The sequence below is a fragment of the Brakhagea baltica genome (genome assembly GCF_052161605.1).
Lineage (GTDB): Bacteria > Planctomycetota > Planctomycetia > Pirellulales > Pirellulaceae > JBKCUI01.
Window position 1 is genome coordinate 5,248,106 of sequence record NZ_CP197409.1, and the last position, 230,686, is coordinate 5,478,791.

Here is a 230,686-nt window from a genome sequence, read left to right on the forward strand (position 1 = left end):
GATATTCGTGCAACCGTCGATAGGCATAATTAACGCGGCTGTGGAGAACCATCTCTCCGGCGCGAATTGCTAGCCTTTCAGGGGTGAACTCACGGAGCAAAGCAATGGGATTATGATCGAGCTGTCGCCATCGGATGGGATCGATGTCTCGAAACAGGTTGGTGACCTCGGGCTGCCAACTCCACCACATGTTTTTCGCTAATGCCATGCACTTTTCATAAAGAGCATCTGCATCGATTTCGTTCGCGAAACTCGGAGCTGCCAATTCCTGTCGTACCGTATATTCGATCTGTGTCATTGTGATTTTCTGAGGTGACAAGTTGCAATTGATGGGTATCCAAACCCTTTCCGTACTGCGACTTAAGCTTTAACGGCATAAATCACAGGGATGCTTTAGTGGAACCTCGATTTCTCTGGACCATCCCATCCCTAATATCAGAGCACTTTACCATACTTTTAGCCAAGTTGCAGAAAAACTAAAAGGTTGACATTTATAGCTAGGCAAAACAGGCAGCTTGGGCTGGCGGGATAAAGCGAACATTTTGGCCTAAGCTGAGCGCTCGTCGAGTTGCGAGCAAGCCCCACATTTGAGGCCCTGTGTATGCGGTAGAGTGACATTAATGTCCTTTGCCCCCGATTTAACGGGTTAACAATTCCGACATGGTTCGCACACGTGCAACACCGGCAGCGGTGCGGGTATGATCTATACGGGTATAATCTGTGAGCGGGGACCATTTTATTTGAAAACTATGGATGAACTGAGTAGCTTACAACCGAAAGCGTGCCATTGTTGCGGGCTTGTACAGAGAGTCCCTCCGCACTCCGAAGATTGTGTTGCGATCTGCGTTCGGTGCGATACGGTTATCGCCTCGAACCCTTGTCGAAACTCCATGAGGTCCAAGGTATCTGCGTTTTCGATCTCGGCACTCGCTCTCTACCCCTCGGCGATTTTGCTGCCTATCATGAAGATCGAACGACTCGGGCATCACCACCAAACCAGTGTCTTAGGTGGGATCTGGGAATTGGCGACGACAGGAAACGTTTTCATCGCCGGAATCATTTTTTTGTTCTCTTTGGTGTTTCCCTTGTTCAAATTGCTAGCTCTGATCGAACTCACCTGGTTGGAACTATTCAGTCGGCGGCATCGAGCGGTCACTTATCGCATGATGGAATGGGCGGGGAAATGGAGCATGATGGATGTTATGCTGATCGCATTCTTGGTTATGTCGGTCAAGCTGTCAGGTTTAATCGAATTCCATTTCGGTCCAGCCGTATTTTCATTCTTTGCTTGCGTTTGCTTTAGCCTACTGGCAACGATTAGCTTCGATCCTCACGCTTTATGGGAAACGGAATGACGTTACCGACCGCAAACTTGGTTTCTCGAAAACCCGCTAAGCAATTTTCTTGGTGGCTAATAGCCGTGATTAGCGTCTGTGCAAGTCTCGGTAGTTTTCTCTACGTTTACCGAAACTCAGGGACCAGCATCGTGGTGGAGTTTCAAGAGGGGCACGGGATCAAGCCTGAGGATCGTCTAAGACACCATGGTATTGATATAGGGGAAGTGACCAAAGTGGAGCTCTCTGGAGATATGACTCGAGTGCTGGTCTCCATTCGGTTGCAACCCAACGCATCGGACATCGCACGCGAGGGTACACAGTTTTGGATCGTTCGTCCCTCGTTGTCGTTCGATTCGATCTCCGGTTTGGATACGATCTTAGGAGCCAAATACCTTTCTGTGAAACCGGGAGCAAGGGACGCGCGTCGCACCTCACGATTCATCGGACTAGAAGTTTCTCCGATCGCCAGCCCCAAAGATGGTTCGCTGGAGATTACGCTCGACGGCTCGGCGCGCGGTGGACTCAGCAACGGTGCTCCTATTCTCTATCGGGGCTATCGTATCGGTAGCATCGTCCAAGTCGGCTTAGCAACTGACGCTCGCAGTGTCCGAGCACGCTGCGCGATCGACCCTGAGTATCGGGATTTGGTTCGCCCAAGTTCCCGATTTTGGAACCGGAGCGGCTGGAAGCTGAAATTAGGCCTGACAGGTGTTAAGATCGACGCGGAATCGCTGGCTCAAATCCTGACGGGCGGTATCGAAATGGCGACTCCGCAATCCAATGAGCCGACGGTTAGCACAGGCCATTCCTTCGTGCTCTACGACGAAGCCCAACCGGAATGGCTAGCTTGGCAACCCTCCATCGGACACGGGGTCGATTGGCAAGAAAAAGGGAGTGCGATGCCACTCCCGATTCGCATGGCTCTGCGTTGGCAAGAACGCACGCTAGGTTTTCGAACCAACAAGCAAATCAGCGGCTGGTGTTTGCCTTTGGACGACGGCTCGTTCCTTTGCCCAATGGAACAGATCGTTGCGCCGAGTGCTGCCCTCAAAGAGACGGTTGTTCTCGAGTTTGCCGGGGTCGCTGCAAAACAAGAGGATTTGATTCTTGAGATCATTACGGGAACGGACGATAAATTGGTGAGATTCCGTACTTCGCTGCCCATAGAAGTAAAGCTAGATCTGTGGCCAGCGAGCAGGCTTGCACGCAGCGACGAGACAGATTCTAGCTTTGTCGTATCCAGCGGCGACCCTGCTTATCCGATCATAATCGACGGGACTCGTATCAAAAAAACCGATTCGGAGTGGCGAATCGAATCTGGGATTATCTCAAACGCTGATTTAGTTGGCGCACCGGTTGTAGATTACCTAGGAAACAATGTAGTGGGGGTGATAGGAAAGCAGGGCAAGGAGTACGTGATTGTACCTATTAGGTAAACGGTGCGGGAAATGCCTCATGGGCTACGGGCCGAGACAGATTGCCTGTTTGGAAGGTTTGAGAGTGTTATGACGGTGCGGTTGTGAAAGCTACTCTCCGGTGGCCAGGATGCCGTTAAGGTTAGAAAATCATCAGTTGCTGATCATCCGAGCTTCGCCATGGTACTTGTCTACACGTTCACGATTTTTCTAAGTGCGGCACTAATGTTTATGGTGCAACCCATGATCGGCAAGATGATCTTGCCGACTCTGGGTGGCTCGCCAGCAGTTTGGAACACTTGCCTCGTTTTCTTTCAGGCGTTGCTGCTAGGTGGTTATCTCTACGCCCACTTTTCCATCAAGTGGCTTGGGCATCGAGTTCAATCGATCGTGCATATCGGGCTTCTGGCCACTACGCTAGGTTGGCTGATTTGGCGCTGGCTGCAGAATTCTGGTACTCCGTTTTTTCTCGCGACCGACGAGAGAATTTTTGCCGATACGACTAGCGATCCCACGTTACAGCTACTGGTGCTGCTAACTACGCTGATAGGGCTCCCGTTCTTTGTTATTTCTACGTCCGCTCCCCTCTTGCAAAGTTGGTTTTCCAAAACGAATCACACCAACGCAAGCAATCCATTTTTCCTCTACGCTGCCAGCAATCTGGGGAGCATGATCTCGTTGGTAAGCTATCCGTTCTTGATAAGCAAGTACTTTAGTCTAACGGAGCAGGGGCAAGTTTGGACGGAGGGATTCGCTGTTTTGTTTTTAGGGTTCTTACTCTGCGCGGCGATACTTTGGAATCGATTTACAGACAAAGATCGAAGTACCTTTAAGCAAACCGAAGCACCTAAGTCCAATAAGATTAGTTTGCCTGTTATCCTGACGTGGATTGCGTTATCGTTTATCCCGTCTAGTTTGTTGATCGGGGAAACGACCTTCTTGGCTTCTGAGGTGCTTTCTCACCCATTGCTATGGGTGATGACCTTAGCTCTTTACTTGTTGACATTCATCATCGTCTTCTCGGACAAACCAATCATCAGCCATTCGCTTGCACTGCGGATGACACCTCTTGCCGCCATTCTGCTGGTGATTGTCGTGGCGGGCAAGTCTAATGAACCGACCTGGTTGGTTGTCGGGGTTCACGTCGTTAGTTTCTTTTTGCTGACCCTTGTATCCCATGGTGAGCTTGCCAAGCGGAAACCAGAAGCATCCCATCTAACGTCCTATTATTTGTGGATGTCCTTTGGCGGAGTATTGGGTGGCAGTTTTAATTCCATCCTGTCGCCCGTAATTTTCAAGTACCTTGGGTTGGTTGAGTATCCACTCATACTAATCGCTTCGTTCTTGGTACTTGGTATGGCAGGTGGTTCGTTTCGCAAAGGGGCTGACTGGATCTTTGCTTTAGGCATCGCGGCGATCGCGACCGTATTGCTATTCGTATTGCCTCGCGACCAGGCCATTCTGGCCAATCTTATCTACGGAATTCCCGCCATACTCTTGTTACCGATTGCGAGGAACCTACCCAAGTTCGCGTTGGGAGCTGCGGCATTAATCTTCATCGGCTCGCTTGATTCCGGGGTCAATGGACGCACGCTTTTTCTGGAACGTAACTTTTACGGTGTCCTAAAGGTAACTTACGATCCAACTCGCAATGCGAATTTGATCATACATGGCAACACGTTGCACAGTATTCAAAGCCGAGATCCTGCCGATGCGCTCTTTCCCACAGGTTACTTCTATGCCGATGGCCCCATGAGCACCGTTTTCGATCATGCAGTTGCGCGAGGTTATGAGCAAATTGCTGTGGCAGGCTTGGGCGCTGGCGGGGTCGCTTGCTTTGCCCATGCGGGGCAGCACTGGACTTTTTACGAGATCGATCCCGCAATGAAGCGGGTTGCTGAAGACCCTGAGTACTTTACATTCTTAAAGGAATGTTATCCCGAGGGTGGACCTTCGTACGAAATCAAAATCGGAGATGCTCGTCTCGAGATGGCCACGGAGCCTGAAGAGAAATTTGACTTGATCGTCCTGAATGCGTTCAGCTCATCATCCCCGCCGCTACACTTATTGACACTCGAGGCGGTCAACGTCTACATATCTAAGCTCAAACCAGATGGCATCTTGGCATTCAATGCCTCCAACAGACACTTGGAATTGGAACCTGCTTTGGCGGCAATTGCGAAATCGAAAGGTTTGGCATTCCGTAATGCAAAAGACGTCATTCGGTCTGCCGAGGAGAAACGCCGTGGGAAAATGAATTCTTCGATCGTTTTGATGGCTCGGTCTGAGGAGCTATTGAGCCCTTTCTCAAGTGATTCAGGTTGGGCCGGGACGCCAGATCGACTGCCTAGAGTTTGGACCGACCAATACACCGATATTCTCGGTTCTATGAAGTGGTAAAATAGCACATCGGGTGACGTGGTCGTTTTGAAACAAATAACGCCGTAACAGATCGAGGAGCCTCAAATGGTAAGACTTGGAATTCTAGGAGCCAACGACCCCCGCATGCTGGTCGCGATGGAATGGCTGATGCGTCATCCAAACATTCAAATCTCAGCGGTGGCGGGTACGAACTGCGCTGGCAACATGATGGACGATCGATTTCCTCGGTTGATCAATCGTCTCAAGATGCCATTCATGGAACTCTCGCCTTATCAACTGGCAGAGCAATCCGATGTGGTCGTTTCCTTTTTACCTCACGGCGAATCGTTGCGGGCTTGCATCGAGATTGTCGGAGCTGGCTGCAAATTTATAGATCTTTCGCCAGACTACAGGTTGAGCAACTCTGCATTGTACGAGCGATGGTATGGGGAAAAACACATCGATCCCACAAAGCTGGGACAGGTGCCTTACGGAATTTATGAGCTGTTCGGAGAGACCTTTTCAAAGTCCTCGATTGTCGCTTGCCCAGGTCCCTTTGCCGTTCCCACGATCTTGTGCCTGCTTCCCTTGATCAAGGAGCACTTGGTCAAGACCGATGAAGTTATAGTAGACATTAAGGCAGGCGTTCGATCGCTCGATGAGAAGCCCCATCCCTCAACACAGTACTACGATCGGAACGAGAACGTCGAACCCTTCGCGGTAGGCTCCCATAGGCAGCAAGCCGAGATTTGCGACGTTATCGCGTCTCAAACCAAGGAATCGGTCGGTCTCAGTTTTACTCCGCATCTAGTGCCAATGGAGCGAGGGATGTTCTCGACGATCTATCTTTCTCCCTCGATTTCTGTTTCTGCCAACCAGATTCGCGAGTGCCTGCTCTCCTACTACGAGCATTTTCCCTTTGTTCGAATTGTGTCCCATCTTCCTACCACCCAGTGCGTTCTTCGATCGAACTATATTGACGTAGCGATTCGCGAGAATGGCCCTAAAATCACGATCTTGGCTGCAACAGACAGTGCAATTCGTGGCGGCATTGGGACCGCGATTCAGGCCATTAATGGTATGTTCGGATTCGAGGCGACAACTGGCCTAGTGCTGCCCGGGCAGTCGGCGAAACCTTAATTTTCGAATTCATGCCATTTGGGCCAATGAAAATTGGCGCGCCGCGAATACATTGTTTTGTGGCCAGCGAAGAAAGCATCCCGTAGTGTAGGTTCACGTTGGGATGGCTTTTGCTACTGCTCGCGTTACAGGAACACGAATGGCCCCGGAACAAAACGAATTTGAACAACTTGATCGGAATACCATACGTGCTGAACATCTCAGTTCACTTATTTTCGTATCGGTACTGTCCGTTTCTGGGCTGATCGTCTGGTCCCTATTTGGCTTGGTCGGATGGGGACTGGGCAACGGTAAAACCTGGGCTACCTTCTTCGTCGGGGCTTTTTTATTAGCCTTGCTGGCGTGGTGGTCGTACAAATACCCGTTTCTCAGATGGCGAACGACTCGGTACCGAATAACGGAGCGAGGTTTCGAATTGCATCGCGGGGTCTACTGGCAGCACAAGATCTTTGTTCCGCGAGAAAGGATCCAGCACACCGACGTAACACAGGGCCCCATCAGTCGCAAGTTTCGTATAGCGGAACTCGTCATCAATACTGCCGGCAATCATAACTATCTCATCAAAGTCGAGGGGCTAAACGTCGATCGAGCTAATGAGATGCGTCTGGCGTTGCTGCCAAGAGTGAAACAGCCCACCAAGCCAGCTGGCGACAAAATCCCGGTTGCGATTGCTGTGGAGACCGTCCACAGTAGCGAGCCTGCTCACAAGCAGGAAGAGCCTTCTAAACAAGAAGAACATGGTCAGTTAGAGGAGCCTATACAGCTAGGAGAACCGACTCAAGCAGATGAGCCTACGAAGCCAGGAGTTCCATCTTGAGCCACCCAGAGAACGCACCCCACGGGCTCCATCAATTGTCCTTGCTCTTCGAGGTCGCGACTCGCGTTCGAAGAAATCTTGTGCCGGCCGTATTCGCCAGCTTCTCCGTTATTAGCGGGGGAGTCATCGGGCTTTATGTAGGGGGAAGCATTTTTGGGATCGCCATTTTGCTTGCTGTGATTCGCTACTTAACCTTTCGTTATCAAGTTGTTGACAACGAGCTGCATGTCGAACAAGGGCTGATCTTTCGGCAGAAAAAGGCGATTCCCCTGGAGCGAATACAGAATATCGATTCTGTCCAAAACCTCTTCCATCGCATGCTGAAGGTCGCTGAGGTACGAATTGAAACAGCATCTGGTTCTGAAGCTGAGGCTACGATGCGCGTGCTCGGTCTGCCGCAGCTGGAACAGTTGCGAAACAGTTTGCACTTGGCCGATGAGAAGTCTGCAAAGCTTGCGGTAACGCCTCAGGCATCAGCAGATAGTGACGATCCGTATGGTGTCGCAGCGACTCCGACCGAGTCAGCAGCGGCAACCAACGAGTTTGAAATATTGACGATCTCTTCGAAGCAGTTAATCCAGCTGGGGTTGTTGAGTAATCGTGGCCAAATCGTTGCTGGTATCGTGTTGGGGTATATCATCCAAGGCCCCTATTCGGATTGGATACCCGCTTGGCTCAATCCCTTTCGATCCTTGAGCACCATCGATGCTACTGATCGTGATGTGGTCAGAAATGCGATGCGTGGGGTAAGTTCTGATGCGAACGGTGTCGCTCAAACTATAGGTAACTTTTTCAACCAGCTCGGAACGGTTGGCATGGTCGTCGTTGGTGTAATCGCCTTCGTATTCTTCATTGCCTTATTCCGTATCTTCAGTGCGGTTTGGCACGTGTTGCGGTTCCACGATTACCGACTCGTACTTCGGGGTGACAGTCTGCATGTTCAGTGCGGACTACTAACCAAAGTTTCGGCTACTGTACCGCGAAATCGTATCCAACGAATCGGTGTCAATCAAACATGGCTCATGAAGAAGTTTGGCTTTGTCTCCGTTCAGTTGGAGACCTCGGGAGGAAGTGAGAAGGAGAGCCATGACGCGACCAAGACGGTAGGGCGAAAGTGGTTTATCCCTATTATGCAAGAATCAGAACAGGCACGGGTTCTAAACGCCTTGAATCCAGGACTCCATTGGGATCCGAATAGCTACCAGTGGCAACCTTTGTCGAAGAAGGCTTTTCGTCGAACGTGTCGATGGCCGATCGCCTTAGGGGTGATTGTCGTAGCGGTCGGTATATTTTTCTCTGTTTTTTTGCCTCAGACCCGTTTCCAGTTAGGCTCAGAGCAGTTGGGGGCTTTTCTTATGGTATTGGGTGCGATCGGCTCCGCTGGGCTGGTAGCCATCGAGTGGAAACAATCCAAAAGTCGCAAATATACACGGAACGAACAGTGTCTTGTTTATCGCTCTGGCGTACTCAAGAAAACGACGTCCATTTGTTTTGTCGATCGTGTCCAGTCCATTCAGATGAGCCAGTCTCCCTTTGATCGCAGGTGGGGAATGGCCACGCTACACTTCGACACCGCTGGCTCAGGTGGGCTCGATCATCAGCTCAAAGTCGAATTGCTGGATGCAAGCTTTGCCCATCGAGAATTTCAAGAATGGAACGCACTAGTGATTGACTAGTGGAGCAATCGATCGACGTAACTGCTCAAGGAGTACTTATCCAGTTCCATCGACGACAAAGCATTCGCGATTTTCAGCGAGGCATGTACCGTGAGGTTTCTTCGTCAATGCGTTCAATGGTGGGTTCAACGCGATAAATGAAGTCCGACTCGCTTACTTTAAAATTGCGAGTCGGTTCCAGGTATTCGATCTTGCTCAAAGGGGCGAGCCGAACCACGTGGCCTTCTTTGTTCTTCTCGATTCGAAAGTATTCGATCTGGTAAGGGAAGTAAGCGATCGATGTTTCATTTTGACCATTAGTTGGCCTGCCGAGAGTCAACCGCACATGAGAAGGTAGGTTTTCCGTATCAGGACTCATGCCTAACAGCTCCTGGTCGATTTCGGCCGTTCCCGAGTATCTTGGCGGCTCGGTCCGCAGCTTGCCAAAGAGTTGCCACACATCGACTCCGCCGATCTTGCCCTCTTCAGCACGGTACCAATTATAACGGTGATACAAGCTTCTCATTAACTCGGATTGGCCACCGATTGCGAGTAGCATGTAGACGTCCTGGTTCTCCTCTGGGCGGTAGATTCGTGGAATCAGCTGCTCTCGAACTTTTTCGACGTTGACTAGTTTGGGAGGAGATTTCGCTCCGAATTGCGTGTACATCAATCGCCCGTCGGAGATCTGAATGATGTCCATCGTGGTTTCTCCAGCCGATACGCGAGCGGTATAGCGGAACTGACCAGTCCAATTTCCTGTGCTCTTATATTCTCCGCTCAGGATGACTTGCTGCTGATAAGCGTTCGTTAGTTGGTGAACTTTGTAGGCAATAGGTCCGCCAGCGATCGAAGACTTGAGAGCATAAAAGACGAGTAGATTGGGGTCGATCATTTCTCGGCCCAATGCTCCCGGTGCGGTTTGCTTACCAACTCCCGCGTTGCTCGAGGAATTGCTAGCAAAGATGTTCTGAGCGTTGGCGGGGTCTTTGAGACCCACGAGAAGTAACGAAAAGCACAGAATGCCGTAAACCCAGCTCGCTTTAAATCGAACGTTCATATTGATGCTAGCTAAGTTATGGTCGAACGGCATGGGCAAGTTATGCGGGTTTTATCAAAGATTCCAATTCGAGCATGCCGAACATAGGGACTGAGGACGCGCGAAGCGGATTGTAGGTCGATCGCTGGCGTTAAGTCCAGGTTAAATGCGTCGGTCCCGTAGACCAACTGCAAAGCCGGCCTGACCCAATTAGTTCCAGGGGTATTTAGAATGAAAATGCGTAGCAAATGGCATCTGATGGCGGTGTTGGGATTGGGCACGCCCTGCATCCTCTCCCAAATCGCGAGTGTTCCCACTTTCGGCGACGAATTCGCTCGACGGCACAATATGCCGCCAGCAGCTCGTCTGGCTGAACCAGGTCCCATGGTTGGTGGTCCTGGGCCAGGAGTTTTGGCTCCAGAAACGATTCCCGTCCCAGGTTACGGTGCACCAGCCGTTGCCCCCACCATGCAGATCCAGTTCCTGGCGGACGGTGGTAGCATGAGCATCTATTACGATGTGATCGGGGATGGAACCTTTGGCAGCGATCCATTGGTAACTCCAGGCCGAGTCGAGTTTGCTCAAGGCGGAATTTATCGCCTCAAGCTGACCGATATTACTGGCCGCGAAGGTATCGAATTGTATCCAACAATCGAAATCGGTACCGCTAGCTATCGTACAGCGGCCTTCCTTGCCCACAACGCACTCGCTGTTCGATTCACGGCAAACGATATCGACCAAGCTCTCGAAAATAGCTTTGTGACGAAAGTCATCTATCTGCCGGATCCCGAGTTCCAGGGAATCGGAGTGAGTGGCGTCGACACGCTCGTCAGCGAACCCGGAGTTGATCCTATTTTCGAAGCGGACCGACGAGGCTCGATTTTAGCAATCATCAGGTTGGGCAACAAAGACGTAGAACTGTCCGGAAACGGCGGGGCTGGTCTAATGATGGCTGGTGCGATGGGCTACGGCGGCATGGGCTACGGTGGCATGGCATGTGGACCAGATGGATCCCCCATGAGTGCTTACGGCAATCCTCCGAACATGGTTTCCGGAGTGACAGCTCCGCAGTACGGGATGACCTATACCGGCACGCCGATTGGATTGCCTGGACCTCCTCACATTCCATTGGGACACCCAGCCGGATTGCAAAAGCATGTGATGAAGAATCACACCCACATGAATATTCCTGATCCTGTGGACAAGATGAAGATCAACGTTCGTCATCAGCCTGGTTACAGCTATCCGCAACCACCAAGCCGAGTGAACATTCGAGAGCAGAATATTCATCCTGGTTACCCAGCCGGTGCTCCTGCGTTCCAACATGCGAGCCGATCGGTGGCACCGAACCAGTATTCTGCCCCTGCTCAGGGTGGAACGGGTGAGTATTGCCCACCGAATTCCATTCGGTAAAGAATGGGTTGAATGAGGGCTTGTTGAAAGCACGATTCTCGGTGCATCAATTGGTCCTACGCCGTGGATTCTTTCTTATGGGACAGGCCAACGGTCTGTCCCACCTTTTTTCTAGACTGCGTAGAGAGGTTAAGATGCCAACACGTAACATCGCAACGAGCTTGGTTCTGTGGTCGTTCATCGCGACTGGCTTGTCGTTCGTGTGCTTCTCTACGGACAGTTCGTACGGACAATCTCCCATGGGCGGTCTACCCAGCAACGTTCGCCCTTTGCTGAAAGACTCGATGCCTCCGGGTGAGATTGGCGCAATCCAACTCGCCCGAAAGCCGCAACTGCGAGGAGTTTGGCAAGCCGTGGAAATCAAGGGACCGGAAGGACTCAAGATCAGCATGGCTGACGCAGGACAGTTCACCGAGCCTCTGGCTGAACCACGTGTAGCGGTCATGGTGGGGTACGCATATCGCCTCCAAATCTCAGGGATCGAAGGGTACGAAGATGTCGCTCTCTATCCCACCTTAGAGGTCATCGACCGAATCCATCCTCCTGCTGAACGCGAGCACCGATTCCCGATTCCAATCGAGATCGACGCTGCCGATTTGGCTGATGCCGCAGAAGGAAATATGGTGATGCGAGTTATCTACCTTGAAGATAACCAAATCGCTGAACCCGTTAATACCGCAGGCTTTCCCCAGCGAGTCCTAGATCTACAACCACATCAAGACGCATTGCTTACGGCCGATCGTATGGGAAGGCCCGTGGCGATTCTACGAATAGGCTCGCGGGTCCCCAATGTTTCGTTCGGACAAGATTGGGAAAACTTCTTGTTCGGCTGTCCCGCTTGGGCAACGATCAAACCAATTCCCACCAAGGAACTGGTGGTTGAACAAGGAAGCATCACTCGCGAGGCTCGTAGTGGTTCCATTAGCGACCAAAGATAATTTGCTCACGTGTCAAGAGCCGCTGTCACCAACATCACCACCCTATCATCGAAAAGACCAATGATGATCGTTCGAAACCAAAAGTTGAAGTGGATGTTAGGTGTAGCACTTTGTTCAACATTGGGATGCCAGACCGCAAACTTCTCTATCCCCCTTAGTGCCCAACTAGGTGCGATGAAACCATCCCCGGCGTCTGCGACTGCTGCTGCCGAGCCACAGAGAGTCGAATCGCAGACAAGCGAGCCACAGAGAGTGACTGCCACAAGTCGAACCACTCAAGGCCAGCGACCTGGTGCTAATGCACCAGCCCAGAATCACGAAGAGCAGGCAGTTCGATTGGTCCAGCACAACGAACCTGTCATGGATCCGCAGGCTTTTGCCGTGCCACGTGAACCAATGGCATATCCCATGGGTATCATGTACGACCATCCATCGCACCAACCGATGTACAACCAGGTGCCTCCTCACCTACTTGGCAGCAACATGCCTTACGGTCATGTGGCCGCACCAGGCAGGCCGCTCGCTCATCGGCGACCGCGCATTCACGCCGGTGGTGCCTATCAACCCATTTTTAATTCCGCTATCGGATCTTGTAACACGTGCGAGACGGAGTTGTCGTACCCATGCGAACCAACCGAATTCGCATTTGCAATTCCCCGAGAAGCTGATCCGCAAGAGTACATCTTTGACGGCGGGGACCGAAACGCCAAGGTCCAAGTGCGCAAGGACAATACCTACATCGGTCTCGATCCTGAGGATACCGTGATCCAGTACGAGACCATGGACGGCAAGGTTCATGTGGATAGCGGTTGTCGCGTTGCCATCTACGCGCCGCGCTTCGCCAGTGTCCGCAAGCGTTACAATCCTGTGGAACGCGATTTCAACATGCAAGTCGTGAACGTCGCCCAACCGCACGGTCCCAAGATGGCCCAGAACATTCTGCCAACCGGCGAAGAACGATCCAGAACGCGATACGTGGCGGACAGCCAGACTCGAATCGTCGAAGCCGTTCGACAAGGGGTGAAGCCTCTTCCCGCAGAAGGAATCGTCACACCAGTTATCGTGATCGAAGAACAGGATACGCTATCACTACTAAATCTGCTAGCAACTGGTTCGACCCGGTATCGGGACAAAGCCGACTTGGTCAAGGGAATCGCTGCGGCAAAGGCTTGGAGTACGGCCGAGGAGATTGGCGTCTTGGCCGATGGGGCTGAACCGATGAGCGTCATCAGTTCCCAGAACACGAATGGCGTGACCCACTACGAACGCAAGGGAGCTCGCATCCGCCTTTGCAAAGTGGCATCCGAACAAATGGCCCATCCTGGAGACACGATTCAGTTCATCATTCGGTTTGATAATGTCGGCGAGCAACCCGTTTCGAGCTTGGTCGTAACCGATTCCTTGACAGGTCGCTTGGAGTATATACCCGATACGCAAAAGTCGTCACGCGAAGCAGAATTCATTCTGACCCCTAACGGTGCAGGGTCTGAGAATTTGCGATGGGAACTCAAGCGAGATCTGGGACCGGGTGAAGGTGGCTTGATCAGCTTTGAATGCTTGGTTCGATGATCGCGAGATGAGTTGTAAAAGGTTTGAGGTGCATGGATGAAGATTGAATCGAGCTCGAATTCCTACTGGAACCAATCTCCTAAGAACCGTGCGGACAACGTCGATATGGTCTCGATGCTTGCTCCTGCCCAAGGTGCTAGGCAAGTTGCAGAGACCGAGTCTTCGCAAGGTTTCTCTTCTGATCTCGATTTTAGCAACATGACCCGACGAGAGTTGTTTGATTGGATGAACAACCAGATTCGCTCCGGGCAGATGACCGTCGACGAGAGTACCCCGTTTCTAGCCATGAGCTTGAAAGTCAAACTGTCCGGGGAGCCGGTAGACATGGACACCGACCCGATTCGAATGGATTTCGTTGATATCGCCAAGCAGAGGTTTGATGCGGCGGAGTCGCGTGGAGATTTTGAGATCGCCGATCGTTGGCGAATCGCTTGGAACTCGCTTCAGCAGCTTCAAGGTACGCTCCCCAGTCTAGACTTTCTAGCTTAGAGTCGCCGAGTTCAAGCGAACAAATAGCCGGCTTAAAGCTTGACTACATGCTTCAGATTCTGGCCGCCATAGAGTAAACTCATACACGGAGGGTATAGCTGTGGTTGAGTTTACGATTACTGGCGAAGAGCTCTGGAATCGCATGGAGCGGGCTGTGGAAAAGGTCAACGAGCGACTTAGAAAAACGGTGAAGATTCTCGAGGTATCCCGAGCGGCTACGGCGTCGACTGGAGGAGCTATTAAACGATCCCAACGGATAACCCAACGGATAAATGGCGGGACGTTTCTCGAATGAATATGCGAATGGATGCATCCATCAACAGCGTTAAGAACCCTAGAATTATTGCGGCTGCCAAGCTCAAGCAGACTAGTGAACGACGAAAGTCTGGTTTGTTCCTGATCGAAGGAACGCATGCTATTCAAGAAGTATGCGCGACTCGTTGGCCAATCGATTCGGTGTTTATGACCCCCTCATGGTGCGATCTGCATCCGTCCCTGATGCGTGACTTAGCAGCTATGGGGGAATGCATCGTCGTCTCAGAAGAAGTGCTAGGACGAATTGCGCATTCCGAGACCCCGGACGGTGTGATTGCCATCGGCAAGGGGGGAGCGTTAATCGATGCACCAAGCATGAATTCAGTGACACTAGCTGTAGGCTTGGATCAAGTTCGAGATCCGGGGAACTTAGGTGCAGTGATTCGTTCGTCGGTAGCTAGCGGCTCCGAGGGGGTATTTCTCGGGGAGGGGTGTGTGGACCCAACGAGTCCGAAAGTTCTTCGGTCCAGTGTGGGGCAATGGTTCCGGCAGCCACCATGCCGCGTTGCATTATTGGATTGGATAAAAAGTTGCCAAGCAAGCGGAACTAAAGTCTACGGAGCCGCCGCCAATGGAACTTCGTTCTGGGATTTCGACTTTACAGGCCCCACCATTTTTGTGCTCGGCAACGAAGGAGCCGGTTTGAGCCAGGAGGTCTTGAACACGGTCGATGCCTTGGTAGCCGTGCCGATGCAACCAGGTGTTGAGTCATTGAACGTGGCCATGACCGCAACATTACTACTCTACGAAGCCAAACGGCAACGCACAATACTGTCTTAGCGGGCAAGCCTCCCAAACAGCGTGTCGCGTACACAACGCTTGCGAAAGAAAAGTACATCAACAGACCAAGCGTAATGTCCGGTAATCTTCGGCCGTCGCTCAATCTGCTCAGATCAACAATCGCTATGATTGCTGCGAAGATCAAATTTTGCTTGACCTCAGTAAATGAGGCCCTTTCGTCGTCGGAGCAACTAAGCTAATACGTCGTGAATGACTTGTCCATGGATGTCCGTCAATCGGAAATCGCGACCTTGGTAACGATAGGTCAATCGAGTATGGTCGATTCCCAAAAGATGAAAAATGGTGGCATTGAGATCGTGAACGTGAACGGGATTCTCAACGATGTTGTAACAATAATCATCGGTAACGCCGTAGGTGAGTCCTCTCTGTATTCCGGCGCCTGCCATTAACATTGTGAAGCAACGTGGGTGATGATCTCGACCATAGTCACTTTCCGTAACACCCCCTTGTGAATAAATGGTTCGGCCAAATTCTCCACCCCAGACGATCAAGGTATCCTCCAGTAAACCTCGCTGCTTTAGATCGGTAATCAAGGCCGCTGTCGCTTGATCGGTATCGCGGCACTGTCCTTTGATGGCATTGGGCAACCCTCCGTGATGATCCCATCCCATATGAAATAACTGAACGAATCGAACATCGCGTTCGGCCAATCTTCTGGCCAACAAACAATTGGAAGCGTAGGAACCTGAACGGGTTACGTCGGCCCCGTACATGTCGAGGATATGCTGCGGTTCGTCTTGGAAATTGAGAAGTTCGGGAACGCTGGACTGCATTCGGAATGCCATTTCGTATTGCGCTATACGGGTCTCAATTTCAGGATCCCCGACAGCTTCGCGGTGTTGCATGTTGAGTTGTCGAAGCCGGTCTAGCGTACTTCGTCGAACACTCGATGCAATTCCTGGTGGATTAGATAGATATAGCACCGCGTCTCCTTGATTTCGAAATTTGACGCCTTGATGCATCGTGGGCAAGAATCCTGGTCCCCACAATCGGTCGTAAAGAGGTTGATCATCTGGACGTCCTGAGCCAAACGAGGTCAGTACAACATACGCAGGTAAGTCTTTGTTTTCGCTTCCCAAACCATAACTAGCCCACGCTCCAATACTCGGGCGACCCGCAAGTTGCGAGCCAGTCTGGCAAAACGTGATGGCTGGATCGTGATTGATCGCTTCGGTGTGAAGCGTTCGAATCATACAAAAATCATCAGCGATTTTGGACATGTGGGGCAAAAGCTCGCTCATCCACATGCCACTCTCGCCATGTTGAGCGAACTTGAATATCGAGGGCGCGACCGGGAAATTCGCTTGCCCCGAGGTCATGGTTGTCAAACGCTGCCCCATCCGAATCGAATCGGGCAGTTCCGTACCCCTTTTATCTGCCATCACTGGCTTTGGATCAAACAAGTCCATTTGCGATGGCGCACCCGACTGAAACAAATAGATGATCCGTTTGGCTTTGGGAGCGTGATGCCCCAAATCGTATGCCAGCGAACTGCGTGGGAGCATCGTCGCCAAAGCTGCCGTACCAATTCCTGAAGCCGAGTTTCGGAGAAAGGTACGACGGTTGAGTCGATCCATGAAGTTTAGGTTTGGCATCATTTTATAGATCTCCATTCTCATTCTCGCGTGACGACTTCATCGAGGTTAAGCAAGATGTTCGCGGTAAGAGCATACGCAGCAAGTTCGTTGATGTTCGAATTTTCGATAGGTTTGCTTGCCCCCACACTTAGGAATTGCGAGGTCGTCGCAGGATGGTTATGAAACATCTCGAGATCCTCATGGAATCCTTGCAGAAGCACAGACAATTCCTGATGGGTCGGGTATCGGGAGGTGACCAATCGAAAGCCGTAAGTTAGGCGTTCTTCCTCGGACTCACCACCCTCGGAAATCATACGTTCACCTAGCTTGCGTGCGGCTTCAACATAGGTTACTTCGTTTAGCAAGGCTAAGGCTTGAAGCGGTGTGTTTGTCCTCGATCGTTTGATTGTACAGACCTCTCTCGCCGGTGCATCAAAAAGCATTAACGACGGAGGGGGAGCTGTGCGTTTCCAAATGGTGTAAAGCGTCCGACGATAAAGCCCTTCACCCTCATCGGGCTTGTAGCCTCGGAGGTCACCGTATCGGCTAGTTTCGTCCCAGACTCCGTCGGGCATGTAGGGTCTCACGCTAGGACCACCAATCTTTGGTACCAACAGGCCGGAAACAGCTAAGGCCTGATCCCGAGCGGTTTCAGCCGGTAAACGAATCCGGGGTGCACGACTCAACAAGCGATTTTCGGGATCTAAGTCTGATGTTACACTTGCGCTTTGACGATAGGTTTCGCTCAAGACAATCAACCTAATCAAAGCTTTCATGTCCCAGGGCTTCCCTGGTTTTCCGTTCGCATCCTGTAGCACGGTTGGCTCCATGAACTCCATGGCTAACCAATCAAGTAACTCGGGATGAGAAGGCCATTCTGCTTGTGATCCGAAATTTTCGGTCGTCCGAACTAACCCTGCACCGAAGAGCTTTTCCCAAATTCGATTGACCCACACTCGTGAAGTCAAAGGATGTTCCCGGGACACGAGCCACTGAGCTAAACCTAATCGGTCAACCGTTGCCCCTTGGGGTAAAGGCGGAAACGCACTTGGCACGCCACGCAGAACTTTATCTCCTGGTTGATCGTACTCACCACGTTTGAGAACGAAAGCATCGCGAGGTTTCGCCAATTCCTTCATCACCATAACGGTCGGGATCGTTGTTTCGTAGTCGACAATCGCCTTCCTAGCAGCAAGAATCGCTTGCTCGGCTTGTTTGACTTGCGAATCTGCGTTCTCCTGGAAGTATTTCTCGATTTCATCGAGTTGTTCCGGGGTGCGATCCGCTTTGGATGAGGTCAGGGCGTTTCTAAGGGTTTCCGGGATATTCGTTCCATCGAGTTTCACGTTTTCCGTTGGCCATTGCGTTGTCGAGAGACGAAAGCGACCGATGTTGTGTCCGCCGATCGCATCGTGTTTGAGATGAATCGAGATGGTTGCTTCGTCGGGAATGTTAAGCGGAACGGCAAAAAGAAACATCGCCTTGCGATTCTCCCGTTTTGTTGGTCCGTCAACAGCCCATCCTTTGGAGTTCTTGCCCTTTCTTTTGGTTTTGCCTTCAATGATCGCGTTCACGGGCCATCCAGGCTGATCGTAGTCCGATTGAGCTTGCGTTATTTCCGCGTGAATAGGGGCCGAAAGAGACGGGGCCGTTACAATGATATCAATATCCGTGAGAACGAAATTGCCGTTCGGATAACGTCCCAGACTCATGTTGGGCAATGATGGGTCAGGGAACGCCTCCAGCAAAATCCCGCTCAGTTCCCGAGCCGAGACTCTTCCTTGGATACGGTACTCGTCATTCGCCGGGTTTTCGCCACTCGCAAGCCAACTGCTATCGCTCTGTCGCATGAACGTTGCACCGCCTAAACTCGTGACTTCTTTGGGTTCAAAGAGTGTCCATGTGTCAACGTTTTCAGCGAGTTGATTCGTGAAGGTAATTTCCCACTCTTCTTGGCGTTGCTTGGAGGTTTTCCGAAGCTCCGCCAACTTGGACTCAGCGTCAACGACAGTCGATTGCAGTTCATTGATACGTTGTTGATGCTCGGTTGTTGGCAATTTCTGAACAGGGCGAGTGTTACCACCTTCGATTTCGAGAACCCCCGACTCATCTATCGAGTTAAAGAATGCGAAGAACTGATAGAATTCCTTTTGTGAGATTGGGTCGTATTTATGATCATGGCATCGACAACAGTTGAAGGTCAACGCCATCCAGGTAAGCCCTGTTGTTTCAACACGATCGATTACGGTTTCTGCAAACCATTCTTCTTGAATGCGTCCTCCTTCACCGTTGAGTTTGACATTGCGGTGAAATCCGGTGGCTACGATTTGATCGAGTGTTGGGTTGGGCAGCAAATCACCTGCGAGCTGTTCGATGGTGAATCGATCAAACGGCAGATTCCGATTAAAAGCATCGATCACCCAGTCCCGCCAAGGTGACATTTGCCGCGATGAATCCACTTGAAAACCGTTGCTGTCAGCATAGCGCGCATAGTCAAGCCACTGCTGCGCCATTTGCTCGCCGAAGTGAGGTGAGGAGAAAAGACGATCGACAACTTTCTCGAAGGCATCCGGTGAATCATCGTTTACAAACGCATCGATTTCGGACAACGTTGGTGGAAGCCCAATAAGATCTAAACTAACGCGGCGAATAAGCGTTACGGCTGCAGCTCGCGGCGCAGGCGTCATCCCCTCTTGTTGTAACCGGTGACGAATAAACGCATCAATCGGATTTTCCATTCCTGCAATCAACGGAACGTTTGGACGCTCTACTCGTTGGAAGGCCCAGTGGCCTTGGAATTCGGCACCTTGGTTGATCCACTGTTTAATGACGGCAATTTGATCCGGTTTAAGCGTTTTTCCAGATTCTGGTGGAGGCATGATGAGCCCGGAGTCGGTTGTTGTAATCCGTTTCCAGACCTCACTGGACTCAAGATCGCGAGCCACAATAGCAGGCCCTGAGTCTCCTCCTTGAAATGCCGCTTCAGCAACATCCAACCGCAGACCTCCATGACGGTTGGATTCATCAGGCCCATGGCATTGGAAGCAGGCATCCGACAGGATCGAGCGAACTTGCTGAGCAAGCTGCTGGCTGATCGTTTCCGCATCCTCGATTGCAAAACCTGTCATCCCTAGGACGAGCGTAAGAATCAGGCTGACTAACCGCACAAACATGAAACAGTTCCCTCGAGGTGCCAAGGTCGCATTCCGACACATCTCAGCTAATGACGAATTGGCTTAAGTAACGATAGCCCCAAGCCAACGACTCTTTGCGTGTATTGATTATATCATAGTTTCCGTCTTCAATCTCTAAACCAAACGGTTTCCGCCCTATTAGGGGAGACACAAGTCACCCGTTAAAAGCAAGATCTGCATGAAAACGCAGTCCCCGCAACAATGCTTTGCGGAGAGGCGGCCATCGATATGCTCCCTTTTTCGCTAGTCGTCGAGGCTTAGCAGAAGTTGCTCGTTATCTTCGACGGTGAGTCTGCGATTTCCCTGTTCCAACATTCTCCGAAAGTGTCGCCTGCCTTCAAAGCCAGAGATGAATCCTATATTTCCCGTTGGTGCGACGCTGTTGATAAGCATGTCCTGATCGCTGTTGTATAAAGCTCGCGACCAAGATGTTCGCGTCGTAATCCAGAAAGTTCTGGTCCACGAAGCGCCTTCCTGAGCCCATTTGGTCCGATTGATACGGATCCGCTCCTCTCATCTTGCGATACGCACTCGATCGTAACACGAAACCTACCTATTATCGTCCGTGCTAGATTTCCTTCAGATTTTTTCGTGGATTGAGGAGCAGAAGTTGGAAGAAGAGTTTGGAGTTTCGATTCCTGAAGATAGCGAGGTAGCCATTCAGACAGTAGGTGACGCGATTCGCTACATCATGGAACATGGGGAAACCCAATTCCTTCGATTCCCTACAGATTCTTCCGAGCACGCAAGCAGAAGGCGAGGAACATGCTGCTGCACCGAAGCAATCATCGGATAGAAGAGCTTGAATCCGACCGTGGTTTTGAAGAGAGCAAAGCCATTTAGTTAAAGAATCCATGTAAGTCCAAGGTGTAGCGGGTGGGAGCCATTCGTGTAAAACTGGCGACTCAAACCCGTGATCTCGTGTCGCGTGAACGACAACTGTCACAATCATTACCACCCACCACAACCAAGGATCCAATACCATGAAGATTCTCGCACTTGACCTCGGACCTGTCAAATTTGGTAGACACGGGCAACACAATGTGCTGCTTTTTCGACTCAAAAACTCGAAAGCATGAATTCCTGAACGCTACCACCGATCGAAACTACCTTGAGACCGTCTTCAAGAAGCACAAGATCGACCTCGTCGTCATGGAAGCGTGCGGCCCCTCCGGCTGGATCAACGATCTCGCACAATCGCTCGGTCTCAAAACCCTCGTTTGCTCTACCAACGAAGATGCATGGAAGTGGAGCAATGTAAAACGCAAGACCGACAAAGACGATGCCTTGAAGCTGGCCCGCATGGCCGCCATGAACGAACTCAAGGCGGTTCACATGCCATCAGAGTCCCACCGCGAATTCCGTTCTCTTGTGAAGTATCGGAAAACGCTTGACTCTCGCATCAACAAGATGAAGTGCAAAATCCGAGCATGGTTCGTCAATCACGGTATCTCGATCGACACCGGCGAGAAGGCATGGAATACAGGACGAGAACGGATCAACTCCTTTCGCAAACCGCTTACAGAGTGCGAACCCCACGAATTTTGGAAGGGGGAACTCGATCTCGAACTCACTCAGATGGATACTCTCACGACCGTCCTTGATGGAGTGGTCAAGAAGCTTGAGTCTATCGGTAAGATCGATCCCCGAATTATCCGTGTACAAACCATTCCAGGTGTCGGGCCACGAACCGCCGAGATCCTCGTCGCCTGCATCGACGATGCGAAACGTTTCGAAAACGGTCGACAAGTCTCTCAGTACTTCGGTTTAGTGCCTCGTCAGTACCAATCAGGCGAGACCGATCGGAATGGTCGAATCACCAAGCGAGGCAACCCCTTGGCACGAACGATCCTTGTCGAATGCGCGTGGTCCTCACTTCGCTATAACCCCTGGGCCAAACATGTCTACGATCGAATCTGCGGCAAGCAAAAAACTCGCAAAAAGAAAGCGGCTATCGCATTGGCTCGCAAGATCGCTGTTCTGGCATGGGCGTTACTTCGTGATGAAAAAGACTGGGAACCAAAACGTATGATCGAAGTGACCGAGTCCTATGGCCGCATCCCTCTAGGCCTCAAAGAGAAGCTACTCGAAATGCCCAAAAAGGAATGCCGTCACAAGCGAAAGAATCGAAGGATCAGCGAGGAACGCGCTGCGAAACAAGCAGCTGCCCAGGCTCCCAAGATCGCTTCACGACCAACCGAATCCACTCCCAAACGATCGTCGGTACAGAGCTCTGTCGCTAGGCCCGCTAAGCGAAAACCTAAGACCATAGCACCTAAAGGAAAGCCGACAAAAACAAAAGATAAACCAACCACGAATCCAAGGCGAACAAGAAAGCTCGAAACCGCGGTCTGATGAGTTGCCATCACTAAGCAACACACATCGTCGAACGAATAAGCCTTGTTCGCCCTCATAGCCCCAAGGCTTGGAGGACAACCAGTATCGCTGGCTGATGCACACGACATCGTCGTAACGAATCGGACCTCCAAGCCCTTTACGAACCTTTTACCCCTTCTCAGGAGAATGCCTTACAACGAGCACCGAACGAATTTGACCAAGGACAAGACCTACCCACGAGGTTGAGCACTAAACACAGTTGACGCGGTCGTCTCACATAGGACACGAGGACTCGTAAGAGACTCGCCGAGATGACCAGACACGTCGCCCTAAAGAATGTGCCAACCCCATAACGGAAGGTAGCTTGCTGCTCAGCGATGCGAAGCATCCAGAAGCCTACAGGCAAGCTGCAGCCAACCACGATGAGAATTCATAGCTAACAAGCGATGAGTGGAACCGTGATGGATAACTGAGGGGATGCAAGCCGATAGGCTTCACAAGAGTGACAAGGCATTCACACCTCGAATAGTCGTCTAATCAACCATCCTTGAACGAATAAGCAAGTGCGAAGAGTAAAGCGAGACCTTAAGAAGCCAATCAGCAAGTTCCCGGTGTCATCCTCTGCGCCGCTTGTCGATCGCCATGCGCTCCGTTCGAAGACTCACTTCGCCGGGGTGAGCGATCGACAAGCGGCTACGACGAAGACACCTAACCTTACCTCAAAATGATGTAGCCTCGAAAAATATTAAAAACAGTGGCGACCGTCACTTGCAAACCTTGGACTTCATAGTCGGTAGCATTGACCGAGTGCGAGTAGCTGACTCAACGCAAGTCAGAAGCGCTCGATCGAGCACTTCGGTCCAATGCTACCGTTCGTGCGGTTTTTCGTACTCGTACTCAGCATCGCGGTACTCGTACTCGTACTCGATCGATCCCTCCAATACCGAATCAGTTCGTTGGATCAATCGAGTCAACATCGACACGATCCGTTTCAGGTTGGTCTTGCCAACCCGATTCAGTTCAGGATCGATCGCCTCGAACGATAGGAGTATATCGTGAATCGCAGCGCATTCCAAAGCTGAACCACACGCGATCTCGAAAAATCGATTCTTGTCCTTAAGACTTTGTTTCCCGTTTCCCTCGGCAATGTTGAGCGGAATGGATTGTGCCGCTCGCAGCCACTGATCCCGAGCATGACGTTCCGCACCGTTTAATGATTTCGCGATTCGATAAGACGAAGCAACGTACTCGATAGCAAGTCGATAAACATCGAGTAGTTCGTGGTCAAAGATTGGATCGGTCATCTGCGTCCTTTCGAGTACGAGTACGAGGAAATCCGACCTCAAGCACGAACGACTGCGTTAACCGGTGTTGCCGACGGTTGACTTGTTTAGTGGGAAACGGTGGACGGCAACTCCGGTTCAACGCTTTGTTCGCATTTGCGATTCTCGGCGACTCTGCTGCACGGCGGTTGCACGCGCAACATTGAGTCTCCGAGTTCGGAAATCGTGGTTGTGTGAGGTTACGACAGAAGTCACCCCTTGGCAAGAGCATGACGCTTGCAGATTGCTTTGTGGTTCAGAAGTTTTCGCGTTCGCAGAGCCAGTGCAATTGCTTAATCCTCAATCGGGCCCGTGATGTGATGGTTGAAGAAGACAGGCTGCGATTCTCTGCGTCTCAATCACTCAGCGTTCATTAGCCGCTTGCGTTCTGCGATTCATCCGTGTTCATCTGTGTCATCTGTGGTCAAAAAATTGCGACTCCATCCCGCCCGAGAATCGCATTCAGCGACCAAGTCAGGCTGCCGCGCGAAAATCGCCGCGTAAAGAATGCGACTCGTTCCGACGAGCCTAAGATCTTTGAATGCGAACGTCGGGGTTCAGCGAGCCCGAGCGGTTGACTCAACGCAAGTCAAAACGGCTGATCGAGGGCTTCGTCTGCAACCCTTTGTTCTGCGAGATTATAGTCGATCGATTCGCACTTCCGGCCATTGTTGCGCAAGAAAGTTCTCAAGTTCATCAATTCGAGCGTCTGTCCACTGGATTCCTGGAAACCCTTTTTCGATTCGACTCGATTTCGTGCCAAAGGTAACATTTGGTCGTTCAATGAGTATTCTATGAATTTCAGTTCTTGGATACTCCTTGATCGTTCCGACGTTCCTTGTGTCCCAAGTACGCAGACATTCCGAATTGAACTCGACGTTGAATTCAAACGGTCGTACGAACCAGACAATTGCCCTTAACCAGCCGGATGTAGCGACGAGTACCAAGGAGCCCATAATGAAAGCCCACAAGTACGCACCACGAGTTACACCGACGAAGGTCAAGCCAGCAAAAAATGGCAGTGCCAACCCCGTAATGACCATTTGCACTTTCGTATTTCGATGATTACTTGGGTCAGAGAAAGCAAGTCTGTTTGACGTATGAATTACCTCGGCGACACAAGGTGATTTGGCGTATGTGGGCGGTAGGTAAGGGGTTTCCATTGGATAGCAGAACTTGTAATTATCCCGGCTTCGGTACCGGGAAAGCCGTTATTGTCGGGTGTTATCCCGGGAAGTCAAACATTTTGTCCTCGCTCGGCGGGAGACCGGGATAATAATTATCCCGGTTTCCATTATCGTCCCCCTCTAATGTGGGGGGTGAGCGGACTTTTGTTGTTTTGATGCAATTTAACGGTTGTCCCCCGGTTGCATCTGCCGCCCGTTGCCGCCAAACTCAAGGCAACCCTAAAGGGATTGTATCGACCTTAGTCCCGAGGGGAGCCCATAGTGGCAACTTGGCAGGGCATGGTGGGCTGAGCGGAGTTGATACGAGCTGGGTCAGAGAGCTCAACGCAGGGCGTTGCCCGTGCGGTTAAACCATCACGCAGACGCGTGGGGATGAAGAGCTGGATCGGGCGGCACGGTGAGAACTGGGATGGAGGCACCAAAACACCCTTCGTTCCTCAGAGCGTGCCACCCAGATCGCTACGGATCTTCGTTCCTCAGAACGTGCCCCCCGGATTGCGATAGCGCAGGGCGATCCCAGTACGCGAAACCATCGAGGTTGTCGTAGACAGTTGCCTTTGCGATTGCCAAACGCCTCCTAAACGCTAAACCGAACGGTTCCTTTAGCTTCGTCACCTACCAACACGCTGGACATGGTTTCCCAGGTTCCGTCCTCGAGTCGCTGGAGGGTTTCACCTGCCTGCTCCAAACCTTTTTCAATGCGATGAACGAGATGGGTTCTCATGAGACCCATGGAATCGAACAAATCGGGATGGAGCATCCCCAAGGCGGCTTCACTGATCTGTTGATTGATCCGAGGCGAAATCGGTTCGTGCTCAACATGCTTATTCAACCAAGCTCGGCAACTAGCGATGAGGAGCGACCAAATAATCTTGCTCTGATCCCCTAAGTGCCGCTCCCCATACTCGCCTGCGAACTCCTCGACCCTTTTCGGTGAGTGAGCATACTGATGCGACTCGCTCGTCTTGACAAAGTACCCTAGCAACATGTCGGTCCAGTGTTCCAGGTAGCTTCGTAGCGAGTTGAGTTCATCAGCTTCCTGATTGCCTCGTTCCAATCCATCGGCGATGATTCTCAGGCATCGATTGCGGACTTCTTGATGACTCATGTAAACATTGTGCAGAATGGATCTGGCGTCGTTGTCGATCTGACGAGCCTCCAAACGAGCGGCTACGGCCACGCAAATACGGGACAGCGGTTCGGCCAGTAGAGCCTCCTCGATAACTCGCTTCGTCTTTCTCCACGCCTGAGTTCGGTGTGCTAAGCTGACCGAACGAATCCGCTTGGACTGAAACGTCAGCATCGAGTTCCAACCGTTAAAGCGAACTCGATTCTTGAGCCAATATTCGTGTACGGCCTCCATCGGAAAAACGCAGTCTTCCTCAACACGGGTTGAAGCGTGAAAGGCCCAAATACTTGCCATTTCAACAAGCCAGCTGGAATGCATAATTTCGGCGGTCTTGACGAGAATCCTGAGACATCGAAACCGTCACATGACGGTTCGTTACAAGCTCCCAGAATCCTAGCAGCCTCAGCAAACTTCAAGACTTCTCCAGCCAGGTTTCTCAACTCTCCGCGTTTTCCGCCAAACTGAATGCTACAAACGTTACAGGCTGCCTATCGAGGCTGCACCTGAGGCACAACCGGAATGGGGGCCGACATCGTCGGGGGAGGTGCCACAGCGATTCCCTGCCCCGCCTGCAACCGTAACTGCTCGCCACTCGCAATCAAAGCATCGTTGGGAACGGCTTGCTCTGGCGACAATTGCACATCGATGATCCGTTCGTCGCGAACCTCATACGGCCACAAAGTTTCCGTTACGAAATCCAACGGAGGTATGGCGTACCACGGGGGATTGAACTTGCGAAGGAACTTCTCGGTGCGATAACCATCTCTCACGATCTCAAAATTTCGTGTCCCATAGTAGGTGTAGTTCGTCGACGCCGGGCTGAGACCGATATACTGCCTGTCGACATAGACCATGGCTCCCGGCGGATTGGTTCGGACAGTCATCCGTTTTCGCAGACAACCCGTCGAGGTTCCCAAAAGCAATAGGCACAAAACGATCGGCCACGCGAAGCGAGTTTGAGACGATTCCGCTCGACTAACGGAAAGCATTTTGCGATCTCGAGGTAGCACGTCAATTCTCTGGTTTAGTGGTCCATGTAACACTTGGTCGCGAAGTTTAGGAATTCTGGCAATTTTTCCGCAAGTGAACGTAGGCAATCTAGGAGGTATGGGGCCAACGAATCTCGCCTTACTTTGCCAATCCGCGAGCCAGAATGAATTCCCTCTGCCAGCATTGCATGTTGACCAAGGCTACTGAAAGACCCCACAACGTTGCTCATTCGATTAAAATAGCAACCAACTATTCCTCTCCCGCCTCTCCTTCGGCTCCGCCCGAGCTGACCACTTCGAAAGGTTCTAAAAATGGAACGAAGAAGCTTCCTCCAATCGAGCAGCCTTGGTATCGCAACCGCTGCCCTCTCGTCTAGAGCAATCCCCGCTGGAGACGTGGCCGATCGGAAAGTTGTCCTCGGCATCATGGGATGTTCGCGAGGTATGGATCTCTTCGCTGACTTGAACAAGATCCCCAACGTCGAGGTGAAGTATCTTTGCGACTGCGATGAGACTCGTCTCCAATCGGCCATGAAAACAGCTACAGAATCGTCTCGCAGCCCGCAGGCGGTCACCGACTTTCGACGAATTCTCGACGACAAAACAATCGATGCTTTGGTCTGTGCAGCACCCAACCACTGGCATGGTCCCGCTACCATCATGGCTTGCCGGGCGGGCAAGCACGTCTACGTGGAGAAGCCGGCCTCCCACAATCCGCAGGAGGGGGAATGGATGGTCGAAGCCGCTACCAAAGCGGGAGTCTGCGTTCAAGTTGGCACCCAACGCAGGAGTTCGCCAGGATACCAAGCAGCCATTCAGAAAGTTCACGAAGGTGCTATCGGGCAAGTTTTCCAAGCTCGCTGCTTCTTCAATCGAATGCGAGGCTCGATCGGCTCCACTCAACCAACAACTCCTCCCAGCGGCCTCGATTACAATCTATGGCAAGGCCCTGCACCCAAGCGTCCCTTCAAATCTAACGTTGTCCATTACAATTGGCACTGGTTCTGGCATTGGGGTAACGGTGAGCTCGGTAACAACGGCATCCATGGACTCGACATTTGCCGCTGGGGCTTGCAAGTCGAATACCCCACTCGTACGATTTCCAGCGGTGGACGATACGGATTTCAGGATGACCAAGAAACACCGGACACGCATACAGTCTGCTGGGAATTCGAGGGAAACAAACAAATTACCTATCAAGGTATATCAACCTCGCAACATCCACCCGGACCGTTCGTTTCGTTCTACGGTTCTGATGGCTACCTGGAAATCGATACCGCAGGAGTGTTCGTTCGATACGATCGAGCGGGCAAAGTTGTGGAGAAATCCAACCCGACCTCTTCCGGACAACTAGAGCACCTGACCAATTTTATTCAAGCCATCACCAGCAACGATCCAAAACAACTGGCTCAACCGATTCGAAGCGGACATCTCAGCACCCATCTGTGCCATTTGGGGAATGTGGCTCACCGAATTGGAACCGTGATCGCAACAAATAATAGTGACGGCAAATGGCAAGACGCTTCGATCCCCGCTGAATACTGGCAACGAGAATACGATCACGAATGGGAATCGTCTATCGTCCCATGATGGATTCCATTTTTGCGAATTGGCCAACAGAACGGTGGATGACAGACCGCGTCATTATTGCCGTCAGCGGCGGAGCCGACAGCATGGCGCTGCTGGACTGTACTTGGCGAGCAGCCGCCTTAAAAGAGAACTTACTCGTATTTCATTGCAATCACCGGCAACGTGGTGCAGAAAGCGATGCCGATGCACTCTTCGTCCAGGAACAAGCCACTCTTCGCAATCTTCCTTGCTATGTGGCTCGTTTAACCGATGAGGAGTGCGAGAACCATAGCGAAGATCAATTGCGACGAATTCGCTACGAGTACTTGAAACGATTCGCAATCGAATCAAGAGCGAATTGGATCGCACTCGGTCACAACGCGGATGACAATATCGAAACCTTTTTTCATCGCTTGAGCCGTGGTAGTGGTTTGCGAGGTTTGCGAGGTATTCCGCCTGAAAGAGTTTTTCTAGAAACATCGGACCTAGAGGTCAGGCTAATCCGCCCCCTCCTCAAGACGACAAAAGCATCGATCCTGGAGTGGCTACAACTCAACCAAGTCCCCTTTCGACATGACTCCAGTAACGACGACTCGAAATACACGCGTAACCGAATTCGCAATGAGCTAATCCCACAGCTGAACTGTATTGGTGGTCCAGACTGGAAAAATATTATGCTCCAGTTTATCGAATTGATTTCGCAAGAGCATGAGATACTCAACACGCAGATAAAATGCCTCTTGAGGTATGGCATTGCGAAACCCCACCCAGAAGCCGGAATCGAACTGGCAATCGAGCATCTGCTTTCGATCGAGTGGGATGCTTTACGGGAGCTCTTCGTCGAGATTTGGCATCAACAGCAGTGGCCTCTTCGCGACATGTCTCGTAAGCATTGGCTGCACATCCGCGATATGATCCAAAGAACGCAATCCAATCCTCACCCCATGCGAGTCGATTTGCCCGGTGCGATTCGCATGGAAATCCGCAAAGGTAAAATGCGAATCTTTCCCACCAAATCGTGATTGCTATCAATCTCACTCCCTTTTGATATTGCGATCAGCGCTGGGAAAATGGTATCCGCACAGGATGCGCAGATCGGAAGCATCAGAACCTATCAAAACTCCTAAATCAACCGTTGCCAACGCAGGTGATGCGTCCAGCGGCGGGGGCGTTGCGCGCAGCGCCAGCAAATTGTTAGAAGGCTGGGAGACCACCTTTGGCTCGGGTTCCATTGATAGCCTGAACGATCGTCGAAACCCGGTCGCACTCGATTCCCCCTTCGTTCAACAAACGAAAGACAAGATCCGGGAGTTGGTCTCCGAGATAACTCGCTTCTCGCAAAAGCCGGTATCTCCGTCGGAATTCATCCAGTACGCGTTCCCTCGCATCCTGACCGCTATGGGAGCTGACGGCATTGCTATTTGGGCATGGCGAGGAGAAAGGATATGGAACCTTGTCCAAGCACGTGGGCTCGCTATGGAGCTCACTTCAGACTCGGGTGCATCAGTTAGCTCCGAGGTGTCGGACGTGGATGGTTCCCATCTTCTCGAAGACTTGGACCAAATCGAGTTACAATTGGCCCAGGCCGCCGAGCCCACGCCAACATCCTCTGCAATACTACCATCTTCATCACACGAGCGTCTGCTCAACGAGGCGAGGAACGAGCGCCAACCTGTTCTCATTCCTCCTCGCGATGCAACGATTAATAGCCAGCGAGCTCCCAATCCGACCTCGCAAATCGTGATGCTCGTGCCAATTTCTGTTCCCATGAACGATGGTGAGCTGTGGTTGGAAATATTCCAACATCCCAGCGGTGGCCTAGCAAGTCAACGAGGATACCTGCGCTTCGCAGCCCAAATGGCAGAGCTCATATCGGAGTTCCTCAAGACATTCCGAATGCGAATCCTCGAACACGATCAAGAGTTCCTGCTAACCGCCCAGAAGCTTTTGGATCGCTCCTTACAATCTCAACCGAGGGGGCGATCGATGTCCACCATCCTTGGTTGTATCCGTGATAACGTCGGTGCAGACCATGTCTTCTGGCTACACAGAAGGTCGCATAGACAAGCGTGGCGGGTGAAGAGTATCGCTGGGTTGGACAAAATCGATCGACGCGTTGTTGGTATTGATATTACCGAGGATTTTGCAAATAGCCTAAGGGATGTTACCAACGGTATTCGAGAATATCAGTTGAGTGGTGAAGAGAACGAGAATCGCTCGTCGAGCCCAGCACTTGCAGAAGAACGACGATTTCGCGAGACGTTCAGTTTACGACATGGAGTTTGGTTTGATCCGAACGCGGTCCGACCCGATCGGCCTCTTCGATCGCAGACTTTGATCGAAGAGTTGCTACCTGATGTTGGCGATGCAACATACGATTCGTCCGCTGCGTTGAAAACCGAATTTAGCCGCTCCTCTAACGACGCACTGATTATCGTTTGGGCTGACGACTCACCACAACCCGCCAACGGCATCGTTCAATCCTCGTTGTTGTTTCGTCTTGGGCATAGAATCGTCGAGCCCAAAGCAACCAGTGGAAATCGACTGACCGCTTTCGCCCAAGCTAGTCTGAAAGGCGTCGTATCCCAGTGGGGGCTCTTTCTTCTATTCCTGGTCGCATTGACCGGCATACTAGCGATCCCCGTCCCGGTGATGGTAGAATCGTCAGCGGTGTTGGTACCATTGGACATTGAAGAACTGTACGCTCCCATGGACGGAGTGGTAGAACGAGTTCTCGTTCAGCACGGGCAACGCGTCGATGCAGGGACTCCACTCGTACAACTGCAATCTACCTCACTCACTGCGGAGCGAGAAAAATCACGTGCATCGATTATCCAGCATGAGCAACGACTAGCCGACTTGGACAATAGACTCTTGAGAGATCGAGGCTTAGCGCCAATCGAACGAGACTCCCTCGAGACGGAACGAGAGACGATCCGCATCGCCTTGAAGTACGAACAAAAGGCTCTCGAGCTAATCGACCAACAGTGGGAACAGTTGACGATTCGTGCAAAATCGGCAGCCATCGTAGAGACTTGGCAAGTGGACGAGAGCTTAAATGGCCGTCCTGTTCGTATGGGGCAATGGCTGTTTTCGTTAAGATCACCCACCACGAAATGGGAGTTGGAGGCCAAGATACCGGAACGGAATCTCGATGAAATCACTCGCAGTCACAACAACCCGCAATCCGCCAGCTTTGCTCGCTTGATCGCATCTCCGAAAGATAAATGGTCAATCCAATCCAAACCTCCAGAGAGCTGGCGGAGTTTGCAACAGCAATCCGGTGATGTAGTGCCGATGTACCTGGTTCGGTTTCAAGTGAGCGACGACTTCCCGGACACATTAGCAATGGCTGGTGCGACAGCACGCATCTCCGTAAGTTCCGGCAAAGCGTCCCTAGCATGGGCGTTGAGCAAAGACTTTGTTGAAACATTCCTCATGCGCGTCCGGATGTGGTTCCCATGAAGCTTACTCAATTGACATACTGGTCAGTCTTTGGAATCGGCACCGTCGGGTTGATCGGTTGGCTGCCGTTGATCGCGCAAGACTTCGGTCGAAACACGCGTGATCCGGCCCGCGAACAGACTCGCATTCCCACAGTCCGAATCGCTGATCGCCAAGCGGTTGCATCACAGGCCAATCAATCTGGTTGGATTCGTTTCGACAAGTGCTTGGTCTTTGCACCAGACTCAGTGGAAATCTCCGCTCAAGATACTGGTGTTATCGCCATGCTCGACCTACGAGAAGGCATGGTGGTCGAGGCTGGGGAAAAGATTGGCAAGATGGATACCGACAGCGCTGAGCTGGAACGACAACTCGCGGGATTACAGCTACAAGTAGCAAACTCCGAAGCCAACGACCAAAGCGATCTGAGACTCGCGGAAATGCTAGTCGAAGAAACGCAATTGCAACTCGACAGCACGATTGAACTCAACAACAAAAGTGGTGCTAGTGACGTGGATGTCAGGCAAAAACGCATCAGTCTCGAACAAGCCAAAGCCAGGGTCGTTCAAGCCAAAGCGATCAAGGCACAAAAAGAGGTGAAGGCCAAGATGGCTCAAGCTACTTATCAGCTTACCGAAAAGCGAATCAACAAGCTGAACCTGATTTCTCCCGTTTCTGGGATGGTGGCTCGAGTCGATCATTTCCCAGGGGAATGGGTGACGTCTGGTACTCCCTTGCTCAAAATCGTGCGCATGGACGAAATGCGAGTCGATTTTCTTGTGGATATGGCAACTCACGATCCTGCGTCCTTAGTCGGTCGCCGCGCAGTGGTTCGTTGGCAAGGCAAAGATAACGTTACAGAATTCGTCGGCAAGATCACCGGTTTCGCACCCGATATTAGTCAATCAGGAATCATTCGCATGCACGCCACTGTCCAAAACCAAAAGGTGGGCCAGTTCTGGACGCTCATCCCAGGTATGACAGTCGAATTGCTAGTATCTAGCGAAGAACCATGACCATATCCTCTCCATCTGGAAGCACTCGGCCTGACCCTGCCGGCGAGCCTATCGGGCTGATCAAGCGACGCGATATCAAGTGGACCCGCTCGACGGAACGGGGCGAAATACGCTACGTTGCATCGGACCCTCTCAAATCAGAACACTTCTCGTGTTCCGAAGCGGATTATCAAATTCTACAGTGGGTTGCGCCCGATAAATCGTATCGAGAGGTTTGTGAACAGTTTCATAAACAGTTTAGACCAGCGACCTTGTCTCCTGTTGAACTAAAGAATCTATTGCACAAATCTGTTCAGGCTGGAGTTCTTAGACCTCCAAAGGGGAACGCCACTGTCCAGCCGAGGCCAATAGACCGACAACCCGCTAAACAGAGAAGCCTGCTGGTGCGTGCAGCCAGCAAAGTGGTAAGCGTGGTCCAGTACCAATTGTCGTTTGGTTCGCCACGCTGGTTTCTCGATCGCTCAACCTCACCACTCGTCTTTCTGTTTACGTCAGCCTGGATTCCTTTTGCAATCCTTCTGTTTGCTCTAGCAACGATAAGCATCGTCTATCGTTGGGAAGAGTTTTGTCTAGCGCTTCCCACCTGGAATCAGTTGAGATCCCCCTCCGCCTTGATTGGGTACGGTGCTATCTTCTTTGTGACCCGTGCTCTTCACGAGCTAGGGCACGCGACAGCATGTAGAAGATTTTCTATTGCATGTCGGGACGTCGGCCTATTGATGAGCTTTGGCATGATCTGTCCCTACGTCGATATTTCTGAGGGATGGAAAGCTAAAAATCGCCTCCATCGATTGACGACCGCGATCGGCGGCATCTACTTTGAACTTATGATCGCATCGATTGCCGCATTGGTATGGTCCTATTCCACCCCCAGCTTTTCGCATACTCTGGCCTACCAAGTCGTATTGGTCTGTTCGGTGACTACACTGTTGTTTAACGCCAATCCGCTTATGAAGTACGACGGCTACTATATCCTGAGCGATGCATTGGGCATCAACAACTTGAGAGAGAAATCTTGGCAGGCATTTGACAAGCTCGCGGGTGGGCAATTTAGGGGAGTACGATGGAGCGAGATCGGCTTGATTTTCTATTTCGTTGGCTCGCTCCTCAATCGCATACTCATCATTGGAACCTTGTGTTGGTTTGTGTATCACATGGCGAGCCAATGGCAACTATCAGGAGTCGCAATTGCTTGTTTCGTACTCTATGGTCTCTGTGCCATGATTCTTTGGGGCGCGTCTTGGACTCAGCAAGCTCGCGTAACGGGAAAACGAATCCCTCTTCGTGCGCAGGTGATTGGTTGGGGAGGTACATTGTGCGTATTGATCTGGGCGATGACACTACCTTTACCTAAGCGAACCTGGGGGGCCGGCGTATTCAAGCCGGGAAACACCGTTAGTCTTTACACCAGGGAATCTGGGGTTGTTGAGCAACCCTTGCCCGAAGATGGGGCACTGGTCGAAGAGGGGCAGCAAGTTTTGGTTCTCCGCAATGCGAGTCTCACCAAAGAGCAGCTCAGATTAAGATCTGCGGCGGAACAAGCCCTAATCCGGCTCAAGTCTATGGACGGGACCGCTTACCGTAATCTGCAGATTCTTGACCAAAAGAAAGCGGCGGAATTACGATTGGAATCTATCCGCATCCAAGCGGAAGAGTTGGACCGTCGCATGCAGTCTTTGGTGGTCAGTGCAGAGGGACGTGGTATCTTCAAAGCTATTCCTACCAAGTTCGATGCTGGTTCCGGACTGCTGAATCAAGCAAGTTATCAATCATCCAGGTATCTAGCTCGTTCAAGGACAATCTCAAGTGGAGAGTTTGTAGCCAAAGACACGTTGATTGGATATGTAATCACGGATAGCGATCCACATGTTGAATGCGAGGTCGGTCGAGATCAAATGGATTCCATTGAGATTGGAACACCTGTATCTATACGAATGCATTCCAACCCCAAAAAACCTATACGAGGGATCGTTACGAACGCTTCCTCTGCCATTGTTGCGAATACACAGCTCGATGTATCTGACAAGACATCACAACGGGCCATCGGTCGAGTTTTACTTAGAATTGATTCAGAAGATTTAAAGTCGCTGAGTCAGGTGCATGGTGGAGTGGAATTATTATTCCATCACTTTGATCAATCGATGTGGGATTACCTCAAGGATGCGATTTTCAGGAACGCACGTTGGCGGTAATGAATGATCGGCAGCGTGGGGCTTCCTCCGGTCACTCATCTTACGGGTTTAGCCCTTCAAGGAATCGCAACTAGCTTGATAGTGCTATCTAACAACGTGTAAAGCCTTAACGTCTACGCAATCCCTCCAACGGTCGATTGCAATTATTACAACAAAAGCATCTACGCCGAATGAAGTGCTTGTGACTCTTTGCCGAAGAAAGCTCGTAAGTCGGCCACCAATAGTTACTATTGGAACCCCTACGGCCGGCTTTTTTTGATTCACAAAGGATAGGGTGAAACGATGAGTCAGCGTTTAGCAGGGAGAATACGCAAGACTGGTGTGTTGTTGGCAGCTTTCACTTTATCCGCATCAGCAAGCTCGGAAATCCTCGCACAGACCGACTCGGGATTACGGTTGAACGCAAGGTTTTTGGATCAACCGTCCCAGTCCGAGAGGACGCTGCTGCCAGTCGCCACCGGAGCGTTGCTGCAGGACGAAACCAGTTCAGTGGGCCCGGCCGGTCAGATTGACGCCGCCCCAAGCTTACGAGATCCAATTGCGCTGCCACCGCTGTCAACTCCCAACCTTTCGATCGCCAGTATCGGAACTGGTCAAACACCTGAGGACTGGGTGGCAGGCCGTCTGCCCGAACCGCAGACACTCCCATTTGGGCCGGATAGACAATTGGAATTGTTCCCACAAGCAAAAGCATGGGTGGCTCCCGCGTTTTGTCACCAACCACTTTACTTTGAAGACACCATGCTGGAGAGGCATGGGCATGAGAAATGCCCCAAGCTCACTCCGATGCTCTCGGGTGCACGATTCTACACCACGGCATTTTTCAGCCCCTATTTGGCCGTTCTGCGTCCACCATTGCGGGATATTTCCAACGCCGGGCATTACAGGCCAGGTAGTGCCGCGCCTGGTTTAAGAGAACGTGCACCCTATGACCCCAAGGCAATGCGTCTCCAGTTACTCACCTTGGGTACTTTCGCGATCCCGTAGTGGCCGAGGCAACGAGGCCCGTTCTAATGTAGTGGCCGAGGCAACAAGGCCCGTTCTAATGTAGTGGCCGAGGCAACGAGGCCCATAGTCTCCATCGAGCCTAAACATGCTACGGTAGGATTACCGCCTCAGCACAACCCCAGCCCCTCTCGTCAAAGCGTACCAGCCCGACCGCTATCAGATCTCGCAATGCATCATCGACGTCGAAGTCGATAGCAAAGCCAGCAATATCCGACAGTATGGCTTCCGCGATCCGATCCACTTCGTCCTGATCCATGGACTTAGCGTGCAATAGCAGAACGTAGTAAGCCAGTAGCGCTTCGCAAAGCTCTTGGTTCTCACCTTCATCTTCAATGCGAAGCAACGCTCCCAGATTGGTATCCAGGTTCTGAAAGTAGAGGTTTCTCGCAACGTTGAGTTGATATTTCCTCTTGGTCGATCCGTAGGAAAGGATCGATCTGACGCCATAAAACACGAACGCAATCAGGAATGCGATCAGGAAGAGCGCCCAGGTTACCAGTTTGAATGCCCCCAACAGAGCAACTACCCAAAAGCTTTTCGCCAATTTGCTCGCCATGACAACGATACCCCAAAGGGTTGGGATACCAATCTTGCCCGTATCGAGCCAAGTCAATCGAACTTGGGCCCCCGGAAACATCATCTCGATGTCGGCCTTAGGAACGTTCTTAAAGATCCGAATATGGACACGATCTGGATCGTATGGGTCGTTGAAATGTTGTAGTTCCTTCGTTCTAAAGATGACGACTAACCGTTGGTAGATAGGAACCTCGATTTGTTTTTTTCGGAACCACCATTTCCAAGACCGCAACGACCTTAAGGTTAGCACATCCCCCCGTCCGTAGACTTCGAGCCGGCGAAACGAGCTGAATCGGATCTTGAGTCGCACGCCCCACTGACTGACAAGCTTGGAGGCGGCCCGAATCTCGCGTGGAGAGAGTCTGCGGTAGTTGGCGTGTTGCAAAGAGTCCGCGAGCTGTTGGAACAGGTCTCGGCAAGCTTGATGATCGAACGGTTGAGGTGTTTCCGACCGATGGTCTGGATTGTCCCAGACTTTCTCGTCCGAATCCCGGTCTGGATCGAACGCGGAGTAGAGCTCGGTAACGTAGGCGCGATGTTGGTGGTAAGCCGTTCGAATAAATTCGAAGATCCGCTTCGAGTTGGAGTCAAAGGTCTCCCAATCAAATCCAGGGGGTGCGTGGTTTTTGAGGTGAGCAAGCAGTTGCGAGGGCCGCAGCGGGATAAAATGCTCACGATCCCAACGTTCCAGCGGCATAACCACTGGGCCTTTGTCCCACCATTTCCATAACGATCGCGGGCGTGGGGGCTCCATTGAATGGGTTTAGCTACCTTGATTGATCATGAGAGCTCGGCGGCGGCGTTCGGTACGGCGAGCGTCATCGATCTGATTGGAGACCTTTGCTACGTCCTCGATCCCGTACATGAAGAGGACAGGGTGAGAGCGATCAGAGCTGGTAACACGAATCTTGCCGACGTTTAGCATGCGTTCGACGATTCCTTGGGTAAAGGACACGTCATCCACCTCGATCAGTTCGATACGATCGGTAGTTCGGATGAGGATTCCGTGACGATGGATGAGTCGCTGTGTGGTTAACACATAGTTAACAGATAGTTTCCTGTATAGGCAGAGCCCACCCGCCCAGATCCACAGCAGAGCGATGAGTCCGGCTACAATGCTCCAAACGGTGGTTGCCGATACCGATTCCCCGAGCAAGGAGCCAGAGAACACGCCCCCCACGACGAGTGCGACGGAGAGGATTCCGCAAGCGAGCCAGTAGGAGTACATGGCTTTGGAAACGAAAGCACCTTTCCAAAGTTCCTGTTCGACGACGGGAGCTTTCGCGGCAGCTTCGGCAGTCGCTTTGAGGATCGAGTCAACAGGACCTTGTTCTTGGGAATCTGGCATTGTTGTCCTTTTGGCCGGTTTGGGGGAGGCGGAGCGGTAACGAGCGCCGGAGCGTGAACGAATGGGGTACGTAGTAATTGAGAAGTCGGTTGGAGTATATCGGTTAGTCGAATGAATCTCAAGGAAACGTGGCTTGGTCCTGGGCATGTTGAGGCGCAAAAGAGCGAGAAAAGGGGAAAAATCCCAGCAGCATTGGCAGTTGAACTAACGAAGTCGACTCGCTATACTCTCGGAGAGCAACTGCACCCGTGGCGCAATTGGATAGCGCATCGGTCTTCGGAACCGAGGGTTGAAGGTTCGAATCCTTCCGGGTGTACTAAGTAAAACGCAGGGACTTTCGCGAGTATCAATTTCCACGGTAGTAGTCACTACTACCGCGAAGGTAGTAGCGAGGCGTTTAACGTGGTAGTAGTTCGTCCCCCGAAGCCATATCCTGACTTCCCTCTTTATGCTCACTCGAGCGGCCAATGGGCCAAAAAAATTGGCGGCAAACTGAAGTACTTCGGTCTTTGGGATGATCCAGACGAAGCTCTGAGACGTTACGAAGAGTCTCTGAAACTCTCGATCGAAGTGAAGCCGGGGATGTCTATCGAACTGGCCGGGAATACCTACCTGACTGCTCAGAAGAGACGGATCGCCGAAGGTACTCTCTCCCAACGTAGCTTCTTGGACCTTAGGCGTACCGTTGTGCGATTTGCGAAATGTATGGGGCAAAATCGATTGATCGAGTCGCTGCAACCTACGGACTTTCTGAAGTACAAGAACCATTTCGCGAGGACTAATAACCTGGTGTCGGTTGGTAACGAGATTACCAGAGTCAAAACAATGCTGAACTGGCTGGTTAAGTCGAAACTTATTCAGCAAATCGACACGGGACCGGATTTCCGTAAGCCACCAGCTAAGGCAGCTCGCAAGCACAAGCGAGAACGTGGGCTGAAGCTTTTCACGCCAGATGAGATTCAACGCATTCTGAATGAAAGCGGGATCCGGATGAGGGCGATGATTCTCCTCGGTATCAACTGCGGCTACCACAACAATGATATCGAGACCCTGCCACTAGTCGCGGCCGAGGCGGCGATCGAGTCGCGCTTGATCGAGCACGCTCGACAGAAGACGGAAATAGAGCGAGTCTGCCCTTTGTGGCCAGAGACGATTGACGCATTGAAGGCCTGGCTGTTCATTAGACCTCGGACGGAAAGCAGGCTTGCGTTCGTTCTTCACGATGGCCGCCCCATGAGCACCGTAAATGCGGATGTTGGCAAGCGATTCCGCTCTGTACGGGATTTAGCTGGGGTTCGGGATGGAGGGTTCTCTTGGCTGCGCAAAACGTTCGCGACCTACGCCAGCGAGGCAGCTGATCAAGTCGCTGTTGATTTCATCATGGGGCACGTCGATAGCAATATCTCGGGGATCTACCGACAGATGGTACGATCGAAGCGGTTGCAAAAACCTGTAAATGTTGTGCGGGAATGGCTACTGTTTAGTGAAATACCATCTGAGTGAGTAAAGTTTCGCCGAGAATTCGAGCCACATCTGGACTCAAAATCTGAAATCCGGACATTTGGCAAGAACAGATTTTGCGAACGACACAGGATTTTATCTTGATCTTTAGATGACAAAAGGATAGTCTCAGCCAACCCCTTAATCGTATTGCTGACGGTTTTTGTCATAAAATTACAGTCTCGACAAGTAAGAATATGGAAGAAAAAAAATCATATTGCCTGTTGAAGTTTTGCCCAATTAACTCGTACTCCCTTAGTATGATCGAGCAGTCACAGCTTTTTTTTAGTGTCCCGGAAAATTTGAATGACCCATTCGAATTCAAGTCTTTCGGGACCCCAAACTCGGTCGCAAGTACTTTCACTACTGGGATTTGTAGCTTTTCAAAATCCTCACACTATATTGGCTTAGCTGATTACGGTCCCCTAGCCGTGGAAATTGATCATACAATTAAAAATCAACTACTTTGGTCGCACTATGCGAGTTCTCACACAGGAGCGTGTTTTGTATTCGATCAATTGAAGCTTTATGAAAGTCTGAAAGACTTCTCGGAGATGCACGACGTAGTGTATTGCGAGTCCGATGAAGAACTGCCTAGGTCACAAAGCGCAAGACACAAGTCGAGTTGGTGGGAATACGAAAGAGAGCTACGGTTCATCCTGACGGCGGAAGCGTACATTAACCCAAGCGTTAAGGTAATCAAGAATGGTTTCCTGGTTAAGTACCCATTAAAAGCCTTGATGGGTATTTATTTTGGATGCAGAACCAGCGAGTTTGATCGTCACGAGTTTTTTAGAGTTTTAACACAAGCTCGTCAGTCTCAAGATCTCTCTGGACACTCGATCCAGCTACTAAACTTGGAGACTTCCCGAGAACGTTTCCAATTGCGGATTTCAAGAATCGAGATCCTTAAGCTGTAATTGGAAAGGGACGAGAATCTCACCGCTAGTGCATACAGGCTCAAACTGACAAGACGAGGTATAAATTGTTTGCAATCGATTTTATTTAAGGTATTTTGAATTTCAAGAATGATTCGAGTTTAACCACTTGAATCACCTTAAGGAGTCAAATGAACTTTTCAATTCCTTCTGGCATGGCATCGACGACATGATTTCGGATCACTCGACTTAGTGATGCCTCTGGAATGCGATAGTTTGGCTTCTTTGCCGTTCCAATGTCGATTGTGCCTGGCAGTCGGTTCTCTCGTATCCATCGCTTCACGACGGATACGCTTACGCGGAAGTGGTCGGCAACTTCCATGGTGGTTAGGTATCTGATCATAATGATTTGTGCTCTTGTAAGAAACCAATCCTAAAAACAGGGATGCAACACAATCCTGGTATGCCAATCACGCCATGCTGAATCTGTCCTGATTGAGTCCACTCGATCAATCGATCGCACAATTGATTGAGGTTCAATCCTGTGCGCTTTGCGATCTCGGCAGGTGTTTCGGCCTTGCCGGTTAGGATCGCTTTTGGATCGTTTGGAACAGGATCGGTTTCGCGATACGGTAGAAGACGAGATTTTCTCATGCTCTTGCTCCTTTGTAGAACGCCAGCTGTTTACCGATGCCCAACGATGAGACGGGCTTCACTACGTTGATTCCAAACATGGTGAGTATGGATCCGAGTGGCTCGCAGTACTTCGCACCCGCGTGTAGCTCAATGGTGACATCTGCGAGTTTGGGGCTGTTGAATTCGTAATAAAGCTCCGTCATGAGTTGATTTGCAACTCCGATATGCCACTCCGCTGCCTCGATCTCCGATAAACCATCAAAGGTGACATCGTAGGGACGAATGGGGGTAGTTGGCTTCAAGAGCCCACTCTTTGCGCTTAGGATGTACCACGGCAAATTGCGAGACTCGACATGAACAACCCGCTTTTCGAATAGATCGCTGGTGTAAAGTTCTCTCGCTGTGAAATAGCTGGTATGGCTCTTTAAGCTCGACTTGGTTTTGCTGCACCCAACAAGAGCGATCGTTTGTCGAGTCTTCTTCGGGAACGGCAATGTTTGTTGAGTCAGATTGCTCATTTGGCTAACCTCAACCTTCTTTGGGAGGGTGGAGGCAACGGAAGATCCTTTCTGCGGATCTTCGGTTCTGCTTCGTGGCTCAAAAATTCGAGCAATGCTGAGTGAGTTACCTGCCTGATTCTTTTATTGGTGCTGGCAGAAAAATTGGGGAGCGACTTTGATCGACTGCTGTCGATCAACGCCGCTACCGTGTAGGGCGAAACCTCTAGATGTTCCGCCAATTCTTGGACCGTGTAGACACGATCCAGTGCAGGTAACTCACTCATTTTCCACCCTATCGAAAACAAGTGGCAGGGAGTTTTCGTCAGGAGGTACCCAAGATGCTATGACGCACTCGGATCAAGGTCAAGCACTGAAACGAAAAAAGCCCCACCAACCAGTCACGCCCGAAATCTGGTCGATGGAGCTCGGCTTTGCAGCCATCAAGGAGTGTACGCGATGTTTATCGGTTCGCAAGTGACGTTTCTCGTAAACAACTTTTCCACAATCCATCCTTCAAAATGACAATGAATTCGTTGGCGAAAATGGTGCGGACCTAACGTGTCACTCACGCTAGCAAAATCCGCTCAACAGGAAAATTCGATCAGGATGGGGTAATCTGAAGACGAGAGAGGCAACAAGCAAATGTGGGAAGTGATTGCTGAACGTGGAGAGACTGAGCGACGGATTGTGTCATGCAAATGGGACCGAGCCAAACAACACGCGAACCGTGCGCTCGATAAGGGATGGAGGGTGAGGATTCGAACCTTTTACGCTGATGTGCTGATCGCCGAACCGAACGGTGATTTTTTGATCATCGCTCGCAAGGTTAGGCCGCAGGATGCAGCTCGTTTCTCGATCCTGTGGTTCAAACGCGATGAGCAATCAGGTTGTGTCATGTGGCCGCATGGGCGGCCGCTGCCGGTGGGGTGGAGGGTGGTGGGATAGTAGCCGCGTTATGGTTCATGTCGAAGCTTACGAACCTGTACACGAACGGGGGCTTTATCTTCCTTTGACCTGTAGGTGATCGTCACATCAGCCTTAAGTGACTTGCCAGTTGGAATCGATTTTGGATCGATCGTTTCAGAAAGCTGAACAGCAATTCGTTTTCCTGGTTGTAAGTCGTCAAGATAGGCCCACCAGCCAGTCGTTCTGTCGAGATCCACAGCCCTGAAAGTAATGGATGTATCATCGACATCGCGAAATGGCCTTTCAACGTCTGGCTTTTCGTAGCTTGTGGGGACGTGCTCTAGATACTGAGCAGGTACGACTGGTTGCCCATTGACGATAATATCTCCGGTAGTCGCCACCCCGCCTGGCCTTGTTAGCTTCACTAGACCTTGCTTTACCGATTCTTTATTCGCGATCTTGGATTCAAGAATTTGTTTGATTTCATCTTCATTCTTACCCACCTTGTCACCAATCAACACGAAGACATTTTGAACAGGTTGAGCAAGGGGCGCATCTTGCTTTGAAGGAGCGAATTGCCATGCTGCGTATCCAATCGCACCCGCAATCGCAAAACCAATCATCTGGTTATGTGACAGATTTGTGAAACGCATGTTCTTGCGAAACTCCTCGAAATTTTTCGATCCCTCTTTACCAGAACCAAAGCATAAGCGATAGATCCAGCCATCTTCAATGCTGTTTAGCTTTAAACTCGTGATTAATATTTCTGGGGGAGGCAATTCCATTTTTAGTAGCCCCTCCAAGAAATACGTCGCGTTCCTGGCCATGATCTCAAGTCCCTTGAGGTGGTCGATTACCATTGCGGAGGTAACTGGCTCGTCAAAATCCAGATATAGACTTTGTTTTGATTCGAAGATTATTGGATTTTCCATGGAAGAGATCTCTCAGTGCGTGTTGAAGGGTGTGGTTAGTAGCGTTGTCCTACCGCGATTCCCTGAGCAGAATCAGTTGATTGCGGATGTCAAAAACGATGATGATGCCTTCACAAATCAGTCGCAAAATGAGGAGAGACAGAACCTTGTAGATCAAGTAGGGAATCGCTAGGACCGAGTAAGCTGTCAGCATCGCGGGAACTTCCTTAGGCTCTTCGAAGAGGCTGTTTCCTAGGGATGATACCCATGCTGACATGTACAAGGGCGCAACAAAAACACACTCCAGACCCCAGAGAATGAGAAAAAGAACCCATAGAATCTTGACGACTAGAGGCGTGGTAAATCGTTTGAATGAAATATCGAAAACATCCACCAACCTACCAGTGGCATCACCCTTGGAAGCTGCCTTTGATCGGACCTGAGATAGATCAAGCGATTGTTTAGGGGGACTTGCGTTCCTGAACAGTTGAGAAAGAACCGGCACGTTTGATGCCCCCTCCCAGATGTTGTTGGTGTGACTGGGATGTTGAACGCGTGTCTCTGAGGTAATCCGGCCCTGTTTTATGTAATCCGTGATCTGGCTGATTTCGTATGGCCCATAAGTCACGCCATCGGTCCCCATTACATACCATTCAGGCTTCTGGTTAATCTGGATCTTGGGCTTTTCGGGCATTCTAGCCTCCTAGGATTTCGGTTTCTTTCGGTGTTCGGCGGTCTTTTTGACGGCGGATTCGAGGATTTCTTTAGGAGTTGCAGATTCTTCTCTCATGGCATCAGGGGTTGAAGCCACGAAAGCGGCGAAAGACTCGGCGAACGGATCATCAATGCCGAACTTTTTTCCTTGCTGCTTGGGCAGCAACTTGCCACTCTCGATCAATTGCAGCTCCCAAGCGTCGGCAGCCTCAGGCTTAAGTGAGTCACGCTTTCTTCGAAACTGTTCGTAATGTCGCAGACACAAACCTCGTTTCAGGTTAGTGGCTAAGTCACCACAAACTAGACACGCTTTTCCTCGCACTGCATCTGTCGAATCCGCTTTTCTGGTCATGCATAAAAAAATATCAGAAAAGTTTCATGGTTCATATCTCCTTTTGTCGCAATAACTTAGGTTTTGTTAGTAGTAATAAAGGTGTTAGCTAGAGTTGCTATGGAGTTGTTGTCGTGTTGACTTCGTGTTGCCGTCTCGTATCATCTTCGTATCAGCCTAGACGGACACGAGAACGGAAACGGCTGATTTACCTCATGGACTGGTGAACGGAGTGTCTCGCGTAATTCGGAGGCGACAGCCATGAGTTTCGACCAACAGCAAATTTCAAGGTGGATTGCGATGGTGGCAACCAAGCCCAAGAAAAAATCAGTCGCCAGAGAAGTCGCAGAGAAAGCGAGCGAGTGCAAATGCTTGATTTGTGGTGCGCCTGCCAATGGCAACCGTGGATTGTGCGTGGCTCACTACCTGAAGTTCTACAGGACGCTGCAAGAACTCCCTCGAAAAGATCGGGCAGCCTTCGAGCAAGAACAGATCGAAAAGGGGCGGGTACTCGCTGCCGGTGCGATCCGTGGCATCAAGAAACCAAATCCGTTTGCAACTGAGGTGGATGGAGATGAATAACGCAACAACTTTAGCCACCAACGATCAAGCGATACATGCGCAGCAATGCGCGTTGGCTTCGGGCGTCGTAGTCGAACAACCTAGCACTCCATCGATCAAGCTCGCGAAACTGGCGAAGGTACTGAGGCTTAGGAGAAGCTGCAAATGCCAACCGGCGACCGTGGTTATCGTCGAACTGATCCGCAGTGATATCGACAATGATCCCGTTCGTCTCAAGCCAGGCGTGGGACTGCGATCCCGAATCGCCCAACACATACTCCGGTGGGTCGTACCCAAGTTGGCAAAGATGGTGGGCCATCAGGTCACTGGCATCCCCACAGCATCCCATGGGGAATCGGTCGAAATGGCCACCCAATCGTTTCGGGTCGCACTGCTCAATCAGTCTTCGGAACTTGGTGGCGATTTCGTTCAGTTCTGCTACGTCACTTTGCATGATGACGGCGGATTGTACATCACCAAAACGAGACCGAGAAACGTGGAGGTGAGCATTTAGAAACACTACCTGTGTTGGGTGTGTTGCTCGGCTGGTTTGGGCGTGAGCCGGTCGAGCTTTTTGTTGGGGGAAGTTGTGATGGATCAACCACCAGGTTCATTCCCTGGTCTACGCGGGTTCGATTCCCGCTCCCCCGGTTTCCCGTGGCAGGGAGTTTTTGTTCCTCACCCGTCAACTGTGGCGGGTGGGGAAGTTTTCAAATCATAGGAGGCATAGGAATGCTGATTCTAAGTAGGAAGGCGGATGAGATGATCCGGATCGGTGACGAGATCACGATTCGAGTTGTCGATATTCGTGGCGACAAAGTTCGATTGGGCTTCGAGGCTCCCAAGGATTTGCAAATCCATCGGGATGAGGTCTATCAGGCGCTCCAGCAACTCCGCAAGGAACAGGAAGGAGGTGCAGCGTGAGCGAACTAACTAACAATCAGATGCTTGCTCTTGAGTTGCGAAAGATTGCGAATCTGATCGAGCGAATCCCGCTTCACACGACCGTGCGAGTCGATATTCACGGAGTATCGGAGCGGTCAAGGCAAGATCTTATGGAGTTGTTCGGTGGCAAAAAAGCTTTCGAGCAAAAGGGTTCTGGCTCCTGCGTTTGGCATGAAACCGAATACCTGTGCGGTGACATGGAACTAACCCTCCATCACACGAAGGAGGTGGCAGTATGAGCATCGCAACATTCGATCGAGCCGCATGGCTTGAGGAACGCAAGTCCTCGATCGGTGCATCCGATGTGGCCGCTATCCTCGGTCTGAATCCGTGGGCTAGTGCCTGGGATGTTTGGGCTGACAAACGCGGCTTGATAGAGGATTGGGAAGGAAACGAAGCCACAGAACTCGGTACGCGTTTTGAAACGGTAATTCTTGACATTGCCGAACAGAAAATCGGGGAGCTAATTCGCAATAAGCGGATCAAGCATCCATCGTTACCAATTGCCTCAACCTGCGACGCTATTTCGTGGAATACGCAAGAGCCTGTCGAAGCAAAGACGACCGGCCTAGTTGGTCCTGTCTACGGGGAATGGGGGGATGAGGGTACGGACGTTGTACCAGATGCGTACAGCATTCAAGTACATACTCAGCTCCTTTGCTCGGATCCATCGGTTCAACTCGGTCACTTGTTCGGATTGGTACCAGGACGTGGCGTGGTTCACTATCAGATTCCTAGGTCGGACAAGCTCTGTGAACAGTTGGGCAATATTCTCGCTGATTGGTGGGAGCGGCACATCGTTCAAGGCGTTGAACCAAGCCGAGATAAAGCCTCGTTCGATGTTGTGAAACGTTTGAAAAAGGTACCGAACAAAGTCGTCGTTTTTCCTGAGAGCGTGGACAGGATCCTAGAGCGATTCGAAACGCTGAAAGCCATTGCGAAGCGTCGAGAGAAGCAAGTCGAGCAATTGCAAACGGCTCTTCTCCTGGAGCTCGGGGACGCAGAGGAAGGCGTTTTGTTGTCAGGAAAATCTATCAATTACTACGAACAGCATGTCAAAGGCTACTATCGCGAGCCAACAAGCTTTCGAGTTTTCCGAGTCAGTAAACCAAAGAGGGGTAAGAGATGAGCACTGTAGAAGAACCAAAGAAAGCGGAACTGCAAAAGCCTTCACCAGCATTGAGGTTTCGTATGCAAGCCACGAATTTAGCAGCGGGCATGTTAAAGGAGTGGGTCGGAGAGGCAAGGGCAGCCGAAGCCACTGGGCGAATCGCTGTTGCATTATCCGCCTCGGCGGCAGCTTCGAAGAAGCCAGAAGAGTTTTATGCTTGCACGCCTGCGAGTGTGGCTAAAGTGATCGCGATTAGTGCGTTAACGGGCATCATGCCAAGTACTGGCGCAACCGCTCTGGCCTACGCGATACCAAGACGGCCTAGAAGTGATGAAGCCCCGCAGCTTCAGTATCAACTCAGTCACCGTGGAGTTAATGCATTAGCGAATCGAGCAAAGATGCACATGGTTACGATTCCGATTTCTTATTCGGACACGCTAGAGACTCAAGAAAGCGGTGATGTCAATGTCATTGATCGCGACTTGGACAATCCTCCGACTTCAGAAGCGGAGTTGCGAGGAGTGATTGTCGTTGTTCGGAGGATCGATACTGGCGTCGTTATCTGTACCGGTTGGGTGCCGAAGAAAATCATCGACATTCGTCGAGACGGAAGTGACGCATACAAGTACGCAGAATCCGAGAAGGGTAAATGGTCTCGCGACTCGGATCCATGGCATAAGTGGTATGTCGAACAAGCGATGAAAACCGCGATGCATTACGCGATCAATCGCGGATGGTGTGTCGTCGACGATACCGAAGCGGTTCGAGCTCTCAAGGCCGACCAAGAATCGGATTTCGATTACCAAACGATCGACGTGGATGTTGATCAGCCTACGGAAGAGCCACAAACCAAAACCCAGAAGCTTGAAAGCAAGCTTGAAGCATTGAATCCAGTTCCATCTAAGTCAGAAGTTGTAGAGGTCAAGAAGTGATTACCAAAAACATTGAAATTGAAAACATCGGACCCGTTGAGCGATTGGTCATTCCGGTACCCGAAGAAGGTGGTCTCGTCGTTCTTCAAGGGCGAAACGGTGTCGGCAAGTCGAACAGTTTGGAAGCGGTCCAAGGATTGGCGACCGGCAAAGGAAAGCTATCAGTCCGGGATGGAGCTCTGAAAGGCTCTATCTCAGGACTGGGAGCTACGATCACGGTTGGTCGATCGACTCGCAGACTTGGCGAGCTGGAGGTGGAAACGATCGAGGGCAAGTTAAGTATCGCCGATTTGGTCGATCCTGGACTCAAGAGCGATGATGCCGCCGATGCGAAGCGTATCAAAGCGTTGGTGTCACTTACTGGAGCCAGTGCATCAGCATCTGAGTTCTACAAGTTGCTTGGCAGCAAAGAGCGATTCGAAAAGCTGGTGAGTCCTAATGCTTGCGACTGTGACGATTGGGTTTCGATGGCCGAACGAATCAAAAGGGACATCGAGAAAGAGGCCAGAAAGGAGGAAGATCTCGCAGAGTATCAAGACGGCAAAGCCCGTGGATATGCGGACGTGGCTGAACAGTTCGATGGTGTGATTGAGGATCCGGCGGTATTGAAGCAAGAACTGATGGAGGCGGCGCAGGAGGTCAGCACTCTCCAGGAACGTCGGAAACAAGCTATCGCAGCTGCGGATCGAGCTAAGAAAGAAACCGAGCGGATGGCTAGGTTGTCTGATGGATTGGACGATCGTATCCAGATGTTGCGAACGAAGAAAAAAAACTCGGAGTCGGACTGCGAAGTCTATCAACGCGCAATCGGTGTGATGGAGAAACAGATTGCTGAATTGCAAAGCAATTTGCAACAGGCTAGGCAAAAGCTGTCAAGCGAATCGAGCAAGCTTAAAGACATCACAGAGCGGCTTGGCGAAGCGATCAACGATCAAGTCGAAGTTGAAGAGCTGCAACAGTCGTCATCGACTCTCCCGGCTTCCGTAGAGCTAGAAGAGATCGAAGCGGCGAAAGCAAGATTTGCTGCTATCGAGGCTCGCATCGAAGCGGCTGCCATCGCTCGCGAAGCGGCTGCGAAAGTGGAAGAGGCTCGCGCTATTAAGCACAAGGCTGCTGAGCATCGACGTAATGCGATCGAGCTACGGAACGCGGCCAAGGGTACTGACGATGTCTTATCTGAGCTCGTTGGGCGGACCTGCAACGTTCTACGCGTCGAGCATGGTCGCCTGGTTCTCGATACCAATCGCGGTGCAACGTACTTTGCGGAATTGTCCCATGGTGAACGTTGGAAGCTCGCGATCGATATTGCTGTCGATCAGCTTGGTAACAACGGAATCGTGGTCGTTCCTCAAGAGGCTTTCGAGGGGCTGGACCCGATCGCAAGGGCTGTGATCAACGATCATGCCAAGCATCGGAGGGTACTTGTTCTGACGGCGGAAAACTCTGCTAGCTCAGAAATCGAAGCTCGCGAATTCGAGCCAGAGGAAATCAACGTCTAGGTGGTTTGGGGTGGTAGCTCAGTGGTAGAGCAGCGGGTTGTACCTGCGGTCGATGGTTCGAATCCATCCCACTCTATTTGCAAGCAAGTTCTCTGGGTTTGGCCCTTACGGGTACAAGAACGTTTTCCGAGATGGCCCAGGTAGCATCGGAGAGCTGGAACGTCGCTGGTGTGCAAGGCGTGGCAGTCGGGAGAGACCGGCGTGGATAGGCGGCGTGGAGAGAACACGCACCTTGTCGATGGCGTTGGAAGACCTAGACGATCCGTAGTCCATGAACCTCAGTCCTGAAAAGGTGGCATTAGGGAGATACGGGGAACGGTCACTGACAAGCAGGTTTAATTCCTGCCCTATCCATTGTTATTCAGATTGCACGGACTAACGGAGTTGAAGCAATGTTACATCGGACAAATGATCCAGAGACGAGCATCGCAGCGGCGGAAGACATTCTTCCCCGCTTGAATCAGCGATGCCGACAGTTCTTGACCGCTCTTCGAGTCTTGAAGCAAGCGACTGCAAAAGAGGCTGCCATGCATGCGTGCCCAGGCAACTACGCGCAGTGTGAAACGGTGCGACGTCGGGCGAGTGATCTGCAACGTATGGGGCTGATTGTCATTGTCGGTCAACGTGCATGCAAAATCAGTGGAAAGACAAGTAGCGTTTATGAGGAGGTGAAGCATGGATAGACAAGCAAGGGTGGTGATGTTTGGTGTGACGGATCCGGACGAGGTGATTCCGTTGGGAGGCTGGGAGAGCCATGGCAATGTGTGTTTCTGGGAAGCGGTCAGGCGTACCGCATTGAATCAAACACCTGCCCATCGGGATCCGGTCTTGGTCAATGTGGAAACGCGAGATGCGGATGATCCCTCTATCCCACCGTGCGTGGTCAAAGTCGAGGTTTCTCGAGATACCAGAATCCTCAATCCCCGTCGAGGTACAGATCGGCCAGAGGTACCAAGCCTGCTATCAACGGCCTGGAACATGGTAAGGGAACTAGTGGGATGAGCACGGCTACGGAAAGTGAACTGATCGAATTCGTTCGGTCCTATCGCGAACCGTTCCCGATCAGCATGGCCGCGACCGAGTTACATCACTTGGGCAATCTCGGTGCCGATTGGCCAAAGGCATCATACGAACATTGGGTGCGAGAGCTCGAGCAGCTCGTGGATAAAGGATTGCTCGATTTGACGAACGGATGCTTAACAGTGGCTCGCGTGGAGTCACTGGTACAAAAGTCACTTTTTGATTGAGGAAATGATGGAGACAGAATTGGTATCGAAGCTCTTGCGTCGAGTGTCGAGCGAACAAGAGACGGTTTTTGACATAAGCGAAAAAAACGGTGTTCGACGTGTTGAAGTTGTGCGCCGTAAGGCTCTGCCCGAAACGCGGAGGGAGGATTTGCCGCTCGCTCGGGCACAAGCGAGAGCGCACGTATTCCATGATATCGACACCTTTTCCGATTACTGCTGTAGGGAATGTGAAGACGGGGAAAGCGTGGGACTAGCAGACGTGGACAGCGAAACGATCACGGTTGTTTTGGATGAGTCGAAGGATCGAGGTCGCGAATCGGTGTCGTTTGCTGCCAAGATCCATCCATTGTTCAAGCCATGGTTGGATTTGCTTGGTAAGCCGATCCCGGTTATTGATTTCTCGATCTTTGCTCAGAAGTATCGACGATCGATCAAGAAGCCAGACGGTCGGGAAGTAGCCTTGATGTTTTCACAGATCAAGCTTGCGAAAGCAGTTGAGATCAATCGAGGTGTTGGGAAGCGAGCCCTCAATGGCATCATGGTGCACACCGAGATTTCCGGATCCAAGCAGGATGCATTGCTGGAGCTGCCCGAAGAGATCCATCTTCATTGTCCCGTGTACATCGGTGCCGAGCCTCAGGATATCGTTCTAGATGTTTTGGTGACCGAAGGGCGTGAGGATCAAGTAGTTGTCTACTTGACGAGCCCTGAAATCGAAGCTGTCCGCATTAAAGCGTTTGAGAGCTTTGTTGAGTACCTTCAGGGCAATTGTGAACACATTATCATCGGTCTAGGCAAGATCGAATCTAAGAAGTGGGAAACGGTCCCGCAGTTTTAATTCGTTTGGCGATTTAATTCATTCAATTCAGAAACAAGGGATTAGAAAACGTGGCAACAACATTTGTGCCTTTGAGCGCGTCGTTAATCGACGAAGGAGAGTTCATCGAGAACCTCGATAAAGAGCTCGCATCGCTACAGAAGACGCTTGCAGCCTATGTGAAAGAGCATGGCGACAAAGCAGACAAAGCCGTCGCGAAGCTTAGCGTTGAGATTTCTCTCAAGGTTCAGAACGTAGAGGGTGAGGCGTATTCAATTACCACCGCGATGAAGACAACGATTCCGAAGCGACCCGCTACGGTATCGCTCGCGATCGGTGGTATTGACGACGATGGTTCGGCAACGCTCTTCGTTCGGCAAGATGGCTCGGACGAAACCAGGCCGGAACAAGGCAAGCTATTCAAGACTCACGGTAAAGAGTCGTAGGTATACCTGAAAAGTCCCTGATCGTAGGCTTTTCCTACGGACGGAGGTTTGCTGAGCCGTAGACCATGGGGAGACGGCCGGTTAAGCACAAGCCCATGGACGTTGGGACGAATGCGTGAGTGAACGCCGACCGTGACTAGGGCGTGACAAGCCGGGAGAGACCGGCATTTTTTACATATACGAAAGGGAATCATGGAACAAACAATTGCACCGATTACAGAAGAAGAGTTTGTGAACTTCGCGGCGATAGAGATTTTCACGGCTATGGTTGTAGCGTACCGTAATCCAGAATCGTTTAGGGATGTTGACGCGAGGGCTGCATGGAAATTGGCCAAAATCCTACATGATGCAAAGCCAGTTCAAGACGGGTCCATCAGTCGGGAAATGACCATCATTCGTTTGAGGGTGCAAACGGACTCGGATCTTGCCTGGACGTGGCATTGCAACATTGCTTGTGCATTCTTGGACGAGGGCGGATCCCACAAGCAAGCGAACGAAGCGGCCGCTCGGTTCATGCTCTCAGCTTTCGGCGTTGACGTGAGGTTATCAGATCAATGGAAAAGCATGGTTGCGATGATCAACACGGATCCAGTTTGATCGAGCTGTTCGAAGAACGGTCAGGCATCTTAGAGTTCGAGGCGAAACTGTCTCGAGCTCAGGCGGAATACGAAGCGGCGATGGAGCTAAGACGGCGATACGGCCGGGAGAATCTACCCACGGTCGTTAGGGAAATTGGCAACGCCGCTTTCAGGAAATTGCAGGAATAACGGACCGAGAAACGGAAGGTCACTATGAAAGATACGAAGATAGAATGGGCAACGCATACGTTCAACCATATTCGGGGATGCACCAAGATCAGCGAAGGTTGCGCCCACTGTTATGCAGCCGAACTCAGCAAGCGTAACCCTAAAACTCTCGGTATCTGGGGGCCGAATGGAACTCGGGTGTTAGCATCGGAAGCTATGTGGCGGGAACCGATCAAATGGAACCGGGAGTACGAATTGCACTGTCAAGAGATTTGGGAGAATCACGGCCCGACTCTACGCCGTCCCCGCGTCTTTTGCGCGAGTCTTGCCGATGTGTTCGAAGATTGGAAAGGGCCGATAGTCAACAGCAAGGGAGAACAACTTTGGATCAATCACGACAATGGTGAAATAGCAGTTGCCGGTGAGTTCAAGAGGCTAACACCGGAAACGGCGATACTTCGCTACTTGACGATGGACGATGTTCGGCGGCGGTTGTTCGCGTTGATCGACGCTACGCCAAATCTGGATTATTTGTTGTTGACAAAGAGGCCAGAGAATATCCTGCGAATGTGGCCGAACATTGCTACCAGATCAGATCGACAGTTATTGGAAGAAGTTCGAGTTCAGATCACAGGTTTTCCAGACTACGAAATTTCCAATCTCGGAATCGTGTACTCGCTCCGAGGGTCTAACCATTGCTGTTTCTGTGGTGAAAGCATTTCAGGAATTACGCAAAAGAGATACTGCGGACAAAAGTGCCGCCAAGCGTCGCATTATTGCCGATCTAAAGGAATTGCAGATAAATTTGAGTGCGAGGCAAAGCCTTTGAATGGCGATATAGGCGAGGACGGGCACACAAGAGTAACTCTTTATAACGACGGTGAATCGTCAAGGTTTTTAATACATCGACTCGTGTTGACTATGTTCTCAGGTCCATCATCGCCAACAGATCAAGGTAGGCACCTGGATGGAAACCCGAGGAACAATCGTATAGACAATCTTGAATGGGGCTCGCAAAGCAGAAATTGGGATGATAGCAAGAGGCATGGAACGCACCGACGATATAGCAAGTTGTCTCAGATTCAAGTCGACCAAATCAAGAGCGAAGCGAGGATGGGCGAAACTCCTAGTTGCTTAGCTTTGAAGTACGATGTTTCGACAACCCAGATCTATAACATTTTAAGTGGCAAGCAATGGAAGCATCATTTGCCACACAGAAGCAATGTTTTCTTAGGCACGACCGTCGAAAACCAAGAGCAAGCGAACAAACGGATACCGCACTTGCTTGACTGCCGGGATCTATCGCCGGTTTTGTTTCTGAGTTGCGAGCCGTTGTTAGGCAAGGTCGATTTATGGCAGTGGCTTGGGTGCCCAGAGGATGAGGTAATAAAAGACAATCCAGGGTCGAGACTTTTAGAGGCCGGACGACTGGCGTTTGGCTCAACTCCTCAAATCGATTGGATCATAACAGGAGGCGAGTCAGGGCGAGACGCAAGACCAATGCACCCTGATTGGGCTCGATCACTTCGCGATCAATGCCAAGCGGCGGGAGTTGCGTTTCACTTTAAGCAGTGGGGTGAGTGGCATCCATACGCGTCATGCAATTATGCCACAGGTCCCAATCAGTGGCGTCACGGCAAAGTCGCTGGCTTGTCGATGCTTCGCAATGGTTCAATCTGCTTGCAAAATCGAGCGGAATGCCCATCTGACAAGAGCGAGGTAGTCAACGAATTTGCGTTATCCCAGTATCACCGTTTAGGGCTTGAAGCAACTGGCTACCAGTGGATGCATCGTGTCGGCAAGAAAGCCGCAGGACGATTGCTCGATGGGCGAGAATGGAACGAGGTGCCAAACCATGGCTAGGATTCGCACAATCAAACCGGAGTTCCCGCAGTCGGAATCCATGGGCCGAATCAGCCGCGATGCACGACTCTGTTTTGTGCTTATGTGGACGATCGCCGACGATTCGGGGAGGCTTCGCGGAAATTCGCGAATGCTCGCGAGCCTTCTCTTCCCGTACGACGACGACGCGCCGAGCCTTATCGACGGGTGGTTAAAGGAGCTAGAAGAAGAAAAATGTATAGTTCGCTACGTCGCAGATGACCGAGCGTCTTACGTCGAAATTGCGAATTGGCGAGAGCATCAAAAGATCGATAAACCCAGTGTTTCTAAGCTTCCTGGGCCTAATTCGTCTACTCCTCGCGAAGATTCGCGAAGCCTCGAGAATGTTCGCGAAGCCTCGATACCCTCGCGTGCGCGCGCCGACCAAGGACCAAGGACCAAGGACCAAGGAGAGGACCAGGGAGAGGGAGAGGGATCTGCGCCCGCTCACACACCACTCGAGGGGAAGAGCAAAAGCTTTCAGACGGCTTGGAAGCGATGGCGATCTCACCAGCGAGAAAACTTCACCCCACTGACTCCGACCTCGGAGGAGGCTGCCCTGATGGAGCTGGGCCGATGCTTCCCGGACAACGAGCCTGAGCAAGTCAAAGCGATCGAGTTCTCGATTCTGCGAAGGGCCAAGAATCTCATCACGAGCGGCGATCACAACCGAGCCAGAGCCAGCCCCCAGGATCCGAAATCCGGCAAGGCGAAGGGCGAGGAGTTGGTAGCGAAAATGTTCGGGGGTGCGAGATGACCAGAGACGAAGCGATCGAATTTTTGGATGCCGTGTTCGTGGCTTTCCCAGGTGTTCACCAATGGCTTAAAACGGCGTCTCCCAACGTCGAGGCGACCAAGGCTGTTTGGGCCAAGACTCTGGAGCAGATCACGCTAGACGAAGGATTTGGAGTTTTGAGCCGGTGGACGTCGGGAGCTCTGCCCGTACCTACGGGCTACGAGAAGGAACACTTCGTTTTGCACCTCCGCGCCGTGGTCATGCGTGACCGATCGGAAGCCAAGCGGTATGACGTTCGAAACGAGTTCCAGCGGACACATAAACGCGGGCAATCAACGTTCCAGTACGATCCGATCCTCGGGCCGTTTCTCGCAGATGTGATGCGAGTGCACGGGCAGTGGTGCAATGGTACAATTTCGGAATCGGAACGCGATCGAGAGATTATGCGGCTGGAGCGGGAAGCGTTGGGAAAAGTGGGGCAGAAAAAGGCAGGCTGAGAACGATGATGCAACACAGAGAAACGAACCACACGGTTCAAACACGCACAAACATCAATGGCGTTACGGAGAAGTGGCACAAGCCAAATCATCCAGCGTTTCACCCTGCTCAAGTACTTGCCAAACAAGGGCGATTGATCGAGGCAATCGAAGCGGCAGAACGAATAGAGCTCGAAACCTTTGGTACCTCAGGCGAGCAGGAGTTTCGTGTTGTAACCGAGCAGTTCACTATCACCATGAAGCGGTAACCGCACAGCTGACCTTTCGAAACGGAGCTGCTAGAGCGTGGCTTCGTATGCAGCGAACGGAAGCGGTTCGATAAAGAATTCTCATCAAACCTGATGTAGGAAGCCGCCGAGGTTCAAGTACAGGAACGACTGAAATCACGCGGTTGCGGCCAATTGACCTACCATCAGGAAGCACGCGACCCACAACTCGCGTGCTTTTCTTTGTTCGTTGCCGTATTCGAGCCTTTAGGCGTCAAAGTTGAATTCAAATTGTCGATGCGAGCTTGAATCTTGTCGAGACCAAGCCAGATTGCGTCCAATCAAAAGTTCCGTCATTTTTGCATGATGGGTATTCTTCATCGCAACCAATTCCATGTCAAATTTTGAACGCATCGCAAGTTCACGAACACCTTCAGCATCGTCATACGTCATCAAAAATTCACCTTTTAATGTCGCTGCCAGTTCAAACAAGGCGGGATGATCCAAATCGCAATGACGATACAGTCGCGAACCTGCCTTTTTACCTGATGCGGTGTAGGGTGGGTCGATGAAGAAAACTGTGTTTGGAGTGTTCTTGTGTGCGGTAACTACGTCGATTGCATCCCCTTCAATCACGGTGAATCGGTGACGAATCTCCCCGATGGCCGTAATTCGATCGGCTAGCGTTTTTGCGTACCAGCGAGATTTCAGCCCTTTCCCGTTTTCGCCGGATTTCATTAAGCTCGCGCCAGGAGCAAGAATACCACCATGGAACATTCGGTTTTTGATTATCGTACGAAAAGCAATTTCCTCGATGCATTGCGAGTCATCCGCAAGGGTCTGGCGAACATTCTGCTCTGTCACCTCGAATGACAATATTCGATTACGGAGAATTGGATAAAGGTCTGAACAGACGCACTTCCAAACTGCAACAACATCAGGGTCTTTTTCAACAAGAATCACGTGATCTGCGAAATCCTCAAATGCAGCAGTAAGCCCAATTATGCCGCCACCAGCAAATGGTTCGATGAGCAGCTCCGGTTTTCGATCAAGACTCTTCCACCATTTTCTTGCCAACGGGACAAGCCAAGTCTTCCCACCCGGGTAACGAAAGGGGCTTCTCTTCGGAACAGACGCAACGTTTACAATCTTCCTTGTTGTCATTGACCTATCCATCCACGATTTGATCGAGAGTTGGCGCGTCTGGTGGGTTATTGTCCTCTAGTTTTTCGTCGAGTTTGTCTTGTAGTACAGCGATAAACTCGTTTATGTTTCCCGGTTCAGATTTCGTAAGCGTGATAAGCGCAGATTCGAATCCTGTGTAGACGGTCCGAGTTCGTTGCAAGCGGTATGAATTTGATGCTTTGTCGTGTACGAGATCATAGATCAACCATGCCATTTCGGCTTTGGTTGCAGGGACTTCTTTCAGGATGGGAAGTGTTGCGAAGAAATGCGAATCAAGGGCGACAGCCGACTTCTTTCCCCAAGCATGAATAATGCCTCCCTTGTAAAGCAACTGTGGCGCAAGTCGTTTTCGAGAAGACGAAAGGAAGTCTGGATGCGGGTAATTTACTTCGGTTCGCCAATTCATATTGGCGTTTAATTCAGGTGATTCCATGAAGCGTTCAAATGGTCGACGCACATTGCCGGAAATGTAGACCGCCTGGACCTCCAAGGCACCGAAATCCGTTATCTTCCCTCGGTCGTCATATGCGACAAGAACAACATCTATGTTTCCGGCGGAACCGTCGTTTTTATCTCGCAATCTGACTTCCGTCAGGGAAGTCCAAGTCGCATTTGGCTTGAAAAAGAAGCTTGCAGCATCAGTTGCAATCGCCCACTCCTGACGAAACCGGATGGGGCAAGTAATTACCGTCTTCCCGTCATGGAATACGGAGCAGGTCCCAAGTGGGTCGTTTGCCTTGTCTTTTGTGCAGTTGGGTACTTTGTTGTTGAATGGGCAAAGTCTGTTCAATCGGTGTCGCGTAGCGATTTCCGAATGGTTGTTGCACGGAAACCCGAATACCTCTGCTAGAGGGTGGAGGGGCAAAACCGGAGGTTGCGTTGTCTTTGGTTTGGGTGCGTTCTTAGCCATAAGCATGAGTGTACCAAATAGCTCTGCGAAGGTCACTCGCTATTAAAAAGGGCCGAAAACGGGGATTGACACACCGCTTTTGCAACGAACTTGTAATTATCCCGGCTTTTGTACTAGAAAATTCGTTACTGTGGGGTGTTGTCCCCGTAATGTCAACAATTTTGACCCATTTGGCGTCAAACCGGGATAATGATTATCGAGGCACTTATCCCGGTTTGAGCGAAATTAGCCGTATGGCATAATCTGAGACGGGGATTGATCGCCCAAAAGCATGGCTGTACCGAGGTAATCATGGAGCGAACAAGAGATTTACTGGTCGACACGAAGCAAACGGCGATCTTGCTTGGGGTATCCGTACGGACCATCCTGCGATGGAAGCAACTGGGCTGGATGCCCGAACCGGTGATCCAGCTCAAGCGAAAGTGCCTCTGGTCCCGTTCGGAAATTTTCCAAAAATTCCAAAATCGGACAGAGTCGGACAAGTCCCTAGCTACCTGATCTTCCTGCGCGAGGCTGCTGGTATGGTTTTAAGATCCGTTCTTAGGAACCAGACCCTCTTTTCCACTCGCGTGTATGTCCACAAATCAGCTACTAGCCCACAGAATCGCGGCCGATGCGTTTGAGCAATCGAGTTCTCTCGAGGAGTTTCAAGCGATCGTTCGAGAAGACTCGAGAGTCTTCGAAGCGAGCTGTGAACCATCGAGCTTGATCGCATTCTGCGAACGACTCCGCACGGATTGGTTGGAGAAGGGGATCGTAAAACCCACGGCATTGACGTGCCTTACCCAACTCGAAGGAGATGAATTGTGATCCGACTCAGGATGCTTTCCCTTGGTCTAGCTGCTTTTTTTTTGCTGTGCCCTGCGATAACGCAAGCTCAGTTCGGGCTCAAGACTACGCCGGATGTCAAGACGGCTCTTGCCGTCTCCCAGCCACCCAAGGCCTCGGTGCAAAAGTCTTCGGACGTGCCGATCGAGACGGCTCGATCCGAGATCTCGGTCGAGTTGGTCAAAGCTGCGACAGCTGCCCAACGCAAGGGGGACATAACGCGGCTTCAGTTATTGCGAATCAAAGTCGCAATGTTGTCGCCTGCCTTTCGGCAAAAAGTCGAAGATCTTGCCGTCTTGCAAATGGCTGCCTCAGGCGAGGATGGGCCGTTCGAGGTCGATGAGAACGGCGAGATTGTGCGGGAAACGATCAACTGGGAAGGCTTAGCAACCTTCCTGGAAAAGCTCGTTCCTCTCGTGTTGCTGCTCATCAAGGCCTTTGGCGGTTAACGCATTTTTCTTTACTTGACGTCCAACGGGAATCAGATCCACCATGGAAACCGCAGCCCCAATACTTGCCGATTACGAGGAAGCAAACTATAGCCGCAGTCCGCTTGGACCGAGCTCCAGAAGCTGTTGCAAGGTCTCGGTGGGCAACGTCTGTGGTTCGGGTTCTATCGTTGGATCCAGGAACGGAAAGAGCCTGGTTCTCACGAACGCGCACGTGGCGGGAACAACAATAGGCAAGCGGGTCAATTGCCAGTTTCCCTTCCTGGAGAACCGCGTTTTCGGTTCTCGGATCATCATGGCTGCCTACTCGGACAAGATCATGATGGACTGGGCGGTGTTGGAGCTCGATTCCCTGGTCGATCTGCCAGCGGTCAAACTGTCGAACAAGATCGTTGCTGGAGAGCATTACACCGGCGGGTATCCTCGATGCCAAGGTCCGTTCTTTCAACGACTGATCACGAGGCAATTCAGCCACGGTGGGACGGTTTGGAGATGGCAACCGAACAGCATCGGAGGTCAATCGGGATCCGCTGTGCATTCGTTCGTTGATCATCTTCAGAAAGGGTTGCTGACTTGGTCATGGGGCGGCGACGGAGCTGGTCAAACCACTCGATCCATTTGGCTACAGTACTGTAAGCAAGCTGCGATCGGCTATGAAAGGCCTGAGGGACTGATCGAACTCTGTGAACGTGCTGAAGATGTCGAGAACGGATTCTTTTCTGAGACGAACATCACCACGTTACCGATCTGGGCTGAGCTCGATGAGGGAGATGGCGACGGCGATGGTGGAAACGTAGATCCGGATGATCCAAAGAATCCCGAGATCGTTAAGGCGTTTCTGGAATCAGCGGAGCGGTTGAAGAAGGAAGCCGAGTTCCTGATTGAGCGTGCGAAGCGATTCGGGGCGAAACCCGACAAGGATGGAGGAGGTTTTATCGGCGGCGGTGGAAGTGGGACGTTTGGATTGTAGGGCACATTTCAACCTTTTAGATGAGTTAATGGAACAGAAACTGAGGGAAGCGTGCATGAAGTCCTTTTTTACTTACTTATTTGGATCGTGTCCTGTGCAGCGTCCGTGTGTCGCGGATTACGTGACGATCTCAATAACAACATTTGGGTCTATCTGTCTGGCGGGGCAACTAGTGGCTTCTGCAGTTTTGGGATCATTGCTGTTTGGAGTACTTATTCCAACGTCGGCCCTGGTAATCATGCTTTTTGGATTGGCGCTTCGGCGCTTCTTGGGATCCTAGGAAAAGAGCAGGACGCAATCCTTCGTTGGTTGCTGGGAAAGGTTTTTCCAATCGACACCGAATCGAAAGCGAAGAGTGATGGCGATCAATCCTGATGATGACAAAGAGGCCTGGCTCAAAGCGATCTCCGAAGCGGGCGGGATGGTTACCGTTGTTGCTCAGAAGCTCGGATTGGATCGGAAAACCGTAGCCAAGTATCGTGACTCGATCGACTGGATCAAGGAGGCGTTCGATGAAGCGGACTTCAAAACTACCGATCTCGCGCAGATGTGCTTGCAGAGAAAGGTAAGCGAGAACTGGAAAGCGGCTGCTTGGTGGCTGGAACGCAAAGGCAAAGATCGCGGATTCGGTCGCGAGGTGAAGTTCGAAGGCAAGATCGAGACGACTGGCCAGGTCGTTTTGTATTTTCCCGATGATGGCCGGGAAGCGAGGCCTGAAGAATGATTCCAGGGATACGGACAGATGGAGTCGAAATAGGATTTGGAGCAATATACGAAATTCTTCTTCAATGGTCGGGCTCCATCAGTCTTCTGTATCGCAACTCATTAACAACCCGTTCTTTTATTACCTCAATCGGCTAACTGGAATTTCATCAAAACCGCGAAAGAATTGACATAATGAGCTTCCTTACAACTCCATACATCGGCGGTGACTTCTCGAAAGTGCTCGGGATGTTGGCCAGCTCAATGTTTACGCACAGACGAATTGCGTGTTTCGGCGATTCGCGAGAGGACTTTCAAGTCTCATCGGGCGGGAAGCACAGCCAACATCAAATCAACAGGCTTTTGTTCGATGTATTTGGGCCGCCAAGTGAGCTGCCCTTTATACACCATGCCTACTCTGTTGGCTCATCTTCAACCGTGCAAGCATACTGCCAAAACTCTTTGCACCCCTATACGGGTGGCGCAGTAGTAGTTAGTAATTTGCTCCCCCCACGTTATCCTTACGCCCGTACTCACACTAGTCAGCATTCGCCTTTAGTACAATTGCTGCCTTGGGGCATAAGTAGAGCAGATACTCCTGCTCACGTGAATGAGAATGGTGTACTGCAATTCGACCCAAATAGAAACGATTTAGTCTGCGATGTTCTGTTGAAGAAGAATACTTCAGGACCCTCAGAAATCGGGTGGATTTACAATCCGACTACAACTACTACGCAAGCTATTTTTGCTGCCACTGCGTCTAGCGGTGCCTCTTCAGGCTTGAATCTGAACTCAGATAATACCAGCGTTTTGAAATGGACATCCCCGGCACTAGCGTATAACGCTAGTGCTCCATACGCTCAATTCAAAGTCTTAGGTCGCAACTCAAGCAATACGGAAACCGTAGCTGATGGACACGTGTGGGGGATGCGATATCGACATTCGACTTTGAGCCGTGGCGTGAGCTATACCTCGTTTGCGGTAGGTGGTTCGAGGTGGAACGATTGGCTCTCAGCAATTGCTGGCACAACAAGCAGTCCTGTGACTGATTTTGGAAGTGCCTCTGCCGCATTTGCATTAATGGGGCCTTGGCACATCACTAGGTTGGCCGGAGGAGTGAATGACTATTCAGGTAACACTTTGGACCAAATCGAACAGAACACTCGCAACTTCATCGCTGCATGGAGGACAATGTTGGGTGATCCGAATCATCTAATTGTGTTAGAAGCCCCCTACATGCGGGAGAATTGGCCGTCTGTTAACTACACGAGCATAATTTCGGGAATTGCAGCCCGTTACTTCAACATTGCAGAGGATACAGATAATGTCGCCTTTTTCAACGTCGCCCGAGCGATGTTCGACGAAGGGTACACTGCCGCAATTAACCCCTGGTCACCCGACGCTATTCACTTGACACAGTTCGGGGATTATTTGAAAGCAAAAATCGTTGTTGACTTTCTTACTGGACAAAGCAAGTACTACGATAAGTACCCTGATGCTACGTCGATTGCTAAAGCAACACTGGCGGCATTTACTAATGACCCGACTCAAATTGAGGCTCGCATTAATTCATCTATATCAGCAACACAGTCGACGATTTCCGCCAGCCAGACGACACAAACCGCAATTAAGGAAGGTACCCGCGCAGGTATAGCAGGCAGATGGGTCAATGCGGGAACCGGTGCTAATTACGACGATATCAGCATTGGAGATATACCTTAATGGGGGCATTTCGAATTGTCTTTGGTGGGGGCGCGACCCTGGATAATCAAGAATCCATTTTAGAGCTTCTCAATCAGATAATTGCCACAAAGGATGGAATTGTAGTCCTACCCGTTTTGAGCTCGGTCGATCGACGGGCGATCGATGGAGTGATCGAGTTGTTCGTTGGGGAGACGCAACCGGTAACGATCAACGTATTCGATGCCAATCACAATCCCGTGAACATCGAGGCTCTCGAGCTACTTTTGCGGATCGAAAGTACTGATCGAAGCTTTGTGGTTGAATACCCACAATCGGAACTTGTCGTTTCCGAAAATGCGGTTGCCTTCGTTCCCACGGCGGAGCTAACCGAGAAGGCCACTCAATATCGGTTCGGTTTGCGTTCACTTCCCAATAAGACTCGGATCGCATCCGGCAAGGTCGATGTTCGCTATGCACCATGATCGCCGCTCCACAAAAGCCACCCGTTAAACGCATCGAACCGCAGGCCGGACCGCAGCTTGAGGCCTTCAAAAGCAAAGCTGACATTCTGATCTATGGCGGACAGGCCGGAGGTGGAAAGAGCTGGTTCCTGGTTCACGAACCCCTAAGACGCGTTCACAACGCTGGATTCCGCGGTGGGATCTTTCGTCGCACGTATCCTCAGCTCAAAGGGCAAGGGGGCGTTTGGGACGAATGCCAAGAGATGTATCGAGCTCTCGGGGCTCGGATGCGAGAAGGGCAGGAGCTCGACGCGACGTTCCCAAGCGGTGCGAACATCTCGTTTCTGCACTTGCAGCATGAGAAGACCAAATACGAATACCAGGGGCATCAATTCGCATATCTGGGATTCGATGAGCTCACGCACTTTACCGAGACTCAGTTCTTCTACATGCTCTCGAGAAACCGCTCCACATGCGGGATCCGTCCCTACGTTCGCGCGACGTGCAATCCTGAACCAGGGTGGTTAGCCGATTTTCTTGCATGGTGGATCGACGACAAGACCGGTTTGGCGATTCCAGAGCGGAGCGGAGTACTACGCTACTTCATCCGCGATGCGGAGGAGAAACTCCACTGGGCCGATACGAAGGAGGAGCTGCTCGAGCTATTCCCAGACTATCAAGCCGATGACATCCTGAGCGTGACGTTTATTTCCGCTTCGCTGGATGACAATCCCGCACTGACCAAGAAGGATCCAGGCTATCGGGCTCGTTTGCTCAGTCTGTCGAAGATTGAACGCGATCGACTCCTCGGAGGGAACTGGAAAGTGGCCGAGGGCTCCAAGATTGATGAGTCTTGGATCCGCTACTACCACATCAAGAACAACTGTTTCGAGTTCTCGTTTCAACGTCGACTCTACCAGATGCCGTTCGCGGTGACTCGGAGGATTGCGACCATCGACACGGCGGGGACGTCGAAGGAGATTGCGGCGAAGAAGCGAGGAAAGAAGCCTTCTTGGTCCGTTTGTCAGATATGGGACATTTGCCAGCGATGGGCGATCGCTCAGGACAATCGGCAAGTGATCTTGAGCGAGTTTATGTTCCTGCAATACGTTTGGCGCAAGCAGGTCGATTGGGGCTTGTTGAAAGTCGAAATCGACGAGACATTAGGATCTTGGAACGTCCAGAAAGCGTACGTCGAAAATGCTCACTTCGGTGCCGCGTTAATCCTGGAAATTCGTTCGTGTCAATCGGAGTTGATTGGTCCCGTGTTGCCTGGGATGGGTGACCATGGCGAAGGAGCCAAACTAGAGCGAGCCATCGCTTCTGGAATGCTTTCGCGTTTCGAGCAGGGCAAGATATTCATTCCCGTTTTGGACGCTGAGAATGAGTACTGGTTGAAGCCTTTATTGTCGGAGTTCCGAGGATGGACCGGAGATCCCGAGGATGAGGCCGATTTAATTGATACGACGAGTTATGCGACTTACGTTAGCAAGATCTCCACGGGTACGTGGGGCGGACCTCTTCCAGCGAAAAAGGTGAGATAATGAGTAAATCACAGCGAGCCGAACTGACGGATCTGAACACCGACAAAGATGATCCCTTTCTCCATTTGTCGACGGTAGCCGATGCTTTGGGCCGATCGCCTCAAACGATTGGACGATGGGTGGTCGACGGATGCTTGCCGTCGGTCACCATGCCCAACGGGATGCGGAAGATTCGCAAATCCCAGTTGGTGCAATGGCTGGAGGTGACGAGGTTCGGCGAGGATGATGGGGCGCTGGAGAAGGCGCTGGAGCTGGTTGAGGGGTAGGATACCGCCCTCTTTTCGCGGAATCCTTAACCGACACGTGAAATAGCTAAGGTCAAAATTAATTGGCATGCTTTCTGGAATTCAAGAAAATTAGCTGGACTTTGAAGACGACGTCTGTTCTAGTGCCCCTGGTGACTGGGCGAAGTTATGCTCCAGTCTTTATAAATAACAGGCTTTTGAGGTGCCCGATGAATAAGATTTGTATGTGTTTTGGATTGTCCGTTATGCTTGCAGCCATGATTTCGCTCGACGCGCGAGCGGCATTTGTTGTGGGAGGCGGAGGGCTGATGACTCAGTCCTATGCGGATCAGGTACAAACGTGGCTTGGAGAAGGCCCCATTACGTTGACCAACATCTTTACGAAGCAAGCAGGGAATACCGGAGCTAACTTTCATGCAGCAGCGGACGGAAAAGGGAGAACAATAACACTTATTGAGGTACTCGGCGGAAATTATACAACTTACAGTCAAACCAGTGGTATTGTGCAACAAATAAGCACCCAAGTCATAGGTGGCTACAATCCACAGTCATGGAACTCAAATGGGAGCTACAACATTTCTCCTGATTCTCTACGCGACGCATTCATTTTCAACTTAACATCGCAAGAACGATTTATTCAGAACACTAACTGGACCGGCTCGGCCCAAACTTACAACCTTTCTTCCTTTGGACCCAATTTTGGAGGTGGGTTCGACATCCATACGGACAGCAGTCTAACTACTGGGTATACCAATTCTCGCAGCTACTCTGCAAATGGAACGACATCGCAAACGGACTCAATCATATCGACGACTCAATCTGCATATTATGTTGGTGGTTTTCAAGTTGGAAGAATTGAGGTATATACCATATCGGCAGGCTCACCCGCGGCCGTCCCTGAGCCAGCAACATTTGCTCTTTTTGGATTAGGTGCGGTCGGATTTGCGGTAAAACGTATGCGGCGTAAACGTTAGAACGTTTCTTGAATATGCGATATCCACGCTGCCAACTAGTCGCGGCGTGGGTACGCGTGATCATCCAAGTAATCGTTAACCAAATTTGCGATGATCTCTTCAAGGAATCGGATTCTGGAGCGTCAGAACGAAGTGCGGACTAGAGCGTTACTCCTCCAACTCACTTAACCACTGTTCGATCACATCGATCGATTCCTTTGGTGGGTACGACGTTCCAGCGAGCCATCTCGAGACCGTCCCGCGATTCACACCACACAGCTCAGCGATGTAAGCCCCCGAGCGGTAGTTCGTACCGGCAGCGTAATTTCGATCAACCGTCTCGAGCGCTTCGTTTGCTTTCTTGCGCAGCTTGTTCCAACGAGGGTCTGGTTCCCTACGTGGTTTGCCTTTCGGCCAAGGGGCATCTTTGCCCACGCGGTCTGCTCGATTCGGATCTGTCATAATCAACGCATGCTATCATCGTTGCAGCATTGAAGCAACATGTTGAGCAAGCTCTCCCAGTTATCCCGGGTGAACAAATAAGCCATTCCACCAGCCTTTTCCCAGGCATCGACCACCTTTTGGCGATCATCGATCAAAATGGCGTCTTTCGATGCAAACCAAGCTTTCGAGGCGGTATTCAAGCAAAACGCCACCGGATACTCCGCCAATCCCAACGAGCTCAGAAAGTCGAGCTTTTGCTTGGCAATGTTGAGGTGCATTTTCCCGCCACCGGTCGAGGTCATGAAGGTAAACCTCACACCGGCTTTGATGAGCCCATTCACCAGGGCAATCCTTTCGGGAATCGGCTCCAGGTTCGCAAAGAATCGATGAGCGGGACAATCCGAGTTCCAGAACGTATCTTGCTCGGATCGGCTGAGCGATTCGAAATCTTTCCCGTACAGTCTGCGGATTCCGTTCTCGAAATCCGCAACTAAACCGTCCATATCAATGTGAATCACGCTGCCACCTTTTCATGAATTGCCTTTCGATAGGGCTTGTCCCATCTTCCAAAGTTAATGGAAACATACCAGCCCACATCGAAATAGTCAGTCATCGAATCACTGTTGTCGTGATTGCCCTCCATCATTGCGTCTCGCAGCTCCTTCAGAAAGCTTGCTAGTTCGCCGCTGTACTCTCGATCGATGGAGTAATGATTCACCTGGATGTAGTCGCTTTCGAATTCAAACGGCGACTCAGAAATGGTAACAATCAGAGTCGAATGATGTTGAACGGAAATGCTCCCTTTAGCTTTGTACTTCTTAAGTACCGCTTTGATTGCTGGAGCAAGTCTACTCTTCTTTTCTTGATTCATGTATGCCATGATCTTTCCTTTCGGTTATTGAATATCTCAGAGAAAAAGGCCTCCGGATTCATGACTCCGATTTTGCCCAAGCCAGTGGGCAGGTGCTCAGTTCGCAGTTTTAAGTCCCCCGAATCGCACCTCGCAAAGAGACCGGGGCAAGGTTCGCTCTCAAGCAACCCTCAACCCACATAATCATTATTCGTCGTTGCGCAACTAAAGCAATAGCGCAACAACGAAAACGGGGAATCTTTTTCCATTTTTTCCAAAACTTCCAAATCGCTTGCGATGGTTGATTGCCAAGGTAGCTTTTGGTGCATGGGTGTGTTCAAGAAATCAATGCTAGAGCTCGGAACGTATGAGAGCCCCGAAGGAACAATCGAGGTTACTCCCGATCGGCTTATGCATTGGCAAAGTGCGGTTAAAAAGGTTCAAGCTGCTGGGTATCAAATCCCAATGCGTTGGAATCATGCTGACCTAACAGACATCGAGAACTTGCAGCCCATCAAGCGACTGTCAACGCAACCATCCGCGAAAGACACAGCTGGTCATTTAGTTGACTTTCGAGTTTCACAGGATGGGCGGTCCGCAGAGATCACCGTTGAAACCTTAACTAAGACGGCAACAGAAGCGGTGGAATCGAATGCAGTTTTTATTTCACCGGTATTGTTCGACGAATGGACAGATGGCCATGGGCAAACCTACTCAGACATTATTGGCTCCGTCGATCTGGTTGATCTGCCTGTTGATTATTCGCAAAAACCGTTTCAGCCAGCCGTAATGGCGATGTCAACGAGTCGCAGGGCTCCATCGATCATTCGCATGGCTACCAAACCAAACAACGTTTACCGGCTTTCCACGGAGGCAAATATGGATCCAGAATCACAACCGATCGACGAAGAAACGAATGCCGAATCGAATCCCTCTGAGGAGCCAACGATTCCCGAATCTTCGAGCATGCTTTCGTCGGTTATCTCCGGCCTGTCTCAATTAAAGATCGCTCTACCAGCGGACACAAACACCGAAAACTTTCTCGATCGACTGAATACAGCTTTGATGACTGCAGCAGCTCAGACCGCTGAAGAAGAGAACCCAAACGAAGTGGTTGATCCAGGTAATCCTGAACCCGTTTCTCCCGCAGTCGCAACCATGAGCACGCGAGTTAAGCAACTCGAGGAGCGAATCCTCACCGAGGAGAAAGCAAAGATCAAGAGTCGCTTAGACAACTTGCTCCAAACCGGTCGGATGACTCCAGCGGAACATGCGGAGAAAACCAAGGCGTTCGGCGTGCAGCGAATGAGTCTCGGCACGGACGGCAGTATTCAGACGGGTCGACTTGGCGATTTTATCGAGTCTCGTGAATCGATTCCCGAAGGGGCATGCTGGGATCCATCGGAAAAGATCAAGCGGCTTAGTACCGCCAATCCAAAAAAGACGTGGGCGAATAATCCTCCAACGGATGTCGACGCGTTGAAGCAACAGAAAAAGGAAATGCTGCGCCGGTCGTAGTGTTCAACAATCCAGTTCATTTAGGGATTATCGAGGTTAAATCATGACGTTATCGAACTTGGGATTCGCGGCTCCCGGCATTGGTGCATCCGCTTCATCGCAGTCCAATCAATTCATCTGGGGCGGCACTCGCTCCGAGTTGATTGACATGGATTTCTACGTGTCTTCGGATGCTGCGGATGCTGGTTCGAACATGCCAAAAGTGCTTCGTCCCGGATTATTGATGGGGCGAGTGATCGCAACCGGCGAGCTGAAGGAGTTCGATGTTGCGGCAGTTGATGGTACTCAAAGCCTGATCGGTCCTATGAAGGAGGAAACGCCTCTGATCGATGGCATTGGACGATCGGTGAAGGCATTCGCTCCCGTGGTGATCAAGGCTCCCCTTAAGACCAAGAACTTGTTTTACAAGGGCGTTTCGGTCATCGGGCATGCTGATGAAGCTGCGATCCGTCGACAGCTGCGAGGCCGGTTCCTGTTGGATGATGAAATCCAATTCCCACAGGTTTCCACGGTTCAAGCTCTGCGAACTCGCGTTACGACTGCACAGGTCAACGCTGGATTCGAGTTGCTCCCAGCTGTTCCTGGGATGCGTTACCGGATGATTGATGTTGCACTGATCGCGATTGGTGGTAATGCAGCGACTGCAACCAGTGTGGACATTCGAGGGACTCAATCGGCTTCGTCCGTCAATCTTTTGGCGGCGGCTGTTGCAGGGCTAACTCAGCACACTCTGTTGCGTGCTGGGGCTGCTAATGCTGCGATCCTAAACGGTGGCTTGTCATTCGCTCCAAACGATGCGAATACCCCTATTTCGATCGCGAAAACGGGATCCAATCTCGCCACCGCAACCCACGTTGATGTTTTGTTGAGCTACGAACTCGTTCCGTAGTTTTCAGATTTGAATTCAAGGAATTGAAGAAAAGAAAGAGAATCGATTATGTACTTTCCACTGTTAGCTCCACAAGTCCTCACCAACGTTATCAGCCAACAAGCGGCTGTTTCGGAGTGGCTCCTCAATTTGTTCGGTGTCAATCACGGTGCCGATACATCAGATCCGCTTTTCGACTCGGAAAACGACATTGCCAAGGGGGTGAACGTTCTGAACTTTGGCCATGGCCGAAATGGAGCTTTCAACGTTTTCAACAACAGCCGAACCGTGGCAAAGGGACGTGCACCGGGAACAGCGGCTGCACAATCAGGTTTGCAGGACGTTAAGACCGTCCCGTTTACCTATCCTCGCATGTACGACTCGATCAGGCTCTTAGCGGAAACGTTTCATAATCTTGGTCTGATCAGCGATCCTGCTCAACGTGACTTGATGGGGCGGCGCATGATCGAGATGCAGACTCGAGTCAAAGCTCAACAGGCTGCTAACTGGCGGAAAGCAGCTTTGATCGGCTCGCTACGGTCCGTTTTGAAAGCTAGAAAGGTGGGCGAAGATGTGAACTGGTCGTTTACTACCGGCCAAGAAGTATCGAACCAGATTCCAGCCGGAAACCTCGGGCAACTCAATATGCTCGGAGCGGGAAACATCATTTCCGCGACATGGGCGAATGCAGGCACCAAGATCAATGATCACCTGGACGGCATCAATACGGGCTTCCAAAAGCTCTGCGGTGGAGCTCTGCGAGCAGGCATCCTGCCGGGGAACGTTTGGTCCGCGATCATCGGAAACGATCAGATCCGAGGCCTGGCTGGTATCGCGAATCCTCCCTTCGAAACGCTCAAAGTGGACATCAACAACAAAGTTGCTGTAACCATGAAGAACGTGAAGATCGCAAAGATCGTCAGCCAACCGCAAGCAACGTTCTACATCACCGACGAACACGTTGTTCTCGATGATGGCGAACAGCAGATTGTTCCAGCCGGTAAGGGTATCTTCTGCGGCTTCGAGCCAGATGATGGTACGGTCGCAATTTACGAAGGCTCGGAACCTGTAGCCGAATTCGATGGAGGTCCAGAAACGCTTCGCACCGGATTCTCGTCTTGGTACGTCAAGAAGAGCAACCCAACTGCTACTGAGGTTTACTTCCTCGATAACGCGATGCCTGTGATTCACGTCCCCACCGCGATTGCGTTTGCTGATTTGATTTTCTAGTCAGCGATCGCACTTTTTGATCCATAGCCAACCGTCGCAGTTTCGCAACCGACATTGGCACGCAAGCCGTTGTAGTGCTCCTCAACGGCTTGCTTTTTATCCAACCAGGAAAACATTATGACTCCCCTGACTTCTTCGCAAGAAATGCAAGACGCTTTAAGTCAAGCGGGTATCGTTGCGTTTTCTGATCACAACAATGACGGTTTCGAGGATGCGAATCTTATCAACTCGTGTATTGTCTTTGCCACGGGATTTGTGGGCGGAAAGCTTGCGAAGCTGTTCACGCTAGTGGCGCTGGCAACCGTTCCCGTCATTCGCGAATTCGCAACCATCGTCGCTATTCGTACTCTCTGCACGCGACGAGGAAATCCGATTCCTGAATCGATCGAGATGCGATACCGGGAAATCGTCGACAAGGATGGACTGCTCGATCAAATCGCCAATGGGCAAATGTCACTCTATGACGAAGATGGCAATCTCTTGGTTGGTAAGAGCTTTGCGCCGGTCATGTCAAATCTAGTGGTCGATCGACGCCATTCGGCCAGAAAGATCCGCGTCAAGCAAGGATCCAGCTCACCGGTAATCACTCCTCTCCATCGCAATGTTGCGGGATATGCGAGGGACGGCCGTGTCTACTGAGATTGTATTTGAGGGGAAGAGCGAGCAAGCGAGACAGGCCTTACGCACGTTTGTCGCGATACTCACGGGGCGACATCCGGACCATTTCCAGATCGCTCGAAGCGTATTTTACGTTCTGGGCTTCCAGGCCTTAACCGACATCCAAGCGGACTTCCTTCGCAAATCTGCGGGCGGAGTCGGTGAGGATGGAGTGAAATGGCCTCCGTTGTCACCGGCGTATTTGGCGTATGGTCGACGATTCGGAAAAGGCGAAAAAGCGGCTTTGAAGAAAGCGGCTGGGCTCGATCGCCGTCATTCCAGAGGCGTTGGGGGGAAGGGCGGAATCCTTACTGCCCAGCAACAAAAGCGATGGAACAAAGTCTACTCGCAAACACTGGCAGCGATGGCAGCTCGCTACGACATTGCCAAGGCGAAGCAAATCGCCGCAGGGCATGCATGGAACGTGATCAAATCGGAAGGGGCAAAAACCAAGCTCGAGGTCTACGGCAATCGGCAAGTCGATATGCTGCAAGATACTGGTATTCTTATTCGCTCGCTCAGTCCTGGAACAATTTTGCCTGACGGATCGGATTATCAACCACCAACCGGGGAAGGGGGTGATCAACAGATCTTTCGTGCTCTATCGGATGGGATCGTTGTTGGGTCGAATGTGGCCTACGCGGACCATCAGAACCGCACGCGACCATTCTTACCAAAAGAGATTCCTAGCGCATGGCAGGCACGCTGGGAATCTACGGTGGTAAGGATCTTACCAACGGCTCTTCGGTACTACTTTGATCGAAGCGGGGGGGCGGCAGCATGATAGACGGCGAAGTTGCACTTCTCGAGGCGGTCCGCGATACGATCCGGGGAAAGCTCCAGCTATCCGAATTCGAATGCGATTGCGAATACGACGAACAGATTCCCGCGATCGCAAAGGATCGTTACGTGGCGGTCATCCCAGCGGGATGCGATCCAGGGCCAAATCATCAGAGAGCTGAGGGAGTTCATGATTCGCTGCACGCGGTTCAAGTCTTGGTTCTGATTCGTTCCACCGCAGTTCCTCGAGATCGCAGGCGATCGATTTTCCTGAACCAATTGGATGGAATCAATAGGCTACTTACTCAAATTATCAAGGTCTTGGATTGGCAACTGGACCTGTTTTCCCTCACCAATCACTACATGGAGCAACAGGTACCAGGTGCCGATCCTTTTACGGAGCTGTTGAGACTAACCAGAGTCGACGCCAAGCCTCGCATGGTTTCGACCGAGACCTATGACGCGAGCAAAGTATCACTCAACGGAACCACTCCCTACACCGCGATGGCTCGATCGGCTTACTTTGGTCGATGCCGTCGCATGCAACACGCCATACAAACTCCTCCGATTCACAGGTCCGAATGATCAAGCCAGTTCCTTTCAATCCCAATGCAAGTGGAGTCGTCATCCCCGATGAACGATCGAGCAAACAAAAGCAGTTCGCGTTCTGCGCGAATCCTGAATGCGCGGAAAACGGCGAGGAGTTCGAATGGGAAATCGAACACTCCCTTTCGCCATGTCCGAAATGCGGCGCGTGCAAACCTCCGATGGTTGGCATTAAGGCGAAGGTTCATCTGATGATTCGCGATCGCATGGGACCGTTTGAGGGAGTGGGCGGCTTACGGTACCGAATCGCTTGCGATACCAAATCAAAACGACAGGGGATCTCGACACTCACCAATCACGAGGTTGGTACGGACGATCGATCGGTCTGTAACTGTGTCGATTGCTTGATCGAAGCAAACAAAATCAACGCGCCTGCTCGCTCGGGCATCCAATTACACACCTAAAGAGGGTAGGAGTTAACAATCATGTCGTTCATAGCAGGTTCTTATTTGCTGGTCTTCAATGGGAAAGTTTGTGGCCAAACGGAGAACGGAATCGAGTTTCGCCAAGAGATCTTCAAACGCTTGATAAGCGGCGATTGGTTTGGAGATGCTCCCCAAGAGGGAATCTATCGAGGGACCGGTTTAACGTCGATGGTAACGTTTCTCGAGGCGGATGCGGCGGCCATGCATGACATCATGCACCCATACCAAGGGGCAAACGCTGCAACGTCGCTTCATGGTGGCTTCGTAGGCCTGATGGATGTAAAGCATGGGATTGCACGTTCCTTGGTTGCAACGTCGCTTTTGACCGCTTCCGTGATCAACCAAAACGGAGTCTCGGGCAAGGCTTCCATCACACCTCTAACGCGCACACTTCCGAGAACGGTTGCAGCCGATGGTCAGCAAATCCGACAGGCCTTTAACAGCAATCTGCGAGACATCCCCGTAATGTTCCGTCACTATCCCTCCCAGTGGATCCAGGGCGAAACGTTCACGTTGGGTGGCGAATTCGGAACGGAGACCTAAGCCATGGAATCGGTTCCCGTTCTGAAGCTCGACAACGGAAAGCGAGCTTTTGAGGTCCAGACTTCGAAGGGAGTATTCCGTTGGGAGTATGACATCCTGACGGTCAAGTTGACGGCTGAAGATCTCGAAACGAAGTACGGACTTCGCAAGCTGGGTGATGATAAGGTTGTCAGTCCCACCCCAGATTTCTTGCAGTCCTTCGCGGCTAGTTTGCATGAACTTGGATTGCATAACTGCACGGTGGATGCAGCCTTTGCGGTCTACGAGATCGTCAACACTCAGTTCGTGCAGTTATCCGCATCCGTCAATTCCCAAATCAACTCCATCTTAGCCACATAGAGGTGGATCCATGGCCGCTGAAATGGTCATTCGATTGGTCGATGGATCTTCGGATACATCGTCAAGTCTATCGCCAGCCAATCAACTCCCGACCGCTCACAATCCCGATATTCCAACGGTGGCTAGCTCACGCGTTGCGCGTTCGACGCAATCGCTAGCCACTGTTGAAACCGACCCACGAAAAGTAGATTCTGCTTCGGTCAAGCCGGGTGAAGTGGCTTCGGAGGCTCGCACCTCGGAAGCGATTACGATTGATTCGATGGAGGAATTTACACGCCGCCTCGAGATCGCGATCCAGGAATGGGGAAAGCGAGCCAAGCCGGACGAAAAGCAACCAGGCGCACAGAATTCGACGCAGACCAGATCCGCCACCGAGCAGATCCTCGACGCAATCGAACAACGTTTACCGAAACGGGCTCAATCTGTGTTCCAACGAGTTCGTCGATCGAAGGTTTGGCAGAATCCAACCGTGCGCAGAATGGCTGCACGCGCGAAATCGTCTGTTACTGCGATCGCTCGCAAGGTGGGCAACAGTAAGTTTGCGAAACGATTGGCAGCAAGCAAGATCGGGCAGGCGGTCAAATCACGAGGAGGGGCTTGGCTAACTCAAACTGCAAGCGCTCTGGGATTGAGGGGAGCGGCATCAGGGGCAGCTAGCGCAGGCGCAGCCGGTTCGGCTGGGGCATCTGCGGGAGCTGGAGCCGGAGGGGCGGCGGCGGGGGCTGGGGGAGCGGCCGTGGCGGGAGTGGCTGCGGTCGCTGCTCCCGTTGCGGTAACGGTGGCGGCATTCGTCGCACTGGTCGGTGCCACCTACGCGTTACATCGGAGGTTCAAAACCGTTGCTGATGAGTTAGAGGGATTCTCTGGTCAGATCTCAGCAGCTCGAGCGAGAGCACAAGCCAACACGACTATCAACATGGTCGATCGTGCTCGAGCGATCGGTCCCCAACTCGGACGGCTAGAAAATGCCAATACGCGATTTCAAGATAGTACAGAAAAGCTGTGGACGCAGATTCTTCAGGTACTCATCAAGGCTGAGCCTGCTCTGACGAAAATCGTCGACGGCATGTCAGTAGGAATAGATATGGGAGCTCAGGCTGTTGCAGCGTTAGGGCTCATCAAGGCAGCTCTGACCAAGGATTTGACTGACGATTTTGCAGCAGCACAGAATTTCTTGATTGCAACGACTAAGGTTCAGCAGTCGATGCGAGATTTCGCAGGCCTGCCACCTCTTCACGGGAACAACAATCCGTTTGATCAGCAACTGGCGGCATTCTTGCAGCAAAACTTTCCTAACATGCCACCTCCGAATCCACCCCCGATGGGCGGAGGAATGCCCTGATGCCTAACGCTGCCATCATTTATAACGATTATGAATTCAACGAGCTGACTTCGTACGAGGTTACCGAACGCTACGAGTACGACGAGGCGGAAACCACCGTTGTTGGCACGACTTTTCAGATTCGTGCTAAGACATTCATCGCGGCAGAACCTTCGTCACCTGGAAACGTGCACACCGATAGCAGTTTCTATGCTGGGCCAGTGATGCACCCCATTCGGCAAAAGCTTTCCAAACCTGGGAAGCAACTAATTTTCAAGCATGATGGATTCGGACCGACTCCCAGCTACATCGATATCAACAGCCCTTCCTCGGGCTCACCCCTAAAGGACATCTCGGGAGGTCCCAAGCCTCGGGTTCTGCAATGGCTTCCCGTCGGGAACACGGCATCTGCAGAAGTGGTCTGGGAATGCGAAACGACGATTCCCGTATGCGATGGAGTAACGACACCGAGAGTCACGGGCGTAAAGACCTTTAACTATTCGATTCAATACGATATCGACGCGAGCGGCTACACAACCCGCAGAATCACGGGTTACATCGAAATTACGATGACTCGCAACAATCGGCAGATTCCCGATAGCGTTGATGATTACCGGGGCTATGTCCGATTCCAAAAGCCTCAAAACTTTTTGCGAGAGATCTCTTGGAGCGTTTCCACCAACAAACGAAGAGCGGACTTCGTGATCGTGGATACCGAGAAGCGAACGGCCAACCCGTTTCCACCCAATGTGATTGATATTCAGGCCAAACATCGGGTGGGAATCACGCGTCGCAACATGTCCACATCATCAAACACCATCTCCGCGCAAATAACCCTAAGTCCGCTCGTTCCTCGCGTGACAGCTTGGTACATCTTTCGGTCGATTGTGGATTCTAGACTGGCATATGTGAACTCGACGGGTTTCCTAACCTTGAACGAGAGTCTTGACGTAGAAGAAGACTTATTCAGCAATCAGTTTTCCTTCAATCTACGTTACACAACTTACGGATCAGGGAATGTGAACATCGTTTCCTTAATGGGATTTTCCGGTCTGTTTCAACCGCTCGGGTTTAACTGGCCGGATTGGCATGATTCGATTCGCGTGTTAGGTCCGTTTCAGAATTTGAACGAGGACTATGGTATCGCGGCGTTAAAGCACAACCATGAAGACGATCGGATCGTTGATCTTTGCGACGATGGTAACCCTCGGAATCATTCGGGACAATCGAATACGCTTTTCAACACGCCTACCGCACTATCACCGTTCTACAACGCTTGCCCTTTACCTCAGAACAGTTGGGTGCATTTTGAGGCACACTTCAAATATCACGAGGAGGCGAAATCGAGCGCGTCGGTCACCTTGGGACCAAACGGATTGAGTTACGCGACGTTTGATGCATCGAAAGAGGATGCAACCTTTGAAGCATCCGATGAGGCTGGCATTGAGCGATGGATTGAAAGCTACGCAGGTAGCATGATTATCTATTGGATTGGAGGGGCGGAGCGGGTTTTCTACAAGATCCCACCTCCCGGCAAAATTACGGTGGGCGATTTAACGTTGATCCCCGCTGGCAAGATGAAATTCCAGTCGCAACTAGTTGGTTATCTGTTTGGCCAACCCCTCTATCGGGCGTTTTGGATCGTTCCTTATCGTCTCAAACAACGTCCTAGCAAGATTACTGGCTCGGATGCCCAAAAGCTCACGAATGAGGAAGCGGAAGAAATCGTGGACGAAGAAGGAGAACCCGAGGATGACGAATGAAGCTTCATATTGATGACAATGAGATCAAGCTGGACGTTCTGAAGGCAGAGGAAACCAGGGATAAGCTGCGAACGCTCATGCTCAAAGGGCAGTGGCTCCTATTCGATCCGCAAACACTCTCCACATTTGCGAAATCGGTCGGAGTTCAAACGGTAAGCGAAGCGTGGCAGGTTTGGACTTTCCTTGATGCCTGGTTAGACCAGATCGCCCAAAGGAACCGCATTCGAGCGGATATCGCGTATTGGTTTGGAATCAATGCATTCGAATTGAGCGATGAACAAATCATAGCATTGCGAGAAAACCTTCCTCGAGTCAGGGCACAAAAGACTATTGAGGATGGCAAGTACGATCCGACCGATTTTGAGCGAGTCTACCAGTTGTTCCTTCAGGCCTTCGACGATGAGAACCTAGCCAGGAAGCGACAAACGGAATCCTTTAAGCTGTATCTGCAAAAGGCATCTAAGAATCCAAAATAGTTGATATATTGTCGGTTGCGAAACTGCGACGTTTGGTGATTCTCACGAGGAAGAACCGATGTTGCAAAAAATCAAATCTCTGTTCACAAGACGGCCAACTTCGGACCAACCTACCACACCGGTCACGAAAGGCTACCGGCCTATGGTGCGCTCGTGGTTTCAACAACCACGAGATCTTCCGCCATTCAGTTTCGATACCATCTATTCGATGCTCTTGGATCCGCAGGTTCGCCTATGTCTGGCGATGCGACAGGCACCTATCCACAACGTGCAGCTTGCCTACCAAAAGGGATTCGATTCCAACGGAAAGCCAATTTGGATCAATGGAGTAAAAGCCAGAAACCCCGCTGTAGCCGCTTGGGTGCAACGACAGGTACAAACAATCTGGACCAACTATCTACCCGAAATCCTCAAAGCGCAGACGTGGGGCTGGAGCGCCGGAGAGGTCACGCTAAGACTGTCTGAGCACAATCTTATTGAGATCGATCGACTGCTACCGAGACACGCTTCCGATGTGTTGCTACTGAAGGATCATGGAGATCGCTACGGGATCCGAGTCAAGAGGATCGCGAACTGTGGCGAGGCGAACCTTCCTTTCCCCTATTGTTGGTTTCACACTTTTAATCCGGATGCTGGCGAAGACTACGGCACATCGGTCCTACTGGGAGCCTATTCACCTTGGGCCGATAAGTGGCTCGATGGGGCAGCACTCGATACGCGGCGTTTGTACATGCATAAGGACGCGTACGGGGGAATGAAAATCGGATATCCGGAGGAATCGGTTTACATCGACGGGCATGATTCTCCAATCGCAGCTCGCGATCTCGCTATTCAGATCGCTGAACAACGCGCCGCAGGCGGAACGGTAACCTACCCCACAACTAAGGATGGGATGGGCAATGCAAAATGGGAAATCCAGGACGCAACGGTTTCAAGCAATCCTGCTCACATTTTGCAGTTCCCCAAAGATCTCGATGATGAGATCCGCATCGGCATGGAGATTCCCGACGATGTGATCAGCTCGGACGGTGTAGGCGGCTGGGCAGGAAAGCGGGTAACACTCGCGGCCTTTTATTCCGGCTTAGATTCGTGGGTCACGCAGATATTCCGTGATCTACGACTCACCTTAGAACCGCTCGTGATGCTTAACTGGGGCAAGGCACTGGACTTCGATCTTTGCTTCAAGCCATTGGAATTGGTGGCGATGGAACAGCAATCGGGAGCGGGTGGATTCCAGCCAGGTCAACCACAGCCACAACAGCCAGGCCAACCCGGGAATGCTCCTATTCAAATTCCCTCTCGATTGATGAGTACGGTTCGCGTTGACGAACAGGACATCGATCCGAATCTATCTGCGGAGGCGATCGCGGAGATTCTGCAAAGCATCTTCGGTGATGATGCGGAGGCGATGTTTGAGAAGGCCTATGCGAAACCGGTCAAGCGGATGGGCACTTGGAACGCGATCGATCACCCTCGTGGGCCAGATGGTCGATTCATCGAAAAGAACAGCCCCCAAGCGGTTGCGGCTGCTAAGGACAAGATCCAAACCGCCCTGCAGGGAGAGCGAACCGAATCAGCACTGAGGGAGATTTCATCGCACCTTTCGATTCTAACAACCAAGCAGCTGCGAGAGCTCCAGCGAGAGAACAATATCAAAGCCGGAGGGGCCAAGCCGTCTCTTGTGGCCAAGATTGCCGAGCGATTGCATGGAAAGCCAGTCGAATCCAAGAAACGCGATGATGCGACTCCCAAGAATCCCGACAACCAAGACGTCTACACGGTTCCGGTTGACAGCCTGAAGGTCGATCCCAAACGATTCCAGTACAAGGTAAAGGGCGTTGACGATACGGGTGTAACGGCTGAGCTCAAGGGAGTAGGCAAATGGAATCCCGAACTAGCAGGTGCTCTTCTCGTTTGGCGAGATCCCGAAACCGGACAGGATTTCGTAGTAAACGGTCACCACCGACACGAACTCGCGACGCGCCTAAACGCAGGCCAGATCAACGTTCGCTACATCCAGGCGGAATCTGCTCAGGAGGCACGCGCTCGAGGAGCCTTGGCAAATATCGCCGAGGGGCGTGGCTCTGCAATTGATGCGGCCAAGTATCTACGAGACTCAGGAAAAGACCTCGAGCACCTGAAGGAAGCCGGGATTTCGATGACCGGCAAGGTGGCAGCCGATGCGGCCATTTTGAAAGATCTGGCGGACAAGCCATTCCAGTTGGTCACCGAGGGGCGGCTCGACGAAGATAAAGCGATCGCTGTTGCGCGTCACTTAAAGGATCCGGAGTTCCAGCAAAAGCTTTTCAAAAAGCTGGAGGATCGGGAATCGAACGATCAACGCGAGTGGACCAATCGCGAGATCGAAACCGCTGCTCGCAAGATGGCTTCTGCAGGATCGGTAACGCAGACAGGATTCGATCTGTTCGGAGCCTTTGAGGAAGAGCAATCCACGTTTGATCAGGAGGTAGAGCTCGAGGCTCACGTTTCTCGATTGCTGCAACAGGAGGCGAACGATTACCGGGCGGTCGCCAACAAACGACGCGCAGAGCGGGTTACCGATGCAGGGAACGTTCTTGCAGTCGACGAGAACGCGAGACGAGCCGATGCGGCGGAAAGTGCAGTATCAGATTTCGACCGTCAGTCGAGGATCCGTGGTTCCGTCAGCGAGGCGATTCAATCCCAAGCGGCGGCTCTTGCATCCGCCAAAACAAAGAAAGAACGGGACGCGATCAAGGAACAAACTCTTGGGGCGGTTCGGGCTTCTCTAGGGGTACAAAAGACCGGCGATCGAAACCTGGAGTCCGGATTAGTTTGGCAGGGGGACAAATGGAGCCGAGACGATCGAACGGGCGAGTTCGTGGAAAAAGCCACAATACGGAACGCTCAACGCAATTGGCCAGAACACAAAAAGGCTTACCTCAAGAACTATGGTCGAATTGGAAACGATGGGAAACTCGAGGGTGTTGTCTTAAACACGGACGACTGGAGAACGCAATTCCCTCAGTACCGTGGAACAAACGCCCATGAGGTTCACGAAGCGAGCGCGGAACTAAACAACCGACTCTACAAAGAGGCTTTGAAGGAGACCAAAGGCAAAGGCAATGGTCGCATGTTGATCTTGGCTGGCGGTGGTGGATCCGGAAAGGGAACGGCGACCAAGAACCACTTCGACGTTAAGGAGTACCCTCTCGTTCTCGATCAGGCTTCCGCAAGCTATCCAAAACTCGAAAAGAAGCTCGACGAGGCAATATCCTCCGGCTTCACTCCACAACATGTGTTCATTGATCGCGGAGTCTCGGGTGCAATGGGTGGTGTGATTGGGAGGGCGATGAACGCATTGAAACGCGGGGATATGCCGAGAACGGTTCCCCTATCGATTGCAATGGAAGCGAACATCGAATCAAGAAAAGCAACTTTAGAATTGTTGAAAAGAAGAAAGGATATTGACACATCGGTAATCGATAATACAAGTGATAGAGGCGAGACACGACTGATCAAAGATAGAGATGAAGCGATCAAGTATCTTGAAGCTCGCATTGAAGAAGAGGATCGCAAATTAGGCGAATTCAAGACCACAATGGAGCTCGATCTGGCCAATAAGCTTAGGTCTGGTGAAATACCGGATGATGTAGCGATTGGGCTCATGGGGCAACAATGGGTCGATAAAACAAAGGGCACAAGCGATGGAACTTAAACTTGCGGACAGCAACCGTTTTCCACTCACAACTCAAGTCGGGCTTTCTGAAGAGGATCAAGCTCTGATTGATTCAATCAATCTCGATCAACTACGCGAGATGATCGAACTCGAAGAACCGATGACCGAGCGTCAAAAAGGGCGTTTGGCAGAGCTTGAGGAAAAACATGCGCTAAGAATGGAGGCAGCAAAAAAAGCTGGCGTTCGATTTACGGGCGATCCTGCGCCGGAAGTTAAAGAGGAGGAGATTGAACAAGAGGAAGCTCCCGAGGAAACAAAACCACAGGAGGAGGTCTACCGTGGTGATCCGCAATTCCGATTAACGGACGAACAAGCGGCCAGGGTAGCCAAGGGGCACCGTGAAATGATGGCGATGCCAAATAAACCTCCGATCGATTTGACAAAGGATGATTAATGGTCGCACTCTCGGAATCGCTCCTACAGCAATCGCTGTTTGAGGCTCAATCGCTTTACGCGTTAGTCCAGAACGACATAGCCTCAACGCTCACTAAGTCCAGCATTTTGATGCCAAATGCGGTTCCGACGTTGATTCAACGGGCTGTTGATGCCTATCGCCCCATGTTGATGTCCCATTTGGCGGCTTCTAAGCTTTCGAGCTGGATTCTTGGCGTAGACCAGGTTGCAAAGCAATTTCCGGATTGGCTGCTTCGAGAGTTCTCTACGGGCATTCGATCCGATCGCAACCCGCCCAATTGGTTTCAGGATGAAAACCAGGATTCCCCAGAGCCGGAACCAAGGTTTTCCATCATTCTCAATGCGATGGAGAGGCTTTCGGAACGGAATATCATTTCCCGTGAACAATGGGATCGTGCAACCGATGTTGCTCAACAAAACGCGTTCATGATCACGGGGGAAATTACCCTCGATACGATTGAGAAAGTACGAGATGAGTTGATTCAGGATCTCTCAACAGGTACTTCACTCGATGGCTTCAGAAATCGGGTCGGAGAAATCCTAGGGAAATCAGGCCTAGGCGATGCTCGAATTGAAACAGTCTACCGAACCAACGTTCAAGCGGCCTTTCGAGACGGCAGAGAGACCATTGCTCGCGATCCGCTCGTGATGGAGGCCTTCCCCTATCAAGCTTATCTAGCGATTCACGACGCGAGAGTTCGCAGCAATCACTTAGCTTTAGAATCGCTCGGATTAAGCGGAACGAACATCTACCGCAGAGACGATCCGTTTTGGGACTACTGGACGCCCCCAAACGGTTACAACTGCCGATGCGGCGTTCAACTCATGACAGTGGAGCAAGCGGCGGCGGCTGGCGTACGAGAGGCGATTGCGTGGCTCGAGTCGGGCAGGCCTCCCGAAAGGCCAGAGCATCGACTCAATTACATTCCATTCGAGCCAGAACCCGGGTTTGGTTTCCGTGGTCGCTACGGGGCAATGGTGGCGTAATGGCAGACATGATTTCCTACACATGGGAGATTTTGGAACATCGATCGTTGAACCCCGACGATTTTCGAGGAGCCCGAACCTTCATCGAGACCGAACGAGGCACCTATCCAGGGAAAGCCGTGTTACTGTTCCGTGACGAGATCGCATCGGAAATCATGGGGGATGAAGGACCATTAACGATCACGGTCAGGAAATGGGTCTTCTCGGATGACGAATGGACCGAAGAAGATTCATACGAGTTCAAAGACTACTATCCCGTCCACTCCCGAGTTCCCGACGGCATGGATCACACAGTTGTCGAGGTGACGCTAAAGGATGCCCGAAAGCTGCTCTCAGACGTCATGGTCCAGAGGCGGTTCAACGTTATCATCGAAGTGCTCGATGAGGATTCGGACGATTTTATTTTCGAGGAGTCGACCACGAACGGCGGTTCTCCCTGGACGCTCGGTGAGATCTTCGAAGAGCTATTCGCATTATCTCCAGACGCTCCAACAGTCTCAATAACCGATAGCTCGATCCCCACAAACATCGTCTTCCAAAACGAGAGTCTCGCGAGTGCGATTGAAAAGCTGCTCGCCTTAAAAGGGCTGGCCTATGTCTACGAGCTGGGAACCGGTACAGCTACGACGGCAAACCTGCAATCGGCTGGCAGTCGGAGCGGAATTGATACCGCGATCGCAGACAAGCGGCTCAAGTGGGATTTCTCTCCCGAGATCGAACAGCCCCTGGAGGTGGAGCTGCTGAAGTGGGATGCGAAAGAGCAAACCTCACCGATCACGCAATTGGCATGGGATGAGCATTCGACCGCGGCAGGACAGCCGAAAAAAGTTGTCATTCAGCATTTCCATCCCAAGATCGCCGGTTTGGTTCCTCTCGCTCAGGCATGGTACGCGGTACTCGAATCGCCGCTGGATCAGATCTTTCAAGGGATAGTCGAGCAAGAAATCACGGCAGGCTTAACGCATGCTAGGTTTTGGTACGAGAACGGAGAAACATCGACCCGATTCCAGAACAAGCTACAGAAAGAGATCCCGTGGCCAACTCCACCCGTATCAGTCTACTTGGGCGGCGACAGCGGATCCGTAACCGGAATAGCTACAGGAGTTGGAACAGAGACTAATCTACCATTAGTCGGATTGAAATATGCGGACGTGTTTGTAATTGAATCATCCGATCCTAGCTTGGTTGGAGAAAGCATTAGAATCCATGATCGAAAAGGGTGTATTTTTGATATCGATGTAACTGGATTTACGGTATGGGCGCACAAGCTTTGGGCCAGGACGATGGATCTATCGAAAGACTGCAATGAACTGGTTCAATACTGGTCAGCGGACGATCGATGCTGTGAGCCCGATACTGCTATCTACAGGGATTGCGTCTGATGGCTACTAGACGGTGTTGCTGCGGTGGTTGCGAAATCGGTCGAGACGAATTCAATCGAGCCGATGCTCCTACTCTTGGCGCGAAGTGGGAGGACTATGACAACGCATGGACAATTGACAATCAAACCGCATTATCCGTGGCGGACGGCGTAGCTAGATTCGTGATTACCCACCCGGTACCCGATGAGTCGATGGTTGTCTACTGCGAGACCGTAAACGAAGTAGAAAACAGCGGCGTCGCCTATCGCGTCCTGGTCAATCTAAAGGACGGAGGCAACTATCATTTTGCCGAGTTTATCCGGCTTGGAGCGAATAATTCGATCCTGTCGATCGGCCGAGTTTCAGGCGGAGTCGAAACAGTCTATCAGTCAGAACCGATCGTAGGCCTTACAAACACCTCACGGAAGATTGTTGTCAAATTTGCTGCGAAAGAGATGTGTGCCACGGTAACGAATTGCGTCCTTTCCATTGTTACCGATGATCCCGATGTGATTAACGGAGGCTACTGGAGCGGCATAGAAAGCACAAATGACGACTCGATCACGATGGACAATTTTGTTTTCGAACAGCATCGATCGACAAAGGAAGAGTGCGACAGTTGCCTCTGCAAATGCGAGGGTAACTACATACCACCCGTATTGAACGCATCCCTTACCGGCACCGGTCGAATGTCTGGATTGTCAGCAGATATTGAGCTACGGTGGAATCGAGTCAATGGAAGGTGGGAATCTGGTACAGAGTTTCACTGCAACACAACTTGGCAGCTGATTTTCAATTGTCCATCTGATGAGGAAGACGGCGGAACAGCGAGTTTAGTGATTCAGCTCGGATGTACCAATTCGGATGGGTTAGGAATCTCTGCGCGGGTTCCAAGCAGTCACTCATGCAGCTCGACAACCTGGACATTTGGAGCGTACTATGTGTCTAGCTTAGACTTTGCGTGTGGCTGTGGATTTGATTTCACGAATGACGGAACCTACACGATAATTATCTCACCGATATGACAAACTGTTCATGCGATCTTGCTGGTTTCTGTGAACGGCATCAGATCAACAAGACACCGCGGTTAGTTGCGGCCTGCAAGGCGAACGAAGTTCTTTTTGCCGAATGGGAAGCAGGGCGTGGTCCAGGGCAGAATCAGGTTGTTGATGAAGAGTCACGACTTCAGATTATCGCCAAGCGAGACAAATTGCGAGCCATTGGCAGGCAGCTTTGGCGAGAGTTGTTCTTGGAGGTCAGGACGCGGCAGGATTTGTGTCGTTGGTCAAGGCGGATCCCACGTTATGGTTGCGACTGCAAAGACTTCTACGAGTCGTTTTTAGCAGCGAATCCTCCCAGCGATCCGGTTTCGTTCGAGTGGAAGCATGCCTTAAAATCGGCCGTCAACGCCAAGCTAGGGCACGTCGATTTGACCCTCGAGGAAGCCCGAGTCTTTTGGCTTGGTAGTAGTGGTAGTAGTCGATGGTAGTAGTTGCGTGGATTTGGCATTGACTGGAACGAATTCCGGTAGTAGTTTAACGTGATCAGTTGCGAAAAACCCTGCAAAATCATGCTTTTTGATCCGCCTGATAAACGAAACACCACTATCTTCGGAACCGAGGGTTATAGGTTCGAATCCTATCGGGTGTACTCGTCTCATACTGCGAACTTTAGGCTACCCGCCAGCTCGTAGAGTGAGGGATTTTCTTTCGCAACGCATTGCTAGCTGAAACAACCCGTATTTTTGGTTTTTTGGGTCCAGCTTGTCGCGTTCTCGTGTTTCTTACCGCGAGCAGATTTTCCGAATATTGCTTCCAACCCACCGAACCCGACCCCAAACTAGCCGACCGCTGGGTTAGCAGCTGGGGCAAAGTGGAGATTTCAGTTAAATAACAAGGCCTGGAAACTGCCCGTTGGCTTGACCTCGCTTGTTGTTCCTCCAGAGTTTCGAAGTCGGACGTACTATTCGTGCGTTTGATCACGTAGGATGGCGATCAGTACTGTAAACGATAGTATTCGTGTCGAGTGCGATCTTTGCATTTACTCGTCAGCGCTTTGAATAGCTTCGTCGATAGCGGCCTCAATCTCGCCAGGCGCCAAATCTTGCTGCTTCGCACACTGATGGGCTTGGGGTCGTAGAAGGCTGTATGCCGTCGGTAATTATGCCTAACGGGATGCGCAAGATTCGTAAATCCCAGCTTGTACAATGGCTTGAGGTGACAAGGTTTGGGGAAGGCGATGGATCGCTGGAAAAGGCATTGGAGTTGGTGGAATCGTAAAGGAAATAGCGACTAGCCATCGCTTAGAGCTTTTTCCGTAGTAGCGACGAGAAAGCGATTCAATGCCTCTGTGCTTGTGATCCACTGCCTGCCCAATTTTACGCCTTCCAAGCAAACTCCCTGCCTGCCTCTCATAATCCAACGACAAAGTGTTGCTTTGTCGGGTCTGAGGCCAGTTGCTTGTGACAGTAAATCTTGAGCCTGTTTCAATGTTACAACTGATTCCGACAATACGTTCATGACGGATTGCTCCGCTGTCTGTCTTGCACTCCTCTTGGCCATGCTAGCCTCCACGTATGTTATTTCAACTCACTTAGCCACTGCTCGATCACGTCGATCGACTCTTTCGGTGGGTACGTAGTACCGGCGAGCCATCGCTAAACAGTTTCTTGAATTACGCCACACAGTTCGGGCGATGCAAGCCCTCGAGCGGTAGTTAGTTCCGGCGGCGTAATTTCGATCAACCGTCTCGACCGCTTCGTTCGCTTTCTTGTACAGCTTGTTCCAGCGAGAGTCTGCTTCCCTACGTGTTTCGATCATAACCTAGTTCATCTTTCGATGGCTAGAAAAGGGTAACCAATAGTCCTGATTACCACATTGAATTCGACTGATTCGTCTGGGTTTGGAATGCTTTCATTAAGTGCCTATCCCATTTGGAATCGGGGTTTGCTAGACTAACCAGTCGTCGATTTGCAAGCAAACCGATTTGGATAAGTTCCTAATGAAAGCCGCCAAGCCCGTCCCAATTCCCGCACGTAAAAAAACGCGATAGGCTCAGGTATTTCGTCGATGCCGAGAAAGACACGCCATGGATAAAAAAATCTCACCGAAGCGGATATCCGCACCAAGTTCGTGACACCAGCACTAACTGGACCGAACGGCGACAAGTGGAATCTACTCACCCAAATTCGCGAAGAAGTCTACTTCACGAAAGGTCGCGTCATTGTACGCGGCAAAACAGTCAAACGTGGCGAGGCGAAAAAGGCCGACTACATCCTATCCTACAAACCAAATCTCCCGCTCACAGTCGTCGAAACGAAAGACAATAACCACGCCGTCGGTGCAGGCATGCAGCAAGCCCTGGAGTATGCCGAGATCCTCGATATACCCTTCGCGTATAGCTCCAATGGAGACGCATTTCTCGAGCATGATCGTACCGTGACTACCGGCACCGTCACTCGCGAGATTCCGCTCGATCAATTCCCATCGCCTGAGGAACTCCGGTCTCGCTACTGCGCCGCCAAAGGCTGGACCGCAAACCAACAGAAAGTCACCACCCAAGACTACTATGACGATGGGTCACGCAAATCACCACGTTACTATCAACTCATCGCTATCAACCGCACCGTCGATGCCATTGCTCGCGGTGAGAATCGTATCCTGCTCGTGATGGCCACAGGTACAGGCAAGACCTACACCGCTTTTCAGATCATCTGGCGTTTGTGGAAGTCGGGGGCCAAGAAACGCATTCTCTTCCTGGTCGATCGCAACATCTTGGCCGACCAAACCAAGACCAATGACTTCAAGCCCTTCGGCCAAGCCATGACGAAGATCACGCACCGAACCGTCGACAAGGCCTTTGAGATCTACCTTTGTCTCTACCAAGCTGTCACCGGTACGGAAGAAGAACAAAACATCTACAAGCAATTCTCCCCTGACTTCTTCGATCTGGTGGTTGTCGATGAATGTCACCGTTGCAGCGCAGCCGACGACGCGGCTTGGCGTAAAGCCCTGGAGTACTTCTCGTCAGCAACGCAAATCGGGCTGACGGCAACACCTAAGGAAACGAAAGAGATCTCCAACATCGAGTACTTTGGTGACCCGATTTATACATACTCGCTACGTCAAGGTATATCCGACGGGTTTCTAGCTCCCTACAAAGTCGTTCGCATCGGCATCGACCGAGATCTCGACGGTTGGAGACCTGAAGTGGGGCAGACCGATAAACATGGTCAGATCATCGAGGACCGGGAAAAAGAAATGGCGGTCATTCAAGACAACTATCGATCGCCACTCCCCAAACAGCTTCGATGGTCCAATTGGGCCGTCGATGATGAAGGAATCACCGGGGAATCGCTCCTCGACTTTGTCAACAATAGCCTCCTCCCCAAACTAAAGTCCCTCAACGGAGGGAGTGACAAAATTGGAGGGCTCATTCGTATGGCATTTGACGATGCCAACAATTACATGAAGAACGGTACGTTGATGCGTCAAGTCATCAACAAGATCAACTGCATCGATTTCAACGTTTCCAATGACCGCCAGATTTTCGGCGATATCTACGAGAAGCTACTCAAAGACCTCCAGTCCGCGGGCAATGCAGGGGAGTTCTACACGCCACGCGCTCCGACCGAGTTTATTATCGACCGACTCAATCCACGGCTCGGTGAAAGCTTTTTGGATCCTGCCACGGGGACCGGTGGCTTTATCACTGCACTGATCCGCCATCTTCGTAAGCAGGCTAAAACCGAGGCCGACGAGCGAACCATTCAGAGTTGCTTCGCAGGGATCGAAAAGAAACACTTGCCACACATTCTGTGCCTCACCAATCTTCTTTTGCACGGCATTGATGTCCCGTCCAACGTGCGCCACGACAATACACTGGCCCGCCCTTTGCGCGACTGGGGGCCGAAAGAACGAGTGGACATCGTCGCCACCAACCCGCCCTTCGGTGGCATGGAGGAGGACGGCATCGAGTCCAACTTCCCCGCCGAGTTCCGCACCCGCGAAACCGCAGATCTTTTCCTGGTACTGATCATGAAGATCCTCAAGCCCGGCGGTCGCGCCGGACTTGTTTTGCCCGACGGCACTCTCTTCGGCGAAGGAGTCAAGACTCGCATCAAGGAAGCCCTCCTCACCGAATGCAATCTTCACACCATCGTCCGTCTACCCAACGGCGTATTCAATCCCTACACCGGTATCCGCACCAGTCTCCTGTTCTTTACCAAGGGTACACCTACGAAAGAGGTCTGGTACTACGAGCATCCGTATCCACCTGGGGCCAAGAGCTATAACAAAAGCAAACCGATCCGTATTGAAGAGTTCGAAGCTGAGCGTACATGGTGGGGCAAAGAGAAAGATGGCTTCAAAGCCCGCGTGGAGAACGAGCAGGCTTGGCGAGTCTCCATCGACACGATCAAAGCTGGTAACTTCAATCTCGATCTCAAGAACCCGCACAGTTCCGATACTGGCCCCGGAGATGTGGATCAACTCCTGCCCGAGTATGAAAAGCTGCTAGTGCAGATTGCCGAGACCCGTGTGAAGTTGAAGGCACAGCTCATGGAGGCGCTTTCTCGATGAAAAAGAAAGCTGCACTCCCCAAGAAAGCCACTCGCTCAAAGCGAATCGCGGTCGCCAAGACCGAGCCATCCTTTTCTGATATCTCACCGCTTATTGCGGAGGTTCGCGACCTCATCCAGTTCGCACGTCGTGGTGTGGCGTCCGTCGTCGATACTTTTCAAGTACTCACGAACTTCGAGATCGGTCGTCGCATCGTGGTACACGAACAGAAGGGCAACAAGCGGGCGGCCTATGGTACGGCACTGCTGAAAGAGCTGTCGGCGCGATTGACGGAGGAATTTGGCGCGGGGTTTTCCGAGAGAAATCTGCGAGGCTTCCGTTTGTTTTATCAAACGTACCAGGACCGCCTGCCGGAGATTTGGCAGACAGTGTCTGCCAAATCACAAAAGATTACAATTTGGCAGACGGTGTCTGCCAAATTGCCACCAACTAAAAAACAACAGACTGCGCCTGACGGATTAGCTTCCATCGAAATTGCCCAGCCGGCTTCTGGACAATTCAACAATCCTTTCACACTCAGTTGGTCCCATTACGTCGAACTGCTCGGTATAAAAGACCCAGATGAACGCAGCTTTTACGAAATTGAGTCGGCAAACTCGGGCTGGAACGTACGCGAGCTAAAACGCCAAAAAGCTTCCGGACTTTACCAGCGCCTCGCCCTTAGTCGTGACAAGGCGGGCATTCGCAAACTGGCCACAGAAGGTCAGATCATTGCAAGGCCCCAAGATCTATTAAAGAATCCCTTAGTTTTGGAATTTCTCGGTCTCGACGATCGGACAGGCTACACCGAATCTGATCTCGAATCCGCCATCATCAACCATCTAGAACGATTCCTTTTGGAGTTAGGCAAGGGGTTCCTCTTTGAGGCACGCCAGAAGCGATTCACGTTTGATGGCGATCACTACTTCCTCGACCTCGTCTTCTACAACCGTCTCTTAAGATGTTATGTCATCATTGACTTGAAGCTCGACAAGCTCACCCATCAAGATCTCGGGCAGATGCAGATGTATGTGAACTATTACGATCGCCACGTGAAGCTGCCGGAGGAAAACGCCACCATTGGCTTGCTGCTGTGCCGCGAGAAAAACGCTGCCGTGGTTGAACTTACCCTGCCCAAAGACGCCAACATCCACGCCAACGAATACCAGTTGTATCTCCCTGCGAAGGAGTTGCTCAAGGCCAAGCTTCTTGAATGGCTCAGCGAGGAAGAAGCCAGAGTATGAAGCTGGAAACCTTTTTCGAAAAATTCGACCAGTTCGCTGACGCGCCAGATGCAGTGGCGAAGATGCGCGAGCTGGTGCTGCAGCTCGCTGTGCAAGGTAAGCTCGTACCACAAGATAGTTCGGATGGCTCGGCTGAACTACTGCTTATGAGCGCCGCTCAGCAAGCACAGAACTTTCCAATCGCGACGAAATATCAGCTTCTAGCAAAAGAGACGGAAAGACATTTGGCCCGTTGTGAGTTACAGTCATTACCACTTGGATGGGTTTGGACTTGTAGCGTCATGATTGGCGATACGTCGCCGCGCGTAGACGTGGACGATGATGCGTTTGTCGCATTCGCACCAATGAATCTTCTTCCGACAGACTACCGCTCGACCTTCGAGCCAGAAGTTCGTCCGTGGCGCGATATCAAAAAAGGCTACACTCATTTTGCTGACGGCGATGTTGGCTTCGCAAAGATCACACCTTGCTTCCAGAACGGGTGTGACCGGCTCATCGTTGCTTAGTCGGTAGTGAGTCGCGATTTGCTAGCACAAGATATTGTGGCATCATTTCCGGCGACAACCAATTGGTTTCGTTTTCAGTATTGAGAGAGATAATAAGGGTAACGGCGAGCTTTTTCGTCGGTTCTCAATCACGGAGTCAAATCATGAACGAATCGTTGGATTTCCAGAATGTAGATTGTATTGTCGCACAGCTTAAAGAGCTGGCTAACACAGCTTTTCGTACGGGGCAAGCGATCGACCAAACGGAGCTTGATTTACACAAGCGACTAATGGCTCTCGGACATGCATTGATTGGAACAATCATCGAGCAAGCAGGCCAGGGAGATGTTGGACCTACCATCGAGAAGAAAGGGCGAGTCTATAATCGAATGCCCAAACGGACTCGGAGGTATCGCTCCATCTTTGGCGATTTCAGAATCGAACGCTACGTCTATGGAACAACACCCGATCAAGCGATCCAAGCCATTCCTTTGGACGAGCATTTAGGGCTCCCGCAGAATGATTATTCCTTGGTCTTCGAGTCGTGGGTCGGAACTCATGCGACCGAATCTTCCTTCCATAAAGCGGTTGGGTTACTGGAACGAATCACGTCACTCCACGTCCCAGTCGACAGCGCCGAACGGATCGGAAGCCGATTGGGAAAATCAGCGGCCTTGGTACTCGATAATCCGCCATCGATCGATCGAGCTACCGAGGCAGAACTCTTGGTCCAAACCAGTGACAACAAAGGCATCCCGATGGTACGCAAGCAAACGGAAAAAACACCTGTGGGTGCTTCTGTCGAACGCATGGGCCCCAAGCCGGGGCAGAAACAAATGGCGTGCATGGCCGGAGTGTATACCGTAGATCGCGATGTTCGAACGGCTACAGAAATCATTGATGCTTTATTCCATGAGCCTGAGTCAGGCGAGACAAGTAGATCAGAAGCTAAGCCGAAGAATCCTCGGTACTTTGGGGCGTTGACCAAGCATGATTCTAACGGAAACGTGATCGGTAAGTCCGCTGAAGAGCAAGCTCAGCAATGGCTAACTGCCAATACGCTCCGACGCCACCGAGAGGGTCAAGAGATTTTGGTTATGCACGACGGGCAACCATCACTTTGGAACTTAGCGCATGAGTACCAGGAGGGATGGAACACGATTGAAATACTGGACCTGATGCATGTACTTCCGCGAATCTGGGCAGCCGCGAAGATCATCCAACCAGATTCGCAAAGCTCGTATGTTCGCGAACAGCTGCTGCTACTGCTTAAGGGAACCGAAGGTCTAATGATCATAGGAATCAAGACTGCGATGAGACGCAAGGGCATAAAAAAAGCACAACGCGAAGAGCTTGGCAAGATCGTGAAGTATTTGGAAAACAACCGCTCACGAATCAAGTACGGTGAGTATTTGGCAAAAGGCTATCCGATATGCACTGGGTATATTGAAGGAGCCTGTCGGCATGTGCCCAAGGATCGAATGGAAAAGAGTGGGATGAGATGGAAGGAAAAAGGAGCCCAGACCATGCTGAACCTTCGCTGCATCGAAGCGAGTGAGCTTTGGGATGTCTTAGCCACAACGCACCGAACGGTAAACCTCTCGATCTACGGTAAGAAACGAGTGAACTATAGCGATCAGTTCTTGGCAATGGCGTCGTAACTAACAGAACAACCGGTCACACCCTTCCAGAACGGTAAAGGTTGTGTTTTTAACAACCTTCCCGGGGGTGTAGGTTCAGGCACTACTGAATTACATATTCTTCGCCCATTTAAAGATGTCGTGCTACCACTCTACGCACTGCTATTCTACAAGTCGCCAGAATTCGTCGCCGGAGGTGTGGCGAGCTTTTCTGGTACGGCGGGGCAACAGCGAGTTTCCAATGACTACTTCCGGTTTGCCCCCATTCCCCTTCCGCCACTCGCTGAGCAGAAGCGGATAGTGGCGAAGGTGGATGAGTTGATGGCGTTGTGTGATAGGCTGGAGGCGCAGCAGCGGGAAAGGGAGGAGCAGGCCAGCAAGCTTGCCCGCGCGTCGCTGGCCCGCTTTGCCGAGTCACCTACCCCAGAGAATCTCGAATACCTTTTTCACAAGTCCTACACCATCCCCCCCGCCGACCTCCGCAAATCCATCCTCACCCTCGCCGTCCAAGGCAAACTCGTCCCCCAAGAAGCCAACGACGAACCAGCAGAGGAATTGCTCGCTCGCCTTGAACAAACGAGGATGAGTATTGCAAAGAACGACAGGGTTCGTCCTCCGAAGAATGTTGCGCCTCTCACTACAGAAGATTTCCCATTCGAAATCCCGGACACTTGGAAGTGGAGCAGACTTGGCCATCTCGCACTCGTAATCGATTACGGAACATCGCAGAAGGCAGATAACGATTCTTCTAAAGTTCCGGTTTATCGCATGGGTAAAATTGTCGGTGGCCGTGTGATCGATGAGAACATGAAATACGTTGATTCAGGTATCGACGACCTTCCTGCCCTCTACCTCAAGACATTTGACATTCTCTTCAACCGCACGAACAGTTATGAGCTTGTTGGCAAATCTGGCATCTATACAGGTCCGGACCATACATCTACTTTCGCCTCCTACCTCATTCGCATTCGGCTACCAGGATCGTTCCTGTTTCCACCGTTCTTCAGCGTTGCGATGAACGCGTCTTACTACAGGCAGACGCAAATCGAGCCGGAAGTTGTACAGCAGTGCGGTCAAGCGAACTTCAATGGAACGAAGCTTGCCGCCACGGTCGTCCCTCTCCCTCCCCTCGCCGAGCAACGGCGGATTGTGGCGAAAGTGGAGCAACTGATGGCTTTGGTTGATGAGTTAGAACAACAACTCGCCGCCTCCCGCGCCACCGCCGCGAACCTTCTCGCCGCTCTCGTCGCTGAACTGACCGGTGCACCTAACCATGGCAAAGTTTCCGTCCCCGCCGCCACTACCACGGGGCGCCGCGGCAGACCAGCCAAAACATAAATCCGATACTCCGCTATGCCTCTCTACGAACTGACCTCCGATGCCTTCCGGCCCAGCGTCGCAGATATCCCGATTTGATCAGCACGATTGAGAAGAGACTTGAAGAATCCTAACACACCATAAATGAAGCTGAGACTCGAGCGGAATCCATCTATCCAGCCCATAAAAGAGGCGGGCTTGAGGGGTGGTTAGTAAATCTGTAGATCCGGCCATGGCAATTGGTTGCATGTTTCGAGGTGTTCGAGGGCCAGTGAGGGAGTGAGAGAACCCACGGATGGGGCTACGGATGGGTCTACCGAAGGGCTCGAATTTCCTTTGCCCTGGGAATTACTTGGTGATTTCTGTTTTTGTTCGTAACCTTCCGGGTGTGCTCGTCTTATCCTGCGAACTGATGGCTACACGCTAGTGCGCGAAGTGAGGTGGTTTCTTTTGCGACGCATTGAGCGCTGAAACGACCCGTGTTTTGGGCATTTTTAGTTTTTTGGCACTAGCGTGCCGCGTTCTCGCTTTTCTTACCGACGGCGGATTTTCCGAATGTTGCTTTCGTTGGAACGGTATTTTCTCCCCCGAACTATCTACGATTGAGGCGATAAAATAAAGGGGCTACCGGCTCAATTCGGTGGATGCTTACCAACGATGACCCAAAGCGAACGCACCTCAACCAATTACGGTCGATTCATGCGTAAAAGGTTGACCGTAGCGACACCTATCTCAGTCAACCCGACAATCACCGTACCATTCAAGGCAATTCCTAATTCTTGATTCGATGCAGCGTAGCGGCCGCACGAGCTTTGACGAGATTGAGTTCGTCAATTTGCGTTAGCAAAAGGTCGAGTTCCTTGGTTTCCTCGGCCGAGAGCTTGCTTTCGACATTCTTCGCCAGCAACTCGTCCAAACGTGATTGGCTCTTAGATGCCAACGCCATGTCGGCTAACGCCGTCAATCCCTCGGTGGTAACCATTAGGCTTACTTCATCTGGCATTTGGCATGCCTCCTATTTGCGAAAGTGGTTTCCTAATCATACGAATTTAGAGCAGCTAGCGGCCTCAATCTCGCCAGGTGCAAACTCTTGCTGCTTCGCATTCTGATGGGCTTTGAAGAGTAGCTCTTCAATCCTACTTCGAGCAACAGATTTTTCAGCTTCGTTCGGTTCGACACCCGGGCGATAAGCAAGAACGAAGATCCTTTGGTCAGGAGCCAGATCTCCTCCGACCAGTTCCTCAATAGCGTGACGCTGATTGGGAGTAATGTCGCTAACGGTTCGGTCAACGGATGTTTGAATGGATTGTGTCATGAGTTTTGCTCCTGAACCCAGTATAGCATCTATCGACATGACAGTCACTGTCATGGACTAAAGGAAGCCGCTGAGGCCTCGCTTGCCAGCCCCACGGCAACCAATTGACTGCCAACTGTTGCCGAAAACTTCGATGAGTTCGTTTTTCCCTGTAAGCCAATAGTACTTTTACGAAGCCTATTCCACATTTGCCGTTGCTTCGTCTAGTCGAGCGTTTTGCCGATAGGGCGGAGTTCGGCCTCTTTGATTGCATCTCAAAAATAAGCATTAGCCACTATGCGTTAGCCGACGGACAACGGCCGACAACCGAACGCTACCGCGTTACGGCTTGTTAAAGCAACAAGCCGTTTAGCTCAAAAGATCTTTGACAACGTTTCCATGTACATCCGTCAATCGAAAATCGCGTCCGGCGTGTCGATACGTTAGCCGCTCGTGATCGATGCCTAGGCAATGCAGTATGGTCGCTTGCAAGTCATGCGTATGAACGGGATTCTCCACAACGTGGAACCCGAGGTCGTCGGTCTTGCCGTATTGAAAACCGGCTTTGGTGCCGCCACCCGCCATCCACATCGTGTACGCCTGGGGATGGTGATCTCGTCCATTGGCACGCCCTAAAGATGCGTTCGATTCGATCATAGGAGTGCGACCAAACTCACCGCCCCATATAACTAACGTCGAATCGAGCATTCCGAGTCGCTTCAAGTCCTGAACTAAGGCTACGGTCGCTTGCTCGGTCGCTTTGAGGTTTCCTTTGTGATTGCCAACAACGTCGGAGTGTGCATCCCAGCCCTCATGATAGATGTTGATGAAGCGGACTCCGCGCTGGACCATGCGACGCGCCAACAAGCAAGCGCGCGCAAACGATGGCTTGTCAGGATCACAGCCGTACATGGCAATCGTCTCGGCGCTCTCTTCCTTTAAATCCATAAGGTTCGGTGCCGACGATTGCAATCGGAAAGCCATTTCATAGTTTGCAATGCGTGTCGATATCTCGGGATCGCCAATCAGCGCGAGTCGTTGTTTGTTGAGTTTGTTCACCACGTCGAGCGTTGCTAATTGTGCCTCGCTATCGATGCCATCCGGGTTCGCAACGTTGAGAATAGGATCGCCTTGGTTACGCAACCGAACCCCGGTGTATATCGTTGGCAAGAAACCACTCGACCAGTTGGCGGCTCCTCCGCTGATGCCTGCTCCGGTTGACATGACGACAAAGGCAGGTAAGTCCTCAGTCTCGGCTCCTAAGCCATAGAGTACCCAGCTCCCAAGACTGGGGCGGCCTGGTTGCGAAAAGCCCGTGTTGAAAAAGATTTGAGCCGGTGCATGATTGAACTGGTCTGTCTTGACCGACCGAACGACGCAAATGTCGTCCGCGATTTTAGGTAAATGCTCGAACACATTGGCAATCTCAAGTCCCGATTGCCCATGCTTGGCAAATTCGAAACGAGGACCCATCACGGCGGCATCCGGCCGAATGAAAGCGTAACGTTGCCCCATAATCACCGACTCGGGCAACGGCTTCCCCTCCAGTTTAGCCAAATCGGGTTTGTAATCGAAAAGATCGAGATGGCTCGGCGCACCGGCCATGAACAAATGAATGACTGCTTTCGCTTTTCCCGGAAAATGCGATTGCTTGGATGCCAGTGGATTGGATGCCAGCGGATTCGAAGAAATCTTGTCCGCTGCATTCGAACGCGCCATGCCACCAACCAGCAAGCTTCCCAATGCAGCTTTCCCTAGTCCAATGCCGCATTCATTCAAGAAGTGACGTCTGGCCACTTGAACTGCTGATGGATCGATTTTCATAAAGTTGTCCTGCTGAGGCGTTGGTGCAATTGATCTTGGATGGATATGTTTTTGTGAACGCAATTTACTTGGTAACTGCTTCGTCTAGATTCATGATGGCGCGAGCAACCAATGTCCAGGCGGCTCGCGCTATCGCTTCCTCTGCGGTCAAATTCTCAGTTGTGGAATCGGTTGCGATCTTGAGGGCTGGCAGCTGACCTTCTTTGCGTCGAGTGAATTGATTCGAGTAGTAGTCTTGCAATGCGTCTAGCTCATCCTTGGTGGCCGGCCGCACTAAAACTTTGCGAAAGAGTTCGGCGAGTTTTTCCTGGTCATCACCTTTGGCGTGGACGGTTGCTTTCCCAAGCTCACGCGCCGCTTGCATAAACGTGACGTCGTTGAGCAACGATAGGGCTTGCATGGGAGTATTCGTGATATCGCGACGAGCCACACAGGCCTCGCCACTCGGAGCATCAAAGGTAGCTGTGAGGGCAAAGGGAGATGTTCGTTTCGTGAATGTGTAGAGACTTCTTCGAAATCGATCTTCTCCCGAACTCACATTCCAAGCGAGCGATCCGTACGTTCCCTCGGTGGTTACGCTGGCCGGTTGTGGTGGGAATACACTCGGGCCACCCCGTTTCTTAGAAAGAAGTCCCGATACCGCGAGCGATTGATCACGAACGACTTCGGCATCAAGCCGAACACGTGGTCCTCGCGATAGCCAACGGTTGTCTGGGTCTTTTGCCAGCGATTCTGGGCGGATTTCGATGGATTGGCGATAGGCTTGACTCATCACGATTTGCTTGTGCAATTTCTTTAACGACCACCCCTGATCGATGAAATCCAATGCGAGATAGTCCAACAATTCAGGGTGAGTCGGCGAGTCTCCTTGATAGCCAAAGTCCTGAGATGTTCGCACCAGTCCGTATCCAAAGAATGCTTCCCAAGCGCGATTCACGGTGACACGAGCGGTGAGTGGATTCGATGGCGATACAAGCCACTTGGCAAACTCAAGTCGATTGGTTGGCTGATTGGACTTATCGTTCAGGACCAGTGGAGTGTGGGGTTGAACTTCATCTTCTGGTTGAAGAAACTCGCCACGATGGTGTCGATACGTAACGCGTGGGTTATCGCTAGGACGCTCTTGCATTACCAGAGTGCTCAAGGACGGGATAAGCGAATTGCGTAAGGCATCGATCTCTTTGCGAGCTTCCGCGAGTTCGGGAGTACGATCTAAAAAGGCTCTCATCACCAAGTTGCGATCGTCGGTCGTCCATTGATCCGCAGGACTCTTCAGCAACCTCGCAACCTCCATGGGAAGATCATTGGCCGAGCCAACAGGCTGCGTCGTGTAGGACCATCGAAACCTACCTATGCCTGGCGCGTACCAGCGTTCGAAAAGCATTGAGATCGAGATCGGACCAGCAGTATCCAATGGTTTCTCGAGTTTGAAGACAGCGACATGTCTGCGCCGCTGTCCGCCATCGATCGACCAGCCTGATTGCTTGTCGCCATCAATGCACTTGGCCGCAGTGTTTCCACCACTGGCATAAGAATGGCTGGCCTCGCTAATTTTTTGAACTTGATCCTTTTGGGATACCGTAACTTCGCTCAAGAAAAAATCGCCGATCGGTCCTTCGTAATAGACAGCCCCGGGACCGCCTTTTGGCAAGCGTTCATCGGGAATCGCTTCCAACTGCAAACCGGTAACACCTGCCGGTAGTGAATCAAAGTCGACGACGTATGTGTCGGACTTCGCGAAGTCACCTGTTGCCAGGATGGACTTGTCATCCAAGACCGTTAAGTGTGGGGTCGTCGCAGTGGCGCGTATAGGATTCGCAACTTCCCACGTGTTGACCTTGGATGAATGCTCTTGGATCCATTCGTCGAATCGCCTGGCCAAAAGCTCTTGGTGTCGAGTATCGACTGGTACATCGTTGTCGACTGGTTTGCCGATGGATAAACGGAATTTTCCGAGAACGTGCTTGCCGCCGTAGTTGTGATCGAGTCGGATGGTTAGCAGTTGTTCGCTATCTAGCACGAGAGGCGTTTCGAATTTCACCGTCAGCTTGCGATCGACGTTCCATTGTCCCTGTCCATGAATGGCCCAGCCAGTACTGGGCATGCCATCGATTGCGTGATTGGCCGGGAAACCAGACTGAGCAAAATCGGCGTTCGCTTCGGTTAGTTTGATAGGAGTATCACCAACTGATGCGGTTAGCCCCGTCAGAACGAAATTGCCGTGGTCGGTTAGGCCGGGTCCTTTGCTGGGCAACGCAGGGTCTGAGAGCGCCTCCAGTTGAAGACGATCGTAAGAGCCAGCAGGAACCTTGAGCGTTAGCGTAAACGAGTCTGTCGCCTTGGGAGGTGTTTGAGCGCGGACGACATTGTCTGCTTCAACGGCGATCGTTGTGCCTTGAGCCGATTGCGGATTCATCGCCTCGGGGACCAGCCAAATGGTCTCCATGGGGACTGGGAATCGATCAGCGAGTTTGGAGGTAAGCTCGTCGATCTTGCGCTCGACATCGGCTTTTACTGCGGAAGCGTTTTTATCGGAGATGGGCAGTTCGGGTTCATCGGCATTGTTGAGTAGGGCGAACATCCCAAAGTATTCATGATGAGAAATCGGATCGTATTTATGAGTGTGGCATTGGGCGCACCCTATGGTTAATCCCAGCCATACCGTTCCTGTGGTCGCAGTTCGGTCGACCATGGCATGGTAACGAAACTCGAGAGGATCGATTCCCCCCTCTTCGTTCAGCATGGTGTTTCGATGAAAGCCGGTTGCGATTTTTTGGTCTATTGTTGCGTTAGGGAGCATGTCACCTGCTAGTTGTTCGATCGTGAATTGATCGAAAGGCATATCATTTTGAAGTGCGTTGATCACCCAATCACGGTAGGGCCATATCGTTCTCACTTTGTCTTTTTCGTAACCGTTGGTATCTGCGTAGCGAGCCAAGTCTAACCATTTGCGAGCCCAACGTTCGCCGTAGTCATGAGATTGCAGCAGATCGTCTACGATTTTCTCGTAGGCAGCCTCGGTCGGGTTGGCCGCAAATTCATCCGCGACCTGCACGCTTGGGGGGAGTCCAACCAGGTCTAGGTAAACTCGGCGAATTTGTTCGTAGGGGGGGCCCGGTTGTTGTGGTGTCAAGCCTAGCTCGGTCAGTTTGCTAAATGCGAAGCGGTCAATTGCATTTCGATTCCAGAGTGTGTCGCGAACGATGGGTGGTTCGGTTCTCTTAGGCGACACAAAGGCCCAATGCATTTCATATTTTGCACCGCTGGAGATCCACTTTTTTAAAACCTCCTTTTGCGTCTCGGTCAAAGTCAGATTAGAGGAAGCAGGTGGCATGACCTCATCGGGGTCGTGTGATGCGATACGGCGAACCAATTCGCTTTTGTCAACAGAGCCGGGCACGATCGCAATCGCCCCCGAGTCCCCCTCGCCATAAGCTGACTCGGGATGGTCGAGTCGCAATCCACCATGTCTGGTTAACTCGTCCGGCCCGTGGCATTTGAAACAATACTGGGAAAGGATTGGTCGCACGTCATGCGAATAGCTGACCGAATCGTCTGCGGAGGCGATACCGGTTAACATTGCGAAGCTAAAGCCGATGATGATTCGATAGATTTGCATAGCTAGGGAAGACTTGCTGTAGGCACTCATTGGGTCGCTTGCGGAGAGCAACGTAAGGAAGGAAGTCGTGAGGCAAGGTAGCGCATTGTAAAATGCGGAGGCACTATTAAGTATAGTTTAGATTCGATTCGAAAAGAAAAGGATTTGAATAGCTTCGTCGATAGCGGCCTCATTCTCGGCAGGTGTCAAATCTTGCTGCCTCGCATTCTGATGGGCTTTGGCGAGTAGAACTTCAAAAGGGTGACGCTGAATGGGAGGTTAATGATTGATTCAAAGCGAGGAAACTAGCCGATTTCTAAAGAGTCGTGTTGCGGACCCCTGCGATCACGTTCCTCGTCTATTGCCAAACCAGTAGATGTGTTGTCGGTCGCACAGCCTGAGCCCGTGTTCGCGGCACCAGTTTGCAAGCCAGGAAGTTTGCAACAGCAACTCCTCCTGCGTGGTACCTCGCGGCATCATCAAGACGTTGGATCGCTCCCAGCCCTGTAGCTCCTCAAGATACTCCAAGACCTCTTCTGCATCGAGAATCGAGCCCACAACGAACTTGAGTTGGTAGTCACCTCGCTGGATGAGACGCTGGACGATCTCGGGCCGGTGGCGGCGCTTATCGTGATTTGCGATCCACTCCTCGCTCGCAAAACCAACCGGTGTGGAGTTGCTCAGCTTGGGGCTGATCGACCAAAGGTCGCAGGTTGCCTCCAGGTCGATGGTGCCAGCCGTCTCGATCGTGATATGCTTTCCGAGGGCTTTCAGCTCGGCAGTCAACTGGGCTACTTCCTCGAAAATGAGGGGTTCGCCACCGGTGAGGACCACATGCTTTGAGGGAAACTGGGAAACTTTTTCCACGATTTCGGCGACCGAGACATGATCTCCCTCTGGCTCCCAAGACGCGTAGCGGGTGTCGCAAAACCAACATCGCAGGTTGCAGCCGCTGGTCCGTACAAAAATGCTGGGGGTGCCGGTGAGTTTGCCCTCCCCTTGAACACTGTGGAAAATTTCTGAGACGCGGATCATGGGAGACTCCTTAAAAAGGTTCGATTTTGTGGAGCTTTGGTAAGGAGAATTCTGGAGGAACTGTCAATTAGAGCTGTTACGACTGCCGTGAGTTTAGCAGAATATCCCCATTGTTTACTAGCTAGGAGAAGTTGAAGAAGTGCCAGGAACCCCATTTCAAGATCAGTTGGAGTGTTTTGACAATTCATTCCCCGGACGCGATTATCACATCGAAATCGTGTGCCCCGAGTTTACCTCGATGTGCCCCAAAACCGGACAGCCAGATTTCGGCGTCCTGACGTTTCGCTACGTACCAGATCAAAAGTGTGTCGAGCTGAAAAGCTTGAAACTCTATCTGCAAAAGTTCCGGAACGAGGGAATCTTTTACGAAAACGTAACCAACCGCATTTTCGATGACTTCGTCGAGATCGTAAAGCCTCGTAGCGCCACCCTCGAGAGCCGTTGGGGAGCTCGTGGGGGCATCACCTCGGTGATCACCGTTTCCTACCAGAAATCGTAAGCGTAGTGCGAACCTTGCCATGACTAACACATCGATGCCTCCTATTTTGCTGAGCGGCTTTGCTGACGAAGCTGCCAACCAAAAGACCGCAGAGCAGCAGTTCTGCGCCTTTGCTGCGTTAGGACTAAAGTACTACACTTTGCGGTTCATTGACGCAGGCGAAGGTATTCAGAATGCCATGATGTTGTCAGATGCATCGATCGAACGAATACGATCGTTGCAATCGGAGTATGGATTGTCCGTTTCGTCGCTGGGGTCGCCGATCGGCAAGGTAAAACTACTCGATGTAGATGACGGTACTTCGAATCGTTATGTTCCTTTTGCCGAGTATCTCGAAAAGGACGTCAAGCGTGCTTGCGATTTGGCCAACCGTTTTGAAACGAAACTGGTACGTGGATTCTCGTTCTATCACCCCAAGGGTACCGACCCTGAATCCTATCTGCCTCAAGCGATTGATCAGCTTGGCGAGATCGCAAACGAATGCGATTCCCATGGCTTAACCTTTGGTCTCGAAGTAGAAGCAAACTTGATCGGTCAAACCGGAAAGTTACTGCAAAAGCTCCACAGTGGTGTCTCGCATCCCGCGATGCTACTTATTTTTGATGGGGCCAATCTGGTTTGCCAAGGAATGAGCACCGACCAAGTGTTTGAAGAATACGTGGCCATGAAGGGCGGGTTGGGTTGGGTTCATATCAAGGATTATTGCCGACCAGCGGTTGCTTCATCGCATGTCGACGAAGAGTCTTTGGCCAGCTTTGTTCCAGCGGACGAGGGGGATTCCGGACACGAGGCCATTTTGCGGGATATCAAACGATCCTATGACGCAATCGCGAAACGGTTGGAATCGCGCGGTATACCGGGGCTTTTCTTCGATCTGGAACCTCATGTTAAGGGAGGTGGTCAGTTCGGAGGATTTAGCGGACCGGATGGTTTCGGAATTGCTTTGAGAGCGTTCTGTCGTTTGCTGGATTACGTCGGGGTCCCTTATCAATTGAGGACCTACGAAGATATTCGGGACGTCAAGGCTAACCATGCAACACCACGCTGATCGGGCAAAACAGGCAGGCTTGGAATAACCAAATCCCATGGATGAAGCAATTTGGCGTAGTGAGTATCCGTTTGCCTCGCATTTCGTAGATGCGCCTCGCGATCAACGCGGGCATGGAGGGGGACTTCACTACGTAGACGAGGGGGCCAGCGATTCGCCGCATACCATTCTCGCGGTTCATGGCAATCCGACATGGTCGTTTTACTATCGAACTATCGTTTCGCGTTTTCGTTCGGCGCATCGAGTGGTTGCGCTCGACAACCTTGGTTGCGGATTGAGCGATAAGCCGATCGAGTACGATTATTGCTTAGCCAACCACACCAAGAACCTCATCCATTTGATTGATACCCTCGATTTAAGAAACATCACCCTCGTTGTTCATGATTGGGGTGGAGCTATCGGGCTGGGCGCAGCCGTTGAGCGAGCAGACCGGATCCGTCAGTTGATCGTTCTAAACACGGCGGCCTTTCCGCCTCCTTATATCCCTTTTCGCATAGCGATCTGCCGCTGGCCCTGGATCGGTAGTTTTGCGATGCGATACTTTAATGCTTTCGCTTGGACGGCTACGTTCATGGCAATCGACCGACTGCCGAGGCTAAGCAGAGCGGCGAAGGCGGGATTGCTTGCACCGTATGATACTCCGGCCCATAGGATCGCTATCGATCGGTTCGTTCATGATATTCCGATGAGTCCGAAACATCGGACTTACGGAGTGCTTGAGCGATTAGAGCGAAACTTAGGGGTACTCGCCGACAAGCCAATTCATTTCGTATGGGGTATGAAAGATTGGTGTTTCGTGCCGAGATGTATGGAACGATTGAATGAACATTGGCCCAATGCCACCCGCGAAGAGTTGCCGGATGTCGGACACTACGTCATGGAGGAGGCCCCCGAGGAGGTCGCAGCGGCGTTGGAAAAACGGCTCGTTTAGCTTCGTTTTCGGTAACGCCCCAATTCGAAGAGTGGGGTATACTTAGAAAAGTCGGCGTTCGATCCTTGTTTTCGATCGCCGGTTCCGTTCGCCTTGAAGCAAATGCTCCCACCCTTGGAGAACCAAAACATGCGACATCTAACGAGCCTCGTGTTGTTGTTCTGTTTGCAAATACCGTTCGGCCAGATAGGTTCTGTTGTTGCGCAGCCAACCCGAGGAAAAGGTCAGGATCCAGAAGAAATGTTTCGTATCCTGAGAGAACAGTTGGTGGAAAACGTTTTGGCACCAGGAGGGGTCACCAACCAGCGTGTTCTCGAGTCATCCCGCACGACGCTTCGTCATAAGTTTGTTCCCAAACAGCATCAGGACAAAGCCTATCAGGACATTTCCATCGCGATCGGTGGGAATCAAACCATCAGCAGCCCGTTTATCGTTGCTCTTATGACGCAAGAGCTCGATCCGCAACCAACAGATAAGGTGCTAGAAATCGGAACAGGCAGCGGCTATCAAGCGGCCATACTCAGCCCGTTGGTCCAGGATGTTTATACGATTGAAATTGTCGAAGATCTTGGAATCAGAACAAAGAAACTGCTGGCGGATCTTAAGTACGAAAACGTTCACTGTTTGATTGGAGATGGATTCAAAGGCTGGCCGGAACACGCCCCGTTTGACAAGATCATGGTCACTTGTTCGCCGGAAAAAGTTCCAGAGCCCCTAGTGGAACAGCTCAAGGATGGTGGCATTATGATTATCCCTGTTGGGGAACGATATCAGCAAATGCTCTATCGAATGCGGAAAGTGAATGGCAAGATGGAGCGAGAATCGCTGCAGCCGACGCTTTTCGTCCCCATGACCGGTCAAGCTGAAGAGAACCGCGAAGTTACCCCCGACCCTGCGAACCCCAAACTGATCAATGCCAGCTTTGAGGAAGATCTGATTAAGGAATTCCACGTCCCGGGTTGGTACTATCAGTTTGGTTGTACCGTGCTGACCGGTGATGGGTTCCCGATGGGTCGTCGAGTTGTGGAATTTAGAACGCAAGACCCCGAGCAGCCCAGTATGTTGCTTCAAGGGTTACCGCTCGACGGTCGCGTCGTGAAGCGACTCAAGCTGGGTGGCTGGATCCGGACCGAAGATGTACGACTCGCTGGACTGGATCGGAACAAATCACCATCGGTGGCAATCCAGTATTTCGATGAAAAGCGAAATCGTATCGGGATTAACTATGTCGGAATGCTACAAGGAACCAATGCGTGGAAGTTGCATGTTGATGAGTTTCGCGTCCCGCCGCTTACGAGAGAGGCCATTGTATCGGTCGGACTATTCGGTGCAGTTGGCATGGCACAGTTTGACGGATTGGTCTTTGAGCCAATCAAGAAATAGGAATCTAGAGTGTTAATGTGGGAGCGTCCGTTCACGATCATTCCCGCCCTAAATACCGCCTGCCCACCGCCCCTGTCATCATTCTGCCTGTCATCATTCTGCCTTTATTCCGCGTATCGTTCCTATCCAACGACGCGTCGTGGTGGCCTATGGTCGTTGATTCCGATACGAAGCACCACCTTCACTCTACCTTTAAGGGAGAATCGAGCGCCGAATCGGAGAGGGGGCAGCCGCGCAGCGATGCATAACGGCTCCGACTAGCCAGCATGCACTAAAGCCCCCCCATGTCTTTCTTGTTTGGATCATACGGCCCCCAATGATTATCAGAGTAAGCTGAATAGCAATTCGAGTTTGGCCTATCCAGACATACGTACGAGTGACGAATTTCTATATCCGAAAATGTAAATCCAGTTCTTGAGCCGATTAAGACATCGTGAATTTCAATGGCTACTCTTGGGAGCGATCACCCCTCGGGATCGTCGAGTATGGCCTGCAAACGTTCTGCGAGCGATGGCGGGAACCGAGCTGGCCAGTTCGAATCGATTAAGCCAATTTGAATCATGTCTTGAAGATGCGTTTGATCTTTTCGCCTGTAGCTGTTGAGCTTCATTTCCACGAGAGCATGCAGCTCGACGACTCGTTTGTTGTTGATTTCTACCGCGCGGTCGACGGTTGGGGTTGGGCTAGCATATTCTGGACGCACTTTGCGATTGGCAATTAGGATATGCAAACCCTGGCTGGGTTTGCCTTCCGGACCGTCCAGAAAGACGACCGTCCCCATAACCTCATCCCGCACAAAACCGGCCTTCTGCAATGCCTCGGTCGCGAGCGGCAAATCCTTCTCCGCGAGCAGCAAATCCACGTTCCTGGTATTGCGAACGGCTCCATCATCGATGGTTGCAACCCAGGCCGCTACCGCATTTCCACCAACCACAGCGTAAGGAACTTCAGCGAGGCGCAGAGCCTCGCAAGCTCGATTCAATCGTTCTTGAACGAGTTCCACTGCACGAAACATCCTATGAAAAACATCCACGGATTGTTTGTGGACAGAGTCTGCTAAAATCTTGGAATCCATTCCCGAATGGTACCACTGATCGCATTGATTAGCACAATTTTACGGCTCCGAAATCCCGTTTAGCCATTTTTGCTGGGCTTCTCGGTAACGGGGAATTTGGCGTGGCGAATCTTGGAATTCTCCGCCAAAATAGCGACCTGGCGAAATTTCCATTCCTTTCCCGAAAGTCTAGAACAGGTCTCCGATGAGTCTAATTGAGCGTGTACATGGTCGGCAAATTTTCGATTCTCGAGGTAATCCAACCGTTGAGGTAGACGTGACGTTGGTCGACGGCTCGATGGGGCGTGCGGCCGTTCCGAGTGGAGCTAGTACCGGAGCTCACGAGGCGTGGGAGCTGCGAGACGGCGACAAGACCAAATACATGGGCAAAGGGGTCCATACCGCCGTAGAAAACATCAACTCCAAGATCGCTGAAGCGTTGATCGGATTCGATGCTATCGATCAGCGGGGTGTCGATGCCTTTCTGTGCGAACTGGACGGAACTCCCAACAAGAAGAACCTTGGGGCGAACGCAATCCTTGGGGTTTCGCTGGCTACGGCTCGTGCTGCCGCACACTTTACCAACCAACCACTCTACCGCTATCTGGGAGGAGCCGGAGCTCATCTTTTGCCAGCCCCCATGATGAACATCGTCAATGGTGGCCAGCATGCGGACAACTCGGTCGACGTCCAAGAGTTCATGGTCATGCCTCTCGGATTCGATTCGTTTAGCGATGCGCTGCGAGCTGGAACCGAGATTTTCCATAACCTGAAGAAGGTTCTCGGGGAGAAGAAACTCAATACAGCAGTCGGTGACGAAGGTGGGTTTGCTCCCGATTTGGGCAGTAACCGTGAAGCACTCGACTTGATCATGGAAGCCATCAAGCGTGCTGGATACGAGGCAGGCAAGCAGATCTATATCGCCTTGGATGTCGCGGCGACTGAGTTCTACGATTCCGCGACGAAAAAGTACACCATCGACGGCAAGCAATTGTCGGGGGATCAAATGGTGGACTTCCTGGCTGACTGGGTCGCGAATTATCCGATTTGCTCCATCGAAGACGGCTGCTCGGAAGACGATTGGGACACTTGGAAGGCACTAACCGTCAAACTTGGAAGCAAGGTTCAGCTCGTCGGGGACGATTTGTTCGTCACCAATACCGATCGCTTGCAGCGCGGCATCGACCAAGGGATTGCGAACAGCATTCTAATCAAGGTAAACCAGATCGGGACCTTGACCGAAACCATTGAAGCCATTCAGTTGGCCCACCGAAATGGCTACACCAGTATTTCCAGTCACCGAAGTGGAGAAACTGAAGATTCCACGATTGCAGATTTGGCAGTTGCCATGTCGACCGGTCAGATCAAGACTGGTTCGGCGTCTCGTTCGGATCGGATGGCCAAGTACAACCAACTGCTCCGAATCGAAGAAGAGCTCGGTGCCGGTGCTCGGTATGCTGGACCACTGTTCAAGAAGTAGTCACGAGACAATCTTCTAAAAATCAAGAAATGGTACGATCGAAGCATTTTCGTCGTACCGTTTTTTTATGACCCTTCTGCGGTGATAGCCACCGACTTTACCCTCCCCAAACTTCGTTTTGGGGAGGGTCAGCCCGCGAAAGCGTGGCTGGGGAGGGAAGGGATGCTGCGGTCAGATCGAGATAGACGGTGCTCTGCCCTCCCCGGCAATCTCGCTTAAGGCTCGATTTCCGACCCTCCCGGTCGCTTCGCTGGGAGGGTGAGGAACCTTTCACGGTGGCGATGAGTGAAAAGTACCGTTTTTTATTACTCCGACGCTTCACGCGAATCGTATAAGTAGGGATTCAGGTTCGGGTCGTTGTACATTTTCAGTTGCCTGTAAGTGCGATGTCGCTTCATGCCCGAGTAGATATCCTCAAGAAGCTCACGCAAGGATTGGCTCAATTCCTCGTGCTGCAACCTACAAATGGCGATCTTTTGCTTTACCGACTCAATATGGGCCTCTTCAACATCGGTGCGCTGGAGTTGTTCGCGAAGATGATAGATCCGCAAAGCAAGTATTGAAAGGCGATCGAACACGCTGCCGGGGGTCTCTGTATTAAGCCTGGCATCGGGGCGTACAACTACGTTGGACGCAGTAAAATCTTCGGAAATCCAATCATCGATCCGTTCAATCCAGTCGTTTCGATTTTGATTGAAGACGTCGATATTGCGTTTCACCTGTGCAATTTCCGCATCCGAGACATCCCGCGATCTGGCGATGTCTTCTTCGTGCCAAAGCAGGTAATTGTAGATGTGCTGTTGGCAAGCGATCGAAATTAGCGATTCCGTTCGGGAACCATCGTCGTAGAGATTGGCCACATCGGACGAATGCCATGCTTCCGTAGTTCGGATTTGCATGGCCAGGATTTCATCAATATCAATGGTCACTTCGATCACGATTGCTCCTCTCCTACGGTTTGCTCAAGCAGCCCGAATCGCTCGGCAGTTTTGAGCCCAATGAATCCAGTTAATTACCTCGGCCATATCCGGCGATGGAGCGCCGCGAAGAACGCGTTGCCCGGCTTTACTGCTGGAGTACTTTGCCACTTTGCCCATCAAGGCTTTGGCTTCGCAAGCTGCCAATTCTTCCGGTGTAGAGACGCCGATACCCACTAAAATTTGCGCATCATGCCCTCTAAGATTGGGAACCCTGCACACCATGAGAGCCTGCTTCTGCCAATCAGCCACTGTCTCCGCCGAAACGTACTTAACGTTAAGCTGAGTCGCGATTCGTTCAGGTGAAGCAGAGACCAAATCACTAACCGTCTCGATTGAGATTACTTGTAGCCGCTCAGCCATCTTGGGGCCTATAGACGGCGCGTCGACGACTGGACTTTCTAACTCGAGGTAGAATCGCCACTTACTGCCACCCGAGCTTTCGGATGAGCGAGATTCCGAGGCAGATCTATTGGCACGCGGTTCTCGCTGGTTGGAAGTGAACGAAGACTCACCTCGGTTTGTTTCTCTACCAGAGTCTCTCTTTGTACCTACGACTCGGTATTCTCGGGTTGATTCTCTGGAGCCACGAACACGTCTGACTTCGCCATCTAGTCTTGTGGCTTCTCTATCTCGTCTTGTTTCGGAGGCCCGTCGAGACTCATGTTGGTTACTAAATCCATCGCTTTGGCGGGCTCGAGATCGGTTTCGCATCGCACCAAGCCATGCGTTGATTCGTTCTCGTTCCTGTCGCGATGCGGTGTGCGAAAGTTCGATGCCAGCCTGGCTTCTCAAAAACCCTTCGACCCGATCAACCAATTTGTCCGGATCCAAATCGCGAAGCATACGCGAGCGAGTAATGCCACAACCAACCAAAACGCGAGCATCAAACGCACCCAACTTGGGCACCGATGTCATCAGCTCGGCAACGCATTGCAAATAATACACCAGACCTGCATTGACCTTCATCGTCGCAGCCGCAGACTCTGACGTTGTACGAAGCAAATCACCTACGCGATGAATACCCGCACTCTGAAATCTCGTAGCGAGCGTTCCGTCTACAGTTGGAATCTCCGAGACGGAGCTATCTAAGTGCAAATGATACTTGCCGTTCCATGTACCTACCGGAGCGGATCGCACCGGGCGAGGCTGGAACTGGGAGTGATCCGCCACCCACCAGCTGTTTTCTTCTTGTTCGTTCGCTATTGCTGCCAATTGCTGATTGATATCAACCAACTCGTGCGTTAACACGGACCGATTATCATATCCCAACGGATGCGTGCTGGTTAGTTTGCTGAATTCGTCATGGTTCTCGACAGGTACATGGGACTGTAGATTCGGGTGGACTCCCAGATTGCTCGCACTATCCATAACGAAACGTGGCCTCGCATAACGCAGAATCTCGTACATGCGACATACCGTTCCGCCGTGAGCAGAGATACGTCGGGCTACGAATTCGTCATTGGTGGCGAGCAGAATTTGACGACCATCTCGCGCAAAACCAGCTAGTACATGGAGAACCTGTTCGAGTGATTCGCCGCGGAACCCTTCTACCGAATTGTCAAATAGGAACGGGATACGACCGATACGAGGCACTGCGGCTTCAGCGATCGCCAATCGAATGGCAAGATCGACTAGTTTACGTTGACGAGAATCGTTCGCAGGCAACCGGCGATCGTAGTAGACATCTCGATAACCGTAGTCGATAGTGTGTCCATCAAAATCGACAGGCATGTCATGCCCGCGTAGATAGGAGGATTCGACCGCCCACGGAGGAAGCTGCCGGGCGGCTCCTGCGGTTAACTCTCTCAAGTACTTTTCTACGATTGGAATGAGGGAACCATCTGAGGTTCTGCGGTAGGGAGAGCGAGTTCTCAAGTGAGACTGCACCTCAGCTAACCGTCGGTGCCACTGAGTTCTGCGATCCCAGCGACGCAGCATCTCATCAGCGTGAGCCAAATGCTGGCGAAGCTGAGCGTCGTCCCAACCATGACGGGTTTCAATACTATGTGTCACCGGAGTGTTTCGCAACTGGATCTCGACATCGGCCTGCTCCGCTACTAAACGCTCGATTCGTGATTTCAATCGGAGTGTTTCGCCAGCGTAGTCGGTTCTCAAATTTCGATCTACGCGATGTCGTCCTAACGATACATGGTTTAGTTGGCCGTTGTGGAAAGCATCGACATCCTGGGAGACGCTACCATTTGCGGAATCCATTTTCGAATTCGCTTCTGATACTAGATTATCTTGTAGAGCATTGCGCAGGCTGGCCAATTCCACCTGAATCTTGGTCAGTCGCTCCTTGAGTCCCTTCACAACCGACTGATTGGCATGATCGTAAACTTGTGTCGGTGAAGCATTGACCTGAGAAACATGCCCGATCTCCGCAAGCAGTCGATCTCGTTCGAGAGCCCACCATGCCCGATCATGGTCGACCGGATCGGCGTTTCGCAAACGATCGAGGAGTTCTTGTTCCTCTGTTTTGAGACGTTGATAACCTTCATCTAGTTCTTGTCTGGCTGGTGAGTGAACTCCCAGTCGGCTCGCCGACCACCAAAGCTTTTCTGGGGAAAGGCTCCCCAGCGGACTACAAAAAATCATTCCGAGAATATCGCCACGGAGTTCATCCCAGCGAGCATCCCCGTCATCTCCCTCCCAGAATATGTTCCCCAGACCTCGGATACGGTCCGCATCGTGTTCATGCAATGGATTTTGCGAGGGATGCAAGGGAGAGTTTACAAAGCCGCCAGGCAGCATCGCGGAACCGCCAGCAAAGGACATCATGCGGACGTGGCCGGTTGCGTCAACCCACTGAAGGGAACCGTCGATCGATTCTCCCTCCTCGGTTTCGAAGACTTCGTTGACATAGTGCCCACGGAAAAGAATGCTTCTGACGAAGCGCGCCATCGTCGCACCGCCACCTTGCATAGGTGCGAAAATCGCATTCAACCCGCCACCGAATGGCCCTGCTTGCAGATGTGCAGTGGAATTTTTGCGATCTATGTCCAGTCGAATAAGATGCATCGTAGGGCTCCTCCCTCTCCAATTTCTGTATTGATGCGTCCAATCCCTTTAAGACGCATGTTGGGTCTTTGCGGAGATTAGCACAACAAGTGAGACTGGGTAAAGAGCAGAATCTCCGGCCTATAAGATAATTTGCTTTCCGGCTACGCTAGCATTGAACGCTCACCGCCCTGTGCAAAAAGGTTGCTCCGGCAATTTCGACCGGTTTAGGTTCTCGTGCGAACGATCGTGTGACGCTATGAATACTTGACCGAAGGCCTAATTTGAGATCTTATCAACGGGGCATCGTGACCGAGTCTGGTCGAGACTTGCGAATTGCATGTTCAAGATGCGAGGCGATCCACACTGTTCGCATGGAGCGATGAAGTGATCGAGGCATTCTTGCTTTATCGTTTGCACGAATCGTTCGACCAAGGCGACTGTGTTGGGTGACCGAATGGCTGTTCTCATCGGCTTCATTGTGAAGGATTCGAGCTTAGCCAGGAATGGTTTCGAGTACTTGCCATCGTTGTCGTGCATGACGATTTTGAAGAAACACCAAGACAAAGATATCCCGCAACCCGGCTTTGGACACGATCTTTTTGGAGAAGAAATCGTACTGCCACATCGTCTTTGCGTGCCTCTTGAGAAACTCATCCCATGTTCCCGGTCCACGTTGTGGCCCAGTCTCTAATCCATTTCGTTTGAGTATGTTTTTGACAGTATTGCGTGTGACCGATTCGATACCGAGTTTTCGCAAAACGAACCAAGCGGTTCTTCTCGCGTTCCGTTAGACTAATGCGACCGGGTAAGCGACTGCGAAGGATCTGGTTTTCCGCCTTGAGGTAGCTCACTTGGCGGGCGAGTTCCTTCTCGGTGGAGCGAACGCTATGTAGTCAACCTTTAGACCGGCTTGAAAGTTCGAGCATCGAGCAAGGTCGGAGTTAGGTAGTTCGTGACCTGCATCGAATCATTACCGAACCGGTCTCGAACTCATCCGACTGTTAAGCAGATTTTCCGTTACGCGGCACACGTAGAGTACCCGAGCGATCCGGTCTCGAACTTCATAAGTCAGGAATCTTAGAGCACTTGCGAAATAGACCCCGCAAAGAAGGTTCCTTATCAGGGTCGGGCCGGGGAGGTGGGTTGATTTGCTGTTTTCCCAATCTTTTCCTTATAGGATTACCAAAGGTGTTTTGGATTTCCTATCGTCCCGATCGATGCTCAAGCGAGCCATGAGATACCGTTTTCGAGCACTTTGTTGCACCGAATTCGGTCATTAAAAGAGGGCTTTTGGCGGCTGTCAGCGAAGAGGTCTACCTATATTCGTTGCTCATTAGAACGCGAGGTCCCATTAGCTGAGGAGCTCTGAGTCCCTTTTGGCTAGGTTCAATTCCAATTCCACTTTCGCTTCTTCAGGTGATAGTTCTACGATCTTCCCATCACGCCAAATAACGACTTCGGTATTTGATTGGCGAGCTCGATCGATAACCTTTCGACAAGCAGCCTCGAATGCCAGATCCGCTTTAGCGATCAGCGAGTCTGGAGAGTTACTTCTTATCATTGAATGCGTCCTTACGATGCGGCTGAATACGTTCCCACCTATTGTAGTCTAAGACACACGTTTTTTCGCCCTCAATCTCAGCAACAGAAACTGGCGGAAAGGAAGCACCGTCAAAGACACAGACTGATGTAACAATCGGAATATACAAGTCAAAGAGATTAGCTAGTCCGCGAGCGTATCGTCGCCGGATAACAGTTTCGGCAATATTGTGGCCACCTTCGCGTACACGTTTACTGACTCTGCGGATGGCCATCTCCGGTGAAGGAAGCCAGATGAAATACAGTACTATGCGATATCCCAAGCGACGCCATTGCAGAATTGAAGCTCGGTAGCTTCTGGCTGCCAAGGTGGTTTCGAACGAAAAGGTCGTTCGAGTCGCCACCAACTCATCGATTCGCTTCAGCAGGAGTTCCGACGCGCGGACGGCCTGTGTCTCTGGTGCAAATGGAGCTAATCCGGCAGCAATCAAATCCGCATTAAGAAACTCGAGACAATTGGCGAACTTTGGCAAGAATGAATTTGCAAACGTTGTTTTACCAGCCCCGTTTGGCCCAGCGAGGATGTAGATCGTTGGTTGCGAAGGTTCACCCATGAGCAATCTCGAAACGGTATGGGGCAAAGTTTTTTACAGCGAAACCCCAAATTGTACCAAGTCCAGCGATTGAATGTGACTAAGCGTTTTCGAGCACTTTGTTGCACCGAATTCGGTCATTTGCTCTCCAATGAGTTCATCTCAGTGGAAGCACGACTAACAAGCTAGCCACGACGGACTCTTCCCTCCCCCTTCCCTTCTGTCTCGCCTGCGGCGAGGCAGAAGGGAAGGGGGAGGGATATATTGGGGGATGCGTTGCTAGCCTGTTAGTCATCGCTCCACCGACACCAGGTCGGAATGGAGGCGTTCGCGATCTATTCACCCTCCCGAAGAATTCGGGAGGGTCGAGTGGAGTTTACGATCACGAGGGGAGGGGGCTTTAAAATGGCTGACTCGTCGGAGCCTTTATGCATTGCCGTGCCTTTCACCCTCTCCGAGCTACGCTCGACTCTCCCTCGAAGGGAGAGTGAATGACGTAACTTCACAAAGCCTTGTTACGGCTTACATGGGCTTCTAGTTTTTGTGGATTTAAGACTGGGGAATCTTGCAGGGTACCCAACCATTGGCCCGTTTTGAGATTGATTCCGCCTATTAGAACAGACCACTTCCCCACGTTGATCAAAGGGGATCGAAGCAAATGCGGGTTTAAGGAACACTAATCGACACTAATAAACACTAATTGGCTTGGTTCCTGGAGCGGGCTGCAGAGATTGTGTCCCAAATGGGACAGACGAAGCTCCTTCCTTTTGGTCTCTGACGATCAATAACCCATCTGTTTCCTCTTGGTGAGGTAAATTCGATGAATCAGGTCTTGATACATCTCGACCATATTTTGGAGCGATCCGTTTTGCTTAACGTGCTCGCGTCCATTCTGCCCTAGCTCTAGGTTTAAATCCCGATCGGTAAGAAGCAGCGTCAATCGGTCGACCAGTGAGGCCTCGTCTCCCGAAGGAAACGTGAATCCGCTCCATTGGTTGATAACCGATTCGGAAACCGATCCGACATCGGAGGCTACCACGGGCACCTGACAGGACAGCGCTTCCAGGATGGAAACCGGGCTTGCTTCGTTGAGACTAGTCAAAGCGAAGGCGTCGAGAGCCGCAAGAATGCGAGGTGTATCGTGACGGTTCCCTAGCATGTGGACGGATTGACTCATCCCGAGAGAGTCGATCAAGCTCGCAATTTTTGGTTTCTCCGGTCCATCTCCGATGATGAGGAAGTGGGCGTCTGGAACGCGGGCCTTGATAGCCGCTGCGGCATTCACAAAGAGCGAATGATTTTTCTCTGGCCGTAATGCAGCCACGATTCCGACCAGCTTGGAACGGGATGCGAGCCCGAGCTCTTCGCGAACGGACTCTCGACAAGCAGAGTTTGGTACGAATCGTTCCGTATCGATTCCGTTGGGAATCACGAAAACCTTGCGAGCTGGAAAGCCCTCGAACTGGACCAAAAACTCGCCGTGGGGTTTGGCTACTCCAATGAACGCGTCAGTTAAGAAGGTTAGGCTACGATTGAGACGCCCTACACCGTCTGGCCAGCCGGTGGAGTGGAGCGCGGAGCAAATGACAGGTACTCCGGCTAGCTTAGCGGCCAACCGTCCCCAAAACATTTTGTCGCCAGCACCCACCGTGACGATGGCGTCGGTTCGGCTCTTTCGCAAGTTAGAGACGAGGCGGAACAATACACCTACATCAAGCTTGGACCGTATCAGATGGGAATCCACTGAGAAATCACGTGCGATCTCTTCCCCCAGAGGACCTTTCTCTTTCAAGCAGACGACCGATGGATGGATTCGATTTGGATCTAGTCGACGAATCAAATTCACTAACAGCGTCTCTGCGCCACCGACGGGCATGCTGGTAATGATAAATTTCGTTCTCAACGGCCGAGACGTTACAGCTAAGTCCGCAGAACGATTACACTTCTGTGCAGTAGCTGTTGGAGAGATAGCTGTATTGGCAATAGACATCAGATCGGAGTTCCTGGAAGCAGAACGCAAACACGATTCACGGTTTCTGCGTCAGGCTTCTGCCTGTTGGGGATTGGGAGGTTCGTTGGTTCGCTCGTAGGTTACGGGCGGAGGGACTCGCAGTTTTCGTGGGTCGTATGTTAGCCAATTCGCGACCGAAGCAATTCCAGGGTCGCCATGCACTCGCTGCAAGTGATTTGCGTCAAAGCCTGGCCAATTGTGTCCTCCGGAAGCACTGACGAAACACTCGAAACCAGCATCAAAAACATAATCAATGGCTCGCTGCGAGATGTTCTTTGCTAGACCGAAGGGGAAGGCGAAATAGTGCACAGGTTGCTGCGACCAATCCTGCAGTTTCTTTCTGGCATCATGGATTTCTATACGCAACTTCTCATCGCTTAGCTCGACTCCAAAATCTATATGGGTGTGAGAGTGTCCTCCGATGGTGACACCAGCAGCAGCCATTTCAGCGATTTCGGTAATCGTATTGGGGCGAGCGATTTGATGGATTGCGACATCATGCGGGAATGGATCACCGGTTTCTACGAAATGCGTGGAAACAAAGTAAGTGCAGGGAATCCTTTTCTCCAACAACAGCGGTATTGCGAACTCGCAATTCTCTCCATAACCATCGTCAAATGTAATCCCAACCATTGGCACTGTTCTGTGTCCGTTGAGTTGTGATCTGCGAATATCGTCCAAGGAAGCAAATTTCGAGTTCTGAGAAATCCAATCTAAATGCCTGCCGAAGTTCTCTTTGCTAATGGTCCATCCATTCTGTCCACGATCCGACACACGGTGGTAGAACAGGATCGTTGCAGGAAACGATCCCTTGAGTTGGAACTCTTTCGTGAGCGCAGACCGCTTTTGCTGGGTCGACCAGCGGTAAGCTGTCAGCAAAAGTTCTTTGGTGAAGGTTGGCAGATTCATGGCTCATTCGGGAAAGTAAATGTGACCCGATACACTCCCCCACAACATCGAGTTTTGCAATTAAGTTGAATTCAGAAACCGCAGAAATAAAATCAATTGAGCCGATTGCAAGGATTGCTCCAATTGTGCCGTTGGGATTGTGCAAGCCATTTTTTTGATTTCATTCCGGCGCCACTTCGCATCCGATGATTCGGAGATTGAGTTTCTTCAGCCATTAGGAGTTGTCGTTTGGAGTTTGTTGCGCTATTAATGGGGATCGCATTGCTCGGATGGGCAGTGTTTTTTGTCCGGTTTCATAGTGTGCCTGCGGGCGCGATCGTATTTCTTATTGCCACGAGCGTATTTCCTCCCGAATATCTCTCCTTTGGCGTACCTGGAATGACTCTAACGCTAGATCGTATTTGGCTTGGTGCGATCGTAGTGCAATTTTTGGTTGACTGGCTAAACGGACGAATCAAATTTCGATCGCTTACGGGAAGCGATTTACTTTTGATGGGTTTTATGATCTGGTTGTTCGCTCGCACGATCACAACTCCTATCGGGCAGGAAATTCCTGGGCAGCCATCGACGATGATGCATTTGATCAATGGTTATTTGTGCCCTCTGTTTCTCTACATGCTGCTAAGACATGTCGATCTGAAAGTGGAGATGCTGTGGCCTGCTGTTAGTCTGGTGCTTCTGTTTGGTGTCTATCTGAGCATCACGGCCGTTTTAGAGGTAAGTAAGCAGTGGTCGTTTGTCTTTCCGCCATTTATCGCGGATCCAACCCTAGGCATCCACTTTGGCCGAGCCCGAGGGCCGATGTTACAATCGGTGCGACTCGGAATGTGTCTCAATTTTGCGTTGGCCATCCTCTGGACCTTTCCGCTGTGGCTCAACTATCGCAAGAAGTGGGCATGGATCCTGGTCCTCTCGTTAACGCCCCTGTTTCTCCTCGCGATCCTATTGACCTACACGAGAAGCATTTGGATGGGAACCGCCGCAATCGTTGTGATTCTGATGCTGACGATGCTCAAAGGCAAGAGTCGCACGCTGGCTCTCGGTAGCTTGATCGTCTCCGGTGCAATGGCTGGTTTAATCATAGGCCCGAACCTAGTTGCCTTCAAGCGAGAGTATACCGAAGCGGAAACATTAGAAAGCACTCGTATGCGAGGGGCGTTCGCCTACGTTTCGTATCAAATGATTCTTGATAAACCGATTGCCGGCTTTGGTTTCAATCAGTTCCAGGTCTACAACCGGCCCTATCTAGACGACCGGACGACCAACATCAGGCTCGAGTCGATTCGGGGCTATGTCCATCACAATTCTTATCTCAGTTTGCTAGTGGATCTGGGACTCGTGGGTGGAGTGTTGTTCCTTGCCGCGACGATTGCATTCTTGAGAACGGCATGGACATTGTGGTCACACCCGCTTGCATCGTCGTACTACAAAAGTGGCTCGGTATTATTCTTTTGTGTTGCTGCGGTCCATGCCATTCAGATGGCGTTTCATGAGGTTTCGTTCTCATCGATCGAGTACACGATGCTATTTTTTGTTGCGGCCGTCTGCCAGGTTTGCAGGGACAAACTCATTGCGGAGACAGAAACCTATCGCTCGCTTGACGTTGATGATGCTCAAAAAGAATCCCTCTGGGACGACTCCGAAGAACGTTCCAGAGGGAGTGAACGCAAACCGCTTTGTGGAGCTCAGTTGCTTACTCGGGGAGTCGCTCGGCCTCAACCTTAGGAAGCGGGCCAGTGAGGGCTTTCATGAACTCGACCAAATCTTGCTTGTCCTGCGCTGAAAGATCCAGCTTTTTCATCTTGTCGCTTAGGTAAGGGTTAGGGTGTCCACCCACTGCGTACCACTCGACAACTTCCTCAAGAGTTTTTTGGCTTCCATCATGCATGTAGGGTGCAGTCTGAGTAATGTTGCGAAGCGTTGGGGTTTTGAAGGCTCCCTTATCTTTCTCAACGCCGGTTTCAGCAAACCGCCCCAGGTCCGGTTCCGCAGCGGTCATGCCAACGCCAATATTGTGGTAGAGTTCATCGGTGAAATTGACTCCGACGTGACAGGCAGAGCAGTTCGATTTTTCGCTGAAGAACAAGACACGGCCCCGTTTTGCCGACTCATTCATCGGATTCGAGTCTGCTAGAGCCTTAGCCTTTTCATATCGAGCAAAGAGAGCAGGATCGTCTTCTTTCAAGACCTCGAGGTCCGAAAGTTCCTCTTCGAAGTTTTCTTGAAGCAACCGCAGTGGCTCATTCAGATCGTAAGCACTAGCCCCTGTTACGAGAGTTCGCTCGAAGGCCGCGATGGCCTTACCAACCGCGTCAATGTTGGGCTTGCTGCCAAACACGTTCTCGAACTGAACACGGTATCCAGGGTTCTCGGTTGTGAACTTAACAACGGATTCGTGCGAGTGCCCCATTTCGATTGGGTTCGCAATGGGGCCTACTGCTTGGGCCTCCAAACTATCCGCGCGACCATCCCAAAATTGAGCCTTGCTCAAAATGCGATTGAACGAGACTGGCGAATTTCGGTTACCAGTTTGGTTGCGGACGCCCACCCCAAACTGTGTGTTTGCCCCGTAGCCAGTAGAAGGGTGATGGCAGCTGGCACAGCTAATTGTTCCATCAACCGACAGCCGAGGATCGAAATAGAGTTGTCGCCCCAGTTCGATCTTGGCGCGAGTCATCGGATTGTCTTCTGGGATGAACATTGCGGCCGCACCAGCACGTAGATTGTCCGGCAATTCCACTTGAAGAACTTTGTGGTTTTCAGGATTGGCAAGAAAGGCGTTGATCTCGTCGAGTTTAAGCGGACCTTTACCGGGAATTCCTGAGGTAAGATCGCTCGTCCCCAGGACGATCGAAGTGGTCGGCTCTGTAGCGCAGGTGTGCGCGACAGGAGCCATCAAGGTCAACGTGAGTACGAAAAAACGGTTGAGCATAGATGCCATAGAGGGGTAGGAGGGAAAACTAATGAAAACAAGACACTAATCTAACCTCGCATATCGTCGACGAATTTAACGCGTCGTCAATTTCGATTAACGCGTTTTTCGCAATTGATTTTCTAGCCTCTTTGAGTCGAGAGCAATGTTTTTTGACGAGTGGCCGATGAAAGCTTGCCAGAAGGAGTGGGGGTCGCCAGAAATACTCACGCCTAAGTGGAATCCTGGCGAATCCACTCTAGAGTAGGATCATTGCTTTTGATCGTTTTACAACTTGGGCAGCACAGAAGCCTCAGGAGTAAATTTTTCGATGTTGGGGGGAATCTCCGCTTCGACCTCGCCCAATATCCATTTCAAACCACCGATCAATATCGACTCAAAGATGGGATTGGTCCAAACGTCTTCACGGTGCCCCATGGACGTGTAGAAAACGTTACCCTTGCCATGCTTTCTCGCCCAAGTGGCCGGATAGGGCGGGCGGTCGTAATCAGCATCTTTCATTCCGTTGGTTTCCTGAACCAGGATCACGTGCATATCCGGGGCAAAGTTCTTAAGTGAATACCACTCCTCATTCATCTCGAATTGCTCGCCCGCTTTTTCGACACCGGGAAACTTCGTATCGGTCACCTTCATGATCGCGTTCTGCTGGCGACCGTGCCGAATAAACTCGCCACCGATCATCTGGATGTAAGGATCGAGGGTCTCCGATGCCTTGACGCGATTACCAGGGCTATGAAACGTGTCGGTCGCGCAGTGGCTCCCCGCAAAACCTTTTCCTTCCTGGATCGAGTTGAGAAGGTTCTCTTTGCCTTGCTTAGACATCGGAGGCTGGTTGTCTCCTCCTTCCTTGGTCAAATCTTCCGTCGTGTAGAACAAGTAACCATCGAATTGCTCATAGTCTTTATCGAAGATCCGTCCATCCTTGCTGGTCGTTACTTCAAAGCCGTACTTCTTCCCTAGGTCGATCATGATCCGTTCTGCATAGGACAATGCTCCACCATCGCGTTTCACCACCGAATGCTCGAATCCCGCGCTTCTGCAGAAAAACAAGAGTTTCTTGTTCGCTAAAGTGGATGCTGCCGAAAGGGAACTAACGGAGGCAAAAGCGGCCGAGACAGCGGCTGCTTGCACGAGCCATTCGCGTCGATTCGTGTAATGACGGTTTCGAAGATCATTCGTGTTCATGGAGAGCATTCCTGCGATGGTTAAAATTCATGGAGAGGACGAGGGAGTGCGAATCAATCGGGGGCTATCAAGGATTCCCCGTTCGAAACGTCTACACAGCATTTTTTCAGTTGTAACCGAACTTGCGATGGGATGACAGATGGCGACTTTTTCAATTGTCAAACAGAAGCCTTAGTCAACGACACTATACAATAGCAACACAATTGCACATGATCAGCCGATGCGACCTTGTGGGCAATTCGCGCCGCCAAAGTGTTACGTTTTTTGGTGGCCGAGTTCGGCAAGAACAACATCGATGACCTCTGGTGGAATTCCTATCGGCAGGACAACGACCGTACCGAGAAATGCTCTGGCGGTTGGCTTTCGGAAGCAAGGCTTTTCGGCAACAAAGGTTACAGTGATGTCAGCCAGGAATGTAGGGTCTGCTGGCAAGCCTGTTTCGGTATCAAGCCCTGAGGGAATGTCGATCGCGAATCGGCGGGCCGAAATAGCACTGGAAGTTCTAATCAATTGAGCTGCCGAATCGCGTGGGGCTCCCTTTGCTCCAGTGCCTAACAAAGCATCGACTACCGTGTCCGCTTGGAGAATTTCATTTCTTATATGTAAGGGGAGCGACTCGCTACCGGCATTCGCCTCTGCTTCGTCAGCACACCAAAGAATCGGTACGCGCGTCTTTTCCAAAATTTCCAAATTGACGCGGCAATCAGGCGAGAGCTTGCCACGACCTGAGCGACTGCCTGCAACGAGAACTGTTACCTGAATCCCCTTCGCGTGCAAGTGGCGGGCGATAACCATGCCGTCACCTCCATTATTACCAGTACCGCAGAGCACGACGCATCGCCCTCCGCTGGGACTGTGGTCAGAGATCACGTCGGCAGCACCACGGCCCGCGTTCTCCATCAGCACCAATCCAGAGATCCCGAACTGATCAATCGCGATTTTGTCGACGCGTCGAATCTGTTCCAAGGTTAACGGTTGGCTCGTTAGCTGATGGTTCATTTGCGGACCGTAATCAAGACTTTGGCCCCGGGCTAGCTTGTTGCCGCTGTATTTTCTAGATTGTTCGCTACCGCACGCTGCTTTCGGCCATCATGTCGTTGAATAGCAGCACCGACAAAGGCTGAAAATAGAGGGTGTGATGCCGTTGGCTTGCTCTTGAACTCAGGGTGAAATTGAACTGCCAAGAAGAAAGGGTGTTCGGGGATCTCCATGATCTCGACCAATTGCCCGTCTGGGCTAAGTCCGGAAAATCGCATACCGTGCGCTTCGAATTGCGAACGATAGATATTGTTAAACTCGTAGCGATGGCGATGTCGTTCCGCGACGCTGGAACTCTGATAGGCTTGGTGAGCAACAGAACTGGGAACCAATGAACAAGGCTGTGCACCGAGACGCATCGTACCTCCCAGGTTGGTCACATTGCGTTGCTCATCTAGCAAACAGATGACTGGGTTTGGCGTATCTTTGTCGAACTCGGTGGAATTGGCCCGTTCCAGGCCAACCACGTTTCTGCCGAATTCGATAGCAGCGCATTGCATGCCTAGACAAATACCAAAGAATGGAATCCCTCGTTCTCGGGCGTAGCGGATCGCTTGGATCTTACCTGCAACTCCACGCTCACCGAACCCGCCAGGAATGAGAATTCCATCATAGCCAGCTAGAATCCGCTCGGCACCTTCCTCTTCGATGTCGCTGCTCTGAATTCGTGCAATCCGAGCTTGGCAAAACAGGTTGATCCCCGCATGGTCAAGCGATTCGTAGATGGACTTATACGCATCTCTATGTTCCGCATACTTGCCAACGACTGCAATGCTGATCTCGTGCTTTGGATTGCGTAGCGAGTACATGATGTTGTCCCATGCGTCCAAGTTCGGCGCGTGACCCGACAATTGCAGCCGCTTCATGATCAGCTCGTCGAGACGATTGTTGCGAAGCGAAAGCGGGACTTCGTAGATCGAGAAATCTTTGTCCAGTTCTTCGATAACCGCGTCCAGTTCGACGTTGCAAAACAGAGCGATCTTTTCTCTCTCTTCGCGAGAGATGCTTTGTTCACAACGGCAGATCAAAATGTCTGGCTGGATACCGATCTGTCGAAGCTGCCCGACCGAGTGTTGGGTGGGTTTGGTTTTAATCTCGGCCGCAGCTTTGAGATAGGGAACCAAAGTCAAGTGGATGAACAAGCAATTGTCGCGACCGACATCTTGGCGAAACTGCCGTATGGCTTCAAGGAACGGTAGGGATTCGATGTCCCCTACCGTGCCACCAATTTCCGTAATGACGACGTCGGTGTTGCTGTCGGCGACGCGAGAAATGGCCTCTTTGATCTCGTTCGTGATGTGCGGGATAACCTGGACCGTTTTGCCCAAAAACTGCCCCCGACGTTCTTTTTCAATTACCCGCAGGTAAATCTGTCCGGTCGTGTAGTTGGAATCGCGGGTAAGCGGGCCGCTGGTAAAGCGTTCATAATGCCCCAGGTCCAAGTCGGTTTCGCTGCCGTCGTCCAGAACGTAGACCTCGCCGTGCTGATAGGGGCTCATGGTGCCCGGATCGACGTTGATGTACGGATCTAGTTTTTGCATCCGAACCTTGAGGCCCCGGGATTCCAGGAGCATTCCGATAGAGGCGCTCGTAAGTCCTTTGCCGATAGAGCTTACCACTCCACCGGTTACAAAAATATGCTTGGTCATGATTCGTTCAGAGATCCGTCGATTGCAGAGAATTCCGTCGTCTGCAGAGACACATTTGCAGAAAAACGGGAGTAGCGACGGTCCCAGATCCTAACAGCATTTCTTCGTTCTGACAAACGAGACTAATTTGCACAGATTCCATACGTTTGGGATAGACGAAATGCGAAACTGCCGATAGACTTCGAGGTTCTCGATTTTTAGCATTTCGCTACTTTTTTCACAGTTTTCACCCGTTTTTGAGCCATGTACGCAATTATTTGTGACGGTGGACGTCAGTTCAAAGTCGAAAAAGACCAACTCCTTGACATCGACTATCGCGATACAGCCGAAACCGGTGACAAGATCGAATTTGATCGCGTGCTCGCCATCGGTGGTGCCGAGGGTGGGTTAAAACTTGGCCAGCCAACCGTTTCGGGCGCTAAAGTCACCGCATCGGTCGTCGGTTTGGAAAAAGGTGAAAAGATCTTCATCCAGAAGTTCCAACGTCGCAAGGGATACGATGTCCGAACCGGTCACCGCCAAAAATACACCCGGATCAAGATCGAATCGATCGACGGCTAGCTCGACGGGCTTGCAGTTTAGCGTCGGTTGAGCGTCCAGGTGCATTTTCACGTTCTGCTGAATGCACCCTTGCGATTGAGACGATAGGCTTTGATTCCTGCTCACCCGATAGGCTGCCTATGAAGGCCCATTTGTTCTTGATCGGCTATCGAGGCTCTGGGAAATCCACCCTTGGCCGGAGCTTATCAGACCTCCTTTCCTTGCCCCTAGTCGATACGGACCACCTTGTCGAATCGACTGCCGGTAAGACAATTGCGACGATTTTTGCTGAGGCCGGCGAGGCCGGTTTTCGCGATCTGGAGTCTAGGGCGATCGAGTCCGTTGCGAATCAGAAGCATCCGCAAATTGTTTCGCTAGGGGGCGGATCGATCCTTCGCGATTCGAATCGTAGCTTGATTGCTGCTTCGGGCTGGACGGCTTGGTTGACAGCTTCCCCCGAAACACTGGCCTCACGTATCGCGGGAGATCCTGCGACGCAGGCAAACCGCCCGGCCCTAAGTAAGCTGGGGGTTCTTGCAGAAATCTCCTCCATTCTCGAACAACGGCAACCATACTACTCGCAGGTAGCGAATTCTACTTACAATACCGATCTGCTATCGCTTGATGAACTAGCAAACAGAGTAGCTAGAGATTACCGGCAATGGCGGTCGAGCACTTCTCAGACTGATTAACATTCCAACGCATTGCGAAAAGAGATCGAGCCTACCTCATGAACTGGTGGATTGTAGTAGTCGGATTGCTTCTCGGGCCTGTTATCAATCTAGCGATCTATTCCCTGGCATATTTCCCTCGCCCTATTAGTCCGTGGCAAAGAAAAGGCTTTAAGCCAAGCTCCCCCGATTCTGACATTGTGCCCGTAAAACCTTCGGTGCTTGCGTTTGTTCCGATTCTTGGCTGGCTAACGCGATGGAACGAGAGGCCGGAGTTTGGGAATTGGTTTTGGCTGAGACCTCTATGCATAGAAGTCGCCACGCCGATCGCCTTAGTTTGGTTGCACGATTATGTTTTAAGTGGGGGCTTGCTGCCGGAGACTCTTGCATTGCAAGCATCGCCAATTCCTTTTAGCTCATTCGTGTTTGCGACGGCTCTCGCGGTGTTGCTCACGGTTGCTACGTTCATCGATTTTGATGAACGGACTATACCCGATGCGATTACGGTTCCAGGGACGATTTTTGCGTTGTTAGGCGGAACATTCTTCCCAGCATGGCGATTGCAGGAATACGATCCCGATAACAGCAACGTTCTACGGCTTGTTCATCCCAACTCCCCGTATGGCGACTTCTCGCCCGAATGGATTCAAGGTGCCCAAACTGGGTTGTGGCTTGCGATTGTCTTTTGGATTGCATGGTGCTTTGCCTTGATGGATCGCGTCCTGATTACGAGACGGGGTTGGGGCAAGGCGATGGTTTATTTCACCGAGATATTAAGACGCTCACCCACCACGGTTCCAAAGATTGGATTGATGATAGCAGGCGGGATTCTTATTGCGATTGCCTACCGCTTTGTATCGCCGGAGGGCTGGGAAGGGCTCTTCTCCGGCTTGTTCGGTATGGCGATGGGGGGAGGGTTGGTGTGGTCGTTTCGCATCGTTGCGTCGTTGGTTATGGGGCGTGAGGCACTCGGTTTTGGGGACGTAACGCTCATGGCTATGGTGGGGGCTTTTACGGGCTGGCAAGCGGTTTGGATCGGTTTTTTCCTAGCCCCTATGTTCGGTCTGGTATTTGTGATCGCAATCTACATTGTTACCAAAGACAGCTCCACTCCCTTTGGGCCGTATCTGGCAATGAGCGTCTTGTACACGTTGCTTACTTGGAAAACGACTTGGCCTAGCCTTAGCTCCATTTTTTTCGAGCCAACTTTGATGCTGGCTTTGCTCGTTGGTTTGCTGGGAACGCTCGCCGTCGCTCTGATTTTTGTCCTCTATCTAAAGTCGTTTCTGATTGGAGACGAGACGGAGACGAAGTAGCTGTTACTATTGACGGGCGCTATTCGTAGATAGGAAAAAACGAGTTGAATGCTAACTCGCAAAACACACCTGGATCATTGAAGCGTTGATGACGATCGAGGGAGGAAATGGCGATCATTTCGGCATCGGAAAGCGAAAAGGATTGCAGATCAAGATTCTCCCTTAGCCGCTCAGGGTTACTGGATTTGGGGATAACTGACGTTCCGCGTTGCACACCCCACCGGAGTACGATTTGGGCCGCCGATTTAGAATGGCGGTTAGCTATCTCCTTGACAATTGGGGACTCAAGAACCGAGTCCTCCGCTTTCGCCATTCCGAGAGGCACATACGAGGGTGCTCCCAGCGGAGAAAAGGCGGTGACGGCGATATTTTCCTGCTGACAGTATCGGAGCAATTTCGCTTGTGTCAGATAGGGATGAGACTCAATCTGAAGCACCGCAGGGCGGATACGAGCTTGCGAGAGGAGGTCACGAATGAGGGAAACTCCGAAGTTGCTTATGCCAATGTTGCGTACCAAGCCTTTATCGATTAATTCTTCCAAGGCACGCCAAGTATCGATGATAGGGACAGGATCATGCTCCAACATTGGCTTGGAAGACGTGGAGTCAAAGAACCAGCCGGCGGGATACCGATGTTCAAAAGGAACAAAACGCAGCGAGATCGGAAAGTGAATTAGGTAAAGATCGAGATAGTCGCATTGCAAATCGTTGAGCGATCGCCGACATGCCAACTCCACATGCTCCGGTCTATGGCACGTATTCCAGAGCTTGCTCGTCACCCACAGGTCTTCGCGCTCGGAAATTTCGTCCGACAACGCCTTTTTGATTCCTTCGCCTACAAAAGCCTCGTTTCCGTAGTCTGACGCACAATCAAGATGTCGGTATCCCATCTGGATAGCCTGATAGGTCAAATCCGAGGCCCGATCATTTTCGACTTTCCAGAAACCATAACCGACGGCTGGCATGGGCTTGGAATTCGAAATCGGAATACTGAGAGTCATGACGGTGCCTTAAGTCTAGGAGATTACGCAGGGGCAATTTTGAATACCTCGACGTTAACACCTGGAGAAAAGTGTGCAAGGTCTGGTTTGGCCCTGGGGAGTGCCAGCCCTGATGCGGCGATCAACGCGTCGTCGAGATGGATGAGGTCGCACTCGCTGAAAGAATAGGGAACATGGTGAACCTCACCCGAGTAAATTTGCCCCGATCGTCTCACGAAAAGCAGGTAACGTTCCAGCAAAAAATGCTCCAGAGTTCCTGGCTCTGCCGTCCGATACTCGCTTGGTGTCCGGAACTCGGCATGAGACCGCAATCCTCCTCGATTGCATTGATAGGTCCGCAAGTCTCCTCTGAGGTCAGCCTGCATTCTGGCATAATAATAAGGCAACGACCAACCGATTCGGGCAGCCCACACCGCGAGCCGAGAGCTGGCGTCAAGCGAGAAGAAATAGACGCCGGGCTTTCCCTTGTAGTGAACGTATGTGCGGACGTTTGTTTCAAGGAAATGGAATCCAAAACGTTTGGGTAACCACGGCGGGCAGATCTCTCGCATTTGAAACGGAACCAGGGCCACGTAAGCGTTCCCTTCAAAAGTATCGATTTCCAATTCTTGCGGGACCAACGGTCGTAAGGATTCAGGGTTAATCCACCAATGCAAGAAAAGCAGGTCCTGCCATATCTGCGTACCACTGTTCGCACCTTTGGGCCGATCTCTGACTGAACGATCGATCATTCGTTTCCTTTCTACTGAAACTCTTGGGCAACCGATTGCTGCACCTCCAATGTAACAAAGAATCAATGTAACAAAGAATTGCAGAGTAATGCCGTCAAGGTAAGTCGACTCGCCCTGAATGTTACGTACAATCTGGCATCTCGACGCCCCAGTCTAAAGAATGGAAGAGGAGTTCAAAATGAGTACTGTTACGACCAATACCTTTGCAACAATCGGGTACGCTAAAGGAATCCTTGGTGACGTGGAATGCGAAACCATGTGCGAGCAGCCTTCGGGTTTAAATCATCCGGCCTGGCTATTGATGCACTTGGCCACCGCAGCGGACTACGCATCCAGCTTGTTGGGCGGAAAGGGAGTTTGCCCTGCGAACTGGAACGAAATCGCTGACACCAAGAAGCCTTTATCTACCAATCGGTCCGACTATCCGAATAAGCAAGAGCTTCTTGAAACGTTTGAAGCCGCCTTGACCCATGCCGCGACTCTCTACGATCAGGCGAGCGATGCAGACTTGTCGAAACCTCAGAAACTCGGTTTCTTCGAGGCAGAGCTTCCCACTGTTGATGACATGGCAACTTTCTTGATCGTGTCGCACACCAATTTGCACCTCGGACAATTGTCCGCTTGGCGAAGAGCTATGGGCAAAGGACCTTTGTTCTAGGCTCGGCCTCAGTTTCGTATGGTATCTAGCTCTGAGTTGGCTGCCGTTGTGCTAACTCGTTGCTTCCAAAGTGCTTCCCAGCCTTGGTGCTCGAGATCGAGAACGCCTCGTATGGACTCGGTCGAGAGCCCCCCCTCCCAACGCTGCCTCGAATCATCTGAGATGCTAACATTGTCTCCTAGAACCACAATTCCATCCCCGGCTTGCAAGCTCTGTCGCGATGAGTCACCCGCTCCTCGGTGGTAGATATCCCGAAAAACAAGCCATCGCAGAATCGATGCGTCGCCATGCTGAAGCTGAATGGATAGGGGAACGGTATCTGATTCGAGCGATGAACCTTCGTCGTGCGCTGCGTTGACCGGGATCAGCTCTCGCATCCACTCCTCGTTAGAGGTGCCCACTACCCCCTCGCCATCCACCATCATGACGACCAGCCAAAGGGAAGCAAGATCCTCAGCAAACGCAACCGTTGTCTCATTGGTAGCGGTCGATACGATCAGCTTGCTACCGGTACATTCGATCAGTACGGTCCAACTCTCCGTCGTTCGAAGAGTGATAGCAATCTGCCAATCGGATAACAAGTCGGTTAGCTCGAGGGCAACACCTACGTCGCAAACTGGCACCAACGTATGCGAGTCGTGCGCGTTCCAACGCAGTTCATTGGTGATCAAGCCACCACTGCGAGTCCGAAACTCATGAGTGTCCGTATCTTGAAGCCAGCCACCAAACTTAAGTTTTGAGTCTGCCAGCCTATCTCCATAATCCAGCAATATCGAATGTTCTAAAACTTGGTTCCAGTCTCGTTTCCAACGCTCGTCATTGATCCGTAGATCTCCATTCTCGATATCGATGGTTTCCCCTGGAAAGCCAACAATCCGCTTGACCTCGCGTGCATCATCATCCGGAGGTTGAATGACGATCAAGTCACCTCTCACGATACCTTGGTACGAATTCCTACTGTCGATAGGAAGAGAGAGTCGTTTGCGTTCTGCGGATCGCAATGCCGCCATCCGTTTCCAAAGATAGTAGCGGACCGTCTCACCTGGGGTAATTGCTCCTGGTTGTGCTAACGCTTCTAGAAAATCGAAATCGTTATCCCGCGTCCCTGTGAACTGACAATCGAGCGGCTGATTCGGTCGGAGCGAATCGATTGCAAAACTAGAGAGCAACCCTGATTGCGTGTTTTTATAAAGGAAGCGAGGACCAACGAGATGCGGCTCCATGGAACTGCCCGAGATACCGGCGTACAGCGGCTTCATCCCGCGACGCATCAGGAGAATCGCTGCCATACAAATAGACAGCGCGAGGAATATCATCAAACCCGCTACCCAGGAAAGAAACCAACGTCGCGAGTGCCGAGCTGTTGCTGCAGGATCCTGCACCTTAGAGGTTGCCAATACGATAAACCCCTGACTCGGTCCTTATGATCCAATCGTTTTCATGAACGGCATAGGTTGCGAAGATTCGGCCAGGCAAACTGTTTCGCGAAATTTCCTCCGGTTCATCTCCTAGTTTGTAGACGACAGCTTCGCCCCCCTCACTTTGAAGATAGAGATTATCTCCCACCACAACGACCGAAGCCGAAAAATTACCGCCAACCCTTTTTCTCCAAACCTCCTTACCCGTTTTGATGTCCACTGCCGCTGCGACCCCCTCGTCGCTAACCAAGATGATTTGATCACGGTAGGGGACGAACGATGGAGTGTTCGGAACGGAGCCTCGATACGACCACTTCACATGCGATTTGGTTACGTCCCCTTGTCCCGACGGATCAATGGCCAAGAGATTCGGTCTCATAAAGCCGGTGCTGAGGAAGACGAGTCCTTCGTGATAAACCGGACGCGGCACGACCGAGAAGCCTTGGTAGTTGGCGAACCAAATGACGCTGCCATCTTTCGGATCCAAGCTTTGCACGATATCGGAACCAGGCGAGATGATTTGCGTCTGGCCATTCACAACAATTTTTTGGGGCGTGCAGAACGAGAAAGGTCGATCGGACGAGATACCTCGCAGCGTCTTCCAACGATCTTGTCCGGTTTGCAGGTCGAGAGCGAGCGTGTAGGGCTTTGAACCACCGTCACATGTCACGATTAACATATCATCCACGATGATCGGCGAACCACCGTTTCCGTGCGTGGGGGGGTATTCATGCTCGCGATTGGCCCAGATGATTTCTCCCTGCATGTCGGTGCAGGCGGTCCCTTGGTGCCCGAAATGCAAGTAGAGCTTGCCTTCGTAATGCAAAGGTGTTGGGCTGGCATGGGAATTTTTGTTATGAATGGAGGGAGCGTCTGCAGTTTGATCAAAGATCGTCCTTTCGAAAAGGAGCTTTCCTGACTTAGCATCCAAGCACACGAGCTTCAGCAGTTTAGGGCCACCTAGTGAGGCATCATCTGATGAGTTAGGGCTAACCGCCGTCGTGAGGTAGATTTTTTCACCCACGATGATGGGGGAGGACCAGCCCAGTCCCTTGGTTGGTTGATACCAGCGGACGTTTTCGGATTCGCTCCATTTCACCGGCAGTGCTAAATTCGAAACGGTTCCGTCTTGAGAATTTCCGCGAAACTCTGGCCAATCCGCTTGAGCCATGGAGCCCGGCAATGCCAGTACAGCACTGATTGCCAGTACAGCACTGATTGCCAGTACTGCACTCACTGACAGAGCAGCTCCTAATGAAAGGGGGGCGAATCGATGGGAAAGCCCAAAACCTGGAGCGGAAAACACGTTCCGGCTAAGCAGAGAATTTCGCAGTACGTATAATGGGGACTTCATTGGTGGACTTCTAAGCTCTCAATACGAAGGATATTTCCGTGAAGAACAAACTATTTGAGACGATTGTACGCAAGCCGGCGAATTGTTGCACGATGGTTATTGCCGGGATTCTCTCTGTGAGTTTGGGATTCGGGGTCAGTTTGGGATTCGGGCCCCTGGGCAGCTCGATTGCCACCGCACAAAACCACGTCACCGAGCAAGCGGACGCTAAAGTGGAACTGGTGGCCGATGGTTTCAAATTCACTGAGGGGCCTGCGGTCGATTCCAAAGGGAACGTGTATTTCACCGACCAGCCGAACGATCGGATCATGAAAGTGGATTTGGAAGGGAATGTCACCGAGTTCCTCAAGCCATCGGGTCGCTCAAACGGACTGTTCTTTACCAAAGACGACACTTTGATCGCCTGCGCTGACGAGAAGAATGAAATGTGGGCTATCAATCTGGATGGTTCTTACAAGGTGCTCTTCAAGGATTTCGAAGGAAACAAACTTAACGGCCCGAACGATGTATGGATTGACTCGACTGGATTTCTCTATTTCACGGACCCATACTACCAAAGGCCGTGGTGGACTCACAAACAAGCTCCTCAGAAGAGTCGTTCTGTCTATAGAGTGGATCCGGATGGGGAAAACATCACGTGCGTCGATGATGCCTACAAACAACCTAACGGTATTGTTGGGGATGCTCGCAAGCGAATTTTGTATGTGGCGGATATCGGAGATAGCAAGATCTACCGCTACAACATCGCCAAAGATGGGACTTTGCTCGATCGAACTTTGTTCTGTTCGCATCCCTCAGATGGCATGACTCTGGATAGTGCAGGGCATCTCTACATCACCAATAGCGAGGGAGTAAGTGTTTTCAACGAAGCTGGCGAGCGAGTTCAGGTTATCCCGACAGGCAAGGGGTGGACCGCGAACGTGTGTCTAGGTGGCGAGGATCGCAAAACCCTTTTCATCACCGCTTCGGATTCTCTATTCAAGATCCGCGTCAAGCACAGCGGTTTGGCGAATGAATAGAGTCGATTTTCGTAAATACGTACGGAAACGAAAACATTAGTGGATAGGCATGATCCTAACGGAAGATGCTTATTCCACCCAACAGCCACCAGAGCAGGACAAAAATCACAAAGGTAGACAGGCAACCGCCCCCCAATTTCCAGGCACCGGCCCCAGCTACCAATCCTCGCAATAGTTTGCTCATCCTAGCCCTCGTACTTTTTTGAAACTTGGATTCTTATCGTCGCAATCGAATCAAACGATCGCAGCGGTTTCCGCGTCGCAGTACGATCCTATCAGCGTGCGCCTGCCCACTCTATAGCATGTCCCCTAAAATCGGACTAATGAAATCCTCCATATACAAGATGGCATAAGATCCGATCGATTCGTTCTGGACAGTCTTTACAATCTTGACAGACGACGTGCATTAGCGGAGCACGGGTAACGATACTCGATGCTGTTCGCTAACTGACGAAGAAAACTTTAATCAAATGGAATGAGACTATGTCCAATTCAGACTTGCTATCTAAGATCGATCGTGACACCAAGGACGCAGCGGCGAAAGCCAAGGAGACTGCGGGATCGATAGGCCGCACGTCCCAATCTGCTGCTTCTGCTGTAGGAAACATGGCTAGCCAAGTTGCGGAGAATCTTGCAGAGGATGCAGATTGTTTGGCATCTAGCGCCGGCCGTGGGGTACAGCGTTTAGGTGAGCAGCTAAGCCATGCCACACCACATTCAGGAATTCTAGGGAACGTATCTCAATCAGTGGCTCATACCATTTCTGAGGGAGGAGAATATTTAGAGTCATCCAAGCTGAGCGGGATTGGCAAAGATCTCACCAAAGTGATTCAACGCAACCCAATTCCAACAATCGTTGTATCGATTGGCCTAGGCTGGATCGTATCGCGCATGTTTAGAAAATAGAAACGATGACGGAAGCCACTACCAAGCCTATAGAACGGTACCCGGCCTCCCTTGTCGGGAAGATCGTCTACGACTTACAGGTCGTTGGCGAGTTACAACTTGAGCTTGCTCGGGCCAAAGTTCACGGTGAGCTCAAGAAGCGGCTTTTCGCACTTTCCTTGATGGCACTCGGTGGATGCTTGCTCGGTTTATTCGCGATTCTTTCGTCAATGAGCTTGGTCCACTTATTGCATCGGATGACCTCTCCTGCCAAGAATTCTATGGAAGGCTTACCCCTGTGGGCTTGTTTCGCCATCATCGCATCAGGGATGGCGTTAACTGGACTCGGATTATGCTTTCTTGGCATGGATCGATTCCGAAAATGCGCTCTCATATCGCCGCAGGCCCTACTGAAGGAATGATAGTAATGGACAACAATCAACAAGAGCTTCGTCGAAAATTGGAAGAAACCAAGGCGCAGCTTTTTTCAAAGCTGCAAATCCTGGAGGAACAACTTACAGAAACGATTGAATCGACGGGAACAAAGTTTCAATCGACTGCGGGAGCAGTGGAAAGCGCAGTACACTCGTTCTCCAATGCTTTGAATGTTAAAAAGCATTTTGAACTGCATCCATGGTGGTGCTTAGTCGGAGCAGTCGCCGCAGGATATATTACTGGCGGAACGAGGTGTCGTAGAGCAAAGCCCCAACCTCATCGTGATTCAGGTCTGCTCGGGATTGCGTCATTAGATTCAATGAATCCGGATGATGCTAACACTCAGCATGATTCCACTGCCAGCCTTACCGCATTGTCCGCCGCCTACGATTTGGGCTCTAGGCAATCGACCGCCACCCAAGCTCGATCGTTAGCACTAAATGCTACGGTTCGAATCATTGAAGAGGTTCTTGCTCGAACCGTTCCCATCGTGATTGATCACTTCTCCAAAAAGCAAGATGAAGGGTCGAAGTAAGACCATTATTCTGCTTTATATCGGCCACTGCAGAGGTTATGAACTCAACCAATAACGAGTCCGTCAAAGCAGATGCCGATTGGGCATCTCCCAGCCACCTTCATACAGCATTTTTTCTGCTATCAACTCTGCTGGGAACGTATCTATGTTATCGGATTGCGTTGCCATTCTTAGCCCCTGTGGCCTGGGCAGTTGGATTATCGGTTTTAGCCACTCCAGGCCAAAAATGGCTTGAGGCGAAGATCGGTCATCCAGGACTTTGTTCGCTAGTGTTTACCACTGTGCTCGGTATCGTGGTGGTTATCCCTGCTTCCCTCGCGATCCAACAACTCCTGGTTCAAGCTTCAAATGGGGCTATCCTCATTGAAGAGAAGATTCAGTCTGGCGAGTGGCGAGAGGTCGTCTCTTCGTACAGTGAACATGCGGCAGTTCTGAAGCGGTTCGAGAATCTCATGGATTTATCTGCCATCGCAAAAATGCTAGCCGCTTCGACGAGTGGTGCAACCATGCTTTTGGTAAGGGATTCCGTTTATCAGCTAATCGATTTCGGCCTTACTTTTTACCTGCTCTTTTTCCTTTTACGAGACAGGGAATTTGTTTTGAAGACATTGAGTAAACTGTTACCACTGACGGCAGCGCAGATGAACACCATGTGTCAGCGTGTTAACGATACCATCACAGTAACCGTCTATGGCAGTTTCGTCGTTGCGGCCATCCAAGGGATAGTGCTAGGAGTCACGTTTTGGTTGCTCGATTTACCTGCGCCATTTCTTTGGGGATTGATCATGGCGTGTCTCGCACTAGCCCCGCTCGTAGGTGCCTTCATCGTTTGGGGCCCCGCAGCGATTTTTTTGGTGATGGGAGGTGAGTGGGGGAAAGCTGCTTTGTTGGTGGCTTCAGGAGTCTTTGTGCTGGTAGTTGTAGATAATCTGCTTCGTCCCACCTTGGTTGGCAAACGACTCAAAACGCACACCGTACTAGTTTTTATTTCCGTGGTGGGTGGAATGCTGCTCTTTGGCCCTAGCGGAGTCTTGCTAGGCCCGATTATTCTGACGGTTACCCAAGTTCTATTGGAAATCAGCATGCCAGACCCAAAATTGGTACATGGTAAATCGAGTAACATGTTTTAGTTTTCGATGAGTCGGTTGTATCAATCCAATATGCCATCCCAGAAATGCAGCATTCCGTTTACATACTTAACCCCCTTGACGCTTCCGTCTTGAGAAACAACGAACCCGACCGCCTCTTCGCACTGCTGACACACCGAGTAGATAGACTGATGGCGTAGCCCCCATTGTTCGCATGGATATGCAATCCCAGTGATCGCATCAAGAATCGTCGCACCGGGGGGTAACAAGACGGGGAATCGAACGCCGAAGCCCTCCACGCATAATTTTCCATCGAGTAAAACAGCGCCGTCAATTGCGGCCAAAAGGCTTACTCGACTAATACCTCGGTTGAGACTTTGGCCCGTCAACCTTACGAATGTCTCGGCCTTATACTTCGCCACCTCATCGGCATGACTACCAAGTGATTTCGAAGCTTCCTGAAGACACTTTAGTGCATCGCAGTAGCTCAAAATATCATCTAGTAGAGCAACATGTTCGGCAACGGCGTAGGTGTGATAGGCCTGTAATTCGTTGAGTGGCGAGGCCGAAATGACGAGGCTGCCGCCGTGCCTTTCCGAGCGAATACGCTCCAGAATTCTTGCAATCACCATAATGTAAGTGTCCAGCATTGCCTCTCGTGGGCCGATTGAAGAATCCGATTTGCTTCGGTCATCGGAAGCTGTGTTCAGCGAACTGTCCAGCAGCGTCTCAAAGAATCTCCCCAATGGCTCATCTAATTGACGCAATGGGTGTTTATGAGGGGGGATAATTTTTCCTTCCCGTAGTCTTACGACTTCTTTGACTCCGTGAGCGACACTTAATGTTCCCGGTCCTTCAATCGAAATAGTTAGACAAACCTGCGGCAGAGCATCATTTGTCGCAGGAGCGCCCGATAAGCTGTCCAGGGCCTCTCCCAGCCAAGCATGACCGTGTTCGAACAATCCCCAAATTTTGAGCTCCCCATCAATGTAGTAACATCCGATCAACGTACGGTGCTGTTCTGTGACGGGAGCCAGTCGTACTAGCTCGCTGGGGGTTAACGTTGCTGGATACTCGAATCGCAGTAAGGACTTGTGAGCTAAAGCTTCCGCAGGCGTATACGCCAGAACACATCGGGTCACTCGGAGTTCGGCTGTGCGGAGCGAAGCGTGGTAACAAATCTCCAGTAACCGTAGCGAGGTCGTATCGTCAGGCAAAACGGAACGTGCGGAAGACGGATTCACCTCCCAATAGGTGTGGAGTTTTGCAAGTAATTGTGCAGGAAAGGCAAATTCGCTCATTCTTCGTCATTACAGTCGCTAATGTGATTAATCTCGTCGCCAAGCCTCCTTCTACGAGACATTGAAACGCCGATAGCGTTCGTGGGTTCTTACTGCTGTTCTGCTGTCTCGATTATCTTTGCTGAAGTCTTTTCAATGCTTTTCGTCTGCTCTAGGGTCAATACTGCAAGCAGGTTCCTTTCGATGTTTGCCGAGATGTCATCAAGCGGCAAATGACTAAGGCTATTGGACGAGAATGGGTTTTCGAGTTCCACGCCAATCTGATCGAGCGTCAGCAGGGGATACGCAACGAGCATGGTGATGACCGGGGTATGCCACGCCGCTCCTGCCTGTTGAATAAGTCCCAGCGGTAGCATAACCAAGAACAAAAGGATGAAACGACGGATCGTGATGGAATAAATCCTCGGGAGCGGAGTCGCTAAGATTCGCTCGCACGCTCCTATATGGTCCATTAACATTGCCTTTTGCCTGTCGATTTGCATAAACGAGAATCCGTTCATACCCAATTGTTCTGTGGCCTCACGAAGTAGCAACCCAATTCTCCATGCAACAAAACTAGGCATATGATTCGCTGCGGCTAACTGTTTTACTTCACAATCGCCTATCAGTTGCGTCAACCCGGTAGACGGAGGCTCACCTCGAAGACTATGCCGAGCCACGTGTGGAAAAATGGCTATCCAGCGTATCAGTGCATTTTGCCATGCAAGGTCATGCGGTCCATAGGTAATCGCGCTAATTCCAAGATTGCGTGATTGATTAACGATCCCACCCCACAAATTGCGTGCCTCCCACCATCGGTCATATCCTGCGTTCAATCGGATAACCAGAAGAATCCCCAAGACGGCCCCAACAAATCCAAATGGGCTGATGTCGGGAGCGAAAGCTATCCCGAAAAAACGCCGTGTGAACCAAGCCCCCCAACAAACTATACTCGCAAGTAAACCAAAGGAAATGATAGACGGAATGATCTGCACCGTGACCGATCCCTGAACAGCGATCGCTTCCCGCCAGAATCCCTTGCGGGTTTGGTAACTTCTCATTTCTGTTGCGCATTCGATCTATGTTATTTGACGTAGGCTTCTGACGTTGTTTTGCTCTGCGAATCATTGCTGCCGGAAAGCTCTCCATGCGAACCTATCGATTGGGAAACGGAATTGGAGAACCTACCAATGAGAGGAAGTTTGATGGTGAACTCACTACCAAGTCCCGACCCATTGCTCTCTGCAGCTATCGATCCGCCATGTGAAGCAATGATTGCTTTGACAAGGATTAGACCGACATTGAAGCCGTCACGGTCAACCGAGCGACATCCGTCTGGTGTCAATTCACTTTCGAAAATGGAGTCCAACTCATTATGAGAGATGCCTTGTCCTGTATCACGGATACCAACGATTGCATACCGTCCTTCGGTATGTACAGAAACAAAAATGGCTCCGCCGATAGGCGTAAACTTTGACGCATTATGCAATAGCTTGGAGAATGCTTGAATCAATCTGTCGCGGTCTCCGTGAATCGCCAGACTCTCGTCGATATGGCTATGGTTGAGTCTCTGTGTCCTGTTCTCTATGAGTGGACGGACATTTTCGACGGTGGCAGCCAGAATTCCTTTCAGGAATACAGTTGACGAATGAAAAGAAATATCATTGCCCAAAGAAAGCTCATCACTTAAAAGATCCTCACTCAAAAGAGTTAGAAGCCTCAATTGCCTTTCGATAACATGCCTTAGATCATCCAGCGTTGATGGGGAGCGAGCTCTCCATTCATCTAGAGCACCGCGAATCGCCGTTATAGAACTCCTAATCTCTTGCCCAAGTACGTTAGTAAATTGATGGCCTTTTTCATCCCTATTCATAGCATCAAATCCTTGTCGTATGTATTGCCCGATCGGATCACTCTCGTTCGCCAGCGCTCGATTATCTAGAGATTTGCTTCGACTAATATCGCGTCAGTTACCTATTTTGCCTAGTGACTTTCACCATGCTGCTGATTCGCACATTCGTTTTGGCGGTTTTCGCTACCTTCCTTCACAAGCACTCTCGATTGATTATAGAGGCTAGACACGCGAGTATAGAGAGCAAGAAGACTTTAAAGAATCGATCAGAACCGCTTCGCATCACAAGGCGTTATAAGCATGCAAGAATTAATCGACGGAATTCATCAATTCCAAGCTGGAAATTTTCTGCTCCTACAAAAGCTTTTCGAAAGCCTAGCAGATGGCCAGCATCCGGAAACCCTTTTTGTCACTTGCTCTGATTCTCGAATCGACCCGAATCTGTTGACCCACTCAGAACCCGGAAACTTATTTATACTTCGCAACGCAGGGAACATAATTCCTCCACACGGAGCAGGCGTTAGCGGCGAGGCCGCGACAATCGAGTTTGCGGTAAGTGTCTTAGGAGTGAGGGACATCATCGTGTGCGGTCATTCGAATTGTGGAGCCATACGCGGTCTTTTAGATCCCAAGCTCGTGCAGTTACTCCCAGCCGTATCATCCTGGTTGACCTATGCAGAAATGACACGCAGAATCATGCAGGACAACTACAGTCTGCTACGGGGAGAGGCTCTCCTAAAGGCAGCGATTCAAGAAAATGTACTGGTGCAAATCGAGAACCTTCGAACTTTACCCGCGGTCGGCTCACGGTTAGTACGTGGTGATCTGCAAATACACGCTTGGTACTATGTTATTGAAACAGGTGAGGTCTTTGCCTATGATGTGGTCATCGGTGAGTTTACGAAGCTAGCCGACTATCAAGTTCCCGAAGATTCAAACACAGCCCAAAGGCAACCAGATTATTCAATATGACGAAGTAGATCTCTTCGCTTTTATTTAAACCATAAGCCGGACATTTTTCGTTCCGGCTTTACAAGAAGTAATTCCTTAATCGGTTCAGCGGTAGCGTCGATCAAAATAACGTCGCGAAGGGGACGAAAAGTTGCGGGGCATTCCGTAACCGTAAGACATTGACGGGTATGAACTATAACGGAAATTGCCATAATTTCCCCGATTCAGATACACGGCACCCGGCTGTCGGTAGTTCCCATAACCAAACTGGTTACCGTTTCCGTAGCGATAGCTATTGCCATAGCCATAATTGAAACCGTTATAGTAGTTGTTCCCAAAACCTCCGAATTGACTGCTGGGTCCATAGCTACCGATACGAAGCTGGACCCCGCCGTATTGAGCTTGCGAAGTAGGACTGTAATAGCACACTGTTACTATTAACGTAGTGAGTAGTAGAATTTTCTTAAGCATTTTGTAATTCCTTTGGTAGAGATCGTCACCGATTAATCTTACCAACCTAGGTAAGCATGTCGAACGATCATCATTTTTTTGTTTCTGCTTTGTAAAGGAACAGATGATCCTTGGTACATTTTTTAGTTTCTGTAGCATTGAGGGATGATTCCCACCGTACCTTGGTGGTGATCACTGATCTAACTTGAGCGTCTAGCCGTATGACGAAGAAACCTAGAACAAGCCTTCCACGCCTTTCTACAATTTTTCTTGAAATCCACGTTATCGTTCCTCAACTGGCTGCTCCTAAATTCAAGGGAGGGTGAATATAGCCTCTTCACCCTCTCTTGAGCCAATTGCATCTATGGGTGGCGTTGATTACGCATCGCTTTTGCACCTGAATTTTAAGGTACGTCGGGCTTCCTATCCGTCGATAAAGCGTCGCGTTTCCTCGACTGGAAAGAGCGTTATTCCTTTGGGAGCAAAACGATGTCAATGATATGTATGACTCCGTTCGTACACTTAATATCGGTGCCCACAACAGTCGATTTATTCAACATCACTTTGCCATCCTTGACTTCAACGGTTATCTCGCGGCCTTCCACCGTTTTGATCTTTTTTAGTTTCGAGACATCTGCGGCCATCAACTCCTGAGAGACAACATGGTATGTAAGAATACCGGTTAGCTTCTTCTGGTTTTCTGGCTTGAGCAATTCATCAAGTGTTCCCTCGGGAAGTTTTGCAAATGCTTCGTCGTTGGGGGCGAAAACGGTGAATGGTCCCTTACCCTTCAGTGTTTTAACTAGGTCAGCAGCCTTTAGGGCCGTCACGAGCGTTTTGAACTTTCCAGCCCCAATGGCTGTCTCCACAATATCCATTGTTTCCTTGTTGGATTTAGTTGAGCTGGATTGCGTTTTTTTCAAGTCCTGTGAAAATCCCGTCCCAAACGTGATTAGTCCAAGACATGCAGCCAGCGCTAAAGTCGATTTCATACGTTTCATTTTTTCGGTTCCTATGTAGCAGTAATTGTGACTCGACGCGTGAGAGCCGCTCGTTGCGTAAGGCATTGCCGCGGACAAAGCTCTACCGGTGCGATTCGCTCTCAGCACGCTCCGACCGAAAGATCGGATGGTCTCATAATTAGGATAGCGGGGTACGCGAATAGAGCGCATCGAGCAATGCACTAAACGGAACTAGGGAATCGTGCCAGATCACTAGCACCTCACATCATGCCAATGAAGCATGTTTCACCATGAACGTTAATCGACCTAATGTTTTGGCCCCTGCCCAATGTGGTGGATTCTCAACTACAATAGACTTCAATGCCCCTCCTCACAATCCTGCCTCTACCACTCCGATAGATACAACGAAAATGATACATTCCCCCTGCCAAGACACGCTGACTGAGCTTTGGCAACGCTACGCGTTTGCCAACGACGCAGGGCATTATCTACTGATTCCACAAGCGGTCATGCAACCTCGGTCAGAACCGGAAGTGATCGAATTGCTCAAGGAATCGCGACGACGTCGAATTCCCGTCACCTTTCGGGCTGGCGGCACGAGCTTGTCCGGTCAATCGATCACCGACGGCTGGCTCGTGGACATTGGTAGGCATTGGAGGCTTGTAGAGCCATTGAACAACGGCTCGCGGGTCAAAGTCCAGGGTGGGGCCATCGGTGCTTTGGTCAACGCTAAGCTGCGAGCATTCGGCAGGAAGATCGGCCCCGACCCGTCCTCCATCCAGTCTGCCATGATGGGAGGCATCCTGTCGAACAACTCGAGCGGGATGTGCTGCGGCGTCGCCAACAATGCTTATCACACCCTCGAATCCATTCGCTTCATTCTGGCTGACGGTACGGTCTGGGATACATCGCTTCCCGGCGAGCACGATCGCTTTGAGGAGCAAAAGAGTCAGCTTTCTACCATCCTGTCAGGCTTAAGGACTGAGATCTCAGGCAATTCGAATTTGCTTGCGCGAATCCGAGAAAAGTATCAGCAGAAGAACACGGTTGGATATTCGCTGAATGCTTTTGTCGACTACGAGCGGCCTCTCGACATACTGGCTCACTTGCTGATTGGTGGCGAAGGGACCTTGGCTTTCATCTCCGAAGCGGTTTTACGAACGATCGAGGATTTGCCCTACAAAGCCACGTCACTGACCTTTTTCGCGGATGCGCATTCGGCTTGCAACAATATCCCCGACCTTATCAGCTTGAACTGCGATGCCGTGGAGTTCATGGATCGGGCTTCGCTGGAATCCATACGCCATCTCGAAGGGGTACCCCGGGGGCTTGGTTCGGAGCTGGACAAACATCAATCCTTGATGGGATTATTGTTCGAGTTTCATGGTTCGAACACGGAAGAGCTTCGGGATCGGATCGGAAGTTTTCAGGCTCATTGCGTTCCCAAGATGAAATCGCTCGACTCGCCACTGTTCACTTTTGACAAGAAAGAGCAAGCCAACATTTGGAAGCTTCGCAAGGGGATGTACCCGGCCGTAGCTGCTGTACGAGCCCGCGGCGAATCGGCCATTCTCGAAGATGTCACATTACCAGTGGAGCGATTAGGGGATGCAATCGTCGATTTGCAATCGCTGTTCGAGGCCCATGAATACGCAAACGGAATCATCTTTGGCCATGCGAAGGACGGGAACTTGCATTTCGTCATATCGCAAGCCATGGCTACGCAAAAAGACAACGACAAATACAGCCGGTTTATGGATGCCATGGTGCATCTGGTTGTGAACAAGTACGATGGAGCTCTCAAGGCAGAACACGGAACCGGTCGAAATATTGCTCCCTATGTAGAAACGGAATGGGGCCCAGAAGCGGTTTCGATCATGCGACGACTCAAAGACGCAATCGATCCAGATGGACTTCTTAATCCCGATGTGATTCTGTCATCGAATCCTAAAATACACCTGGAAAACATCAAGGAGCTGCCGGTCATTGAAGAGGTGGCGGACAAGTGTATTGAATGCGGGGCTTGCGAGCCCAGATGCCCAAGTCGCGATTTTACCCTCTCACCTCGGCAGCGAATCGTACTGCGTCGTGCACGGGAGCGCTTCGAGAAAACGGGTCAATCGGACTTAGCGAAGCAGCTGGATCTCGAGTATCAGTTTGCGGGCTTGGACACCTGTGCGACTGACGGATTGTGTGCGATTGATTGTCCGGTCGCGATCAACACCGGAGAGCTCGTCAAGAATCTGCGGGAGGTTCAACGCTCCCCCTTTCAAAAGAAGATTGCTGGCAAACTAGCATTACGTTTCGGATGGGCGGAGCGATTGATCAAGACCGCGATGGTGTTAGGCCGGACGGCGGACGCCATGGCCGGGCACCGAGCGCTAACAGCTACGACGAAGGTGTTAGGAAAAATCGCACCCGGGTTTCCTCAATGGCATAAAGCCTTAGGGGAAAACTGCGAATCGATCGACCGAGCGTTGTTGGCAGATTTTGAGATTGCCGAGTGGATTTATTGGCCTAGTTGCATGTCGAGGATGCTGGATGGAACGGCTGCCGCGTTGCTCAAGGTGTGTCATCGTGCAGGGACTACGGTGCATATACCTGTTCAGTCCAGTGGCAAGTGTTGTGGCCAAGCCTTTGCCTCGAAAGGATTCTTGCAGCCAGCAGTCGACAAGCAATCGGAATTGCTCGATGCAATTTGGGAGTGGAGTCGGCAAGGGACGCGTCCGGTGGTGGTCGATCTAGGTTCTTGCACGTCGTTTTTGAGAAGTGGCTTCAAGTATCTTGATCCCGTTCGCAAAGCTCGCCTCGAACAAATTCCGATTTTGGACTCCGTCGAACTGGCTGCCGCGTTGCTACCTAGGCTTACTGTGCATCGCAAGTTAGCTCCCATCGCGATCCATTCAGTATGTTCCAATGAAAAGAGTGGTTTGGATGCTCCATTGCTTCAGGTTACTAGTGCGTGCAGTACGGAAGTGATTCAGCCCCTTGAGGGTAAATGCTGCGGCATGGGAGGGGACCGTGGCTTTGCATTTCCGGGACTCGTCAAGAGCGCGGGCTCGACTGTCGAGCAATCGATGGATTCCGCAAGTTGCAAGGTTGGTTATACCAACGCGAGATCGTGCGCGATTAGCTTATCGACCAGCAGTCAAAGACCATGGCGATCCATTTTTCACCTGCTCGAGGAATGCACTCGAGAGGATATTTCACAAGACCGGGTTCTCCAGCAGATTCAGGCAGACCAACAGATTATTTCAGTGTAGGAATGGAATCCCGTAGTCACATTCTGCTCTTCAAATCTTCTGGCATCCTTGAATCTGCTGGAAGTTCGAAATCGTTGAGCATGAGGGGCATTCTTGCCAAACTGGCCCGTGAAGCAACTCTGTTATCGTTGCGCAAAAATCGCCAAAACGCACCAAATTTAGCTAAAATTGTAGCCGCCCCTTGTTAAGATCGAGGCCAATCATTACGCCGTCATAACATTTCCCAAAACTTCGAGGATGCCTAACTATGAGTCTCTCCCTCCGTTGCCTGGCTTCTGCGTCGTTGACCAAGCTATTGGCAGTAGCTGCTTGCTGCCTGTTCCTATCGCCGCTTCCCAGCGTTGCCATCGCGCAAAATGATGGCGCTGCCATCAACGAATCATGGTCCGTCGTTTCTTATAACATCCGTTTGTATACCGAATCGGACGGCAAAAACGCATGGCCGCATCGTGCCGACACCGTCGCTGCTGTCGTGCGAAAGCACGACGTCGCGGGCTTGCAGGAAGTACTAAAGTCCCAACTCGACGATCTCGAACGCATGCTTCCTGATTACGATTTCGTGGGAGTCGGTCGTGATGACGGCAAGACGCGCGGCGAGTACGTTCCCATTTTCTTTAAGAAAGATCGATTCGAAAAAGGAGACTCTGGTCATTTCTGGCTTAGCAAAACTCCCGATGTACCTGGTAGCAAGGATTGGGACGCTGCTATTACCCGCATGGTGTCTTGGGTTGTTCTTAAGGATAAGCAGACAGGAAAAGACTATTTGCACATCAACACGCACTTTGATCACGTGGGAAAGAAGTCCAGGCAAGAAAGCGCACGTATTATTGTTGATAAATCCAAGGCACTCTTTCCCGATCTGCCAGCGATTCTAACGGGCGATTTCAATTGCGACCCGAGCGACCTGCCTTACGCTGTGATTACTCAGGAAAGCGAAGATCTTTGGGTTGATACGCTCGCTGGATACAAACCAGAAGAGGGGCAACCAGCCGGCACTTGGAACGCATTCAAAGCGATCGAACGTCATCGCATCGATTTTATTTTCTTGGCCCGTGGCGTTGGGTCTGTTTCGAGCCAAATTCTGGACCCTAGGACTCCGGCCGGACTCTTTGGCAGCGATCACCAACCTGTTCAAGCTATCGTAAAGTTCCAATAGCCGCGACGAATCTACTCTTTCAAATTCGCGATGAACTGATCGGTTTGCGACTGCCAAAGATCTGCCATTTCGCGAACCGTGTCGGAGTAGCGATCCGCGAGGTTGTTTTGTTCGGCACGATCTGTACTCAGGTCGTATAGTTCCCAGGCATCTCCCTTAGCAGCAACCAGCTTCCAGTCACCGACTCGCAAGGCTCGGTTGCCTTCATGCAACCACCAAATCGAATTTCGTTCGATCGGTGTATTGTCTACAAAGCTAGGCACAAGACTTTTGCCTGGAAGGGCGGGAATCTTCTCCGGCGCATCATTCTGCTCGTTCACCTTTGCTGGATCGATTCCCGTTAGCTCGATAAGAGTTGGTAAGACATCAATGAAGTGGGCGGGCGTGGTGCGGAGATCACCTTGTGCGGTAACCTTGGCAGGCCAGTGCACAATGAACGGGGTGCTGATGCCTCCCTCATGAACCCAGGTCTTATGACGGCGAAAAGGGGTGTTACAGGCGCTGGAAAAACCAGGGCCGAGGCATAGGTAGGTTGCAGCGCTTCCCACGGGAGCAGCCGGGTCATGCCCGCCATCGCGAATCATGATCTCGGCAGTGGCTCCGTTATCTGAGCAGAAAATAATGAGTGTATTCTCGAGGGCATTCATGGCTTGGAGTTGTTCGATGATGCGACCGATAGCAACATCCATGGTGTCGACCATAGCCGCGTGAATGGCCATCTTGGTCGCCTGAAATTCCTTTTGCGACTCCGTTAAGCTTTCCCATGCCGCAGGAGTATTCAGTTCTCCTTCACCCAGAAACTCTAAATCCTTGGGACGTGGATAAGGAGGACCGATCTCGAGCTCTAACGGAGAGAGGGTCGTGTTGGTGATACCGAGTTGTTTCATCCTTTCAAAACGCTCGTTGCGCATGGTATCCCAACCCATGCGGTAGCGATCAGCATACTTCGCAATCGCTTCGGGCGGTGCATGAAGCGGAAAGTGAGGAGCAATAAACGCCACATACTGAAAGAAGGGGCGATCGGAATGCTCGATGGCATGTTCTTTCAAGCAACTTATCGCGTGATCCGCCGTCGCGTTAGTAGCGTAGTAGTTGGGCTCCTCTGAACGGTTGGGGATGGGCTTATCATTCAAGAGGTTCCCTTTGCTCGAAAAGTAATTCCCTTGGTTCCGCATATCGAGTGAAGCATCAAAGCCGGAAGCGAGAACCGGCCCGTCGACATGCCACTTGCCACTGTGATAGCACCGATAGTTGGCTTGTTTCAAATAGGCTGGCAGCAGCTTTGCCCAAGCCGGTCGAACACCCACTGCGCCACCACCAACACCGGGCAGATTGTCTCGTCGAACTTGTTGGGCGTAATAGCCTGAAAGCAAGGCGGCTCGTGACGGCCAGCAGCGTGCCGTGTTGTAGAACTGGGTGTAACGCAGGCCGTTGGCAGCGAGTCGATCTAGATTGGGAGTTTCAATCTCTCCACCGTAGCATCCCAAATCGGAGAATCCCATATCATCGGCCATGATGATCAGAACATTAGGCTGCTCCGAAGCATAAGAATAGCTTGACGCAAAGATGCAGACAACGAGTAGCCCCATGGCCACCTGGCGGAGAACCGACTGGAATTTCATATGCTTAAGGGAGCGTGAAAGGAGGTGGGATAGACAGCGTACTAGCCGTCCGATTTATACTTATCCAACTTACGATACAAGGTTCGAGCGCCGATGCCAAGAATTTTAGCAGCTTCATCCCGATTTCCGGCGGTGATTCTCAGAGTTTCTTCTATAGCCCAGCGTTCGATTTCATCCATCGACTTGCCAATCAGATCGACAGGCGAAACTCCGGTCAGGGAAACCAGGCTGGCGGGCTGGGCCACAGCCACTGCGGTATCGATTTCCGATTGAGAAGGTCCATTACCATCGCTCAGTTCTGGCGGCAGGTCATCGATATCCAATTTGCCGTCCATATCAAGCACGACCATCGTTTCGACAAAGTTTCGAAGCTGTCGGATATTCCCGGGCCAATCGTAACTGAAGAACTTCTTGGTTACAGCCGTGGTAAAGTTACACGGTGCATGGTTATGTTTGCGAACGAACGTCTTTCGAAAATGGTCCATGAGTGGAATAATATCATCCCGACGTTCTCTCAGTGGAGGCAGGTGCACGGTGACCACTTTGAGGCGATAGAAAAGATCGTTTCGAAAACTACCATCCTCGATCATCGCTTCGAGTGGGCGATTGGTTGCGGAGACTAGGCGAACGTTCACCTTGATAGGTCGATTGTCTCCGACTCGCGTAATCTGGCTTTCTTCGAGAACGCGTAGCAGTTTGATCTGAGTACTCATCGGCATATCACCCACCTCGTCCATGAACAGGGTGCCGCCGTCGGCGTACTGGAACGCACCTTCACGATCGGTTACGGCATCGGTAAAGGAGCCTCTAACGTGGCCGAAGAGTTCGCTTTCGACGAGGTTCTCTGAAACCGCCCGGACGTTCAATGCCACCATGCGTTTCGCTTTGCGAGGGCTATTTTGGTGAATAGCCCGTGCGATAAGCTCTTTACCCGTGCCACTTTCGCCAGTGATCAAAACCGTGACATCGGTCGGAGCGATACGCTTGAGTCGATCGATGAGGCCTTGCATTTGAGGGCCAGCGTAAACGATCCCCTCGAAGCCGAATTTTTCATCGAGACGCTTGCGAAGCTCCAGGTTCGTTTGCTTCAGTTGTACCGATTCAACTGCTTTGCCGACGATCGCTCGCAGCTTGTTCGGAGTGATTGGTTTCTCGAGAAAGTTGAACGCTCCCAACTGCATCGCTTCCACTGCTTTGGTGACGGTCGCATGGCCGGTCACCATAATGGCCAAGCTTTCGGGGAGCAATTGTCGCGAAAGGTCGAGGATTTGCATTCCATCGAAGTCGTTCATGACCAAATCGGTGACGACGACATCGAACGTATTTTGTTCCAGTTGGCGTTTTCCTTCGGGGCCGCAGGTGGCGACGGTACAACGATAGCCGGTTTTCTCGAGGCTTTCCGTCATGGCTTGAGCGTGGGCCGGATCGTTATCTACAACGAGAATCGCGAATTGTTTCGGGTCGAGCGAATCCTGTCCTGCCTGCGAATCGGAGGATTCGTTGGATGGATATTCCGTTGTCATATCAACGTGACTTTGCAGTTGGAGGGAAACGATGTACTTTGATCTTTTCAGTCAACAGTCGAATTGTGATTAAATACAGCGTTTTGAAAAGGACCATCCATGTCGGGACAACTGGTTTGCCGGGGTGTTCGAGGTGCCACAACGGTGGAATCCAACACGAAAGAAGCCATTTTGAAGGGGACGCGCCAACTTTTGGCATTGATGATCCGGAGAAACGAGATTGCTCCGGCTGACGTAGCGAGTGCCATTTTCACCGTGACCCGTGATCTAGATGCCGAGTTTCCCGCACTAGCCGCCAGGCAACTTGGCTGGCTGGAGGTGCCGCTGCTGTGTGGTTACGAGGTTCAGGTCGCATCGTCTCTGGGGATGTGCGTCCGGATTTTGTTGCATTGGAACACCACCAAATCGCAAAAGGACATTCAGCACGTTTACATTCACGATGCCGTGCAGCTACGACCTGATCTTTGCAAGCTCCCTCCTGTCGACTGGCAGGAGCTAGAGCAATGGATCTCCGAGCAGGTGGAACCTAAAAAATAGCAAAGGAGCGGCCTAAAGGAATGATTTGGGAGTACTTGCGTGCCCCCGACATCTTTTAAATCAATAATAAATCTCGATATTTATTTGCATTCCCCTATTCTCGGCGTAAGACTTATCGGATTCTCACGATCATACGAGTATTTTGCCAAATTCATTCGATCGAGTCTCATGCCGAGAATCTCCGAATACAGCCTGACCCAACAGCCCTAATCATGCCCGGCATGCCTACTCAAGATTTACTCGCATTGAATATTTCTACGGTTACGCCAGAGACTGTCGAGGGCTTGACGCTATACGTTAAAGACCAAGACGACGCCTTGGTGCTCTATCGTGAAGCAGGCTTGCCTCTAAGCAACCAGGATCTTGAACGTCTAAAATCCCGAGGAGTTCTCTGGCTCTACGTCGATAGTTCTGCGAAGGCAGAAATCCGGGAAAGACTGACAGAAATCGCGTTTGGCAAGGTTGAGGTTCCTCCACCGATTCGAATCGCAGCGGTCGCGGGGATTGTGAGGGATGCCATGGAAGCCGCAATGGCCACAAATGAAGTGGAGAAGATTTGTTCGGTAACGAAGTCCCTAAGCGCCGTTACTGCGGACCTGATCTGCAATGAGGACATCACCCTCCGCGACATCCTACCGGTACTTAGTCACGACTATGGAACGTTTACGCATTCCACGAACGTCTCTTGCTACGCAGGGGTTCTAGCTGACGCGTTGGGATACTCTAAGGTTGACGTCGAAGAGATCGTGAGAGGTGCGTTATTACATGACTTGGGCAAACTGGATATCGACATCGAGATTTTGAATAAGCCTGACAAGTTGACCGACCGAGAGTTTAGGATCATCAAAAAACATCCTACGCAGGGTTTTGTGCGACTCGCTGAGCAGCCAAACCTTTCACTGGGCCAACTCATGATGGTCTACCAACATCACGAGAAACTTGACGGGAGCGGGTATCCCGTTGGTATCGGGGAGGACGAGATTCATCCTTGGGCCAAGTTATGCTCCGTTGCAGACGTCTATGAAGCACTTACGAGCTACCGACCTTATAGAAAGCCAATGCCTACTAGTTCTGCACTCTCAATCCTAGAGCGTGGAATCGGAAATACTTTTGACGGAGAGATCGTCTCATGCTGGACGAAGCTTACAAAGAAAAACTTGACGAAGTCTTAAATCGTGTTGATGGGACGCTTCAATTACCGAATCGACTGGCTGATTTTTTCTCCGTCAGAGGGGACTCTCAGTCCTCAGATCACGAGGAACGCAAGCATATTCGGATGCGTGCCAGGACTCGCTGTGTCGGTTACGTTGAATCTTCGCTGCCAGCAATGAATCGACAGCGTGGTGAGATCCCAATCTATACAGCAGATTTTTCCAAAGGAGGGTGTGGATTCCTCTCTTCAATACAGCTTTTTCCAACGGAGATCATCCGATTGGTTTTGCCTACCTTCTGGTTGAAGATCAAAATAGTTCGATGCAGAAAGCTTGGAGAGAATTGCTACGAATCAGGAGGTGAGATCATCTCGAAGAATCAACCATGTCTCGAAGCGTTTCTCTAAGAATCTTAACTTGTTGATCAAACGGTAAGAATGAACGCTTCTGATTCGGGCGTAATTACTCAGGAAACGCTATACAGTAAATCCGCTTGTCGGTCCGCAGGTAAAGGCGACCATTTGCGATGGCCGGAGTTGCCAAAGCCATGTCATCCGACTCTAAAGGGTTGGTCCCAAGCAATTCTAGCGTGTCTCCAGTTTCGCCGATTTCGTAAACAAAGGTGACGCCGTCCTCATTCAAACAAAACAACTTGTTTCCGACGACCCAAGGTGACGCAGTGAAAGCCCGGCCATCCGGTATTCGCATGTCTGAAATCAGCTTTGAACCATCCTTTGCACCGAAGCCTGCAATAGTTCCGCGATCATACAGAACGAAGAGTTTATCTTTCATGACGACGGTCGACGGATTGTAGGGGGCTGATCTTGGTAATGACCATACCACGAATTCACTGGAGCTTAATTCTCCAGTGACACTGATATCCCCCGATCCGCCGGGGCGAATGGCATAAATGGGGCGTTTGGAATCCAATACGTATCCAGAACTTACAATGAGTAGATCGTCAATCGCATAGGGAGTCGCAATGGTGATGCTCGACATTCCTTTGATCGACCATAGTTCGTTTCCTGACAAATCATAGGACCGAACGCCATTAGTACCGGCCGTAACAATCTCAGTCCTTAGCGAATTAGTCCAGACGAACGGCGTGGACCAGTTGCTTTTTTCATCTCGTTCTCGGCGCCATACCTCTTGACCGGTCGCCGAGTCTATCGCGAGGAGGTACGAATCTTTCTCGTTGTCGTTAACAATGTAAATGCGGTCCTCGTGCACAACTGGTGAGGCAGCGGTCCCCCAGCCAGCTCGCATCGGGTTACTCTCGAAAGCTTTGCTCCAGAGCTCGTTCCCCTCGAGATCAAAACAAAAGAGCCCCACATTCCCGAAGTAGACGTAAAGTCGTTTGCCATCAGACACGGGAGTCTCCGAGGCGTAACTATTCTTGATGTGGATCGGGAATTCTGGCACTCCCTCTTTCACTGTTCGTTCCCAATCAAGCTCACCCGTCTCGGCGTTGAGACATACCACAACCCAGCGATGGCTCGACTGAGACGGTTTAGAACGATCTCCACCGAAATAGAGCCCCTTTTTGGCTTCTTCGCTCACCGATGAGTTGACCACGGTGGCTAGAATCACGCGGTTTCCAACAACGATCGGTGAGGACCAGCCTCGCCCTGGGATTTCCTTTTTCCAAATAACATTGCTGGTGGAGTTCCACTCCAGCGGTAACGAATCGTCTTGGCTTATCCCTCGAGCTCCTGGGCCACGGAACGAGAGCCATTGTTCCTGGGCATCGCACACGCTGGCTGCGGTCAATATTGAAACGGCAAAGGCGACAACTCTAGTAGCAAACATGCGGCGGATTCTCGAAAACGAAGTATCACTGGCTAAAGCGATGGGCTTAACTACCAATAAAGGGCGTTCCTGGCCCACCCGCAGGTTGCCCATTAAACCCCGGTGGCACATTATAGCCTTGGACGGGTGCCATACCAGTTGGATAGCCCGGGCCTGGCATGACCGCTGGTGCACCGGCGGGTTGGAATGCTCCAGGAACTTGACCTTGAGGCGGATATGGATATGCATTGTACGGATAGCACGGCTGATTGTTGTAGCCATTGGTATTAGCACAGCCCAATGACTGCAACGCAGTGCATGCTGCTAGCACTAAATAAAATTTTATGGGAAACTTCGCTGTCTGGTCGCTCGATGGAATTGGCATCTCAACACCCTTTTGCATGCAAACTTACTCAATGGCTGATACTTGTCGACTATTAGAGAAAGTCCGACTCAAAGGCCAGACCGCTACCGAAGTTTCGTTAGAAAACTTTAAAAAATGAGGGCATTTCCTCGAGAATTAACGAAGCATCGAAACCGAAGCAATCAAGGCATTCGATGCGGAGTCAGTTAACTCAGGGTAGGTCGGAAGAAAAACAATTCTTGCAAACAACTCACGCATAACCGGAGCGTCGCGGTCCGGTGCATCATTGGGGGCCTCGATAACCGTGAGATTGTGCTTGCTCGTTACATCAAAACCATGCTTGCGTATGTCTTCAAGCTGAGCCCTGCCCCAATTCACTGCGATGGGAAATACCCAATGGGAATGATTTGATGCGAGGGTACCTGGAATACTCAGTTCCGCACCGTTCGATTCTGTACCGAGGCGGCTCAAAAGCACTTGTCCCAGCGCAATTCTGTTCCGAATGCGAGCTGAGGGATAGGTGGCTTGACGCCGGGCGAGCATGGCAATCAGAGGTGTCGAAGGTCTCTTTCGAATACTTGTAAGCAAGTTGCCTGTCGTAAAGTTTTTGGCCAGTCGGTTCACGACTTCGTCCGGGTCCCGTCGCAAGAGCTTGATCATGTAGAAGATCAACGAATAGATCTGCCTCGTTGAAGCCAGCTTGAGCAGGGCATATTTCGCGATGCGACGAACATACGTCAACCGCGACTGCGACGGATAGGATTCATGCAACGACTTCATCTTGGCAAGGAGATCCCGGTCGCGAATGCTTACCACCGCTCCTCCGAGCGCCGTCGACGTTTTAATCGGACCAAAGCTATAAAGTCGGACATCTGCTTCCTGTAATGGAATACAATCCCAGCCGCAGAATGATTGTGCGCAGTCTTCCACGAGAAGAATTTGGTGCTCCCTAGCGAACGCTGCGATAGGACTCATTGGGACAGTTGCCCCAAACAATGGTGCAATGACCATAAGTCTGGTTTTAGGACTTCTTGATCGCTCAAGCGACTGCTGAGTTGGAGACAGCGTGTAGAAATCCAGATCTACTGGAATCGGTACCAAGCCGTGTTGATGAACGATCTTCACCATGTCGGGAATGGTGACCGCGCTCATCATGACTTCGCTGCCCTTCGGTAGCTTTAAGGCTTGTAGCAATAAATCAAAACCGGTTCGAACCGACAAGCAAACAAAAGATCGATCGGGGCCGCCAAAGCTTTGCTGTACACTTGACTCGTGATTTGCCGCATCGCCAGGGAGCAAGCAGCGGAACGCGCCGTAACTCAAATCCGACCACGTTATATCGAGCAGTTTTCTTGGCCACATTCTTGTGAGCGTTTTCCAATCGACTTAAGGATTTGATAAAGCACGGAGCCCCCTGAGCGTTTGCAATAAACGTGACAGCCCCACTCTGTTCCTTCTTATGCATTGTAAGGTTCGTCGTAAGGTTCGTCCCACTCTCTAGCCTCTTTGGAGATTCCAACCAAAAAATCTTTACCAAATCGCTTGACTCGCTCGCACAGACGGTGTACTATTCCACCAGTTCACTAGTTCTGCAATGGCAGAAGGAGTTCAGCATGTTCTTTTCGATAGACACCAACAATGGTGTGGCGATTTACGAGCAGATTGTGAGGCAGGTGAAATTTGCCATTGCCGAGGAGTCGCTCAGAGTGGGGCAGTTGTTGCCGAGCGTTCGTGCGCTCAGTGTTGAGCTGGCGATCAATCCGAATACGATTGCGCGGGCTTATCAACAACTGCAAGCCGACGGCATTATCGAGCTGATGCGAGGCCGTGGATTGGCCGTTTGCGCAGGAGCTCTCGATGTATGTCGCTCTAACCGCCGATCCATCATAGCGGATCGGTTGCGATCCGTTCTGAAAGAAGCTTTGCACGCCGGATTGGAGGCCTCAGACATCCAGTCCATTGTCCGGACCCAGCTTGCGGAGCTGGTTCCCACGATCAACACGGTCGCGTCCAACTCGCCGACGCAGCCCATTTCCTAGTTCGTTCCCTTCTGCTGGCTAGCGGCTGCCGAGTCTGTTCGCCACTCCTCTTCGAGGTATAGCTATGAATGAATGTATTGTCATCCAAGGTCTCGAGATGCACTTTCGAGGTTGCGATGCACTCCAAGGAATCGACTTGGTCGTGCCTCAAGGTTCCGTGTTCGCGCTGCTAGGAGAAAACGGGGCTGGGAAAACCACTCTGATCCGAATCCTCACCGGTTTTCAGCATCCTTCCAAGGGAACGTGTCGCATCCTAGGGCTCGATCCCATCACCGATGCGCTCGAACTGCGGCGGCGAATCGGTTACGTCTCCGATGCCCCCGCGCTCTACGATTGGATGCGCGTCGATGAGATCGGTTGGTTTGCCTCCTCGTTCTATCCCGACGGCTTCGTCGAGCGATACCGTGAATCCATACTGCGTTACGAGCTGCCATTAGACCGCAAGATAAAAAATCTTAGCAAAGGACAAAGAGCCAAAGTCGCTTTGTCCCTGTCGACCGCTCACAACCCGGAGTTGCTGATCCTCGATGAGCCCACCTCGGGACTTGATCCACTTGTGCGTCGCGAGTTTATGGAGAGCATGGTGGAGCGGGCCGCCAACGGTCAAACCGTGCTCCTATCCAGTCATCAAATTTCCGAGGTAGAACGGGTGGCTGACTACATCGCGATTTTGCACAGAGGCAAGGTTCAAATCGCAGCCCCTCTTTCCGAGCTAAGAGACTCTATCTTTGAAGTCACCATCAGCCGCGCCGATCCGCTCGCGGCATTACCCGATTTGACGCAAGACAAATCGAATCCTGCCGAGGTTCTCTACGAAAAGATCGAGGGCAGACAGGTGCGATGGATTGTGAAAAACTACCAGAGCTTTCACGAGAAGCTCTTGTCCGAATGGTCTCAAGTTTTGTCGGTTCGCTCCAGACCAGCGACCCTCGAGGAATTGTTCATAGCCTGCACTCGCGGATTGAACAGTTCCACGTCGTCCCCTTCGGCATCACAACCAGGCATCGGTTCCAGCGCGGATCGACAAGCGTCTTAGAACTTTGTTGGGAAGACCTCGTTCGGAACAGATACAGGAGCACTATAATGTCGAGCCTAGAAGTTCAATCTTCCTACACCCCTCGCGTCCCAAGCATTACGACTTGGCAAGTCTGGGGGCGTATGCTTTACAAGGAAGCTAAACCGCTGCTGCCATTGTTGTTAGCTTTAGCGGTACTTTCCTTGCTTGGGCACGCCCTGATTGAGGTTCAGGGTATATTCGGGCAGCTCTACAAGATGATTCATGCTGTTCCATTTGGATTGACTCCCATTTTTTTCGCTTTGGGAGCAGCGGCGCTATTGGTAAGCCAAGAGAAAGAGCAACGAACGCTGCTTTGGTATGCCTCGTTACCGATTGCACCGAGACAAATCGTTCAATCAAAGATTCTCGTCGGTGTAATAGGGGTTCTACTCAGTTGGTTGATCAGTGCCGTCATCGCCGCGCCGTTCAGCGTCGAGATTTTCAATATTCGTCCCGAGGCTCCAACAGATATCCTGTACGTTCTCCCGCTCACGGCATTGTTTGTTTTTTTCTTGGCTTTCGCGACGGCTTGGATATGGGGGACGGCGATCCCGGCCCTGTTGGCTCTGATCCCTATTGTCATAGCGACCTTATTGCTCGCAACGACCTTAACCAATCTTTACCATGGTGACTTCGAGTTCAAGACGGATTTGTATACCCGGGGTACGCCACTCATTTGGTTGATTTCGTATACGGTCGTCGTCGTGATCGTCGGGTTGGTGGCCCGGCGCGTGGGTAGTCGGTCGTTTGTTGCTGCGGGTGGTGTTGCACTGCGAAAACAATTCAAGAACATGCTCGCTTATCGACCGGAGCTCAACTTTTTTGGTTACCAAAAATCGGGAGAGCGCGGCGCATTGTTGTGGCACGCGTGGATGCAAAACCGCCTGCTCATTACAGCCTTAATCCTCAACGCATTCGTGCTGTGGATTCTTATGCCTATCGCAGAACAGATTTCCCCTCTCCAGCCAGTTGTGGTGTTATTAATATTGAGCTATGCCTTGATTGTCTGCTGGGTAGGAGCCTTTACCTTTGGGGCTGATCAGTACCAACGACGCGTTCATTTCCTCGCCGAACGAGGTGTTGCTCCCTCGAAGATTTGGCTTAGCCGAATCGTTATGCCACTGGGGGCAGCAATCTTTGTGTACCTCAGTGTCATGGCCATCGTGTATTTGGACCTTAGTGGTACGCAAAAAGGAACTCCTCCTCAGTTCGTGATTCTTTCGGGAGTCTTCACATTGGTCGCATTTGCCTATGCTCAATGGTGGGGACAAGTAGCCCAAAGCCGAGTTGTGAGCCTTTGCGGTGCTCCCCTTATTGTGGTATTGGCGATCGGTTTCTTTGGTAGTGTGACCACAAGTACCATCGCTCCTTTGTGGCTCGTACTACCCACCCTTGTAATCCCGTTTATTGCAACGCGGGTTTCGATGCGAGCCTGGATGGATCGTCGCTTCACGCTTGGCTTTTATGTACGCCATGGACTATTCGCAGCGGCAAGCATCATCTTGCCTCTCGTTCCCTTTGGTTTATTTTTCGCCACGCTACCTCGCATGTCGAGCGCAAACCATGCCAGATACCTAGCCGAGTTTAGGCAACTGCAATCTTCGAACCAAGGCAAAGCTTGGAATCTGGTACCAATGACGTTTGAGCCACAAGGGGTGCCGTTTGAGATCAAACCGGAGGACCTGGACGAATTGGCGAGGGAATTGGAATCGATCCCGGAACCAGGAGCTGTTACAGATTCGACAACCGATCAAGCTGAGGATTTGCAAGTGGAAGATACTAGCATTGGCCTCGGCGGGTACGGAATGGGGGGAGGTTCCAATTTCGATTTAGAGGCCTTTAAGCAGAAACTGCATATCGAATCGTTGAAGCGTTCTCCACCGGTCAGGCAAGTCATGGCCGAGTTCGTAGAGAATTTCGATGCGTTTCTGGAAAGCAATCCTAATCCTATCCGGGTATCAAGATCGATGGAGATGGTCGAAACGGACGCATGGCAAAAAGCGATTGCCGTCAGTTTAAAACCGGACGATGAAACACTAAAAGCAGAATGGGAGAAATCGACAGCTTTGTTGGGCAAGATCGTACGGCGCATTCGTCAGTCCAGAGACTTGGCAGATCAGAATCGAGCGGACGATTTCGAGAAAAGCTTGCTCCAAATGTTGCAATTAAAAACGACAAAGGATTTGCTTGATCCAAATTTATACCGAGTATTATCCATCCAAGTCGCTGATGAGCAAGCACGGCGACTCAGTCGCCGAAATGCCATTCTCGCGTCGTGGCAGTATTACGTTTACAGCAGTTCTGGATTTGGGGATTCGTCAAGTTTTCGCACGCAGCTAGGTGGATTGGATCTTTTCTCACGTAATTTAAGCGTGTCGATAAAAGATGTCCTAATCGCTAAGCAAACCCGGAATCGCACGGTTGAACTATTGATGGAACTAACGGATGCGAGCGACGAGGTGTCCAGAAAGCGGATTATCAGCGAACTGAACAAGATCTTGTCGCCAGATATTACCAAGTCGCTTGTCTCTAGCTGGTACGAAGATTGGGAAAAACAAGCGGCTGCACTTCTAGAATCATCAACCACTGCGGGGGCAATCCAATGAGCGCAATAACCAGTTCTTCGATTGTTTCGCAATCCTCCTTTCGTCCAGTGGTTTGGATTGTCAGATTCATTGTTGTGATGGTAGCAATTGTTTTGGGACTAGCGGTCTGGGGTGCAATCATCCAATGGACAGCCGCCCGAGAGTTATCCCAGTTCAAAGAGGATCTCAAGAGTCGTGGAGTACCCTACGATAATGCCTCGATGGAAGCGGCTTATATCAAGCAAACACATCCGGAAGGCTCTGAGATCGCAAGGTCCATACTTAAGCTCGCGCGTTGGGGTACCAATTTGCCAAGCGTCAACGCTTTGCCTATTGTCGGTACAGAGCTTCAAACGGAAGACCGAATTGTTACTTGGAAGGAATGGCCGACCGATATCGCTCCAGAGCAGATCGTATCGGACTATTTGACTGAGATGGAACCGATGTTTTCGCTCATCGAACAATTGCGAGACCTACCGAAACCGGTCCGTCTCGAGATTGATTTTCAAGGTTGGAATACCAATCTTAACTCGATTGCTGAATTTAGAAATGTAACCCGAATCCTAGAGTTGGAGTGTCGGTACGCCATCTACAAAAGAGATAAAGATCGAGCTCTGCGAGCTATTGGTCTAAGCACCGAACTCTTTGATGCAATTGATGAAACAGATTTTTATTTTGCCATTGTGATGAAGAATATTGCCAAGGGAAATTTGACCAGTGTAATACAGGATTCTATGTCCAACGACTTTTGGACGGAATCGGAGATCGCAACCTTAAGAGGCATTTTGGAATCCCATCGTAATCAACCGTTGATAAAACGAGAAACGTTGGAATGGGACCGAGCTGCGGCCCTCGCGAGTTTGGAGTCTTCAGCTACAAACGCGGCGTTGGCAGGAGAACTAATTTCGATCCTTCCAAAGCTACCCTCTGCAAAGCTGGCTATCGTGAAGCGCTACGAAGAATTGATCGCATTGGTGGAGTCTCCAAGGTTGTCACACCAGAAACGATGGGAAGAAATTCAAACAGCAAAGTTTGGCTTCTTGGGTACTATTGATGGCACCTCAACACTATGGAATGTATTTGGCTTGACGAGTCTTTCGTATTCACGCTTTTATCAAGATCAATTTGAAGACTCTCGTCGCTTCGCACTCGTAGCATGTGCGATCCGTGAGTTCAAGCTCAAGAACGATCGCTGGCCTGCGTCCCTGAAGGAACTAACCACAAGCGGATGGCCCTCTCTTCAGGTTGCTACAGTTTCTAGCGGTACATTCGGATACGAAGTCGAGGGCGAAACGGCTTGGCTGTGGTCCTACGGTTTGAGGAATCCCGGTGGTAATGCGCCCGTCGTTAGTCGAGAAAGGCCGACCGAGACGGAAAGGTTCCCGAATAGTCAATTCCTAGTGTTTGAGTAAAACGCCTGGGCTTTTTTCTCTTAGTTGAGTGACAACATACAATCTCCTAGCTTCGCCCGAATCCCGTTGGCTCTTCCAGCGGATCGTTAGGTTTCTCGCTAAACACACGACCACCACATCGCGCAGACTCTCGATCTCGTAACGTAAACCGTCGTTCATTGTCACCCGAACGGGACCGTGTTCAATAGCTTGTAAAAGCGTTTCGCGATCCATAGCTGTTGTTCCGAATTCAAAGTAATGTCTTTTCCGTAACCGTCTCGAATACTCCGCGAATACACGGTTGACCATTCATCTTGGATGGGGCGATGGTTATTCGTTCTAGCTTTGTCATGACGAGGCATCTATGTGGTGGGAGGGGGGGGCTGTTTCTACGTCCTACCCCATCATTGTATCAGGCATCGTACCACGGTGCCCAAAAGTTCGATCTGGGATTCCCAAACCGAATTTCTCGCTACAATACAGACGATCCTTTCCTTTCGTTGTTAAGTTTCCCCCTCGTCGAGAGATTTGAAGTAGGTTTGGTTATGAACAATCCGTTGAGTGCGATCGGAAAGAATCAAGAGAACACCAATGTCCCAGGTGGATCTCCCACCGCCATGTCGATTGGTGAGTATTTGATCAAGCGTCTGCAAGACTACGGCATCAAGGACTGCTTTGGCATTCCCGGCGACTACATCCTGAATTTCTACAGCATGCTCGAAAAGAGCCCCATCAATATGGTGGGTTGCACGCGAGAAGACTGCGCTGGTTTCGCGGCTGATGCTTACGCCCGTATTCACGGCATGGGGGCTTTGTGCGTCACCTACTGCGTTGGCGGGCTTTCAGTTTGCAACAGTGTGGCGGGAGCATTTGCCGAAAAGTCCCCAGTCGTCGTGCTAACGGGTTCACCCGGGCTCGGGGAACGGGTCAACAATCCATTGTTGCACCACAAAGTTCGAGACTTCAGCACACAATTAGAGGTTTTTGAAAAGCTCTGTATCGCCGCAACGGAGCTCAACAATCCACTCACAGCCTTTGCCGATATAGACCGGGTGCTAGATGCTTGCTACCGATTCAAACGACCGGTTTATATTGAGTTGCCCCGCGACATGGTGGATGTCGTTCCGTCGGTCGTTCATTCCTACCGCAGACCAACCGTGTCCTACGACAACCTAGTTCTGGAGGAAGCGGCCAAAGAAGCTGTTGAGAAACTGAACAACGCCAAGAAGCCGCTCATCATCGCCGGTGTGGAAATTCATCGCTTCGGACTGCAAGACACCGTTCTCAAGCTCGCGGAAAAATCTAAGATCCCAATTGCTGCCACTATTCTCGGAAAGAGCGTAGTCGACGAAACACACCCGCTCTACATCGGTCTTTACGAAGGGGCGATGGGCAAAGCAGAGGTGACGCAGTATGTCGAAGACAGCGATTGCGTCCTATTGCTCGGTGCCTTCATGACCGACATCAACCTCGGGATCTACACCGCACAACTCGAGGTGAGGCATTGCATCTACGCCACGAGCGAGCAGTTGCAGATCTCCTATCACCAGTTCCCGAACGTTCCGCTGGATAGTTTCTTAAAGCGGCTCATCGAGCTGAACCCAACTCCCGCCCAACGTCCAATCCCCGATAGTTTGCATATCAAAGAGCCTCAACCGATTCAAATCGAAACGGGACGCCCGCTCCAAATCAGCCGCATGATCCAACGGATCAACTCGCAACTCGACTCGCATACAATCGTCATCGCGGATATCGGCGATTCGTTGTTTGCCTCCTCGGAGTTAGTTATCCGAGATCGCACTGATTTTCTTTCCCCGGCATACTACACCTCGATGGGTTTCTCTGTGCCAGCAGCCTTGGGGGCTTGTGTTGCCAAACCGGGTGAACGAGTTCTCGTCATCGCCGGAGATGGTGCATTCCAAATGACTGGTCAAGAAATGTCGACCCTCATTCGGCATGGTCATTCGCCGATCATCATTGTCCTCGACAATCATGGGTACGGCACCGAGCGATATCTACAAGAAGGAGAGTGGCTCTACAACGAGATTGCCGTATGGAAATATTCCAAGCTGCCCGATGTTTATGGAGGAGGCAAGGGGCACTTCGTAGAAACGGAGGAGCAGTTTGATGCCGCTCTCGTGGAAGCTTGGAATGATCGCTCGCAATTGCATCTCATTCATGCCAAACTCGTCGAGAACGATGCCAGCCAGACTCTGATGCGTTTGGCTGAGCGACTCGGTCAACGCGTGTAGGGTAAAATCGTATAGTGTATAATACATTGAATTCGAAACTTCTCGCTGATCGCCACCGTAAACAATTCCCCACCCTCCCAGCGAAGCGACCGGGAGGGTCGGCAATCGAGCCTTAAGCGAGATTGCCGGGGAGGGCAGGACGCCGTTTGTCTCCATCCGACCGATACGTCGCCCCCTCCCCAGCCATGCTTTCGCGGGCTGACCCTCCCCAAACGGGGTTTGGGGAGGGTGAAGCCGGTGGCGTTGAGCGAGAAGTGTCTTGAATCTTGATTGTTCTAATTCCTGCCAATAAAGAGACGACTACTATGGACCGGCAAAAAGCTTCTGATTTCGATCCAAAAGCACTCCAGCTTTACGACGAGTTCGTGCATGGACGCATTTCGCGTCGAGATTTCTCGCAGCGGATTGCAGCCATTGCCACCGCTGGAGTGACGGCTGAGGTGATCATCCAGTCGCTGGCACCGAATTACGCTTGGGCGCAGCAAATCGATCCTAAGGACGCTCGCATCAAGACCGAGCGATACAGCTACGAATCTCCCAAAGGTGGCGGCAAGATATCGGGTTTGTTGGCGTATCCTGCAACTGGTGCCGAAAAATTTCCGTCCGTCTTGGTGGTACACGAGAATCGCGGTCTGACACCTTATATCGAGGATGTTGCGAGACGGCTGGCTGTTGATGGATTTTTGGCGTTGGCTCCCGATGCTCTTAGTCCGTTAGGTGGCTATCCCGGTAACGACGACGATGGCCGCAAAATGCAGTCAACTCGCAATGGCGAGGAGATGATGCAGGACTTTATGGCTGGTGCGTTAGCACTGCAGAATCATGAGTTGTCGACGGGCAAGGTTGGAGTGGTCGGTTTCTGCTACGGAGGGGGCGTTGCAAACGAACTGGCTGTGCGTTTGCCAGAAACGATCCTGGCTGCGGTAACCTATTATGGACGCCAAGCAGCGATCGCGGATGTTCCCAAGATCAAGGGTGCGTTGCTCATCCACTATGCCGAGACCGATACCAGAATCAATGAGGGGTGGCCTGCGTATGAGAAAGCTTTAAAGGAGGCAGGTGTCAAGCACGAGGCCTTTATTTATCCAGGGGTGAACCATGCGTTTCACAACGACTCCACTCCCCGGTATGACGAAGCGGCAGCCAAACTCTCGTGGGATAGAACGATCAAGTTCTTCCGTTCCACGTTGTTGTAAAGCCGCCCCGGAAAACGCAAAGCGTTGTAGTGGACGAGGCAACGAGGCCCGGCTGTCGTAGTGGACGAGGCAACGAGGCCCGGCTGTCGTAGTGGACGAGGCAACGAGGCCCGGCTGTCGTAGTGGACGAGGCAATGAGGCCATTTGCACAGGAGACTGTCTGCTCCTAACAGGTAGTGCGTTTGGTTCCAACCACTTTCCAGGTGATTTCTTGGCGGTGGGGATCGATGTTTCGCTGGCACCTGTGGACCGGCAAGAATGCCGATCCGCCCTATGTTGAACATCCGACCTTAGCGGGTGGCGAACTGCGGCGTCGGTTGTGTCGCAACCCGCGATGCGTCAGCAGTACCTGAGAGGGATTCGATGAGCTCTTTGTGGTCGAGGTAGTTTAGGATCTCGACTCTCAAGTCGACCGGGAGATAGGAAAGCTTCAAAATCGGGTAACCCGTGCCCGGTTGATGGACGACCGCTTCAAACCAGTCTTGAGGAATATTCGGCTCATAAATATCAAGCTTTGCTCCAAGCTTGTGCAAAGGGGTTGGAAAACTTCGCTGCTCAATTGTTGTTGCATAGTTGCGAGCGAAATTGCTCAAACGTCGCTGCTGACGCATGTAGTTCGTGGCCGCTTGTGCTGCGGCGTCATCGAACTCTTGATATGCCGCTACAACAAATCGATGCACCGATAGCACTCTTGGTCGCTTGCTCGAGGTGGAATCGATACCCACCGCTTCGATGGCGACGTCGAGCAAGTCGGCTCGCCATTCTCGTGGAACTTCGAAAACGATCCGAAACGGGCGTGCTCCCTCCAGTGTATTTTGCGACGACTGCTTGACCTTAAAGTAAACCCCTTTGCGTCGCGCTAACGTTCCGGATGCAGTCGCTATTTCCATCGAGGGACGCTTGGCAAAAGCGACGGTCTCATGGTTGCGATCATGGCCATAGGCATACCCGTAAACGGTACCGACACCTGGATACCCACCGACTCCTTTGATAGCACCCTCTCTGTTGCGATCAGAATCCTGAGTCACTTGCATGGGTCCGACAACATCCGAAACCATTTCTGTTCTCGGTGAAAAATCTGCTACTTGAACGTCATCGTGGCGACTCAAAACCCGAACGGTATACTCGGAGATTTGTGAATCCTTGCCAGGTGAGAACAGAGCAGAAACGTCGAGCTGAATCTCGACTTGGCGTGAGTTTGGCAGATGGCTCAGCATTCCTGGAGTGGTCACGTCTCTTGCCACAACCAGTGGGTTCACGTCAAAGGCGACGCGATCACCAATCCCCAACGCGACGGAAAAACTACTACCGATCAGCAACGCAGTCAAAACAAAATGTCGGATCATTTTCCTAGTGCCCCTTCCTTGACGTGGACCAGCTCGATCGGCTAGTCTCCGTTTCCTAGTGGTGTGTCGATCAACTTTACAAAGACCCTTGCACTCCGAGTAATCGTCATGTTCGATTTCTGTGGATCGAACAAGCAACTCTCGTTCCATCTTGGAAAAGAGCATCCCGTTTTTTGAACAAGCTGGTTCTAATCTTTCCTAGCTTGTGTTGACTGCCTGGCTTTACGATCAGAAAGCGACTCCTTTGTCAGAGCGTCTCCCCTCTTAGCCACGTGTGCTTACGAATAGTAGCAACCTGAGACGCTCGGACAATAAATCTCAAGCAAAATAAGATCGGACCATGTCAGTTTGGTGGGGGTTGATCGATTGGCAAATACTCTATATTGTCCAAGTTCACTGATCGATTTATGTTCCGACCTCAAAGTTTACCAAAATGGCAGTAGCTTACCGTACGGTAATTGGCCTCGAAGTGCATGTCCAACTGAAGACCAATACGAAACTGTTTTGTCGATGCAGCACTGCGTTTGGTGCTCCGCCTAACACCCAAGTCTGCCCGGTCTGCCTAGGTTTGCCAGGCTCACTGCCTGTGCTGAATGAAAAAGCGATCGAGTTCGCAATCCGAGCGGGTTGCGGTTTGAACTCGAGAATTGCAAGTTTTACCAAATGGGATAGAAAAAATTACTTCTACCCCGACTTGCCCAAAGGCTATCAAACGAGCCAATTCGATTTGCCTATTTGCGGCCCCGGATTCTTGACTATCGATACCAAGGACGACGCTGGTAACACTGTTCCTAAAAAGATACGTATTGTTCGAGCGCACCTGGAGGAGGATGCTGGCAAGAGCTTGCACGACGAAGTCCACGGGAGCGCTGACACGCGAATCGATTTGAACCGAGCGGGCACACCGCTGCTAGAGATCGTCTCGGAGCCAGATCTATCGTCTGCAGAAGAAGCCAAGAGCTACCTAACCGAAATGCGGCTGTTGATGATGTATCTCGGGGTAACGGACGGCAACATGCAGGAAGGGTCGCTTCGCGCGGATGCGAATGTCAATCTGCATATCGACCGTGACGGCAAAGTCATTGCGACCCCGATCGTTGAGATCAAAAATCTGAACAGCTTCCGAGCTGTCGAGCGAGCGATCCAATACGAAGCAACTCGACAGTATGAGCAGTTTTTGGAAGATGGAAAAACCATCGGGCAAGCTCCAAAGCAAACGCGAGGCTGGGACGATGACGCTGGTGAAACCTTGCTACAACGAGAAAAGGAAGAATCTGCCGACTATCGGTATTTTCCATGCCCAGATCTTGTACCGGTTCTCATCACCCCTGAGGACATCGAAGCTCAGAGCCATGAGGCATCCTTAACCCCGCAGGTCGCTCGCCGCAAGCTGATCGAGGAGTTTGGCTTGAGGCCTGCCGATACCGAGGTTATCGTTCAGCAAGGTCGTGATCTAGTCTCCTATTTTCTAGATGTTGTTGCTGAGGGAGCTCAGCCCAAGCGAGCTTCGTCTTGGGTCCTGCAGGACGTTCTACGTTATTTGAATGAAAACTCCGTCAGCATCAGCGAGTTCCCCATTTCGGCGGCTCATTTATCCAGAATCTTGCAGGCTGTGGAGGGTGGTAAACTGGATACCGCACGTGGCCGCGAGGTCTATAGCAAGCTACTCGATGCACCCGAGACTGTTGCATCCGAAACTGATCTGGATAAGCTCATATCGGATCACGCCGTCGTAGCCGTTGACCAATCGGAATTAGAAACACTTTGCAAAGAGTTGTTGGCCGACAATCCAGACGTTATCGAGAAAGTGCGTGGTGGCAATCCTAAAGCCATCGCATCCCTCATCGGGCAAGCGAAGAAGAAAAACAAGAACGCCGATCCGCGTCAGATTCAGGAAATCTGTTTGCGACTAATTAATGAGAGCAATGGAACGTGAAGGCATTAGACGCAACTCGCATCGAGAACGCCTTAGGGCTAGCGCTCCGGTTCCATCAGGGGCAGCGTGACAAGTTGGGTGCACCTTATGTATTGCATTTGCTGAGCGTTGCCTCAAAAGCAGAGGACGCAATCGTCATGCAAGCGGCGCTTCTGCATGATTTGCTCGAGGACACGGATGCGAAGAAAGAGGATTTGGTCGCTGCGGACATTGATCCAGCAGCTATCGAGGCGATCGAGCTGCTCACTCATGATTTGAGTGAGACCTATGCTGCCTACGTCATCCGTCTCAAGCGGAATGCAATTGCCAAGGCAGCGAAGTTGCTCGACCTGCACGACAACTATCGCCTAGACCGCGTGGCGTACCGACTCGAACACAGAGAATCGGACGCAAAGCGAATCCAAAAGTACATACTCTCCAAGCAATATCTGAGTGACGAAATCTCGGAGGAATGCTACACGCAGGCAATGCGAGAGCTTGAGTAGCTCGTACCCGTTCAAGGCCTTCGGTCGTGAACGGGTACCATCTGTACCGGTGGCTTACGCACACCGGCAATTCATGTGCCGCCCATCCAGACTAAGAACGATCCCCCCCACTATCCCGCAGTTCGTGGTTTCCTTTTGGCATTCCTTCAATAGCGGGAAAGCGGTTTGTTTCTAAAGTCCGCATCTTGGCTATGGCTTTGTAATCGAGCTCTGCACGTGTGGTTGCCTCTGAAAGGAGTGGTCCCGATGGAGCGCCGACCACTTTTGCATTCAATCACAGGCGGGACAATTCGTCTGTTGACTAGAATGCTGTGTGCACATGTCCCCTCACCATATCCTTCTCCCCATGTCGTGACCGCACCCCCGGATGGTGGTTTCGAAAATCTCAATAATTTTCTTGACACGGGTTTTTGAATCTGTTTCAATTCGCCTGCCGGGATCTTGCCCCGCATTTACAACCCTCAATCGAGAACAACGCCAAATGCCTAGACCGCTATCCGCTATCCGCTATCCGCTATCCGCCGATCATGGCTAGCGGTTTCTCAACCGGATTTTTGTCTTTGCTCGTCTCTTTCTCCGGTTGCCATCCTAGCGCGGTAAGTACAACCGATTCACGGAGTTCTACGGTAGCCACTGTTTCTCAAGGTAGAACTACAAAGCGCGAGAAGGATCTAGGTGTTATCTTCATTGATGAAGCCAGCTATGTCGCTTTTCCTCTGGCCGATTTAGGGCTGAATTCAGGCGAAGAGATTGCGAACCTATCGTCTTCTTGCGATTGTGTTGTTCCAAGCGTGTGTGATGCTCAGAAGCCGTTTCAGTCAACAGGCCGCGTCCTTAGACTTGATTTTCGTAAAGAGACTCAATCGTCGGAAAGCAAAGGCTTTCATCCTCAGAGTCTAGGCGTGACTATAAGCGTTAAATATGAGAGTGGAGCTACTGAGTCCGTTACATTTCTAATGCTTCACACCGTCCGATCTACCCCTAATCGTACTAATGCGGGAGGTGGAGCATGAACGACGCTCAAACCAGTCATCTCCTATCTGCTAACGACGATTGCAGGGAGCCACAAACCTTCTCCCTGCGACTGGGTGGGGCGACTGAAGAGAGGGAAGGGCATTCCCACGGGGCATTTTCCTAATCTCGATGGTCGCGTCATGCGTTCTATGAACATTTCGTTCTTATTGATCCGTTTACACCTAGTAAGGAGTTTTTAGACATGACTCAAATCAAGTTTTTTGTAAGTCGCTTTTTTTTCGCCCTAGTAATTCTGGTCTTTGGTGCTGGATTCTGGGTCCTTGAAACGAGGGGGTGTCGAAAGCTGTCAGAAGACGAATCGATGAGGTTGCTCGGCGGGCAAGGTCCGGGGGGTGGTGGCTGGACACCGTGGCTTACCCCAGGTCAATGCGGGCTTGTTTCTCCTGATTGTATGGGGCCCTCTTACATTTGTGAAATTCGCGACAAGGATTCATGTGACGGTATTGGGGTCTATCTTATGGGAGGACCGTCTGAGGGTTGTGTCGGTCTAGCCGAATTGGTCAATTTATCCTGCCGCGAATCGCTGGCGACGGCTAATACTCCTTGTGCATCTTACTTTAGGTGTAAATGGTTTGGTGAGTTAGGTGGATGTGGTATAACTATCCAAGGTCCCCCACTGAATCCTTTATCAGTATTCGCCCCCGCAGACTGTCAAACGGCGCCATGAACATGAGTAACAGAACCAATCTGATCGCGTCAATTCTCTTCTTAATCGCAGTACCTTTTGTTTCAATTGTGTATGGTCAAGACACGGTTCTAATGAGGTATTCAAAAGCCTCGCTACCCGAAGGTGTTGACACCTATGACTTCACCATGACTTCTATGTTCGGCGACTCGTCTGGGATAGTTTCGCAGACTGACGGAAAAATTCGAATCGTTATTCAAGTAAAAGCAATTGGCAGAGAAACTACTGATAACGCAAATCTAGAGATATATTGCAGTAAGGGTCGAGTGCTTGTCGTTGATCGACAGATGCGGAAAGCGACGTTGCACTCCGGATCATACCAAACTCTTCCGGTTTTTTCGGCAGCATACTTCAAAGTACTTCCCGATCATGGATGGACCTACTTCGCCAATAGGCCTCTTTCCGAATGGCTACCAGGAGGTTTTGCATCACCACGTGTACATTCGTTTTCGACCGAAACTGACGAGAGCGGATACCTTCTGCTGCGAAGACACGTGGAAAATGAGGGCTATTTGCAGATAACTTATGATCAGTCGATGGGAGTTCCAATCGCCTGTTCGGGCATTGACGGAAGGGGCGTCAGCGGTTCGCTGTCGGCGAAGTTCAAGTGGCAGCAGATCGGAAACGGCTATGTCTTGGAGGAATTCAACGAATGGGAAAAAGTTGACGGTAAAGATCAAACTAGGATCAGTTTGAAGAATTTTAACTTCAGGACCGAAACGCCAGAAATTCAGGACATTGAACTGATTTTGGGATCCCTGCCCGTTGGATTCATCGTTGCCGAGAGAGACAAAAACGGACGCATTGCGAAATCAAGACATATAGGAGGCTTAAATGGCAAGGTTACGAGTACTCTGTTGGATTTGGGCAATTTTGTTCGCCAGCATCTCGATTCAACGAGGTAACGGTAGTGATGGCGATTGGAAACAAGCCGCATTAGCGATGGAAAGCAAATGCGGTCCTGCTTGTCTTTATGTTTTATTAACTGCATTACAATTGGACCTTCCAGATTTTGATGGATTCGCAAGAGGATTTCGAAATCATGGAAACAACATCAGCCTGTATGACCTTGAGCGGAAGTGTCAAGAATACTCCGTTGAAGCAAAGTGTCTCGCCGTCTCAGTTCCAGAAATCAACTCATGGCAGACCTGTCTGTTCATCGCCCATCTCAAAGAAGGGCACTTTGTATTGATGGCAAGAAACCATGGAAACAAGTTTCTGCTTGTCGACCCTCCGAACCAAAGGATAGTGGATATTTCAGAGGTTCAAGAATCCCTCTCAGGAAACGTTCTCTTGGTTGGATCGTTGGCGCGTTCATCACGGGGCATTGTTTTTTTCTTGGGATGGAGTGCCATTTTTTTCATGCTAATCGGAGTCGCATATGTCTTGTTTTTTCAGCGTCGTCTTTTTGTTTGGCGTAGACGGAGAGGTATCTCATCGGGTTTTACAATTGTGGAACTCTTGGTGGTCTTGGCAATACTAACCTTGTTCATTGGACTCTCTGCCAGTGCATTGCATGCGGCTAGGGAGTCGGCCCGTCGTTTGGCCTGTAGCAATAACCTGCGGCAGATTGCTATGGCAATGCAGAATTACACGTCCGGTTTTCGTCAGTTTCCAGCAGGCGCAGGCTCCCCAAAGCAAGAGAGCCCCTACTATGCAATTCAAGTTTATATGGAGAAGAACGAAATCGACTTAGGTAGATTCTACTTTGGGACAAAGCAAATAAATTCACTATTCGTCTATAGTCCTAATGTCGTAAGTTGTCCAAGTGATCCGATTGAAAAGTGGGGGAGCTACAGATTTTGCACCGGGGATTCAGCCTACGCAGATAGGCGTTACCCGTTGCGATTGCAACCAGGAAGAGGCGTGTTCCTATTTCCCGGTTCGGTTAGACTTGCCGAGGTCACGGATGGATTATCGTATACGGCTATCGTTTCCGAGAGAAAGAAAAGTGATTTGCATTCCCCAAGGCAACTGGGAATTGTTTACGCGAACCTTACATCCGGGCTGCATAGTCAATTGCCGTTAACTGGGGAAATTGATTCGAGATGCGATTCAAGTGGTTCTCTTCCGTATTATATGTTTTCAGGAAGAGATTGGTTGTGCAGTGGTTTGCTTGGATCGTGGTACAACCATGTCCGCGGGCCTAATGCGATTCACGACTGTACCGTTGAAAATTCTGCGACGTCAACGGTTACCATTGGAGGAATTGTATCAGCCTCGAGCTACCACAATGGCTGTAACGTGGCTTTCGCCGATGGTTCCGTTCGTATCTACAGCTCAACTGTAGATACCATCGTGTGGCGATCATTCGGTTCGAAAAGTGGCGGCGAAGCGACTGTAGAGGTTGAGTAGTGATGTTGCGTTTAAGCTTATTTGTCGGAGCGTTTTTCTTACTGCCTTTAGGATGCTCAAAGCAAGATACAGTGGTTTCCTTGGGTGTTCCAAAATCGGTAGAAATCGCTGAATGCGGGTTTGAGGAAGGCTTGATTCAATTGAGTGATTTCCCTTTTTCCAACAAGCCAAAGAGCGTTTCCGTGGCCGCTGTGAATCGCAGCGGCAAGAATGTGCGAATCCAGAGTATCGTATCATCTTGTGGTTGCACGAAGATTGCGATTGCCGACTCAGAAATCCCAGCAAATTCTGTCATCAATATCGAGTGCTATCTGGATTGCCGGACACCTGGGCCAAGATCAACTCAATTGTGCATGTTGATTGAGGGGAGGAGTTTTGCCAGCTATTGCAAACTGAGTTGGTCTGTTGTTCCACCTATCAGATTTGAAATATCGGAGGTTCACTTTCCCAAGGGAACAAACAAACTTACCATTCCTATCAGTAAAGAGCCCGGAATTAATTTGGTAGATTTTGGTTTCGAAAGCATGCCAGGCGATGCGATAGCTGCAAACTGGGTTGACGAGGGCTTGGAAATCTCGATTCGTCCGGAAATGACTTCTTTGCAGTCTGGGGTTTTGAGAGTTATACATTCGGGAGCGATTGTTGAACAATTCCCAGTAAGCTGGGAGAGGTTGGACGAGTTTATGATCGCACCGCCGACGTTGCGGCTTATCGAAAATCAGAAGGACTATATACTCTTCGTGGATGGGGAAGAAATCAAAGAGGTAAGCTTGAAAGTCGCAACCCCGTCACTGGAGTTTCATGCAGGACAAAAGTCTTCGAAAGGATGCTTAATCAAACTGCGAATTGTCGACTTAAATAGCCTTCCTGAGAAAGCTGAATTCAAAGTAGTGAAAACCGATGGAGAATCTTCAATAGTATCACTTTTGTTAACGAAAGGCGATGCGTTATGATTGTAGTTGTCCAGTTTCTGTCATTGGGTGATGCTTGGCGATTATGACGATTTTCCTTGTCACCATCCTAAAGGAGGTGCGTATTTTACGAGTGGAGATCCTTACACCTGACCAGGTCACAATCGATCACTGCATCAATCGAACCGTCAGAACGAAAATCAAACAGTCCCAACCAGTTGTAATTTGATTTGGTTTTCAGCTCAGAAGGGCGACAAATTGATGCTGCGGAGTGCGCTGCTAAATCGGGGGCGAGCATCCTGGTAATCTAGGCTGCACCCATCGTGCCGCCCATCCGGGCTAAGAACGATATCCCAAACCAATACTCCCTAGCCCACAAGTCCGTGATTTCCTTTCTAACGAACCTCCAGGACGACCGTACCGGACATGGCCTCATCCACCAGTAGTCGATCGCCTACGGGACGAGAACTCAACTGCTGATCGCCCTGCCAGACCGATTGCCTCTGACCAGTCCGAGGCAATTCGATCATTGCGGTCATCCCTGGCGGGAGCTTGCAATGGATCCGAAAGGAACTGGTGTTGTCCCACCGAATTTCGATCGGCCCGCGAGGGGTCGGGACCGTCCCCTCAGCAAATTCAAGCCCGGATAGGTACGGCTTGATCCGGCATTGAGCCCAACCAGGCTGAGCGGGCGTGACTCCCAACACGAAGCGGGGCAATAGGTTGGCCGGGGCTGCACCCCAAGGATGATTCCAGTCTTGATTCGGTTTGTACTTTTGATCCCAAGCCTCCCAGGTAATCGTCGTTCCGCTATCGAGCATGTGTTTCCAACTCCGATCCGAATCGGCCAAAATCAGTTCCATCGCTGGAACGTCAGCTTGGTTTAAAAACAATCCTTCCAGTAGAAACTGAGCTCCATAGACCGAACATCGCATTCCCCGGCTCGCAAGCTCGATTGCCATCTCTCGCCGATCTTGATCGGGAACCAACCCGAAGGCCAACGGGAACAGATTCGCATGTTGCGAACTGTGGTCTGTACCAATACCGTCACGAAACAACTTGCGATCCGGCATGTACAGCAATTCGTGGAACTTTGTCAAACGCTCACGATACAGGCTAGCGAACCGCTGGACATCGTCCGATTCCCCCAAGTAGGTAGCCAGTTCCCGCATACGATCCAGACTGGCCAAGTGAAAAGTATTTACAACGGTGTTGATGGGCCGAAATACAAACCCATCACGCTCCACCGGTGGCCAATCCACAAGATCCGTTTTTCGATGTTGAGGCTCCATGCTCTCGACCAAACCGCTGGCCCCAACACGATGCTCAAGCATTTTTTCGTGGAGCTTTGGATATTGTTCCCGCAGCCAGTCTATATCTGCCGTGTGAAGGTAATCGGCATGGGCTATTAGGATCATGTACGGAGCCCACTCACTGGGCCAAGTGCCATTGGCCAGCAACCAAGCGAACGTATCGCGAGCCATGGTGAAGTCATCATCTGTCGTGTAATGACTGATTTGATTGAGATAGGTATCCGCCTCATAAGGGATTCGTTCGCGATCTCCATCGACGTATACACCAGCGAACGTAGTGGCTTTGATCGAATAACGACAGAGTTCCCAGATCGCGTTGAGATTGGGATCGGATGAATGGAAGCGGGCCGCACCATCATTCCAGGACTTGGAAAAAGCGGCACGTCGAATCACATTCAACTCGGGAAGTGGAGAACCATCCAGCGACTCGATTTCGAGCCATCTGAAAGGGACCAAGGTTCCCCATTCGGCAGGAGTAAGAACGGCCGGCGGATGGTGAACGCTCACCTGCTCCGAGTTACGAGCATTCGGAGGAGGACAGACCACTGCGGGTTGGTCTTTCGTCAGTTCCACCTGCACTGCATGGTAACGGACAGAGCCAGGAGGCTGTCGATCGATTCGCCAATCAATCTGCTTCTCACCAAAATGCACTCGAAACTTCCCCGTGGTCTTGGCGACTAATTGAACGTTTCCAAAGGCAACTCGATCGAAATCGAAAAGCCGTAACGATTGGTCGATGGGGGTAATTGAGACGGGCGATTGCTGGAACAAGGCGACATTTTTTTCCGCAGGAATCCAAGGCTCATCCGCATTGGCTTCGCAACACAGCACGGATATCGACAAGATCCAAAGCATCCTAACTCTTATTATCAAATTCATGTATCACTTACGTCTTTGTTGGAAAAAAAGATTGGCGAAGCAACCGTCTCTTCGGCGAGCAAAAGACGCTCAACCTACCGTTGATTGTAGGTTATCCTGGATGCATTGTCCGCCCAAGAGTTGTTAGGCTGCATTGCATCAATCGAACTTTCAGAACGAAAATCAAACAGCGGTAACCACTTTTGTTTTGATTTGGTTTTCAGCCCAGAATGGCGACATAATCTCTTCAGCTGTGCGTAAGTCACCGGATTCCGTTTCTGATTTGCTTTTGGCTTTCTGAAAAGAGTGGGGAGTCGGTCTGTTCTCAAAGGCAGCGATTCCTGTGATCTTCTGGAATAGAGCTTCACAGGTGTGGTTACCGCTGAAAGAAGTGGTCCCGGTTGAACGCCGACCATTTTTTCGTCATGGCAAGTACAATTCGACGGTCGAGGTAAGTGCTGTGTCCCAAACCAAGTCCAACACAAGCAAGTACACCGTTGCGACTCAACCTTTTGGACTCCTGATAAAGGAGGGTGAGGCCTTGCCTTTCATGCAAAGTAGGAAATTTTAGTAGCCCGAGCGATCGTCCTCGCCCCCGTTCCGTTAGGGAAGTGATCCATGCTGTCACAAAATAAAAAAAATATTTTTTCAATTTTTTCTTGCATCTTGAAATATGGTCTGATAAAACGCTGGTGGATATAACCTTCTCCGTGAAGTCTTGCCCAGGAGATGTCTGATGACACCCAACACCCAACACCCAACACCCAACACCCAACACTATCCTCTTAGTTTTGTTGATAGTCTGCGGTTGCAGTAAGGCGGAGTTACCAATTCCATCTCCGATTGCAGTGACGAAGACGCCCTCAGTAACTTTTTCACCAGTTGTTGGGGCTAATCCAGTTGAGTCCCAACCAAAAATAGACATTGGGGTGTTATTCGTAGATGAAGCAACCTATTTTGTCCTAACTCCTCAGTTGTTGGGTTTGAAAGACAGTGACGATTTGCACCACGTTGAATCTTCGTGTGATTGTTTGGTTCCATCGTTGGTGACGTTTCGAGATGCATCTTCGGAAATTATTCAAGGAGTAAGATTCGATTTTCTTGTTCATGATCAATCATCTGTTGTCAAACGGTCTCAAAATCTGGGTGTCGAGGTCCAGTTGATACTTGGGGATGGTTCGATGAAACAGGCAATGCTCTTGTTCTTACTCGCTCGCGATACGCGGCACGGATCCGAGGGTTAGCTGTATACTTTGTTTTTTGACTTTTTACCTTTTGAGGTGATTTATGAAAAAGTGGATTTACTATGCTGGTGCTGTTTTGTGTGCGACGGGTGCCGCACTGCTGATGTTTAATAGCAATGAATCCTTGGTGCGAGCTGATATTGTTCCGGCTGAGTTATGCGAGGAAGTTGTCGATGGTCCCGATGGCGCCATGAATTTCGGGATCATATTCTGCACGAAAGTGAAAGGACATAAATGTAAAAAGGATTGGGCTTGCAACGGGTTTCAGTTTGATGCATTTGACCCGTGCAGAATTGATCCGGCGACGGGACAGGTCGTAGGAGAATGCAAACATTGTTCGATACCTACTCCGGGCGATTTTTGCGAGTATACCGCAAACCAGACTGATTCATGCAAATTACGTGACACCTATTTAGGTTCGAGCACTAAGAATTGTGGGATTCCAACTGCTGGTGAATGCATAGCAGATCCAGCATCACCTGGTGGAGCAAAATGTCGAAAGGTTCCCAATGGACCGGTTGCGCATTTGGATTGCGGAAAGGTCACAGAGTGCAAATGACGACTGCATCGCGACTGCTGGCTTGTTCTATCGCATTCTTGCTATTTTGCCATGCTGTCCATGGCGCGGGACTGGAGTCCGTCGCACCGTACTTGAAAACCATCAAAAAGTATCGATGCGTCGAGTACAAGTATAAGAGCTATCAACTCCCGCTGCCTGGGTTGGATGCAGACAAGTGGAATGGCCTGATGCTGATCGAGTCGTTTGATACAAAGTATGACTTCATCGAAGATCACTACTGGGCACGTCGAGAAATCTACATCGAGGGCAAGTCCAAAGCAACTTGGAATTTCGTATCGTATGTAGACGATGAAGAACGCCAATATATCGATCCGGATTGTCCGCTCTATCGTCAGGACAAGTCCGGTTTGGGAGGTGGGGTCATAAAGCTCGCAGATAAGGAGGAGATGGCGTATTATCTTGGCATCGATTCCTATCTTGGGTTTCAGGAGTTGACTACCGGTCTCGGTCTCAGAAAATCACTCACTGATTTGCTCCAATCGAGACCCATTAAGGAAGGTGCTGATGGTGCAGTGGTTATTGATAATATATTCAATATGCCTACTGAGTATTCCTACTATGACCTAGAAATCGTTTTCGATCCCGAACATGACCACCTCCCTCGAATCGTTCGTGCCTACGAAGTACTTTCAAAGCTTGGTCAACGAAGGCTCCGACACTTTTGGATGGTGAATGAATTCTATCGTGAACCCCAAACGGGGCTATTCGTTCCAGTCGACATGGAAACGGAATATAAGGGTAAACTCGGACGAAGGCTGATCGTTGACAAGGAATCGATCGTTCTGAACAAAGTCCTTCCGAAAGACGCTTACAAAGTTGTATTTCCCCCCACGGTGGAAGTCCTTGACGATATCCGTAGAGTGATGATTCTGGATGGGAAAATCATTGAAAAGTTGGATGCAGACCCTACCCTCTTTCCACGTTGGAGTACGACTCGAATCCTTTCCATCGTCGGTACCTGTTTGTTCGTCCTAGGGGTTCTCTTCTTTATTTACAAAGCTCGATCTGCAAACCTGATAGTTATATCTCTGTTGAGTTTGGGATGGGTGTGACCGGCTCATCGTTGCTTAGTCGGTAGTGAGTCGCGATTTGCTAGCACAAGATATTGTGGCATCATTTCCGGCGACAACCAATTGGTTTCGTTTTCAGTATTGAGAGAGATAATAAGGGTAACGGCGAGCTTTTTCGTCGGTTCTCAATCACGGAGTCAAATCATGAACGAATCGTTGGATTTCCAGAATGTAGATTGTATTGTCGCACAGCTTAAAGAGCTGGCTAACACAGCTTTTCGTACGGGGCAAGCGATCGACCAAACGGAGCTTGATTTACACAAGCGACTAATGGCTCTCGGACATGCATTGATTGGAACAATCATCGAGCAAGCAGGCCAGGGAGATGTTGGACCTACCATCGAGAAGAAAGGGCGAGTCTATAATCGAATGCCCAAACGGACTCGGAGGTATCGCTCCATCTTTGGCGATTTCAGAATCGAACGCTACGTCTATGGAACAACACCCGATCAAGCGATCCAAGCCATTCCTTTGGACGAGCATTTAGGGCTCCCGCAGAATGATTATTCCTTGGTCTTCGAGTCGTGGGTCGGAACTCATGCGACCGAATCTTCCTTCCATAAAGCGGTTGGGTTACTGGAACGAATCACGTCACTCCACGTCCCAGTCGACAGCGCCGAACGGATCGGAAGCCGATTGGGAAAATCAGCGGCCTTGGTACTCGATAATCCGCCATCGATCGATCGAGCTACCGAGGCAGAACTCTTGGTCCAAACCAGTGACAACAAAGGCATCCCGATGGTACGCAAGCAAACGGAAAAAACACCTGTGGGTGCTTCTGTCGAACGCATGGGCCCCAAGCCGGGGCAGAAACAAATGGCGTGCATGGCCGGAGTGTATACCGTAGATCGCGATGTTCGAACGGCTACAGAAATCATTGATGCTTTATTCCATGAGCCTGAGTCAGGCGAGACAAGTAGATCAGAAGCTAAGCCGAAGAATCCTCGGTACTTTGGGGCGTTGACCAAGCATGATTCTAACGGAAACGTGATCGGTAAGTCCGCTGAAGAGCAAGCTCAGCAATGGCTAACTGCCAATACGCTCCGACGCCACCGAGAGGGTCAAGAGATTTTGGTTATGCACGACGGGCAACCATCACTTTGGAACTTAGCGCATGAGTACCAGGAGGGATGGAACACGATTGAAATACTGGACCTGATGCATGTACTTCCGCGAATCTGGGCAGCCGCGAAGATCATCCAACCAGATTCGCAAAGCTCGTATGTTCGCGAACAGCTGCTGCTACTGCTTAAGGGAACCGAAGGTCTAATGATCATAGGAATCAAGACTGCGATGAGACGCAAGGGCATAAAAAAAGCACAACGCGAAGAGCTTGGCAAGATCGTGAAGTATTTGGAAAACAACCGCTCACGAATCAAGTACGGTGAGTATTTGGCAAAAGGCTATCCGATATGCACTGGGTATATTGAAGGAGCCTGTCGGCATGTGCCCAAGGATCGAATGGAAAAGAGTGGGATGAGATGGAAGGAAAAAGGAGCCCAGACCATGCTGAACCTTCGCTGCATCGAAGCGAGTGAGCTTTGGGATGTCTTAGCCACAACGCACCGAACGGTAAACCTCTCGATCTACGGTAAGAAACGAGTGAACTATAGCGATCAGTTCTTGGCAATGGCGTCGTAACTAACAGAACAACCGGTCACACCCGTTTGGGATTGGGTGGTTGTTCGTCGAACCATCAAGTTTTAAACGAGACCGTTGTTTCTGATTCGGAAGGTACACCCATTATCATTCCGGGGGAAGACGAGTGGGCTACCGGAGCTCGAAAGAGTCGCAATATTCGAGCAGGGTAGCTTGAGTTCGGCGTGGTCCGAACCGATTTTGGAACTGCAAGCAGGAAAATCCGCTCGGATGGAGTTGTTACTGGATGCGGATGATGAGTTTTTGTCCCTGGACACAACGCATGGGATCGAATGGAAACAGATCGAGCAAACCGAGGATAAAGTAGTATTCGATATTTCGATAAAGGACGCAGAAGTCGCAGCAGATTCTCGAATAGCAGAGGTCGTCGCAAACATGCGTTTTCGAGAAAGCCCCTTCAGTATTCCCTGTCGTGTCATCGTAACGGGTACGCAATGAGAAACGCCATATCGCTGATTGAGCTATTGGTGGTAATTGCAATTATTGGTTTGCTTGCTGCGATAGGAATTCCTGCGGTTCTGGCGGCCAGAGAGGCATCACGTCGCACCACCTGCCTTTCTAATCTTCGTCAACTTTCTTTAGCCGCTCAGCTCAAAATCGATAGTGAACATAAGCTTTTAGAAAATCGATTTTATTTCGATGCCGAACACATTGCGACCCAAGAACGCCTCTGGATAAACGATGTGAGATCGCGATTGGAGGGGCTGCCGGCTGGGCGGTCTCAGGCATATTTTGTCTGCCCAAGCGGCTTCGGTGTTCTTAAATTTCCAGCTTCGGTCGACAAGTTCAATAGTTCGATTGTATTGGGACCACAAGACGAATCGGGAGACTACGTTGCAAATGGTGGTCTCACAACACCACGCGATGCTTTGAAGCCACTCGAGCCAGCTTATTTGCGTGCAGGCATTGCTGCCGACGTGATTGGCACCGAGGGGAGTCGCAGTGACACTATGATTCTGGGAGGTAGATCGAATACGATAGTGTTTTGGGAATCTCTCGGTGGACTGATCATAGATGTTCATCCTGAATTTGGCGATAGATTCCGAACCGAACTCACTTCGCGAAACGTCGCAGGTCTTTCCTCGGATGGTAGCTCCGCAAGAAGGGTACCGATTCTCAATCTCGAAACGGAACACAAGTATTGTTTCTCGACCAACGGTCGAATGATTGGTTACATGGTGTTGTTTAATCCGTTTTTCCAGCCGCTTCAGGAGAGTGACCGTTCGCTACTTGTTCACCGCTACCTCAATATTTCGAATCGACATGGCGCTCCCTTTTCTTTGCACGCGAAAGTTGTCCCCATGGCCTTTATGGATGGAAGCACGAGATTGATTAGCGAAACATCGAACAGCAGAGTGATTGCGAATCTTTCGACAATCACCAACGATCTTCCCATCGAAGAGTGAGCTTCCGATTTCACTCATAGGCGACAAGTGGACGACACGGCATCTTTCCTCTATCCCACGCCAATGTGCACTAGCTTGCAACGCTAGAACTGCGTCACTTTTGGTAGATTCAGTGTAACCGTTCGTCTTACGGCTCCACTGACCTAGTGTCAGTGGACCGATGACTCGTTGGCTAGCCACGAAACGCCACATCCGTGTTTTTCGCCCCCTTGAGCTTGCCTCAATGGAGCGCATGACTCGCTGGCTAGAGGACGTACCGACGCCGCGAAATCTTCGTCTTTAAAACTTCACCCTTCACGTTTCAAACTTCCATCGCTCCCACCGAGAAAACTCAGTGGAGAGCCGGGGGGCGGTTGGCGGACGCGGCGTCCTAGCTGGTTAGTCGTGCTTCCACTGACACGATGTCAGTGGAGAGCAAGTGGTAGGGAGTATATTCATTGTCGATGTTTATTCAGTGTAATCGTTCACTCTGTGAACGGTTACGATTCTGTTGCACCGATTGCCCTAGCGGTGACTTAGTTCCAAGATCATGTCGCGCGTTGCCTCTTCCACCGAGCGCTCCCATTCGGGCGAACTGGAGTACTTGGGATTTTCGTAGGCAAAGATAATGCCTCGCGAGCTGTTGACGAGTGCTCCCAAGCCTGATGCATCGAAGCCGTGCTTAACGTCTGCAGCCCCGCCACCTTGTGCGCCATAACCGGGAATCAAAATCCAAGCGTTCGGCATCCGCTTTCTCATGGCAGCCAGTTGCTCGGGGTAAGTCGCCCCGACGACGCAACCGATCGATCCGTACGCATCGGGACCACTCGCGGTGGCGACCGCTTTTTCTTGAACCAAGTCCGCAACCCGTTCAGCAACTGTCAGCCCGTCGATGATCCGATCTTGCATGAAGCCGCTGCCGGGGTTGGAGGTTTTGACCAAGACAAAGATCCCGGCGTCGGCTTCCACGCATCGGTCCACAAACGGTTCGAGCGAATCAGCACCGAGATAAGGACTCACGGTGAGAGCGTCGGCACCGAAAGGGCTCGAGGCCCCCATGTAAGCACGAGCATAAGCGGTCGCGGTGGAGCCGATATCATTTCGCTTTCCGTCCAGGATGACCAACAGCCCTTTTTCGCTGGCGTAGCGAATCACCTCCCGCATTGCGACCACACCGAGCGGCCCCAGTTCTTCGAAGAAAGCGCTCTGCGGCTTCACGACGGGAACTAGAGGTGCCACGACATCAATGATGGCTTTGGAGAAAGTCAAAAAGGCATCCGCTGCGGTTTGCTCGTCGTGTACGTCAGCGGTGAGAGACGACGGTAGTTGAGCGAGGCGAGGGTCGATCCCGACACAAACGGCATTTTGCTTTTCCATAACGGCTTGGCTCAGCCGATCACCAAATCCCATTTATTCTGCTCGATTCTGTGCGAAAAAAGGAAAACATCTCCCCAACCAGTCTTGCTGGGGGCTCACCGAGGTCGAACCGTCAATATAGACGACAGGTTCGATAATTGCCTAGGGAGGATTAGAAATAAGGCCTGGAGATCGACGAGCGTTATGTCTAGGAGTGAATGCAATTGGATTAGCCGTTCCCAACTGCGAAGCAGTTCCACAACCTAGCCCGGGGTCGCGGAGCGCACCCCGGGTCAACGAACACAAAATCCCCAACCAACCCCAACGGGGTTGCACACCGCCCACATGTTGACCCCCGTTGGGGTTCGTATAATGTTTACGTTACCGTTCCCGGGGTGCGCTCTGCGACCCCGGGCTGTGATGTTAGACCGCTTCGCGGTGGGAGCCATCGCAAATGGTTGCACTAAGTTCACATTATATTAATCGAGTATAGTACACAGGAGACACGCCCCATGGGTCAATCGCTTGTTCAGATTTATGTTCATATTGTGTACTCGACAAAGAACCGAGTTCCTTTTCTCAAAAATGCCGCGGATCGGAAGCGACTTCACGCATACCTCGCCGGTATCCACAAGAACCTCGACGCTCCGGCTTTAGTTATCGGAGGAGTGGAAGACCATGTTCATGTGTTGTGCCGTCTTGGGAAAACGATCGACATTTCCGATCTGGTCCGGGACGCGAAGAAAGATTCTTCTTCCTGGGTGAAGTCAGAGCTGTCGATCAAAAACTTCTATTGGCAAACAGGATATGGTGCATTTTCCATCAGTCCGAGCCATATCCCAGCGTTAACCGCATACATCGAGAACCAAGAAGAGCATCACAGAAAGGTTACCTTCCAAGATGAATTCCGAAGGTTGTGTAAGAAATATGGCCTGGAGATCGACGAGCGTTATGTCTGGGAGTGAATGCGATTGGTTTAGCCGTTCCCAACTGCGAAGCAGTACTACAACACAGCCCGGGGTCGCGGAGCGCACCCCGGGTCAACGAACGCAAAATCTCCAACCAACCCCAACGGGGTTGCACATCGCACCATGTTGAACCCCGTTGGGGTTCTTATAATGTTTACGCAACCGTTCCCCGGGGTGCGCTCCGCGACCCCGGGCTATGATGTTTGACCGCTTCGCGGTTGGCCGACGAGACGGGTTGTGGACTCTTGAATGGAGGATTGTTTACCACGCCGACCAATGCAACGCAGAATCATTCCGATTTAGGTTCGTGTATCAACTGTGAAAAGGGAGCTTATGGTGTAAATCCCACGGGTAGTGGTGTTTTTCCGCCTAATCGGCTGTGGTATGATGAACGAGTGGTTATTCGCCTCAAATCCCCTCCTGCTGCTGGTCCCGTCTACTTTCTCCATCTCTCCTGGAACCTGATTATGAATGTGTACCGAAATTATCTTGCAGGACGAATTGCTCTCGTTTTGCTAATTCTCGTGTGCCCCACCATCACACGTGCTGAGCCGGCGATAGAGCCAGACGTGCTGCTGGCCAAGCAGATGGCACCGTGGCTGGACTGTCTCGCGCTCAAGCGAGAGTCTTTCGTGGTACGAGGGAACGTTAACGTTAAGATCAGCGGCAAGGAGCAGTTGGTCGAATGGACCTTTGCGAGACAAGACGGCCAACGGTTTCGATTGCACATGAGCCATCCCGAGTATGAGTTCGGCATTGTTCGCAGCCAAGACACAACAGCTCTAGTGCTTCCCAAGCATAATCGAATCTGGCTCGGAACCGGCTCCGTTGACGCAGTGGATCACATCGCTCCCGAAGATGCACTCACTCGTTTAGTGAGCGATGGGTCGATCGTGTTCTCTGCCAAGTCGCTCGTTAAACAAGTCGATACACCGGTGGATTTGGCTGGAGCGGTTCTATTCTTGAGTGGCCTCAAGCATCAGGTGAGTGATGCGGCTGATGCAAACGGTTCGTGGGCCTTGCCAGACGGTAGCCGACTGACTTTCGCAGGTTCGTCGGTCAGTTTTCAATCGTCCGACGCGACTGGTACGCTTACCGTTGGGGACTTAACCGACGAATTAGCGTTGCCTAAGACAGTCGATGAACAATGGCTCGCCTCGCAATTTGGAAATCTTCAAGTTTCGAAGCTCGACCGGCAAGAATTGGAGATGACCCTGGCCCGCGGTTTGCGACGAGCCTTTGAGGTCCTGGCCCCATCCCCCAAGCTGACCAATCCCAGGATCAAAGAAAAGAGTGTGGACAACGGACAACTGCTGGCTGTGAATGGCCAGCGAGTTGCTGTGCTTTGGGGCAGCCCCGAGCAGATCGGCACAGCACATGGCAAACTGCTCAAGGATGAAACGGTGCGCTGCATCGATTCCGTGATTTACGGATTTGGGGCAGTTCAGACCATTGCGACGGGTAAATGGTTTCGAAGCGAATTGGAGGATGCTTATGAGCGTTTGGCGCCTCACATCCCAGAACGTCACAAACGAGAAACGAGAGCTCTGGCAGACTCGTTAGGAATCGATGGCCGGTTGCTCGAGGTGGTCAATGTCTTTCCTGAGCTGTTTCATTGCTCCGGTTTTGCGGTCTTCGGGGCAGCGACCGAGGGGGGCAAACTCTACCATGGTCGGGTTCTCGACTACATGACGACCATCGGGCTTCAAGATGCAGCCACCACCTTTATCGTTGCTCCTGATGATTATCTTCCGTTCGCCAACGTCGGCTACGGTGGATTCATCGGCAGCGTCAGCGGTATGAACGGAGCGAAGATATCGCTCGGTGAAATGGGAGGCCGCGGCGAGGGGCAATGGGATGGAGTTCCGATGGCCACGTTGATGCGTCGTGCCCTCGAGGAATGCTCCACGCTCGAAGAAGTCAAAGCACTCTGGAGCGACAATCCACGAACCTGCGAGTACTACTACGTCTTCGCGGACGGCAAGAACCGATCTGCGGTAGGTGTCGCCGCCACGCCTGAGAAAATCGAGTTTGTGAATCCAGGGGAGGCTCACCCGTTGTTGGGAGATGGGATTCCGGATGCGGTTGTCTTGTCGGCTGGCTCTCGGCTCGATGAGCTAAAAACCCGAGTGAAGAGTTCCTACGGCAAGATCGATACAAAGATTGGGCAGGAGCTCATGTGTCGACCGGTCGCCATGGCGTCCAATTTGCACAACGTTCTTTTCGTACCGGAAGACTTGGTACTGCATGTTGCTAACGCCGATCACAAAAATCCTGCCGCTGATCGTCCTTATACTCAGCTCGATTTGGCGGGCCTGCTTAAAAAGATTCCTGCGGTCGAGAACAAATCCAAGACCGTAGTAGCAACTACAGAAAAGGTTTCACTCAGCAGCCCGACGAACAGCTCATCAACCAATTTTATAACAAAGGATTCGATTCCGACGGAGCTAAGGGAAACAGATGAGCGAGCCCGAAAAAGCTTGGACGAATTGCTTTGGACGCCCAGCAAGTTCGACGTATCGATTGAAAACGTTGGCAAAGAAACGTATGTCCGTTTTGCTTCTCCGATGAGTACGGGAAACGCGACGAATGATAGAGTCGCTTTGCAATGGTTCCAAGCAACGGGCTCCAAAGCAAAAGCGGCAGACGCGTTGCCAGCGGTGCTTGTTGTGCATGAGTCTGGACGAGGCATGACAGTCGGGCAGATGATTGCCAAGGGGATTGCGAATCAAGGCATCCATGCGTTTATGATCCATCTGCCTCACTACGGTGTGCGACGTTCTGATCAGGCGGAAAGCGGAGATGTCGCCTTAGCGCTAAGGCAGTCGATAGCGGACGTTCGCCGGGCTTACGATGCGATCGCAGTTCTTCCACAAGTCGATAACTCGCGAATCTCGCTTCAAGGAACTAGTTTAGGTGGTTTCGTCGCTGCAACGACTGCCGGGATCGATGATCGTTTTCATTCCACGTTTGTTCTACTAGCCGGTGGTGATCTCTACGGTGTGGTCACGCAAGGCAAGAAGGATGCCCAGAAGTTTCGGAGTCAGATGGCCGCTCAGGGCCTAGATGACGAAGGAATTAAGCAATGCCTCGATTGCGTGGAACCGCTGCACCTAGCTCATCGAGTCAATGCAAATCGAACATGGTTGTATTCGGGTAAGTTCGATGACGTAGTGCCACCGGAAAACTCTAAGCAGTTCGCTGTCGCAGCCAAGCTTCCGGAATCGCATCATATCGAAATGGAAGCAGATCACTACTCAGGAATCTTTCAGTTGCCCACCGTGCTCAAGCATATTGCGTTTGTTGCGACGACGGCAGTCGCTGTTGAGGCTGACGAAGCGAAACTGCAACCTGGCTTCCGCTTGTTGTTTGATGGCAAGTCATTGGACGGTTGGGAAGGAAACCTGGATTTTTTCCGGGTCGAGGATGGAGCGATCGTGGCCGGCACTCTGGAGAAAGATATTCCGCACAACGAGTTTTTGTGTACCAAGGAATCGTTTTCTGACTTTGAGCTTATCTTCGAGGCAAAGCTGCGAGGCGTCGGAGACAACGCGGGGGTGCAATTCCGTTCTAAGAGAGTTCCCAATTCTACCGAGGTGAGTGGGTATCAATGCGATGTGGGCACCGCATGGAATCGTAGCGTGTGGGGATGTTTGTACGACGAGTCACGTCGAAACAAGATGTTAGCCGATGCCCCGGCTGACAAAGCAGCCGAGTGGACGAAGAAGGGTGAGTGGAACGAATTGCGAATCGTGGCCAAGGGGAGCAAGATAAAGCTTTACTTGAATGGGAATCTCTCGGTCGACTACACCGAGGAAGATCCCAAGATCGCAAGATCCGGAATTATTGGTCTTCAAATTCACTCGGGACCGCCGTCGGAAGCCCTTTATAGAAATATCCAGATTAAAGTACTCAAAGAGGACGAATAGCTGCGTAGGCTAGGCGGCCTTTCCCCACCGTAAGACTAACACCGTTGCATTCCTCTCCTGGGAGAAAAAGATATGGATCGAAGAAGTTTTTTATCCGCCTCCGCTCTGGCAGGCTCGATGGCGTTCACGCAGCATCGCGAGACCATCGCGTCACTGCTGGACCAGCCCACTAAACGGGTCGGTCTGATTGGAACCGGATGGTATGGCAAATGCGATTTGTTTCGATTGCTACAAGTTGCACCGGTCGAAGTCGTTTCGCTTTGCGATGTGGACAAGAACATGCTGTCGGATGCCGCCAAGATGGTGGCCGAGCGGCAGAGTTCCGGAAAGAAGCCCAGGGAGTACGGCGACTATCGCGAAATGCTAAAGGAAAAGGACCTGGACATCGTCTTGGTTGCGACTCCCGACCATTGGCACGCGTTGCCAACCATCGAAGCGTTAAAGTTAGGGATGGATGTTTGGGTACAGAAACCGATCAGCGTGGACATCATTGAGGGGCAAGCCATGTTGGCTGCCGCTCGCAAATACGGCCGAGTTGTTCAGGTTGGGACCCAAAGACGGAGCACGCCACATTTGATCGACGCCAAGAAGAGAGTCATCGACGAAGGGCTGCTAGGGAAGATCTCGCACGCGGAGGTTTATTGTTACTACCACATGAGAGCCCGCGAGAATCCACCAGATGTCGCTCCCCCTGACTATTTGGATTATGAGATGTGGACAGGCCCAGCTCCCATGAGGCCATATAACAAACTCTGCCACCCTCGCAGCTGGCGTGCATTCATGGAGTATGGAAATGGCATCATGGGCGACATGTGTATCCATATGCTGGATACTGTGCGATGGATGTTGGGATTGGGCTGGCCTAAGTGTGTTTCCTCGCACGGAGGGATCTTGGTGGATAAAGCGTCCAAGGCCAACATCACCGACACCCAAACCGCAACGTTCGAGTTCCCCGAGCTGAATGTCGTTTGGACTCATAGATCATGGGGGGATGCTCCCGATCCAGAGTATCCGTGGGGTGCGACTTTGTACGGTGATAAGGGGACACTGAAGTTGAGTGTGCAGAAATACGACTTCATCCCCAGATCGGGCGGCAAGAGAATTCATCAAGATGTCGTCATGGAGTTAGATCAATATCCTGAGGACAAAACCGAAAAGGACTTGGAACAACACGTTGCACCGGCGATTCGTGGTCATATGCTCGACTTCCTGACAGCTATCGAAAATCGGTCCAAGCCGATCGCTGATATTGAGCAAGGCCACATCTCGACTGCAGCATGCATCCTAGCCAACATGTCGATGGATCTCGGGCGAACGCTACATTGGGATCCGACGAATCACGTTGTGGTGGGAGACGAAGAGGCTACAAAGCTATTGCGGCGCCCCTATCGAGAGCCTTGGGTCCACCCAGAGCCCGATCTCGTTTAAGGAAAGCCGTTCTTCATGGCGAATGAGGAGAATTCCAAGCCAACATCGCGACGTCAGATTGCGCGTTTGATTGGTAGCTCACCGCTGCCGATCTATGTCTTGAGCGATGACGATGTCGTAGTGTTCGCTAACGAAGCAGCTGGGCAGTATTTTTCGATTCCGGCTGAGGAGTTGATTGGCCTGGAATGCAGCGTGGTTGCTGCACAACGAACCGAACTGGGATCGCAGTTGGGCTTGCCACTGGATTGGGATCGGAATCAAGTTCATTTGGTTGCGGATGCGACCAAGGGGGGCGTCCGATTGCTTCTGCCAATTGAAATTGCAGGAGCCAGCGGGCGGGCGACCATCATGGTCGTCATCGTACCCGAAGGGACCGCCGGTTCCATCCGCGAGCTTGATTGGTCTGGCTTGCAGATTCGACAGAGCATTCGCGAGGTTTATAGTCAACTAGAGAGCGATCAGCCTTGGCATATCGTCGGCTCATCGCCTGGAGTGAAGTTTGCTCGACGACAGATTCAAATCGCTACCAAAGCTAGTTTTCCTGTTCTCATCACGGGAAGCCCAGGAGCTTTTCGCGAATCACTAGCTACGTTTCTTCACCGAAGTCGACTAAGGCACAGGGGCTCCCGGTCTGCGATGCCCCCCGTCGTGATCGACTGCGGTTTGATGGACCACAGTTTGTTAACGGGAATGTTCGAGCTCATTTTGGAAAGACGCGGCTCGAATGGTATGGAGTTGGGAGTTGTACTCAAGGACCTGGATCGTTTGTCGGCGGAGCTAATTCCTACCTTGGTGACTTTTCTCGTCAACCATTCCGCGATGGAACTGTATGCCACGGCGGAACAAGTCCCCGACCTGAAGGGAGTCGCACCGACTTCGGAATTATGGAATCGCGTAGCAAGCTTTTTGGTCTCGATCCCTCGACTTTCAGAGCGAAAAGAGGATCTTAGAGAGCTCGTGCACGGATGGTTTGAGCAGAACCAGAAGCAGCGATCGAGCGAGTTAAGGGATGAGACGAAGGGCATCGCTCTGGAGTTCCAATCCGCTCCGGAATTCTACGACGCCTTGGAGGCCTATCCGTGGAGAGGGGACTTAGTAGAGTTTGAAAGTGCGGTAGCTCAAGCGTTCAAGGAGGCGGATGGAAAGGTGCTACTCGCGTCTCACTTGCCGATATCGATTCGTACATCGACATCGGAGTTAGAGGAGGCTCGTGTTTTCAGTCCCATCGATCTCGATCGTGTTTTGGAAGAGACGGAGAGGCATTTGACGCTCGGTGCACTCGAGCATGCCAAGGGGAATCGATCTGCTGCTGCGAAATTGCTGAACGTTTCGCGAGCTAGACTTATTCGGCGTCTTCAGCAGTGGGGACTCGATCGCGAGTCGCCTGAAACGCCGGATGAGGATCTGCCCAAGTTCGAGGAGATCACTTAGCGGAGACGAGTTGAAAATACACCTGGTTCAGGCGGAGCTTGCGTTTCCGGCGTGCTCCACACCCTTCGTTCCTCGGGATGTGCCACCCCAAGCGTCCCTAATGCGATACCATTACTGTTGAGCTTGATCTGGCTGGTTCGTATCGGGCTGTATTGACGCAGGTCGATTGTGCCAGACGTGTCGAAACCAAGTAGGAAGTCGAAACGTGTTTGGATTTTGGTGAACGGGGATAGTTGGCAAAACCGGATTTTGTACTTCTAGCCGCAACTGGCCGTAGCAGTGATTAAACTGCTCGATAAAAACATCCGTGGCGTCTGGGAGCGAGATCGCCCCCACAATTTTCCTGCCTTGGCGGATAACTCCCTTAATGCATTCTCGATCGCTTCCTGACGACATGTCCCACCACTTCCTTTAGGTTTAATTTGGATGTCTCGGCCCAACCGGATTAGATTGGAAGAGAGCCGTCAGGTCCTGTAAAGAGGACTGATCAATAGAATCGGTTCGATTGTTCTGTTTGCAAGCGGCACCGCGAACCCCGATCACATCCGCCCCAACCGACATCAGTGTACGGATTTCCGCCCGGCGAAGCGAGCCCGCCAACGCAACCCGGATCCCGTGTTCCGAGGCTTGAGCGATCATCGACTGCAAATGGTCCGGGGTATGGTAGTCAGTCAGACACTTGCCATTCTTTCGATACGTATCCATCAAAACACGGTCGCCGCCTGCTTCTAGGCAAAGGTTCAGAATACAAGTCCAGGATGGGGAGCACGCCTGGCTCGCATCGGCATAGTAGACAGGAATTAAGCGGCCGCGACCTCCCAGACATTCTGACAACTGAACGAATAATGCTCGACAATTGTCCCATACGGTCCGAGCTGGAGGACTAGGCGAGTCCACAGATTCGTGCTGATCCGGAGATGGGCGCCGTTCAGCGGGCGAGCCGTAGGTGCCCGAAAACGCCAGCTTGAAGAGGGTGTTTTCTGAGAAACTGTTCGCGTATTCAACCAATTCCGAACGCGAGGATTCGGTCGCTTCCCCCAGCGCAACGCTGAGTTTCTTGGGGGAGGGGGATTGAGATATCAGCCTTTCGACGCGGAGGGCTAAATCGTGCTGAGGCCGTCCGAGCGGTCCGTTTTGTGGGTCTTTGACGTCCACCCAATCCGCACTGGATCTCGCCACCAACTCCGATTCCATTAGATCTCTAACACTCACGAGCAACGACACGGTGCGATTTTTACCCGATTCGTTTGGTTGCAACCGGGGAGCAAGTGTTGTTGCCATGTCGAGTTCTTTGTACAACTAAGGATCGGTTTTTGAGTTAGGTTTAGCGGACCATACGACATATGTCCAGGTGCCGTAGTTCGGCCGAGAGGCATGTTAGAGTGGAGCAGGATTGAGCGTTCAGTTTAGTTATATCACAAACCAGGAATCTCTCCATTCACTTTGCGAACAAGTGGCGAAGCACAGACGTGTAGCCTTTGATACGGAGTTTGTGGCCGAGGATTCTTATCGCCCTGAACTGTGTTTACTTCAAGTAGCGACTTCCGAGGGGGTCGCGATTGTTGATCCTTACTTGATTGAAGATCTAACCCCTTTTTGGGCTACCTTGGTTGCTCCGAATCACCGGGTCGTTGTTCATGCGGGACGGGAAGAGCTACTCTTTTGTTTTCGCTCCGTCCAGAAATTGATTCCGAATCTATTTGACGTTCAGTTGGCGGCTGCTTTTCTGGGGCATGAGTACCCAGCGTCCTACGGAAACATTGTTCACCGTTATACAGGCAAGAGTCTTGATAAAGAAGAAACGCGATCCGACTGGCGAAAACGTCCCTTGTCCAATCAGCAGTTGCAATACGCCGCCCAGGACGTGAAGGATCTGCTCCGGCTAGAGGAGAAAATGACCTCGGAGCTTAAAGCGGCAGACCGGACCGCATGGTACGAAGAAGAGGTTCAATCCTGGCAAGAGGATTTAGCCAACTACGAGAACAGCGATAATTGGTACCGCATCAGTGGCATCCAGGCGTTGTCGGGATCCAGCCTAGCGATCGTCAAGGCGTTGTGGACATGGAGAGAGCAACGGGCTCGTGAGCGAGACCTACCAGCCAGAAAAATTTTACGCGATGACTTGATGATCGAATTAGCCCGACGAGGGAACGGCGACGCGAGGCGCATGGCATCGCTTCGCGGCATGGAGCATCGACATGTCAAGCAGATGATCCCAGATTTGGTCGAGGTGATCGATCAAGCACAGAACGATCCCATTCCGGCTTGGCCACGAAAATCGAAGCTCGGGCGTGGACAGCCACCTGCCATGCTGACTCAGTTTCTGGCTGCTGCATTAGCTTACATCTGCAGAACGAAAAAGATCTCGCCGGCAGTCGTCGCAACTTCGGATGACCTCCGCGACTTCGTCAAGTATCGGCTCGAGGGGCACGAAAAGGATTGGCCCCCACCTAGTTTGGCAACAGGCTGGCGTGCTGAGATCGTTGGGCGTGAGCTGGACGATCTGTTACAAGGTAAAATCGGAATGGTGCTAGATAACTTGCAGAGTGATCTCCCCATCCGATTTCATCGTATTTGACGTTAGGCCCTCGATTCTTTAAGCATGGGTTAGCACGATTGGCACCCATCGCAGTGTCATTAATGCAACCAAGAAAAGTAGGAAGCATGCAATCAAGCAACGACCAACGTGAACAAATGGGTCAATTGCGTCTGGGAGCTTGGGCAACTGCGGCTTGTTTCATTTTGGGTGTTGCCGGTTTCCTTCTTCATCAATGGAAATCGGGAGATGGGATTTCTCCTGCGATTGCCTGCTACGTGATGGCATACCTGGCTGGTGGTTATAGCACAGCGAAGTCTTCGCTGAGTTCATTGCGGCAAGGCAAGCTGAACGTCGATACGCTCATGTTGATCGCAGCTACAGGAGCTGCCCTACTCGGGCAATGGGGAGAGGGAGTCGTATTGCTCTTTCTGTTCTCGCTCAGTGGTACTTTGGAAACGTATGCGATGGTGCGTACCAATCGCGCCATCGAATCCATCATGAAGCTTCGACCGCGAGTTGCCACCAAGGTTACGACTGACGGCGGAGACGATTGCGTTGTTCCTATCGAGTCACTTCAAGTAGGAAATCAAGTTCGAATCAAGCCAGGAGAGTGTATTCCTGTTGATGGTGTTGTCGTGGATGGGGAAGCTTGGGCGGACGAGTCGTCTCTCACGGGCGAGAGCAACCCGGTTGAAAAATCTGTCGGTAGCCACGTCTTTGCTGGCGCCATGAATAGTCGCGGGACGTTGATCGTTCGGATGAGCAAATCGCCCGAAGACTTCACGATTCAAAAAACAATACAAATGGTGCACGATGCCCAATCCAGGTCCTCACCGTCGCAAAGGTTTGTCGAAGCATGGCAACAACCGTATGTGATATTAGTGCTTATCCTTGCCTCGCTTACATTTTTGGGATCCAGATATCTTCATACCAAAGACTGGGGAGATGCATTTTATCATGCCATGGTTGTTTTGGTCGCCGCTTCACCGTGTGCTGTCGTCTTGAGCGTTCCAGCGGTTATGCTTTCCGCCATAGCGGTGGCGGGCAGAAACGGCGTTCTGGTCAAGGGACCCATGTTTCTCGAGTTGCTGAGTCAGCTTGATACGATCGCATTTGACAAGACGGGAACCATAACAAGAGGCAAGCCGACCGTGACCGAAATCTGGACACCAGATGGGAGCGACCCGGAAAAAATACTTTTGCTCGCGGGTTTAGTCGAATCGCAGAGCGAGCACCCTTTGGCCATCCCCATTGTTGCAGAAATCAAGCGGCGCGGCATTTCCCTTCCATTGGAGAAGGTCAAAGAATTCCACAGCCATACGGGAAGAGGAGTTCATGGCACCGTCATGGGGTATTGGGTTGGGATCGGTAAGGAAGTTTTGTTTGATTCCCATGAGTACTCTATGCCGGATGACTTAAAGGCTCAAATCCAACGTATGCGTGAACGGGGACAAACCGCATTGCCGATTGTAACGTCGGATCGAGAGCTTTATGGAGCGATCAGTGTTATTGACCCACTAAGGAGTGAGACGGTCGAAGCTTTGAATCAACTCATCGGCTTGAACATAACAAAACTCGTTCTGTTGACCGGTGATGACCTGCTCGTCGCAAAGGCCGTCACGCAAGGGTTGCCCCTTCAACAAATTTCAGCCGGTCTAATGCCTGAGGACAAAGTACGGCAGATCGGTAAGCTTACGGAGGGAGGTCACGTCGTGGCAATGGTGGGTGACGGCGTTAACGATGCGCCCGCATTAGCAGCGGCACAAGTTGGGATTGCGATGGGAAGTCGCGGATCCGATGTGGCATTGGATGTCGCAGATGTTGTCCTCATGCACGATGACTTGAGAAAGCTTCCCTTTGCAATTCGACTGAGTCGTGTGGCCAGAGATCGAGTCAAATGGAATCTGAGATTCGCATTTGGGATGATCATGCTGCTTTTGATCGCGTCGTTTTATGATATGCCGTTATGGATGGGAGTGGTTGGCCACGAGGGCAGCACGCTGATCGTTGTATTCAATGGCATTCGTTTGTTGCTATGGTCGGATGGAACCTCGAAGCGATCGAAAGCATTGTCGAATTAGTCGATCGGTAAATGGGAATCTACCACTTATAAGAGCGTAACGGCGCAAGCCGTACGGTAACGGGCGACGCAAAGCGAGCCCGGGGAGACGCCTTCGACGACGATATCCGAAGGGCCGTGAGACCCAAAGGGCCGGGAGAGTGTGATTGCCGGATAAGTTGATGGGCGGCGATCGCGCTGGAGCCCTACCGGAGGGCTCGCGCCCGTTCCGCTACTATTGGCTTCGGTACGCGATGTGGCCCCAAACTAATCCGGTATTTTTTATCAGCCGCTCGCCGTCGTTCGTGTCGAGCCGCGAATACTTGCAAGCACTCTACGCCGAGTGGATGGCCCGATTGTCGACAGCCAAGGCGGCTTCGTGCATCGTCTCAGCCAAAGTCGGGTGTGCATGGCAGCTGCGAGCAATGTCTTCGCTGCTAGCCCCGAACTCGATCGAGACGGCAGCCTCGGCGATCAGATCTCCTGCTCGAGCACCGATGATGTGCACTCCCAGAACTCGGTCGGTCTTGGCATCGGCCAAAATCTTGACCCGCCCTTCGATATCGCCCAGCGTTCTAGCTCGACCGTTTGCACCGTAAGCCCCGACTCCCTTGCGGTACTCGATGCCCGCTTCCTTGAGCTGCTCCTCGGTCTTGCCGACGGTTGCTATCTCCGGATAGGTGTAGACAACGGCAGGGATGCAGTCATAGTTGAAGTGAGCATGGATACCTGCGATTTTTTCAATACAAATCACCGCTTCCTCCATCGCCTTGTGAGCCAACATAGCTCCGCCGATGATGTCACCAACTGCATAAATTCCCTTGGCAGAAGTTTGGTAGTTTTCATCAACGGTGATGAAACCTCGCTTGTCGGTGGCGATCGAGACACTCTCAAGTCCGATATCTTGTGAGTTCGGCACTCGACCCGCTGCCAGCAGAACGCGATCGCAGACAATTGGCTCGGCATCTTTGCATTTCACGACACACTTGCCATTCTCAACCTTGGCACTTTCCACCCACGAGTTGAGTCGGAACTCGATTCCTTGGCGAGTGAACATGCGCTGTGCCAATTGGCTTAGTTCGTTGTCCATACCAGGCAGAATGCGGTTCATGGCTTCGAGCACGATGACTTTGCTACCCAAACGGTTCCAGACACTGCCAAGCTCCAATCCAATATAGCCCCCGCCGATGACGACAAATGTCTCGGGCACGGAGGGATAGGATAGTGCTGCGGACGAATTGCCGATCAAATCGCCATCCTCTTCCACACCCTTCATGGAGGCTGGTCGCGATCCTGTTGCCAGAATAATGTGCTTGGCACGAATCATGATTGGCTCGGACTCGGTTTCCACCACAACAGTACCTGGAGCGGTGACTTTACCTTTGCCTCGGTAACCCGTTACCTTGTTCTTTTTGAACAGGAGATCGATACCTCCGGTGAGCGTTTGGACAACTTGGTCCTTGCGCTTCATCATGGCGGCCAAGTCCAAGCGGACATTGTCGACAGCGATCCCGTGAGTGCTGAGACCGTGTTTGGTGTCGTGGTAGATGTGACTCGATTCCAGGAGGGCTTTGCTCGGAATGCAGCCGACGCGAAGGCAGGTGCCGCCGAATTTCGAGTTTTCGTCGATGCAGGCCGCATTCATACCCAGCTGGGCAGCTCGGATTGCCGCGACATAGCCACCGGGGCCGCCACCGAGTACAACTACGTCGTGTTCCTGAATTTTCATGAGTCAGAGCCTTTTCTATCGTGTATTCGCAGGTTTCGTTCGCGTTTTGCCGACTTCAAAGCTTAGCTATTGAGCCCTAAATTCCAAGCACACTTTTTCCGAGTTGCTGTCACCAACCGTTACCTGTCGCCAGATGCCAATTACCGAACGAATCGATCGCACCGTCGAGTGGACCAAATGGCCCGCTGCGGGCTTGGCCGTCGCGACGTTGCCATGCACGTTGTACGCGATTGCGCTAGGGCTCTGGGATTCCTTGGCTTCCCCGGTCTATTTGGTGGCCTTCATGGCAGGATTGGGAGTGGTTTGGTTCGCTTATCGAACTGATTTGCGACGCTGGGATGTGGTGAAGACAGCATTTCGCTGGATGCATGATGCGAGCCAGTTCGTGATTGCGACGATTATGCTTCATCCAGTTGTCTCGATTAGGCGTAATCGGCCAGCTCCAAACGAATCTAGGGTCCGTTGGCTTGGCAAAGGAAATTGGATCATGCTGGTAACGCCGTACGTCATCCCTCTCAGCGCCGTATTGTTCTGGCTGCTGGGGCTCATCCTAATACCGACGCTGCGCAGCTTTTTGCTGGGCACGGGGCTCGGTGTTCACCTGCTCTACGTGCTTCACCAGTGGACACATGGTACACCGGAGCTCACTCGATTAGGGAAGCGATTTTGCTGGATGTTTCTGCCTGCGGCCAATCTAATGATTGCTGGCTTAGTCTTCGCCTTTGCCATTGAAGGCTTTGCCGGCACAAGCCGCTACCTTTATCACTTTGGCAACATGCCGCTCCGGACTTGGACGGCGATTACAGCTTCAGATAAGATTTCAACCAAGCCAGGGGCGAGGTCGACTGCTGAGGAGCTTCGCTGAGCTCGATTTCTCGAAGCAAACGTACAACTTGTCGACGTTCCGACAGAGACGGTTCGCTTTCGGTTGCCACAAAAGATTGGGAAAGTTCGAAATCGCTTTCGGCAGACTTGGCTATTTCGATAGCTCGATTGACCAAGTCCGTATTCATAAGGTTCACAATAGTCTCCTTGGAGCGAGGTGGTACATCCACTGCTACGCTCCGGTTCAATGAGGAATGAAAATCGGCGACCGGCTGGTGTATTTCCTCTTCGTTCAGAGGACAAGACAACTGTACTCGCTCGTACAGGTCGGTACGGTTTCGAGGGTCCAGCAATCGGTAGGTCGCCAAAGCTACCTGGGCTCGCTTTTGATCAAAGGAATCCCGGTCGGCCGACGAATGGTGCGGTTGTTCGCGGTCAGATCGCAAATGCTCCGTAGCGGCGGAGCGTATCACATCGATACGACATTCCCCCCGCTCGAGTCCGAGCGTTCGGTAGCTGTGATGAAGAGGTAAAGTATTTGGTTTCAGTTGTTTTGTTTTCATATTTGTCTAGCTGCATCCCTGTCCCTGGACCGGTAAGCATCCTGCCTACTTATCGGTGGAATTGTAGTCGCGTCAACAGCGGTCACCCCTTTTCTTTTGGCTGTAGGTTGGACGTCTTCGGGCGGAAAAAGTTCGCCGGAATTTCTACTGGCGTATCCGACGCCCAAGCTGGCCAGCGGAAGTCCGTCCCGAAGCCCGCGCGGACTTTTCCGGCACTCGGAAAAAGTCGGGAAAATTTTCCAATTCTTTTCGTGACTCGCCCGTCCAGTCGCCAAGCATTCGAATGGGATTTGGTGGAGACTTTTCCGGTCATACTGGTCGTAAAAGCCCGAACCTAGCGGGCTTTCACGTGACAATTCGAGTGATCTACCGTACTATTAATAGAACTGCGATATCAGCAGTTCGCTCTATCGCACTAATTATTGGTCTCTTGAAATGCTTGGAATGGTCGACGCAGGAACAGAAAATAAAGCTCAGCAATCCATCGAGGAAAGCATCCGCAACGCGAAAATCGCTGCTCGTGTCGCAGCCGAAAACAAGGGGCAGGACATTGTTTTGATGGATCTGTCTCGTCAAACCAGCATTTTCGATTGCTTTTTGATTGTCACCGGGACGAGCCGCAGGCAACTGCACGCGATTGCAGAGGAAATCCATCGCGCCCTCAAGGAGCACGGAGAATCCCGTCTCAGCCTGTCGGGTTACGACGAAAGTCGATGGATCGCCATCGATTACGGCGGGATCGTTATCCACCTGTTCGATGAGGAATGGCGCAAGTTTTATGACTTGGAAGGGCTTTGGGCAGACGGAATCCGTGTCGACTTGACCGATACACTTCGCGATACTAGTGCCATCGTCAGATCGCCCGAATAGCCCCCACTCATCCGTTGTTGCACTATCAGCCGTTGCACTTAAGGAACGTATTAAACATGGGAATCTCCGTACAGTACTTGTTATGGTTGTTTCCTGTTTTGGTGGCGACGTCCCTCGTTATGGCGGCTACTCGGCACGAACGAACCGATGAAATCATCAAGCAAGCGATCAAGACAGGGATTTGGACCGTTGGCTTTTTGCTAGCGATCGCTTCTGTGCTGTGGTTCGCGATGTTTCTGATTGATTTATGGTTTCTGATCGATTGATGCGCCCCGTTTGTTGGGTTTGGCAAAGCTCTCTATCTGCCTCGACTCTTCCGCGCGGACTTCGTATGCTTCCACTGGATTTCTGGTAGTCTGTTGGTCGATTTTAATATGCAGTGAAATTGGCTGCTGGCGCCGTCCTCACAACAGATAAAGGTATCGCTATGACCTCGCATCACTTCGGATTCGCTCGCCAACTTGGGTGGGTGGCTTTGGGGCTCGTTCTTACGAATACCTCATTTGCACAACAGTTCAGCCAGAACCGCTCTCACACCAATACCAAGCGAGGAGCGCTCCTCGGTGGGGTTGCGGGTGCCGCCGTCGGCGGAATCGTTGGGAATCAGAAAGACCGTGCTGGAAAAGGGGCACTAATCGGCGGTGCTGTCGGTGCCATTGCCGGTGCAGCCATAGGCAACGAACGTGACAAGCAAAACGCTCGACAGGCTCAAGCGTATCAATATTACACCCATCCTACGTACACCCATCCTGCGGCCGTCCATCCTACGTACCCCCATCACCCCGCCTACTCGAATCAACCCGTTTATGTTACGCCACAAACGTTTCCTAGCACGCCATCCGTTAATGGTGTGAGGCGGCCTGTTTCGGTTTCCGAAGTCATCAACATGTCTCGCAGTGGCGTTGGGGAATCTGTCATTATTTCCCACATCAGAACCAACGGTGTTCAAAGTCGCCCAACAACCAACGACATTGTCAACATGGCACAACAGGGAGTCACCAACCCAGTGATTGCTGCCATGCAAGGTGATTTTAGCCAGCAACCGGTTTATACCGAGCAGTTTGGCGGACCTTATGTTCCCCCGTCTCCGAGAGTTGTTCCGTCCGGAAGTCAATTCGTGCCATCGCGTCCGCTTTTAGAGCCACCTCCCTTAGAGCGAAGAGGTTTCTAATTGACCGGCTCGAGCCATAGACCGGGTCAGTTCTCATCACAAAGGGCGAACTGGCAGTTGCCTCAGGGCGTTTCGCGCGGGACTTGGGATTACGTTAACGATCGAGAGATTGCTTCGGAATACAATCGGTTCCACGCAAACCACCCTCTGTTGGAACTTGACCGTAAACTGATTCGTGAGCATCTAGCCCAAAGCGGTATGCTCGCTCCCGGTACTGATAGGCTGGCGATCGATTTCGGATGTGGAACCGGTCGCAACTTGATCCCGCTCGCCGAAGCGGGCTGGAACGTCATTGGCTTTGATTTAAGTCAGCAGATGCTGATCGAGTTTCGCAAGGTGGCTGAGGCATCTGGGGTGGCTGAGGCATCTAGTACGACCGGCCCTGGCTCGTCAGGGGCAACAACAGTCTCGGAGCGATGCGCATTGGTGCACGCCAACATGGTGGAGGCAGACTGTTTGCAGAGTCAATCTGCGGATGCCGTTCTTTGCATGTACAGTTCGTTCGGCATGATTCAAGGCCGCGAGCATCGTCGAAGATTCCTAACGCATGTTCGCAGGCTACTCAAGCCCAACGGTTTGTTCTTTGTTCATGTTCACAATCGTGGTTCGTGGTTGCGGGACCCTGGTGGGATTCGACAAACCGTTCATGGTTGGGTGAAATCGCGATGGGACAAGAACTGGGAGTTAGGTGACCGCATTTATCCTTATCGCGGCTTACCATCGATGTTCCTGCACATTTATTCGGAGCGATAGCTTGTAGCCGATTTGAAATCCGCACAGCTCAAAATTGTCAAGCTTTACAGGCTGGACCGTGAGTCGAAATCCATTGCGGATTTACGGTGGTTCCCTCATCTCCGAGCCGGCGGTTTTCTGGCAGTCTGTTCGTAGACCAGCGGTGGGTGCCTACGGTATCCCCTGCATTTTGAGTCCCTATTGCACGCAGAGTTTTCGTAATCAACATTCTAGTCACTAAAACTATTCATGCTTGTTTCGATCTATTGTGAGATGGATTGCATGCATCTTCACGTTATGTTCTCGACGGCCTTCCTCTCCCCCAATATAGCGAGTTGATGCTGGCCCTTGCCCACCTTGTGGTTTCGATTCAATCAAGGTGCCGATCGGAAGGGTTGTCTCAACAAGCTTGAAGTCAGATCGAACCTCGCTAGGATCTGCCGTAAATTCCAGAATTTCCCACTCTATGGTTCTTTGGGATTTATCATGACCTCTGAGCACTTGTCCTTTCGACACAAACCAGGTCCCATCAGACTCAGACCATTCTAAATTACTAACTACCGGGAGAGCGAAGCCGCCTGAGGCTTCACTTTTGACAATCAATCCGGTCTGAGCATCAATCTTCAAGGTTCGATCTTTGAAACCGACTGACTGCCCCGATTGGTTGGTATACATGACCGTCAAGCGATTGTCCGTGTGAGAAAGCTGTAGCTTCGATTCCGCTATGCGTTCGTTTAGGAAGTTAGAGAAGGTGATCTTCCCTGGGTTTGGTTCCATCGAGAAACTTGTCCAGGACCTTGGAAACATCTCTCGGGCGACCAGACCATTAAAACGCTCTGCCGGCTCAATTGTCACTCCCATTCTTATTGGTTCATACAGAACCAAGCTTCTTCCGTCGAAAATCGATATGTTGGCAAGGTCAGAGTCGAGTAATTGTGCCAAGCGATCACGATGAGCTTGATTGGCTGCGCTATCTATTTCGCGAGTCTTCATGAAGACCTTGTCTCCACGAGATTCGATCCAAACTTGATTCTCTGAATTTTGCATTTCGGGGTTACCGCTAAAGCTTATCCGAACAAACCCGTGCAGTTTGAAAGCTGAAATCGACTCAAGTCGTTGCTGCTGGGCGATTGCTAGTTTACAGATATTTTCTTCTGCGGAGTCTTGAGCAATCAGCCGCATGCGATCAGCGAAAACCACAATAACTACAAAAACAACAATATACATGCTTCGTGTCATAACGATGTCCCAAGGTGAGTGAAAGCTTTGAATGCGCATTTAAATCCCGGTTAGGCTTAATGGATCAGATTGAGAAACCCATGTCAAGAAAAACTCCATTGGGGGGGGCAGGGCGGTTTTAAGCGTGGGTGATAACCTGCGGGTTCGGGGCATCTGCTTGTTTCGCCACAATAAGCAACTGGTTGCACCGAACGGAATCCTGCAAACGCGTCCTGCGGATCGTTAGGTTTCCGCTTGGCTTGGCAGGTCCGGCTAGTCGAGCCGGAAGCGTAATGATCTCCTGGGTAAACCAGGAGCATTCTTGGAGTGCATGGGGAAGTCGTTATGTGTAGCGAGAAACGTAAGCTTCACCTGGGCAAGCCAGGTGCATTCCTCAGATGTCTTCCCAGAAGGCCTCAACGCAGGGCGCGACAAATCGTTTAACCGCGTGCCCATCGGGCCGCGCTGGAGCGTTCTAACCCGGATCTGAGTGCGTCGCTCAGATGGCTCTCCACTGGGAGTGCTACTATAGACTACCCCTGGAGGCCTCAGCGTTGGGCGATGCCCGTGCGGTTAAACGATACAGCCAAACGACTACCACTCCGAGATCACGTTCCCGTCTCTGCGGTTTCCTAAATTGCGATAAACTATCGCATCGATCGTATACGGTACCAGCTTCACCGAACCATCGCACAAGACAAAATTCACTCCCGAGCTATGCGCTGAGCCAAAGCTCCCAATCGACATCTCTCCTCGCCGATCCCGCTGGAGAGGAGAGCTGTTATAGGAACCGGTCCTGTACAGGGGCTCTTGTTCGGGGAACAGCAGAATGCTAAACGTCCATGAGCCTGGTTGACCGAGCGATCCAGAGGAGATGTCCGAGTAGCCTTGCCATTGATAACCCCAGCCCCCGCTGGGGTAGCGACGGTAGGCCGATTCATGGTTGGCAAATGCCAGTCCGATTTGTTTTAGATGATTTTGGCATTGGAGACGCCGAGCCGCTTCCCGGGCTGCTTGCACGGCTGGGAGCAGCAGACCTACCAGCACGCCGATGATCGCGATCACGACCAGCAGTTCCACCAAGGTGAAGCCGCGTCGTCTCGGGCCAAACAGCCTGACGATGCGAAGGGAATAAGTACTCGTCATGGCATCGGCTCGTTGGGAGAGGAGGACTCTTCGGGTGGAAGAGGATCAATCCGGTAGACGTGATACGCATAAGCAATTCGCTCGACCGGTTCGATCTGTTGGAGGTATTGCAAACCAGCCTGATCGGGAAGATTGTGAAGGTCAGTCACAGCAACAATCCACCATTGAGTTTCCTTGATCGATTTGCGAACTTCGTCTATCGAAGTACCGAGAGGAAATCCTGGAGGTGAGTCGGATTCAAGCCCGAAGAGTTTTTTATGTTTGCCATGATAACCAAGCTGGAAAAGGGCTGGTCTATGTTCTGGGTTCGTCTTAAGCCAGCGATCGACAAGTGCAAAATCTTGCCCCCAGTCGACATTTGAGAATCCTAGAACTTTCCATCCATTTTGTGGCCCTCCCACTGTCCAGTTAAAGTAGCTTAAGAAGTGTGGCCACACGCTAAGTGAACTAATCGCGGAAGAAAGACATAACACTATGCCAATCTTACTAATCCATGAACCAGCAATCCTTCGGCTAACCAAGACCGCCCCTAGAAAGTAGATCGTTGGGTAAATCCCTAGGACGTAGCGGTGATGGTGATTGAAACCGCCTTGAAGGCTCACGGACAGGAAAGAAATCCCCGCTGGAATCCCTATTACAAGAAACATGGACAGAACGTCTTTATCCTTTGACATAATCAGAACCAGCAACCCTAGTGTAGCTGCAATAAGCATGGGTACTGGAGTTTTTACGAGCGTCGTCACAACGTAGTAGTACCACCAACTACCCTTTCGCCATTCACCCAAAAGAAAAGACCAGTACTTAGTCTCGACTTCGTACTTCAGATAATCGATACCAAGCAGGAAATTCCGAGGGAAGGGAACTGGAACCGACTCCAAAACTGTACCCTCAAAACGATTGCCTGGATTGCTTGGCGATGCCTCTTGGCCTCCAAGTGATTTAGAGCAGAACGTGTAGCTTGCCACTCGCGAAAAACTACCTTCGAACAAGTAGCCAGCATTCAAAATAAAAATCGCAATGGAAACGAAAATGAATAGGTCGGAAACGCGATCTATAACCGATCTCGAGTTGAGTTTAGTCTTATTGGCGACGATAGCTAACGCCGCCGCGCCAGGCAACGACACAAATCCAGTGATCCATGTGAGCTTGCTAAGCAATGCTAGGCCCAGCGCAAATCCTGCAAACGAAGCATTCCACCGGGATGAAACCTGCGTGTATTGCCAAGTGGCGTAGCATGCTAATACACCTATCGAAACTGACCCAACATCAGGAATAATAGTCTGAGCGTGCGCCAGAATGTTCGGACAAAAACACCAAAATAAGCAAACGACATGCGCGGCAAGGAATCCTAGTACACGGTACGACCACGAGGTAAGTATCGATGCACCCAGGATACTAAAGACCAAGCAGCAAATCCTAGGCATGAAAAAGTCTTGCTGAAAAGTCAGGCCAGTTCTTTCCAGGTACCTAACACCAATGTTAAATTCAGGTCTGGCACCGACGTGATCTGAGTACAATAACCAGTCAAACGGTATTGATCTAGTGACGCTGGGAATGCCAGAAACGAAATGGACCAATGGGGGGCTAACACGATACAGGTCAAACTTGGAAAAGAGCCAAGGGGCGGTGCTTGCGGGCAGATGGCCAATTTCATCGACATTGGGAAAATGCACGAAGATACCATGCACTAGTATTGCCAAATGACAAACAATCATGGCAAAAACAAATTTCCATTTCCGAGCGAACGGAAAAAAGATGTTATTCGTCTCGACGGAATACATTAGGTCGCTCGACGCGTTTTCCAGAACACGACCAATGTTACAACAACTGCAACTAAAAATATCCAAATCCAGTAGTTACTAGATGCTGGTGGCTCAACGTAATCAGGGAGTCCATAAAATGATAGATTAAACTCTTCCTCTGGTAGTGTTTTGTGCGTTAGAGAAATTAGTTCCCACGTCAAATCCCCTTCCCTGGCTATCTGCCGTATTGGCACAACCTCACCAAAAACGGAGTCGTCTGCGTACTCAAAAATTCCCCGAGCGATTTCGGGCGATTCATCATCTGTTGCAGACCAAGCAACCACACGGAATCGCTTCTCAGGTTGAAGCGTTAGAGTTATGGTCGCGTGCAGCATGTTATCCCGAATTTTCGACTCGATCAATTCACGACTATCCCCTAAGGGTTGCCAATTTTCTACCTTAAACCTTTCATTGTTCGGAACTTCCAGCAAGCTGGAACTACCGTGCAAACTGAATCCTGCTTTAGCGAGGTAATGCGAGTTCGACAATTGTCCAATAGGTACTCCTGGGTCGTTGATACTCATCACTCGCCATTTCCCAGAGCTTCCTTTACCAAGAACGAATCCGCGCGTGTTTTCAATAAGTACCTTTTCAGATTTGTCACCTTTATCTGTTTGCACTATTTCGCATTTCTTTAAGCTTCCCTGAATTGAACACGAGTACAGATTTTCAATTCGTTCTGTCCGGTTCTTGTATCTGATGGTGAACTGCACCGTCGAGACTTCATTCGCCATGCTCTGCCAAGCATTGATCGCTTCTTGGGGAATCGTCGTGTCTCGTGGAAAAGCACAACAGGAGTGGGCGAAGACCAGTATCAACATCTTAATAAGAACGACTGCTATAGAGTGCATTGTGGTACTCATGATAAATAAATTTGATCCATTTAGGCCTGATGTTTTTGATTCAAGGCTAACTGGCTGAAGGAACCAGTTAGCCAATTCGCGTTTTCAATAGCAGTTGCTTAACCTAAAATCACAAATCAATCATGAGCATTCACAGGCAGCGAACCTGACGCCCCCTGAGTTGCAACTGCACCCGGACTGACACTCATCTGAGCCGTCTTTTTTGCATTTTTTTGTAACTCCAGCTGTCTTACACTTGGCCGCCGAATTCGATGTGCCATCGCAGTTGCCACCACAGCCACTACAGTCCCTCTCAGCCTGAAGTGCTCCTGCTGAACAAACCCCAAGAAAAATGCAGGCTATTAGCCTTAAGATCAATTGCTTGGACATAAAAAGTTCCTTTCGTAAAACCAAGAACAAACTCTATGCAACCCAACGTGGGTTGAACAACTCAGTCACTCTTCCTCAATCGAACTCGATCCGATGTCGATTCGGGGAGTAACCGCCAGTACCGTTTCGAGAGCTTTAGCATCACCAACTAGAAACAGTTTTACTGTTAATTCAAACCGACTGTTCGCAGCAGATCTATGTTTTCGCCGATCAAAGGTAAAACTGATTTCTTTCTGCCCGCCAGCCTCGATTTCCATTGGCAATTCGTCGGTCCAGATGCATCCGCAGGATGTCTGTGCTCCAAAAATCGTGATCTTTTTGGGAGCCCTTACCTCGCACGGAATCCGTGCGTAATTTCCGACAAAACTGTTTTCATCCAATTCAACCAGCGATGGAAAAGCGGCCGATGGCCTTAGACTCGAAAACGAACCCGAAAACCAAAGCGATGCGAACAAAGCAACAGCCATGGCCGCAAATAGACAACAAAACTCTAGGTATTTGGATTGCGATGACCTAAACAAAAGAAACAAATGCCTAAAACCGTCCCTGAAGCTACGCAAATGCGGTGGTCGGTCTCGTCCGTCGGGGCGCAGTGTTGTTGGCACTTCTGCTATGCGAAGCTTAGCTTGCGATGCTCGAAGAACCATTTCGCTCGCGAATTCCATGCCGGTACTCTTAAGTTGCAAACTGTTGATCTTCTCACGATCGAACGCGCGCAAACCACAATGCCAATCGCGACATGGTGTGCGATAGAGCAGCCTACCAAGGCCACTCAAAATGGGATTGCCAATGTAACGATGATGCCACGGCATCGCACCAGGCTGGATGCCTCCCGCGAAACGATTACCCAGTACCAGATCGTAGCCTTCTTCTAGCTTCGCAATCAGTTTGGGGATGTCACCAAAATCGTAACTGCTGTCGCTATCTCCCATGACGATGTATTTGCCTTGCGCGGAGGCGATTCCGCCAAGCAATGCTGAGCCATACCCCTTTTGCTCAACAGAAATGACGCGTGCACCATGGGCGATGGCGATTTCTTGGGAGCCATCGGTGCTGCCGTTGTCAGCGATGAGGATTTCGTAGTGGAGGGAACCGGGTGCTAGCGCACTGCGGCTGATGAGGGCGGCTTCGCAGCCTGCGCGGGCTTCGGTGATGCACGCGACTAAAGTGCGAGATTCGTTGAGGCACGGCATGACAACCGAGATGAGGAGAGAGTCCTGGGGGAATGCCCTCCCCTCGCTTCGCTCGACCCTCCCAGAGGGAGGGTGACTGGTTTGAGTGTCGCTCATGCTTCGCCTCCCGCGTTCTTACCAGTTGCAGCAGAGCGGACCGTATGGAGCATCAGAAATGTGACGGACTGCGTGACTCCACTCGCATATTGAACGTTGACAATCACTCCCAAATTCTGAGGGTGAAATGCGGCACTCCCCGAGCTATGTGCTTCTTTCCGAAAATCAAGTCTCAAAACACGCTCTGCGGAATGGAGAGACCTCTGCACTTCACAAACACTGGGAACGACACAATCGCACGACGAAGAAAGACTTGTAATTTCGCCGTCGGAATCCAACCCTAGATCGGCTAGCGGAAAAGCGACATAGCTGGCTTCATCGATGAAGATTACGCCTAGATCTTTCTCGTGTTGCTCAGCCGCATTTTGAGAAACTCGAGCTAAGGTTGCCTTTCCTGAATCGCTAACACTTGCCGTGCTGGGTTGGCAACCAGAGAAGGAACCGAGCAAGACGATCCATCCTGCTATGAACCCGCTAGCCATGATCGGCGGTGAGCGGTGAGCGGTGAGCGGTGAGCGGTTCCAACATTTGGCGTGTCCTCCATTGCAGGCTGTCAATGTGGGTTTAAGTCCCGATAGGTGCCACTAGAACAGATTCGAAAACCAGTGTCAAGAAAAATCCAGAAAAAATCCATTCGGGGGGGGTAGGGGCGGTTTTGAGCGGGGGGGCATGAACAACGCGTTCGGTGCAGTGGGTTGTTCGTTACTCCTAAACAACTTGTTGCCCCGAACGCGAATCCTGCAAACGCGTCCTGGGGATTGTAAGGATTCCAGTCGGCGAGGCAGGTCCGGCTAATTGCGCCGGAAGCGTAACGATCTCCTGGGTAAACCAGGAGCATTCTTGGAGTGTGTGGGGAAGCCGTTATGTGTAGCGAGAAACGTAAGCTTCACCTGGGCAAGCCAGGTGCATTACTCAGCTGTCTTCCCAGAAGGCCTCCCCCGCAGGGTGCAACAATTCGTTTAACCGCATGCCCAACGGGCTGCGGTGAGTGTTCTAACCCGGATCTCTACGAGGTGCTCAGGTGACTATTCACTGAGAGTGTTATTAAGGACTGCCCCTGGAGGCCTCAACGCAGGGCGTTGCCCAAGCGGTTAAACGAGGAAGCCGCAGCGCGCCGCGAATGCGGATAAGCGAGGACAGCGTTGGCGATGCCCATGCGGTGATATGAACGGCGCGGTGAAGATCAATTTTTGCTGGTCGCTTCGATCAAGGTACGCATCGCTCTCCATTCGTAGTCTCCTAGGTCGCGATAGCGATCGTATAACGCGTCGTAGGTCTTGCGCAAACTGCGAATCGGTTTGTAACTCGCGACTTGTGATCTCTTTGGCATCGACATCGCCTTAATTGCTGACTCAGAATTGTTGAACAAGCCTGCGGCCATGGCACCCAAGATCGCTGCACCTAAAGCGGGACCGTTTTTGCTCGGGTGCACCTCGATGGTCTCGCCGAGTACGTCTGCATAGACCTGGATCATGAGTGGGTTGTGATGTGGCAACCCGCCCGTAGCGACGAATCGATTGACTTCGACATTTCCCTCTCGGAACAGTTCTACAATCCATCGCAATCCCATCGCCGAGGCTTCCAGAAGCGCTCGGTACAAATGTGCGGGACTGTGATGTAGCGTCAATCCTGTGAATGCCCCACGCAATTCGCCGTTCATGTGCGGGGTTCGGCACCCATGGAACCAATCCAAGCAAAGTAAACCATCGGCACCTGCTGGAACCGATGCCGCTTGCTCGCCGAGCTGATTCAAGCTCTTGCTGCTAGTCAACCTTTTCAGCCAATCAAATGCATCTCCCACCGCCGCTTGACCGGTTTCATAGCCATAGTATCCAGGCAATATTCCATCCTTCACGACGCCGGCAACACCGGGCAAGTAGGCTTCGGTACCACTGTTCAGCATGTGGCAAGAGCTGGTCCCCATGACCATCACTAGCGTTCCTGGCTCGGCAGCACCCGCCCCAGGAACACCAGCATGCGCATCGATGATAGCGGCGCTAACAGGTGTGCCCGGAGCTAAGCCAAATCGCTTGGCCATGATTTCTGTTAACTCTCCTGCCGCAATGCCAGGAGGGACGAGCTTGCCTGGTAACTTATCTTTGACGATGCTTTTCCAACGTGCGTTCGTGGCCTTAAAGAATGCTTCGGAGGGATAGCCAGAGTGGGCATTCCACATCCCTTTGTAACCCGCTTGACAAGTGGAACGAGCCAAATCACTCGCAGGACCGCCGACCAGTTGCCATACATACCAGTCCCCCGCTTCTAGCCATATGCTAGCCGCATCGTATATCTGTGGTGCCTTGTCGAGCGTTTCTAAAATCTTGGGAAAGAACCACTCCAATCCAATCACGCCACCATAGTAATGTAGAAAAGACTCGTTACGTTTCGTTGCAACCCTATTGATATGGTCTGTCTGAGATTGTGCTCCATGGTGCTTCCAAAGTTTGGGCCAAGCGAACGGTTCTCGTTTCCACTCCTCGAGCCAGCAGAGTGGTGTGCCGTTATCATTGGTTGGCAGCATGGTGCAACTCGTGAAATCCACTCCTATGCCGCGAATCGCACGTCCGTCGATTCCTGTTTTTCGAAGCACCGCCCGCACTGCCTTGGCAGAACTGTCGATCCAATCCTTTGGTTCTTGAAATGCGTATTGTGAATGCAATGGGACGGGTTCTTTGGTTCCGGTTAATGTTGGAGGTAGAGAATTGACAATCTGTCCATGCGGGTACCGCACCGATTGCGAATCGATCTCTCCACGTTGTGTGTCAGCGATTAAGGCTCGGACCGACTCGGTTCCAAAATCAAGTCCCAGGACTACAGAAGGAGAGGATTTCATATAGGCTTCGACGGATTCGAGGTGGAATCTCTGTTAGGGATTGGGGGCGGAAGGATTGTTACAATCGGTTTCATTGTACTCGTGATAGCGAAACCGGGGGATCGCTATAGCAATTAGTCGGCAACATGAAAAACGATGGCCGTTACAATGGTAACAGCTGCCGTGAGGTTTCCTTTCTAGCTTAAGTTGCACTCTCCCAGAAAATCATCTTTCATGCATGTCGTACACCACGGTTCTGATACTGGAGTCACGGGCTCTTGCCATCAAGTCTTCTTGGACGAAAACCATTCTGTCCTCGTCGACTGTGGAGCCTTTCAGGGGGCGGATGCTCGAGACCGCGACGACATCGACTTTTCCATCGCAGGTATTGAATGCCTCATCGTCACCCATGTGCACCATGATCACGTAGGCAGAATCCCGTTATTGCTCAAGGCAGGTTTTCGCGGACCGATCTACTGCACGAGACCGACTGCCAAAATGCTTCCCATCATGCTGGAGGACTCCATTAGGCTGGGAATCACGCGTGATCGATCCGAAATCAAAAAGTTTCTCGCGCAACTATCGAAGCTCATACAGCCCTGCCGCTTTCATGAATGGGTCTCGTTGAAAAAAGGTGGTCAGTTTCGATTGCAACCAGCCGGCCATATTCTCGGCTCTGCCTACGTCGAGATTGATCACGCTGGAGAACGATTTGTTCTGAGCGGCGATCTGGGAGCGCATTGCACCCCGATTATGAAGACACCTATTAGCCCAGAGAAGGCGGACTTTCTCGTTCTGGAGAGCACCTACGGCGACCGCAATCACGAAGGGCGTGACCAGCGAGTGAAAACGCTAGAGGACATTCTCTGCAAAACGATGGAGGATAACGGGGTGACGATCATTCCCGCGTTTAGCTTAGGGCGAACTCAAGAGATCTTATTCGAACTTAACAAAATCATGGAGGATATTTGCCATACTACGCAATGTACGATCCTCAAGAAGATCGATGTCCTCGTTGACTCCCCATTAGCGATCAAGCTAACGAACATCTACGAAGCCTGGGACGAATATTGGAGCGAGGAAGCGCGTGAAGTTCTAAAAATCGATAGCCAACCCTTTGTGTTTGAGAATCTATACGAAGTTGGTGCAGGTTCAGATCACCGCGAAGCAGTAAGCTATCTGCTCAAGTCTCACAAACCTGCCATCGTTATCGCAGGGAGCGGAATGTGCACGGGAGGAAGAGTTGTCGATTATCTAAAGGCTTTTCTGGGACGTGAAACAACAGATGTTGTCTTCGTCGGATTTCAAGCTCACGGCACAAATGGCAGGGCCATTCAGGAGGCGGGAGCAACGAACGGATTCGTGAAACTGGATGATATGCAGATTCAGGTCAAAGCGAAGATCCATAACTTGAGTGGCTACTCCGCCCATGCTGACCAAAACGACTTGATCCAATTTGTTACCGACATCCCAGATAAGCCTCGCGAGATTCGGCTTGTTCATGGTGAAGACCAGGCCAAATCTGCCCTAGCGGAGAAACTTACGTCGCTCGGTTACAACGTCACGTGGATAGAAGGACCGAGCTAGGAGATCTACTTCTTCTGTTCTTCCGCCAATAGTTCATCGAGTCGGTTGAGCAACTGAAGCTGCAACGCGTCTTTCGGGGCCAGCGAAGGATAATTTTCTGCAGCAGGGTTTATTGCGGCAGGAACGGACGCGGGCTGCCAAGCGGCATCGTGGGTGCCGTATACCTCACACAGCTTGCCGGTATGAATGAAAACACGGTTACGCCCCGACATTTTTGCCGAGTACAACGCTTCGTCACTCCGCCGGATGATTTTGGCAATTCGATCATCCGATCCTATCTGAGAAACCCCGGTCGAGATAGTAACCTGGATGGAGTGCCCCTCAGCGGAAACGGTGTTGCCTTGGATCGTTTTGCGTAACTCCTCCATCTTGCTCGCCGCACTTTCTGCTGTGGACTTAAACAAGATCGCGAACTCTTCACCACCATACCTCGCGACCATTACGCAATTGTCATCCGCGATCCGCAATCGATTCGCAACATCTTTGAGGACTGCATCCCCTGCGGGATGCCCATAGGTATCGTTGATTTTTTTAAAGTGATCGATATCCACCAGGGCTAGAGAAAACACTTGCTTGCTTTCGACCCATTGCTTGTAACACTCGTCAATTCGTTGGTCAAAGGCTCTTCGATTAGCGAGCCCAGTCAGGCCGTCTGTCCTGGCCTCATTGAGATAGCCTGCGAGCTCGTGAGTTTGTTGCTCTAGTTTCTTTTCCGCGTTCTCCAGTCGCGATTGCAATTCCCGGTTCGCGACGACAATCTCGTTGAGAAGCCCTTTTACATCCTCCTTGGTTTTATAGGTGCCTTCGATCGAAGCCGCTTTTGACAGGTCGTTCATCTGGTTGCGATAGCGATGGAAATCTCCAGCGAAATCGGAGGTCCACGTCGCAAAGCTGCGCAGAGCATTTAGCAAATGCTGCGTCTCTGCCTTGGAGAAAGCACCGATCGTTTCCGGCGGGTTTGATGCGCCGGCTTCGGACTGCCGTCTTGTAATCCAAACACCGAGCGCAATACCAAGAGCAAGAAACGTTGTTCCAAACAACAGTCCCATCATCAAGTAGATAATTGGTGTGTTCATTCTTGATCTCGAAACGATATTTCCGTTTGCAGTTGAGCCCCGGAGGATTTGCTCAGGTGAGAGGGCTGAGGGCCGTAGTGCCCTGCTGCGTGCAGAGTCGATTTCGCTATTGGAGAGTCCGCCGCGAAGTGTCTATCGATCTGGGAAAGGTCCTCCGTTTTCGCCACGGTGACGATACCCCTGGGAGAAACCGTAAAGCCACGAGCTCGGTCGCGTTCAGGGTCGACGCCAATCTCCATTCCGGCCGGGATCTTTACATGCTTGTCGATAATGGCATTTCTGACAATCGCGTTACGTCCCACCTCGACGCCTTCGAACAAGATGCTGTCGCTGACTTGGGCGTAGGAATTAACTCGAACCCTAGGGCTGAGTATGCTACGCTCCACTTTTCCGCCGCTGATGATGGTCCCTGAACAAACGATCGAGTCTAGCGCCATACCCATGCGATCGGTTTCCCCGCGAGAGCCGAACACAAACTTTGGAGGTGGCAGGTTGGGTTGATAAGAGCGAATCGGCCATGACGCATCGTAGAGATTCAGTTTTGGATCGATGTTAATCAAATCCATATTGGATTCATAGTAAGCGTCGAGGGTGCCGACATCGCGCCAGTATGCTTCCACTTTGCGATTCTCGTCCTGAAACGGAAATGCGTAAACTCTTTGGCTCTGAATCATTGCGGGAATGATGTTCTTGCCGAAATCATGATGGCTTTTCGGGTCGTTAGCATCCTGACAAAGTTTCTCCATCAGGAACCTCGCGTTGAAGATATAGATTCCCATGGACGCGAGGGCTCGATTGGGATCCCCCGGAATAGAACGTGGTTGCTGTGGTTTTTCCTGAAAGCCAATGATTCTCTGGTCTTCATCGATTTGCATCACGCCGAACTCTTTGGCCGATTCCAAGTCTACCGAGAGGGCCCCGATCGTTAAGTCAGCTCGTTTCTGTTTGTGATACTCCAGCATGGAGCGATAGTTCATCTTATAAATGTGATCCCCTGCGAGGATGATCAAATAATCCGGCCTAGCCTTTTCGATGGCGTAGATGTTCTGATAGACAGCATCAGCGGTCCCTTGGTACCAGCTCTCGTCGATTCTTTGTTGCGGAGGCAAAATATCGATGTACTCGTCGAGATCACGGCAGAAGAAATCTCGCCAACCCAAATTGATGTGACGATCGAGACTCATTGCTTTGTACTGCGTCATGACCAGCATCTTGCGAAGGCCGCTATTGAGGCAATTCGAGAGCACAAAGTCGATGATCCGGTAGTTGCCACCGAATGGCACCGCTGGTTTGGCGCGGTCGCGGGTGAGAGGTTCGAGTCGGGTCCCTTTGCCGCCCGCAAGTATCAATGCGAGTGTGTCGTTCATATCATCCTTGGCCTTAGAAACGAGAGGTGGGGGAGCACCGGATAGCGAGTGAGCGCGACTCAAGTGTCCATTCCTTTAACTATACCAGTAAATCACTTGCGATGGGGCTTGTCGAACAGGGCTTATCGAACATTTGTTTTATCGAGCGATAGGTCATAAAGTCTGTAGGTTTTCGATCTCCTCGTTCCCGCTCTCTCCAAAGAACCGCGCGAGAGTTGATTGCTTTCCAATACCCAAGAGAATTCTGCCTCTTCTATGCCTTTCGCCAAGCAATCAGGGAGCATGCGTTCGAGCGCAACCAATCCCAATCCCCAGCGTTGATACTCGGGAACCACGTTGGTGCTAATGACGCGGATCTTCTTGATCTTGCGTCTTTCCCAAAGAATCCGAAACACGCCAAACGGAAACAATCGCCCATCAATCTTCTTGATGATCGGGTTGTAGTCAGGAAGCCCTAACCCAACTCCCACTGGCTTGCCATCGACCTCGATAAACGAAGTCACGGCGGGGTCGATCAAAAACCTCAGTGAAAAGCCGATTGCTTTTGACTCAGCTGCCGAGAGTGGAACAAATCCCCACGTCGATTGCAGGGCTTGGTTGTAGATGTCCAGGAACAACGCAATCTCCTTTCCGAAGTGGAGACGGCTAGCAGGCCGGAGCCGAACATTGAAGCGGCGTTTGACTTCCTCGATGACAAACTTGAGCTTTGGATCGAGAGTATCCAGCATGTTGATGTGACCGTCGAACGCGAATAAGTCCTGCGTCTTCTCAAATCCGAAACTAGTGATCAATCGGTCGTAATACGGCCAGTTGTAGGTCATCATAAAGGTGGGGGGCGTATCAAAGCCCTCGACCAAAGTTCCGATCTCGTAGTTTAGCGATGGGTTGCAGGGACCTCGTACATCCGTCATGCCCTCGGCTCTTAAATAGTCGCAAGCGGCCTGAAACAAGGCGTTCGCAGCTTGTTGATCATCGATGCAATCAAAGAAGCCAAAGAAACCACGCTTTTCGTTATATCTGCGATTGTGGGCGTGATTGACCAAGCCAACGATTCGACCGACGACTTCCTCGTTTTTGTAAACAAGGAAAGGCTGGCATTTGGCATCATCATAAAAAGGATGCGGACGAAACCCGACTAGCTCCTCTTGGTTCATCCGAATAGGTGGAATCCAATTCGGATCATCCTTGTAAAGACGCCAAATGAGCTCCATAAACTCGCGTCGCTGCGGTTTGGTCTGAACGGGAACTACTTTATATTGTGTCATCGATGTGGTCGCTTCGTTGTGGTGTTCCGGTAAGGTAAAGCGGTTCCGTGGAAATCACAAGCCCGTTAAGTACAAACCCGCCAGGGGGCTAGCATCGGCCCCTACTCGATCCCATCTCGGGAGTACGGTGATTTACACTATTGCCGCTGAAGCTGGAACGGAATGACACGATAGATGCCGTCGGTAAAGATCTGCTGCGCAGCCTCGTTAGCCCGGGCAATGGGCTGATCTGGCACAATGATCAGATCGGAGTCTCTCAGCCAGATTTCATCCGAGGGTATAGGACGCTTGCCGAGCTGGGCACCACGTAGATCGAGCATGGTTGCAATAAGCCGCCAGTCTTCAGCCCGACGCATGATCACGACCTGCCGCATATTCCCGCCAAGGGTTGGTCCACCAGCTAACGAGAGCCCCCCCAGAGCGGTTGTCGGACCGAACAGCTCGTAACGCCCTGGTTGTGCCACTTTGCCAAACACGAAGACGAAGTGAGAGGCTTGTCTGGTCAAGCGAGGCTCAACCTCAATTCCCACCACGGTATCCTCGTATCGCAGATTGATTTCTCGTCGTATCTCTTCTAGCGTCATACCAAGAACATAAATCCCGCCGAGTCTTGGCAGCTGAATGCGTCCATCTGGGTTGACATTCGCAATGAAGAATCGACCGCCCGCAGCAAACGGTCCGTTCACTGCGTCGAGAAGGTCCGCTAATGCCGTATTGAGACTCACCGGCGCTATGTTGATAGCTGGGCTCTGAAAGAATTCCTTGTAAAGCAGTTCAAGGTCGCGCCGCAGTTGGGTTATGGTCTTACCTGAAGCCTCAACTGGAGCTGTCAGGATATCGACGTGAATCTTGCCGTCAGGCTGTACTTGAATCTTCTCTTGCTTTAAGCTCTCGTCTGAGGAGGAGCTAATGTTGATAACGTCGCCTACCATAAGACGATACGCGACGTTCACTTGCTCTCTCTTGGGAACATACGTGAACGTAATCTCATCATTTACGCGAACCCGGTACTCAAGCATAGCCGGCAATCGGACCGGTCCGATGTATTCCCCTTGCCACAAAGGTTCGAAATCGATCGGTGCAGCATCTCCCCAGCGTTTCTCTCCAATCGACGGCGTCGCGCAGTCCAATCCTGTAATGCAAGGTTGACATGCACCCGATGTGACACCGATCGGCTGAGCCGGAGGAAGCATGCGAACCGAAGAGATCTGAGTTGCTGGTACAGAACACGTTTGGCACATCGGTGACGCTTCGTAGCGAGGGATCATCCCTCCTGTGTTGAAATGTTGACCTAGGGCAAATTGTGCTCCGCTGATGGAGGCGAACAGCACCGCGATGGATTGATAGAATCGCATAGTTCTTTCTCTGTAGTCCTTCGATTATCGAAACATCTTGGTGAAGAAATTTCCAGATTTACCAGCCGATGGAGAGGTCATGATCGGTGGAGTGGTGCCAGCGGTGTGTCCCGCAGGTTGAGCTGCTGTGGTCGTCACGGCGGTACCATTCGCGTTCAGCGCCGGGCTGTACCTAGCAAATGTGGCAGGATCAACCTGTGTTACATCAATCTGATCACTTCCTTGGTCTCCACCCAGAGCCATAGCTTGCTGCACGGCATATTGGGCTTCGCTCGTCGCTCCACGTCGTCTATAGATTTCAGCCAGATTGGTCCAAGCCTGGGCGTTCGGCTTAGCCTCGATCGACCAACGCAGTGCATCGTAGGCTTCTTCAATGCGATCTAAGTGGATTAACGCATAACCCAACTGATTCGCTGCGTGATGCTGGTTTGGTCGCAGTTTAATTGCACTTTGATAGCAGATTACCGCCTGGCTTCTCAGTTGCTGGGCTCGGTCTGAGTTTTGCTCCGCATCTTTTTCCAAGGTTTTACCGAGAGCATAAAGCAAATCGGCAGCAAAGAGATGTCCATCGGCGGCCTGCAGCATTTGGTAGCGAGCGAACGCCCGATAATGCTGACACGCTAATTCTGTCGTTACCGAGTCCAGAGCTCGGTTCTTGAGAGCAGGTGTAGTATGCATAGCCACAATAGACGCGACACTTCGGCTCAACTTTAGGTTATGAAAGTCAGCTTCCTCTCTCATGGCGGTCAACGCGGCTTCGAAGCTTGTTTCGCTATGAGTAACACCTCGGTGCAGATCCATAGCTCGGAAAAGCTTTCTCAGTCCGACCAGAACTTCTGCGCGAGCGCTGTGGGTCGCCCCTCGTCGAAGAAGCGAATCGCAGGTCTCCAAATGATTTGCCAACTCCTGCCGAATCGCTTTCCATCCAACTGGTGATTCTAGAAAGCCTGGTTCGGTAAACGTAGACTCAGGTCCAGCAGCCTGCAACGCAGAGCTCTGCTTTTCTGCAATGCGCATGCGTTCCGCCTGTTGCTCTGCGGATCGCTCTCCCATTGAGAGCAGTCTGGACGCGAGGAGTTTTTGCTCCGCAGTGAGCATATCCTGAGTAGGCCAGGCAGCGCTCATTTCGGCTGGCGTAGACATCTCTTGTGGACGCGATGCGGCCGGCGACGGATCCCCTAGGAAGAATCCCTCACTCGCATCGCTTCGCATAGACGGCTCCACCACCTCTCGCTTCTGGACAGACGCTCCTAGATCAATTGGTGGAACATCTTCCGTCAGAACAAGTCCATCCTGAGTAAGGTTGTCTGCTGTTCGCAAAGCAGTAAGACTGAATCGGGAAGCAGGCTCCTCGGCGGCTCTGTTGGTTCTGCTCACAACACTCGAGTTACGAGTACCGTCATCCGAGTCGACCGATTGAATTGGTCCCCACTGGATCGCGGCAGGTTTGCTTGTCGATGTCTCGCGAGTGCTATTTTGGGGGTGATCCGAGCGGGCTGGCGGTCGGATCGCTAAACGTCGTTGATCGTTGCTCTGTACTTCTAGGGACTCTTGTTCGTAACTAACCTGCCGCGACCATGGTGAGGCAGGTAAAAAGCTCGAAGAGTCGGTCGATGGCTGCGGGGAATACTGGGCGTGAGATCGGGCTGGTTGTTCCATCCGGTTTTGCGCCAAACCAATCCCCGCCGTGAAAACGAACCCGGTCGTGCTAAGTATGGCCACAAAGCACTCTCTTAACGTCGCAGATCGCGTCGGACGTCGCGATAAAGATCGATTGTAAGAAGCTTTTCTGTTCGGCATCAACCGAGCCCTTTTCAAGCGTAAAACGGTAGGCAAGCCAATGCAGGCAGCCCAGACTAATGCCTACCATCGGACTTTCGATCCTTACGCATTCAATCATCACAAGCCCTACAACGGGACTATGTCGGTCGGTCGCCGTACAAGCCGAATTTCGAGCAAGCCTTGCCCAAACTACCTAAGCTCCCAAGGCGTTGGACATTCACACCAAAGGCAGTACAATCCGCAGGCAAATTTATTAAGACATTCAACATCACTAAATCTGATCGACCAACATTATGAAAAAAGTTGCTGTTCTATTCGCGGGGGGCCCAGCTCCTGCGGCAAACGCTGTTATCTCTGGAGCTGCCTTCACCTTTTTGAATGCAGGTATTGAAGTCATCGGCATCAAGCATGGTTACTCCAAGCTGATTGACTTTGACGGTTCAAAGCCGCTTGTGGAGGGAACCGACTACTTCCCCATTACGATGGAGCGGTTGGAGTTCTCGCGAACAGAGCCGGGTATCATGATTGGGACCGCGCGAGCCAATCCGGGTAAGCAAGTTTCCAGCCCCGAACATTTAAAGGATCCCGAGAGATCGGCCCCTCTCGGGCGAGTGTACAATGCTCTTCGCTCGCTGGGTGTCGATGCCTTGATTAGCATCGGAGGGGACGACACGCTCAAGACAGCTAACAAGATGAAACTCTACCAGGACACACTCCCGGCAGACAAGACGCGAATGCCAGTGATCCATCTCCCCAAAACAATCGACAACGATTACTCCGGTATCGATTTTACGTTCGGTTACTTCAGTGCAGCCGAAACGATCGCGGGAGAAATCCGCAACTTGAATCGTGACGCCGCAGCAGGACAAGCTTACTTTCTCGTCGAAGCGATGGGACGCTCTGCCGGCTGGCTCGCTTACGGAGCAGCGATTGCAGGGGATGCCTGCATGGTTCTGAGCGTTGAAGATATCACCGGTGACTTGGAGTGTTCCGAAACCGTTACTCAGCCTGATGGAACCCAGAAGACTCGCAAGGTCATGAATCTGGATGCCGTTGTAAACAAAATGGTGGCCATGATGGTCGCCAGGGAAAAGCTCGGCAGAAACTACGGCGTCATGGTCATCGCCGAAGGCCTCGCCGAGTACTTGCCCAACTCCTACCTAGAAGGCATCGCTCGCGACGACCACGGCCACATCGCCATATCCAATATCGATATTGGCAAGGCGATGGCTCGTATGTTGTCCGAAGCCTACAAGAAAGCAACCGGCAAGACCCGAAAGATTAACGGCGTTCAGATGGGATACGAATCGCGTTGCTGCGTACCGACTGCCTTTGACGTTATGTTAGGCTCACAAATCGGGGCGGGAGCTTACCGAGCGTTAGTTGAGAAGAAGCTCAACGGAGTCATGGTATCTGTCGGTGGTCAGTTCAACGTTTCGTTCGTTCCGTTTGAGCAACTCGTGGACCCAGTCAACTTGGTCACCAAAGTTCGTTTCATCGAGCGAGATTCCGATTTCTACCGACTAGCTCGGTTGTTGGAATTGCCGACGAAGTAGCTAGCCGAGGTTCGCTTACGTAATTGGCGAACGGTAGAACTGTTTTTGCTGGTCGCTTGATTTCAGAGGAAAATAAGGAACACACATGAAGATCATCGAACCGTTCACGTTCGGAATCGGCGACCGCTTTGCCCATCAGGCTGCATCGCAGCTCAAAGCGTTTCAAATGCTGGAATCACAAGGAGTACTTGTGATTCCCGTCTGGAATAAATCCAATCGCGAGCATAACTTTGTCGGCTCGGAACCAAGCTCCGTTGCCGAAGCAGCCAAGCATGCGGTGGACTCGTGCGGGTGGTCGCATCCGTGGCATGTTGATGCGGACCATATCGGTATGGCGACGGTGGACCGGTTCATTCCGCATAGCGACTTCTATACTATCGACGTAGCGGATTTCATCGGCAAACCGCCTGCCCAGGAAGTGTTGGCTGATTTTTTGAAGCAAAACCAATCTCTCGTTGGCGAGCATACGTTTGCTGGTCTATCCCAAGCCATTCAGCTTACGGCAAAAGAGATGGAAGCGATCGCTGCAAAATATCTTACGGCAATTCGAGAGGCCGGACGCGTTTATCGCTACATCGCTGATGTGAAATCGGACGATGAAATGATCGTCGAGGTTTCCATGGACGAAACTGACGCACCACAAACGCCCGTAGAATTGTTCGTCATCCTAGCTGCTCTAGCTGCCGAGCAGATTCCAGTACAAACGGTTGCACCCAAGTTTACGGGCCGGTTCAATAAAGGGGTCGACTACGTCGGCGATCTCGCCCAGTTCGAACAAGAATTCCGGGATGATTTGGCGGTCCTAGCCTATGCGATCAAGCAGTTTGGATTGCCCGAAACGTTGAAGCTTAGCATCCATAGCGGCAGTGATAAATTCCAGCTCTACCCAATTGTAGCAAAGGCGATTTCCGAAACGGGAGCCGGAATTCACGTCAAGACAGCCGGGACGACTTGGCTTGAGGAAGTCATCGGGCTCTCGGAATCTGGTGGGGATGGGCTTGAATTGGTCAAGGAGATTTATGGCTACGCTCTTCAGCATATCGATGAGTTCTGCGCACCGTATGCCAGCGTGATCGACATCGATCGTCAAGCTCTGCCAAGTAGCGAGACTGTTGCAAGCTGGTCTGGTAGTCATCTAGCCCAAGTAATCCGACACGATCAAAGCAACCCCTTGTTCAACCCCTCCGTTCGTCAGCTTCTTCACGTATCATTCAAGGTCGCTGCCAAGCAAGGAAGTCGGTACACCGATTTGCTCAAAGCGAATTCGGACATCGTGGGCAAGCACGTTTGTCGAAATATTTACGAGCGACATTTGAAGCCGCTGTTCCTCGAATAGGCTCTGGTCAACCTGCTTTTCGGTTATACTCATACGGCGATAAGACGAATTTTGCTATTCGCTCCACTTTTTCTCGCACGCCAGATGAGGTTACGAAAAGATGAAAGATTTGCCGCTTCACTGGAGGATCCTAGCCGGGATGCTGGCTGGCGTCCTATTCGGCCTTCTCGCTGCCTACCTCCAGTGGAGGGAATTCACTCTTAACTGGATCAAGCCGTTCGGGACGATCTTTATCAATATGCTGAAGCTGATTGCGATTCCGCTTATCGTGGCATCGTTGATCAAAGGCATATCGGACCTCAAAGATATATCTAAGCTTTCCCGCATGGGAGGCAAAACGGTGGGCATCTTCATATGCACCACGGCGGTTGCCATAAGTGTCGGATTGATTTTTGTAAATGTAATGCGTCCAGGTCGATGGATTAGCGAGGATACACGAGCAGACATGATGACCAAGTTCGGTGGTGATGCCGAGCAAAAAATTCAGGCTGCTGAGAAGCAAAAGGCAGTCGGGCCGTTACAACCTATCATCGATATCGTTCCCGATAACATTGTTGGTGCGGCTACAAACAATGGGAACATGCTCCAAGTCATCTTCTTCGTGATCTTGTTCGGAGTCGGTCTAATACTGATCCCCGAAGAAAAAGCTCTACCCGTGAAGACTTTTTTCGATGGAATGAACGAAGTGATTCTCAAGCTGATCGACTTGATTATGCTCTGTGCCCCGTTCGGAGTCTTTGCCCTGTTGGCTTCTCTTATCGTGGAGCTACCGAGCTTTGATTTGTTCATCGCACTCATGGGGTATGCTAGTTGCGTCGTGGCAGGTTTGCTCTTCATGATTGTTGTCGTCTACCCCTCGCTGGTCGTGCTTTTTGCCAAACGTAAGGCGACCGCTTTTCTTAAAGGGATCGTTCCCGCTCAATTGTTGGCTTTCAGTACCAGTTCGAGCGCCGCAACACTGCCCGTAACCATGGAGCAGGCTCAAGATGTTCTTGGTGTGGATGAGGAAGTGGCTAGTTTTGTTTTGCCGATCGGCGCGACGATCAATATGGATGGAACCGCGTTGTATCAGGGAGTAGCGGCGGTATTTATCGCCCAGACGTTTGGTATGGATCTGGGGCTGACGGGACAACTCGGGATTATCCTCACGGCTTTGCTTGCAAGTATCGGTTCCGCAGCGGTCCCCGGAGCTGGTATGGTGATGCTCGTCATTGTGCTCGGTCAAGCGGGCATTCCCGAAACGGGTCTTGCACTGATTTTTGCCGTAGATCGCCCGCTGGATATGCTAAGAACCGCCACCAACGTCACGAGCGACCTCTCGGTCTCCATGGTAGTCGCGAAAGGGCTTGATAAGCTGCACGATCCGACGTTGAACGTAGAAGAGCAGGTTTCGTCATAACTAAACTCGCCTCGAATGAACGCACTATCCATGACAACTACAGATAACCAAACCAATCCTTACGCTGCGTCAACCACAGATATGTCTGATGGAACAGACGTTTGGACCAGGAAGAGTTTACCGATATCACTGATTTATGGCTGGGCTACGTTTTTTGTCTTGTGCTTTCTTTCGCTACGAGCTGTACAGAAATTTCGCGATTCAAGTCCCTATGAACAATTTGCGGGACAATGGGGTTCATTAAGGACGTTGGTTCCCTTGATCATCATTACCCTGGTGCTTGCGTTCTTTTCCCTTCGTAACAAGGACTCATCTCGGACAGCACGTATCCTTTCGTGGGCTCTTGTTTTTGGAACGGTAGTCCTCTGCGCAGCACTAGGTAAGGAGTGGTTTCTGTGAATGCCCCCCTAAATCAATGATCGACACTACGAGGGTATACGATGGGTCGGTACAGGTTTCCCGGGTCGGAAGCACTGTAGTGTTCTGATCGTGATCGTTGCACCGAAGTCGGTTCCCTTTTGAGCTACGACTTGCCTAACCCAAGTCTCCAACTCTTCCGGAGACGTAGCGACTCGCGCGTTAATCACGAGCTCTCCGCTCCTGCCACTCCAACGGGACGGGAGGGATAAAACAGGCTCGCTGTTGTTGCTGACAATATTGGCGACCGCATACACTCCGTCACTCATGCCGATCGCCTTTAAGTGCGCAATCTCGAACTCTTGGTCAACGAATCCAACATGCAATCCCTTTAGGATCTCTAGAATCAACTCATCCAAGTTAACATCTGACTCGGAGGTCAAAGTCGCTTGACAATTCAGCCACCCCAACTCGGCTTCTCCCTCGGCGTAAATTTCATAGTCGACCTCCATGACGCTATTCCCAAAGCTGCCCGATTGATTGACCTGCTCATAAAGCAATTCAAAACCGGCTCCACTCTTGGCACTCAGTTTAACAATCGGTTTGCTTGGGTACTGGGACTCCAGCAGTTGGACCAGTTGCTCGACTTGGTCTGCCGCCAGTTCGTCGATGCGATTGAGGATTAGAAAGTCCGCTTCTTCCAATTGCTTGCGGAAAATGTACTCCGCTTTGGGTGAGAAACCTCGCTGCCCCTCTCCCCCCAGGATCTTAATCCCATGGCTAGGTTTGATAATCACACCGTATGGTGCGATATCGAACGCTTGCTCGTAGACCTGTTCGAGTGGACGAATCACGGTGGCGACCAAATCGGTACAGCTACCAACCGGTTCAGCCAAAATCACATCGGGGCGTTCCTTCGCACTAAGCTTTTCAACAGTTCCCGTCAGGCCATCAAAGTTGCAGCAGAAACAGGAGCCTGCGACTTCGCCCACTTGGAAACCTTGGGAACGAAGCAATAACGTATCGACCAGATCGGACGCTTGATCATTGGTGACGATCGCAACATTCTGGCCTTGCGAGCGGTATAGTGCAGCTAGCCGACCCAGGGTCGTGGTTTTACCCGCTCCTAGGAAGCCGCCAATCATAATAAATTTCGGTGCATCGCTCATCGTGCTAAATCCTGAGGATAGTATATTCGAGGGAAGGGTAAGAAGAGTTCCGCGAAGCATCGATCCTGTCGCGAGAGCGTTCGTTTGAATAATAGAACTATATCTTAGTCCTGTTTAGTCGCGGAGGTCAATTTTGCAGCAGCCGAAATCCAGAGTGCGACCAGCCGCCCGAGAGTTGAGAAATTCACGATTCAATCCATAGTAAATGAATTTACCATCCCGCTCGGTCGTTACGATATCGGCATGATAGAGGACCCGGAGATGGTGCGAGACGTTGGCCATTTCCATCTCCAGGAGTTGGGAGATATCCGAAACGCTAAGCGGCCCGGTTTGCAATGCCCGAACGATGTTCAAGCGAATCGGATCTCCGAGCGCTTTCAGGTAATTCGCACACTGGCTAGCATCGGTTCGTGACGACTCGTCCTTGGACATAACTGACTTTTGGGTAATGGCATTCTTAAATAGACTTCCCCAAGATTGTACATCAATTTGCCAGAAGGAACATCAATAACTATTCATTGCGTTCAATGGAATCGCCAGCTCGTTGGTGGTTTGCTCCCGACGCAAACGGATTCCAAATCGGGTTGCTCCCAAGATTTGATGACCAAATTTCAAGGATCGAGCACGATACGAATATCTTGTTGATTCATGGCGATGTCGATCTTGGCTGGAAATCGAGGATCTACTCGAGTCGAACTTGGAAGATGGGCCGTAAGCGACAGGAGCGCATCGGGAAGCATTGCTATCCTGAAAAGCCCATTTGCATCGGAACGTGCTCCGGTCGAGTAAGTCGATGAGGACGACAGACTCAAGGTTTTGTCTTTTCGCAACTCCACGCTAATAGTCACCCCCTGGATTGGTTTGCCAGCAAGATCCACGACTTTACCAGCGATCGTTTGGTTGAGTGCGATTAGCTTCACGTCCGTGAGTTCAACGTCCCCCGTTGCATCCTGAGGGATTTTTTGGATATGTCCTTTCTTCAAATTCGAATGAGGATCGGTTGCGGCGATCTCCGGTCGGATCTCCATGGTATAGCGATCGCCCGCTTTCAAGCCAACGATACGATAGCGACCATCTGAGTCCGTTTGAGTTTCGATCGGCGCAAATTTAGGAACGGGGCCTCGAATTTTATTGATGTCTTCGAAATAGACCGAAGCATTACGAGTCGCAATCACCTTGGTGTTTGGAAGTGGTTTGTCATAGAACAAGACTCTACCAGATAGTGTGACGTCCGGTAACAAAGCTCGCTTGGCTTCCTCTTCTTTAGGATCAGGAAGGTCGGACTCGGTGTCGACTATTTGCAACACGAGAGGATCAGCTTGAACTATCTGCACCGGGATTCTGCCCCAAGCTCCAATGGCCTCAAAAGTGAAATCGAGTCCTTCCGGAACCCACAGTTGGAATCGACCTTGAGAATCGGTGTCTTCTTGAGCATAAGTACTCATCTCGTGAGAAGCGAACACCTTTGTTTCCTTAGCAGGTTGGCCATCGGTTCCAAGCAGGATACCGGTTAGTTCTTTCGATCCCAGCACCTCAAACGTTGGCAACGTGAACTCTTCTACATCCGACGGTATTGCGTAAGCCGTTTCTAACCGTGGCCTTAGTCTTACCAAGCGGTTTGGAAGTGAAAAGAAATGGACAGTCATATTGCCCGGCAGGACTCTTCCACGGAACTCGCCACGCTCGTCCGTAACAACACGCTCGCTTTGAGTGCCCAGGCCGCTGCTAACACTAACATAAGGGCCTCCATAGTATAGTGATATTTGTGCATCAGCGACCGGGGCACCTTCTGCTTTCGTAACCACCTTGCCGATCACCATCGGTGCATGCACGAGGGGGATGTTGAACTCGTAAGTCTCCCCCTCTTGGACCGACAGGCTCATCGGTATCCGTGGCCGCACCGGCAACTGAGGATCGATCATGACGGTAACCCTTAGTGATGATTGGCTTATGATCTTAGGTACGTGAAACTCGCCCAACTCGTTAGTTGTCACCTCTGCAACACCTCTAGGATCTCGAACGGTATTCATCTCATCGGACCTGAAGTAGATCTTGACATTCTGTACCCATTCTGGCTGGTCAGCAATCAACTTCCCCTTAAGCCCCCCAGAAGGCTTGAGAGTCATTGTTGTCACCGATGTATCGGGAGCATTGGCATTGTCGTTATCCATTCTAAAAATCTGCCTACCAGAATCATCGCTCTCAACTTCTACAGCAAAAAGCCGATTGGCCTGGATAGCAGAGAGGGTAACGATGCCCTCCTCATTGGTAGTGCCAATCAGTGCGTTGACGATTTCCTCGGGGATGGAGTGCGCATTCTGTCCCAAAGTGTACAAGGATAGTTTTACTTTCGCATCGCGACACGGCATTCCCAAGTGCGACATAACCTTGATTCGCACCTGCTCCTCAGGCACCAATGCAATCGTGGATTCGTCACTGCTTTCTTGAATCATGTACTTGAACACTGGCACTGTTTCGATGCTATAACCTGGAGCAAAAACCCACGCGTAGAGTCCCATGTAGAAATCTCTTGACTCAATCCATTCTTCTGGACATTTCAGCTCGAAACGGCCGTTGGAATCTGCCGTAATTTCAATGGTTCTTCGAGGTGGCATGTTCGTAGGTAACCAAAGCTTTGCATTTGATATCGGCATGCCATTCTCGTTTACGACTTGCCCACGAACGATTCGAAGTGGATCAGAATCGTTCTGTTGAGGTTCATCATCCGCAAGTACTGCTGCCTCAGCGTCAGGCACGTTGATGGGAATGGCGTATGCCGAACCCAGCCTAACGCTTCCCGCAATACAAGCTACCAATAGCAACGAAAGGCTAGCGATCAAACAAAACGAAGTCGTAGACTTTCTTCGCAAACCGTGAGACGATGCAAGCAAGGCATTGATTCGTCTAGCGAGCTGACTGCTGGAATCACAAAAAGCGACTCCGCCTTCCAGCTTGGGGGGCATCGCACTTTTGGCGATCGATACCAACAATTCTGCGTAAGCGAACCGATCTTCTGGATCGTTATTTTTGCCCGCTGCATAGTGATCCGCGATTAAGTCCTGGTTCACTCGCAGCTCTTTCCGAAGAGACCAGTACAGCGGATGAAACCAGAACACAAATTGTAAAGCATTGGCCCACTGCCAACGCAACAAATCTCCACGCTGAAAGTGGGCCCATTCATGTAACAGACAAAATTTCAGAGTCGAATAAGGTCCATTGGCCAGCGATTCCGGTAAGACTACCACCGGCTTCCATACCCAAAAAGCGACAGGAGTAGAGAACTCGTCCGTGATTAGCAAACGAATCGGTGCCCTTCCATCGCGACTGACGTCCTGCCAAGTCTCCTGTATCTCCGGGCTTGCAGGTTTGGCTCGGAGTATGAGCTTCCGAAGGTAGAGAGCGCCTATGCACCACTGCAAAACGATCCAAATGAAAACAACACTATAGACGCCGATCAGGCAAAACGCAGCCAAATCCCACACGCTGCTGACAAGCTGTGCTCGCTCCCGAACTTCCGTTATGAAATCGCGTGCAGCATCAGGATTGTGGTTTGGGTTCGTCGCGAGACCGATGGGCATAGTCTCAGATTGCTCGGCCCACTCTGATTCTTCTACTGCAGTTTGGGCGGAAACGACAGGTCGCCCGGTTGGAGTCTCTTCAAGTAGTTCGTGATGACTTGAGAGCGCCAAGCGTTCCTTTTGTTCGGCGGATTTTCTCTCGATGGGGTTCACAAGCTCGAGCTGGCTCACCGATGACGGATCAGTGGTAACGCTGGCGACGAGTGTCGGTTCTTTGGGAATGGGAATAATTCCCAGGTTAAGGTTAGGAGTGTAGAACGCGAGCAGCACGATAGGAGCTAGCAGAGCGGTCACCAAACTAAAACTAATCCAACTAACGCGGTCTACTGGCTCTCGCAAACGATGAGTCATCCACGATGCAAACAAAAGGACTAACGTAGACGCGAACACGAATTCCAACCAAGTAACAACGACTTCTTGTAGAGAGTTCATATTCTTCCCTCCTTGTTTTTTTGTTTTGCAGCACGGGCTCGAGCGATCAACCGTTCGAGTTCTCGCATCTCGTCAGCCGAGACATCTTCTGCCTGCAACATGTTGAGGACCATTTTGTCGAGCGCGCCGTCGTACACACGTTTGAGAAAACGGGAGCTCACTTGTTCGATGGTGTGAATGGGAGTGTAAAACAACGTCCGCCCCACGACCCGCTGTTTGACCAGCCCTTTCTCCGCCATGATCCGCAGCAGCGTTTGAACGGTCGTAAACGCAGTTTTCTGCTGGGAATTGAGAGCCTCGTGAACGTCCCGTACTTTGGACTCCCCGATCTCCCATAACACCTTAAGCACATCGAGCTCTCGCTCGCTAGGATTCGCATCTGTCATGTTTCCTGCCTCCTCAACTAAACTAACAAGTTAGTTGAAAGTGGCGAGAATGTCAAGCAGTTTTTTGAGCGAGCGTATCGCTCGCGCCAACTTGCTGGCGATTCACCACAAAAGAATAATGCATCAGGATTCGATTGCCCCCAATCCCCTCACGATACGCTCTGTAGAATGAGTCATTATTGGACCGCGTCCCTCTGGCTGCCAGTTTAAAGACGCGATCGAAACAGCTTCGGCTGGAACCTAGGAACTTGAAATGCTTGACAAAAATAAACTTCTAGAACCTATCGATTGCGAACTTATCGTTGGGGTCGTCCACTACGCCAACGCCACGCCAGCCCGTCAATCCGCCAGAGGACCAGGACTCGCAACACGAAACAAATGGCAATTGTGTGAGCAATTTACCAGATTGAAATACGAACCAATTTTTAGATCGATTTTTTGAAGCTCGAGACAAACTCTACCGCTCTCCGATATCTTCGTTCCAGAGAGCAGGGTAAGCTTGGATGAATCGAGCCATCAAATCGATGCAACGCTGGTCGTTGAGCAAAACCACATCGACCCCTCGGCTTCGCACATACTCCTCGGGGCCTTGAAAGGTAACGTTCTCCCCGACCACGATACCGGGGATCTTGTAAAGAAGCGAAGCACCGCTGCACATGTCGCACGGCGAAAGCGTGGAGTACAAAGTCGCTCGCTGATAAGCTGCTGCGGACAAACGACCTGCGGATTCCAGGCAGTCCATCTCAGCATGCAGTACGGCACTCCCCCGTTGGATGCGACGATTGTGTCCTCGACCAACAATCTTGCCATCGATCACCAACACTGAACCGATCGGAATCCCTCCTTCTTGCAGCCCGAGTTCTGCTTCCTTGATCGCTTCTTCAAAAAACTCGTCCATTCCTTGCCCCTCGCGTTAAAGTACAATAGATCATCATTGACTATCTTGAAATCTTACCTCAAACACAGACATCATGCTTCCATTTAACCGCTTGACCGCTCGCTTTCGCATGAAGGAGATCGGATATCTCTTTGCATCGATCACCCTTGCCATTGCCTGCCTCGGTTCCCTGCTGAACGTACTTGGCAAAGAGTCCCAAACCAAGCCGCAAAATCTTGTACTACCTCAGGGGACTCCCGATGCGGTTCCCTATCGCGGGCTGGATGCCAGTCTTTACATGCTGACATCTGCCGAGTATCGGGCGGTTTGCCATCAGACGTTTCGCTGGGCGGAGATGATCGTTCAGCTCAAGCTGCAACTTCGACGCGGCAGCGAGACTGCCAACTCGGACAAACCAACGGCAATCATCATGGACCTCGACGAGACGATTCTGGACAATGGTTGGTTTCAATCGCAACAGATTCGAGATCGAGTACTATTTGATATGAACCGCTGGTCAACATGGGAGCAAAAAGGTTCCGAGCAAATTCGCGCGATCCCTGGTGCTATTGCCTTCATCAAAAAGATTCGCGAGCTAGGTGTCGCACCGATCTACATTTCGAATCGAAACACCGAAGCGATTCAGCCGACGATCGAAGCACTAAAGCGATTGGACATCGATGTTCCTGAATCGCAGATCCTTTTCGCAGACAGTTCGACTGGTAGTGACAAAACCAGTCGACGTGCTCAAGTCCAGGAAACCTTTGAAGTGGTTCTCTACCTTGGTGACAACCTTAGAGATTTCGATGAGCGGTTCAAATATGACTCTGCCACAGGAGTAGAAGGCCGAAATCGAGTCGTCGATGAGCTGAGCGACAAGTTTGGCATCGACTGGATTTTATTGCCTAACCCATCGTACGGCGAATGGACCAAGGTCTTGAAAAACACTATCGAAGATGTGGATTTGCTGTACAAGTAAAATACATCCAGTTAGGCACGGTTTTAAAGCTATCGAGAACCCTCCTGTGCAAAACAAAGGTGTTTGGAGTCTTTGTTTGGTAAATTGCGGACTGAGGCAGTCCGCGTGGCCTCAATGTTGATTCCAAACCGAAGCGACCTTGGTAAACGTGCCCTTCTCCGGAAATCCCATAGTGGGCGTGGTAGAGACAGCAGGCTTCGTCGGCTCGTTTTGGTCTCGGCATTTAGGCAGAATAAAACAGATCGAATCGCAAATCAATGACTCCTGACACCTTTGTTTTTCTCGAGACCCTCGCCGCTGGATAGGTGCTTGCAAATGGCGATGGACCAAACAAGCACCACGCAGGTATCGAATAGATTGGCCCTATCACGAAAACCAAGGGGCTCAGTGAACCGGGCCTGATGACAAAGGCATCCAGCGCAGAGATTAGCATCCAAACCATGTATAGAAGAGAACTACTGGCAAGCGCGACTTGGCTGGCCGATTTGGGAAACACGTTCGCCGCCACGAGATTGAGGA

At 51.2% G+C, this 230,686-nt stretch carries 211 protein-coding genes, 3 tRNA genes and 2 pseudogenes (2 of these 216 cut by a window edge); 133 read left to right on the plus strand and 83 right to left on the minus strand.

From position 1 onward, the window contains the following. Positions 1 to 298, minus strand: the 5' portion of a protein-coding gene (gene glgP / locus SH449x_RS20175; RefSeq protein ID WP_482377881.1) for an alpha-glucan family phosphorylase. The gene continues 1,904 nt to the left of window position 1, outside the view; the window shows 298 of its 2,202 coding nt (coding positions 1–298); it begins with the start codon at positions 296 to 298; its stop codon lies beyond the left edge, outside the window. A 592-nt stretch (positions 299 to 890) separates the two neighbouring features. Between glgP and SH449x_RS20180 the strand changes: the two genes are divergently transcribed. The 6 genes from SH449x_RS20180 to SH449x_RS20205 all read left to right on the plus strand — a co-directional run bounded on the left by SH449x_RS20180 (position 891) and on the right by SH449x_RS20205 (position 8,746). Continuing rightward, the gene (locus SH449x_RS20180) at positions 891 to 1,355 is read left to right on the plus strand and encodes a paraquat-inducible protein A (protein ID WP_482377882.1); all 465 of its coding nucleotides are present in this window, start codon (positions 891 to 893) and stop codon (positions 1,353 to 1,355) included. Then, positions 1,352 to 2,773, plus strand: a complete 1,422-nt coding sequence (locus tag SH449x_RS20185) for an MlaD family protein (protein ID WP_482377883.1) — start codon at positions 1,352 to 1,354, stop codon at positions 2,771 to 2,773. Before SH449x_RS20180 ends, SH449x_RS20185 begins: the two co-directional genes overlap by 4 nt. A 159-nt stretch (positions 2,774 to 2,932) precedes the next feature. Then, positions 2,933 to 5,152, plus strand: coding sequence for a fused MFS/spermidine synthase (locus tag SH449x_RS20190; RefSeq protein WP_482377884.1), 2,220 nt, complete (start codon positions 2,933 to 2,935; stop codon positions 5,150 to 5,152). A 66-nt stretch (positions 5,153 to 5,218) separates the two neighbouring features. After that, positions 5,219 to 6,253, plus strand: a complete 1,035-nt coding sequence (gene argC / locus SH449x_RS20195; RefSeq protein WP_482377885.1) for an N-acetyl-gamma-glutamyl-phosphate reductase — start codon at positions 5,219 to 5,221, stop codon at positions 6,251 to 6,253. 139 nt (positions 6,254 to 6,392) lie between these two features. Further along, positions 6,393 to 7,070: a PH domain-containing protein gene (locus tag SH449x_RS20200; protein WP_482377886.1), complete on the plus strand. Its 678-nt coding sequence runs from the start codon at positions 6,393 to 6,395 to the stop codon at positions 7,068 to 7,070. Further along, positions 7,067 to 8,746, plus strand: coding sequence for a PH domain-containing protein (locus SH449x_RS20205; RefSeq protein WP_482377887.1), 1,680 nt, complete (start codon positions 7,067 to 7,069; stop codon positions 8,744 to 8,746). Before SH449x_RS20200 ends, SH449x_RS20205 begins: the two co-directional genes overlap by 4 nt. Positions 8,747 to 8,819: 73 nt before the next feature. Here SH449x_RS20205 and SH449x_RS20210 read toward each other — a convergent pair whose 3' ends face one another. Next, entirely contained in the window at positions 8,820 to 9,785 is a 966-nt protein-coding gene (locus tag SH449x_RS20210; protein WP_482377888.1) for a hypothetical protein, read from the minus strand. A gap of 210 nt (positions 9,786 to 9,995) precedes the next feature. On the opposite strand from SH449x_RS20210, the gene SH449x_RS20215 reads away from it, so the two are divergent. From SH449x_RS20215 to SH449x_RS20240, 6 genes are all read left to right on the plus strand, one after another. Beyond that, complete coding sequence (locus SH449x_RS20215) at positions 9,996 to 11,177, plus strand: hypothetical protein (RefSeq protein ID WP_482377889.1); 1,182 nt, start codon at positions 9,996 to 9,998, stop codon at positions 11,175 to 11,177. A gap of 134 nt (positions 11,178 to 11,311) precedes the next feature. Further along, positions 11,312 to 12,115: a hypothetical protein gene (locus SH449x_RS20220; protein WP_482377890.1), complete on the plus strand. Its 804-nt coding sequence runs from the start codon at positions 11,312 to 11,314 to the stop codon at positions 12,113 to 12,115. A 174-nt stretch (positions 12,116 to 12,289) separates the two neighbouring features. Next, positions 12,290 to 13,684: a hypothetical protein gene (locus SH449x_RS20225; protein ID WP_482377891.1), complete on the plus strand. Its 1,395-nt coding sequence runs from the start codon at positions 12,290 to 12,292 to the stop codon at positions 13,682 to 13,684. A gap of 36 nt (positions 13,685 to 13,720) precedes the next feature. After that, positions 13,721 to 14,173, plus strand: a complete 453-nt coding sequence (locus SH449x_RS20230; RefSeq protein ID WP_482377892.1) for a hypothetical protein — start codon at positions 13,721 to 13,723, stop codon at positions 14,171 to 14,173. 100 nt (positions 14,174 to 14,273) lie between these two features. Further along, complete coding sequence (locus SH449x_RS20235; protein ID WP_482377893.1) at positions 14,274 to 14,468, plus strand: hypothetical protein; 195 nt, start codon at positions 14,274 to 14,276, stop codon at positions 14,466 to 14,468. Then, positions 14,465 to 15,268, plus strand: coding sequence for a TrmH family RNA methyltransferase (locus tag SH449x_RS20240; protein WP_482377894.1), 804 nt, complete (start codon positions 14,465 to 14,467; stop codon positions 15,266 to 15,268). Before SH449x_RS20235 ends, SH449x_RS20240 begins: the two co-directional genes overlap by 4 nt. Positions 15,269 to 15,459: 191 nt before the next feature. Here SH449x_RS20240 and SH449x_RS20245 read toward each other — a convergent pair whose 3' ends face one another. Then, positions 15,460 to 16,887 (minus strand): DUF1501 domain-containing protein, encoded by a 1,428-nt coding sequence (locus SH449x_RS20245; RefSeq protein WP_482377895.1) that lies wholly within the window; start codon positions 16,885 to 16,887, stop codon positions 15,460 to 15,462. 17 nt (positions 16,888 to 16,904) lie between these two features. After that, positions 16,905 to 20,039 carry a PSD1 and planctomycete cytochrome C domain-containing protein gene (locus SH449x_RS20250; protein ID WP_482377896.1) on the minus strand — a complete coding sequence of 1,045 codons (3,135 nt, stop codon included), beginning with the start codon at positions 20,037 to 20,039 and terminating at the stop codon, positions 16,905 to 16,907. A 586-nt stretch (positions 20,040 to 20,625) separates the two neighbouring features. Here SH449x_RS20250 and SH449x_RS20255 point away from each other — a divergent pair. Then, on the plus strand, positions 20,626 to 20,856 hold the full coding sequence (locus SH449x_RS20255) for an acyl carrier protein (RefSeq protein ID WP_482377897.1): 231 nt from the start codon (positions 20,626 to 20,628) through the stop codon (positions 20,854 to 20,856). A 245-nt stretch (positions 20,857 to 21,101) separates the two neighbouring features. Further along, positions 21,102 to 22,415 (plus strand): IS110 family RNA-guided transposase, encoded by a 1,314-nt coding sequence (locus SH449x_RS20260; RefSeq protein WP_482377360.1) that lies wholly within the window; start codon positions 21,102 to 21,104, stop codon positions 22,413 to 22,415. Between the two features lie 848 nt (positions 22,416 to 23,263). On the opposite strand, the gene SH449x_RS20265 is transcribed toward SH449x_RS20260, so the two are convergent. From SH449x_RS20265 to SH449x_RS20280, 4 genes are all read right to left on the minus strand, one after another. Next, entirely contained in the window at positions 23,264 to 23,701 is a 438-nt protein-coding gene (locus tag SH449x_RS20265; protein ID WP_482377898.1) for a four helix bundle protein, read from the minus strand. Between the two features lie 656 nt (positions 23,702 to 24,357). Beyond that, the gene (locus SH449x_RS20270; RefSeq protein WP_482377899.1) at positions 24,358 to 24,762 is read right to left on the minus strand and encodes a hypothetical protein; all 405 of its coding nucleotides are present in this window, start codon (positions 24,760 to 24,762) and stop codon (positions 24,358 to 24,360) included. Between the two features lie 721 nt (positions 24,763 to 25,483). Beyond that, the gene (locus tag SH449x_RS20275) at positions 25,484 to 26,329 is read right to left on the minus strand and encodes a hypothetical protein (protein ID WP_482377900.1); all 846 of its coding nucleotides are present in this window, start codon (positions 26,327 to 26,329) and stop codon (positions 25,484 to 25,486) included. Between the two features lie 194 nt (positions 26,330 to 26,523). Beyond that, a complete protein-coding gene (locus SH449x_RS20280) occupies positions 26,524 to 27,024 on the minus strand; it encodes a PEGA domain-containing protein (RefSeq protein ID WP_482377901.1) in 501 nt (166 codons plus the stop codon). A 312-nt stretch (positions 27,025 to 27,336) separates the two neighbouring features. Here SH449x_RS20280 and SH449x_RS20285 point away from each other — a divergent pair, with 312 nt between their 5' ends. The 6 genes from SH449x_RS20285 to SH449x_RS20310 all read left to right on the plus strand — a co-directional run bounded on the left by SH449x_RS20285 (position 27,337) and on the right by SH449x_RS20310 (position 36,232). Then, positions 27,337 to 28,614 (plus strand): Gfo/Idh/MocA family protein, encoded by a 1,278-nt coding sequence (locus tag SH449x_RS20285; protein ID WP_482377902.1) that lies wholly within the window; start codon positions 27,337 to 27,339, stop codon positions 28,612 to 28,614. Beyond that, entirely contained in the window at positions 28,611 to 29,615 is a 1,005-nt protein-coding gene (tilS, locus tag SH449x_RS20290; RefSeq protein WP_482377903.1) for a tRNA lysidine(34) synthetase TilS, read from the plus strand. Before SH449x_RS20285 ends, tilS begins: the two co-directional genes overlap by 4 nt. A gap of 64 nt (positions 29,616 to 29,679) precedes the next feature. Next, complete coding sequence (locus SH449x_RS20295) at positions 29,680 to 32,058, plus strand: efflux RND transporter periplasmic adaptor subunit (RefSeq protein WP_482377904.1); 2,379 nt, start codon at positions 29,680 to 29,682, stop codon at positions 32,056 to 32,058. Further along, positions 32,055 to 33,053, plus strand: coding sequence for an efflux RND transporter periplasmic adaptor subunit (locus tag SH449x_RS20300; RefSeq protein ID WP_482377905.1), 999 nt, complete (start codon positions 32,055 to 32,057; stop codon positions 33,051 to 33,053). The genes SH449x_RS20295 and SH449x_RS20300 overlap by 4 nt, the downstream gene beginning before the upstream one ends. Next, positions 33,050 to 35,245 carry a hypothetical protein gene (locus tag SH449x_RS20305; RefSeq protein WP_482377906.1) on the plus strand — a complete coding sequence of 732 codons (2,196 nt, stop codon included), beginning with the start codon at positions 33,050 to 33,052 and terminating at the stop codon, positions 35,243 to 35,245. Before SH449x_RS20300 ends, SH449x_RS20305 begins: the two co-directional genes overlap by 4 nt. Before the next feature lie 282 nt (positions 35,246 to 35,527). Then, positions 35,528 to 36,232, plus strand: coding sequence for a hypothetical protein (locus tag SH449x_RS20310; RefSeq protein ID WP_482377907.1), 705 nt, complete (start codon positions 35,528 to 35,530; stop codon positions 36,230 to 36,232). A gap of 109 nt (positions 36,233 to 36,341) precedes the next feature. Here SH449x_RS20310 and SH449x_RS20315 read toward each other — a convergent pair whose 3' ends face one another. Next, positions 36,342 to 37,583, minus strand: coding sequence for a TMEM143 family protein (locus SH449x_RS20315; RefSeq protein WP_482377908.1), 1,242 nt, complete (start codon positions 37,581 to 37,583; stop codon positions 36,342 to 36,344). A gap of 9 nt (positions 37,584 to 37,592) precedes the next feature. Next, positions 37,593 to 38,177, minus strand: a complete 585-nt coding sequence (locus SH449x_RS20320; RefSeq protein WP_482377909.1) for a PH domain-containing protein — start codon at positions 38,175 to 38,177, stop codon at positions 37,593 to 37,595. A gap of 242 nt (positions 38,178 to 38,419) precedes the next feature. Here SH449x_RS20320 and SH449x_RS20325 point away from each other — a divergent pair. From SH449x_RS20325 to SH449x_RS20335, 3 genes are all read left to right on the plus strand, one after another. Continuing rightward, positions 38,420 to 38,493: transfer RNA gene (locus SH449x_RS20325), tRNA-Arg, on the plus strand. 86 nt (positions 38,494 to 38,579) lie between these two features. Continuing rightward, on the plus strand, positions 38,580 to 39,680 hold the full coding sequence (locus tag SH449x_RS20330; RefSeq protein ID WP_482377910.1) for a tyrosine-type recombinase/integrase: 1,101 nt from the start codon (positions 38,580 to 38,582) through the stop codon (positions 39,678 to 39,680). Positions 39,681 to 40,108: 428 nt separating this feature from the next. After that, positions 40,109 to 40,597 (plus strand): DUF2971 domain-containing protein, encoded by a 489-nt coding sequence (locus SH449x_RS20335; protein WP_482377911.1) that lies wholly within the window; start codon positions 40,109 to 40,111, stop codon positions 40,595 to 40,597. Between the two features lie 145 nt (positions 40,598 to 40,742). On the opposite strand, the gene SH449x_RS20340 is transcribed toward SH449x_RS20335, so the two are convergent. Genes SH449x_RS20340 through SH449x_RS20355 form a run of 4 tightly spaced genes read right to left on the minus strand, consistent with a single transcriptional unit; the run spans position 40,743 to position 41,975 of the window. Beyond that, the gene (locus tag SH449x_RS20340; RefSeq protein ID WP_482377912.1) at positions 40,743 to 40,958 is read right to left on the minus strand and encodes a helix-turn-helix domain-containing protein; all 216 of its coding nucleotides are present in this window, start codon (positions 40,956 to 40,958) and stop codon (positions 40,743 to 40,745) included. Further along, the gene (locus SH449x_RS20345) at positions 40,955 to 41,209 is read right to left on the minus strand and encodes a hypothetical protein (protein ID WP_482377913.1); all 255 of its coding nucleotides are present in this window, start codon (positions 41,207 to 41,209) and stop codon (positions 40,955 to 40,957) included. Before SH449x_RS20345 ends, SH449x_RS20340 begins: the two co-directional genes overlap by 4 nt. Then, complete coding sequence (locus tag SH449x_RS20350; RefSeq protein WP_482377914.1) at positions 41,206 to 41,709, minus strand: DUF6884 domain-containing protein; 504 nt, start codon at positions 41,707 to 41,709, stop codon at positions 41,206 to 41,208. Before SH449x_RS20350 ends, SH449x_RS20345 begins: the two co-directional genes overlap by 4 nt. Beyond that, positions 41,706 to 41,975 carry a hypothetical protein gene (locus SH449x_RS20355; protein WP_482377915.1) on the minus strand — a complete coding sequence of 90 codons (270 nt, stop codon included), beginning with the start codon at positions 41,973 to 41,975 and terminating at the stop codon, positions 41,706 to 41,708. Before SH449x_RS20355 ends, SH449x_RS20350 begins: the two co-directional genes overlap by 4 nt. Positions 41,976 to 42,333: 358 nt before the next feature. On the opposite strand from SH449x_RS20355, the gene SH449x_RS20360 reads away from it, so the two are divergent. Further along, positions 42,334 to 42,636 carry a hypothetical protein gene (locus SH449x_RS20360; protein ID WP_482377916.1) on the plus strand — a complete coding sequence of 101 codons (303 nt, stop codon included), beginning with the start codon at positions 42,334 to 42,336 and terminating at the stop codon, positions 42,634 to 42,636. A gap of 8 nt (positions 42,637 to 42,644) precedes the next feature. On the opposite strand, the gene SH449x_RS20365 is transcribed toward SH449x_RS20360, so the two are convergent. The 3 genes from SH449x_RS20365 to SH449x_RS20375 are packed head-to-tail and all read right to left on the minus strand — an operon-like array spanning position 42,645 to position 44,574. Continuing rightward, positions 42,645 to 43,529: a hypothetical protein gene (locus tag SH449x_RS20365; protein ID WP_482377917.1), complete on the minus strand. Its 885-nt coding sequence runs from the start codon at positions 43,527 to 43,529 to the stop codon at positions 42,645 to 42,647. A 49-nt stretch (positions 43,530 to 43,578) separates the two neighbouring features. After that, positions 43,579 to 44,202, minus strand: a complete 624-nt coding sequence (locus SH449x_RS20370; RefSeq protein ID WP_482377918.1) for a DUF4282 domain-containing protein — start codon at positions 44,200 to 44,202, stop codon at positions 43,579 to 43,581. A gap of 9 nt (positions 44,203 to 44,211) precedes the next feature. Beyond that, the gene (locus SH449x_RS20375) at positions 44,212 to 44,574 is read right to left on the minus strand and encodes a hypothetical protein (RefSeq protein WP_482377919.1); all 363 of its coding nucleotides are present in this window, start codon (positions 44,572 to 44,574) and stop codon (positions 44,212 to 44,214) included. Positions 44,575 to 44,814: 240 nt separating this feature from the next. Between SH449x_RS20375 and SH449x_RS20380 the strand changes: the two genes are divergently transcribed. From SH449x_RS20380 to SH449x_RS20470, 19 genes are all read left to right on the plus strand, one after another. Further along, positions 44,815 to 45,135 (plus strand): hypothetical protein, encoded by a 321-nt coding sequence (locus tag SH449x_RS20380; protein WP_482377920.1) that lies wholly within the window; start codon positions 44,815 to 44,817, stop codon positions 45,133 to 45,135. After that, a complete protein-coding gene (locus tag SH449x_RS20385) occupies positions 45,128 to 45,628 on the plus strand; it encodes a hypothetical protein (protein WP_482377921.1) in 501 nt (166 codons plus the stop codon). Before SH449x_RS20380 ends, SH449x_RS20385 begins: the two co-directional genes overlap by 8 nt. A gap of 64 nt (positions 45,629 to 45,692) precedes the next feature. Beyond that, positions 45,693 to 45,765, plus strand: a tRNA-Met gene (locus tag SH449x_RS20390). 81 nt (positions 45,766 to 45,846) lie between these two features. After that, positions 45,847 to 46,038 (plus strand): carbon storage regulator CsrA, encoded by a 192-nt coding sequence (gene csrA, locus SH449x_RS20395; RefSeq protein ID WP_482377922.1) that lies wholly within the window; start codon positions 45,847 to 45,849, stop codon positions 46,036 to 46,038. Continuing rightward, the gene (locus SH449x_RS20400; protein WP_482377923.1) at positions 46,035 to 46,298 is read left to right on the plus strand and encodes a hypothetical protein; all 264 of its coding nucleotides are present in this window, start codon (positions 46,035 to 46,037) and stop codon (positions 46,296 to 46,298) included. Before csrA ends, SH449x_RS20400 begins: the two co-directional genes overlap by 4 nt. After that, positions 46,295 to 47,188, plus strand: a complete 894-nt coding sequence (locus SH449x_RS20405) for a YqaJ viral recombinase family nuclease (RefSeq protein ID WP_482377924.1) — start codon at positions 46,295 to 46,297, stop codon at positions 47,186 to 47,188. The genes SH449x_RS20400 and SH449x_RS20405 overlap by 4 nt, the downstream gene beginning before the upstream one ends. Next, on the plus strand, positions 47,185 to 48,102 hold the full coding sequence (locus SH449x_RS20410) for a recombinase RecT (RefSeq protein WP_482377925.1): 918 nt from the start codon (positions 47,185 to 47,187) through the stop codon (positions 48,100 to 48,102). Before SH449x_RS20405 ends, SH449x_RS20410 begins: the two co-directional genes overlap by 4 nt. Beyond that, complete coding sequence (locus SH449x_RS20415; protein ID WP_482377926.1) at positions 48,099 to 49,601, plus strand: hypothetical protein; 1,503 nt, start codon at positions 48,099 to 48,101, stop codon at positions 49,599 to 49,601. Before SH449x_RS20410 ends, SH449x_RS20415 begins: the two co-directional genes overlap by 4 nt. 7 nt (positions 49,602 to 49,608) lie before the next feature. Further along, positions 49,609 to 49,677, plus strand: a tRNA-Thr gene (locus SH449x_RS20420). A 316-nt stretch (positions 49,678 to 49,993) separates the two neighbouring features. Further along, positions 49,994 to 50,284 (plus strand): hypothetical protein, encoded by a 291-nt coding sequence (locus tag SH449x_RS20425; protein WP_482377927.1) that lies wholly within the window; start codon positions 49,994 to 49,996, stop codon positions 50,282 to 50,284. Next, positions 50,277 to 50,603 carry a hypothetical protein gene (locus tag SH449x_RS20430; protein WP_482377928.1) on the plus strand — a complete coding sequence of 109 codons (327 nt, stop codon included), beginning with the start codon at positions 50,277 to 50,279 and terminating at the stop codon, positions 50,601 to 50,603. The genes SH449x_RS20425 and SH449x_RS20430 overlap by 8 nt, the downstream gene beginning before the upstream one ends. After that, a complete protein-coding gene (locus SH449x_RS20435) occupies positions 50,600 to 50,848 on the plus strand; it encodes a hypothetical protein (protein ID WP_482377929.1) in 249 nt (82 codons plus the stop codon). Before SH449x_RS20430 ends, SH449x_RS20435 begins: the two co-directional genes overlap by 4 nt. A 4-nt stretch (positions 50,849 to 50,852) precedes the next feature. Next, positions 50,853 to 51,686 carry a DUF2303 family protein gene (locus SH449x_RS20440; RefSeq protein WP_482377930.1) on the plus strand — a complete coding sequence of 278 codons (834 nt, stop codon included), beginning with the start codon at positions 50,853 to 50,855 and terminating at the stop codon, positions 51,684 to 51,686. 50 nt (positions 51,687 to 51,736) lie between these two features. After that, a complete protein-coding gene (locus SH449x_RS20445; RefSeq protein ID WP_482377931.1) occupies positions 51,737 to 52,111 on the plus strand; it encodes a hypothetical protein in 375 nt (124 codons plus the stop codon). A 192-nt stretch (positions 52,112 to 52,303) separates the two neighbouring features. After that, positions 52,304 to 52,708 (plus strand): hypothetical protein, encoded by a 405-nt coding sequence (locus SH449x_RS20450; RefSeq protein ID WP_482377932.1) that lies wholly within the window; start codon positions 52,304 to 52,306, stop codon positions 52,706 to 52,708. 194 nt (positions 52,709 to 52,902) lie between these two features. Then, positions 52,903 to 54,720 (plus strand): DUF5131 family protein, encoded by a 1,818-nt coding sequence (locus SH449x_RS20455; RefSeq protein ID WP_482377933.1) that lies wholly within the window; start codon positions 52,903 to 52,905, stop codon positions 54,718 to 54,720. Continuing rightward, positions 54,713 to 55,495, plus strand: coding sequence for a hypothetical protein (locus SH449x_RS20460; protein ID WP_482377934.1), 783 nt, complete (start codon positions 54,713 to 54,715; stop codon positions 55,493 to 55,495). The genes SH449x_RS20455 and SH449x_RS20460 overlap by 8 nt, the downstream gene beginning before the upstream one ends. Further along, positions 55,492 to 55,971 (plus strand): hypothetical protein, encoded by a 480-nt coding sequence (locus tag SH449x_RS20465; protein WP_482377935.1) that lies wholly within the window; start codon positions 55,492 to 55,494, stop codon positions 55,969 to 55,971. Before SH449x_RS20460 ends, SH449x_RS20465 begins: the two co-directional genes overlap by 4 nt. Before the next feature lie 5 nt (positions 55,972 to 55,976). Continuing rightward, positions 55,977 to 56,219: a hypothetical protein gene (locus SH449x_RS20470; protein ID WP_482377936.1), complete on the plus strand. Its 243-nt coding sequence runs from the start codon at positions 55,977 to 55,979 to the stop codon at positions 56,217 to 56,219. A gap of 225 nt (positions 56,220 to 56,444) precedes the next feature. Here SH449x_RS20470 and SH449x_RS20475 read toward each other — a convergent pair whose 3' ends face one another. Then, the gene (locus tag SH449x_RS20475; protein ID WP_482377937.1) at positions 56,445 to 57,341 is read right to left on the minus strand and encodes a DNA adenine methylase; all 897 of its coding nucleotides are present in this window, start codon (positions 57,339 to 57,341) and stop codon (positions 56,445 to 56,447) included. Between the two features lie 4 nt (positions 57,342 to 57,345). After that, complete coding sequence (locus tag SH449x_RS20480; protein WP_482377938.1) at positions 57,346 to 58,272, minus strand: NotI family restriction endonuclease; 927 nt, start codon at positions 58,270 to 58,272, stop codon at positions 57,346 to 57,348. Between the two features lie 291 nt (positions 58,273 to 58,563). On the opposite strand from SH449x_RS20480, the gene SH449x_RS20485 reads away from it, so the two are divergent. The 11 genes from SH449x_RS20485 to SH449x_RS20535 all read left to right on the plus strand — a co-directional run bounded on the left by SH449x_RS20485 (position 58,564) and on the right by SH449x_RS20535 (position 66,128). Further along, positions 58,564 to 58,770: a helix-turn-helix transcriptional regulator gene (locus SH449x_RS20485; RefSeq protein WP_482377939.1), complete on the plus strand. Its 207-nt coding sequence runs from the start codon at positions 58,564 to 58,566 to the stop codon at positions 58,768 to 58,770. A gap of 75 nt (positions 58,771 to 58,845) precedes the next feature. Continuing rightward, positions 58,846 to 59,082 carry a hypothetical protein gene (locus tag SH449x_RS20490; RefSeq protein WP_482377940.1) on the plus strand — a complete coding sequence of 79 codons (237 nt, stop codon included), beginning with the start codon at positions 58,846 to 58,848 and terminating at the stop codon, positions 59,080 to 59,082. Continuing rightward, positions 59,079 to 59,549 (plus strand): hypothetical protein, encoded by a 471-nt coding sequence (locus SH449x_RS20495; protein WP_482377941.1) that lies wholly within the window; start codon positions 59,079 to 59,081, stop codon positions 59,547 to 59,549. Before SH449x_RS20490 ends, SH449x_RS20495 begins: the two co-directional genes overlap by 4 nt. Before the next feature lie 43 nt (positions 59,550 to 59,592). After that, complete coding sequence (locus tag SH449x_RS20500) at positions 59,593 to 60,519, plus strand: trypsin-like peptidase domain-containing protein (protein ID WP_482377942.1); 927 nt, start codon at positions 59,593 to 59,595, stop codon at positions 60,517 to 60,519. A 51-nt stretch (positions 60,520 to 60,570) separates the two neighbouring features. Then, positions 60,571 to 60,894 carry a hypothetical protein gene (locus SH449x_RS20505; RefSeq protein WP_482377943.1) on the plus strand — a complete coding sequence of 108 codons (324 nt, stop codon included), beginning with the start codon at positions 60,571 to 60,573 and terminating at the stop codon, positions 60,892 to 60,894. After that, entirely contained in the window at positions 60,878 to 61,243 is a 366-nt protein-coding gene (locus tag SH449x_RS20510) for a hypothetical protein (RefSeq protein ID WP_482377944.1), read from the plus strand. The genes SH449x_RS20505 and SH449x_RS20510 overlap by 17 nt, the downstream gene beginning before the upstream one ends. Before the next feature lie 173 nt (positions 61,244 to 61,416). Further along, complete coding sequence (locus SH449x_RS20515) at positions 61,417 to 62,943, plus strand: hypothetical protein (RefSeq protein WP_482377945.1); 1,527 nt, start codon at positions 61,417 to 61,419, stop codon at positions 62,941 to 62,943. Further along, positions 62,943 to 63,386 carry a hypothetical protein gene (locus SH449x_RS20520; protein ID WP_482377946.1) on the plus strand — a complete coding sequence of 148 codons (444 nt, stop codon included), beginning with the start codon at positions 62,943 to 62,945 and terminating at the stop codon, positions 63,384 to 63,386. The genes SH449x_RS20515 and SH449x_RS20520 overlap by 1 nt, the downstream gene beginning before the upstream one ends. Then, a complete protein-coding gene (locus tag SH449x_RS20525; RefSeq protein WP_482377947.1) occupies positions 63,383 to 64,909 on the plus strand; it encodes a terminase large subunit domain-containing protein in 1,527 nt (508 codons plus the stop codon). Before SH449x_RS20520 ends, SH449x_RS20525 begins: the two co-directional genes overlap by 4 nt. Then, on the plus strand, positions 64,909 to 65,175 hold the full coding sequence (locus tag SH449x_RS20530; protein WP_482377948.1) for a helix-turn-helix domain-containing protein: 267 nt from the start codon (positions 64,909 to 64,911) through the stop codon (positions 65,173 to 65,175). The genes SH449x_RS20525 and SH449x_RS20530 overlap by 1 nt, the downstream gene beginning before the upstream one ends. A 188-nt stretch (positions 65,176 to 65,363) precedes the next feature. Next, positions 65,364 to 66,128 (plus strand): PEP_CTERM-anchored TLD domain-containing protein, encoded by a 765-nt coding sequence (locus tag SH449x_RS20535; protein WP_482377949.1) that lies wholly within the window; start codon positions 65,364 to 65,366, stop codon positions 66,126 to 66,128. Between the two features lie 147 nt (positions 66,129 to 66,275). Here SH449x_RS20535 and SH449x_RS20540 read toward each other — a convergent pair whose 3' ends face one another. Genes SH449x_RS20540 through SH449x_RS20550 form a run of 3 tightly spaced genes read right to left on the minus strand, consistent with a single transcriptional unit; the run spans position 66,276 to position 67,431 of the window. After that, positions 66,276 to 66,569 (minus strand): helix-turn-helix domain-containing protein, encoded by a 294-nt coding sequence (locus SH449x_RS20540; RefSeq protein ID WP_482377950.1) that lies wholly within the window; start codon positions 66,567 to 66,569, stop codon positions 66,276 to 66,278. A gap of 2 nt (positions 66,570 to 66,571) precedes the next feature. Then, the gene (locus SH449x_RS20545) at positions 66,572 to 67,069 is read right to left on the minus strand and encodes an HAD family hydrolase (RefSeq protein ID WP_482377951.1); all 498 of its coding nucleotides are present in this window, start codon (positions 67,067 to 67,069) and stop codon (positions 66,572 to 66,574) included. Continuing rightward, positions 67,066 to 67,431 (minus strand): hypothetical protein, encoded by a 366-nt coding sequence (locus SH449x_RS20550; protein WP_482377952.1) that lies wholly within the window; start codon positions 67,429 to 67,431, stop codon positions 67,066 to 67,068. The genes SH449x_RS20545 and SH449x_RS20550 overlap by 4 nt, the downstream gene beginning before the upstream one ends. Before the next feature lie 303 nt (positions 67,432 to 67,734). Between SH449x_RS20550 and SH449x_RS20555 the strand changes: the two genes are divergently transcribed. The 19 genes from SH449x_RS20555 (at position 67,735) to SH449x_RS20645 (ending at position 86,686) form a co-directional block, all read left to right on the plus strand. After that, positions 67,735 to 68,919, plus strand: coding sequence for a hypothetical protein (locus tag SH449x_RS20555; RefSeq protein WP_482377953.1), 1,185 nt, complete (start codon positions 67,735 to 67,737; stop codon positions 68,917 to 68,919). Between the two features lie 43 nt (positions 68,920 to 68,962). After that, complete coding sequence (locus SH449x_RS20560) at positions 68,963 to 69,808, plus strand: hypothetical protein (RefSeq protein WP_482377954.1); 846 nt, start codon at positions 68,963 to 68,965, stop codon at positions 69,806 to 69,808. A gap of 48 nt (positions 69,809 to 69,856) precedes the next feature. Beyond that, positions 69,857 to 71,017, plus strand: coding sequence for a hypothetical protein (locus SH449x_RS20565; RefSeq protein ID WP_482377955.1), 1,161 nt, complete (start codon positions 69,857 to 69,859; stop codon positions 71,015 to 71,017). Positions 71,018 to 71,134: 117 nt separating this feature from the next. Beyond that, on the plus strand, positions 71,135 to 71,656 hold the full coding sequence (locus SH449x_RS20570) for a phage protein Gp36 family protein (RefSeq protein ID WP_482377956.1): 522 nt from the start codon (positions 71,135 to 71,137) through the stop codon (positions 71,654 to 71,656). Further along, a complete protein-coding gene (locus tag SH449x_RS20575) occupies positions 71,646 to 72,458 on the plus strand; it encodes a hypothetical protein (protein ID WP_482377957.1) in 813 nt (270 codons plus the stop codon). The genes SH449x_RS20570 and SH449x_RS20575 overlap by 11 nt, the downstream gene beginning before the upstream one ends. Beyond that, on the plus strand, positions 72,455 to 73,039 hold the full coding sequence (locus SH449x_RS20580) for a hypothetical protein (protein ID WP_482377958.1): 585 nt from the start codon (positions 72,455 to 72,457) through the stop codon (positions 73,037 to 73,039). The genes SH449x_RS20575 and SH449x_RS20580 overlap by 4 nt, the downstream gene beginning before the upstream one ends. Continuing rightward, complete coding sequence (locus SH449x_RS20585) at positions 73,036 to 73,464, plus strand: hypothetical protein (protein ID WP_482377959.1); 429 nt, start codon at positions 73,036 to 73,038, stop codon at positions 73,462 to 73,464. Before SH449x_RS20580 ends, SH449x_RS20585 begins: the two co-directional genes overlap by 4 nt. Positions 73,465 to 73,485: 21 nt before the next feature. Next, positions 73,486 to 74,028 carry a hypothetical protein gene (locus tag SH449x_RS20590; RefSeq protein ID WP_482377960.1) on the plus strand — a complete coding sequence of 181 codons (543 nt, stop codon included), beginning with the start codon at positions 73,486 to 73,488 and terminating at the stop codon, positions 74,026 to 74,028. Positions 74,029 to 74,031: 3 nt separating this feature from the next. Beyond that, positions 74,032 to 74,367, plus strand: coding sequence for a hypothetical protein (locus SH449x_RS20595; protein ID WP_482377961.1), 336 nt, complete (start codon positions 74,032 to 74,034; stop codon positions 74,365 to 74,367). A gap of 10 nt (positions 74,368 to 74,377) precedes the next feature. Further along, on the plus strand, positions 74,378 to 75,709 hold the full coding sequence (locus tag SH449x_RS20600; protein ID WP_482377962.1) for a hypothetical protein: 1,332 nt from the start codon (positions 74,378 to 74,380) through the stop codon (positions 75,707 to 75,709). Then, positions 75,709 to 77,451, plus strand: coding sequence for a hypothetical protein (locus SH449x_RS20605; protein ID WP_482377963.1), 1,743 nt, complete (start codon positions 75,709 to 75,711; stop codon positions 77,449 to 77,451). Before SH449x_RS20600 ends, SH449x_RS20605 begins: the two co-directional genes overlap by 1 nt. After that, a complete protein-coding gene (locus SH449x_RS20610) occupies positions 77,448 to 77,927 on the plus strand; it encodes a hypothetical protein (RefSeq protein ID WP_482377964.1) in 480 nt (159 codons plus the stop codon). Before SH449x_RS20605 ends, SH449x_RS20610 begins: the two co-directional genes overlap by 4 nt. A gap of 58 nt (positions 77,928 to 77,985) precedes the next feature. Continuing rightward, positions 77,986 to 81,624 (plus strand): phage portal protein family protein, encoded by a 3,639-nt coding sequence (locus SH449x_RS20615; protein WP_482377965.1) that lies wholly within the window; start codon positions 77,986 to 77,988, stop codon positions 81,622 to 81,624. Next, entirely contained in the window at positions 81,614 to 82,039 is a 426-nt protein-coding gene (locus SH449x_RS20620; RefSeq protein WP_482377966.1) for a hypothetical protein, read from the plus strand. Before SH449x_RS20615 ends, SH449x_RS20620 begins: the two co-directional genes overlap by 11 nt. Continuing rightward, the gene (locus tag SH449x_RS20625) at positions 82,039 to 83,046 is read left to right on the plus strand and encodes a phage head morphogenesis protein (RefSeq protein ID WP_482377967.1); all 1,008 of its coding nucleotides are present in this window, start codon (positions 82,039 to 82,041) and stop codon (positions 83,044 to 83,046) included. The genes SH449x_RS20620 and SH449x_RS20625 overlap by 1 nt, the downstream gene beginning before the upstream one ends. Beyond that, a complete protein-coding gene (locus SH449x_RS20630; protein WP_482377968.1) occupies positions 83,046 to 84,428 on the plus strand; it encodes a hypothetical protein in 1,383 nt (460 codons plus the stop codon). The genes SH449x_RS20625 and SH449x_RS20630 overlap by 1 nt, the downstream gene beginning before the upstream one ends. Continuing rightward, positions 84,428 to 85,432 carry a hypothetical protein gene (locus SH449x_RS20635; RefSeq protein ID WP_482377969.1) on the plus strand — a complete coding sequence of 335 codons (1,005 nt, stop codon included), beginning with the start codon at positions 84,428 to 84,430 and terminating at the stop codon, positions 85,430 to 85,432. The genes SH449x_RS20630 and SH449x_RS20635 overlap by 1 nt, the downstream gene beginning before the upstream one ends. Continuing rightward, complete coding sequence (locus tag SH449x_RS20640) at positions 85,429 to 85,896, plus strand: hypothetical protein (RefSeq protein WP_482377970.1); 468 nt, start codon at positions 85,429 to 85,431, stop codon at positions 85,894 to 85,896. Before SH449x_RS20635 ends, SH449x_RS20640 begins: the two co-directional genes overlap by 4 nt. A 658-nt stretch (positions 85,897 to 86,554) precedes the next feature. Further along, entirely contained in the window at positions 86,555 to 86,686 is a 132-nt protein-coding gene (locus SH449x_RS20645) for a hypothetical protein (RefSeq protein WP_482377971.1), read from the plus strand. Between the two features lie 12 nt (positions 86,687 to 86,698). Here the strand turns inward: SH449x_RS20645 and SH449x_RS20650 are convergent, their stop codons facing one another. Further along, on the minus strand, positions 86,699 to 86,968 hold the full coding sequence (locus SH449x_RS20650) for a DUF1580 domain-containing protein (RefSeq protein ID WP_482377972.1): 270 nt from the start codon (positions 86,966 to 86,968) through the stop codon (positions 86,699 to 86,701). A gap of 27 nt (positions 86,969 to 86,995) precedes the next feature. Further along, positions 86,996 to 87,226 carry a hypothetical protein gene (locus tag SH449x_RS20655; protein WP_482377973.1) on the minus strand — a complete coding sequence of 77 codons (231 nt, stop codon included), beginning with the start codon at positions 87,224 to 87,226 and terminating at the stop codon, positions 86,996 to 86,998. A gap of 276 nt (positions 87,227 to 87,502) precedes the next feature. Between SH449x_RS20655 and hsdR the strand changes: the two are divergent. From hsdR to SH449x_RS20680, 5 genes and pseudogenes are all read left to right on the plus strand, one after another. Beyond that, a pseudogene (hsdR, locus tag SH449x_RS20660) lies at positions 87,503 to 89,854 on the plus strand (EcoAI/FtnUII family type I restriction enzme subunit R); the annotation flags it as partial. Between the two features lie 128 nt (positions 89,855 to 89,982). Beyond that, positions 89,983 to 91,209 (plus strand): PDDEXK nuclease domain-containing protein, encoded by a 1,227-nt coding sequence (locus tag SH449x_RS20665; RefSeq protein ID WP_482377974.1) that lies wholly within the window; start codon positions 89,983 to 89,985, stop codon positions 91,207 to 91,209. After that, entirely contained in the window at positions 91,206 to 91,715 is a 510-nt protein-coding gene (locus tag SH449x_RS20670) for a hypothetical protein (RefSeq protein ID WP_482377975.1), read from the plus strand. Before SH449x_RS20665 ends, SH449x_RS20670 begins: the two co-directional genes overlap by 4 nt. Positions 91,716 to 91,858: 143 nt before the next feature. After that, positions 91,859 to 93,355 carry an ISKra4 family transposase gene (locus SH449x_RS20675; protein WP_482376812.1) on the plus strand — a complete coding sequence of 499 codons (1,497 nt, stop codon included), beginning with the start codon at positions 91,859 to 91,861 and terminating at the stop codon, positions 93,353 to 93,355. A gap of 120 nt (positions 93,356 to 93,475) precedes the next feature. Then, on the plus strand, positions 93,476 to 94,672 hold the full coding sequence (locus SH449x_RS20680; RefSeq protein WP_482377976.1) for a restriction endonuclease subunit S: 1,197 nt from the start codon (positions 93,476 to 93,478) through the stop codon (positions 94,670 to 94,672). A 751-nt stretch (positions 94,673 to 95,423) separates the two neighbouring features. On the opposite strand, the gene SH449x_RS20685 is transcribed toward SH449x_RS20680, so the two are convergent. The 5 genes from SH449x_RS20685 to SH449x_RS20705 all read right to left on the minus strand — a co-directional run bounded on the left by SH449x_RS20685 (position 95,424) and on the right by SH449x_RS20705 (position 102,402). Then, positions 95,424 to 95,654, minus strand: a complete 231-nt coding sequence (locus SH449x_RS20685; RefSeq protein WP_482377977.1) for a hypothetical protein — start codon at positions 95,652 to 95,654, stop codon at positions 95,424 to 95,426. A 36-nt stretch (positions 95,655 to 95,690) separates the two neighbouring features. Further along, positions 95,691 to 95,966, minus strand: a complete 276-nt coding sequence (locus SH449x_RS20690; RefSeq protein ID WP_482377978.1) for a hypothetical protein — start codon at positions 95,964 to 95,966, stop codon at positions 95,691 to 95,693. A 348-nt stretch (positions 95,967 to 96,314) separates the two neighbouring features. After that, positions 96,315 to 97,769 carry a DUF1501 domain-containing protein gene (locus SH449x_RS20695; RefSeq protein WP_482377979.1) on the minus strand — a complete coding sequence of 485 codons (1,455 nt, stop codon included), beginning with the start codon at positions 97,767 to 97,769 and terminating at the stop codon, positions 96,315 to 96,317. 64 nt (positions 97,770 to 97,833) lie between these two features. After that, on the minus strand, positions 97,834 to 101,418 hold the full coding sequence (locus tag SH449x_RS20700) for a PSD1 and planctomycete cytochrome C domain-containing protein (protein WP_482377980.1): 3,585 nt from the start codon (positions 101,416 to 101,418) through the stop codon (positions 97,834 to 97,836). 294 nt (positions 101,419 to 101,712) lie between these two features. Then, the gene (locus tag SH449x_RS20705) at positions 101,713 to 102,402 is read right to left on the minus strand and encodes a 7-carboxy-7-deazaguanine synthase QueE (RefSeq protein WP_482377981.1); all 690 of its coding nucleotides are present in this window, start codon (positions 102,400 to 102,402) and stop codon (positions 101,713 to 101,715) included. Positions 102,403 to 102,541: 139 nt separating this feature from the next. On the opposite strand from SH449x_RS20705, the gene queF reads away from it, so the two are divergent. The 4 genes from queF to SH449x_RS20725 all read left to right on the plus strand — a co-directional run bounded on the left by queF (position 102,542) and on the right by SH449x_RS20725 (position 106,263). Continuing rightward, positions 102,542 to 102,901: a preQ(1) synthase gene (queF, locus tag SH449x_RS20710; RefSeq protein ID WP_482377982.1), complete on the plus strand. Its 360-nt coding sequence runs from the start codon at positions 102,542 to 102,544 to the stop codon at positions 102,899 to 102,901. A gap of 34 nt (positions 102,902 to 102,935) precedes the next feature. Beyond that, on the plus strand, positions 102,936 to 103,949 hold the full coding sequence (locus tag SH449x_RS20715) for a TIM barrel protein (protein ID WP_482381843.1): 1,014 nt from the start codon (positions 102,936 to 102,938) through the stop codon (positions 103,947 to 103,949). Positions 103,950 to 103,986: 37 nt separating this feature from the next. Then, positions 103,987 to 104,880, plus strand: coding sequence for an alpha/beta fold hydrolase (locus SH449x_RS20720; protein ID WP_482377983.1), 894 nt, complete (start codon positions 103,987 to 103,989; stop codon positions 104,878 to 104,880). Positions 104,881 to 105,009: 129 nt separating this feature from the next. After that, positions 105,010 to 106,263 carry a protein-L-isoaspartate(D-aspartate) O-methyltransferase gene (locus SH449x_RS20725; RefSeq protein WP_482377984.1) on the plus strand — a complete coding sequence of 418 codons (1,254 nt, stop codon included), beginning with the start codon at positions 105,010 to 105,012 and terminating at the stop codon, positions 106,261 to 106,263. A gap of 463 nt (positions 106,264 to 106,726) precedes the next feature. Here the strand turns inward: SH449x_RS20725 and SH449x_RS20730 are convergent, their stop codons facing one another. Further along, complete coding sequence (locus tag SH449x_RS20730) at positions 106,727 to 107,338, minus strand: hypothetical protein (protein WP_482377985.1); 612 nt, start codon at positions 107,336 to 107,338, stop codon at positions 106,727 to 106,729. Positions 107,339 to 107,522: 184 nt separating this feature from the next. Here SH449x_RS20730 and eno point away from each other — a divergent pair, with 184 nt between their 5' ends. Continuing rightward, a complete protein-coding gene (gene eno / locus SH449x_RS20735) occupies positions 107,523 to 108,797 on the plus strand; it encodes a phosphopyruvate hydratase (RefSeq protein ID WP_482377986.1) in 1,275 nt (424 codons plus the stop codon). Between the two features lie 305 nt (positions 108,798 to 109,102). Here the strand turns inward: eno and SH449x_RS20740 are convergent, their stop codons facing one another. The 7 genes from SH449x_RS20740 to SH449x_RS20770 all read right to left on the minus strand — a co-directional run bounded on the left by SH449x_RS20740 (position 109,103) and on the right by SH449x_RS20770 (position 117,832). Continuing rightward, the gene (locus SH449x_RS20740) at positions 109,103 to 109,735 is read right to left on the minus strand and encodes a DUF4254 domain-containing protein (protein WP_482377987.1); all 633 of its coding nucleotides are present in this window, start codon (positions 109,733 to 109,735) and stop codon (positions 109,103 to 109,105) included. Between the two features lie 24 nt (positions 109,736 to 109,759). Further along, positions 109,760 to 112,798 (minus strand): DUF4332 domain-containing protein, encoded by a 3,039-nt coding sequence (locus SH449x_RS20745; RefSeq protein WP_482377988.1) that lies wholly within the window; start codon positions 112,796 to 112,798, stop codon positions 109,760 to 109,762. Positions 112,799 to 113,056: 258 nt separating this feature from the next. Beyond that, the gene (locus tag SH449x_RS20750) at positions 113,057 to 113,317 is read right to left on the minus strand and encodes a hypothetical protein (RefSeq protein ID WP_482377989.1); all 261 of its coding nucleotides are present in this window, start codon (positions 113,315 to 113,317) and stop codon (positions 113,057 to 113,059) included. 814 nt (positions 113,318 to 114,131) lie between these two features. Next, a complete protein-coding gene (locus SH449x_RS20755; protein ID WP_482377990.1) occupies positions 114,132 to 114,341 on the minus strand; it encodes a hypothetical protein in 210 nt (69 codons plus the stop codon). Beyond that, the gene (locus SH449x_RS20760) at positions 114,328 to 114,933 is read right to left on the minus strand and encodes an ATPase (RefSeq protein WP_482377991.1); all 606 of its coding nucleotides are present in this window, start codon (positions 114,931 to 114,933) and stop codon (positions 114,328 to 114,330) included. The genes SH449x_RS20755 and SH449x_RS20760 overlap by 14 nt, the downstream gene beginning before the upstream one ends. 760 nt (positions 114,934 to 115,693) lie before the next feature. Next, entirely contained in the window at positions 115,694 to 116,902 is a 1,209-nt protein-coding gene (locus SH449x_RS20765) for a glycosyltransferase (RefSeq protein WP_482377992.1), read from the minus strand. Positions 116,903 to 116,953: 51 nt separating this feature from the next. Continuing rightward, the gene (locus tag SH449x_RS20770) at positions 116,954 to 117,832 is read right to left on the minus strand and encodes a polysaccharide deacetylase family protein (RefSeq protein ID WP_482377993.1); all 879 of its coding nucleotides are present in this window, start codon (positions 117,830 to 117,832) and stop codon (positions 116,954 to 116,956) included. Positions 117,833 to 118,060: 228 nt separating this feature from the next. Between SH449x_RS20770 and SH449x_RS20775 the strand changes: the two genes are divergently transcribed. Next, positions 118,061 to 119,557, plus strand: a complete 1,497-nt coding sequence (locus SH449x_RS20775; protein WP_482377994.1) for an O-antigen ligase family protein — start codon at positions 118,061 to 118,063, stop codon at positions 119,555 to 119,557. Here SH449x_RS20775 and SH449x_RS20780 read toward each other — a convergent pair. The 4 genes from SH449x_RS20780 to SH449x_RS20795 form a co-directional block, all read right to left on the minus strand. Beyond that, a complete protein-coding gene (locus SH449x_RS20780) occupies positions 119,526 to 120,764 on the minus strand; it encodes a cytochrome-c peroxidase (RefSeq protein ID WP_482377995.1) in 1,239 nt (412 codons plus the stop codon). The genes SH449x_RS20775 and SH449x_RS20780 overlap by 32 nt on opposite strands. Before the next feature lie 267 nt (positions 120,765 to 121,031). Continuing rightward, complete coding sequence (locus SH449x_RS20785; RefSeq protein ID WP_482377996.1) at positions 121,032 to 121,949, minus strand: ThuA domain-containing protein; 918 nt, start codon at positions 121,947 to 121,949, stop codon at positions 121,032 to 121,034. Positions 121,950 to 122,204: 255 nt separating this feature from the next. Further along, positions 122,205 to 122,948 carry an NAD(P)H-hydrate epimerase gene (locus SH449x_RS20790; RefSeq protein ID WP_482377997.1) on the minus strand — a complete coding sequence of 248 codons (744 nt, stop codon included), beginning with the start codon at positions 122,946 to 122,948 and terminating at the stop codon, positions 122,205 to 122,207. 32 nt (positions 122,949 to 122,980) lie between these two features. After that, entirely contained in the window at positions 122,981 to 124,636 is a 1,656-nt protein-coding gene (locus tag SH449x_RS20795) for a CTP synthase (protein ID WP_482377998.1), read from the minus strand. Between the two features lie 243 nt (positions 124,637 to 124,879). Here SH449x_RS20795 and rplU point away from each other — a divergent pair, with 243 nt between their 5' ends. From rplU to SH449x_RS20810, 3 genes are all read left to right on the plus strand, one after another. Then, entirely contained in the window at positions 124,880 to 125,197 is a 318-nt protein-coding gene (gene rplU / locus SH449x_RS20800; RefSeq protein WP_482377999.1) for a 50S ribosomal protein L21, read from the plus strand. 119 nt (positions 125,198 to 125,316) lie between these two features. After that, entirely contained in the window at positions 125,317 to 125,868 is a 552-nt protein-coding gene (locus SH449x_RS20805; protein ID WP_482378000.1) for a shikimate kinase, read from the plus strand. A 38-nt stretch (positions 125,869 to 125,906) separates the two neighbouring features. Continuing rightward, positions 125,907 to 127,163, plus strand: coding sequence for a prepilin peptidase (locus SH449x_RS20810; protein WP_482378001.1), 1,257 nt, complete (start codon positions 125,907 to 125,909; stop codon positions 127,161 to 127,163). Positions 127,164 to 127,182: 19 nt separating this feature from the next. Here the strand turns inward: SH449x_RS20810 and SH449x_RS20815 are convergent, their stop codons facing one another. Both SH449x_RS20815 and SH449x_RS20820 read right to left on the minus strand, forming a co-directional pair. Continuing rightward, positions 127,183 to 128,163 (minus strand): aldo/keto reductase, encoded by a 981-nt coding sequence (locus tag SH449x_RS20815; RefSeq protein WP_482378002.1) that lies wholly within the window; start codon positions 128,161 to 128,163, stop codon positions 127,183 to 127,185. A gap of 23 nt (positions 128,164 to 128,186) precedes the next feature. Then, positions 128,187 to 128,894, minus strand: a complete 708-nt coding sequence (locus SH449x_RS20820; RefSeq protein ID WP_482378003.1) for a YqjF family protein — start codon at positions 128,892 to 128,894, stop codon at positions 128,187 to 128,189. A gap of 178 nt (positions 128,895 to 129,072) precedes the next feature. Between SH449x_RS20820 and SH449x_RS20825 the strand changes: the two genes are divergently transcribed. Beyond that, positions 129,073 to 129,552, plus strand: coding sequence for a DinB family protein (locus SH449x_RS20825; RefSeq protein WP_482378004.1), 480 nt, complete (start codon positions 129,073 to 129,075; stop codon positions 129,550 to 129,552). A gap of 8 nt (positions 129,553 to 129,560) precedes the next feature. On the opposite strand, the gene SH449x_RS20830 is transcribed toward SH449x_RS20825, so the two are convergent. Then, the gene (locus tag SH449x_RS20830; RefSeq protein ID WP_482378005.1) at positions 129,561 to 130,868 is read right to left on the minus strand and encodes a S26 family signal peptidase; all 1,308 of its coding nucleotides are present in this window, start codon (positions 130,866 to 130,868) and stop codon (positions 129,561 to 129,563) included. A gap of 67 nt (positions 130,869 to 130,935) precedes the next feature. Next, the gene (locus SH449x_RS20835) at positions 130,936 to 132,324 is read right to left on the minus strand and encodes an outer membrane protein assembly factor BamB family protein (RefSeq protein WP_482378006.1); all 1,389 of its coding nucleotides are present in this window, start codon (positions 132,322 to 132,324) and stop codon (positions 130,936 to 130,938) included. A gap of 38 nt (positions 132,325 to 132,362) precedes the next feature. Between SH449x_RS20835 and SH449x_RS20840 the strand changes: the two genes are divergently transcribed. From SH449x_RS20840 to SH449x_RS20860, 5 genes are all read left to right on the plus strand, one after another. Beyond that, on the plus strand, positions 132,363 to 133,343 hold the full coding sequence (locus SH449x_RS20840; protein ID WP_482378007.1) for an SMP-30/gluconolactonase/LRE family protein: 981 nt from the start codon (positions 132,363 to 132,365) through the stop codon (positions 133,341 to 133,343). A 483-nt stretch (positions 133,344 to 133,826) separates the two neighbouring features. Beyond that, a complete protein-coding gene (locus SH449x_RS20845; RefSeq protein WP_482378008.1) occupies positions 133,827 to 134,249 on the plus strand; it encodes a hypothetical protein in 423 nt (140 codons plus the stop codon). 5 nt (positions 134,250 to 134,254) lie between these two features. Then, positions 134,255 to 134,650 carry a phage holin family protein gene (locus SH449x_RS20850; RefSeq protein WP_482378009.1) on the plus strand — a complete coding sequence of 132 codons (396 nt, stop codon included), beginning with the start codon at positions 134,255 to 134,257 and terminating at the stop codon, positions 134,648 to 134,650. A gap of 5 nt (positions 134,651 to 134,655) precedes the next feature. Continuing rightward, complete coding sequence (locus SH449x_RS20855) at positions 134,656 to 135,198, plus strand: hypothetical protein (RefSeq protein WP_482378010.1); 543 nt, start codon at positions 134,656 to 134,658, stop codon at positions 135,196 to 135,198. 38 nt (positions 135,199 to 135,236) lie between these two features. After that, positions 135,237 to 136,328, plus strand: a complete 1,092-nt coding sequence (locus SH449x_RS20860) for an AI-2E family transporter (RefSeq protein WP_482378011.1) — start codon at positions 135,237 to 135,239, stop codon at positions 136,326 to 136,328. 20 nt (positions 136,329 to 136,348) lie between these two features. Here SH449x_RS20860 and SH449x_RS20865 read toward each other — a convergent pair whose 3' ends face one another. The 3 genes from SH449x_RS20865 to SH449x_RS20875 all read right to left on the minus strand — a co-directional run bounded on the left by SH449x_RS20865 (position 136,349) and on the right by SH449x_RS20875 (position 139,439). Further along, the gene (locus SH449x_RS20865; RefSeq protein WP_482378012.1) at positions 136,349 to 137,587 is read right to left on the minus strand and encodes a putative sensor domain DACNV-containing protein; all 1,239 of its coding nucleotides are present in this window, start codon (positions 137,585 to 137,587) and stop codon (positions 136,349 to 136,351) included. An 89-nt stretch (positions 137,588 to 137,676) separates the two neighbouring features. After that, positions 137,677 to 138,627, minus strand: a complete 951-nt coding sequence (locus SH449x_RS20870; protein WP_482378013.1) for a bestrophin family protein — start codon at positions 138,625 to 138,627, stop codon at positions 137,677 to 137,679. A 23-nt stretch (positions 138,628 to 138,650) separates the two neighbouring features. Beyond that, complete coding sequence (locus SH449x_RS20875; RefSeq protein WP_482378014.1) at positions 138,651 to 139,439, minus strand: sensor histidine kinase; 789 nt, start codon at positions 139,437 to 139,439, stop codon at positions 138,651 to 138,653. Positions 139,440 to 139,718: 279 nt separating this feature from the next. Between SH449x_RS20875 and SH449x_RS20880 the strand changes: the two genes are divergently transcribed. Next, positions 139,719 to 140,390, plus strand: a complete 672-nt coding sequence (locus SH449x_RS20880; protein WP_482378015.1) for a carbonic anhydrase — start codon at positions 139,719 to 139,721, stop codon at positions 140,388 to 140,390. A gap of 84 nt (positions 140,391 to 140,474) precedes the next feature. Here SH449x_RS20880 and SH449x_RS20885 read toward each other — a convergent pair whose 3' ends face one another. Further along, positions 140,475 to 140,840 (minus strand): hypothetical protein, encoded by a 366-nt coding sequence (locus SH449x_RS20885; RefSeq protein WP_482378016.1) that lies wholly within the window; start codon positions 140,838 to 140,840, stop codon positions 140,475 to 140,477. A 446-nt stretch (positions 140,841 to 141,286) separates the two neighbouring features. Then, a complete protein-coding gene (locus tag SH449x_RS20890; protein WP_482378017.1) occupies positions 141,287 to 141,820 on the minus strand; it encodes a fasciclin domain-containing protein in 534 nt (177 codons plus the stop codon). A gap of 371 nt (positions 141,821 to 142,191) precedes the next feature. Here SH449x_RS20890 and SH449x_RS20895 point away from each other — a divergent pair, with 371 nt between their 5' ends. Together SH449x_RS20895 and SH449x_RS20900 are read left to right on the plus strand one after the other, a co-directional pair. Further along, positions 142,192 to 145,044 (plus strand): FAD-binding and (Fe-S)-binding domain-containing protein, encoded by a 2,853-nt coding sequence (locus tag SH449x_RS20895; protein WP_482378018.1) that lies wholly within the window; start codon positions 142,192 to 142,194, stop codon positions 145,042 to 145,044. Positions 145,045 to 145,291: 247 nt separating this feature from the next. After that, positions 145,292 to 146,200 (plus strand): endonuclease/exonuclease/phosphatase family protein, encoded by a 909-nt coding sequence (locus SH449x_RS20900; protein ID WP_482378019.1) that lies wholly within the window; start codon positions 145,292 to 145,294, stop codon positions 146,198 to 146,200. Between the two features lie 11 nt (positions 146,201 to 146,211). Here SH449x_RS20900 and SH449x_RS20905 read toward each other — a convergent pair whose 3' ends face one another. Together SH449x_RS20905 and SH449x_RS20910 are read right to left on the minus strand one after the other, a co-directional pair. Then, entirely contained in the window at positions 146,212 to 147,822 is a 1,611-nt protein-coding gene (locus tag SH449x_RS20905; protein ID WP_482378020.1) for an arylsulfatase, read from the minus strand. Positions 147,823 to 147,863: 41 nt separating this feature from the next. Beyond that, a complete protein-coding gene (locus SH449x_RS20910; RefSeq protein WP_482378021.1) occupies positions 147,864 to 149,345 on the minus strand; it encodes a sigma-54-dependent transcriptional regulator in 1,482 nt (493 codons plus the stop codon). A 99-nt stretch (positions 149,346 to 149,444) separates the two neighbouring features. Between SH449x_RS20910 and aroH the strand changes: the two genes are divergently transcribed. From aroH to SH449x_RS20925, 3 genes are all read left to right on the plus strand, one after another. Beyond that, complete coding sequence (aroH, locus tag SH449x_RS20915) at positions 149,445 to 149,882, plus strand: chorismate mutase (RefSeq protein WP_482378022.1); 438 nt, start codon at positions 149,445 to 149,447, stop codon at positions 149,880 to 149,882. 221 nt (positions 149,883 to 150,103) lie between these two features. Next, positions 150,104 to 151,054, plus strand: coding sequence for an HD-GYP domain-containing protein (locus SH449x_RS20920; protein ID WP_482378023.1), 951 nt, complete (start codon positions 150,104 to 150,106; stop codon positions 151,052 to 151,054). Next, positions 151,012 to 151,440, plus strand: a complete 429-nt coding sequence (locus SH449x_RS20925; RefSeq protein ID WP_482378024.1) for a PilZ domain-containing protein — start codon at positions 151,012 to 151,014, stop codon at positions 151,438 to 151,440. Before SH449x_RS20920 ends, SH449x_RS20925 begins: the two co-directional genes overlap by 43 nt. A gap of 55 nt (positions 151,441 to 151,495) precedes the next feature. Here SH449x_RS20925 and SH449x_RS20930 read toward each other — a convergent pair whose 3' ends face one another. From SH449x_RS20930 to SH449x_RS20940, 3 genes are all read right to left on the minus strand, one after another. Then, positions 151,496 to 152,842: an outer membrane protein assembly factor BamB family protein gene (locus tag SH449x_RS20930; RefSeq protein WP_482378025.1), complete on the minus strand. Its 1,347-nt coding sequence runs from the start codon at positions 152,840 to 152,842 to the stop codon at positions 151,496 to 151,498. Between the two features lie 46 nt (positions 152,843 to 152,888). Then, on the minus strand, positions 152,889 to 153,206 hold the full coding sequence (locus SH449x_RS20935; RefSeq protein ID WP_482378026.1) for a hypothetical protein: 318 nt from the start codon (positions 153,204 to 153,206) through the stop codon (positions 152,889 to 152,891). Between the two features lie 135 nt (positions 153,207 to 153,341). After that, complete coding sequence (locus tag SH449x_RS20940) at positions 153,342 to 154,547, minus strand: DegT/DnrJ/EryC1/StrS family aminotransferase (RefSeq protein ID WP_482378027.1); 1,206 nt, start codon at positions 154,545 to 154,547, stop codon at positions 153,342 to 153,344. A 251-nt stretch (positions 154,548 to 154,798) separates the two neighbouring features. Here SH449x_RS20940 and SH449x_RS20945 point away from each other — a divergent pair, with 251 nt between their 5' ends. The 4 genes from SH449x_RS20945 to SH449x_RS20960 all read left to right on the plus strand — a co-directional run bounded on the left by SH449x_RS20945 (position 154,799) and on the right by SH449x_RS20960 (position 160,278). Beyond that, a complete protein-coding gene (locus SH449x_RS20945) occupies positions 154,799 to 155,224 on the plus strand; it encodes a GntR family transcriptional regulator (RefSeq protein ID WP_482378028.1) in 426 nt (141 codons plus the stop codon). 64 nt (positions 155,225 to 155,288) lie between these two features. Beyond that, on the plus strand, positions 155,289 to 156,260 hold the full coding sequence (locus SH449x_RS20950; protein ID WP_482378029.1) for an ABC transporter ATP-binding protein: 972 nt from the start codon (positions 155,289 to 155,291) through the stop codon (positions 156,258 to 156,260). 47 nt (positions 156,261 to 156,307) lie between these two features. After that, positions 156,308 to 158,887: a hypothetical protein gene (locus SH449x_RS20955; RefSeq protein WP_482378030.1), complete on the plus strand. Its 2,580-nt coding sequence runs from the start codon at positions 156,308 to 156,310 to the stop codon at positions 158,885 to 158,887. Further along, positions 158,884 to 160,278, plus strand: coding sequence for a hypothetical protein (locus SH449x_RS20960; RefSeq protein WP_482378031.1), 1,395 nt, complete (start codon positions 158,884 to 158,886; stop codon positions 160,276 to 160,278). The genes SH449x_RS20955 and SH449x_RS20960 overlap by 4 nt, the downstream gene beginning before the upstream one ends. Here the strand turns inward: SH449x_RS20960 and SH449x_RS20965 are convergent. After that, on the minus strand, positions 160,264 to 160,491 hold the full coding sequence (locus SH449x_RS20965) for a hypothetical protein (protein ID WP_482378032.1): 228 nt from the start codon (positions 160,489 to 160,491) through the stop codon (positions 160,264 to 160,266). The genes SH449x_RS20960 and SH449x_RS20965 overlap by 15 nt on opposite strands. A 311-nt stretch (positions 160,492 to 160,802) precedes the next feature. Between SH449x_RS20965 and SH449x_RS20970 the strand changes: the two genes are divergently transcribed. Both SH449x_RS20970 and SH449x_RS20975 read left to right on the plus strand, forming a co-directional pair. Next, positions 160,803 to 162,509 carry an alpha-keto acid decarboxylase family protein gene (locus SH449x_RS20970; RefSeq protein WP_482378033.1) on the plus strand — a complete coding sequence of 569 codons (1,707 nt, stop codon included), beginning with the start codon at positions 160,803 to 160,805 and terminating at the stop codon, positions 162,507 to 162,509. A gap of 305 nt (positions 162,510 to 162,814) precedes the next feature. Beyond that, the gene (locus SH449x_RS20975; protein WP_482378034.1) at positions 162,815 to 163,705 is read left to right on the plus strand and encodes a dienelactone hydrolase family protein; all 891 of its coding nucleotides are present in this window, start codon (positions 162,815 to 162,817) and stop codon (positions 163,703 to 163,705) included. A 290-nt stretch (positions 163,706 to 163,995) separates the two neighbouring features. Here the strand turns inward: SH449x_RS20975 and SH449x_RS20980 are convergent, their stop codons facing one another. Beyond that, positions 163,996 to 165,051, minus strand: a complete 1,056-nt coding sequence (locus tag SH449x_RS20980) for a hypothetical protein (RefSeq protein WP_482378035.1) — start codon at positions 165,049 to 165,051, stop codon at positions 163,996 to 163,998. A gap of 433 nt (positions 165,052 to 165,484) precedes the next feature. On the opposite strand from SH449x_RS20980, the gene gatB reads away from it, so the two are divergent. The 5 genes from gatB (at position 165,485) to SH449x_RS21005 (ending at position 172,500) form a co-directional block, all read left to right on the plus strand. Next, the gene (gene gatB / locus SH449x_RS20985; RefSeq protein ID WP_482378036.1) at positions 165,485 to 166,987 is read left to right on the plus strand and encodes an Asp-tRNA(Asn)/Glu-tRNA(Gln) amidotransferase subunit GatB; all 1,503 of its coding nucleotides are present in this window, start codon (positions 165,485 to 165,487) and stop codon (positions 166,985 to 166,987) included. Then, complete coding sequence (locus SH449x_RS20990; protein WP_482378037.1) at positions 166,984 to 167,472, plus strand: hypothetical protein; 489 nt, start codon at positions 166,984 to 166,986, stop codon at positions 167,470 to 167,472. Before gatB ends, SH449x_RS20990 begins: the two co-directional genes overlap by 4 nt. Before the next feature lie 1,704 nt (positions 167,473 to 169,176). Further along, a complete protein-coding gene (locus SH449x_RS20995) occupies positions 169,177 to 170,097 on the plus strand; it encodes a hypothetical protein (protein ID WP_482378038.1) in 921 nt (306 codons plus the stop codon). After that, positions 170,027 to 171,547, plus strand: coding sequence for a DUF1559 family PulG-like putative transporter (locus SH449x_RS21000; RefSeq protein ID WP_482378039.1), 1,521 nt, complete (start codon positions 170,027 to 170,029; stop codon positions 171,545 to 171,547). The genes SH449x_RS20995 and SH449x_RS21000 overlap by 71 nt, the downstream gene beginning before the upstream one ends. A 2-nt stretch (positions 171,548 to 171,549) precedes the next feature. Beyond that, entirely contained in the window at positions 171,550 to 172,500 is a 951-nt protein-coding gene (locus tag SH449x_RS21005) for a hypothetical protein (protein WP_482378040.1), read from the plus strand. A 353-nt stretch (positions 172,501 to 172,853) separates the two neighbouring features. Here SH449x_RS21005 and SH449x_RS21010 read toward each other — a convergent pair whose 3' ends face one another. Next, positions 172,854 to 174,650 (minus strand): alpha-L-rhamnosidase-related protein, encoded by a 1,797-nt coding sequence (locus tag SH449x_RS21010; RefSeq protein WP_482378041.1) that lies wholly within the window; start codon positions 174,648 to 174,650, stop codon positions 172,854 to 172,856. A gap of 355 nt (positions 174,651 to 175,005) precedes the next feature. Continuing rightward, complete coding sequence (locus SH449x_RS21015) at positions 175,006 to 175,554, minus strand: hypothetical protein (protein ID WP_482378042.1); 549 nt, start codon at positions 175,552 to 175,554, stop codon at positions 175,006 to 175,008. Between the two features lie 4 nt (positions 175,555 to 175,558). Between SH449x_RS21015 and SH449x_RS21020 the strand changes: the two genes are divergently transcribed. The 6 genes from SH449x_RS21020 (at position 175,559) to SH449x_RS21045 (ending at position 180,588) form a co-directional block, all read left to right on the plus strand. Beyond that, complete coding sequence (locus SH449x_RS21020) at positions 175,559 to 175,873, plus strand: hypothetical protein (protein WP_482378043.1); 315 nt, start codon at positions 175,559 to 175,561, stop codon at positions 175,871 to 175,873. 43 nt (positions 175,874 to 175,916) lie between these two features. Next, on the plus strand, positions 175,917 to 176,432 hold the full coding sequence (locus SH449x_RS21025; protein WP_482378044.1) for a hypothetical protein: 516 nt from the start codon (positions 175,917 to 175,919) through the stop codon (positions 176,430 to 176,432). Further along, positions 176,429 to 177,505: a hypothetical protein gene (locus SH449x_RS21030; RefSeq protein ID WP_482378045.1), complete on the plus strand. Its 1,077-nt coding sequence runs from the start codon at positions 176,429 to 176,431 to the stop codon at positions 177,503 to 177,505. Before SH449x_RS21025 ends, SH449x_RS21030 begins: the two co-directional genes overlap by 4 nt. A 162-nt stretch (positions 177,506 to 177,667) precedes the next feature. Beyond that, entirely contained in the window at positions 177,668 to 179,164 is a 1,497-nt protein-coding gene (locus SH449x_RS21035) for an ISKra4 family transposase (protein WP_482376812.1), read from the plus strand. A 171-nt stretch (positions 179,165 to 179,335) separates the two neighbouring features. Continuing rightward, on the plus strand, positions 179,336 to 179,620 hold the full coding sequence (locus tag SH449x_RS21040) for a hypothetical protein (RefSeq protein WP_482378046.1): 285 nt from the start codon (positions 179,336 to 179,338) through the stop codon (positions 179,618 to 179,620). After that, on the plus strand, positions 179,617 to 180,588 hold the full coding sequence (locus SH449x_RS21045) for a prepilin-type N-terminal cleavage/methylation domain-containing protein (RefSeq protein ID WP_482378047.1): 972 nt from the start codon (positions 179,617 to 179,619) through the stop codon (positions 180,586 to 180,588). Before SH449x_RS21040 ends, SH449x_RS21045 begins: the two co-directional genes overlap by 4 nt. A 504-nt stretch (positions 180,589 to 181,092) precedes the next feature. Here the strand turns inward: SH449x_RS21045 and pyrF are convergent. Beyond that, positions 181,093 to 181,977 carry an orotidine-5'-phosphate decarboxylase gene (gene pyrF, locus SH449x_RS21050; protein WP_482378048.1) on the minus strand — a complete coding sequence of 295 codons (885 nt, stop codon included), beginning with the start codon at positions 181,975 to 181,977 and terminating at the stop codon, positions 181,093 to 181,095. A 458-nt stretch (positions 181,978 to 182,435) separates the two neighbouring features. Here pyrF and SH449x_RS21055 point away from each other — a divergent pair, with 458 nt between their 5' ends. From SH449x_RS21055 to SH449x_RS21070, 4 genes are all read left to right on the plus strand, one after another. Then, complete coding sequence (locus SH449x_RS21055; protein ID WP_482378049.1) at positions 182,436 to 182,888, plus strand: transposase; 453 nt, start codon at positions 182,436 to 182,438, stop codon at positions 182,886 to 182,888. Positions 182,889 to 183,358: 470 nt separating this feature from the next. Further along, complete coding sequence (locus tag SH449x_RS21060) at positions 183,359 to 186,820, plus strand: C45 family autoproteolytic acyltransferase/hydrolase (RefSeq protein ID WP_482378050.1); 3,462 nt, start codon at positions 183,359 to 183,361, stop codon at positions 186,818 to 186,820. Between the two features lie 72 nt (positions 186,821 to 186,892). Beyond that, positions 186,893 to 188,248 carry a Gfo/Idh/MocA family protein gene (locus SH449x_RS21065; protein WP_482378051.1) on the plus strand — a complete coding sequence of 452 codons (1,356 nt, stop codon included), beginning with the start codon at positions 186,893 to 186,895 and terminating at the stop codon, positions 188,246 to 188,248. A 15-nt stretch (positions 188,249 to 188,263) separates the two neighbouring features. Further along, on the plus strand, positions 188,264 to 189,679 hold the full coding sequence (locus SH449x_RS21070) for a helix-turn-helix domain-containing protein (protein ID WP_482378052.1): 1,416 nt from the start codon (positions 188,264 to 188,266) through the stop codon (positions 189,677 to 189,679). A 111-nt stretch (positions 189,680 to 189,790) separates the two neighbouring features. Here SH449x_RS21070 and SH449x_RS21075 read toward each other — a convergent pair whose 3' ends face one another. Further along, positions 189,791 to 190,075: a hypothetical protein gene (locus SH449x_RS21075; protein ID WP_482378053.1), complete on the minus strand. Its 285-nt coding sequence runs from the start codon at positions 190,073 to 190,075 to the stop codon at positions 189,791 to 189,793. Between the two features lie 21 nt (positions 190,076 to 190,096). After that, positions 190,097 to 190,960: a (5-formylfuran-3-yl)methyl phosphate synthase gene (locus SH449x_RS21080; protein ID WP_482378054.1), complete on the minus strand. Its 864-nt coding sequence runs from the start codon at positions 190,958 to 190,960 to the stop codon at positions 190,097 to 190,099. Positions 190,961 to 191,072: 112 nt separating this feature from the next. On the opposite strand from SH449x_RS21080, the gene SH449x_RS21085 reads away from it, so the two are divergent. After that, a complete protein-coding gene (locus tag SH449x_RS21085) occupies positions 191,073 to 192,257 on the plus strand; it encodes a ribonuclease D (protein WP_482378055.1) in 1,185 nt (394 codons plus the stop codon). 86 nt (positions 192,258 to 192,343) lie between these two features. Continuing rightward, on the plus strand, positions 192,344 to 194,299 hold the full coding sequence (locus SH449x_RS21090; RefSeq protein WP_482378056.1) for a heavy metal translocating P-type ATPase: 1,956 nt from the start codon (positions 192,344 to 192,346) through the stop codon (positions 194,297 to 194,299). Positions 194,300 to 194,611: 312 nt separating this feature from the next. On the opposite strand, the gene lpdA is transcribed toward SH449x_RS21090, so the two are convergent. Further along, positions 194,612 to 196,006, minus strand: a complete 1,395-nt coding sequence (lpdA, locus tag SH449x_RS21095) for a dihydrolipoyl dehydrogenase (RefSeq protein WP_482378057.1) — start codon at positions 196,004 to 196,006, stop codon at positions 194,612 to 194,614. Positions 196,007 to 196,139: 133 nt separating this feature from the next. Here lpdA and SH449x_RS21100 point away from each other — a divergent pair, with 133 nt between their 5' ends. Continuing rightward, positions 196,140 to 196,871, plus strand: coding sequence for a hypothetical protein (locus SH449x_RS21100; RefSeq protein WP_482378058.1), 732 nt, complete (start codon positions 196,140 to 196,142; stop codon positions 196,869 to 196,871). Here SH449x_RS21100 and SH449x_RS21105 read toward each other — a convergent pair. After that, positions 196,807 to 197,394, minus strand: coding sequence for a hypothetical protein (locus tag SH449x_RS21105; protein WP_482378059.1), 588 nt, complete (start codon positions 197,392 to 197,394; stop codon positions 196,807 to 196,809). The two genes, SH449x_RS21100 and SH449x_RS21105, sit on opposite strands and share 65 nt — an antisense overlap. A gap of 444 nt (positions 197,395 to 197,838) precedes the next feature. On the opposite strand from SH449x_RS21105, the gene rsfS reads away from it, so the two are divergent. From rsfS to SH449x_RS21125, 4 genes are all read left to right on the plus strand, one after another. After that, positions 197,839 to 198,264 carry a ribosome silencing factor gene (gene rsfS, locus SH449x_RS21110; protein ID WP_482378060.1) on the plus strand — a complete coding sequence of 142 codons (426 nt, stop codon included), beginning with the start codon at positions 197,839 to 197,841 and terminating at the stop codon, positions 198,262 to 198,264. Between the two features lie 56 nt (positions 198,265 to 198,320). Continuing rightward, a complete protein-coding gene (locus SH449x_RS21115; protein WP_482378061.1) occupies positions 198,321 to 198,530 on the plus strand; it encodes a hypothetical protein in 210 nt (69 codons plus the stop codon). A gap of 161 nt (positions 198,531 to 198,691) precedes the next feature. Beyond that, positions 198,692 to 199,435, plus strand: a complete 744-nt coding sequence (locus SH449x_RS21120) for a glycine zipper domain-containing protein (RefSeq protein ID WP_482378062.1) — start codon at positions 198,692 to 198,694, stop codon at positions 199,433 to 199,435. Beyond that, positions 199,436 to 200,188 (plus strand): class I SAM-dependent methyltransferase, encoded by a 753-nt coding sequence (locus tag SH449x_RS21125; protein WP_482378063.1) that lies wholly within the window; start codon positions 199,436 to 199,438, stop codon positions 200,186 to 200,188. It abuts the gene before it with no gap. Positions 200,189 to 200,410: 222 nt separating this feature from the next. Here the strand turns inward: SH449x_RS21125 and SH449x_RS21130 are convergent, their stop codons facing one another. The 8 genes and pseudogenes from SH449x_RS21130 to SH449x_RS21165 form a co-directional block, all read right to left on the minus strand. Then, complete coding sequence (locus tag SH449x_RS21130) at positions 200,411 to 201,406, minus strand: hypothetical protein (protein WP_482378064.1); 996 nt, start codon at positions 201,404 to 201,406, stop codon at positions 200,411 to 200,413. A 573-nt stretch (positions 201,407 to 201,979) separates the two neighbouring features. Continuing rightward, positions 201,980 to 202,210 carry a DUF1559 family PulG-like putative transporter gene (locus SH449x_RS21135; RefSeq protein WP_482381844.1) on the minus strand — a complete coding sequence of 77 codons (231 nt, stop codon included), beginning with the start codon at positions 202,208 to 202,210 and terminating at the stop codon, positions 201,980 to 201,982. Beyond that, positions 202,184 to 202,531 (minus strand): annotated as a pseudogene (locus tag SH449x_RS21140) (type II secretion system protein); the annotation flags it as partial. The pseudogene SH449x_RS21140 and the gene SH449x_RS21135, both read right to left, overlap by 27 nt. Continuing rightward, the gene (locus tag SH449x_RS21145; RefSeq protein ID WP_482378065.1) at positions 202,528 to 204,246 is read right to left on the minus strand and encodes a hypothetical protein; all 1,719 of its coding nucleotides are present in this window, start codon (positions 204,244 to 204,246) and stop codon (positions 202,528 to 202,530) included. The gene SH449x_RS21145 and the pseudogene SH449x_RS21140, both read right to left, overlap by 4 nt. Before the next feature lie 65 nt (positions 204,247 to 204,311). Further along, positions 204,312 to 205,196, minus strand: coding sequence for a hypothetical protein (locus tag SH449x_RS21150; protein WP_482378066.1), 885 nt, complete (start codon positions 205,194 to 205,196; stop codon positions 204,312 to 204,314). A 434-nt stretch (positions 205,197 to 205,630) separates the two neighbouring features. Beyond that, positions 205,631 to 206,854 carry a glycosyltransferase family 2 protein gene (locus tag SH449x_RS21155; RefSeq protein WP_482378067.1) on the minus strand — a complete coding sequence of 408 codons (1,224 nt, stop codon included), beginning with the start codon at positions 206,852 to 206,854 and terminating at the stop codon, positions 205,631 to 205,633. Continuing rightward, the gene (locus SH449x_RS21160; RefSeq protein ID WP_482378068.1) at positions 206,851 to 207,336 is read right to left on the minus strand and encodes a hypothetical protein; all 486 of its coding nucleotides are present in this window, start codon (positions 207,334 to 207,336) and stop codon (positions 206,851 to 206,853) included. The genes SH449x_RS21155 and SH449x_RS21160 overlap by 4 nt, the downstream gene beginning before the upstream one ends. Positions 207,337 to 208,037: 701 nt before the next feature. Further along, entirely contained in the window at positions 208,038 to 209,687 is a 1,650-nt protein-coding gene (locus tag SH449x_RS21165; protein ID WP_482378069.1) for a ribulokinase, read from the minus strand. A 213-nt stretch (positions 209,688 to 209,900) separates the two neighbouring features. On the opposite strand from SH449x_RS21165, the gene SH449x_RS21170 reads away from it, so the two are divergent. Continuing rightward, a complete protein-coding gene (locus tag SH449x_RS21170) occupies positions 209,901 to 211,253 on the plus strand; it encodes an MBL fold metallo-hydrolase RNA specificity domain-containing protein (protein ID WP_482378070.1) in 1,353 nt (450 codons plus the stop codon). 5 nt (positions 211,254 to 211,258) lie between these two features. Here the strand turns inward: SH449x_RS21170 and SH449x_RS21175 are convergent, their stop codons facing one another. From SH449x_RS21175 to SH449x_RS21195, 5 genes are all read right to left on the minus strand, one after another. Further along, a complete protein-coding gene (locus SH449x_RS21175) occupies positions 211,259 to 212,329 on the minus strand; it encodes a GGDEF domain-containing protein (RefSeq protein WP_482378071.1) in 1,071 nt (356 codons plus the stop codon). Continuing rightward, positions 212,326 to 213,759 carry a glucose-1-phosphate adenylyltransferase gene (gene glgC, locus SH449x_RS21180; protein ID WP_482378072.1) on the minus strand — a complete coding sequence of 478 codons (1,434 nt, stop codon included), beginning with the start codon at positions 213,757 to 213,759 and terminating at the stop codon, positions 212,326 to 212,328. Before glgC ends, SH449x_RS21175 begins: the two co-directional genes overlap by 4 nt. A 59-nt stretch (positions 213,760 to 213,818) precedes the next feature. Further along, positions 213,819 to 214,961, minus strand: a complete 1,143-nt coding sequence (locus tag SH449x_RS21185; protein ID WP_482378073.1) for a GNAT family N-acetyltransferase — start codon at positions 214,959 to 214,961, stop codon at positions 213,819 to 213,821. 137 nt (positions 214,962 to 215,098) lie between these two features. Beyond that, complete coding sequence (locus SH449x_RS21190) at positions 215,099 to 216,316, minus strand: polysaccharide biosynthesis/export family protein (RefSeq protein WP_482378074.1); 1,218 nt, start codon at positions 216,314 to 216,316, stop codon at positions 215,099 to 215,101. A 24-nt stretch (positions 216,317 to 216,340) separates the two neighbouring features. Next, positions 216,341 to 218,038, minus strand: coding sequence for a tetratricopeptide repeat protein (locus SH449x_RS21195; protein WP_482378075.1), 1,698 nt, complete (start codon positions 218,036 to 218,038; stop codon positions 216,341 to 216,343). Positions 218,039 to 218,391: 353 nt separating this feature from the next. On the opposite strand from SH449x_RS21195, the gene SH449x_RS21200 reads away from it, so the two are divergent. The 4 genes from SH449x_RS21200 (at position 218,392) to SH449x_RS21215 (ending at position 222,788) form a co-directional block, all read left to right on the plus strand. After that, a complete protein-coding gene (locus SH449x_RS21200; RefSeq protein ID WP_482378076.1) occupies positions 218,392 to 219,654 on the plus strand; it encodes a 6-phosphofructokinase in 1,263 nt (420 codons plus the stop codon). Positions 219,655 to 219,739: 85 nt separating this feature from the next. Continuing rightward, positions 219,740 to 220,990: a tagaturonate epimerase family protein gene (locus tag SH449x_RS21205; RefSeq protein ID WP_482378077.1), complete on the plus strand. Its 1,251-nt coding sequence runs from the start codon at positions 219,740 to 219,742 to the stop codon at positions 220,988 to 220,990. A 100-nt stretch (positions 220,991 to 221,090) separates the two neighbouring features. Next, complete coding sequence (locus SH449x_RS21210) at positions 221,091 to 222,389, plus strand: dicarboxylate/amino acid:cation symporter (protein ID WP_482378078.1); 1,299 nt, start codon at positions 221,091 to 221,093, stop codon at positions 222,387 to 222,389. Positions 222,390 to 222,419: 30 nt separating this feature from the next. After that, on the plus strand, positions 222,420 to 222,788 hold the full coding sequence (locus tag SH449x_RS21215; protein ID WP_482378079.1) for a hypothetical protein: 369 nt from the start codon (positions 222,420 to 222,422) through the stop codon (positions 222,786 to 222,788). 26 nt (positions 222,789 to 222,814) lie between these two features. Here the strand turns inward: SH449x_RS21215 and SH449x_RS21220 are convergent, their stop codons facing one another. From SH449x_RS21220 to SH449x_RS21240, 5 genes are all read right to left on the minus strand, one after another. Then, complete coding sequence (locus SH449x_RS21220) at positions 222,815 to 223,915, minus strand: GTP-binding protein (RefSeq protein ID WP_482378080.1); 1,101 nt, start codon at positions 223,913 to 223,915, stop codon at positions 222,815 to 222,817. A 114-nt stretch (positions 223,916 to 224,029) separates the two neighbouring features. Further along, complete coding sequence (locus tag SH449x_RS21225; RefSeq protein WP_482378081.1) at positions 224,030 to 224,347, minus strand: ArsR/SmtB family transcription factor; 318 nt, start codon at positions 224,345 to 224,347, stop codon at positions 224,030 to 224,032. Positions 224,348 to 224,526: 179 nt separating this feature from the next. Then, positions 224,527 to 227,925 carry a M56 family metallopeptidase gene (locus SH449x_RS21230; RefSeq protein ID WP_482378082.1) on the minus strand — a complete coding sequence of 1,133 codons (3,399 nt, stop codon included), beginning with the start codon at positions 227,923 to 227,925 and terminating at the stop codon, positions 224,527 to 224,529. Beyond that, on the minus strand, positions 227,922 to 228,311 hold the full coding sequence (locus SH449x_RS21235; RefSeq protein ID WP_482378083.1) for a BlaI/MecI/CopY family transcriptional regulator: 390 nt from the start codon (positions 228,309 to 228,311) through the stop codon (positions 227,922 to 227,924). Before SH449x_RS21235 ends, SH449x_RS21230 begins: the two co-directional genes overlap by 4 nt. A 457-nt stretch (positions 228,312 to 228,768) precedes the next feature. Continuing rightward, positions 228,769 to 229,209 carry a nucleoside deaminase gene (locus SH449x_RS21240; RefSeq protein ID WP_482378084.1) on the minus strand — a complete coding sequence of 147 codons (441 nt, stop codon included), beginning with the start codon at positions 229,207 to 229,209 and terminating at the stop codon, positions 228,769 to 228,771. Between the two features lie 73 nt (positions 229,210 to 229,282). Between SH449x_RS21240 and SH449x_RS21245 the strand changes: the two genes are divergently transcribed. Beyond that, positions 229,283 to 230,167, plus strand: coding sequence for a 5'-nucleotidase, lipoprotein e(P4) family (locus SH449x_RS21245; RefSeq protein WP_482378085.1), 885 nt, complete (start codon positions 229,283 to 229,285; stop codon positions 230,165 to 230,167). Between the two features lie 223 nt (positions 230,168 to 230,390). Here the strand turns inward: SH449x_RS21245 and SH449x_RS21250 are convergent, their stop codons facing one another. Then, positions 230,391 to 230,686 carry the 3' portion of a hypothetical protein gene (locus SH449x_RS21250; RefSeq protein ID WP_482378086.1) on the minus strand. 124 nt of this gene lie beyond the right edge of the window, so the window shows 296 of its 420 coding nt (coding positions 125–420); its start codon lies beyond the right edge, outside the window — the gene reads right to left on this strand; it ends in the stop codon at positions 230,391 to 230,393.

Bases quoted from the DNA above. Each gene is read 5' to 3' on its own strand.
- SH449x_RS20180 (WP_482377882.1), top strand. From the start codon at position 891: ATGAGGTCCAAGGTATCTGCGTTTTCGATCTCGGCACTCGCTCTCTAC.
- SH449x_RS20185 (WP_482377883.1), top strand. From the start codon at position 1,352: ATGACGTTACCGACCGCAAACTTGGTTTCTCGAAAACCCGCTAAGCAA.
- SH449x_RS20190 (WP_482377884.1), top strand. From the start codon at position 2,933: ATGGTACTTGTCTACACGTTCACGATTTTTCTAAGTGCGGCACTAATG.
- argC (WP_482377885.1), top strand. From the start codon at position 5,219: ATGGTAAGACTTGGAATTCTAGGAGCCAACGACCCCCGCATGCTGGTC.
- SH449x_RS20200 (WP_482377886.1), top strand. From the start codon at position 6,393: ATGGCCCCGGAACAAAACGAATTTGAACAACTTGATCGGAATACCATA.
- SH449x_RS20210 (WP_482377888.1), bottom strand. From the start codon at position 9,785: ATGAACGTTCGATTTAAAGCGAGCTGGGTTTACGGCATTCTGTGCTTT.
- SH449x_RS20215 (WP_482377889.1), top strand. From the start codon at position 9,996: ATGAAAATGCGTAGCAAATGGCATCTGATGGCGGTGTTGGGATTGGGC.
- SH449x_RS20220 (WP_482377890.1), top strand. From the start codon at position 11,312: ATGCCAACACGTAACATCGCAACGAGCTTGGTTCTGTGGTCGTTCATC.
- SH449x_RS20225 (WP_482377891.1), top strand. From the start codon at position 12,290: ATGAAACCATCCCCGGCGTCTGCGACTGCTGCTGCCGAGCCACAGAGA.
- SH449x_RS20230 (WP_482377892.1), top strand. From the start codon at position 13,721: ATGAAGATTGAATCGAGCTCGAATTCCTACTGGAACCAATCTCCTAAG.
- SH449x_RS20240 (WP_482377894.1), top strand. From the start codon at position 14,465: ATGAATATGCGAATGGATGCATCCATCAACAGCGTTAAGAACCCTAGA.
- SH449x_RS20245 (WP_482377895.1), bottom strand. From the start codon at position 16,887: ATGATGCCAAACCTAAACTTCATGGATCGACTCAACCGTCGTACCTTT.
- SH449x_RS20250 (WP_482377896.1), bottom strand. From the start codon at position 20,039: ATGTTTGTGCGGTTAGTCAGCCTGATTCTTACGCTCGTCCTAGGGATG.
- SH449x_RS20260 (WP_482377360.1), top strand. From the start codon at position 21,102: ATGTGCTGCTTTTTCGACTCAAAAACTCGAAAGCATGAATTCCTGAAC.
- SH449x_RS20265 (WP_482377898.1), bottom strand. From the start codon at position 23,701: ATGACCGATCCAATCTTTGACCACGAACTACTCGATGTTTATCGACTT.
- SH449x_RS20270 (WP_482377899.1), bottom strand. From the start codon at position 24,762: ATGGTCATTACGGGGTTGGCACTGCCATTTTTTGCTGGCTTGACCTTC.
- SH449x_RS20275 (WP_482377900.1), bottom strand. From the start codon at position 26,329: ATGGCAAGTATTTGGGCCTTTCACGCTTCAACCCGTGTTGAGGAAGAC.
- SH449x_RS20280 (WP_482377901.1), bottom strand. From the start codon at position 27,024: ATGCTTTCCGTTAGTCGAGCGGAATCGTCTCAAACTCGCTTCGCGTGG.
- SH449x_RS20285 (WP_482377902.1), top strand. From the start codon at position 27,337: ATGGAACGAAGAAGCTTCCTCCAATCGAGCAGCCTTGGTATCGCAACC.
- tilS (WP_482377903.1), top strand. From the start codon at position 28,611: ATGATGGATTCCATTTTTGCGAATTGGCCAACAGAACGGTGGATGACA.
- SH449x_RS20295 (WP_482377904.1), top strand. From the start codon at position 29,680: ATGCGCAGATCGGAAGCATCAGAACCTATCAAAACTCCTAAATCAACC.
- SH449x_RS20300 (WP_482377905.1), top strand. From the start codon at position 32,055: ATGAAGCTTACTCAATTGACATACTGGTCAGTCTTTGGAATCGGCACC.
- SH449x_RS20305 (WP_482377906.1), top strand. From the start codon at position 33,050: ATGACCATATCCTCTCCATCTGGAAGCACTCGGCCTGACCCTGCCGGC.
- SH449x_RS20310 (WP_482377907.1), top strand. From the start codon at position 35,528: ATGAGTCAGCGTTTAGCAGGGAGAATACGCAAGACTGGTGTGTTGTTG.
- SH449x_RS20315 (WP_482377908.1), bottom strand. From the start codon at position 37,583: ATGGAGCCCCCACGCCCGCGATCGTTATGGAAATGGTGGGACAAAGGC.
- SH449x_RS20320 (WP_482377909.1), bottom strand. From the start codon at position 38,177: ATGCCAGATTCCCAAGAACAAGGTCCTGTTGACTCGATCCTCAAAGCG.
- SH449x_RS20340 (WP_482377912.1), bottom strand. From the start codon at position 40,958: ATGATCAGATACCTAACCACCATGGAAGTTGCCGACCACTTCCGCGTA.
- SH449x_RS20345 (WP_482377913.1), bottom strand. From the start codon at position 41,209: ATGAGAAAATCTCGTCTTCTACCGTATCGCGAAACCGATCCTGTTCCA.
- SH449x_RS20350 (WP_482377914.1), bottom strand. From the start codon at position 41,709: ATGAGCAATCTGACTCAACAAACATTGCCGTTCCCGAAGAAGACTCGA.
- SH449x_RS20355 (WP_482377915.1), bottom strand. From the start codon at position 41,975: ATGAGTGAGTTACCTGCACTGGATCGTGTCTACACGGTCCAAGAATTG.
- SH449x_RS20360 (WP_482377916.1), top strand. From the start codon at position 42,334: ATGTGGGAAGTGATTGCTGAACGTGGAGAGACTGAGCGACGGATTGTG.
- SH449x_RS20365 (WP_482377917.1), bottom strand. From the start codon at position 43,529: ATGGAAAATCCAATAATCTTCGAATCAAAACAAAGTCTATATCTGGAT.
- SH449x_RS20370 (WP_482377918.1), bottom strand. From the start codon at position 44,202: ATGCCCGAAAAGCCCAAGATCCAGATTAACCAGAAGCCTGAATGGTAT.
- SH449x_RS20375 (WP_482377919.1), bottom strand. From the start codon at position 44,574: ATGACCAGAAAAGCGGATTCGACAGATGCAGTGCGAGGAAAAGCGTGT.
- SH449x_RS20380 (WP_482377920.1), top strand. From the start codon at position 44,815: ATGAGTTTCGACCAACAGCAAATTTCAAGGTGGATTGCGATGGTGGCA.
- SH449x_RS20385 (WP_482377921.1), top strand. From the start codon at position 45,128: ATGAATAACGCAACAACTTTAGCCACCAACGATCAAGCGATACATGCG.
- csrA (WP_482377922.1), top strand. From the start codon at position 45,847: ATGCTGATTCTAAGTAGGAAGGCGGATGAGATGATCCGGATCGGTGAC.
- SH449x_RS20405 (WP_482377924.1), top strand. From the start codon at position 46,295: ATGAGCATCGCAACATTCGATCGAGCCGCATGGCTTGAGGAACGCAAG.
- SH449x_RS20410 (WP_482377925.1), top strand. From the start codon at position 47,185: ATGAGCACTGTAGAAGAACCAAAGAAAGCGGAACTGCAAAAGCCTTCA.
- SH449x_RS20425 (WP_482377927.1), top strand. From the start codon at position 49,994: ATGTTACATCGGACAAATGATCCAGAGACGAGCATCGCAGCGGCGGAA.
- SH449x_RS20430 (WP_482377928.1), top strand. From the start codon at position 50,277: ATGGATAGACAAGCAAGGGTGGTGATGTTTGGTGTGACGGATCCGGAC.
- SH449x_RS20435 (WP_482377929.1), top strand. From the start codon at position 50,600: ATGAGCACGGCTACGGAAAGTGAACTGATCGAATTCGTTCGGTCCTAT.
- SH449x_RS20440 (WP_482377930.1), top strand. From the start codon at position 50,853: ATGATGGAGACAGAATTGGTATCGAAGCTCTTGCGTCGAGTGTCGAGC.
- SH449x_RS20450 (WP_482377932.1), top strand. From the start codon at position 52,304: ATGGAACAAACAATTGCACCGATTACAGAAGAAGAGTTTGTGAACTTC.
- SH449x_RS20455 (WP_482377933.1), top strand. From the start codon at position 52,903: ATGAAAGATACGAAGATAGAATGGGCAACGCATACGTTCAACCATATT.
- SH449x_RS20460 (WP_482377934.1), top strand. From the start codon at position 54,713: ATGGCTAGGATTCGCACAATCAAACCGGAGTTCCCGCAGTCGGAATCC.
- SH449x_RS20465 (WP_482377935.1), top strand. From the start codon at position 55,492: ATGACCAGAGACGAAGCGATCGAATTTTTGGATGCCGTGTTCGTGGCT.
- SH449x_RS20470 (WP_482377936.1), top strand. From the start codon at position 55,977: ATGATGCAACACAGAGAAACGAACCACACGGTTCAAACACGCACAAAC.
- SH449x_RS20475 (WP_482377937.1), bottom strand. From the start codon at position 57,341: ATGACAACAAGGAAGATTGTAAACGTTGCGTCTGTTCCGAAGAGAAGC.
- SH449x_RS20480 (WP_482377938.1), bottom strand. From the start codon at position 58,272: ATGGCTAAGAACGCACCCAAACCAAAGACAACGCAACCTCCGGTTTTG.
- SH449x_RS20485 (WP_482377939.1), top strand. From the start codon at position 58,564: ATGGAGCGAACAAGAGATTTACTGGTCGACACGAAGCAAACGGCGATC.
- SH449x_RS20490 (WP_482377940.1), top strand. From the start codon at position 58,846: ATGTCCACAAATCAGCTACTAGCCCACAGAATCGCGGCCGATGCGTTT.
- SH449x_RS20500 (WP_482377942.1), top strand. From the start codon at position 59,593: ATGGAAACCGCAGCCCCAATACTTGCCGATTACGAGGAAGCAAACTAT.
- SH449x_RS20510 (WP_482377944.1), top strand. From the start codon at position 60,878: ATGGCGATCAATCCTGATGATGACAAAGAGGCCTGGCTCAAAGCGATC.
- SH449x_RS20515 (WP_482377945.1), top strand. From the start codon at position 61,417: ATGAGCTTCCTTACAACTCCATACATCGGCGGTGACTTCTCGAAAGTG.
- SH449x_RS20520 (WP_482377946.1), top strand. From the start codon at position 62,943: ATGGGGGCATTTCGAATTGTCTTTGGTGGGGGCGCGACCCTGGATAAT.
- SH449x_RS20525 (WP_482377947.1), top strand. From the start codon at position 63,383: ATGATCGCCGCTCCACAAAAGCCACCCGTTAAACGCATCGAACCGCAG.
- SH449x_RS20530 (WP_482377948.1), top strand. From the start codon at position 64,909: ATGAGTAAATCACAGCGAGCCGAACTGACGGATCTGAACACCGACAAA.
- SH449x_RS20535 (WP_482377949.1), top strand. From the start codon at position 65,364: ATGAATAAGATTTGTATGTGTTTTGGATTGTCCGTTATGCTTGCAGCC.
- SH449x_RS20540 (WP_482377950.1), bottom strand. From the start codon at position 66,569: ATGACAGATCCGAATCGAGCAGACCGCGTGGGCAAAGATGCCCCTTGG.
- SH449x_RS20550 (WP_482377952.1), bottom strand. From the start codon at position 67,431: ATGGCATACATGAATCAAGAAAAGAAGAGTAGACTTGCTCCAGCAATC.
- SH449x_RS20560 (WP_482377954.1), top strand. From the start codon at position 68,963: ATGACGTTATCGAACTTGGGATTCGCGGCTCCCGGCATTGGTGCATCC.
- SH449x_RS20565 (WP_482377955.1), top strand. From the start codon at position 69,857: ATGTACTTTCCACTGTTAGCTCCACAAGTCCTCACCAACGTTATCAGC.
- SH449x_RS20570 (WP_482377956.1), top strand. From the start codon at position 71,135: ATGACTCCCCTGACTTCTTCGCAAGAAATGCAAGACGCTTTAAGTCAA.
- SH449x_RS20580 (WP_482377958.1), top strand. From the start codon at position 72,455: ATGATAGACGGCGAAGTTGCACTTCTCGAGGCGGTCCGCGATACGATC.
- SH449x_RS20585 (WP_482377959.1), top strand. From the start codon at position 73,036: ATGATCAAGCCAGTTCCTTTCAATCCCAATGCAAGTGGAGTCGTCATC.
- SH449x_RS20590 (WP_482377960.1), top strand. From the start codon at position 73,486: ATGTCGTTCATAGCAGGTTCTTATTTGCTGGTCTTCAATGGGAAAGTT.
- SH449x_RS20595 (WP_482377961.1), top strand. From the start codon at position 74,032: ATGGAATCGGTTCCCGTTCTGAAGCTCGACAACGGAAAGCGAGCTTTT.
- SH449x_RS20600 (WP_482377962.1), top strand. From the start codon at position 74,378: ATGGCCGCTGAAATGGTCATTCGATTGGTCGATGGATCTTCGGATACA.
- SH449x_RS20605 (WP_482377963.1), top strand. From the start codon at position 75,709: ATGCCTAACGCTGCCATCATTTATAACGATTATGAATTCAACGAGCTG.
- SH449x_RS20610 (WP_482377964.1), top strand. From the start codon at position 77,448: ATGAAGCTTCATATTGATGACAATGAGATCAAGCTGGACGTTCTGAAG.
- SH449x_RS20615 (WP_482377965.1), top strand. From the start codon at position 77,986: ATGTTGCAAAAAATCAAATCTCTGTTCACAAGACGGCCAACTTCGGAC.
- SH449x_RS20620 (WP_482377966.1), top strand. From the start codon at position 81,614: ATGGAACTTAAACTTGCGGACAGCAACCGTTTTCCACTCACAACTCAA.
- SH449x_RS20625 (WP_482377967.1), top strand. From the start codon at position 82,039: ATGGTCGCACTCTCGGAATCGCTCCTACAGCAATCGCTGTTTGAGGCT.
- SH449x_RS20630 (WP_482377968.1), top strand. From the start codon at position 83,046: ATGGCAGACATGATTTCCTACACATGGGAGATTTTGGAACATCGATCG.
- SH449x_RS20635 (WP_482377969.1), top strand. From the start codon at position 84,428: ATGGCTACTAGACGGTGTTGCTGCGGTGGTTGCGAAATCGGTCGAGAC.
- SH449x_RS20640 (WP_482377970.1), top strand. From the start codon at position 85,429: ATGACAAACTGTTCATGCGATCTTGCTGGTTTCTGTGAACGGCATCAG.
- SH449x_RS20645 (WP_482377971.1), top strand. From the start codon at position 86,555: ATGCCGTCGGTAATTATGCCTAACGGGATGCGCAAGATTCGTAAATCC.
- SH449x_RS20650 (WP_482377972.1), bottom strand. From the start codon at position 86,968: ATGGCCAAGAGGAGTGCAAGACAGACAGCGGAGCAATCCGTCATGAAC.
- SH449x_RS20655 (WP_482377973.1), bottom strand. From the start codon at position 87,226: ATGATCGAAACACGTAGGGAAGCAGACTCTCGCTGGAACAAGCTGTAC.
- SH449x_RS20665 (WP_482377974.1), top strand. From the start codon at position 89,983: ATGAAAAAGAAAGCTGCACTCCCCAAGAAAGCCACTCGCTCAAAGCGA.
- SH449x_RS20670 (WP_482377975.1), top strand. From the start codon at position 91,206: ATGAAGCTGGAAACCTTTTTCGAAAAATTCGACCAGTTCGCTGACGCG.
- SH449x_RS20675 (WP_482376812.1), top strand. From the start codon at position 91,859: ATGAACGAATCGTTGGATTTCCAGAATGTAGATTGTATTGTCGCACAG.
- SH449x_RS20685 (WP_482377977.1), bottom strand. From the start codon at position 95,654: ATGCCAGATGAAGTAAGCCTAATGGTTACCACCGAGGGATTGACGGCG.
- SH449x_RS20690 (WP_482377978.1), bottom strand. From the start codon at position 95,966: ATGACACAATCCATTCAAACATCCGTTGACCGAACCGTTAGCGACATT.
- SH449x_RS20695 (WP_482377979.1), bottom strand. From the start codon at position 97,769: ATGAAAATCGATCCATCAGCAGTTCAAGTGGCCAGACGTCACTTCTTG.
- SH449x_RS20700 (WP_482377980.1), bottom strand. From the start codon at position 101,418: ATGAGTGCCTACAGCAAGTCTTCCCTAGCTATGCAAATCTATCGAATC.
- SH449x_RS20705 (WP_482377981.1), bottom strand. From the start codon at position 102,402: ATGATCCGCGTCTCAGAAATTTTCCACAGTGTTCAAGGGGAGGGCAAA.
- SH449x_RS20715 (WP_482381843.1), top strand. From the start codon at position 102,936: ATGCCTCCTATTTTGCTGAGCGGCTTTGCTGACGAAGCTGCCAACCAA.
- SH449x_RS20720 (WP_482377983.1), top strand. From the start codon at position 103,987: ATGGATGAAGCAATTTGGCGTAGTGAGTATCCGTTTGCCTCGCATTTC.
- SH449x_RS20725 (WP_482377984.1), top strand. From the start codon at position 105,010: ATGCGACATCTAACGAGCCTCGTGTTGTTGTTCTGTTTGCAAATACCG.
- SH449x_RS20730 (WP_482377985.1), bottom strand. From the start codon at position 107,338: ATGGATTCCAAGATTTTAGCAGACTCTGTCCACAAACAATCCGTGGAT.
- eno (WP_482377986.1), top strand. From the start codon at position 107,523: ATGAGTCTAATTGAGCGTGTACATGGTCGGCAAATTTTCGATTCTCGA.
- SH449x_RS20745 (WP_482377988.1), bottom strand. From the start codon at position 112,798: ATGCATCTTATTCGACTGGACATAGATCGCAAAAATTCCACTGCACAT.
- SH449x_RS20750 (WP_482377989.1), bottom strand. From the start codon at position 113,317: ATGCACGACAACGATGGCAAGTACTCGAAACCATTCCTGGCTAAGCTC.
- SH449x_RS20755 (WP_482377990.1), bottom strand. From the start codon at position 114,341: ATGATAAGAAGTAACTCTCCAGACTCGCTGATCGCTAAAGCGGATCTG.
- SH449x_RS20760 (WP_482377991.1), bottom strand. From the start codon at position 114,933: ATGGGTGAACCTTCGCAACCAACGATCTACATCCTCGCTGGGCCAAAC.
- SH449x_RS20765 (WP_482377992.1), bottom strand. From the start codon at position 116,902: ATGTCTATTGCCAATACAGCTATCTCTCCAACAGCTACTGCACAGAAG.
- SH449x_RS20770 (WP_482377993.1), bottom strand. From the start codon at position 117,832: ATGAATCTGCCAACCTTCACCAAAGAACTTTTGCTGACAGCTTACCGC.
- SH449x_RS20780 (WP_482377995.1), bottom strand. From the start codon at position 120,764: ATGCTCAACCGTTTTTTCGTACTCACGTTGACCTTGATGGCTCCTGTC.
- SH449x_RS20785 (WP_482377996.1), bottom strand. From the start codon at position 121,949: ATGAACACGAATGATCTTCGAAACCGTCATTACACGAATCGACGCGAA.
- SH449x_RS20790 (WP_482377997.1), bottom strand. From the start codon at position 122,948: ATGAACCATCAGCTAACGAGCCAACCGTTAACCTTGGAACAGATTCGA.
- SH449x_RS20795 (WP_482377998.1), bottom strand. From the start codon at position 124,636: ATGACCAAGCATATTTTTGTAACCGGTGGAGTGGTAAGCTCTATCGGC.
- rplU (WP_482377999.1), top strand. From the start codon at position 124,880: ATGTACGCAATTATTTGTGACGGTGGACGTCAGTTCAAAGTCGAAAAA.
- SH449x_RS20805 (WP_482378000.1), top strand. From the start codon at position 125,317: ATGAAGGCCCATTTGTTCTTGATCGGCTATCGAGGCTCTGGGAAATCC.
- SH449x_RS20810 (WP_482378001.1), top strand. From the start codon at position 125,907: ATGAACTGGTGGATTGTAGTAGTCGGATTGCTTCTCGGGCCTGTTATC.
- SH449x_RS20815 (WP_482378002.1), bottom strand. From the start codon at position 128,163: ATGACTCTCAGTATTCCGATTTCGAATTCCAAGCCCATGCCAGCCGTC.
- SH449x_RS20820 (WP_482378003.1), bottom strand. From the start codon at position 128,894: ATGATCGATCGTTCAGTCAGAGATCGGCCCAAAGGTGCGAACAGTGGT.
- SH449x_RS20825 (WP_482378004.1), top strand. From the start codon at position 129,073: ATGAGTACTGTTACGACCAATACCTTTGCAACAATCGGGTACGCTAAA.
- SH449x_RS20830 (WP_482378005.1), bottom strand. From the start codon at position 130,868: ATGATATTCCTCGCGCTGTCTATTTGTATGGCAGCGATTCTCCTGATG.
- SH449x_RS20835 (WP_482378006.1), bottom strand. From the start codon at position 132,324: ATGAAGTCCCCATTATACGTACTGCGAAATTCTCTGCTTAGCCGGAAC.
- SH449x_RS20845 (WP_482378008.1), top strand. From the start codon at position 133,827: ATGTCCAATTCAGACTTGCTATCTAAGATCGATCGTGACACCAAGGAC.
- SH449x_RS20850 (WP_482378009.1), top strand. From the start codon at position 134,255: ATGACGGAAGCCACTACCAAGCCTATAGAACGGTACCCGGCCTCCCTT.
- SH449x_RS20855 (WP_482378010.1), top strand. From the start codon at position 134,656: ATGGACAACAATCAACAAGAGCTTCGTCGAAAATTGGAAGAAACCAAG.
- SH449x_RS20860 (WP_482378011.1), top strand. From the start codon at position 135,237: ATGAACTCAACCAATAACGAGTCCGTCAAAGCAGATGCCGATTGGGCA.
- SH449x_RS20865 (WP_482378012.1), bottom strand. From the start codon at position 137,587: ATGAGCGAATTTGCCTTTCCTGCACAATTACTTGCAAAACTCCACACC.
- SH449x_RS20870 (WP_482378013.1), bottom strand. From the start codon at position 138,627: ATGAGAAGTTACCAAACCCGCAAGGGATTCTGGCGGGAAGCGATCGCT.
- SH449x_RS20875 (WP_482378014.1), bottom strand. From the start codon at position 139,439: ATGAATAGGGATGAAAAAGGCCATCAATTTACTAACGTACTTGGGCAA.
- SH449x_RS20880 (WP_482378015.1), top strand. From the start codon at position 139,719: ATGCAAGAATTAATCGACGGAATTCATCAATTCCAAGCTGGAAATTTT.
- SH449x_RS20885 (WP_482378016.1), bottom strand. From the start codon at position 140,840: ATGCTTAAGAAAATTCTACTACTCACTACGTTAATAGTAACAGTGTGC.
- SH449x_RS20890 (WP_482378017.1), bottom strand. From the start codon at position 141,820: ATGAAACGTATGAAATCGACTTTAGCGCTGGCTGCATGTCTTGGACTA.
- SH449x_RS20895 (WP_482378018.1), top strand. From the start codon at position 142,192: ATGATACATTCCCCCTGCCAAGACACGCTGACTGAGCTTTGGCAACGC.
- SH449x_RS20900 (WP_482378019.1), top strand. From the start codon at position 145,292: ATGAGTCTCTCCCTCCGTTGCCTGGCTTCTGCGTCGTTGACCAAGCTA.
- SH449x_RS20905 (WP_482378020.1), bottom strand. From the start codon at position 147,822: ATGAAATTCCAGTCGGTTCTCCGCCAGGTGGCCATGGGGCTACTCGTT.
- SH449x_RS20910 (WP_482378021.1), bottom strand. From the start codon at position 149,345: ATGACAACGGAATATCCATCCAACGAATCCTCCGATTCGCAGGCAGGA.
- aroH (WP_482378022.1), top strand. From the start codon at position 149,445: ATGTCGGGACAACTGGTTTGCCGGGGTGTTCGAGGTGCCACAACGGTG.
- SH449x_RS20920 (WP_482378023.1), top strand. From the start codon at position 150,104: ATGCCTACTCAAGATTTACTCGCATTGAATATTTCTACGGTTACGCCA.
- SH449x_RS20925 (WP_482378024.1), top strand. From the start codon at position 151,012: ATGCTGGACGAAGCTTACAAAGAAAAACTTGACGAAGTCTTAAATCGT.
- SH449x_RS20930 (WP_482378025.1), bottom strand. From the start codon at position 152,842: ATGTTTGCTACTAGAGTTGTCGCCTTTGCCGTTTCAATATTGACCGCA.
- SH449x_RS20935 (WP_482378026.1), bottom strand. From the start codon at position 153,206: ATGCCAATTCCATCGAGCGACCAGACAGCGAAGTTTCCCATAAAATTT.
- SH449x_RS20940 (WP_482378027.1), bottom strand. From the start codon at position 154,547: ATGTGGCCAAGAAAACTGCTCGATATAACGTGGTCGGATTTGAGTTAC.
- SH449x_RS20945 (WP_482378028.1), top strand. From the start codon at position 154,799: ATGTTCTTTTCGATAGACACCAACAATGGTGTGGCGATTTACGAGCAG.
- SH449x_RS20950 (WP_482378029.1), top strand. From the start codon at position 155,289: ATGAATGAATGTATTGTCATCCAAGGTCTCGAGATGCACTTTCGAGGT.
- SH449x_RS20955 (WP_482378030.1), top strand. From the start codon at position 156,308: ATGTCGAGCCTAGAAGTTCAATCTTCCTACACCCCTCGCGTCCCAAGC.
- SH449x_RS20960 (WP_482378031.1), top strand. From the start codon at position 158,884: ATGAGCGCAATAACCAGTTCTTCGATTGTTTCGCAATCCTCCTTTCGT.
- SH449x_RS20965 (WP_482378032.1), bottom strand. From the start codon at position 160,491: ATGGATCGCGAAACGCTTTTACAAGCTATTGAACACGGTCCCGTTCGG.
- SH449x_RS20970 (WP_482378033.1), top strand. From the start codon at position 160,803: ATGAACAATCCGTTGAGTGCGATCGGAAAGAATCAAGAGAACACCAAT.
- SH449x_RS20975 (WP_482378034.1), top strand. From the start codon at position 162,815: ATGGACCGGCAAAAAGCTTCTGATTTCGATCCAAAAGCACTCCAGCTT.
- SH449x_RS20980 (WP_482378035.1), bottom strand. From the start codon at position 165,051: ATGATCCGACATTTTGTTTTGACTGCGTTGCTGATCGGTAGTAGTTTT.
- gatB (WP_482378036.1), top strand. From the start codon at position 165,485: ATGGCAGTAGCTTACCGTACGGTAATTGGCCTCGAAGTGCATGTCCAA.
- SH449x_RS20995 (WP_482378038.1), top strand. From the start codon at position 169,177: ATGAGTAACAGAACCAATCTGATCGCGTCAATTCTCTTCTTAATCGCA.
- SH449x_RS21000 (WP_482378039.1), top strand. From the start codon at position 170,027: ATGGCAAGGTTACGAGTACTCTGTTGGATTTGGGCAATTTTGTTCGCC.
- SH449x_RS21005 (WP_482378040.1), top strand. From the start codon at position 171,550: ATGTTGCGTTTAAGCTTATTTGTCGGAGCGTTTTTCTTACTGCCTTTA.
- SH449x_RS21010 (WP_482378041.1), bottom strand. From the start codon at position 174,650: ATGAATTTGATAATAAGAGTTAGGATGCTTTGGATCTTGTCGATATCC.
- SH449x_RS21015 (WP_482378042.1), bottom strand. From the start codon at position 175,554: ATGTCTATTTTTGGTTGGGACTCAACTGGATTAGCCCCAACAACTGGT.
- SH449x_RS21025 (WP_482378044.1), top strand. From the start codon at position 175,917: ATGAAAAAGTGGATTTACTATGCTGGTGCTGTTTTGTGTGCGACGGGT.
- SH449x_RS21030 (WP_482378045.1), top strand. From the start codon at position 176,429: ATGACGACTGCATCGCGACTGCTGGCTTGTTCTATCGCATTCTTGCTA.
- SH449x_RS21035 (WP_482376812.1), top strand. From the start codon at position 177,668: ATGAACGAATCGTTGGATTTCCAGAATGTAGATTGTATTGTCGCACAG.
- SH449x_RS21045 (WP_482378047.1), top strand. From the start codon at position 179,617: ATGAGAAACGCCATATCGCTGATTGAGCTATTGGTGGTAATTGCAATT.
- pyrF (WP_482378048.1), bottom strand. From the start codon at position 181,977: ATGGGATTTGGTGATCGGCTGAGCCAAGCCGTTATGGAAAAGCAAAAT.
- SH449x_RS21055 (WP_482378049.1), top strand. From the start codon at position 182,436: ATGGGTCAATCGCTTGTTCAGATTTATGTTCATATTGTGTACTCGACA.
- SH449x_RS21060 (WP_482378050.1), top strand. From the start codon at position 183,359: ATGAATGTGTACCGAAATTATCTTGCAGGACGAATTGCTCTCGTTTTG.
- SH449x_RS21065 (WP_482378051.1), top strand. From the start codon at position 186,893: ATGGATCGAAGAAGTTTTTTATCCGCCTCCGCTCTGGCAGGCTCGATG.
- SH449x_RS21070 (WP_482378052.1), top strand. From the start codon at position 188,264: ATGGCGAATGAGGAGAATTCCAAGCCAACATCGCGACGTCAGATTGCG.
- SH449x_RS21075 (WP_482378053.1), bottom strand. From the start codon at position 190,075: ATGTCGTCAGGAAGCGATCGAGAATGCATTAAGGGAGTTATCCGCCAA.
- SH449x_RS21080 (WP_482378054.1), bottom strand. From the start codon at position 190,960: ATGGCAACAACACTTGCTCCCCGGTTGCAACCAAACGAATCGGGTAAA.
- SH449x_RS21090 (WP_482378056.1), top strand. From the start codon at position 192,344: ATGCAATCAAGCAACGACCAACGTGAACAAATGGGTCAATTGCGTCTG.
- lpdA (WP_482378057.1), bottom strand. From the start codon at position 196,006: ATGAAAATTCAGGAACACGACGTAGTTGTACTCGGTGGCGGCCCCGGT.
- SH449x_RS21100 (WP_482378058.1), top strand. From the start codon at position 196,140: ATGCCAATTACCGAACGAATCGATCGCACCGTCGAGTGGACCAAATGG.
- SH449x_RS21105 (WP_482378059.1), bottom strand. From the start codon at position 197,394: ATGAAAACAAAACAACTGAAACCAAATACTTTACCTCTTCATCACAGC.
- rsfS (WP_482378060.1), top strand. From the start codon at position 197,839: ATGGTCGACGCAGGAACAGAAAATAAAGCTCAGCAATCCATCGAGGAA.
- SH449x_RS21115 (WP_482378061.1), top strand. From the start codon at position 198,321: ATGGGAATCTCCGTACAGTACTTGTTATGGTTGTTTCCTGTTTTGGTG.
- SH449x_RS21120 (WP_482378062.1), top strand. From the start codon at position 198,692: ATGACCTCGCATCACTTCGGATTCGCTCGCCAACTTGGGTGGGTGGCT.
- SH449x_RS21130 (WP_482378064.1), bottom strand. From the start codon at position 201,406: ATGACACGAAGCATGTATATTGTTGTTTTTGTAGTTATTGTGGTTTTC.
- SH449x_RS21145 (WP_482378065.1), bottom strand. From the start codon at position 204,246: ATGATTGTTTGTCATTTGGCAATACTAGTGCATGGTATCTTCGTGCAT.
- SH449x_RS21150 (WP_482378066.1), bottom strand. From the start codon at position 205,196: ATGAGTACCACAATGCACTCTATAGCAGTCGTTCTTATTAAGATGTTG.
- SH449x_RS21155 (WP_482378067.1), bottom strand. From the start codon at position 206,854: ATGAGCGACACTCAAACCAGTCACCCTCCCTCTGGGAGGGTCGAGCGA.
- SH449x_RS21160 (WP_482378068.1), bottom strand. From the start codon at position 207,336: ATGGCTAGCGGGTTCATAGCAGGATGGATCGTCTTGCTCGGTTCCTTC.
- SH449x_RS21165 (WP_482378069.1), bottom strand. From the start codon at position 209,687: ATGAAATCCTCTCCTTCTGTAGTCCTGGGACTTGATTTTGGAACCGAG.
- SH449x_RS21170 (WP_482378070.1), top strand. From the start codon at position 209,901: ATGCATGTCGTACACCACGGTTCTGATACTGGAGTCACGGGCTCTTGC.
- SH449x_RS21175 (WP_482378071.1), bottom strand. From the start codon at position 212,329: ATGAACACACCAATTATCTACTTGATGATGGGACTGTTGTTTGGAACA.
- SH449x_RS21185 (WP_482378073.1), bottom strand. From the start codon at position 214,961: ATGACACAATATAAAGTAGTTCCCGTTCAGACCAAACCGCAGCGACGC.
- SH449x_RS21190 (WP_482378074.1), bottom strand. From the start codon at position 216,316: ATGCGATTCTATCAATCCATCGCGGTGCTGTTCGCCTCCATCAGCGGA.
- SH449x_RS21200 (WP_482378076.1), top strand. From the start codon at position 218,392: ATGAAAAAAGTTGCTGTTCTATTCGCGGGGGGCCCAGCTCCTGCGGCA.
- SH449x_RS21205 (WP_482378077.1), top strand. From the start codon at position 219,740: ATGAAGATCATCGAACCGTTCACGTTCGGAATCGGCGACCGCTTTGCC.
- SH449x_RS21210 (WP_482378078.1), top strand. From the start codon at position 221,091: ATGAAAGATTTGCCGCTTCACTGGAGGATCCTAGCCGGGATGCTGGCT.
- SH449x_RS21215 (WP_482378079.1), top strand. From the start codon at position 222,420: ATGACAACTACAGATAACCAAACCAATCCTTACGCTGCGTCAACCACA.
- SH449x_RS21220 (WP_482378080.1), bottom strand. From the start codon at position 223,915: ATGAGCGATGCACCGAAATTTATTATGATTGGCGGCTTCCTAGGAGCG.
- SH449x_RS21225 (WP_482378081.1), bottom strand. From the start codon at position 224,347: ATGTCCAAGGACGAGTCGTCACGAACCGATGCTAGCCAGTGTGCGAAT.
- SH449x_RS21230 (WP_482378082.1), bottom strand. From the start codon at position 227,925: ATGAACTCTCTACAAGAAGTCGTTGTTACTTGGTTGGAATTCGTGTTC.
- SH449x_RS21235 (WP_482378083.1), bottom strand. From the start codon at position 228,311: ATGACAGATGCGAATCCTAGCGAGCGAGAGCTCGATGTGCTTAAGGTG.
- SH449x_RS21240 (WP_482378084.1), bottom strand. From the start codon at position 229,209: ATGGACGAGTTTTTTGAAGAAGCGATCAAGGAAGCAGAACTCGGGCTG.
- SH449x_RS21245 (WP_482378085.1), top strand. From the start codon at position 229,283: ATGCTTCCATTTAACCGCTTGACCGCTCGCTTTCGCATGAAGGAGATC.